Below are 228054 nucleotides of genomic sequence, written 5' to 3'. Positions count from 1 at the left end.
TGACCCCCGGGCCTCGGGCGAGTTCCTGGAGGCCGCGGTCATCGCGGGCCTGGCCAGCGCGGGCGTGGACGTACTGCGGGTCGGCGTGCTGCCCACCCCGGCGGTGGCCTACCTCACCGGCGCCCTCGGCGCCGACTTCGGCGTGATGCTCTCCGCCAGCCACAACGCCATGCCGGACAACGGCATCAAGTTCCTCGCCCGCGGCGGCCACAAGCTGGACGACCGGATCGAGGACGCCATCGAGGCGCACTACCGGACGTACTCCGTCGGCAGCGACGAGTGGAAGCGCCCGACCGGCGCCGCCGTCGGCCGGGTCCGCGAGTACACCGAGGGCTTCGACAAGTACGTCGCCCACCTGATCGGCGTGCTCCCCAACCGCCTGGACGGCATCCGGGTGGTCATCGACGGTGCGCACGGCGCGGCCGCCTACGTCGCCCCCGAGGCCTTCGCCCGGGCCGGCGCCGAGGTCGTCCACACCCTGGGGGCGGAGCCCACCGGCCTCAACATCAACGACGGCGTCGGCTCCACCCACCTCGACCGGCTGCGCACCGCGATGAAGGAGTACCGGGCCGACCTCGGCGTCGCGCTCGACGGCGACGCCGACCGCTGCCTGGCCGCCGACGCGGACGGCAACGAGGTCGACGGCGACCAGATCATCGCGATCCTGGCCGTCGCGATGAAGGAGGCCGGCACCCTGCGGCGCAACACCGCCGTCGCCACCGTGATGTCCAACCTGGGCTTCAAGCTGGCCATGGAGCGCGAGGGCATCGACCTGGTGGAGACCGCGGTCGGCGACCGCTACGTGCTGGAGGCGATGAAGGAGCACGGCTTCGCGCTGGGCGGCGAGCAGTCCGGCCACGTGATCCTGCTGGACCACGCCACCACCGGCGACGGCACCCTCACCGGCCTGATGCTGGGCGCGCGGCTGGCCGCCACCAAGCAGCCGCTGGCCGACCTCGCCGCCGTGATGACCCGGCTGCCGCAGGTGCTGATCAACGTCAAGGGCGTCGACAAGAGCCGGGTGGGGACCAGCACCGGGCTGGCCGCCGCGGTCGCCGCGGCGGAGGCCGAGCTGGGCGCCACCGGCCGGGTGCTGCTGCGCCCCTCCGGCACCGAGCCGCTGGTCCGGGTGATGGTCGAGGCCGCCGACGAGGTCCAGGCGAAGGCCGTCGCGGACCGGCTGGCCGAGGCGGTCCGGACCCACCTGGGCTGACAGCGGCTCACCCGGACGAGTCGTCAGCGGGCCCCCGCCGTGGGCAACGGCGGGGGCCCGCGGCGTCAGAGTTTGCGCAGCAGCGCGCGACGGACCTTGTGGTCCTGGCCCTTCTGCAGGATCAGCGTGGCGCGGCCGCGGGTGGGCAGCACGTTCTCCAGCAGGTTGGGCTTGTTGATGGTGCGCCAGACCTGGCGGCCGTACTCCATCGCCTCCTCCTCCGGCACCTCGGTGAAGCGGCGGAAGTAGGAGTTCGGGTCCTGGAAGGCGGTCTGCCGCAGCTTGCGGAACCGGTCCAGGTACCAGTTCTCGATGTCGTCGGTGCGGGCGTCGACGTAGATCGAGAAGTCGAAGTAGTCGGCGACCGCGAGGCGGGTCCGGCCGTCGGTGCCCGGCAGGGCCGGCTGGAGCACGTTCAGGCCCTCGACGATCAGGATGTCCGGGCGCTCCACGGTGAGCTTCTCGTCCGGCACGATGTCGTAGACCAGGTGGGAGTAGACCGGGGCGGTCACCTTCTCCTTCCCGGCCTTCACGTCGGCGACGAAGCGCATCAGCGCGCGCCGGTCGTAGGACTCCGGGAAGCCCTTGCGGGCCATCAGGCCGCGCCGGCGCAGCTCTGCGTTGGGCAGCAGGAACCCGTCGGTGGTGACCAGTTCGACCCGGGGGTGCTCCGGCCAGCGGGCGAGCAGCGCCTGCAGCAGGCGGGCGGTGGTGGACTTGCCGACGGCGACCGAGCCTGCCACGCCGATGATGAACGGCGTGCGGGTGCGCTCGGTGTCCGGGGTGTCCAGGAAGGTGCCCAGCGCGCCGCGCAGATCGTGCGTGGCGTGGATGTAGAGGTTGAGCAGCCGGGACAGCGGCAGGTAGACGTCGCGGACCTCGTCCAGGTCGAGGGCGGTGCCCAGGCCGCGCAGCCGTTCCACCTCCTCCGCGGTGAGCGGCAGCGGCGTACGCTCGCGCAGCGCGCTCCACTCGGCCCGGCTGAGGTCCACGTAGGGCGACGGCGACGGGCCGGGCGTGGCGGCGCCCCGCGTACAGAGTTCGGTCAGCACATGCTCCATTGTGGGCCGTAGCGGCGTTCACGGTGGCTGTGGTGTCGGTCACGCGCTGTGGGCGAACGGTGAGAAACGGGCATCCTGAGCGCCCTTATGCTGGCACGCATGTGCGGAATTGTTGGATACGTGGGCGCGCAGCCCGCCCTTGATGTAGTAATCGCCGGCCTGCAGCGCCTCGAGTACCGGGGCTACGACTCGGCCGGTGTCGCTGTGCAGGTGCAGGGCTCCGACGGGCAGTGGAGCCTGGCCACCGACAAGCGGGCCGGAAAGCTCGCCAACCTGGAGAAGTCGCTCGCCGAGACCCCTCTTCCCGGCGGCACCACCGGCATCGGCCACACCCGCTGGGCCACCCACGGCGGTCCGACCGACGCGAACGCCCACCCCCACCTGGACGACGCCGCCCGGGTCGCGGTGGTCCACAACGGCATCATCGAGAACTTCGCCCAGCTGCGGGCGGAGCTGGCCGAGCGCGGCCACACGCTGCGCTCCGAGACCGACACCGAGGTCGTCGCGCACCTGCTGGGCGAGGTGTACGAGGGCGACCTGGCCGAGGCCATGCGGACGGTCTGCCGCCGGCTGGACGGCGCCTTCACCCTGGTCGCGGTGCACGCCGACGCCCCGGACGTGGTGGTCGGCGCCCGCCGCAACTCGCCGCTGGTCGTCGGGCGCGGCGAGGGCGAGAACTTCCTCGCCTCGGACGTGGCCGCGTTCATCGCCCACACCCGCGAGGCGATCGAGCTGGGCCAGGACCAGGTCGTCGAGCTGCGCCGGGACGGCGTGACGGTGACCAACTTCGACGGCACCCCCGCCGACGTGCGCGAGTACCACGTCGACTGGGACGCCTCGGCCGCCGAGAAGGGCGGCTACGACTACTTCATGCTCAAGGAGATCGCCGAGCAGCCGAAGGCCGTCGCCGACACCCTCCTCGGCCGGATCGGCACCGACGGCCGGCTGACCCTGGACGAGCTGCGGATCTCCGACGCCGACCTGCGCTCGGTCGACAAGGTCGTCATCGTCGCCTGCGGCACCGCCTTCCACGCGGGCATGATCGCCAAGTACGCGATCGAGCACTGGACCCGCATCCCCTGCGAGGTCGAGGTGGCCTCCGAGTTCCGCTACCGCGACCCGATCATGGGCCCGGGCACGCTGGTCATCGCGATCTCGCAGTCCGGCGAGACCATGGACACCCTGATGGCGCTGCGCCACGCGCGCGAGCAGGGCGCCAAGGTGCTGGCGATCTGCAACACCAACGGCTCCACCATCCCGCGCGAGTCGGACGCCGTGCTGTACACGCACGCCGGCCCCGAGGTGGCCGTCGCCTCGACCAAGGCGTTCCTGACCCAGCTGGTGGCCTGCTACCTGGTCGCGCTGTACCTGGGCCAGGTGCGCGGCACCAAGTGGGGCGACGAGATCTTCACCATCATCCGCGAGCTCGGCGACGCGCCGAAGCAGGTCGAGCAGGTGCTGGAGACCATGGAGCCGGTGCGCGAGCTGGCCCGCTCCCTGGCGGACGCCCGCTCGGTGCTGTTCCTGGGCCGCCACGTCGGCTTCCCGGTGGCGCTGGAGGGCGCGCTCAAGCTGAAGGAGCTGGCGTACATGCACGCCGAGGGCTTCGCGGCGGGCGAGCTGAAGCACGGGCCGATCGCGCTGATCGAGGAGGGGCTGCCGGTCGTGGTGGTCGTGCCCTCGCCGCGCGGGCGGTCGATCCTGCACGACAAGATCGTCTCCAACATCCAGGAGATCCGGGCCCGTGGCGCCCGCACGATCGTCATCGCGGAGGAGGGCGACGAGGCGGTCGTCCCGTACGCGGACCACCTGATCCGCATCCCGGCGACGCCGACCCTGCTGCAGCCGCTGGTCTCCACCGTGCCGCTGCAGGTCTTCGCCTGCGAGCTGGCCACGGCCAAGGGCCACGAGGTCGACCAGCCGCGCAACCTGGCGAAGTCGGTCACCGTCGAGTAGCCGACCCCGGCCGTTTCCCGGTGCCCCCGCGGTGGCTGCGTCCTACCGCGGGGGCACCGTGCTGTCCGGGGGCGGGTGGCGCGGCCGCCGGCGGGCCGTGGCGCGTCGGGTCGTGGCACGTGTCGCGCGGCCGCGCCGCGGGCGTAGCGTCGGCGGTAGTCATCGCCGAGGGGTTAGGGCTTCCGCATGCGCAACGCTCACCGTGTCGAACAGGTCCGGGCCGCCGAGGCCGAACTGATGGCCCGGCTGCCGGAGGGGGCGCTGATGCAGCGGGCGGCCGCCGGCCTCGCCGCGACCTGCGCGCGGCTGCTGACCCGCCGTCGCGGCCGGGTGTACGGCAGCCGGGTGGTGGTCCTCGCCGGCAGCGGGGACAACGGCGGTGACGCGCTGTACGCCGGCGCGGTGCTGGCCCGGCGCGGGGCCCGGGTGTCGGCGGTGCTGCTCGCCCCGGAGCGGGCCCACGCCGGGGGCCTCGCGGCCCTGCGCGCGGCCCACGGGCAGGTGGTCCTGGATCAGGAAGTCGGCCTGGCCGACTTCTCGCGCGCGGACCTGGTGCTGGACGGCATCGTCGGCATCGGCGGCCGGGGCGGGCTGCGCGCCGAGGCCGTCCCGTACGCGCGGGCGGCGCGGCGCGGGACGGTGGTGGCCGTCGACGTGCCGAGCGGGGTGGACGCGGACACCGGCGAGGTGGCCGGCGTGGCGCTGCGGGCGGACGTCACCGTCTGCTTCGGGACGTACAAGCCGGGGCTGCTGATCGACCCGGGTGCCGGGTACGCGGGCGCGGTGCAGCTGGTGGGGATCGGGCTGGACCTGCCCCCGGCCGACGTGTCGGCGCTGCAGCACCCCGCGGTGGCGGAGCTGCTGCCGGAGCCCGGGGCGGAGAGCGACAAGTACCGGCGCGGCGTCGTCGGGGTGGCGGCCGGCTCGGCGACGTACCCGGGGGCGGCGCTGCTCGCGGTCGCGGGGGCGCTGCACGGCGGCGCGGGCGCCGTCCGGTACGTCGGGACCGCGGCCGAGGAGGTGGTGCGGCGGTTCCCGGAGACGCTCGTCACCGAGGGCGGGCCGGCCGGCGCCGGGCGGGTCCAGGCCTGGGTGGTCGGCCCGGGCGGCGGCGAGGGGGCCCGGCAGGCGCTCGCCGAGGCGCTGGCGAGCGACGTACCGGTGCTGGTGGACGCGGACGGCCTGACCGAGCTGGGGCGACTCGGCCCGGGCGCGCTCGCCGGGCGGACGGCGCCCACGCTGCTCACCCCGCACACCGGCGAGGCGGCCCGGCTGCTGGCCGGGGCGGACGGCGGGGCGCCGCCGCCCGCCGACGAGCTGGCCGCCGCCCGGCTGGCCACCGCGCGCCGGCTGGCGGCCGCGTACCGGGCGACGGTGCTGCTGAAGGGGTCCACGACGGTGGTCGCCGACCCGGGCGGCGCGGCCCGGGTCAACCCGACCGGCACGTCCTGGCTGGCCACGGCCGGCAGCGGGGACGTGCTCGCCGGTCTGGCCGGCTCCCTGCTCGCGGCGGGCCTCCCGGTCCTGGACGCCGCGTCGGTGGCCGCCTACCTCCACGGCCTCGCCGGCCGCCACGCCGCCAGCACCCCGGGCGCCCCGGTCACGGCCCTGCAGGTGGCCGCCGCCCTGCCGGCCGTCTGGCGCCAGGTCCGGGCCTCGGCGACCGCGGACGAGTAGGCCGACCGGTCCACGGGCTTCCCGCGGGTTCGGGGGTGGGCGTCTCCGCTTCCGCGCGGGAAGTCGGGCGGGCCGACTTCCTGCGCGGCGGAGGGGGGAACCAGGTCTGCTTCGTGGGCGTCCGGTAGGTCGGGGAGGGGTGTGGGGGACGCCGCGCCGAAGGGTCGTTCGGCGAGGACTCCGGGACGTCTGGGAGACTGACCCTGATGACAACTGCGAAGACCACCGGCACGGCCACCCTCACCGACGGCGAACGGGCCGAGGCGACCATCGATCTGGCCGCCCTGCGCGGCAACCTCGACGCGCTGCGCGAGCGCGTCGGCAGCGCCACGGTGATGGCCACGGTCAAGGCTGACGCCTATGGCCACGGCGCGGTCCGGTGTGCCCGCGAGGCGGTCGCCGCAGGCATCGACTGGCTCGGCACGGCGCTCCCGCAGGAGGCGCTGGCCCTGCGCGCCGCCGGCATCCGCCCCGACCAGGCCCGCATCCTCTGCTGGCTCTGGACGCCCGGCGGCCCGTGGCGCGAGGCGCTGCTCGCCGACATCGACATCTCGGTCAGCGGCCGGTGGGCGATGGACGAGCTGCTGGCCACCGTCCGGGCGACCGGCATCCCGGCCCGGGTGCACCTGAAGGCCGACACCGGCCTCGGCCGCAACGGCTGCCAGCCGCACGACTGGCCCGAGCTCGTGGCCGCCGCGCGCCGGGCCGAGGCCGAGGGCCTGCTCACGGTGGTCGGCATCTGGTCGCACTTCGCCGCCGCCGACGAGCCCGGCCACCCGTCCATCCAGGCCCAGCTGGACGCCTACCGCGACGCGCTCGCCCACGCCGAGGCGGCCGGGCTGCGCCCCGAGGTCCGGCACCTGGCCAACTCGCCGGCCACCCTGCTGCTGCCGCACTCGCACTACGACCTGGTCCGCACCGGCCTGGCGATGTACGGGCTCTCGCCCGTCCCGGAGGTCGGCTCGCCCGCCGACTTCGGCCTGCGCCCGGTGATGGCGCTGACCGCCCGCCTGGCCCTGGTGAAGACCGTCCCCGGCGGGCACGGCGTGAGCTACGGCCACCACTACACGACGCCGGGCCCGACCACCCTGGGCCTCGTCCCGGTCGGCTACGGCGACGGCATCCCGCGGCACGCCAGCAACACGGGCCCGGTGCAGATCGGCGGCAAGTGGCGCACGGTGGCCGGCCGGGTGGCGATGGACCAGTTCGTCGTCGACCTGGGCGGGGACACCCCGGCGATCGGCGAGGAGGTGCTGCTCTTCGGCAACGGCGCGCACGGCGAGCCGACCGCCGAGGACTGGGGCCGCGCCTGCGGCACCATCGCGTACGAGATCGTGACGCGGATCGGCGCCCGGGTGCCGCGCCGCTACGTCGGCGGCATCGCCGAGGAGCCCACCGCGGCCAGTGCGGCCGAGTTCCTGGTGGAGGGTGCCGCCGTCCAGGGCCTGCTCGCATGAGCGAGGAGCCCGGCTCCGGCCCGGTGACGTCGGTGGCCAAGGCGGTGGGCGGCGCGTCCGGGGTGAGCCGGGCGGGGCTGATCGGCATCTCGGTCGGCGTGGTCGCGGCCGGTGCGGCCGCCGGCGTGGCGATCGAGCGGCTGACGGTCCACCGGGCGACGAGGCGCCGGGCCCGCGCCGAGCTGGACGCCAACGCCCCGTACGGCTCGCTGCGCGGCCGCCCGCAGACGGTGGCCGCCGCCGACGGCACCGAGCTCTACGTCGAGCTGGACGGCACCGGCCGGGACGAGCCCGTCGACGGCGACCGGCCGCCGCTCACCGTCGTCTTCTGCCACGGTTACTGCCTCAACCAGGACAGCTGGCACTTCCAGCGGGCCGCCCTGCGAGAGGGCATGCGGCTGGTCTTCTGGGACCAGCGCAGCCACGGCCGCTCCGAGCGCTCCCGCTCGTACCTGGCCGGCGAGCCCGCGAGCATCGACCAGCTGGGCGGGGACCTCAAGGCCGTGATCGACGCGGTCGCGCCGACCGGGCCGCTGGTCCTGGTCGGCCACTCGATGGGCGGCATGACGGTGATGGCCCTCGCCGACCAGTACCCGGAGCTGTTCCGGGAGCGGGTCGCCGGGGTCGCGCTGATCGGCACCATGGCCGGGAACTGGGAGGCCGTCACCCTCGGCCTGCCGTCGGCCGGCGCCAAGCTGTTCAAGAAGGTCGCGCCCGGCGTGGTGAAGCTGCTCGGCCGGCAGGTCGAGCTGGTGGAGGCGACGCGGCGGCTGGGGGCGGACGTGAGCGCCGTCTTCTACCGGAAGTTCTCCTTCGGGGGGAAGGACGTCGACCCGGGCGTGGTCCGGTTCGCCGAGCAGCTGCTCGACGCCACCCCGATCGACGTGGTGGCCGAGTTCTACCCGGTCTTCGGGGCGCACGAGAAGACCGAGGCGCTGGCCGCCCTGCGCGGCATCCCGACCCTGGTGCTGGCCGGCACCAAGGACCTGCTGACGCCGCCCGGCCACAGCGAGGCGATGGCCCGGCAGCTGCCCGGCGCCGAGCTGCTGCTGGTCGAGGAGGCCGGGCACCTGGTGATGCTGGAGCGGCCCGACCTCGTCGACCGGCGCCTGGCCGCGCTGCTCAAGCAGGCGGTCGACCACCGCGGGACGGCCCCGCTGCCGCCCTCGGTGTCCGAGCTGGCCTGAGCGCGCGGGCGCGCCCGAACGCCGTCCGGCGGGGCTGCGGACCGTCCAGAACGCCCGGTGGCCCGGGCCCTCGTCATGAGGGCCCGGGCCACCGGTCTGTGCGGCTGCGGCTGCGGCTGCGGCTGCGGCTGCGGCCGCGGCCGCGGCGGGCGACGGCGAGGCGTCAGGCGCTCGCGTTGCCCTTGCGGCGGCGCAGCACGAACAGCGTGCCGGCGCCGGCGGTCAGGACGGCGCCGCCGGCCAGCGCGATGGCGGTGGTGTCGTCGCCGCCACCGGTGGTCGCCAGGTTGGCGCCGCCGGACGGGCGCTTGGCGGCCTTCGCCTTGGCCTTGGCCACGGTGTCGGCGGACGGCTTGGGCGCCTTGGCCGCGAGCGGGGTGACGTGCGCGGCCGGGACGACCTTGCTGCCGGAGGCGGTGGCGGCCGGCGTGGTGGCGGCGGTCGCCGGCGCGGGCTTGGCGGAGCCGGTGGCGCCCGCGGTCGCCGAGGCGCTCGGCGTGGCCGTGGGCGAGCCGGTCGCCGAGGCGCTCGGGCCTGCCGAGGTCGAGGCGGACGCCGTCGCGGAGGCCGACGCCGTCGCCGTCGCGGAGGCGGTGGCCGAAGCCGTGGCCGTCGCGGAAGCGGAGGCCGAGGCCGAGGCGGACGGAGACGCCGTGGCCGTCGCGGTGGGCTTGGCCGTCGCGGACGGCGAGGCCGTCCCGCCGCCCGGCGAGGTGATGGTGAACCAGACCGGGGCGCTGGCCGTGGCGACCGGCAGCGGCTCGGACGACTCCAGGTCGAAGGAGGTGGTGACGAACTGCAGCGCCGCGGTGTCCGCGACGGCATCGCCGGTCAGCGAGAGCCGGACCTGGATGCTCAGGGTCTCGCCCTCGGGCAGGAACAGGTAGGCGTCGTCGGCCTCGACACCGTCCTTCATCGGGCCGAGCAGGGCGACCGGGTAGGCCTCGTCCTCCGGCGTGACGTAGGAGGCGTCGTGCCAGGCCTTGGTGTCCACGTCCTGGTACTGGAGCTTCTGGCGCTTGGCGTACAGCGGGGAGTGGTCCGCGCCGGTGCCGATGAACGGCAGGAACACGATGTCGCGGTGGACGGTGTTCTCGATCTCGACCGTGAAGGTCGCCGCGGCGCCGCCGGCGGCGATCTGGGCGGGGAGGTTCTTGACCGTCAGGTGCGGGTGGACGTCGTACTCGGCCGCGGAGGCGGCGGCGCCGGTGCTCTGCGGGGCGGCGAGCGCGGCGGGGGCGGCGGCGATGACGGAGGCGGACGCCAGGGCGGCGACCGCGGATATCGCGAGACCGCGACGGAGCTTCATGGAGCGTGACCTCATCGGGTCGGCCGGGCCGTCGGGAGGCCCGGGCACAGGGGTTCGGACCGGTACGAAGCAAGGCCTCGCGCCGGTCCGGAACGGGGAACAGAAGCAGGACGCTATAGCCAACCTGGGAACTGCCTGGGAGCGGGGTGGGATGTCGATCTTGAGCAGGTGGTGTCAAACCCGGGCACTCCGGGACACACCGGGTCCGGAGCGCGGCCGGGCGGGGATGTGGCACCGTAGCGGGGGCGCCCGGTGGTCGGTGCGCCGCCGTCCGGACCGAAGGGCTTGATTCGCGCATGGGCTCGCACGCCACTCTCACCGTCGCCACCCCCGAGCGGATGGGCCGGCTCGGCCGGGAGCTGGCCGCGCTGCTGCGACCGGGGGACCTCGTGCTGCTCTCCGGTGAGCTGGGCGCGGGGAAGACGACGCTGACCCGGGGGCTGGGGGAGGGGCTGCAGGTGCGCGGCGCCGTCACCTCGCCGACCTTCGTGATCGCCCGGGTGCACCCGTCGCTGGTCGGCGGCCCGGCGCTGGTCCACGTGGACGCGTACCGGCTCGGCGGCGACCTGGACGAGATGGAGGACCTCGACCTGGACGTCTCGCTGCCGGAGTCGGTGGTGGTGGTCGAGTGGGGTGAGGGCAAGGTCGAGCGGCTGTCCGAGGACCGGCTGGAGGTCCGGATCGAGCGGGCCCTCGGCGACACGGCGAACGGGGACGACCACGACCCGCGCCGGGTGGTGCTGGCCGGGCTCGGGCCGCGCTGGGACGGCGTCGAGCTGGACGCGCTGGCCTGAGCGGGTGCCGGCCCGAGCAGACGTCGGCCCGGGCGGGCCCGCCCGCTCGCCCGTGCGACCGGTCGGCCCGCCTCCCGTCCGGTGGAGGCCCCGGCCGGCCGCGGCGGCCTCTTTGCCGACAAGCTGTCGGCAAAGTGTTGCGGGCGGGGGACCGGGCGTGATGGGATGGGTGCTGCGGTTAGGTCTGCCTAACTAGGGAGGCGCCATGTCGAGCACCACCCCCGCCCCGGAGCGCGCGCCGCGCGGTGCCGGGGCCGGAGAGCCCGCCCGCAGCGTTCCGGGCGGGTCGATGCGAGCCCTGCTGGCCGCGTGCGCGGCCGCGGAGGCGGTCTCCACCCCGCCGGAGCGCCCCGAGGGTGCGGAGCGGTCCGAGGCCGGCGCCGAAGCTCCGGCGGCCGAGACCAGGCGCGCCGCCTGAACCCGGGGAAGCCCTCGTTCCGGACATGACGGGCGGGTTCTCACCCGTGCGCGGTCACCGGTGCAGGCCCCCGGGGCCGCCCGCGCCGACCCCTGCCGGGCCGGCTCAGGCCTGATCGCCGGCTCAGGCGATCACGACCACCTTGGTGCCGTTCGGCGCGAAGTCCCAGATCAGCTGGCCGTCCGTCCGGCTGCTGCGGATGCCGCCGGTCTTGCCCTTCGGGTCGGCGGTCGGCGTGGCGCCGTCCACGGGCGCGCTGAAGCCGAACACCACACCGTTCTGCTGGGCGAACCGCACGACGTGCTCGATCTGGCGGCCGTCGGTGCCCGTGGTGATCGGGGTGCGGCTGTAGACCGGGTAGCTGCCCGGGTTCGGCTCCACCGAGCCCGGGGTGACCGAGAAGGCGGCGACCACCTGCGGGTTCTTCTTCGGGTCGACCAGCCAGACGTGGTGGCTGCCGACCGAGTAGACGACCCGCAGCCCGGTGCCCGAGGTGGCGGGCAGCGCCGGGACGGTCGGGGTGGCCGAGGCGGTCGGGGTGGCCGTGGCCGCCGGACCGCTCGTCGAGGCGGTGACGCTCGCCGTCGGGCCGGTGCCGCCGGCGCGCTCCTGGGCGCCGTTGGCCTGGAAGGCCAGCAGGCTCACCACCGCCAGGGCCCCCAGGGTCAGCCCCGTGACCACCACTCCAGGACCCATCTTCGCCACGTGTGCTCCCACCGCCGTCCCAAAACCCGTCGGCCTTATCGTGCCAGGTCCGCGTGCCTGGACCCGCACCACGTAGGACGTGTGTTCCGAAGCCGTACGCCCGGACGATCCGGTGGGGCGGCGTGACCTGCGGCGGTGCTGCGGGCGGCTCTTCGGCGGTCCTGCAGCGGTCCTGCAGCGGTCCTGCGACGGGCCGCCGACCGGGCGGCCGAGGACCGGCAACCGCCCGCCGCGCCGACCGGTCTAACCTTGACCCGTGCTGCTGCTCGCGTTCGACACCGCCACCCCCGCCGTCACCGCGGCCGTCCACGACGGGACGACCGTCCTCGCCGAGACCGACCAGGTCGACGCCAGACGCCACGGCGAACTGCTCCTGCCCGCCATCGACCGGGTGCTGCAGGCGGCCGGTGTCGACAAGCACCGGCTGACCGGCATCGCCGTCGGCGTCGGCCCGGGCCCCTACACCGGCCTGCGGGTCGGCCTGGTCACCGCCGCCGCGCTCGGCCACGCGCTCGACCTGCCCGTGCACGGCGTCTGCACCCTGGACGCGATCGCGCACCAGGCCCGCACCGAGGGGCTCACCGGCCCGTTCACGGTGGCCACCGACGCGCGCCGCAAGGAGGTCTACTGGGCCTCGTACGACGCCGACGGCCGCCGGACCGAGGGCCCCGGTGTGGACCGCCCGGCCGAGCTGTCGCCGCACCCGCGCGCGGTCGGCGCGGGCGCGCTGCTCTACCCGGACGCCTTCCCGGGTGCGCACGGGCCCGAGCACGTCTCGGCCGGCGCGCTGGCCGCCTTCGCCGCCGCCGAGCTGGCAGCCGGGCGCGAGCTGCTGCCCAACGCGCCGCTGTACCTGCGCCGCCCGGACGCCCAGGTGCCCGCCGGCTACAAGGCGGTGCTCCCGGCGTGAGCGCCCCAGGCGTGAGCGCTCCCGGAGCCGGCACCTCCGGGACCGCCGAGCCCGCCGCCGGCACCCTCGCCGCCGGCACCCTCGCCGCCGGCGCTCCCGGCGCCGGGGCGGCGACCCTCCGGCCGATGCGCTGGTGGGACATCGCCCCGGTGATGCGGCTGGAGCTGGAACTCTTCCCGGAGGACGCCTGGTCCGCCGGGATGTTCTGGTCCGAGCTGGCCGAGACCCACCCCGGCGGCACCCGGCACTTCACCGTCGCCACCGCCCCGGACGGCGCGATCGTCGGCTACGCCGGCCTGATGGCCGTGGCCGGCGAGGGCGACGTGCAGACCATCGCCGTCGACGTGCGCCACCAGGGCTCCGGCCTCGGCGCGGCGCTGCTCGCCGACCTGATCCGGGAGGCCGCCCGGCGCGGCTGCGCCGAGCTGCTGCTGGAGGTGCGGGTGGACAACCCGCGCGCCCAGCGGCTCTACGAGCGGTTCGGCTTCGAACCGGTCGGCATCCGGCGCGGCTACTACCAGCCGGCCAACGTCGACGCGCTGGTGATGCGCCTCGACCACCCAAGCATCGAACCGAAGGACCTGAAGGAAACCCGCCATGGCTGACGAACCGCTCGTCCTCGGCATCGAGACCTCCTGCGACGAGACCGGCGTCGGGATCGTGCGCGGCACCACCCTGCTCGCCGACGCGGTGGCCTCCAGCGTCAACGACCACGCCCGGTTCGGCGGCGTGGTGCCGGAGATCGCCAGCCGCGCGCACCTGGAGGCGATGGTCCCGACCATCCAGCGCGCCCTGGACACCGCCGGGGTCAAGGCGAGCGACCTGGACGGCATCGCCGTCACCGCCGGCCCCGGCCTGGCGGGCGCGCTGCTGGTCGGCGTCAGCGCCGCCAAGGCGTACGCGTGGGCGCTGGACAAGCCGCTGTACGGGGTCAACCACCTCGCCTCGCACATCTGCGTGGACCAGCTGGAGCACGGCCGGCTCCCGTCGCCGACGATGGCCCTGCTGGTCTCCGGCGGGCACTCCTCGCTGCTGCTCAGCGAGGACATCACCAGCGACGTCCGCCCGCTCGGCGCGACCATCGACGACGCGGCCGGCGAGGCCTTCGACAAGGTGGCCCGGGTGCTCGGCCTGGGCTTCCCGGGCGGCCCGGTGGTCGACCGCACCGCCCGCGAGGGCGACCGGAAGGCGATCGCCTTCCCGCGCGGCCTGACCGGCCCGAAGGACCCGGAGTACGACTTCTCCTTCTCCGGCCTGAAGACCGCAGTCGCCCGCTGGGTGGAGGCCAGGCGCCGGGCCGGCGAGGACGTGCCGATCGCCGACGTGGCGGCCTCCTTCCAGGAGGCGGTCACCGACGTGCTCACCCGCAAGGCGGTCAAGGCCTGCAAGGACAACGGCGTCGACCACCTGATGATCGGCGGCGGGGTGGCGGCCAACTCGCGGCTGCGCGAGATGGCCCAGCAGCGCTGCGACCGGGCCGGCATCCGGCTGCGGGTGCCACGTCCGGGCCTGTGCACCGACAACGGCGCCATGGTCGCCGCGCTCGGCGCCGAGATGGTCTGGCGCGACCGCGCGCCGTCCTCCTTCGACCTCTCGGCGGACTCCTCGCTGCCCGTCACCGACGTGCACGTGCCGGCCGTGCACGGCGACGTCCACGGCCAGGCGTACGACGCGCTGGGCGGCGGCGGCCGGTGACCACCACCGCCGCCATGTGGGAGGCCCGGGCCGCCGACGGGCGCGCGGCCGACCTCGCCGCCTGGGTGCGCGGGACGGCGCTGCCGGCGCTGCGCGGCTCGGCCGGACTGGTCCGCACCGAGCTGTTCGGCGCCCCGGGGGACCGCGTGCTGCTGATCACCTGGTGGGCGGGGGAGCGGCCGGTGCCGGTCGCCGATCCGCCCGCCGAGCTGCTCGGCCGCCCGGTGCACCGCTGGTCCTTCACCAGCGAGCACGTGGAGTAGGACCGTGGCGCAGGGCCCGCTCCACCCGACGGGCCCAACCCGCTCGCCGGGCCGGAGCAGCCGCTCGTAGGCCTGTCCGGGAACCGAACGACCGACCGTTACCGTGCATAGCTGAGAGATCGCTGAACGGGACCGGGGAGCGCGGCGCGGTGAAGAGGTACGGGCGGGGCAGGGCGAGGACGTACGCGGTGGGGGCGCTGGCACTGTTGGCCGCCGCCACCGGCTGCGGCAGCGGTGGCGCGACCGGGCCCGCCGCGGCCGGCGGCACGTCGGCGGCGGCCGCGCCGTCCGCCGGAACCACCGCGGGCCGGCCGACTCCGGCCCCGGCCGGCACCACGCCCACCGGCGCACCGGCCGCCGCGCCGGCCGCGGGTGACGCGGCCGCCTGGGCCAAGTGGAACCTCAAGCCGCTGCCGCCGGCCCCGGCGGCGCCCGCCGACAAGCCGGTCAAACTCCAGCGGACCGGCCCGGTCCCGGTCTTCAGCGACGTGAAGACCACCGACAAGGTCGTCTTCATCACCATCGACGACGGCGCCGAGAAGGACCCGAAGTTCGTCGAGATGCTGACCGACCTCAAGGTGCCGGTCTCGATGTTCCTGACCCGCGACATCGTCAAGGACGACTACGGCTACTTCAAGCCGCTCCAGGCGCTCGGCAACCACATCCACAACCACACCGTGGACCACGCGATCATGAGCAAGGTCGCGCCGGAGAAGCAGAAGTCGGAGATCTGCGACGCGCAGTCCGCGCTCACCCAGCAGTACGGCACCGCGCCGCTGCTGTTCCGCCCGCCGTACGGGGACGGCGCCAACACGCCGGGGCTGAACACGGCGGTGCAGCAGTGCGGGCCGCGGGCCGTCGTGCTCTGGCGCGAGTCGATGCAGATCCACGACATGCAGTACCAGGCGGCCGACAAGAAGCTCCGGCCCGGGGACATCGTGCTCGCCCACTTCCGCGGCCCCAAGGACCTCAAGGGCGAGACGATGACGCAGATGTTCGGCGAGATGCTCGCCCGGATCCAGGAACAGGGCTTCGCGGTGGCCCGCCTGGAGGACTACATCCAGGCGCCGGCCTCCTGAGGCCCGAGGCCCGAGGCCGTCGGGCCCGGGGTCTTCCCGGCCTCAGACGTCGGCCCTGACGGGCCGGCCGAGCATCATCAGCGGGCCGTGGTCGGTGCGGCTGAGGATCACCGTGACGGTGTTCGGGCCGCTCGGCTTCAGCTGGCGGCGGAGCTCCTCGGGGGTGATCGCCATTCCGCGCTTCTTGATCACCACGGTGCCGACGGCGCGCTCGCGCAGCAGCGCCTTCAGCTTCTTGATGTGGAACGGCAGCACGTCGGTGAGCTCGAAGGCGTGCGCGTAGGGGGTGGCGACCAGCTCGTCCGAGGTCACGTAGGCGATCTTCGGGTCGATCAGCCGGCCGCCGACCTGCTCCGCCACCTCGGCCACCAGGTGGGCCCGGATCACCGCGCCGTCCGGCTCGTAGAGGTAGCGGCCGACCGGCCCGGCCGGCGGGTCGGGCAGGTCGCCGCCGGTGAGCGAGGCGGCCTGCGGCAGCAGCGTGGCGCGGTGCGGCCGCTCCGCGCGGGTGCCGAACCAGAGCACCGCCTCCTTGACGTCGCCGTGGTCGGAGACCCACTCGGCCTCGGCGTCCGCCGGGACGGCCTCGTGCGGGATGCCCGGGGCCACCTTGAGCGCCCCGACCGGGGTGCGCCGGCCGGCCTCGATCGCCCAGGACAGCGGCGGTGCGTACGCCTCCGGGTCGAACACCCGGCCGCGCGAGGTGCGGCGGGCGGGATCGGTGAAGACCGCGTCGTAGCCGGCCACGTCGACCTCGGCGACGTCCGCGCAGCGCACCTCGACCAGGTCGGCCAGGCCCAGCGCGGCGGCGTTGGCGGCCGTGGCGGCGCAGGCCGCCGGGTCCCGGTCCACCGCGAGCACCTCGATGCCGACTCGGGCCAGGGCGAGCGCGTCCCCGCCGATCCCGCAGCAGAGGTCGGCCAGCCGCTTCACGCCCAGCTCGGCGAAGCGCCGGGCCCGCCACTCGGCGACGCCGCGCCGGGTGGACTGCTCGACGCCGTTGGGCGTGAAGTACATCAGGTCGGCGTCGGCGCCGAACTTGGCCCGGGCCCGCTGCCGGAGCCGGGCCTGCCCGAACGCCGCCGACACCAGCTCGGCCGGGTGCTCGCGGCGCAGCCGGGTGGCCAGCGCGAGCTCCTCCTCGGGGGCGAACTCGCGCAGCTCGGCGAGCAGGGCCTGGCCCTCGGGCGTCAGCAGGGGCTGCAGGTTCTCGGTCTCCACGGGGCCATTCTCGCCGGTGTCACGGCCCCGGGTGTCCCGCAGCGGCCCGGGCCGGCCCCGGGAAGGAGGCGTCGCCGGCGGGGTTCCGGCCCCGGAGCGGGTGCGCGGCGGGGCCCCGGGGCGGCGCAGGAGTGCGGCCACTCGTCCCGCGTTCCGGAATCGGCGGGCGCGTCGTTGGCACTCTGGTTGACTGAGTGCTAACAGCGGCCTATGGTCGTCCTTGGCACTCTCCCCATGGGGAGTGCTAATGCGATGACGCGTGTCTGACCCCCGCGACGGCAGGCCCGCAGGTTCGCCACCTACCCGTTAGAAAACCCCGTAATCTCCGAAGGGGAGCTCGGACGTGACCACCAGCAGCAAGGTTGCCATCAAGCCGCTCGAGGACCGCATCGTGGTCCAGCCGCTCGACGCCGAGACCACCACGGCCTCCGGCCTGGTTATCCCGGACACCGCCAAGGAGAAGCCCCAGGAGGGCGTCGTCCTGGCCGTCGGCCCGGGTCGCTTCGAGGACGGCCAGCGTCTGCCGCTCGACGTCGCCGTCGGTGACATCGTCCTGTACTCGAAGTACGGCGGCACCGAGGTGAAGTACCAGGGCGAGGAGTACCTGGTCCTCTCGGCTCGCGACGTTCTCGCCATCATCGAGAAGTAAGACGTCCCAGCCCGCCCCGGATCCGTGTCCCAAGTGACAGGGGCCCGGGGCGTGGTTGTTGGTTCACGTAGTCCGGTGGCCGTTGTGCCGGCCGCCGCCCCGAGGGAATAGGGAACATGGCGAAGATCCTGCAGTTCGACGAGGACGCCCGCCGCTCGCTGGAGCGCGGTGTCAACAAGCTGGCCGACACCGTCAAGGTGACCATCGGCCCCAAGGGCCGCAACGTCGTCATCGACAAGAAGTTCGGCGCCCCGACCATCACCAACGACGGTGTCACCATCGCCCGCGAGGTCGAGCTGGACGACCCGTACGAGAACCTTGGCGCGCAGCTCGTCAAGGAGGTCGCCACCAAGACCAACGACGTCGCGGGTGACGGCACCACCACCGCCACCGTGCTGGCCCAGGCCCTGGTCAACGAGGGTCTGCGCAACGTCGCCGCCGGTGCCGGCCCGGCCGCCCTGAAGAAGGGCATCGACAAGGCCGTCGCCGCCGTCTCCGAGCACCTGCTCTCGGTCGCCCGCGAGATCGAGGGCAAGGACGACGTCGCCGCCGTCGCCTCCCTCTCCGCGCAGGACACCCAGGTCGGCGAGCTGATCGCCGAGGCGATCGACAAGGTCGGCAAGGACGGTGTCATCACCGTCGAGGAGTCGAACACCTTCGGCGTGGAGCTGGACTTCACCGAGGGCATGCAGTTCGACAAGGGCTACCTGTCGCCGTACTTCGTCACCGACGCGGAGCGGCAGGAGGCGGTCCTGGAGGACCCGTACATCCTGATCAACCAGGGCAAGATCTCCTCCATCCAGGAGCTGCTGCCGCTGCTGGAGAAGATCCTGCAGGGCGGTGCCTCGAAGCCGCTGCTGATCATCGCCGAGGACGTCGACGGCGAGGCGCTGTCCACCCTCGTGGTGAACAAGATCCGCGGCACCTTCAACGCCGTCGCCGTCAAGGCCCCGGGCTTCGGCGACCGCCGCAAGGCGATCCTCGGCGACCTGGCCACCCTGACCGGTGCCACCGTCATCTCCGAGGAGGTCGGCCTCAAGCTCGACCAGGCCGGTCTGGACGTGCTGGGCACCGCCCGCCGCGTGACCATCACCAAGGACGACACCACCATCGTCGACGGTGCCGGTGACACCGAGGCCGTGGCCGGCCGCGTCGCCCAGATCAAGGGCGAGATCGCGGGCACCGACTCGGACTGGGACCGCGAGAAGCTGCAGGAGCGCCTGGCCAAGCTGGCCGGCGGCGTCTGCGTCATCAAGGTCGGCGCCGCCACCGAGGTGGAGCTGAAGGAGCGCAAGCACCGCCTGGAGGACGCCATCTCGGCGACCCGCGCCGCGGTCGAGGAGGGCATCGTCGCCGGTGGTGGCGCCTCCCTCGTCCACGCCGCCAAGGTGCTGGACGGCGGCCTGGGCCTGTCGGGCGACGAGGCGACCGGTGTCGCGGTCGTCCGCAAGGCGCTGCACGAGCCGCTGCGCTGGATCGCCCAGAACGCCGGCCTGGAGGGCTACGTCATCACCTCCAAGGTCTCCGAGCTGGAGCAGGGCCAGGGCTACAACGCCGCCACCGGCGAGTACGGCGACCTGGTCAAGGCCGGCGTCATCGACCCGGTGAAGGTGACCCGCTCCGCGCTGGAGAACGCCGCCTCGATCGCCTCCCTGCTCCTCACCACCGAGACCCTCGTGGTGGAGAAGAAGGAGGAGGAGGCCGACAACGGTCACGGCCACTCGCACGGCGGGCACGGCCACTCCCACTGACGCCTGAACGGTGAACGGTGACCGGAGGCCCGGTCCGCGCCCCTCGGGGTGCGGGCCGGGCCTCCGGCGTTGACCGTGGGCCCGCGCGTGCTCCGTGCGTGCTCCCGTGCGTCTTCAGCACGTGCTTCAGTGTTCAACTATCAGTAGAATTTTGCATATGGCAAAGCCTGCCTTATAACTGAGGCATGATCGAGGCCCGCCACCTGCGCGTCCTGCGTGCCGTCGCCCGCACCGGCTCCTTCTCCGCCGCCGCTCGCGAGCTGGGCTGCACCCAGCCCGCCATCAGCCAGCAGATGAAGGCGCTGGAGAAGTCCGTCGACACCCCGCTGGTGGTCCGTTCGGGCCGCGGGATGCAGCTCAGCGAGGCCGGGCGGGTCCTGCTCAAGCATGCCACCGGGATCCTGGCCGGGCTCTCCGCCGCCGAGGAGGAGGTGGCGGCGATCGCCGGACTGCGGGCCGGACGGGTGCGTCTGGTGTCCTTCCCGACCGCGAGTTCCACCCTCGTGCCGCCGGCTGTCGCCCGGCTGCGGGACAGCCATCCGGGGGTCCGCGTGTCGCTGGTCGAGGCGGAGCCGCCGGAGTCGCTGGCGATGCTGCGCGGCGGCGAGTGCGAGGTGGCGCTGGCCTTCCGGTACCCGCAGTCGCCCGACGGGGCCCCGTCGCCCGCCCCGGCCCCGGCGCACGGCACCCCGCGCGAGGCGCGGGCCGAGGCCAACCTGGAGGCGCAGCAGCTCAGCGCCGGCGCCGACTGGTCCGACCTGGTGGTCACCCCGCTGCTGGACGACCCGCTGGTGGGCCTGCTGCCCGCCGCGCACCCGCTGGCGGGGCGCGGCGGCGGGAACGGGCCGGTGAAGCTGTCCGAGCTGGCCGGGGAGCAGTGGATCGCCGGCTGCCCGCAGTGCCGGGGGCACCTGGTGGAGCTCTGCGCGGGGGCGGGCTTCGAGCCCCGGATCGACTTCGCGACCGACGACTACCCGGCGGTGGTCGGCCTGGTGGCGGCCGGGCTCGGGGTGGCGGTGCTGCCAGGTCTGGCGCTGGAGTCGGTGCGTCCTGACGGCGTGTCGGCGGTGCCGGTGCGGACCGCCTCGGGGGCGCCGGCGGTGCGGCAGGTGGTCGCCCTGACCCTGCCGGACCTCGCCGAGGTGCCGGCCGTGGCGCTGATGCTTGAGCGGTTGGCGGGCGCGGCCGCCGGGCGCTGACCGGATGTCACGGCCCGGGCGGCCGAGCGGCCCGGGCGGCTCCCGCCCCGCTCCGGGCGCAGGCGGGCGAGTGCGCCGAGAAGAAACGTTTCTCCCCGGTGCGGACAAGGCGTCGGGTCAGTGCTGCAGCCCGGTCGGCGCCGCCAGCGGCACCTCCACCAGGCGGTTGCGCGAGCGGCCCATCATCTCCTCGCGCTCGTCCTCGGTCAGCCCTCCCCAGACGCCGTAGGGCTCCCGGACCGCCAGCGCGTGCGCGGCGCACTCGGTGCGTACCGGGCAGCGCATGCAGACCTCCTTGGCGCTCGCCTCGCGCGAGCTGCGGGCGGCGCCGCGTTCGCCCTCCGGGTGGAAGAAGAGCGAGCTGTCCACGCCGCGGCAGGCCGCGGAGAGCTGCCAGTCCCATAGGTCCGCGTTGGGGCCGGGGAGGCGGGAGAAATCTGCCATGGCTCATTCCCTTCAGAGGCTCGTCGACCGCGGGCCGACCGCCGGCGGGCTGTGCGGTGCGGCGAGGCTTCGATGCGCTGGTGTGGACACCTGGAAATATGACTTACGGCAACTCCATGGACAAGTCACCCACAGAGTGGCACAACAGTCAATGACCATACAAAAGCTATAAAAACGGGCAAAGTGGGCATGGGCTCCGGCGGGTACGGGCATGGCAATCGGGTGGCCGACGGGCGCGCGACACCCCGCACCGGTGTGCGGGTGGTGCGCCGACCGCGCGCGAGCTGCACAAAAGTGCGGCGTGTGCACCGCGATGCGGCTGATCGGTAACGGGTTGGCCACGTACAGTGGTGGAGATGGCCCTGAAGGCCGTAACTCATTCGAGTGACGGTCGTTGGAAGTGCGGAGGCGGTTAGCGGGCGCCGGAGGTCGGGAACGATCGCGGGGAAGTTCAGGCGATCGGCACCGAGTCCGTCGCCAATCGGCCGTGTCGGAGAGATTCGTACCAGCCAGGAGGCTCAACGTGACGCGGATCAGCTGCGGAGGACGACGGTCATGACTTCCGTTCTCGTTTGCGACGATTCCCCGCTCGCCCGCGAGGCGCTTCGCCGCGCGGTCGCGACCGTACCCGGCGTCGACCGGGTCACCACCGCGACGAACGGGGAGGAGGTCCTCCGCCGCTGGGTGGCCGACCGCTCCGATCTCGTTCTGATGGACGTCCGGATGCCCGGCCTCGGCGGGGTCGAGACGGTGCGGCGACTGCTGTCCGCCGACCCGGGCGCCCGCATCATCATGCTCACGGTCGCCGAGGACCTCGACGGCGTCGCCCTCGCGGTGGCCGCCGGTGCCCGCGGCTACCTGCACAAGGACGCCTCGCGCGCCGAACTGCGGGCCACCGTCACCCAGGCGCTCGCCGACCCGACCTGGCGGCTCGCCCCGCGGCGGCTGCGCAGCCCCGACATGGGAGCGGCGCCCACGCTGACGGCCCGTGAGATCCAGGTGCTGGAGGGCATGAGCCACGGCCGCAGCAACGCCGAGATCGGCCGCGAGCTCTTCCTCTCCGAGGACACCGTCAAGACGCACGCCCGGCGGCTGTTCAAGAAGCTCGGCGCCTCGGACCGTGCGCACGCGGTGGCCCTGGGCTTCCGCTGGGGCCTGGTCCGCTGACCGCCGGCGGCCCCGCCGGTCGCGGCGGGCTGCTCGAGGTTCCTCCCGCCGGGGCGTGTGACGTTACGGTCCCGAGGTTGCACCATGGAGTAGTGGAGCACCTCGGGGACCAGCGGACAGGCACTGCGGCGAACCACACAGCCGCAGGACACTCGGCGGACGGCGCGGCGGACGGGACCACCGGAGGCTGCGGGGCGGGAGGCGGCGCGGTGCAGGAGGGGCCGGTGGTGCGCGGCGGTCACGGGCCGGGCGGCCTACCGCATAACGTTCCGGTGCACAACTCCGGACGCGGTGCCGCGTTTTCCCGTTCGACCAGGCACCATGGACCGATGCGTGACGACGTTGCCGGTGCGGCCGGCGAGGCGGACCCGGTGGAGGCGGTCGAGCCCTCCGGCCCGGGGCGCGATCCGTCGTGCGCGGATCAGGGCGGCCCCGGTGGCCCCGCCGGCGACGCCCCGGGCGACGGCTCCGCCGGGCGGGCGGGCGCCGGGGGCGGGATCGAGCGGGTGCCGGTGCTCGGCGCCGGCGGCTCGTCCCCCCTGGTCGGCGAGCTGGTCGCGGCCGCCGTCCGCGGCGAGGGCCCGGCGATCGACGCACTGCTCGCCTACGTCCACCCGCTGGCGCTGCGCTACTGCCGCGGCCGCCTGGTCCGGCTGCCCGGGGGCGCCCGGCACCACGTGGACGACATCGCGCAGGAGGTCTGCGTCGCGGTGCTCTGTGCGCTGCCCCGGTACAAGGACCAGGGGCGCCCGTTCGAGGCCTTCGTCTACGGCATCGCCGCCCACAAGATCGCCGACCTGCAGCGAGCCGCGATGCGCGGCCCCGGGTCGACGGTGATCCCGCCGGACGACCTGCCGGAGGTGCCGGACGAGGCGCTCGGCCCGGAGGAGCGCGCGCTGCTGAGCAGTGACGCCGCCTGGGCCAAGGAGCTGCTCTCCAACCTGCCGGCCCGTCAGCGCGAGCTGGTGCTGCTGCGGGTGGCCGCCGGGCTCTCCGCGGAGGAGACCGGCGAGGTGCTCGGGATGTCGCCCGGCGCCGTCCGGGTCGCCCAGCACCGTGCGCTCAGCCGGCTGCGGGCGCTCGCGGAGGAGTCCTCCTGACGCAGCGGGGCCGTTCGACCGGCTCCGGCCCCGGCCGCCGGGCGGTGCTGCACCGGCTCCGGCCGGCCCTGCCCGCGGCGCGGGCGGGCGGGTTCGGGTGCGAGCGGAATGGCCCACGGGTGCCGGGTGTTGTCAAGGGCACACGAGGACACATTCCCGGTGCCAGTACCATGGGGTATCGGCGCCTGGGCGGGTCGCCAAAGTTCCGTGGGTGCGAGCGGGGATTCCCTGGAGGTTCCTCCAAAGGCACCGAGCTTTCGGCGGCCTGAGCGAGTGAGCGACGACAGCGCCCCCACCCTCAGGGCGTGAGCGGATTAGGCCGGCCACGGAAGGTACCCCCGAAATGTCTTACAACGCCGCAGGCGTACCCGAGAAGTTCGCGATGCTCGGGCTGACGTACGACGACGTGCTGCTGCTGCCCGGGGCCTCCGAGGTGCTGCCGAACGAGGTCGACACCTCCTCGCGGGTCTCCCGGAACGTGCGCGTCAACATCCCGCTGCTCTCCGCCGCGATGGACAAGGTCACCGAGTCCCGGATGGCGATCGCCATGGCCCGCCAGGGCGGCGTCGGCGTGCTGCACCGGAACCTCTCCGTCGAGGACCAGGCCAACCAGGTCGACCTGGTGAAGCGCTCCGAGTCCGGCATGGTCACCGACCCGATCACGGTCGGCCCGGAGACCACCCTGGCCGAGGCCGACGCGCTCTGCGCCAAGTTCCGGATCAGCGGTGTGCCGATCGCGGACGAGGCAGGCAAGCTGCTCGGCATCGTCACCAACCGCGACATGGCCTTCGAGTCGGACCGCAGCCGCCAGGTCCGCGAGATCATGACCCCGATGCCGCTGATCACCGGCAAGGTCGGCATCTCCGGCGAGGACGCCATGGCGCTGCTCCGCCGCCACAAGATCGAGAAGCTGCCGCTGGTCGACGACGAGGGCCGGATCAAGGGCCTGATCACCGTCAAGGACTTCGTCAAGGCCGAGAAGTACCCGAACGCCGCCAAGGACGCCGAGGGCCGGCTGCTGGTCGGTGCCGCCGTGGGCGCCAGCGCCGAGGCGTTCGACCGGGCCCAGGCCCTGGTCGAGGCGGGCGTGGACTTCCTGGTGGTGGACACGTCGCACGGCCACAGCCACAACGCGCTGGCCTGGATCGCCAAGATCAAGTCGGCCGTCGGCGTCGACGTGGTCGGCGGCAACGTGGCCACCCGGGACGGCGCCCAGGCGCTGATCGACGCCGGCGTGGACGGCGTCAAGGTCGGTGTCGGCCCCGGCTCCATCTGCACCACCCGCGTGGTCGCCGGCATCGGCGTCCCGCAGGTCACCGCGATCTACGAGGCCGCGGTGGCGTGCCAGGCGGCCGGCGTCCCGGTAATCGGCGACGGCGGCCTGCAGTACTCCGGTGACATCGGCAAGGCGCTCGCCGCCGGTGCCGACACCGTGATGCTGGGCTCGCTGCTGGCCGGCTGCGAGGAGTCCCCGGGCGAGCTGCAGTTCATCAACGGCAAGCAGTTCAAGTCCTACCGCGGCATGGGCTCGCTGGGCGCCATGCAGTCCCGCGGTCAGGGCCGCTCGTACTCCAAGGACCGCTACTTCCAGGCCGAGGTGGCCTCGGACGACAAGCTCGTCCCCGAGGGCATCGAGGGCCAGGTGCCCTACCGCGGCCCGCTGGCCGCCGTGCTGCACCAGCTGGTCGGCGGCCTGCGCCAGACCATGGGCTACGTGGGCGCGGCCACCATCGCCGAGATGGAGAGCAAGGGCCGGTTCGTCCGGATCACCTCGGCGGGCCTCAAGGAGAGCCACCCGCACGACATCCAGATGACGGTCGAGGCGCCGAACTACACCAGCCGCGGCTGACCGCGCGCACCGCACGCGTCCGAGGGGCCCGCCACCACCAGGTGGCGGGCCCCTCGCCCGTGCGGCGCCTGTGGACGCGAGAGCGCGGGCCGCCCTCGCGCCGAGCGGCTTGGACACGAGCGCGCGAGCGGCAACCAGTGCGGGATACTGGGGGGCGGCCGGGGTGACCCGGCGGGCATGAGCAACAAACCAGAAGGGCTCGAAGTGACTGAGATCGAGATCGGGCGAGGCAAGCGCGGCCGCCGGGCGTACTCCTTCGACGACATCGCCGTCGTCCCCAGCCGCCGTACGCGTGACCCGAAGGAGGTCTCGATCGCCTGGCAGATCGACGCCTACCGCTTCGAGCTGCCGTTCCTGGCCGCCCCGATGGACAGCGTGGTCTCCCCGCAGCAGGCCATCGCCATCGGCCGCCTCGGCGGCCTGGGCGTGCTCAACCTGGAAGGCCTCTGGACCCGCTACGAGGACCCGCAGCCGCTCCTGGACGAGATCGCCTCGATCCAGGACGAGGCCGCCGCCACCCGCCGCCTGCAGGAGATCTACTCCGCCCCGATCCAGGCCGAGCTGATCAAGCAGCGGATCCAGGAGGTCCGCGACTCCGGCGTGGTCACCGCCGCCGCGCTCTCCCCGCAGCGCACCGCCGAGTTCTCCAAGGCCGTCGTGGACGCCGGCGTCGACGTCTTCGTCATCCGCGGCACCACCGTCTCGGCCGAGCACGTCTCCAGCGGCGCCGAGCCGCTCAACCTCAAGCAGTTCATCTACGAGCTGGACGTCCCGGTCATCGTCGGCGGCTGCGCCACCTACACCGCGGCGCTGCACCTGATGCGCACCGGTGCGGCCGGCGTGCTGGTCGGCTTCGGCGGCGGCGCCGCCCACACCACCCGCAACGTCCTCGGCATCCAGGTGCCGATGGCCACCGCCGTCGCCGACGTGGCGGCCGCCCGCCGCGACTACATGGACGAGTCCGGCGGCCGCTACGTGCACGTGATCGCGGACGGCGGCGTCGGCTACAGCGGCGACATCCCCAAGGCCGTCGCCTGCGGCGCCGACGCGGTGATGATCGGTGCCGCGCTGGCCCGCGCCACCGACGCGCCCGGCAAGGGCTTCCACTGGGGCATGGAGGCCGTGCACGAGGAGCTGCCGCGCGGCAAGCGGGTGGACCTCGGCACCGTCGGCAGCACCGAGGAGATCCTCACCGGCCCGTCGCACACCCCCGACGGCACCATGAACCTGTTCGGCGCGCTGCGCCGGGCGATGGCCACCACGGGCTACACGGAGCTCAAGGAGTTCCAGCGCGTCGAGGTGACGGTCAACCCGGCGCTCAACCACCGCTGAGCCGCACGACCGCGGCAGGGCCCCCGTCGGACGCGATCCGGCGGGGGCCCTGCCGTCAGCTGGGGGTGGCCGTGCGGCGGGTGAGCAGGAAGCCGCCGATCACGGCGATCCCGTAGAAGGCGAGGTCCAGCGGGTGGCGCTCGGCCCGCCAGGTCGTCAGGGCGCCGTGCAGCAGCTCGCCGTACGGGGTTCCGGCCAGGTCGTGCAGCCGCAGCGTCTGGCCGAGCAGCTGGCCGAGGAAGAGCGCTCCGGCCGCCAGCAGGGCGCCGAGCGGGGGCAGCAGGCGGTTGCGGCCGCCGAGCCGGCTGAGCGGCCAGGCGACGGCGGCGGCCAGGGCGATGGCCAGCCAGCCGATGGTGTCCCCGGCCCGGGCCGGGGCGGTGCCGTACGCGGCCGCGCCGGCCAGCATCGCGGCGACTGCGGCCGCGACCGCCGCCCCGGTCCGGCGGGGGCGGGCCCGCCCGGCGGCGGTGGCGGGCGGGTAGTCGGCCGCGGGGGTGCCGGGCATGCCCGGGGCGACGTAGCCCTCGGGGGCGTCCTGCGCCGGTGCCACCGAGTAGTGCTGGGCCGTCCGCGGCCGTCCCGACTGGCCGTCAGCGCCTTCTGCGGGTGCGGTCATGGGCGTCGAGATCCCCCCGGAAAGACTGTGAGCTGCCGAACGGTAGCAGCGCCCCGGCGTGCTCGAACAGCGTTTTCGATCACAGATCGGGCACGGAGCGCCGGTTCCCGCCGGGTGCGGAGCCAGGGTGGCCGGGGGGCGGGTGGTCGTGACCCCGCGGGACAGGGGATGATGGAGGCTTGGCGTTCGGGCCCGGCGTCGGGCCGATGCGTCGTCACGACCGGCCAGCACCACATGGGGGAACGTTCCGAATGACCCAGGCGCAGGGTTCCACCGGCCGGCTCCTGGCCGGCCGATACCGGCTGAACGCCGTGCTCGGGCGCGGCGGCATGGGCACCGTCTGGCGCGCCGAGGACGAGATGCTCGGCCGGATCGTCGCGGTCAAGGAACTGCGGATGAACGGCAGCGTCGAGGAGGACGAGAAGCACCGGCTGATCGTCCGTACGCTGCGCGAGGCGAAGGCGACGGCGCGGATCCGGCACAACTCGGCGGTCACCGTCTTCGACGTGGTCGAGGAGGACGACCGGCCCTGGATCGTGATGGAGCTGGTCGAGTCCCGCTCGCTGGCCGACGTGATCAAGGAGGACGGGCCGCTGGAGCCCGCCCGGGCGGCCGAGATCGCGCTGGACGTGCTGGGCGTGCTCGTCGCGGCCCATGCGCTGGGCATCCTGCACCGCGACGTGAAGCCGTCCAACGTGCTGATCGGCGAGGACGGCCGGGTGGTGCTCACCGACTTCGGCATCGCCAGCGTGGAGGGGGACGCCTCGGTGACCTCCACCGGCATGCTGGTCGGCGCCCCCTCGTACATATCCCCGGAGCGGGCCCGCGGGCAGAAGCCCGGACCGCCGGCCGACCTCTGGTCGCTGGGCGGCACGCTGTACGCGATGGTCGAGGGGCGGCCGCCGTACGACCGGGGCTCGGCGCTGGCCACCCTGACGGCGGTGATGACCGAGGAGCTCAGCACGCCGCTCAACGCCGGGCCGCTGCGGCCGGTGATCGAGGGGCTGCTGGCCAAGGACCCGGGCGAGCGGCTGGACGCCTCGCAGACCCGGTCGATGCTCAAGCGGGTGGTCGCCGAGGCCACCGCGCGGGCGGAGTCGACCACCGAGCACGCGATGCCGGTGAAGGCGTCGGGCACCGGTGCCGCCACCGAGGGCGAGAAGTCGGCGGACGAGCCCGAAGGCGGGGCGAAGCCCGCGAAGCCGACGAAGCCGGCCGGGAAGCCGCCGGTCGGCGGACTGCTCGGCACCGTCCGGGTCGGCAGCCGGGCCAAGGACGAGGAGCAGCCGGCGGCCGGAGCCGCTGCCGGTGGTGCGGCGGCCGTGGAGCCGCGCGGCGCCGGTGACGCCGCCGAGCGCGCCGCCACGCCGCCGGCCGAGCCGATCCGGCCGGTGACCAGCGAGTGGACCCTGGGCGCGACCCAGGCGGCCGGCGCCAACCCGCGCACCGGCCGGCGGCGGCTGGCCGTGGCCACCGCGGTCGTGGTGCTGCTGCTGATCGCCGGCGTGGTCGCGGTGGTGCAGGCCTTCGGCGGCTCCGACCAGCGGTCACCCAAGGGTGCCGGCCACGGTTCCGCCTCGGCGGCCACCACCGGCGCGGACGCCACCGGCACCTCGCCGGCGGCGCAGGAGTCCCCGGCCCCGTCGGCGAGCACCCCGGCGGCGGGCACGCCCGCGGGGACCACCCCGTCGGCCGCGCCCAGCGGGGCGGCGCCCCCGGCGTCCCCCGGGCAGACCGCGGCCGCGCCCGGCGGCGCCACCCCGTCCGGTACGGCTCCCACCACGGCGGCCGGCAGCCCGGCGGCCCCGTCCTCCGCGGCGGCGTCGACCCCGGCCGGACCGGCGGTGCCCGCCGGGTTCCGCGAGTACAAGGACCCGTCCGGATTCTCGGTGGCGCTGCCCGACTGGCTGCAGCCCGCCGGGTCGGACTCCAACCGCCGCATCTTCAAGGGCGCCAACGGCAGCCAGCTGCGGATCGAGTGGACCACCACGCCCGGCCCGAGCGCCGTCGCCGACTGGCAGGAGTCCGAGCCCTCGGTGCGCGGGCAGGTCAGCAACTACCAGCGGGTGAACCTGGCGGCGATCACCTACCGGCAGTGGACCAACGCGGCCGACTGGGAGTGGACCAACGGCACGCCCAGGATGCACTCGCTCAACCGGGGCTTCGTCACCGGCACCCCGGCCAAGTACGGCTACTCGATCTACTGGATCGTGCCGGACGCGGACTGGGGTTCGCAGGCGAGCGTCCGGGACGTCGTGTTCAGCACCTTCCAGCCCGCGCCCTAGGTGCCCCAGGGGCTCGCGCCCCAGGGGCCCCGGCGCCGGGTGGTCAGCCGATCAGGCGCTGCTTGGCGCGGCTGAACTCCTCGTCGGTGAGCGCCCCGGCGGTGTGCAGGGCGGCGAGGCGCTCCAACTGGTCCAGCAGGTCGGCGCCGGAGGAGGGCGCCGCGGCCGGCGCGGCGGCCTGGGACTTCTGCGCCGCCTCCCGGGCCAACCGGGCGGCGGCGCGGACCTGCTCGGCGAAGACCTCGGCCTTGATCACGTCCTCGAACCGGTGCGAGCCGGTGAGTGCGACCACCAGCAGCACCTCGCCGTTGATCCGGCTCTTCGTCACGGTCGCGTCGGTGACCGCGGAAAGCGGAACCGGGACGGGCGGTTTGCCGTCCTTGAGGAAGAGCAGCCGGTGGGTCGTGAGGACCAGTACCCCCTTGCGGAAGTGGTCGGGATGGCGCCCGGCCGTCGACGCGACCGGCTTCTCGTCGGCCGCGACGCTTGCCTCGACGGTGCGCAGAGCCTCCGCCCGCGTGCTACTGCTGCTGTTGCCGGCCACGTCGAAGGCCGTGTCGATCAGATCGGTCCAGTCCATGGGATCGAGCCTAATGCGGCGGCCAGGCCCTAGGCTGGGCGCGAGCGAGAGGAACACGCATGCGAGCGGGCCCGGGGCGGATACTGGCAGGGCGCTACCGTCTGACGGACCGTCCGGAGGCGCTGCGTGCGTTCGCCGTGGACGAGCGGACCGGCGGCGCCGTCCGGCTGCGCGGCCTGGAGCTGCCGCCGGTGCTGACGGGCGGTCACGAACCCGACGAGCCGATGCCCGAGCAGGGCGAGCGGCTGGTGCGGAAGGTGGCGGCCGCCGGCTCCGCGGCGCCGACGCATCCCCGGCTGCTGCAGGGGGCCGGGGCGTTCGTCGACGGCGACGTGCTCTGGACCGTCGAGGAGGCGCCGGTCGGCGTCACGCTCGCCGAGCTGGTGGCGGACGGGCCGCTCCCGCCGTACCGGGTGGCCGAGGTGACGGCCGATCTGGCGGGCGCGCTGCGGGCGCTGCACGAGGCCGGGCTCGCGCACGGCAATCTGACGGTCGATTCGGTGCTGGTCTGCGAGGACGGCGCGGCGATGCTCGGCGGGCTGCTCCCCGGGGTGGCCGAGGAGGCGCTGGCCGAGGAGTTGGGCGGTCCGGCCGGGCGCCGCCGCTACGACGTGCGGGCGGCCCTGGTCGGGCCGGTCGCGGAGCGCTGGCCGCTGGACGGCGGCGCGGCCGGCGACTGCTGGGCGCTCGGTGTGCTGCTGCAGCGGCTGGTGACCGGCCGTTCGCCGTTCCCCGAGCCGGGCGTGCCGGAGCTGGTCACGGCGGTGCGGGACGGCCGGCGGGAGCCTGCGACGGCGTGCGGGCCGCTGGCGCCGCTGGCGGAGCGGCTGCTGCAGCCGGACCCGGCCCTGCGGCCGAGCGCGGCGGCCGTCCGCCGGGAGCTGGCGGCGCTGCTGGTGGGCGTGCCCGAGCCGGCCGACGGCGAGCGGGCGGCCGGGGTGCTCGCGGTGCGACCGGAGGGCCCGCTGGTGCCGCTGACCCCGCGTCGGCGGGGGCGGGGCGGTGCGGACCGGGAGGCGGTGGCGGCGGACGCCGGGCCGGCGCCGGTGCGGCCACCGCGGATTCCACCGGCGCTGCTGGGCCCGGTCCTGGTCGGCGGGGTCTTCCTGCTGCTGGTGCTCGGCGTGGCCGCCGTGGTGATGTTCGCAGGCTGACGGTGCCCGCCGGGCGCCCGCGGCCGGCCCTGGCGCCGGGGGAGATTACCGGGGCGGGGGCGGGCCGCCTAATGTGTGCGTGGGATTTGTTCGAACTGTGGTCTGCACCAGGCCCTCCGTCGCGGTGACGGCAGGTGGATGAGGGGGAGCGGTCGCCGATGGGCGTGCAGGACCGGCCGGACGCGGCCGAGGCGGAGCGGCTGCTGGCCGGGCGGTACGAGCTGGGCGACCGCCTGGGCCGTGGCGGGATGGGCACGGTCTGGCGGGCCTGGGACCGGATGCTGGACCGCGAGGTCGCGGTCAAGGAGCTCACCGTCAGCCACCTCCCCGAGGAGGAGCTCCAGATCCTGCACGCCCGGATGAAGCGGGAGGCCAGCGCGGCCGCCCGGATCAAGCACCCGGGCGTGATCACCGTGCACGACGTGCTGGAGCACGACGGCCGGCCGTGGATCGTGATGGAGCTGGTCGACGGCCGCTCGCTGGCCGATGTGATCAGCCAGGACGGCACCCTGCAGCCGCGCGCCGCCGCCGAGGTCGGCAACCAGGTGCTGGCGGCCCTGCACCGGGGCCACCAGCTGGGCGTGCTGCACCGGGACGTGAAGCCGGCCAACGTCCTGCTGGAGCGCGGCACCGGGCGGGTGGTGCTGCTGGACTTCGGCATCGCGACGTACGAGGGCTCGACCGAGCTGACCCGGCCGGGCGACCTGGTCGGCTCGCCGGACTACCTGGCGCCCGAGCGGGCCCAGGGCGAGCGGCCGGGCCCCGCCTCGGACCTCTGGGGCCTCGGGGCGACGCTGTACGCGGCGGTGGAGGGCGAGTCGCCGTTCCGCCGGACCTCGCCGCTGACCACGCTCGCCGCCGTCGTCGGCGACCCGCTGCCGGAGCCGCGCCGGGCCGGGGCGCTGGGCCCGGTGCTGGCGGCGCTGATGGCCAAGGACCCGGCCGACCGGCCGACCGCCGACGAGGCGGCCCGGATGCTGGCCGAGGTGAAGGCCGGGCACACCATGGGCTTCAAGCCGGTCGCGCCGGTGAAGACGCCGACCCAGTCGGTACCGGTGGTGGACCGGACCGAGGGTTCGGAGGGGTCGGACCCGGCCGCCGAGCCGGAGGCGCCGACCGCGGCGCGGCCGGAGGTGCCGGCCACCGTGGCCGACACGGGGTCGGTACCCGTCGTCGGCGGTGAACCGGGCGGCGCGGGCCCCGCCGTACCGGGGGTGCTCGGGACGGCCGGGGTCGTGACGCCGGAGGCGGCCGCGGCGCGCACCGCACCGATCGCGCCGGTGGTGCACCCCGTCGCGCCCGCGCGCGGTCCGGCCAAGCGCCGCAACGTGCTTCGGCTCGCCGTGGCCGCGCTGGCGGTGGCCGTCCTGGCCGCCGGGGCGACCTTCCTGGCCACCCGGCACTCCGGGGCCCCGGTCGTGGACCCGGCGCCGACCGCCTCGGGCGAGCCGCAGCCCTCCGGCACCGCCGACCCGCCGCCCACCGGCTTCCAGTGGGTGGACGACCCGGCCGGCTTCCGCTTCCCGCTGCCGGTCGCCAAGCCGGCCTGGCAGCGCAGCACGGACACCGCCAACCAGATCTTCTACAGCCCGGACAACCGGACCCACTACCTGCAGTTCGCCGTCACCGTCGGCCAGTCCGTCAAGCCGCTGGAGCACCTGCGGCAGATGGAGGCCACCGTCTCCAAGCTCAAGGACTACCGCCAGCACAAGCTGACCGGCGTCGCGGTCAACGGGCACGACGCGGCGGTCTGGGAGTTCAGCTACGCGGCCAAGGAGGGCGGCCGGCGGCGGGCGATCGAGGCGGAGTTCATCGACGACGACGGCACCAGCTACGCGATCTACTCGTCCAGCCCGGAACGCGGCACCGAGTGGAACGAGGCCGAGCAGCGCTTCAACACGGTGCTGCACTACTTCACGCCGACCCGCTGACGACGGACGACCGCTTGCGCCCGATCGGGGCAGATACTTGTTACCGACGGGTACCGATCGGGCCGTCGACCGCCTAGGCTGCGCCGTATGACGGACCTCACAGCAGATGCCACGGTCATCGAGCAGCCCGGCGCCGGCACCGCGGCCCGCAACCCCGCCGCTCCCGGTGGCGGCCGCACCGTCGCCGCGGCCGTCCCGGCGTCGCTGGTCGCCCGCCTCGCCGCCGGCGTCACCGCGGCCGGCGAGCCGGCCCTGGTGGAGACCGTCGCCCCGCTGACCGGCGAGCGCCTGGCCGGCCTGCCGCAGTCCACGCCGGCCGACGTCGAGGTCGCCTTCCAGCTGGCCCGCCGCGCCCAGCCGGCCTGGGCCGCACTGCCCGTGCGCCGCCGCGCCGCCGTTCTGCTGCGCTTCCACGACCTGCTGCTCAAGCGGCAGGACGAGGTGCTGGACCTGATCCAGGCCGAGACCGGCAAGGCCCGGCTGCACGCCTTCGAGGAGGTGCTGGCCGTCGCCATGGCCGCCCGCCACTACGGCCGCGCCGCGCACTCCTACCTGCGGGACAAGCGGCACGGCGGCGCGCTGCCGGTGCTCACCCAGGCGATCGAGGCCCGCCGGCCGAAGGGCGTGATCGGGCACATCTCGCCGTGGAACTACCCGCTGGAGCTCTCCATCGGCGACGCGCTGCCCGCCTTCGCGGCCGGCAACGCCGTGGTCAACAAGCCGGACACGCAGACCGCCCTGACCGCGCTCTGGGCCCGTGAGCTGCTGATCGAGGCCGGGCTGCCGGCCGACCTCTGGCAGGTCGTGATCGGCGACGGCCCGGTGATCGGCCCGGCCGTGGTCGAGCACGCCGACTACGTCTCCTTCACCGGCTCCACCCGCACCGGCCGCGAGGTGGCCCAGCGCGCCGCCGCCCGGCTGGTCGGCGCCTCGCTCGAACTCGGCGGCAAGAACGCCATGCTGGTCCTGGCCGACGCCGACCTCGACCGGGCCGCCGAGGGCGCCGTCCGCGCCTGCTTCTCCTCGGCCGGCCAGCTCTGCATCTCGATCGAGCGGCTGCTGGTGCACCGCTCGGTGGCGGACGAGTTCCTGGCGAGGTTCGCCGAGCGCACCCGCGCGCTGCGCCTCGGCGGCGGCCTCGCCTACGGCGCGGACATGGGCTCGCTCGTCTCCGTCCGGCAGCTGGACGCCACCGTCCGGCACGTGGCGGACGCGGTCAAGGCCGGCGCCACCGTGGTGGCCGGCGGCCGGGCCAGGCCGGACCTCGGCCCGTTCTTCCACGAGCCCACCATCCTGGACGGCGTCACCCCGGACATGGCGGTCTGCGCCGAGGAGACCTTCGGCCCGGTGGTCTCGGTCTACCGCTTCGACACCGAGGACGAGGCGGTCGCCGCCGCCAACTCCACCCCGTACGGCCTCAACTCCAGCGTCTGGACCAAGGACCTGCGGCGCGGCCGGGAGCTGGCGGCCCGGCTGCGCACCGGCACGGTCAACGTCAACGAGGGCTACGCGGCGGCGTACGGCTCGGTCTCGGCGCCGATGGGCGGCATGGGCGAGTCCGGGCTCGGGCGGCGGCACGGCGCCGAGGGCATCCTGCGGTACACCGAGGCGCAGACCATCGCGAGCCAGCGGCTGATACCGATCGCGCCCGCCTTCGGCCTGGACGACCGGCAGTTCGCCGCGGTGTTCACCGGCGGGCTGCGGGTGCTGAAGGCCCTGCGGTTCAAGTAGGCCGGTCCTGGCCGGTCCTGGCCGGTCCCGTCCGGCCCGGTGTGCGGCCGACCCCGTCTGCGGCCGTCCCGGGCCGGGGCGCGTCCGTTCCGCGTTTCGTCGTCGCGTTTCGTTTCCCGAAGGAGCAAGGCACATGGTGGGGTCCCGCGATGAGGCGGAGTTCGACTACGACGTGGTCGTGGTCGGCTCCGGCTTCGGTGGTTCGGTCTCCGCGCTGCGGTTGACCGAGAAGGGCTACCGGGTCGCCGTCCTGGAGGCCGGGCGGCGCTTCGAGCGCGACGAGCTGCCCCGCAACTCCTGGGACCTCGCGAAGTACCTGTGGGCGCCGAAGCTCGGCCTCTACGGCATCCAGCGCATCCACCTGCTGGCCAACGTGCTGATCCTGGCCGGTGCCGGGGTCGGCGGCGGCTCGCTGAACTACGCCAACACCCTGTACGTGCCGCCGAAGGCGTTCTTCGAGGACCGCCAGTGGCGGCACATCACCGACTGGCAGGAGGAGCTGGCGCCGTTCTACGACCAGGCGCAGCGGATGCTCGGCGTACGGCTCAACCCGACCGTCACCCCGTCCGACGTCCACCTCAAGGCGGCCGCCGAGAAGATGGGCGTCGGCGACACCTTCCACATGGCGCCGGTCGGGGTGTTCTTCGGCGACGGCAAGGACGCAGACGGCTGCGCCAAGGCGGCGCCCGGTGAGGAGATCGCGGACCCGTACTTCGGGGGCGCCGGCCCCGCCCGCAAGGCCTGCGTGGAGTGCGGCGAGTGCATGACCGGCTGCCGGCACGGCGCCAAGAACATGCTCACCGAGAACTACCTCCACCTGGCCGAGCGCGGCGGCGCCGAGATCCACCCGCTCACCACGGTGGCCCGGATCCGCGAGTACCGCGACGCCCGCGGGAACGAGGGCTTCGCCGTGGACGTGCGCCGCACCGACGCCCGCTCCACCACCGACCGGGTCAAGGCGGGGGCGCGCACCATCACCGCCGCCCGGGTGGTGGTCGCGGCCGGCACCTACGGCACCCAGTCGCTGCTGCACCGGATGCGCGACGGCGGCCACCTGCCGCGGCTGTCGGCGCGGCTCGGCGAGCTGACCCGGACCAACTCGGAGGCGCTGGTCGGGGCCCAGACCACCGACCGGCGGTACGGCAGCCGGGCGGACTTCACCAAGGGCGTCGCGATCACCTCCTCGATCCACCCGAACGAGAACACCCACATCGAGCCGGTGCGCTACGGCAAGGGCTCCAACGCGATGGGCGCGCTCTCGATCGCGCAGGTCAAGGGTGCCGGGAAGGGGCCGCGCTGGCTGCGCTACCTGGGTAACTCGGTCCGGCACCCGGTCACCTTCGCCCGCTCGATGAACCAGCGCCGCTGGTCGGAGCGGACGATCATCGGCCTGGTGATGCAGTCGCTGGACAACTCGATCACCGTCTCGCTCAAGAAGACCGGCCTCGGCAAGGGGCAGCTGACCTCCACCCAGGGCCACGGCGCGCCGAACCCGACCTGGATCCCGGCCGCCGAGCAGGGCGCCCGGGCGCTGGCGGAGGAGATCAACGGCTTCGCGGGCAGCACCGTGGGCGAGATCTTCGACATCCCGATGACCGCGCACTTCCTCGGCGGCTGCCCGATCGGCGACTCCGCCGAGACGGGCGTGGTCGACCCGTACCACCGGCTCTACGGCCACCCCGGCATCAGCGTGGTGGACGGCGCGGCCGTCTCCGCCAACCTCGGGGTCAACCCCTCGCTGACGATCACCGCGCAGGCCGAGCGCGCCATGTCGATGTGGCCCAACAAGGGCGAGGAGGACCTCCGCCCGGCTCCGGGCGACGCCTACCGCCGGGTCGTGCCGGTCGTGCCGGTGCGTCCGGCGGTGCCGGCGGACGCCTTCGGCGCGCTGCGGCTGCCGCTGCTGGCCGTCCCGAAGGTGCCGAAGAAGGCGGAGACGAAGGATTCCTGATTCCGTGTCAGGAGTGGTGGGTGGCGCGCCGGCGCCGGTTGACATCCCTCCGGGCACGATGGGATAAACGGGCTCCCTGGGGGGACCAGGGGCTCGTTCGACCGGGGGGAACGCGGTTCATGGCCATCTGTGCAGCGTGCGGTGCGGCTTCGGCGGAGGGGGCGCTCGGCTGCGCCTCGTGCGGACGGCCACTGGCGCCGCCCCCGCCGCCGCCCGCCCCACCCGCGGCCCCGGCGGTGCCGCCGCCCCCGACGGCGGGGCCCGCCGTGCCGCCGGCTCCGCCGGTACCGCCCGCCGTGCCGCCGGCTCCACCCGCACAGCCCGCCGCGCCCGGGTACCCGCCGCCCGCCGTGCCGCCCGCCGGGGGCAGCTGGGGCGCCGGCCGGCCGTACGACCCGGCCGGGGCGCAGTCGGCCGTGCTGCGCCGGTTCACCGGCGAGGACTGGCGCCCGGCGCTGCGTGCGGTGATCGCGCCGACGGTGGTGCTCCTGCTCGCCGCCCTGATCGCCGCGATCCCGGACGGCTACAGCTACTCCTTCCTCTTCGAGGCGCCCGGGTTCGGCGACCGCTTCGGCTCCGCGCTGGCCATGGCTCTGGCGGCGCTCGGCGCACCGTTCCGGCTGGGGGTGGACTTCGGCACTCTGCGCGGCTCCGGCACCAGCACCGGTGGGACGACGGCGCGGCTGGTGCCGATGACGGTCACCGCGGCCTGGCTGTTGGCGCTCTGGTGGGGCCTGCGCGCGGGTGCGCGCGCCCGGCGGGCCCGGACCGGCGAGCAGCAGACCCGGCGGTACGCGGCCGGCGAGGCGCTGCGCACCGCACTGGTCGCGGGCGGCGTGACGCTGCTGTTCGGTCTCGTCGCCGGTGCCGAGTGGCACCCGGGCGGGTCGCGCGGCAGTGGCCGTCCCGGCGACTTCGACTACAGCGGCCTGGTCGGCCGGGCGACGTTCACCACCGACGCGGGCTGGCTGCAGGCGGTCGGCTGGACCGCGCTGCTCGCCGGGCTGCTCGCCTTCGCCGTCCACGGCACCGACGCGCTGCGCTGGGCGGCCTGGCGCAACCGGGCGGTGCGCGGCTGGGCGGTGGCGGGTCTGACGGCGGGCCGTGCGCTCGCGTTCTCGGTCGGCCTGTCCGCGGTGGTCGCCTTCGTGTTGATCGCGGTCCACGCCGAGGGCTGGCAGACCGGTGTCTCGGTGGCCTTCCTGCCGAATGCCGGCCTGCTGCTGCTCGGCTTCGGCTCGGGGGCGACGTTCCGGACGACCAGCGAGTACCAGCGCTCGGCCACGCCCTCCTGGGACCGGTCGGACTCCGACGACCTCTCCTTCTTCGACCTGAACGGTGAGACGGCCGACTGGCGGTGGGCCGGTCTGCTGGCGCTGGCCGCGGCGGCCCACCTCGGCTGGACGGCCTACCGCCGCCGCCTGGACGCGGCCGACCGGCTCCGCCTGGCGGTCCTCTACGCGGTGGGTCTGTCGCTGCTGATGTCGGTTGCGGGGTCGTTGGTCTCGTCCGGCTCCACCGCGACGTACGGCGGACGCACGAGTGACGGCGGCTCGGAGGAGTCGATCGGCCTCGTCCTTCTCACTCTGCTGGCGGCCAATGCGGTCTGGGCGGCGGTCGGTGCGCTCGCGCTGCCGCCGCTGCTGACGGCGGTCCGCGGCGGCGCACCCGGCGGCCCGGTCGCCGCGGTGCCCCCGCAGGGCGGCCCCCTGGACGCCGCCGACCTCGCGCCCGGCTCCGTGCCCGGCGCCGTGCCCGGGCCCGCGGCGGAGCCGTTCGCGCCGGGCCTCGGGGTGAGCGAGGTGATCGGCTCGCACAGCGACCCGGCCCCGCCCGCCGCACCCCCGACGGGCTCGGCCGACACCCCGTCGGACCCGAGCGTCTGGCGCAAGCACCCGTAGCGCGCCCGGCCGGCGCGCGCCGCGGACCGGGCCGCGGGAGCCGTTCCGCGCCGGGCGCGCGGGCGGACCCGGAGGGCGGGACGGGCGGGACCCCGCAGGTCGGACCCGGCGGATCGGATCGGGCGGGCGGACAGGGCAAAGGGCCCCGCGGGGGAACGGGGCCCTTTGTCGCTCAGCACACGGCGTCAGGGCTGCGCCGGTGCTGGGGTGACGGCGCCGGGGGAGGAGCGCCGTCGGGTCGGTCGGCTTCGGGTCGCACCGTCGCGTTCCGGCGCGGGTGGGCCGGTCGCGCGGGGCGCGCACGCTGGCGGTGCGGGGCCGGTGCGCATGCCTGCGCCGGGCCTTCGCTCACGGAGCGTGAGGTGATAATCGTTGCCACCGCGGGTCTCGGCGGCACCGGTTCGGTACTCCGCAGTAGGCCTTCGGCCATCGGGAGAACCTCTTCCACGCAGCATCGTGCTGGACGAAGGGCTTGGTCTGCAACCGATTCGGCATGATTCGGCACAGTCCATTTTCGGCCCGGCCGCTCCGCTCCGGCCCGGCCGCAGCCACGCGGAGGCGCTCTGTGACAGCCGGGCAGGGTGGGTTGGATGATCACGGTGCGTAGTGGTGGCGCCGGAGCGCACGAGGACGCGCGTAGCGGCGCGGGACGGTGAACGGTGTGCGCCTGGGTCGCGCCGGGGTGCGGCGGCCGGCCTCCGGGCGTCCCCGGGGGCCGACCGCCCCACCTCCTTGGTCCAGTCGCGGCCGGGGTCGCTGTCCCCTGCTGGCCGGCCGCTGCACCCGCGCACGGTCCCACGGCGCCCCCGCTCCCGGCGGGGCCGGGACGGCGGCGGCACCACGTGCGCCGGTGGACTGGGATGAGCTCCACGCGTGGTCCTGCAAGCCCGTGCGGCGGTGCCCCGGCCGGGGCGGAGGCGGCGCGCCTGGCGGGCGCGGCGCGGTGGCACGGTCGTCTGAAGCAACGAACCGGCGGCCCGCGCGGTCACGGTCTCTTGGACGGGCAGACGAGTGAAACCGGCCAGCCCGGTAGACTCGGGGTGAGACCCCCGCCCGTCGCCGCCGCCCCAGCCGGGGGCGCCAAGCGTGCGACACGCTAGATACCGCTGCCGGAAGGCCGTCCGTGTCCTCTGCTATTCCCGACCAGTCCGCACCCGAGACCGACACCGTCCTGGTCGTCGACTTCGGTGCCCAGTACGCCCAGCTCATCGCCCGACGGGTGCGTGAGGCCCGGGTCTACAGCGAGATCGTGCCGAGCAGCATGCCGGTCGCCGAGATGCTCGCCAAGAACCCCAAGGCGATCATCCTCTCCGGCGGCCCGTCCTCGGTGTACGAGGAGGGCGCGCCGCGGCTCGACCGCGCGATCTTCGAGGCCGGCGTCCCGGTCTTCGGCATGTGCTACGGCTTCCAGCTGATGGCCATCACCCTCGGCGGCACCGTCGACAACACCGGCGCCCGCGAGTACGGCCGCACCCCGCTGGCCGTCTCCCGCACCGGTTCCACCCTGTTCGAGGGCGTCCCGGCGCAGCACTCGGTGTGGATGTCGCACGGCGACGCCTGCTCCGCCGCCCCGGAGGGCTTCACCGTCACCGCCTCCACCGACCTGGTGCCGGTCGCGGCCTTCGAGAACGACGAGGCGCGTCTCTACGGCGTCCAGTACCACCCCGAGGTGCTGCACTCCGACCACGGCCAGCAGATCCTGGAGCACTTCCTCTACCGCGGCGCCGGCATCGCGCCGACCTGGACCACCGGCAACGTGGTCGAGGAGCAGGTCGCGCTGATCCGCGCCCAGGTCGGCGACAAGCGCGCCATCTGCGGCCTCTCCGGCGGTGTGGACTCGGCCGTCGCGGCCGCCCTGGTCAACAAGGCCATCGGGGAGAAGCTCACCTGCGTCTACGTCGACCACGGTCTGATGCGCAAGGGCGAGACCGAGCAGGTCGAGAAGGACTTCGTCGCGGCCACCGGCGTCCAGCTGAAGGTCGTCGACGCGCAGGAGCGCTTCCTGGACGCGCTGAAGGGCGTCAGCGACCCGGAGGAGAAGCGCAAGATCATCGGCCGGGAGTTCATCCGGGTCTTCGAGCAGGCGCAGGCCGAGATCGTGGCCGAGGCCGGCGAGCACGGCGAGTCGGTCGAGTTCCTGGTCCAGGGCACCCTGTACCCGGACGTGGTGGAGTCCGGCGGCGGCACCGGCACCGCCAACATCAAGTCCCACCACAACGTCGGCGGCCTGCCCGAGGACCTGCAGTTCCAGCTGGTCGAGCCGCTGCGCAAGCTGTTCAAGGACGAGGTCCGGATGGTCGGCCAGGAGCTCGGCCTGCCGGAGGAGATCGTCCAGCGCCAGCCGTTCCCGGGCCCGGGTCTGGGCATCCGGATCGTCGGCGAGGTCACCAAGGAGCGCCTGGACCTGCTGCGCGAGGCCGACGCGATCGCCCGCGAGGAGCTGACCGCCGCCGGCCTGGACCGCGAGATCTGGCAGTGCCCGGTCGTCCTGCTGGCGGACGTCCGCAGCGTCGGCGTCCAGGGCGACGGCCGCACCTACGGCCACCCGATCGTGCTGCGCCCGGTCTCCTCCGAGGACGCCATGACGGCCGACTGGTCGCGCCTGCCGTACGAGGTGCTGGCGAAGATCTCCACCCGGATCACCAACGAGGTCCGCGACGTCAACCGCGTGGTGCTGGACTGCACCAGCAAGCCGCCGGGCACCATCGAGTGGGAGTGATCACTCCTGACCGGTTCTGAACCGGCATTGAACGGCCGCGCCGTCGTTCCCGTATACAAGGGAGCGGCGGCGCGGCCGTTCGCGGGTGGAAGGGGAGCCCACCGGGTGGGCCCTCCCACCGAAAGTGCTCACAACCGTGCAGAATGCGGACCGGACCTGTCAGACGTTGGCGGGCCGCGAAGGAAGGTGTGGGGAATGTCGGAGGCCAGCGGCGCCGGGGCGACCGTCGCGGACGCGGGCGGCAGGGCCGAGCGAGCGGCCCGGCGGAAGGCGGCGGCCTCGAAGTACGCGCTGCTGCCGCTGCGGATCTTCCTCGGGGTCACCTTCGTCTACGCGTCCCTGGACAAGCTCTCGGACGCCCACTACCTGGCCGGCGCGGGCGACCCGGCCTCCTTCGTCTCGCAGACCCAGGCCGCGAAGGGCACCAGCCCGATCTCCTTCCTGCTCGGCCTCGCGCTGGACGCGCCCACCCTGTTCGCGCTGGCCATCGCCTTCGGCGAGCTGGCGGTCGGCCTCGGCACCCTGCTCGGCCTCTGGGGACGGGTGGCGGCCCTCGGCGGCGCACTGATCAACCTGAGCCTCTGGATGACGGTGAGCTGGAACGTCTCGCCGTACTACCTCGGCAACGACCTCGTCTACCTGATGGCCTGGACCCCGCTGCTGCTGGCCGGCACCCCGTACCTCTCGCTGGACGGCTACCTGGCCAACCGCGCTACCCGGGACCGCGAGCGCGGGCTGGCCGAGGGCCACGTCCAGCGCCGGGCCGTGATGGACGGCGGCATCGCGGCCGTCGCGATCGGCGGCGCCGGGCTGCTCACCGGCTCGCTGACCAACACCTTCGGGCGGGACAAGAACGCCAAGCCCGGGCAGTCCGCCGCCCCGGCCCCCACCGGCCCTTCCGGACCGCCCGCCTCGGTGGCCGCCGCGAGCGTCCCGGTCGGCGGCTCGGCCCAGGTCAAGGACCCGGCCACCGGCGACGCCGTCTACATCGTGCAGCCCAAGGCGGGGCAGTACTGCGCCTTCTCCTCGGTCTGCACGCACTCCGGCTGCGCCGTCGACGCGCCGAAGAACGGCCAGATGTACTGCCCCTGCCACGGGTCCCGGTTCGACGCCGCCACCGGTGCGGTGGTCAACGGCCCGGCCACCAAGCCGCTGCCGAAGTACGGCGTCACCAAGGACGGGGACAGGTTGAACCTCGGGCCGCTGCAGAGCTGAGCTGCTCGCCCGAAGGCGGAGGCGGGTCGCCGTACGGCGACCCGCCTCCGCCTTCCCGTGCTCAGAACGTGTCGTCCTGCTCCGGCTCCTCCGGGCGGCTGCGCCTCGCCATCGCCGCGACCGCTCCGACCAGCCCGCCGACGCCCAGCACGATGAAGGTCACCGGGAGGACGATCCGGCCGTTCACCGACTGGTGGTTGAGCGCGGCCACCAGGTACAGCACCGCGATCACGGTGAACAGCCCGCCCGCGATCAGCGAGAAGAGATCGAGCTGGTGCTTCCTCACGACTGGACCACCTTGATGTCGCCGAGCCCGACCGTCAGCTTCAGGTCGAGCGTGCCCTTGGATGTCTGACCGTTCAACGGGTGGTACTGGTACTGGCGCGTGACGTTCTCCCGGCTGACCGGCTCCCCGGGGGCCTTGACGTCGCCGAGCAGCACCCGGGCCGTCAGGTTCACCGTCACGTCCCGGGGCACGGTGACGGTCAGCTGCCCGGCGCCGAGCTCCACGGTGGTCGCCAGGGTGGCTCCCGCCGGGTCCAGCCGGCCGAGGTCGAGCCTCATCTCACCGGCGCCGAGGCCGTAGCGCTCCTCCAGCTCGGCGGCCGAGGTGACCGTCCAGCTGCGCTCGCCGGCCGCGTTCTGCATCGACGTCGGCGAGTGGCCGACGAAGGTGAGCGCCAGCGTCAGCAGCAGCCCGGGCACGACCAGCTTGCGGGCCCGGCCGAACTTCGCGCCGACCAGCAGCGTCAGCCCGATCACCAGCAGCGCCGTCGCCAGCCCGGCGGCGCTCACCACGGTGACGCTGTGCCCCCGGGAGGAGGCCGACCAGACCGCGGTGGCCGCACCGGCCGCCAGCAGCAGCCCGATGACGGAGAGCGGCGAGTGCTCGTGCCGGCGCCGGTGCACCACGACCCGCGGCGGTGGCGGGGGCGGAGCGGCCGGGCCGCTCTTGCGCAGCGGGTCGCCCTGCGGCAGGTCGGCCCGCTGCCACCACGGCTGGGCCGCGCCCCCGGGCGACGGGGTCGCGCCGGCGTCGCCGTACGGGTTGCGCTCGGGGTGGCGCGGATCCCACAGGTAGCCGGTCGGGCCGGCGTGCGGGGTGTCGACCGGCACCGTCCCGGCGGCCCGCTCCCGGGCGTGCCGCTCGCGGATCTCCTCGTCCTCGGCCGTACGCGGCCAGGTGGCGGCCGGGGCCGTCGGCTCCGCCTCCGGGAAGAGCCGGTCGTACGGGCCGTGCCGGTGCTCCCGGCCGCGCCGGCGCCCGCGCACCCGGCCGCCGCGGCGGCGCTCCGGGTCGTAGCGGACGGCCAGGAAGACCAGCGCGGCGAGCAGCAGCAGCGGGAAGAACTGGTCGCCGTCGCCCATCGACGAGAAGAAGACGCCGGTGCCGATCACCGTCAGCAGCACCGCGCCGACCGACTGGCCGTCCACCCGCCCGGTGAGCACCCGCTGGAGCTCGGTGCGGCCCGCCCGGCTGCCGCCCTTGCCGTCCGGGACCGGCTCGGTCGGGACCACCAGCCAGGCCAGTCCGTACAGGAAGAGGCCGAGGCCGCCGGAGAGGCAGAGGACCACCGTCACCACGCGGAAGACCACCGGGTCGATGTCCAGATGCCGGCCCAGGCCGCCGCAGACGCCGGCGACCACGCGGTGGTGCTCGGTCCGGGTCAGCGGGGGGCGGTCCGGCGCCGGCGGGGCGCTCGGCCCGGCCTCCTGGATGCGGTGGTCCTCGGTCATGCCCACCATCCTGGTGGCTCCCGGACGCCCGCCCAACCGCTCGCGGCCCTGCCCGTACCCTGACTTGTCCCTGAGAGGGGGTAGGGACCGACCCTGATGCGTCCGCACCCGCCCGCGTGGAACGATCGGTGGCGTGGCAGCCCCCGGTACCGACCCCCGTCCGCTCGTCCCCGACGCCGCGCCGTCGCCGGGCGGCGATCCGACCGTGCCCGGCGAGGGCCGGCCGCCCTACCGGCGGCTCTACCGCAGCCCGCAGGGCCGCATGCTCGGCGGGGTCGCGCACGGTCTCGCGGTGCACCTGGGGCTCCCGGTCGCCTGGGTCCGGGTCGCCTTCGTCCTGCTCTTCTTCGCGCAGGGGATCGGCGCCCTGCTGTACGCGGCGTTCTGGTTCGTGGTGCCGATCGGCATCGGCGAGCCCGCGCAGCGCGGCGCGCACTGGGTGTACGTCAACGGGGCCTTCGTGCCGGCCGGCTCCTGGCAGGCCTCCGGCGGGCCCGGTACGGAGCTGAGCAAGAGCCGGCGCGGCCGGATCGGCCGGCTGCGGGAGCTGCTGCAGCACGCCCTGCAGGGCGAGCCCGCCACCGTGCCGGGCGCCGAGCCCGCGCAGGTCCGGGCGGCCGCGCCGCGCCAGGGCGGCCTCGGGCAGCTCGCCGCGCTGGTCATGGTGGTGATCGGCCTGATCGCCCTGCTGAGCGCGCTCGGCGTGCAGACCGCCCGGCCGTACACCTGGCCGCTGCTGGCCATCGGCGTCGGCGTCGCGCTGGTCTGGCGGCAGGCCGACGACTCGCGCTGGCAGCGCTGGTTCGGTCTGGAGGAGGGCGAGAAGCGCCGCGGCGCCTACACCCGGGTCGGCGCCGGCGTGCTGCTGGTGGTGGTCGGCACCATCGCCTTCCTCGCCCTGCAGGGCAGCGGATCCACCATCGGTTCGGTGATCGAGGCCGCGCTCGCGGTGCTGGCCGGCGTGCTGGTGCTGGTCGGCCCGTACGCGCTGCGGATGTGGCAGGACCTCGGCGCCGAGCGCACCGCCCGCATCCGCGCCCAGGAACGGGCCGAGATCGCCGCGCACGTCCACGACTCCGTGCTGCACACGCTGACCCTGATCCAGCGCCGGGCCGAGGACCCCAAGGAGGTGCTGCGGCTCGCCCGGGCCCAGGAGCGCGAGCTGCGGCTCTGGCTGTACCGGCCGGAGGCCGCCGCCGAGGCCGCGCCGGACACCATGGCGGAGAGCCTGCGCGCGGTGGTCGCCGAGGTCGAGGACCGCCACGGCGTCCCGGTCGAGCTGGTGATCGTCGGCGACTGCCCGATGGACGAGCGGGTCGCGGCCCAGATGCAGGCCGCGAGGGAGGCGACGGTCAACGCGGCCAAGTACGGTGGCGGGGGACCGGTCCAGGTCTACGCCGAGGTCGAGGGGAGGACCGTGATGGTGTTCGTCCGCGACCACGGACCCGGCTTCGACCCCGACTCGGTGCCCGAGGACCGGATGGGAGTACGGGAGTCGATCCTCGGCCGGATGAAGCGCAACGGCGGCACCGCACGGGTGCGGCCCGCGCCGGACGGCGGGACCGAGGTCGAGCTGGAGATGGAGAGAGCGAATGACTGAGGCAGCGCCGGACAGGACCGCGCGGGTCGTGCTGGTCGACGACCACCGGATGTTCCGGACGGGGGTCCGGGCCGAGATCGGGCGCACCGAGGCGACCGGCATCGACGTGGTCGGCGAGGCCGACGACGTCGAGTCCGCGGTCCGGGTGGTCGCCGAGACCAGGCCGGACGTGGTGCTGCTCGACGTCCACCTGCCCGGCGGCGGCGGTGTCGAGGTGCTGCGCCGCTCGGCCGGGCTGATGGGGGAGCCGGGCGGGGTGAAGTTCCTCGCGCTCTCGGTGTCCGACGCGGCGGAGGACGTGATCGGCGTGATCCGCGGTGGCGCCCGCGGCTACGTCACCAAGACCATCACCGGCACCGACCTGGTGGACGCGATCTTCCGGATCGCCGACGGCGACGCGGTGTTCTCGCCCCGGCTGGCCGGCTTCGTGCTCGACGCCTTCGCCGCCACCGACACCCCGCCGGTGGACGAGGACCTCGACCGGCTGACCCAGCGCGAGCGCGAGGTGCTGCGGCTGATCGCCCGCGGCTACGCGTACAAGGAGATCGCCAAGCAGCTGTTCATCTCGGTGAAGACGGTGGAGAGCCACGTCTCGGCGGTGCTGCGCAAGCTCCAGCTGAGCAACCGGCACGAGCTGACCCGCTGGGCCACCGCCCGCCGCCTGGTCTGAGCCCGGGCCGCGGGGCCGGGCCGCCGCCCCCGCCCGCCTGCCCCGCCCGCCCGGTCCATCAGGGCCGGGCGGGCTTGTCGGTGCGGGGCCATAGACTCGATGTGCCATGAGTAGCCTCTTTGACGACCTCCCGCTCCCCGGCTTCGAGGCCCCCGCCGCCGGGTCGAAGCAGCAGCCCGCGCCCATCGACGAGGAGCCGCCGCCGTACGAGGACGACCTCCCGTACGAGGCGTACGAGGAGTCGATCCCGGAGGGCCTCTTCCAGACCGACCACGCCGCCGAGGCCGAGCGGGACGCCTGGTACCGCAACGGCGCCGCCCGGACCGTGGTGGACCCGGCGCAGCTGCTGGAGGGCATGAACGACCCGCAGCGCGAGGCGGTGCTGCACGCGGGCTCGCCGCTGCTCATCGTGGCCGGCGCCGGCTCCGGCAAGACGCGCGTGCTGACGCACCGGATCGCCCACCTGCTGGGCGCGCGCGGGGTGCAGCCGGGCGAGATCCTGGCCATCACCTTCACCAACAAGGCCGCCGGCGAGATGCGCGAGCGCGTCGAGCAGCTGGTCGGCCCGCGCGCCCGCGCGATGTGGGTCTCCACCTTCCACAGCGCCTGCGTGCGGATCCTGCGCCGCGAGTCCAAGCTGCTCGGCTTCACCTCGTCGTTCTCGATCTACGACTCGGCGGACTCGCAGCGGCTGATGTCGCTGGTCTGCCGGGACCTCGACCTGGACCCGAAGCAGTTCCCGCCGAAGTCCTTCACCGCGAAGATCAGCAACCTCAAGAACGAGCTGATCGACGAGGAGACCTACGCCGACCAGGCCGCCAACCCCACGGAGAAGAAGCTCGCCGAGGCGTACTTCCTCTACCAGCGGCGGCTGCGCGAGGCCAACGCGCTCGACTTCGACGACATCATCATGACGACGGTGAACCTGCTGCAGGCCTTCCCCGACGTCGCCGAGCACTACCGGCGCCGGTTCCGGCACATCCTGGTCGACGAGTACCAGGACACCAACCACGCCCAGTACACGCTGGTGCGCGAGCTGAGCGGCGGCGCGGTCGCGGACGCCCCGAAGCGCACCGCCGACGGCGACTACGTGAACCCGGCGGCCGGCCGGCTGGCCGAGGTGCCGCCCGCCGAGCTCTGCGTGGTCGGTGACGCGGACCAGTCGATCTACGCCTTCCGCGGCGCGACGATCCGCAACATCCTCCAGTTCGAGGAGGACTACCCCAACGCGACGACCATCCTGCTGGAGCAGAACTACCGCTCCACGCAGACCATCCTGAGCGCCGCCAACGCCGTCATCGAGCGCAACGCCAACCGGCGCGAGAAGAAGCTCTGGACGGCCGGCGAGCACGGCGAGAAGGTCGTCGGCTACGTCGCGGACGACGAGCACGGCGAGGCCCAGTTCATCGCCGACGAGATCGACCGGCTCACCGACAAGGACGAGGCCAAGCCCGGCGACGTCGCGATCTTCTACCGGACCAACGCCCAGTCCCGGGTGTTCGAGGAGGTGTTCATCCGGGTCGGCCTGCCGTACAAGGTGGTCGGCGGGGTGCGCTTCTACGAGCGCAAGGAGGTCCGGGACGTCCTGGCGTACCTGCGGGTGCTCTCCAACCCGGAGGACACCGTGCCGCTGCGCCGGATCCTCAACGTGCCCAAGCGCGGCATCGGCGAGCGGGCCGAGGCGATGATCGACGCGCTGGCCTCGCGGGAGCGGATCTCCTTCGCCCAGGCGCTGGTGCGGGTCGACGAGGCGTACGGCATGGCCGCGCGCTCGGCCAACGCGGTGAAGAAGTTCAACCAGCTGATGGCCGGGCTGCGGCAGGTCGTCGAGTCGGGCGCCGGGCCGGCCGCGGTGCTGGAGGCCGTGCTGGAGGAGACCGGCTACCTCGCCGAGCTGCAGGCCTCGACCGACCCGCAGGACGAGACCCGGGTGGAGAACCTCCAGGAGCTCGCCTCGGTCGCCCTGGAGTACGAGCAGGACCCGGGCGAGCGGCCCGACGCCGGCGAGGAGGGCACGCCGCCGGTCGGCTCGCTGGCCGACTTCCTGGAGCGGGTCGCGCTCGTCGCCGACTCCGACCAGATCCCGGACGAGGACGAGGAGGGGCAGGGCGTCATCACGATGATGACCCTGCACACCGCCAAGGGCCTGGAGTTCCCGGTGGTCTTCCTGACCGGCATGGAGGACGGGATCTTCCCGCACATGCGGGCGCTCAACCAGGTCAAGGAGCTGGAGGAGGAGCGCCGGCTCGCGTACGTCGGGCTCACCCGGGCGCGGGAGCGGCTCTACCTGACCCGCTCGGTGCTGCGCAGTGCCTGGGGGCAGCCCGCCTACAACCCGGCGTCGCGGTTCCTGGAGGAGATCCCGGACTCGCTGGTGGAGTGGAAGCGGACCGGGGCGGCCTCGGCGCCGGCCTCGCGCGGCTACTCCTCGGGATCGTCCTGGGGCGGTCGGTCGGGCGGCTCGGGCGGCGGCTCCGCACGGGGGACGGCGCGCGGTTCGGCGGCGGCCTCGCCGAAGGCGGGCTGGGGCCAGTCGGCGCGGCGCTCCGGTGCGGCGGTCGAACGCGAGGTCGTGGGGCTGGCGGTCGGGGACCGCGTCACCCACGACACCTTCGGCCTGGGCACGGTGGTGGCCACCACCGGCGTCGGCGACAAGGCGCAGGCCACGGTGGACTTCGGGACGGAGGGGCGCAAGCAGCTGCTGCTGCGGTACGCGCCGGTCGAGAAGCTCTAGAAGCCTGATGAAGATCTTGCTGTTGGAGGGGTTGTCCTGTCTGGGACAGCCCCTCCAGCGCTATGTGGTTGCGGGGGCGATGGTCCAGGTGTGGCCGGTGCGGGTGAGTCCGAGGTTGATGAGGCGGCGGAGGTTGAGGGCGGCGGCGCGGTTGTGGAGCCAGGTGTTGTTCTTCAGGACGCCTCGGTAGGGGACGCGGCGGTTGCCCCGGGCGGTGAGCCATGCGATGGCGCGTTCCACCGGTGGCCGCCAGCGGCGGTATTCGGCCTGCCAGGTGGGGTCGGAGGCTTGGTCGCGGGCGGCTTTCAAACGGTCGTAGTGGGCGTGGACCTGGAGGGCGCGGCCGGTCTTGGAACGGGTGCACCGCTCGCGCAGGGGGCAGTGGGTGCAGAGCTTCTTGAACTGGGCGGTGCGGGCGCCGGCCGCGTCAGGGCGGCCGAGGGCCTTGGTGTGGCCGGCCGGGCAGGTGACGGTGGCGGCCCGGGTGTCGACGTGGAAGTCGTCACTGGTGAAGCCGCCGGGGACGGCGGGCCGCTGCGGCGGTGGCTTGACGACCGGGGTGTGGCCGTCGGTTTCGAGGGCTTCGCGCAGGTCGCCGGTGCCGTAGGCGGTGTCGCCGAGGATGGTCAGCGTCTCGCTCTCGTCGGCGAGCAGGTCCTGGGCGACGGCGGCCTCGTGGTTCTGCGCTCCGGTGCCGGCGGTGAGCTCGACTTCGGTGAGCAGGCCGGTCTCGGGCTCGAACGCGGCGTGGGCGCGGAAGCCCTCCTGGTGGCGGGTGCGGGTCTTGTGGATGTGCCGGGCCTCGGGGTCGACGGTGGACACGATGCGGTCGTGAGCGGTGCCACGGGCGATCCGCCAACGGCCGTCGCGACCGTCGGAGCCGTCGGCGACCTCCACGTCCTGACCGGCGACCAGGGCCAGCAGCCCGACCGCGTTGGCGGCCTTCTCGTCCAGCTGGCGTTCGGGCAGGCGGCCGAGCAGGTTGAGGGCATCGGTGACCAGGGCGTCGACCAGGTCGGCGCGGGCCCGCTCGTCGTTCCAGGCGATGCGGGGCTTGCCCGGGTCGGTGTAATCGTGGGCGGTGCACCAGGTGGCGGCGGTCCGCCCGGCGTCGGGGACGTCCCGGATCACCCGGCGGATCGCGGCGATCAGCTGGGTGACGGTGTCCTGGGTGGCCACCGCGTCGTCCAGCACGGTGGAGTCCAGCGCCCGCCGCTGCCTGCCCTTGAGGACGCCGGTCGCCGCCACTACCTGCCTGACCCTGGTGAACAACCGGTTCGGATCCGGCGAGCGCTGCAGCCGGCGGCGGAAGTAGGCCAGCAGCGACGGGTCGAACGCGGTGTCGTACAGGCCGAGCCCGCACGCGGCCTTCCACCGCAGGTCACACCGCAGCTGTTGGACCGTCTCGAAGTCCGACAACCCGTGCAGGCTCTGCAGGACCACGGTCGCCGCCAGGACCTGCGGCGGCATGCTCGGCCGTCCGTTCCGAGACGGGTACATGTCCGCGAACATCGAACCCGGGAACAGCGCCTCCCGGTGCTCGGCCAGGAACGCGAAGACACTCCCCGCCGGGATCAACTCCCGGCAGGTCTCCCACACATCCGGCCCGACCAGCTCCCCGGCCCATTCCCCCATCGCCACAGAGACGAGTCTGGCCCCACCACACGGACGGTGGGGCCAGAACCCAACATCTTCATCAGACTTCTAGGGCCTCTCGTTCGGATCTTGCCGGGCGCGCGACGCCGGAGCACGCACCTCGACGGCTTGTCGTCGGTCGCCGATGGCCCCCAGCCTCCGGCCGGGAGGTACCCCCACCGCATGGACTCCCTCCTCCGCACCGCCGATGCACGCACGCATGGGGGCACCTCCCGGCCGAAGGCTGGGGGAGCCGCGCGCTCATCCGACAAGATCCGAACGAGAGGCCCTTGGGGGCGTCCCGGTGGGCCGGTCCGCGGGACCGGCCCCACCGCGGCGGAGGATCAGCGCGGGTCGACGCCCTGGGCGAGGAACCAGGGCAGCGGGTCGACCGGGCCGGTGCCGCTCGCCGGGCGGATCTCGAAGTGCAGGTGCGGGCCGGTGCTGTTGCCGCTGCTGCCGACGAAGGCGATGACGTCGCCGGCCTTCACCGTCCCCTTGCGGATCTTGTACGAGCGCAGGTGGCAGTACCAGGCCTCGGTCCCGTCGGCCATCTTCAGTATCGTCATGTAGCCGTACGACGGGTTCCACTGCGTGCGGATCGTGCCGTCGGTGACGGCCATGACGGGGGTGCCGCCGTCCACCGGGAAGTCGATGCCGGTGTGCCGCTTCGCCCAGTGCGTGCCGGCGGCGCCGAACATCTCGCCCAGCCCGTGCTGGGCCACCGGGAGCGAGACGGCCGGGCGCTGCTGCTGCGGCGCCTCGACGGCCCCGGCCCCGGCCGGGTCGGTGCCCCCGGGGTCGGCCGCGCCGGCGGGCTGGGCCCCGGCGAGCGGCTCGCGGGCGTCGGCGCGGGAGGCCTGCGGGGCGTCGTTCCCGGCGAGGGCCTGCTGGGCGGCGTCCCGGGCCGGCGCGCTGTCGGCGGCGGTGGCGGGGGTGACCTGGTCGGGCACCAGGCCGGCCGCCTGGGCGCGCCGCTGGTCGGCGTCCCCCTGGACGGTCACGGCGGCCGCCGCGGCCACTCCGAGCGCGGCCACCGAGGGCAGCGCGACGCGCAGCAGCGCGGTACGGGTGGCGGCCTTGGCGGCGTCGCGGCGCTGGGCGCGCGACTGCTCACGGGCGGCCATCCGCATCTCCGCACGGGTCGGGCGGGCGGCTGCATCGGGAGCCATCGGGGGCTGCCTCCTCGGTGGGCCTCGGGCACGTCATCGGGCGAGGGAAAACTGCCGAGACTGTAGCCGCAACGCCGACATCCGGACAAAAGTCCGGATGTCAAGAGGTGAGTTGGCAGGTCGTGGGCGGGCTGGGCGCGGATTCCGCGGGGTATACCGGCAGGTGGTGGGCGGGTCGCGGGGCGGCCGCTGTGATTTTCCCCTCCAATTGAGGGGCGGCGCGGCCAGGGTGGCCGGGTGGCGCTAACCTCCCCTCAGGTTGGTTATTGCTGGTTAACCGCGCCCGTGGCCCACGAGGCCCGGTGGGGTGGTGGACGACGAGGTCCAGGAGGCAGTGATGGGTGTGTCAGGCCCGATCCGTGTGGTGGTCGCCAAGCCCGGGCTCGACGGTCACGACCGCGGCGCCAAGGTGATCGCGCGCGCTCTGCGCGACGCCGGTATGGAGGTCATCTACACCGGCCTGCACCAGACGCCCGAGCAGATCGTCGACACCGCGATCCAGGAGGACGCGGACGGCATCGGCCTGTCGGTCCTCTCCGGTGCGCACATGACGCTCTGCGCGCGCGTCCTGGAGCTGCTGAAGGAGCGCGAGGCGGAGGACATCAAGGTCTTCTGCGGCGGCATCATCCCGGACGAGGACATCGTCGAGCTCAAGGCGATGGGCGTCGCGGACATCTTCACCCCCGGGACGCCGACCCGGGACGTGGTGGCGTGGGTCGAGGCGAACCTGCGCGCGGCGGGCTGAGCCGACCGTCCCACAGGTGCTCGCCGGGCCGGTGCGGGGTGTTCACCCCGGACCGGCCCGGACGTTTTCCGGCGGCGGGCCGAGCGGCGGGCCGAACGGTCAGAACGGTCAGGCGGCGAGCTCGGCGAGCATGGCCTCGCGGAAGCGCAGGGTGCCGGCCAGCCGGGCGAAGGTCTCGGCCCAGGCCGTCGCCGGGGTGCTCTCCGCCGCCAGCTCCTCGACGGCGGCGGCGGTCTCGGGGGCGAGCGCGCGCTCGGTCATCCCCAGCACCCCGCTGTGGCTCCACGGATAGGCGCCGGAGGCGGCCGCCCGGGCGAGGGCCGCGACCACCGCGGTGGAGAGCGGCGGCGTCCACGGTGTCGCGCAGGCGCCGAGCAGTTGGAAGGCCTCGCCGAGGCCGTGCACCTCGATGAAGGCGGCCGTCCAGGCGGCCCGCTCCTCGGCCGGCAGCACCGCGAGCAGCTTGGCCGGGGCGCCGGTCGGCCGGGGCGCGCGGGCCCGTCGCTGCTCCGGGGCCGGGGCGGGTGCGGGGCCGAGCAGCGCCCGGGCCCAGCCGGCGTCCTGCTGGCGGACGGCGGCCCGCGCCCACGCCTCGCGCAGGTCGTCGGACCAGCTGCCGTCGGTCTCGTCCAGGCTGTCGCCGACCCGCAGCGCGAGCAGCTGATCGGGCGTCAGTCCGGTGGCCCCGGACCAGCCGGACAGCGGCGAGGCGGCGATCACCTCGCCGAACCACCAGGCCCGTTCGCCGCGCCCGGTGGGCGACTTGGGCGCTATGCCGTCACGCTGCATGGCCGCGTCGCACTCGGCGGGCGGGGTGACGAGCAGGTGGGTGCCGCGGTCGGAGAGCCGGACGGCGGCGCGGGCCCGCTCGGCCATCCGCCGGGCGAGGGCGGAGCCGGGCAGGGTCGAGAGCAGCTCGGCGGCGGTGGCGCGGACGTTCTTGCTGCGGTCGCCGAGCGCGGCCTCCAGGAAGGGTTCGTCGGCGGCGGAGAGCCCCTCCTGCAGGGCGTCCAGGAAGAGCAGTCGGTCCTCGGCGCGCTCGGTCGGCCAGGTGCTCTGCAGCAGCGCGAGGCCGGCGGCCGGGTCGGTGCGGCGCAGCACGGTCAGGTGGGTGACCCGCTCGGCGAACAGGCCCTCGTGCCAGAGGTGGTGGTCGCCGTCGGCGGCGCGGGGCGCGGGGGCGTCGGGCGTGGGGGCCCCGCCGGCGGCCGGGGCCTCGCCGGTCGTCGGGACCTCGCCGGTGGTGCGCAGGACGAACCGCCAGTCGGGGTTCCGCTCGGCCAGCCAGCGGCCGAGCGGACCGGCCAGGACGACCGCGTCGGAGCGCAGTTCGCTACGGGCGCGGGCGGCGTCCAGCAGGCTCGGGACGAGCGCGGCGGGCGGGCGGAACCCCCGGGCGCGGGCCGTGCCGAGCCACTGGGGGAGCAGCTCTGCGACGTTGGCGAGGACGGCGCTGCCGCCGCCGGGCCTGGTGCCCAGCAGCAGCGAGAGACGCCGCGCGGCGGGCGCCGGAAGCTCGGGCCGCCCGTCCGCCGGAGCGGGTGGGGCGATCGCCGCGGTGGCGGCGCAGGGGAGCGCGCCGGCGCGGCGGCGGACGGTCTCCAGGGCGGCCAGTTCGAGCAGGGCCGTGGCGGGGTCGCTGCGGTCGACCGCCCCGGTGGCGGGGACGGCCGGGTCGGCGGCGGGGAGCGGGCGGCGGTCGGTGCCGAGCAGGGCGGTGGTGTGGAGGGACTCCCAGGGGTCGGGCATGCGGGCTCCTGAGCGGTGAGGTGGGACGGCGGGCGGCTGGGGCGACCGCCGTCGGGCGCGGCTTCGCGCCCGGGGGTCAGGGGGTGGAGAGGCCGATCGGGCGCCGGTCCGGGCCCCAGGCGGTGACGGGGGAGAAGCCCCGGTGGCCGTGCTCGCCGAAGACGGTGAGGGGGCGCCCGGTGGAGACCGCCGCGAGCCGCCAGAGCGCGGACTCGGGGACGGCGGCGCGGTGGACCGGCAGGGTGTGGTGGCCGTCGGTGAGGTGCCAGCCCTCGGGGCTGAGCACCGGGACGACACCGGTCAGCACGGTGGGCCAGGTGTCGAGCCAGGGGTCGTCGGCGACGGCGGTGCCGTAGCCGGCGACGGCCTCGGCGACGGTGAGGCCGGTCGGCTCGACGGCCGGGCCGGGCTCGGGCGCGCCGTAGCGGGTGCCGAGCGCGGCGCGCAGCGGGCGGGCCCCGGGGTGGAAGGCCAGCTCGGCCTCCAGCAGGTGGCCGGTGGGGAGGGCGAGGTCGGGGGCCTGGCCGGGGCGGCCGAAGGCGAGCAGGAGGGCTGGCCGGCCGGTCTTGGCGCCGCGGAGCCAGACCCGGCGGGTGGTGAGCCGGTCGTCCGCGGTGTCCCGGCTGCCGAGCACGTGCCAGCGGTCGCGGACGGTCGGGCCGGCCAGGAGTTCGGAGGCGTCGGTGGTGTAGCCGACCCGGGCGCGGACGGTCGCCGCGAGCGGGTCGGGCAGCTCGTCGACGCGGGTGGCGGCGGTGGCGAGCAGGTGGAGCATGGCGTACTCCTCCAGGAGGCGGTGCTGGGGTGCGGTGTCGAGTTCGCGGACCCGGGTGGCCAGGCCCGGGGCCTGGGCGTCGACCATGCGGGCGGCGACCTCCTCCCACGGGCCGGCGGTGGACTGGTCGGCCAGGCCGTGGCGGATCCGGTCGGCCAGGCGCAGCCGGAGCTCGGCCGCCCCGGCGGCGACCCGGGCCGAGCGCCGCTCGGCACGGCGGCGCGCGGCGGCCGGGTCGGCCGGGGCCTCGGCCCGGGCCGCCCGCTGTTCGGCGCGGTCGCGGCGCTGGGCGAGCCACTCCGATGCCCAGTCGGCGGGCTCGGCGGCCGGGACGGCCTCGGGGCTGCCGCTCCAGAGCAGCAGCAGCCCGAGCGCGTGCTTGCACGGGAACTTCCGGCTCGGACAGGTGCAGGTGTAGGCGGGCGTGGCGAGTTCGACGACCGTGCGGTACGGCGTCCGGCCGCTGCCCTTGCACTCCCCCCAGAGGGCGCTGCCGTCGGTGCCTGCGGCCGACCAGGGTGCGGGCGAGGAGAGCTTGCCCGCGGCCTTCTGCGACGCGGCGTCGGGCGCGAGGGACAGGACGTGTTCGGTGCTCCAGCGTTCCTCCATGCCGACGACGGTAGGCGGGGGGACTGACAGTCCGGGCCGTCGAACTGAGGTCCGGTCAGGATTGTCAGTGGGCCGGTGCAGGGTGGTTCCTGCAGGCCGGGACGCCGACCTGGCTCCCCCCGATCACCCCGCCGCCTGCCACAGGTGTGTCCGGCGGCCGACCCGAAGGAGCCCCATGACCGACGTTCTGCGGCAGCACGCCGAGGACGCCTTCGCGGCCGAACTGGCCGCGCTGGCCGCTCAGGACGACCGTCCGCGCCCCGAGCGCTGGAAGCTGTCGCCCTGGGCCGTCGCCCGGTACCTGCTGGGCGGCGAGCTGGCCGACGGCACCGTGATCACGCCCAAGTACATCGGGCCGCGGCGGGTCGTCGAGGTCGCCGTGACCACGCTGGCGACCGACCGCGCACTGCTGCTGCTCGGCGTGCCGGGGACGGCGAAGACCTGGGTGTCGGAGCACCTGGCCGCGGCGATCAGCGGCGACTCCACCCTGTTGGTGCAGGGCACCGCCGGCACCCCCGAGGAGGCCGTCCGCTACGGGTGGAACTACGCCCAGCTGCTCACCAACGGGCCCAGCCGGGAGGCCCTGGTGCCGTCGCCGCTGATGCGGGCGATGGCCGACGGCAAGATCGCCCGGGTCGAGGAGCTAACCCGCATCCCGGCCGACGTGCAGGACAGCCTGATCACGATCCTGTCCGAGAAGACGCTCCCGGTACCGGAGTTGGGGTCCGAGACCCAGGCGGTCCGCGGGTTCAACCTGATCGCCACCGCCAACGACCGCGACCGCGGGGTGAACGAGCTCTCCAGCGCGCTGCGCCGCCGGTTCAACACCGTGGTGCTGCCGCTGCCCGCCTCACTGGAGGAGGAGGTGGACATCGTCACGCGCCGGGTCGAGCAGCTCGGCCGCTCGCTGCAGCTGCCCGAACTGCCCGGCGGCGCCGCGGAGATCAGGCGCGTGGTCACCGTCTTCCGGGAGCTGCGGGCGGGGATCACCGCGGACGGCCGGACGAAGGTGAAGACGCCGAGCGGCACGCTGTCCACGGCCGAGGCGATCTCGGTGGTGACCAACGGGCTGGCGCTGGCCGCCCACTTCGGCGACGGCGTGCTGCGGGCCGGCGACGTCGCGGCCGGCGTGATCGGCGCGGTCGTCCGGGACCCGGTCGCCGACCAGGTGGTGTGGCGCGAGTACGTCGAGGGCGTGGTGCGCGAGCGGGACGGCTGGAAGGACTTCTACCGCGCCGCCCGGGAGAACGCCCGCTGACGTGGCGACGGTCCGAGGTTCGAGTTCCTGGAGGGAGGAGGGCGCGTGAGCGCTGAGGTGACGCTGTTGGGCGTACGGCACCACGGTCCCGGTTCGGCCCGCGCGGTGGCCGCCGCGCTGGAGTCGCTGCGGCCGGACGCGGTGCTGATCGAGGGCCCGCCGGAGGCCGATCCGATCGTCGCACTGGCGGCCGGGAAGGACATGGTGCCGCCGGTCGCGCTGCTCGCCCACGCCGTGGACGACCCGGCCCGGGCCGCGTTCTGGCCGTACGCCGAGTTCTCCCCGGAGTGGGTGGCGATCCGGTACGGCCTGGACGCCGAGGTCCCGGTGCGCTTCATCGACCTGCCGGCGGCGTACGGACTCGCCCCGGACCCGGCGGGGGACGCCACGGCGGAGGACGACGCCGCCGCGGACGACGCCGACGGGGACCGGCCGGGGGACCCGATCGCCCTGCTCGCCGAGGCGGCCGGCCACGACGACCCGGAGCGCTGGTGGGAGGACGTGATCGAGCACCGCGCCCCCGGCGCCGACCCGCTCGCCCCGTTCGCCGCCGTGGCCGAGGCGATGACGGCGCTGCGCGAGGCGGGGGTGGCCGGCAGCGCGGCACGCCGCGACGATCTGCGGGAGGCGTACATGCGTCAGCAGATCCGCGCCGCCAAGCGGGCCGGGCACCGGCGGATCGCGGTGGTCTGCGGCGCGTTCCACGTGCCCGCGCTGGCCGTGCTGCCGACCGTCGCCCACGACCGGGCGCTGCTGGCCGGCCTGCCGAAGAAGGTGCGCACCGACATCACCTGGGTGCCCTGGACGCACCGCCGGCTCTCCCAGCTCAGCGGCTACGGCGCCGGGATCGTCTCGCCGGGCTGGTACCACCACCTGTTCGCCGAGCCCGGGGACCCGCTGCCCAAGTGGCTGACCAGGGCGGCCGAACTGCTCCGCGCCGAGGACCACCCGGTCTCCTCCGCCCACGTCATCGAGGCGGTCCGGCTGGCCCGGACGCTGGCGGTGATGCGCGGCCGCCCGCTGGCCGGCCTGACCGAGACGCTGGACGCCGTCCGGTCGGTGATGTGCGACGGCTCCGACGTCGCACTGGAGCTGGTCCGCGACCGCCTGGTGATCGGCGACGCGCTCGGCGAGGTCCCGGACGGCGTACCGGCGGTGCCGCTCCAGCGCGACCTCGCCCGGCTGCAGCGCTCGCTGCGGCTGAAGCCGGAGGCCGAGCCGCGCGAGCTCGACCTGGACCTGCGCAAGGAGAACGACGCGGCGCGCTCCCGGCTGCTGCACCGGTTGCGGCTGCTCGGCATCGACTGGGGCGTGCCCGCGCGGTCCGCGGTGAACTCCACTGGCACCTTCCGGGAGAGCTGGCGGCTCTGCTGGCAGCCCGAGTTCGCGGTCCGGATCGTCGAGGCCGCGCAGTGGGGCACCACGGTCGAGGACGCCGCCGCCGGCAAGGCCGTCGGCGCCGCGCGGGCCGCGGTGGAGCTGGCCGAGCTGACCGCTCTGGTGGAGACCTGCCTGCTGGCCGGCCTGCCCGGCGCACTGCCCGCCGTGATGCGGGTGCTGGCCGACTGCGCCGCGCTGGACACCGACGTCGCCCGCCTCGCGGGCGCCCTGCCCGCGCTGGTCCGGGCCCTGCGCTACGGCGACGTCCGCGGCACCGACGGCGGCGCGCTCGGCGAGGTCGCGACCGGCCTCGCCGACCGGATCTGCGTCGGCCTGCCGCCGGCCTGCACCGGCCTGGACGCCGACGGCGCGGCGGCGATGCGCGGCCACCTCGACGAGGTGCACGGCGCGGTCGGCCTGCTGGACGCGGACGGCGCGGACGGCCTGGCCGACCGCTGGGCCGGCACGCTGGGCTCGCTCGCCCGGCGGGAGCCGACCGGCGGCCCGGCCGACGGCGTCCCCGGCCTGCTGCGCGGCCGCGCCGTCCGGCTGCTGCTGGACGACGGCCGGCTGGACTCCGCCGAGGCCGGCCGCCGGATGGGCCTGGTCCTGTCGGCGGCCAGCGCCCCGGCGGACGCGGCCGGCTGGGTGGAGGGCTTCCTCACCGGCGGCGGCGCGCTGCTGCTGCACGACCCCCGGCTGCTGGGCCTGCTGGACGCCTGGCTGACGGCCGTCCCGGCCGAGGTCTTCACCGACGTGCTGCCGCTGCTGCGCCGCACCTTCGCCGGGCTGGAGGCGGGCGTGCGGAACACCGTCGGCAGCCGGGTCGCCGCCGGCCCGCTCGACGGTGAGCCGGCCGAGGCCGGCGAGCCCGGCCCCGCGCTCGACCGGCCCCGCGCCGACGCGGCCGTGCCCGTGGTCGCGCTGCTGCTCGGCCTGCCCGGCCCCACGCCCCATCCCGGCGGTTCGGTGCGGATCCCCCGGCAGGCCTCCGGCCGCGACACCTGACGCCGCACCCGGGCCGTACCCGCGGATACGCACCAGAGGAGACCGGGCGGCCCGACGGCCGGCGAACCCGACAGCCCGAAGACGCCGCGAACCAGAAGACCCGCGAAGACCGAGACCGCGAAGACCCGCGACCGCGAAGACCCGAGACCGCGAAGACCCGAAGGAGCATCCGATGGCAGTGACCACCCCCCTCGCCGCCGAGGAGCGGCTGCGCCGCTGGCGGCTGGTGCTCGGCGGCGAGGCGGACGGCACCGGCTGCACCCTGCGCGGCCGGGACGCCGCGATGGACGGCGCGCTCGCCGCCCTGTACCGGGGCGCGCCGGAGGAGGGCCGGGCCGGGCGGGCCGGCCGGCGCAGCGCCGGGCTGGGCGGGTCGGCGCCGCAGGTGGCGCGCTGGCTGGGGGACATCCGCGAGTACTTCCCGACCACCGTCGTCCAGCTGATGCAGCAGGACGCCATCACCCGGCTCGGGCTGGACCACCTGCTGCTGGAGCCGGAGATGCTGGAGGCCGTCGAGCCCGACGTCCACCTGGTCGGCACCCTGCTCTCGCTCAAGCACGCGCTGCCGGAGACCACCCGGGAGACCGCCCGCGCGGTGGTCGGCAAGGTGGTGGCCGAGCTGGAGCGCAGGCTCGCCGACCGGACCAGGGCCACCCTGGGCGGCGCGCTCGACCGCAGCGCCAAGGTGAACCGCCCGCGCCACCGCGACATCGACTGGGACCGCACGATCCGGGCCAACCTGAAGAACTACCTGCCCGAGCACGGCACCGTCGTGCCCGAGCGGCTGGTCGGCTACGCCCGGGCGCAGCGCGCGGTGAAGAAGGACGTCATCCTCTGCATCGACCAGTCCGGCTCGATGGCCCCCTCGGTGGTGCACTCGGCGGTCTTCGGCGCGGTGCTGGCCTCGATGAAGTCCCTGAACACGCGGCTGGTCGTGTTCGACACCTCGGTGGTCGACCTGACCGAGCAGCTCACCGATCCGGTGGACGTCCTGTTCGCCACCCAGCTCGGCGGCGGCACCGACATCAACCGGGCGCTCGCCTACTGCCAGTCGAAGATCACCCGCCCGTCGGAGACCGTCGTGGTGCTGATCAGCGACCTCTACGAGGGCGGCATCCGGGACGAGATGCTCAAGCGGGTGGCGGCGATGAAGGCGGCCGGCGTCCAGTTCGTCGCCCTGCTCGCGCTCTCGGACGAAGGTGCGCCCGCGTACGACCACGCGCACGCCGCCGCGCTGGCCGCGCTGGGGGCCCCGGCGTTCGCCTGCACCCCCGACGCCTTCCCGGACGTCATGGCCGCGGCGATCGAGAAGCGCCCCCTTCCGGTGCCCGACCGGAGTGTGTAACCGACCGGTGCGCGGGTTCACCCGGACGGGGGAACCCGCGCCCGTCCGGGCCCCCGGACCGCCCGCGGGCCGCCCCCTGATCGCACCCGGTGCAGGTCGCCCGGCCGTAGGCTGGCTGTGACGGTTCTCACCCAATACGGGCATGCCCCGGGCGAAAGAGTCCCGTCGGACGGGGATAACCTGCCAGACGGACGTGACGCGCGTGTTGATTGACGTGTGCGCCCGTGGCTGTGTGGGCCGCAAGGCCGTACCTCTGCGTACCCGCACCGCCCCGACGACCCGCAGCGAAGATCCTGCCGTGGCACGCTCGTAGAGACACAATCCGCGACCACGAACAAGGACAAACACGTGGACCTGTTCGAGTACCAGGCGAGGGACCTCTTCGCCAAGCACGGCGTGCCCGTGCTTGACGGTGATGTCATCGAGACCGCCGCAGACGCTGCCGCAATCGCGGAGCGCTTCGGCGGCCGCGCCGTCGTCAAGGCTCAGGTGAAGGTGGGTGGCCGAGGCAAGGCCGGTGGCGTGAAGCTCGCCTCCGACCCGGCGGACGCCGTCGCCAAGGCCGAGGCGATCCTCGGCATGGACATCAAGGGCCACACCGTCCACAAGGTGATGCTGGCCCAGACCGCGGACATCAAGGAGGAGTACTACGTCTCCTTCCTGCTGGACCGCACCAACCGCACCTTCCTGGCCATGGCCAGCGTCGAGGGCGGCGTGGAGATCGAGGTCGTCGCGGAGGAGAACCCCGAGGCGCTCGCCAAGATCCCGGTCGACGCCAACGAGGGCTGCACCCCGGAGAAGGCCGCCGAGATCGTCGCCGCGGCGAAGTTCCCGGCCGAGGTCGCGGACCAGGTCGCCGAGGTCCTGCAGAAGCTGTGGGCCGTCTTCATCGCCGAGGACGCCCTCCTCGTCGAGGTCAACCCGCTGATCAAGTCCGGCGAGGGCAAGATCATCGCGCTCGACGGCAAGGTCTCGCTGGACGAGAACGCCGAGTTCCGCCAGCCGGAGCACGAGGCGCTCGAGGACAAGGCCGCCGCCAACCCGCTCGAGGCGGCGGCGAAGGCCAAGGGCCTGAACTACGTCAAGCTCGACGGCCAGGTCGGCATCATCGGCAACGGCGCGGGCCTCGTCATGAGCACCCTCGACGTGGTCGCCTACGCCGGTGAGAAGCACGGTGGCGTCAAGCCCGCCAACTTCCTCGACATCGGCGGCGGCGCCTCCGCCGAGGTGATGGCGAACGGCCTGGAGATCATCCTGGGCGACGCCGACGTCAAGTCGGTCTTCGTCAACGTCTTCGGCGGCATCACCGCGTGCGACGCGGTCGCCAACGGCATCGTGCAGGCCCTCGCGCTCCTGGAGAGCAAGGGCGAGGCCGTCACCAAGCCGCTGGTCGTCCGTCTCGACGGCAACAACGCCGAGCTGGGTCGTCAGATCCTGACCGACGCCAACCACCCGCTCGTCGAGCAGGTGGACACCATGGACGGTGCGGCCGACCGCGCCGCCGAGCTGGCCAACAAGTAAGGAAGGGGACTACACAACCATGGCTATCTTCCTTACCAAGGACAGCAAGGTCATCGTCCAGGGCATGACCGGCTCCGAGGGCATGAAGCACACCCGTCGGATGCTCGCCTCGGGCACCCAGATCGTCGGTGGCGTGAACCCGCGCAAGGCCGGCACCACGGTCGACGTCGACGGCACCGAGGTGCCCGTCTTCGGCACCGTCGCCGAGGCCATGGAGAAGACCGGTGCCGACGTCACCGTCATCTTCGTGCCGCCGAAGTTCACCAAGGACGCCGTCGTCGAGGCCATCGACGCCGAGATCGGCCTGGCCGTCGTCATCACCGAGGGCGTCCCGGTGCACGACACCGCCGCCTTCTGGGCCCACGCCGGCGCCAAGGGCAACAAGACCCGGATCATCGGCCCGAACTGCCCCGGCCTGATCAGCCCCGGACAGTCGAACGCCGGCATCATCCCGGCCGACATCACCACCTCCGGCAAGATCGGTCTGGTCTCGAAGTCGGGCACCCTGACCTACCAGCTCATGTACGAGCTGCGTGACATCGGCTTCTCCTCGGCCGTGGGCATCGGCGGTGACCCGGTCATCGGCACCACCCACATCGACGCCCTCAAGGCGTTCCAGGAGGACCCGGAGACCGAGCTGATCGTCATGATCGGCGAGATCGGCGGCGACGCCGAGGAGCGTGCGGCGGCCTACATCGCCGAGCACGTCACCAAGCCGGTCGTCGGCTACGTCGCGGGCTTCACCGCCCCCGAGGGCAAGACCATGGGCCACGCCGGCGCCATCGTCTCCGGCTCCTCGGGCACCGCGCAGGCGAAGAAGGAGGCCCTTGAGGCCGCCGGCGTCAAGGTCGGCAAGACGCCGTCCGAGACCGCCCGCCTGGCGCGCGAGCTGATCGGCTGACGCCTCCCGCTCGTCGAGCGCCCCCGTCCGGATCCCGGGCGGGGGCGCTCGCCGTTTCCGGGGGCGCCCGCCGTCACCGCGGCGGCCCGGACACCGGGGAGGGGCGTCAGTGGTCGTCGGTCGGGCAGGGGTGCAGGGTCCAGCCCGTGCAGGCCGGCGGACCCGCCGCGACCGTGCCGGGCGGCGGCAGCGCCTCGGCGGGGCGCCCGGCGGACGGCAGCTCCCAGAGGCGGCGGGGCGGCGGCGGGTCCACCACGACCGGCTCGACGCCCGGTGTGGAGCTGCACCAGAGGCTGTGCACACCGGTCGGCGGCGCGTCCGGCGGAGCGGGCACGGCTGCAGTGGTCGCGGCCGTGGCGCAGAGCGACGGGGCGGGCGGCTCGCCGGGCCGGAACAGCTGTCCGGGCCCGCCGCCGCTCAGCGTCGCCACCACGGCCGCACCGACGGCGGCGGTGAGCAGGGCCGCGGCGCCGGTCCGGCCGGCGTCGGCCAGCCCGTGCCGGGCGCGCAGCAGCGGCAGTGGCGGTCGGTGCGGCTCCGGGCAGCCGCGGACGGCCGCCCGGAGCAGCAGCCCGCTGAGCCGGTCGGCGAAGCCGTCCGCCGCCGGATCCGCGCCGACCAGGTCCGGCACCCAGTGCGCCAGCGCCGTCCGCGCCGCCCAGACCCGACCCTCGGCGGCCGTCACGGTGGACTCCACCTCGACGGCCACGGCGTCGGCGGGCAGGCCGAGGCCGTCGTGCAGGAGCAGCGCCCGGCGCTGCGGGCGGGAGAGCCGCTTGAGGGCCTTGAGCAGGGCGCGGTCGTGGTCGGTGAGCCGGTCGTGGTCCGGCAGCACCGCCTGGGTCTCGTCGGCCGGGCGGACCTTGATCCGGCGGTGCGGCAGCCGCCAGACGTGCGTCCGGCGCGGGCCGCCGCGGTGCCACGGCGAGAGCGCCGCCTCGAACGCCCGGGTCCGCAGCCAGGCCTCCGGGTCGGTTTCGCCCGACACCTCCACCCAGTGCCGCTGCGCCTCGGCGAAGGCCCGCCCGACGCAGTGCAGGGCCCGGTGCTTGCAGGCGGTGAGCAGGAACGTCTGCTGCACCAGGCGGGTGTGGGCGGTCTCGTACAGCTCCTCGAAGGTGGGAGCGGGGGCGGGGGACTCCGGCCGGTCCGGACGGGGGCGTTGCCGCCGGGTGGCCTCGGGCTCGCCGCCCGGGCCGCTGCCGGGGGTGGCCTGGGCCGACGAAGCGCCCGGTCGGGGGCGGTCGGGGGCGGTTGCGCGGCCGGGGGCGCCCGGTCGGCCGGGGCGCTGCCGCCGGGAGTCATTCCGCCCGCCCGGTCCGGCCTCGCCCCGTCCGCCCTCCGGGGTGGGGCCGGCGGTGGTGCCCGGCGGCTCCGGCCGGGTGTCCGCGGCGGGCTGCACGGGAGCGGCGGCGTGCCGCTCGGCGCGCCGGTCGCGGTCGGCCGCCGGCACGCGGGGGGCGGGCTCGGCGGGGGCGGCGCTGCCGGGTCGGTCGGCCGGCCGGTCCGCCGGACGCGCCTGGCCGGCCGGTTCCTTGCGGCGGTGGCGCCCGCCGCCGGACCCAGGGGTGTCCGGCACCGCGCCGTCCGGCGCGCCGGCGCGGGCACCGTCGGCCGGTCCCTTGCGGCGGTGCCGCCCGCCGGGTGAGTCCGGGGCCGCCCCACCGTCCGGTGCAGGGGTGTCCGGCGCCGCACCGGACGGCGGGCCGGCGAGGGCACGGCCCGCCTTGCTCCCGCCCGACCGGCTCCGGACCGGCCCGGCCGGGGGCCTCCCCGCCGCGCCGCGTTCGGGCGGGACCGGGTCGGGGCGCCCCGCGGCACCCACCGTCCCCGCGGCACCCGCCGTCTCCACGGCACCCGCCGTCCCCCCGGCACCCGCCGTCCCCCGTGCTTCGGGGGTGGCCTGAGCCGGGCTCAGCAGCGCGGCGAAGGCGGCGATCTCGGCGCGGGTACGGGTGCCGAGCTTGCGCATCGCCCGGTGCTGGTAGGTCCGCGCGGTGGCCGGGGTGACGCCCAGTTCGGCCGCCGACTCGGCGAGCGGCCGACCGGCCGCCAGGTGGGCCAGCGCCTGGGCCTCACGCGGAGTCAGCTGCCGCAGCAGTCGGGACGCCTCCGCGGGATCGGCGGCGAGGCCGCCGGCCGCCTTGCCGCGCGCGCCCCTGGGGGCGTGCCCGGCGGGAGCGGCCTGTGCAGCCGGTGTGCCCGGGGTTCCCGGCGTACTCGGCGCGGCGGCCGGCCCCGGCGTGCCCGGCGCGGACTTCGCGGGCTTCGCGGGGGCGCGGCCGCGTCCGGGCCGGCCCGTCCCGGGGCGCCCCTGCGGTGCCGGCTGGTGGTCGGTGGGGGCGGGGGCGCCGGTGGGGCGCTCGGCGGTCGGTGGTGTGCTCATCAGACACTCCGGGCCGGGGTGGGGGCCGCAGCGAGCGGGCCGGGTCCGAAAATGCGCATAAGCCAATAATCTGGGACACGACGGCGGTTTGCCTCTTCACGAAGCATGGCGAGTCGCCTTGGCACCATGAGGCGCATGACGCAGCTGATGGGCCGTCCGATCGTGGAAGTGCCGGGTGAACTGGGGGCCAGGCCCGTCCTGGCCGACCTGCTCACCGGGGCGCGGACGGCGCTGCTCGGGCTGGCGGCGGTCGCCGTTCCGGTGCTCGCGCTCTGGGTGGTGACCCCGTACGCGGACGACGGCGCGGCCGGGGCCGTCCGTCTCGCCGGTGCGCTCTGGCTGCTCGGACACGGTGCGCCGGTCCTGCGCGGTGCCGCGCAGGCCCCGCTGACCGTCACCCCGCTGCTGCTCGGACTGCTCGCGGTGGTCCAGCTCCGCCGGGCCGGTGCCCGGGTGGCGGCCCGGCGCGGTCCGCGGCCGCGCTGGGGCGGGCCGTGGGCGGTGTGCTGCGGCTACTGCGGGGTGGCGCTCGCGGTGGTGGCCCAGTGCGCGGGCCCCGGACTGTTCCGGGCCCGGGTGCTGCCGGACGTCCTGGTGGTGGCGGCGCTGGCCGCCGCGGCGACACGCTCCGGCGCCCGGGCCGCCCGCCGGCCCGGGCCCGGTGGCGGTGTGGCCGGCCCCGGGTGGCCGGGCCACTGGCGGCACTGGCTGGACCGGGTGCCGTGGTGGGCGCGGCCCGACGGGGGAGCGCCGGCGGTCCGGGCGGCCGCACTGGCGGCCGGAACGGGGCTGCTGGCGGCGGGCGCGCTGGTGGTCGCGGTGGCGGCGGTGCTGGCCGCGGTGGACGGCGCCGGGCCGGCGACGGCCGCGCTCGGCCGAGGCCCGGCCGCGGTGGCCGGGTTGCTGCTGCTGAGTCTGGCGGTGCTGCCGAACGCGGTGGTCTGGGGCGCGGCGTACGCGCTCGGCCCGGGGTTCGCGGTGGGGGAGGGGACGGTCGTGGCACCGGACGGTGCGGTGCTCGGGCCGCTGCCGGACTTCCCGCTGTTCGCGCTGGTGGCGGAGCCGGGGGCGGGTGGCTGGCGGCTGGCGGCCTGCACGTTGCCGGCGCTGGCCGGGGTGGTTCCGGCCCTGATGCTGGGGCGGGCGGCGGCGGCCGGCCCGCGGTGGCCGTACGGCGGGGAGCCGGATGTGCGGGGCGGGGACGGGCGGGGCCCGGAGGGCGGTGGCTCGGAGGACTACGGCCTGGACGAGCCGGACCCGTCCGACCCGTCGTCCGCCGTCACCGGGCCGTGGCACCCGGTGGCGACCGCCGTCGCGGTCCTGGCGGCGGCGCTGCTGACCGGTGCGGCCGCCGCGGTGCTCGGCCGGCTCGCCGGCGGGGCGCTGGCCGGCGGCCGGATGGCCGAGCTCGGTCCGGTGCCGTGGCGGACGGGTCTGGCGGCGGCCGGCTGGCTGGCCGCGGTGGCCGTGCCGGTGGCCCTGCTCGCCCGGGCCCGGGCGCTGGCCGGGGCGGCGGCCGAGGAGGGCGCCGGGACGGGGCCCGGGCCGGTCGGCGCGGTCGGCCGGGCCGTCGTCCCGTTCACCGGCCGGGTCCGCCGCGGCGGGCTCCGGGTGCGGGCCCGTGCCCACGGGCTCGTCCTGCGCCTGAGCGGGTCGCCGGCGGCCCCGGACGCCGTCGACGGACCGGACGGACCGGCTGCACGGTCGACGGCTCCCGCCGCCCCCACCCCCGAGCAGCCCGGCACCGGCTGAGGGCACCGACCGAGGGCACCGACTGAGGGCACCGGCTCAAGACAACGGCCGAAAGCACCGACCGAAGACACCGACCGAAGACACCGGCCGACGACACCGACCGAGGACCGGGCGGGCCTACTCGCCCTGCCTGGTCACGTCCACGTACCACTTCGGCGCGAGCCGCTCGCAGTTGTCCGCACCGGTGGTGGTGAGCGAGTCCCGGACGCAGGTGACGTAGTCGTTGTAGTAGAGGCTGAGCCCGATCGCCGAGGTCACGAAGACCACGGTCATCGCACCGGTCAGCACCCCGGCGAGCGCCGCCGGGGTGAGCGGGTTCGGTGAGCCCGGCTCGACGGCGCCGGCGGCCGCGCCCCCGGCGGGGTTCGCGGCCGGCTTCGGGGCGCGCATCGCGCCGATGCCCCAGGCGACGGCGAGCGCGCCGACGAACAGGGCGACGTAGTGCAGCGCGGCCAGTGCGCAGATCAGCGAGGCGATGCCGGCCAGCGCGGCGTTCCGGGCCTTGCGCTGCGCCGGGTCGTTCGGGTCGAGGCGGGGCGGCTGCGGGGCCGGCGGGCGGGGGTGCCAGCCGCCGCCCTGGTAGCCGGGGCTCCACGGGTGCGGCGGCGGGACCTGCGGGCGCTCCTCCGGTCCGCCCTCGCCGTCGGACGGCTCCGTCCCGCCGGTGGGCCGGGGGTTGCGCGGCCGCCACGGCTGGTCCGGGGCATCCGCCGGCGGCGGCGCGAAGGGGTTGCGCTCGCCGGTGTCGTCACCGCTGCTCATGGTTTCAGCCATTCCTTACTCGGTCGGTGGGGCGGACGCCCGCGCCACCCTATGATCCCGCAGCCGTCCCGGGGCAGCCCTGCGGCCTGCCGCCGGGCCGGGACACCCGCCCGGGCGTCCGGTGCGGACGGCCCGGCGGGCCGGGAGGAGATCCCCGTCTCAACTACGCGCGTAGCGCCCGCAGGCCGTTTCGGAGGCCGTCCGACCAGCCGTTATCGTGGTGACGGTCAGCAGCTCACAGAGGTTCCCCGGGGCCCGCATCGCGGCGGGTTCTCCTGGTGTTCCCCCTCGCTCGACCTGCCGTTCGTAGTGGCCCCACCGCCGGTGGACGTACCAGCGGGCGGCGCCCGACCTACGGAGAATCGCGCAGTGGCCGCCGCCCCCGCTCAGCTCTTCCCGCCCCGCACGCCCGGACCGGCCCGCCTGGTGGTGCTGGTCTCCGGCTCCGGCACCAACCTGCAGGCGCTGATCGAGGCCGTCGCCGACCCGGCCTTCGGCGCGCAGATCCTCGCCGTCGGAGCGGACCGCGACGGCATCGCCGGCCTGGACCGCGCCGAGCGCGCCGGCCTCCCGGTCTTCGTGCACCGGGTGAAGGACCACGCCGACCGCGCCGACTGGGACCGCGCCCTGACCGCCTCCGTCGCCGCGTACGAGCCGGACCTGGTGGTCACCGCCGGCTTCATGAAGATCCTCGGCCCCGCGTTCGTCGCCGCCTTCGCCGGACGGATCGTCAACACCCACCCCGCACTGCTGCCCGCCTTCCCCGGTGCCCACGGCGTCACCGACGCGCTCGCCTACGGCGTGAAGGTCACCGGCTGCACCGTCCACCTGGTCGACGCCGGCGTGGACACCGGGCCGATCATCGCGCAGGGCGTCGTCGAGGTCGTCGACGCCGACCACGCCGATGGCGGCGAAGCGCTTCACGAGCGCATCAAGACTGTCGAGCGCAAGCTGCTCGTCGACGTCGTGGGCCGGCTGGCCCGCGAGGGTCACCGCATCGAGGACCGAAAGGTATGGATCCCGGCATGAGTGCCAGCTCCACCACGCCCCCCGTTTCGGAGAACATCCGTCCGATCCGTCGCGCGCTGATCAGCGTGTACGACAAGACCGGTCTGGAGGAGCTGGCCCAGGGCCTGCACGCCGCCGGGGTCGCGATCGTCTCCACCGGTTCCACCGCCGGCCGGATCGCCGCCGCCGGCGTGCCGGTGACCGAGGTCTCCGAGCTGACCGGCTTCCCGGAGTGCCTGGACGGGCGCGTGAAGACGCTGCACCCCCGCGTGCACGCCGGCGTGCTCGCCGACCTGCGCCTGGAGTCGCACCGCGCGCAGCTGGCCGAGCTGGGCGTCGAGCCCTTCGACCTGGTCGTGGTGAACCTCTACCCGTTCAAGGCCACCGTCGCCTCCGGCGCCACCCCGGACGAGTGCGTCGAGCAGATCGACATCGGCGGCCCGAGCATGGTCCGCGCCGCCGCCAAGAACCACCCGTCGGTCGCCGTCGTGGTCGACCCGGCCCGCTACGGCGACGTGCTGAAGGCCGCCCAGGAGGGCGGCTTCGACCTGGCCACCCGCAAGCGCCTGGCCGGTGCCGCGTTCGCCCACACCGCCGCGTACGACGTCGCGGTCGCCTCCTGGTTCGAGGCCGGCTACGCGCCGAGCGACGAGCGGTTCCCGGAGTTCCTGGGCGGCACCTACGAGCGCCAGAACGTGCTGCGCTACGGCGAGAACCCGCACCAGGGCGCCGCGCTCTACGTGGACGGCACGGGCGGCCTGGCGGGTGCCGAGCAGCTGCACGGCAAGGAGATGTCGTACAACAACTACGTCGACACCGACGCCGCCCGCCGCGCCGCGTACGACCACGCCGAGCCGGCCGTCGCGATCATCAAGCACGCCAACCCGTGCGGCATCGCGACCGGCGCCGACGTCGCCGAGGCCCACCGCAAGGCGCACGAGTGCGACCCGGTCTCCGCGTACGGCGGCGTGATCGCGGTCAACCGCCCGGTCACCGTCGAGCTGGCCGAGCAGATCGCCCCGATCTTCACCGAGGTCGTCGTGGCCCCGGGCTACGAGGACGGCGCCGTGGAGGTGCTGGCCCGGAAGAAGAACCTGCGGGTGCTGCTCGCCCCCGAGGCGCCGGCCAACCGCCAGGAGCTGCGTCCGATCTCCGGCGGCGTGCTGCTGCAGGAGACCGACCGGGTGCACGCCGAGGGCGACGACCCGGCGACCTGGACGCTGGCCACCGGTGAGGCGCTGTCCGAGGCCGAGCTGGCCGAGCTGGCCTTCGCCTGGCGGGCCTGCCGGGCCGTCAAGTCAAACGCGATCCTGCTGGCCAAGGGCGGCGCCTCGGTGGGCGTCGGCATGGGCCAGGTCAACCGGGTCGACTCGGCGAAGCTCGCGGTCGAGCGGGCCGGCGAGCGGGCCAAGGGCTCGTACGCGGCCTCCGACGCGTTCTTCCCGTTCGCGGACGGCCTGCAGATCCTGATCGACGGCGGCGTCAAGGCCGTGGTCCAGCCCGGCGGTTCGATCCGCGACGAGGAGGTCGTCGCGGCCGCCGCGGCGGCCGGCGTGACGATGTACTTCACCGGCACCCGCCACTTCTTCCACTGACGGTGCGACAGAGCGGCCCGGCCCCCTCCGTGGGGGCCGGGCCGCTCCGTCGTGTGCGCGGGGACCGCTACTTCTTGATCACCAGCGTGCCGGCGGCACGGTCGTGCCAGCCCTGCAGCTTGCCGGAGTTGTCGAAGAACGGCGACAGGTAGACCAGCGCGGCGCCGATGTAGCAGAGGAAGGCGCCGACGATCGGGATGATGAAGCGGATGAAGCCGCCGCCGAGGCCGGGGACCTGGCCGGTGCTCTCCTTGACCACGCGCAGGCCCATGGCCATCTTGCCCAGGGTGGCACCCGCGAACGAGACCATCAGCCACTCGTAGAGCAGGTTGAACAGCGAGAGCACGCCGATCATGATCATCATGGTGACGAAGAAGCCGGCGGCGGCGTCGTTGTTGTCGTTCAGGCAGTCGTAGTACGCGGAGTTGGAGCCGCCGTACGAGTACAGGCCGCTGCAGTCCTTCTGGTCCTTGGCGATGCCGAGCGCGCTGGCCAGACCGAGCGCCATCACCAGCGCGATGATCGCGCCGATCGCGAGGCCGTCGATCAGGCGGGCCAGGAAGCGCTGGCCCATGGTGGCGAGCTTCACCGCGCCCAGGTGGTGGAGGTTGATGTAGCCGTTGTTCGCCTGGAGGGTGCCCGGCATCGGGGTGTACCCGTACGCCTGCTGCTGCGGGACGCCGTAGGCCGGGGCCTGCGGCGGCTGCTGCGGGTAGCCGTAGCCGGCCGCCGGCGGGGCCTGCTGCGGGTAGCCGTAGCCCTGCGGCGGCTGCTGCTGGCCGTACGGGTTGTTCGGGTCGGGCGGGTAACTCATCGATGCCTCCGGGCAGGATGTGGGGACTGGTGGCGGGACAGCACGGGCCCCGGAACGGACCGCCGGTCGGGCCTGCGGGTCGCTCGGGACGGTGGCGGTGCACGGTGACGGAGGGGCGCACAGGAATCGGCGCCCGCCGTCCGGCTCAGAGCCGTGGGAAGCGAGGGAACGAGGGCCGTGGTGCGGACGGGAGCAGCGAGGGCTGCGGGCACGGCGGCACGCCGCCGTGGCGGTCGGGCGGCACGGTCTGGTGTGGTCGGCTCACTCTGTTCTTCCCCCGGGTACGCCCCGCCGGTGTGTCCGTCGGCCCGTCACCGGGCCGGATGCGGCAGGGAATGCCCGCTTATCGTCAACCCGACAACCCGGCGCTGTCCAGCCGCGTTCGCGCACCGGACCGGACTGTGGCGCAACCGCAACGTGGGCCGCACCTTCCGGGCCCGGCGGGCGGCCGCGCTCCGGACCTCCGCGGGGGTGCCGCCGGGGCTGGCGCGGAAGGTTGCGGCGATCCGGGAGAATGGGGTCATGACTGCCCAGATTCTCGATGGCAAGGCCACCGCGGCCGCGATCAAGTCCGAACTCGCCGCCCGCGTGGCGGCCCTCAAGGCGAAGGGTGTCACGCCCGGCCTCGGCACCGTCCTGGTCGGCGACGACCCGGGCAGCCGCTGGTACGTCAACGGCAAGCACCGGGACTGCGCGGAGGTCGGCATCGCCTCGATCCAGCGCGAACTGCCCGCCACCGCCACCCAGGAGGACGTCGAGAACGTCGTCCGCGAGCTGAACGCCGACCCGGCCTGCACCGGCTACATCGTCCAGCTCCCGCTGCCCAAGGGCCTCGACCAGAACCCGGTCCTGGAGCTGATGGACCCGGACAAGGACGCCGACGGCCTGCACCCGACCTCGCTCGGCCGCCTCGCGCTCGGCATCGAGGGCCCGCTGCCCTGCACCCCGCTGGGCATCGTCGAGCTGCTCCGCCGCCACGGCGTCGAGATCAACGGCGCCGAGGTGGTCGTGATCGGCCGCGGCGTCACCGTCGGCCGTTCGATCGGCCTGCTGCTCACCCGCCGCAGCGAGAACGCCACCGTCACCCTCTGCCACACCGGCACCCGGGACCTCGGCTACCACCTGCGCAAGGCCGACATCGTCGTGGCCGCCGCGGGCGTGCCGCACCTGGTCAAGCCGGAGGACGTCAAGCCCGGCGCGGCCGTGCTGGACGTCGGTGTCAGCCGCAGCGAGGGCAAGATCGTCGGCGACGTCCACCCGGGCGTGGCCGAGGTGGCGGGCTGGATCTCCCCGAACCCCGGCGGCGTGGGCCCGATGACCCGCGCGATGCTGCTCAACAACATCGTCGAGGCGGCCGAGCGCCGCGCCGGCGTCTGACACCAGAGGGATTGGGACGTCCAGCCATGAGTGAGGCACGGTCGCGGCGCAGGCCGGTCAAGACCACCGGCACGCTGCCCCCCGAGGGCTCGGCCGCGGCGCTCGGGCGCGAGCACTCGCTGCCGGTGCGGCAGTGGCCGATAACGCTGGTCCTGCTGGTGGTCGGCGCCGGGCTCGCCGTCACCTGGTTCGCCGACTTCCAGGACGGCTTCAAGTACGGCCTGCTGATCCTCGGCGGGGGCGTGCTGCTCGGCGCGGTGCTGCGGTTGGTCCTGCCCGAGGTCGGCATGCTCGCCGTGCGCAGCCGGTTCACCGACGTGATCGTGCTGAGTGTCATGGGCGTCTCGATCGTGCTGCTGACGCTGGTGGCCCAACCCAACCCGTGGCTGGAGATCTCGCTGCTCGACAACATCGGCCAGCTGATCGGCCGCCCCCGGCGCTGACGGGCCGGCCCGGAGCAGCCACCGACAGCGGCCCCCGCCCGGAATCCCGGGTGGGGGCCGCTGCTTCTGTGACGTATCAGCCACGCCCGCACACGCGGCGTAGGCTTCCCTTTGCGATAACCTGACGCCGGTCTCTCGACGTCGAGAGACCGTCCTCGGCTCCAGTGCGCCGGTGTGCCTGGGGCACCTGGCGATTTGCTGGAGAAGGTAGAAATGACCCGCACCCCCGTCAACGTCACCATCACCGGAGCGGCCGGCCAGATCGGCTACGCGCTGCTCTTCCGCATCGCCTCGGGCCACCTGCTCGGCGCCGACGTGCCGGTGAACCTGCGCCTCCTGGAGATCCCGCAGGGCCTGAAGGCCGCCGAGGGCACCGCCATGGAGCTCGTGGACTGCGCCTTCCCGCTGCTGCGCGACATCAAGATCACCGACAACGCCAACGAGGCCTTCGACGGCGCCAACGTCGCGCTGCTGGTCGGCGCCCGTCCGCGCACCGCCGGCATGGAGCGCGGCGACCTGCTGCAGGCCAACGGCGGCATCTTCGGCCCGCAGGGCAAGGCCATCAACGGCCACGCCGCGGACGACATCAAGGTCCTGGTCGTCGGCAACCCGGCCAACACCAACGCCCTGATCGCCCAGCGCAACGCCCCGGACGTCCCGGCCGAGCGCTTCACCGCGATGACCCGCCTGGACCACAACCGCGCGCTCGGCCAGCTGGCCCTGAAGACCGGCACCACCGTCGCCGACATCAAGCGCGTCACCATCTGGGGCAACCACTCCGCCACCCAGTACCCGGACATCTTCCAGGCCGAGATCGCCGGCAAGCCGGCCTTCGAGGCCGTCGGCGCCGACCAGGCCTGGCTGGAGAACGACTTCATCCCGACCGTCGCCAAGCGCGGCGCGGCCATCATCGACGCCCGCGGCGCCTCCTCGGCCGCCTCGGCCGCCAACGCCGCCATCGACCACGTCTTCACCTGGGTCAACGGCACCGCCGAGGGCAACTGGACCTCCGCGGGTGTCGTCTCGGACGGCTCCTACGGCGTGCCGGAGGGCCTGATCTCCTCCTTCCCGGTCACCGCCAAGGACGGCAAGTTCGAGATCGTCCAGGGCGTGGAGATCTCCGAGTTCTCCCGCGGCCGCATCGACGCCTCGGTCAACGAGCTCGTCGAGGAGCGCGACGCGGTCCAGGCCCTCGGCCTGATCTGAGCACGACCCCGCTGAGCAATCCGGCCCGCCGCCTCGCCACGAGGCGGCGGGCCGTCGCTCTGGGGTGCCCCTACACTGCCCCCCGTGAGCGAAACCATCGAAGACGCGGCGCTCGTCCTCGTCTTCATCATGCTGGGCGGCCTGTTCAACGTCGCGGAGATCTCGCTGATCTCCCTGCGGGAGGGCCAGATCCGGTCGCTGGAGGCACGCGGCACCCGCCGGGCGGCCCGCGCCGCGCACCTGGCCGCCGACCCGAACCGCTTCCTGGCCGCCGTCCAGGTCGGTGTGACCTGTATGGGCTTCCTCTCCGCCGCCTTCGGCGCGGACACCCTGGCCGGCAAGGTGGCCCCGCTGTTCGTCGAGGCCGGGCTCACCGAGGGCGTCGCCGACGCGGTCGCCCTGGTCGGGCTGACCCTGGTGATCAGCTACGTCTCGCTGGTGCTCGGCGAGCTCACCCCGAAGCGGATCGGCCTCCAGCGCGCCGACTCCATCGCGGTGCTCTCCGCCCCGGTGGTGGACGTGATGTCGGTGGTGCTGCGACCGGCGATCTGGCTGCTCGGCCACTCCACCGATCTGATGGTCCGCCTGCTCGGCGGCGATCCGGCCGCCGGCCGCGGCTCGATGAGCTCCGAGGAGCTGCGCGGGCTCGTCGCCGCCAACACCGAACTCGGCAGCGACCAGCGCGCCCTGATCGCGGACGTGTTCTCGGCCGGCGAGCGCCAGCTGCGCGAGGTGATGGTGCCGCGGACCGAGGTGACCTTCCTGGACGCCGAGCGGCCGCTCGCCGAGGTCCGCGAGCAGGCCGGCTCCGCCCCGCACTCGCGCTACCCGGTGGTCGAGGGCAGCTACGACGCGGTCACCGGCTTCGTGCACGTCCGCGACCTGTACGGCGCCCGCGGCGAGCAGGCGGTGAGGGTCCGTGACCTGGCCCGCCCGGTCAAGCTGCTGCCCGGCACCAAGCGGGTGCTGGAGGCGATGGGCGAGATGCGCCGCGAGGGCCACCACCTGGCGATCGTGGTCGACGAGTACGGCGGCACGGCCGGCATCGTCACCCTGGAGGACCTGGTGGAGGAGGTGATCGGCGAGATCCGGGACGAGTACGACTCGCAGGAGCCGACCACCACCCGCCGGCTGGCCGGCGGCGGCATGGAGCTGGACGGCCTGCTGAACCTCGGCGACTTCACCGAGGAGACCGGCGTCACCCTTCCGGAGGGCCCCTACGAGACGGTGGCCGGCTGTCTGGTGGCCGCACTGGGCCGGCTGCCGGCCGACGGCGACCAGGTCAGGATCCCGATCGGCGACGAGGAGGTCCGGCTGACGGTGGCGAAGCTGGAGGGCCGGCGGATCGCCCGGGTGAGGGTGAGTGCGGTCACACTGTCGGAACCTCCAGGGGCGGACGTTTCCTGAGCGGTCGGTGGAACTGGAACAATGGCCCCCATGGTCAACGCAGCGGTCACTGGTCCGGTCAAGGACCGTCCCCGGGTGCTCTCCGGGATCCAGCCCACCTCCGGCTCGTTCCACCTGGGCAACTACCTGGGCGCGGTGCGCCAGTGGGTCGACCTGCAGGAGGCCAACGACGCCTTCTACATGGTGGTCGACCTGCACGCGATCACCGTGCCGCAGGACCCGAAGCTGCTGCGCGAGAACACCCGGGTCTCCGCCGCCCAGCTGCTCGGCGCCGGTCTGGACCCGGAGCACTGCACCCTGTTCGTGCAGTCGCACGTCCCCGAGCACGCACAGCTCGGCTGGGTGATGAACTGCCTCACCGGCTTCGGCGAGGCCGCCCGGATGACGCAGTTCAAGGACAAGTCCGCCAAGCAGGGCGCGGACAGCACCACGGTCGGCCTGTTCACCTACCCGATCCTCCAGATCGCCGACATCCTGCTCTACCAGGCCGACGCCGTCCCGGTCGGCGAGGACCAGCGCCAGCACGTGGAGATCACCCGCGACGTCGCGGAGCGCTTCAACACCCGCTACAGCCCGACCTTCACGGTGCCGAAGCCGTACATCCTCAAGGAGACGGCGAAGATCCAGGACCTCCAGGACCCGGCCGTCAAGATGAGCAAGTCGGCCTCCTCGCCCAAGGGCCTGGTCAGCCTGCTGGACGAGCCGAAGGTCAGCGCCAAGAAGTTCAAGAGCGCCGTCACCGACACCGGCACCGTCGTCTCCTACGACGAGGAGGAGAAGCCGGGCGTCTCCAACCTGCTGCGGATCCACTCGGCGCTCAGCGGGCAGTCGGTGGAGCAGCTGGTCGCCCACTTCGAGGGCAAGATGTACGGCGCCCTGAAGACCGAGCTGGCCGAGCTGTTCACCGAGTGGGTGACGCCGTTCCAGGAGCGCACCCGCACCTTCCTGGACGACCCGGCCGAGCTGGACCGGGTGCTGGCGGTCGGCGCCGAGAAGGCCCGCGCGGTGGCGTCGCAGACCCTGGAGACGGTGTACGACCGGATCGGCTTCCTCCCGGCCGCCAAGCGGTGACCGGCAACTCGCCGTCCGCCTCCGGGTACCCCGCCTCCGAGCCCTTCCCCGCCGAGCCGTTCGGCGGGGAGGTGCTCACCATCGGCGTGTCCGTGAGCGTCCCGGAGCCGTACGGCTCGGCGGTCCAGGACGCCCGGGCGGGGCACGGCGATCCGCTGGCCCGGTCGATACCCACGCACGTCACCCTGCTGCCGCCGACCGAGGTGGCGGCCGCGGACCTGCCGAAGATCGAGGAGCACCTCGCGACGGTGGCGCGCGCGCACCGGCCGTTCCGGATGCTGCTGCAGGGCAGCGGCACCTTCCGGCCGGTCTCCCCGGTGGTCTTCGTCCGGGTGGAGGAGGGCGCGCAGGAGTGCCGGCTGCTGGAGGCGGACATCCGCTCCGGCCCGCTGGCGCGGGAGCTGGCCTTCCCCTACCACCCGCACGTCACGGTGGCGCACGGTCTGCCGGACGACGTGCTGGACCGGGCGTTCGAGCAGGCCCGCGGCTTCCGGGCGGCCTTCCCGGTGCCCGGCTTCAGCCTCTCCCGCTTCGACGAGGACGAGGTCTGGCGGCCCTGGCGGGCCTACGACTTCTCCTGAAGCGCCCGGCGGCCCCGGCGGTCGTGCCGTCCCGGCGGCCCCGGGGCGGGCGGTCAGGCCCGGCCGAGCCGGAGCATCCGGTCGACCACCCGGCGGGCGGCGTCCCCGTCGTCCAGCCCGCAGTGCTCGGCCCGGAACCGGCGGTGGCGCTCCTCGTAGCCGGCGGGCACCGCGGCGCCGCGGTCGGCGAGTTCGCGCAGCTCGCGCAGGAGCTCGGCCGAGGTGGGGACGAGCGGCCCCGGCGCCTGCGCCTCGAAGTCGAAGTAGAAGCCGCGCAGGGTGTCGCGGTAGTGCTCCAGGTCGTAGGTGAAGAAGAGCAGCGGGCGGCCGGTGATCGCGAAGTCGAACATGATCGACGAGTAGTCGGTGACCAGTACGTCCGCGATCAGCAGCAGTTCCTGGACGTCCGGGTAGTCGCCGCAGTCCCAGAGGAAGCCGTCCCCGGCGCCGGGCAGCGGCTCGCGGACGTGCACGTGCGGGCGGATCAGCAGCACGTGGTCGTGGCCGAGGGTGCTCCGGGCCCGGTCCAGGTCGATCCTCAGGTCCAGCCGGAACCCGTCGCCGTCGCCGTGCTGCTGGTCCTCGCGCCAGGTCGGCGCGTACAGCACCACCCGCTTGCCGTCCGGGATGCCGAGCCGGCGGCGGACCGCCGCGATGCGGCCGGCGTCCGGCCGGGCCAGCACGTCGCCGCGCGGGTAGCCGGACTCCAGGATCTCGCCGTCGAAGCGGAACGCCCGGCGCAGGATCGGGGTGGCGAAGGCGCTGGGGGAGAGCAGCAGGCTCCACTGCGGGGTCTCCCGGTCGAGCGCCTCCAGGTAGCCGTGGTCGGCCAGCCAGGGGTTGTCGACGTCGTGGGCGATCCGCTTGAGCAGTGAGCCGTGCCAGGTCTGGACGACCACCTGTCCGGGGCGGCGGCGCAGGAAGTCCGGGAAGTGCGTGTTGCCGACCAGGTACCGGCTGGTGGCCAGCGCCCGGTACCACTCGGGGCTCCAGATCCGCACCGGGCGCACCCCGGCGGGCAGTTCGGCCTGGGCGTCGTCGACCACCCAGAGGTGCTCCAGCGGGGCGCCGCGGCGGGCGAGTTCGGCGTGCACCGCGCGCGGGGAGTCGGAGTAGCCGCGGCCGCCGAAGACGTCGTACAGCACCGCGTCGCGCAGCGGCTCGCGGCGGGCGGCGGGGTAGCCGGCGGTGCGCTGGCGGGTCTGCGCCCAGGCGCTGCGCTCACCGGCGGTGAGGACGGGCGTGGAGTCCAGCAGCAGCGTGTCGTGCCAGCGCCGCTGGAGCAGGATCCGCTTGCCGCCGGCCTGGGTGGCGGCGGGCAGTGCGGGGACGAGGGCGGGCGCGGCGATCAGCGCGCGCCGCGGACCGGGCCGGCCGGCCGGGTGGAGGGCGGCCTCCCAGATGCCCTTGCGCAGCGGCAGGGCGGCGCCGCCGGAGCCGGTGCGGGTGGCGGGCAGGTGGATCCGGAAGCGGCCGCCGGCGCCGAGCCGGACCGGGTGGCGGACCTCGCCGGCGGTGCCGCCGTGCCGCAGGACCAGCTCGAACGGCCCGGTGCCGGGGCAGTGGCCGGTGAGGTCGAAGCCGCCGGCCCGCGGCTCGACCCGCTCGACCCAGACGGCCGGCGGCTGGACGCAGAACTGGAGCCAGCCGTCGGACAGGTGCTTGAGGTAGAGCACCCGGTCGGCCTCACCGGGCAGCGGGTGCTGGCCGGCCACCGGGCCGCCGCGCTCGTCCAGGGTGAGCTGCTCGGTGGAGCCGTCCGGCCGCAGCAGTTCGGCGTCCCAGTGCTCCAGCTCGCGGCTGCCGCGGCCGTCCGCGGTGAACGGCCGGTACGGCAGGTGGACGGCGAAGGTGTTGCCGGTGCGGGCGACCGCGCGCTCGACGACGGCGTCGCTCTCCCGGTGGCGCAGCCGCAGCACGGTGCCGGCCGGGCAGTGGTCGGCGGTGCCGCGCAGGTCGAGGCCGTCCAGGTCGGGGACGGCGTGGGTGAGCCGGACGCCGGGGCGTTCCAGCAGCAGGCAGAGCCGGCCGTCCTCGAACCTGGGCTGGAGCCGGACGTCCCGGTCGACCCACCGGGCGGGCGGGTACTCGCCGGAGCCGCACCAGTGCGGGGCGAGCAGTCCGTACTGGCGGCGCAGCCGGGTGGGGCGGGGGCGGGTGAAGAGGGTGGCCTCGACCTCCCAGTCGCCGAGCAGCCACTCCTCACCGCGGCGCAGCCGGCGCGGCTCGATCAGGGCGGTGAATCCGGACCAGTCGTGGTTGTGGTCGGGCTGGGCGCTGTCGTCGGTGACCTCGGGCAGGCGGCGCGGCCTGGTGCGGAGGTGGACCGGGGGCTCGTCCTCGGTGCGGTGCAGGGTCAGCCAGGTCCAGGCGGAGCCGGGGCGGGCGGTGTCCGCGTCCTGGGGGCGGGCGAAACCGGTGAGCTCCAGCCCGCGGGCGCTCCAGCGGGCACGCAGCAGGCCGAAGACGGCGTCCTCGTCGGCGGGCGGCAGGCCGTCCGCGGACCGGGGATCGGCGTGCGGCAGTACGAGCCGGGTGAGGACAGGCATGGGAGGTCCTTCGGAACGGGATCCGGTCCATGGCGGTGGGCCGGGGCCTGCGCACGGTGGGGGGGAGTACGAAGGCCACTGCGCATCCCATACCGGAATGACATCCGGGGTCAACTGTACGGTCCGGCAGATTTGCTCGGAAATTCGTTCGCGAAACGTGAGTTCGAGTGCAATGCGGGTGTAAAGGGCGGGCAACTCCCAGAGAACTCCCAGAAAGCCCGGAGGCGCCCGACGCGGTTCGCGTCGGGCGCCTCCGGGGCGGGCTGCGCTACTGCTGCTGGCGGAGCATGCCGTCCACCACGCGGGCCGCGGCCTGGCCGTCGTCCAGGTCGCAGTACGCCTCGCGGAACGCCGCGTACTTCTCGGCGTGCTCGGCGGCCACCGCGTCGACCCGGCCCAGCGCGGAGACCAGCTCGGCGGAGGTGGCCAGCAGCGGGCCGGGCGCCTCCGACTCGAAGTCCAGGCTGAAGCCGCGCAGGTTGTCGCGGTAGTGCTCCAGGTCGTGCGTGAAGAACAGGATCGGCTTGCCGGTCGTGGCGAAGTCGAACACCGACGCCGAGTAGTCGGTGACCAGCACGTCGGCGATCAGCAGCAGCTCCGCCATGTCGGGGTAGCTGCCGACGTCCCAGACGTAGCCGTTGCCGGCGTCTGGGACCTGGCCGCACATCACGCTGTGCCGGCGGACCAGCAGCACCTGGTCGTCGCCCAGCGCGGCCTTGGCGGCCTCCAGGTCGATCCGCAGGTCCATCTGGTAGCCGCCGTTCGGGCGGCGCCGGTCCTCGCGGAAGGTCGGTGCGTAGAGCACGACCTTCTTGCCCTCGGGCAGGCCGAGCCGCTCGCGGACCTGCTCGGCCGTCTTCTCCCGGTCGGGGGCGAACAGCAGGTCGTTGCGGGGCGAACCGCTCTCCAGGATCTCGCCCTTGTAGTCGAACGCGCGCCGAAGCACCGGAGCCGACCAGGTGTTCCCGGCGACCAGCAGGCTCCAGTTCGGAACCTCCTTGGCGACGCCCTTCAGGTAGTTGGCGTCGGTGAACCAGACCTTCTCGAAGTCGTAGCCGATCTGCTTCAGCGGGGTGCCGTGCCAGGTCTGGACGACCACCTGGCCGGGGCGGCGGACGAAGAAGTCCGGCAGGTGCGTGCTGGTGACGATGTACTTGGCGGTGGCCAGGGTCTCGAACCACTCCGGGCTCCAGAGCCGCACCGCGCTCGTGGTCTGCGGCAGGTCGGCCTGCATGTCGTCGCTGCCCCAGAGGTGCTCCAGCGGCAGGCCGCGGTGGACCAGCTCCTCGTGGATCGCCCGCGGCGAGTCGGCGTAGAGGCCGCCGAGCGCCACGTTGTAGAGCACGGTGTCGCGCAGCGGGAGCCGGCGCGCGGCCGGGTAGTCCACGGTGCGCAGCTGGCGCTGGCGCCAGCCGCTGCGCTCCTCGGGCAGCAGCGCGTTGTGCGACTCCAGCGAGAGGCCGTCGTAGTGGCGGCGCTCCAGCACGATCCGCTTGCCGCGCGACTCGGTCTCCAGCGGCAGCGCGCCGAAGCAGCCGGGCGCGATCAGCGCGTGCAGCGTGGCCTCGGAGTCGACCGGTGCGCCGACCGGGCGGAAGAAGACGTCCCAGGTGCCCTGGGCGAGCGGCACCCGGCCGGCGAAGGAGGCCGTCGGCACCGAGGGCAGCGTGGTGCGGAAGCGCCCGTCCGCGATCTCGACCGGGTAGACGTGCTCCTCCTCGCGCCAGTTGTGGCGGACCACCAGCTCCCAGCGGTGCGCGCCGGGCAGCGGGAAGGCACCGCTGAGCAGGAAGCCGTCGGCGCCGCGGGGGACGACCTCGTCCACCACCGGCTGCAGCAGCTGGTCGGTGAGCTGCAGGTAGCCGCCGGGGGAGGGCTTGGCGTAGAGCGCGCGGCGCTCCGGGCCGGGGGCCTCCGGGTTGAGCGCGACGTGCAGCTGCTCGGGCGCGTTGCGGTCGTCCCAGGCCACCGGGACGGAGGTGCCGTCGGCGAGCAGCAGGACGGCGTCCCAGCGGTCGCGGGCACGGGTCGGCGCGACCGGGTCGAGCTCCGCCCAGGCCTCGCGGACGGCGGTCAGCTCGGCGGCCGGGACCGAGACGCTGAACGGGCGCAGGGTGCCGACCGGGGCGGCGAGCTCCAGCGGGTACTGCAGGTCGCGGTCGGACTCGACGTGGGTGAGCTTGAGCCGGGCGCCGGCCAGGCTCGCGCCGGTGCGGATCGCGCCGGAGACCTCCACCCGGCCGCCGTGCGCCGAAAGGCCGGTCACCCGGGCCTGCACGGTCTCGACGCGCAGGTAGACGCTGCCGTCGCGGACCCAGGGGACGATCCGGACGTCCGGCTCGACCCAGTGCGCCGGCATGTAGAGCGCGGTGTCGCTCCAGCCCGCCCAGATCCGGCCCTTGTAGACGCCGCCCTTGCCGCCGCCGGCCATCAGGACGCGCCAGTTGCCGTCCTTCCACTGACCGCGCTGCTTGAGCTTCTTCGGGTCGATGGAGGCGGTGAAGCCGGCCCAGTCGCAGTTGTACAGGTCGTGGTGGCAGGTGGCGGTGGCCTCGGGGCTGTACGTGGTCCTGGTCGGGACCGCGACCACGCGACGGCCCTTGGCCTCGCGCAGGATCAGCACCCGGACCATGTCGTGCTTGTTCTCGGCGCCCATCTGCTCCGGGTACGCGTGCCCGGTCAGCTGGAACTTGCCGCCGACCCAGGCCGTCTCGTACAGCCGGCTGCGGATCACCAGCGAGTTGTCCAGCTTGAGGACGCTGGAGGGCACGCTCTTGCGGCCGCCGCGCAGGAACGGGTAGTCGGCGTACGGGCGCAGCAGGCCGCGGGCGGTGACGCCGCCGTTGCTCTCGCCCTCGAACTTGATCTGCTCGACGAACTCGTCGACCCGGCCCTGCAGGGTCAGGTGGTACTTCAGCCGCAGCGGCGCGCGCAGCTTGCGGACCTGCTCCGGGCCGATCGCCCGGAGGAGCCGGCTGACGTTCTTGATGTAGGCGTCCCGGTACTCCTTGTCGCCGTCCACGACGGACCAGAAGAACATCGGGATCTCCTCGACGAGGGTGTTCTCGTCGTAGGTGCGCAGGTACTGCGCGAAGCGCGGGTCGGTCTGCTTCTTCAGCCAGCCGCGGACCAGCTCCACCGAGGTGACGCGGTCGATCAGACCCTTGGGGTTGGTGCGCATCTGCGTGATCGACATCTCGCCGACCTCGCGCTCGCGCCAGTGGTAGATCGGCTCGGAGAGCACGTCCACGCTCTTGGCGAGGTAGTGGTGCGGCACGCTGACCGGGGCGTCCTCGTACAGGATGCCCTCGGGGTACAGCAGGCCGGCCGCGTCGAAGAACGAGCGGCGGTACACCTTGTTCCACGCGGTGCGGTCGGTGACCAGCGACGGGATCTCGGTGATGTGCGTCTTGAGCGCGGTCTTGGCGAACGGCCGGCTGTGGCCGCCCGACTGGTAGTAGCCGACCGCGCGGAACCGCAGCACGTTGCCGGTGGCGAAGTCCGAGCCGGTCTCGTCCAGCGTGTTGATCATCAGCTCGTACGCGCTCGGCGGCATCGAGTCGTCGCTGTCGACGAAGCAGAGGAACTCGCCGTCCGGGTCGATGTGCCGGATGCCGGTGTTGCGGGCCGCGCCGAGGCCCTTGTTCACCTGCCGGACCAGCCGGAACCGGGAGTCCTTGGCCGCGTACGCCTCGGCGAGGGCCGCGCTGCCGTCCTTCGAACCGTCGTCGACCATGACGCACTCGAAGTCTGTGAAGGTCTGGGCGGCGATCGAGTCGAGGCATTCCACGAGGTAGCGCTCGACGTTGTAGATCGGTACGACGATGGAGAGGCGGGGAGCCATCGGCTACGCAGGCCTTTCTTGGGAAGGAGCGTGGCAGCCCGGTCGGGGTCTGGCCGCACTTTTGATCGGTGCGTACGTGCCCGTCGATCCTACCGTCCGGCCTCCGGGCCCCTCCGGGGCCGCCCGGCGCCCGGTGCCGGGGCCCGCGCCGGCCGCCCGCGGACGCGGTGGACCGGCCGGTCGGAGCGGCCACTACTCTGTGCCCCATGCCCCGCTTCAGCGTGATCGTCCCGGTCTACCGGGTTCAGGAGTACCTCCCCGAGTGCCTGGACTCCGTCCTCGGCCAGGGCGGCCCGGACTTCGAACTGATCGCGGTGGACGACCGCTCGCCGGACGGCTGCGGCGCGCTGCTCGACGAGGCCGCCGCACGCGACCCCCGGGTGCGGGTGCTGCACCTGCCGGAGAACGTCGGCCTCGGCCGGGCCCGCAACGCCGGCCTGGAGGTGGCCACCGGCGAGTACGTGATCTTCCTGGACAGCGACGACACGCTGACCCCCGGCCTGCTCAAGGCCGTCGACGCCCGGCTCGCGGCCGGCGGCGACCCGGACGTCCTGGTCTACGACTACGCCCGGACGTACTCCGACGGCCGGACCACCCGGGCCGCCTCGGCGCACGTCTTCGGCGCCGACTCGCCGGACGTCTTCGACCTCGACCGCCGCCCCGACCTGCTGGACCTGCTGCAGGTGGTCTGGAACAAGGCCTACCGCCGCGGCTTCATCGCCGAGCAGGGCCTGACCTTCCCGGCGGGCTACTACGAGGACACCCCCTGGACGTACCCGGCGCTGCTCGCCGCGGCGAGCATCACCCTGCTCGACCAGGTCGGCGTGCACTACCGGCAGCGCCAGGAGGGCGGCAACATCCTGGCCACGGCCAGCCGCAAGCACTTCGACGTCTTCGCCCAGTACGACCTGGTCTTCGCCTTCCTGGACCGCCGCCCCGACCTCGACCGCTGGCGCCCGGTGGTCTACGGGCGGATGCTGCACCACCTCAACACGGTGGTCTCCCGGCCCGGCCGGGTCCCGCCCGGCGACCGCCGCGAGTACTTCCGCCGGGCCGCCGAGCACTGCGCCCGGCTCCGCCCGGCCGGCTACAAGGCACCCGCCGGGGTGGACGGCGTGCGCACCGAGCTGCTCAGCCACGGCCGCTACGGCGCCTACCAGACCGTCCGCGCCCTGGCCAAGGCCCGCCGCCTGCTCAAGCGCTGAGCGCGCTCCGCCCGAAGTGCCGGCGTGCTCCGCCCGAAGCGCCGGGCCTGCTCCGATCCGGTGCGCACCCGGTGTCCAACCGCCCGGGTGCGCGCCGAGCCTGACGGCCGTTCGGGCGACCTGCCGGTATAACCGGTCGGGTGGACTTCCTGACCCGCCTGCCCGTGATCGGCCCGCTCGCGGCGCGGGTACTGCGCAGCCGCCCGTACCGGGTGTACGAGCACTTCACCGCCGCCCGCGGCAACCGGCTGGCCGGAGCGGTCACCTTCTTCGGCTTCCTCGCGCTCTTCCCGCTGCTCACGGTGGCGCTGGCGATCGCGGTCGCGACCCTCTCCGACACCCGGGTCGCCGACCTGGAGAAGCGCATCTCCGAGCAGCTGCCGGGCATCTCCGACGCCCTCAACCTGCCCTCGCTGGTGGCCAACGCGGGCGCCGTCGGTCTGGTCAGCGGCATCCTGCTGCTGCTCTCCGGCCTCGGCTGGGTGGACACCATGCGCACCTCGATCCGGGACGTCTGGCAGCTGCCCGAGGACGGCGGCAACCTGGTACTGCGCAAGGCCTGGGACTGCGTGGTGCTCTTCGGACTGGGCCTGGTCTCGCTGCTCTCGCTGGCCGCCTCGGCCGCCGGGACGACCCTGGCGGGGCGGATCGCCGAGTGGATCGGCCTGGGCACCGGGGGCCCCGGCGGCTACCTGCTGACCGGCGTCGGCCTGCTGATCGCGGTCGCCTCGGACGCGCTGCTCTTCGCCTACCTGCTGGCGCCCTTCCCGCGGATCGGCGGCCAGCACCGGCGGGACGTCCTGCAGGGTGCGCTGATCGGCGCGGTCGGCTTCGAGCTGCTGAAGATCCTGCTCGCCTCCTACCTCGGCTCGGTCGCCGGGAAGAGCCTCTACGGCGCCTTCGGCGTGCCGGTGGCGCTGCTGCTCTGGATCAACTTCGTCTGCCGGCTGCTGATGTACTGCGTCGCCTGGACGGCGACCGCGGACCCGGCCGCCGCCCGCAACCGGGCCCGGGAGCTGGCGCGGGAGCTGGTGGCGGAGGCGGACAAGGGGGAGTACGAGGAGCGGGCGGACACGCCGCGGGCCCGGTCCCGGGAGTGAGACCGGGCCCGCGGGCCGTGACGGCGGTCGCCGCTCGGCCCGGCGCCGGCCGGACCTACTCGGCCGGCCGGCCGGACCGGCGCCGCCACAGCAGCAGCGCCCCGGTGCCGCCCGCCGCCGACGCGAGCGCGACCAGCAGCCGGCCGGCCGGGCCGAGCCCGCCGCCGTCGCCGCCGGAGGCCGTCCGGGCGGCGGCGGGCTGCGGAGTCTGCGGGGGCTGGGCGGCCTGCGCGGACGGCGAGGGGTGCGGTGGCGGGGCGGGGGCCCCGGCGGTGCCGCCCGCCTGCCCGCCGGGCGTCGGCTCCGCGGCCGGCGCCTCGTCCACCAGTCGCCCGACCGGCGTGACCTTGTCGGCCGCGGCGAACCCCCAGTCCAGCAGCGCCGCGGTCTCGTCGTAGACCTTCTGGTACGTGGACGGGTGCATCACCGTCACCAGCAGGGTGCGGCCGTCCCGTTCGGCGGCGCCGACGAAGGTGGAGCCGGCCTCGGTGGTGAAACCGTTCTTCACGCCGATCAGGCCCGGGTACTTGCCGAGCAGCCGGTCCGTGTTGGCGATGCCGAAGCTGCCGCGCTGGCCGGTGTTCCTGTCCACCGCACCGGGGAACAGCGCGTCCCGGGTGGCGCAGTACATCCGGAAGTCGGGGTTGCGCAGCCCGGCCCTGGCGAACAGCGTGAGGTCGTAGGCCGAGGAGAGCTGGCCCTCCATGTCGTAGCCGTCCGGCGAGACGACCCTTGTGTCCTTCGCCTGCAACGCCTCCGCGCGGGCCTGCATCTCGGCGACGGTCTGCTGGATGCCGCCGTTCATGTGCGCCAGGACGTGCACGGCGTCGTTGCCGGAGCTGAGGAAGACCCCGCGCCAGAGGTCCTCGACCTTGTAGTCGAGGTCCTCCTTGATGCCGACCAGGCTGCTGCCGGGGCCGATGCCCTGGATCTCCGCGTCCGCGACCCGGTGCACGGCGTTGCGGTCGAACTTGGGCAGCACGGTGTCCGCGAAGAGGATCTTCAGCGTGCTGGCGGGCGCCAGCCGCAGATGCGGGTTGCTGGCCGCCAGCACCTCCCCTGACGCGGCGTCGGCGACTATCCAGGAGCGCCCGGTGAGGTCCCGCGGCAGCGCCGGCGCGCCTGCCTGCGGGTCCACCTGGACACCGGAGAGCCCCATCCGCTCACCGCCGATGGCGGTCTGCGGGGGCGGCGGGGAGTGCGGGGCCGCGACGGCCGCCGGGGTGGCGAGGAGGACCGGAAGGGCCGTGAGGCACCCGGCGATCAGCTGTGCGAGCTTAGGGCGTGTGAGCACCAGCAGACCGTACCCAGTCGGGGCCCCGGTCGTCCGCCACTCCGGGCCCGTCCTCCGCAGGAGGGGGCTGCGGTACGCCGAACGGCCCCCCGCGCATACTGGGGGGACACGCCTTCTTCACGTCACCGCCCGTTGAGGACCTCATGAAGCTCAGCCGTCGCACGTCCTGGTTCCTGACCGCCTTCGGCGTCTGGTCCATGATCATTTGGACCACCTTCGTCAAGAACCTGTGGAAGGACTCGGGCGGCCAGGCCTTCACCAACGGCGACCACGCGCAGCCCACCGCCTTCTTCTGGGTGCACCTCCTGCTCGCGGTGACGTCCTTCGTCCTCGGCATCGGGATCGGCGCCATCGGCATCCGCGGCCTCCGCGCCACCCGACGCACCCCGGCCGTCGACTGACCGGTCAAACCCGGTTGCCGGTCGGCGGGCCCACTGGCAAGATCCACACCGTTTGAGCAGAGGTCGAACCTTTCTTCGACTCCCAAGGGGTGGGTACTTTCATGAAGCCTGCGAACCTGCGCCGGTTGGGCGCCGCGGCGACCGCGGCGATGGCCGCCGGCCTGCTGGCGGCTCCGTCCGCCGCGGCCGAGACCGGCCTGCGGGTCACCGCGACGACGGCGTCCCCGCAGCCGCGGACCGTCTCCACGGGCGCCGTCACGGACGCCTGCGACCCGACCACCACACCCGGCTGGATCGGGCGCACCGTCGACGGCCCGTTCCTCGACGCGACGGTCGCCGCCGACAGCACCAGCGGCCTCTCGGCCCGCTTCGCCGTCTGGGACGCGACCACCGGCGCCGACACGGCCGTCTTCAGCGGCATCGCCCCGGCGGTGGCCGGCCAGGCCCGGATCACCGTCCCGGGCCTGACGGACGGCCACGGCTACACCTGGCAGGCCCGCGCCCTCCAGGGCCACAAGATCTCCCCGGCGTCCGCGGACTGCCACTTCCGGGTGGACCTCACCAGCGCCACGCCGACCGTCACCTCCACGGACTTCCCGCCCGTCGGCTCCGGCCAGAAGCCGACCAAGTACGCGGGCGAGACCGCCACCTTCGTCATCGCCGGCACCGACCCGGTGCCGGCGGGCGGCGGCGAGGCCTCGGGCATCGCGTGCTACCGGTACGCCCTGAACGACCACAGCGCCGTCTACAGCGGCTGCGCCGGCCCCACCGTGCAGCCCGGCCCGGACGGTACCGCCACGCTGGCCCTCAAGGTGCCGCAGTGGGGCAGCAACACCCTCTACGTCGAGGCCGTGGACAACGCGGGCAACGTCAGCCAGGCCTTCGCGTACAACTTCTACGCCCCGTCCAACCCCAACCCGCCGAGCACGCTCGGCGACGTGGACGCGGACGGGGTCGCGGACATCCTGCTTCCGGACACCCAGGGGAATCTGCAATACATCAGCGTGTCGGCGAGCGAGGCCGTGCCTCACTCGGCCGTCGAGGCGAGGCGTGCCCCGAACGACCAGCGGAACTGGGGGGCGCTGCAGATCGCCCACCGCGGCTGGGACCCGGGCGCCCACGCGCCGTCGATGGACGACGTGTTCATCCACCAGCCGGGCAGCGGCTGGATGAACCTCTACCGCAACTTCGACTACGGGGCGTTCCAGGGCGGGATGACGGGGGCCAACCGGCCGAAGGAGTGCCAGGACACCACCGGCGCCACGGCCCCGTGCCCGGCGGACTACACGAGCAACTGGTCGAAGGTCGACCAGATGGTCGCACTCGGACCGCTGAGCAGCAACCCCTCCCCGTCCCTGGTCACGATGGAGGGCGGCAACCTCTGGCTGTACTCCGGCAACTTCTCCTTCTTCTTCGGGTCGAAGGCTCGCAAGCTCACCACCACCGGCGTCTGGAACGGCTACGACCTGATCGCCCCCGGTGCGGACGCCGCCGGGAACCTGGCGCTGTGGGCGCGGGAGCGGGCCACCGGGGCGCTGCACGCGTACGCGATCCCGAGGCGGGCCGACGGCACCTTCGACTTCTCCGCCCTCGCCGACCCGTCCTCGGGCGTGGTCGCGACGGGGTTCACCGTGGAGGCCTACCCGACGCTCGGCAGCTCGGGTGACGGGGACGGCGACGGCACGCCGGACCTGTGGGCCGTCACGGCGGACCGGCACCTGCTGACCTACCAGGGCTTCACCACCCCGAAGGACCTCGGCGTCCTGCGCTGAGCCGGGACGCACGAGGGCCCCGTCCGATCGGCGGATCGGACGGGGCCCTCGTCGTGTCAGGCCGGGATCAGAAGCGGCGGGTGACCAGCGCCCGCTTCACTTCCTGGATCGCCTTGGTGACCTCGATGCCACGCGGGCAGGCCTCCGAGCAGTTGAAGGTGGTCCGGCAGCGCCAGACACCCTCGCGGTCGTTCAGGACCTCCAGCCGCTGCTCCGCACCCTCGTCGCGCGAGTCGAAGATGAAGCGGTGCGCGTTGACGATCGCGGCCGGGCCGAAGTACTGGCCGTCGTTCCAGAAGACCGGGCAGGACGACGTGCACGCGGCGCACAGGATGCACTTGGTGGTGTCGTCGAAGCGCTCGCGGTCCTCGGCGGACTGCAGGCGCTCGCGGGTCGGGTCGTTCCCCTTGGTGATGAGGAACGGCATGACGTCCTTGTACGCCTGGAAGAACGGGTCCATGTCCACGACCAGGTCCTTGAGGACCGTCAGGCCCTTGATGGCCTCGATCGTGATCGGCTTCTCCGGGTTGACGTCCTTGATCAGGGTCTTGCACGCCAGCCGGTTGCGGCCGTTGATCCGCATGGCGTCGGAGCCGCAGATGCCGTGCGCGCAGGAACGGCGGTAGGTGAGGGTGCCGTCCTGCTCCCACTTGATCTTGTTGAGCGCGTCCAGGACGCGCTCCTTCGGGTCCATCTCCAGCTGGTAGTCGACCCACACCGGGTCCGGGTGCTCCTCCGGGTTGAACCGGCGGATCCGGAAGGTGACGGTGATCAGCTGGACGGCACCCGCCTCGGCCGCGTCCAGAGCGGCCGAGTGCTTCTCCACGGTCGGAGTGCTCATCAGTACTTACGCTCCATCGGCTGGTAGCGGGTCGTGACGACCGGCTTGTAGTCGAGGCGGATGGAGGTGGTGCCGTCCTCGGCAACCTCCTGGTACGCCATGGTGTGCTGCATGAACTTCACGTCGTCACGCGTCGGGAAGTCCTCGCGGTAGTGGCCGCCACGGGACTCCTCGCGGGCGAGCGCGGAGACCGCCAGCACCTCGGCCAGGTCGAGCAGGTTGCCCAGCTCGACGGCCTCCAGCAGGTCCGTGTTGTAACGGAAGCCCTTGTCCTGGATCGCGACGTTCTTGTAGCGCTCCTTCAGCGCGGCGATGTCCTCGACCGCCTGCTTCAGGGTGGCGCCGGTGCGGTACACCATCGCGTTGGCGTCCATGGTCTCCTGCAGCTCCTTGCGGATCTGCGCCACGGACTCGGTGCCGGTGGACTCGCGCAGGCCGTCGACCAGGGCCTCTACCTTCTCGGCCGGGTTCTCGGGCAGCTCGACGAAGTCGTTCGCGTTGGCGAAGTCGGCGGCGGCGATGCCCGCGCGACGGCCGAACACGTTGATGTCCAGCAGCGAGTTGGTGCCCAGGCGGTTGGCGCCGTGCACGGACACGCAGGCGACCTCGCCGGCCGCGTACAGGCCCGGGACGATGTCGGTGTTGTTGCGCAGGACCTCACCCTCGACGTTGGTCGGGATGCCGCCCATGGCGTAGTGCGCGGTGGGCTGGATCGGGATCGGGTCCGTGTAGGGCTCGATGCCGAGGTAGGTGCGCGCGAACTCGGTGATGTCCGGCAGCTTGGCGTCCAGCTGCTCCGGCGGCAGGTGGGTGAGGTCCAGGTAGACGTGGTCGCCGTCCGGACCGCAGCCGCGACCCTCGCGGATCTCGGTGTAGATCGCGCGGGAGCAGACGTCACGGGACGCGAGGTCCTTCATGACGGGGGCGTAGCGCTCCATGAAGCGCTCGCCGTCCTTGTTGCGCAGGATGCCGCCCTCGCCGCGGGCGCCCTCGGTGAGCAGGATGCCCATGCGCCAGATGCCCGTCGGGTGGAACTGGAAGAACTCCATGTCCTCCAGCGGCAGGCCGCGGCGGTAGACCAGGGCCTGGCCGTCACCGGTGAGGGTGTGGGCGTTGGAGGAGACCTTGAAGAACTTGCCGGTGCCGCCGGAGGCGAACACGACCGACTTGGCCTGGAAGACGTGGATCTCGCCGGTGGCCAGCTCGTAGGCCACGACGCCGGCCGTCTTGCCGTCGTTGATCAGCAGGTCCAGGACGTAGAACTCGTTGAAGAACTCGACGCCGTGCTTGACGCAGTTCTGGAACAGCGTCTGGAGGATCATGTGGCCGGTGCGGTCGGCCGCGTAGCAGGAACGGCGGACCGGGGCCTCGCCGTGGTTGCGGGAGTGGCCGCCGAAGCGGCGCTGGTCGATCCGGCCCTGCTCGGTGCGGGAGAAGGGCAGGCCCATCTTCTCCAGGTCGAGGACGGCGTCGATGGCCTCCTTGCACATGATCTCGGCGGCGTCCTGGTCGACCAGGTAGTCACCACCCTTGACCGTGTCGAAGGTGTGCCACTCCCAGTTGTCCTCCTCGACGTTGGCGAGGGCGGCGCACATGCCGCCCTGGGCCGCGCCGGTGTGGGACCGGGTCGGGTACAGCTTGGTGAGCACCGCGGTGCGGGTGCGCTGGGTCGACTCGATGGCCGCGCGCATGCCGGCGCCACCGGCCCCGACGATGACGGTGTCGTACTGGTGAATCTGCATGGGGTTCTAACTCGCCTCTGGCCTCTGCCGATTAGATGTTCGGGTCGAAGGTGAAGATGACCAGGGTGCCGAGCAGCACGGTGAAGACCGTGGCGGCGCCCATGAGGCCCTTCAGCCAGAGCCGGGTGGAGTCCTTCTCGGCGTAGTCGTTGATGACCGTCCGCATGCCGTTGGCGCCGTGCAGCATGGCGAGCCAGAGCATCAGGAGGTCCCAGCCCTGCCAGAACGGCGAGGCCCAGCGGCCGGCCACGAAGGCGAAGCCGATCCGGGAGACGCCGCCGTCGAGCACCAGCATGATCAGCAGGTGGCCGAGGATCAGCACCACGAGGACGATGCCGGACAGGCGCATGAAGAGCCAGGCCAGCATCTCGAAGTTGGTGCGGGTGCGGCGCGGGGTCTTCTTGGTCCGCTGCCGGGCCGGCTCGATCACGAACGCGTCGGCCGGGTTGCCGGTGCCGAGGCCCTTGCCGGTGTGCGCCTGGGCGGAGGGGACGACCAGGGCGTCGGAGATTTCCGTGGACATGTCTCAGATCACTTCCCGAACCAGGAGGTCAGCGTGTGCTGAAGGATCGGGTAGAAGGCGCCGGCCATGAGGACGACCCACACCCCCACCACGCTCCAGAGCATCTGCTTCTGGTACTTCGGGCCCTTCGACCAGAAGTCGACGGCGACGACGCGCAGGCCGTTGAGGGCGTGGAACAGGATGGCGGCCACCAGGCCGTACTCCATCAGGTTCACCAGCGGCGTCTTGTACGTCTGAATGACGGTGTCGTAATCCTCGGGCGACACTCGCACCAGTGCGGTGTCCAGGACATGGGCGAACAGGAAGAAGAAGATGAGGACGCCGGTGACTCGATGAGCCACCCAGCTCCACATGCCTTCCCGGCCGCGGTACAGCGTTCCAGCCGGCACGGAAAAACCCTCCGGAAGCGATTGGGGGCTCGGCCGGCTTCGGTGTCGGTCAGCCCGGCCGGGTACGGTCCACCGGCCGCGAGCATCCTATCGACGCCTTCTCGGTAACCGCCTCCGGGGGCCCGAGGTGTGATCAATCAGGCACGACTGGCCTAGTCTGCCGGGAACTCCGCCCTGATTCGGCACGCAGGGTCACCGGCCGGTTGCGCTACGGTGGCCGCCCGCCGTCCGCGCCGACACCCTGCCGAGGCCGCCGTGCCGCTCCGCCCGCCCCGCCCCCTCGCCCCCGCCGCCGTCCTCGTGCTGGCGCTCGCGGCGGGCTGCACCACGGTCGGCGGCTCGGCCGACCGGGCCGGGCCGACGCACGAGCTGTCCGCGGGGGAACTGCGGGCGGCCGCGGTGGCCGACGCCGACCTCGGGCCCGGGTACACGGTGACGGTGATGACCCCGGGCCACGGGGAGACCGGCTCCGGCGGGGCGCGGGAGGTCTCCGACGTGCCGGCCTGCCAGCCGCTGCTGGACGCGGTGACCCCGGCGGCCGCGGCCGCCGGCGCCTCCCCCTCGCGGGGCCCGGAGGGCCCGTACGCGGAGACCGGTCTGAGCGTGGCGCGGGCGGCCGACCCGGAGGGCGGGGTGTACGGCGGGCTGCTGGGCTACCGGCCCGGCCGGGCGGCGCGGCTGCAGTCCGAGCTGGAGAAGCTGTTCGGTCCGTGCGCCTCCTTCTCCTCCACGGCGCCGCCCCCGCCGTCGGACCGGTCGCGGAAGGCGGTGCGGACCAGGCACCGGCTGATCCGGGACGACACGCCCACGCCCGGGGGAGTGGACGCGGCGACCGGGTTCACCCTGACGAATGAATCGGGCTCGGTCGTGCTCTCGCAGCGCGCGGTGGTGGTCCGGGTCGGCCAGGTGCTGGCGGTCTTCACGACCGTCGGCGTCGGCGCGAGGCCGGCCGCCGCGCCGGACGAGCGGATCGTCCGGCAGCAGGCGGCCAAGCTCCGCGCCGCGCAGACGGCGCGGTGAGGCGCGCTGCGGTGGGGCGGGGTGCCGTGGGGCGTGCTGCGGCCCCGGTTCAGCGGGCCGCGGCCCCGGAGTGGGTGGCGACCAGGTGCTCCAGGCGGGTGAGGGCGATCCGCCGCAGCTCGTCGGCCGCGATCAGCCGCTCCTCGTCCGGGTCGTTGGTGAGCCGGGTGCGGATCGATTCGAGGACGGTGTCGAGCATCTCCTCGGGGGCGACGCCCTCCAGGCAGACCACGAAGACGTGCCCGAACCGGGCCTCGTACGCGGCGTGGGCCGCGCGCAGGGCGGTGTGGGCGGCCTGGCTGCCCGGAGCGCGCATGCCGAGGAGCGGCTGCGGCATCCAGCTCTCGTCCGCCAGCGCCTCGGCCAGGTCGGCCGGACGCAGGTCGTAGGAGGCCTCACTGGCGGCGGCCAGCAGGGACTCTATGTCGGGGTAGGGCCGGTGCGCGGTGAGGCGCAGCGCCCAGCGGTGGCTGCCGCAGCAGGCGAGGAGGGCCTCCTCGGCGGCGCCGGCGTCGGCCTCGTTGAAGCGGTGCAACCCGAGGAGGGTCGGCTCGGAGCGTGGATCGAGCCGCTGCGGCGGGATGTCGCTGGCCAGCGGGTCCTCCTCGTGAGGGCGGGAAGGTGCCGGTGGGAAGGGGTGGGGCAGATGAAGTATGGGGCTGCGGCGTGGCGTCCAGCGCCCGCCGGGCAGCGGCTCAACGGTAGTTGAGCGGTCATCAGTTGGGGAGAGCGCGCGCGGAATTCATCCGATCGAGCTATCAAGTTGTGACGTTGACACCTCGCTGTCAGCGCCCTCCCCGCCTTCATCTGCTAATACTCCGCACCCCCGGGCACCTCGGCCCCCTCAGGAGCACCGGGTCCCGGCGGCCGGCAGGGTGCCGTCGACGAGGTACGCCTCCAGCGCGGCGTCGATGCAGCCGTTGCCCTTGCCGAAGGCGCCGTGGCCCTCGCCCACCCGGGTCAGCAGGGTGGCGTTCGCGAAGCCCTTGGTCAGCGCCTCGGCCGAGGCGTACGGGGTGGCCGGGTCCCCGGTGGTGCCGACCACCAGGATCGGAGCGGCGCCCTCCGCGCGGACGGCGTGCGGCTTCTCGGTGGTCTTGAACGGCCAGTAGGCGCACGAGGGCTCGTCGTAGTCCTCGACCGTGACGCCCTTGGAGAGCAGCGGGGCCTCGGCCTGGAGCCGGGCCACCGCCTGCCGGGCGCGCTCGGGGGTCGGCGCCGGGCGGGAGGTGTCGGCGCAGCTGATCGCGCCGTTGGCCTCCTCCATCGGGCTGTAGTGGCCGTCCTCGTCGCGGCCGTTGTACTCGTCGGCGAAGGCCAGCAGGTAGTCGGGCTTGTTCCCCTTCATCGCCCAGCCGAGGGCGATCCGCAGCGCCTTCCAGTAGGTCTTCTCGTCGCCGTAGAGCATCGAGACGGCCCCGGTCCAGCCCAGGTCGCGGTTGAGCCTGCGGCCGTCCTCGGCGGTGAGCGGGTGCTCGTACAGGCCGTCCAGGAAGTCGGCGGCCTTCTTGGCGGCCTGGTCCGGGTCCTTGCCCAGCGGGCAGTCCTCGGGGTGGTTCTCGACGCAGTCCGCGGCGAAGCGCCGGAAGGCCTTCTCGAAGGCGACCTGCTGGTCGATGCCGTGGTCCAGGCGGTCCTGGGCGGGGTCGACGGCGCCGTCGAGGATCAGCCGCCCGGTGTTCTTCGGGAACTCCTCGGCGTAGAGCGCGCCGAGGTAGGTGCCGTAGGAGATGCCGAGGTAGTTGAGCTTCCCGTCGCCGACGGCGGCGCGCAGCACGTCCAGGTCGCGGGCGGTGTTGCGGGTGCCGACGAAGGGCAGCAGCTTGCCGGACCTGGCCTGGCAGGCCGCTGCGTGCTCGGTGGCGGCCTTGACGTGCCGGGCCTTGCGGGCGGCCGGCTCCAGCGGGGTGTCGCGCTGGTTGGACTCCTCGTGCTGCTTGTCGTCGTAGCAGACGACGGGCGAGCTCTCGCCGGTGCCGCGCGGGTCGAAGCCGATCACGTCGAAGCGGTTGTGCAGGACGCCGTCGTACTCCTTGGCGCCGTACTTGACCATCTCGATGCCGGAGCCGCCGGGGCCGCCGGGGTTGACCATCAGCGAGCCGAGCTTCTGGTCCGGCTTGGCGGCCGGCAGCTTGATCAGTGCGAGGTCCAGGGCGTCCGCGGCGGGGTGGGCGTAGTCGAGCGGGACGTGCAGCTTGCCGCAGAGCATCCCGGACGTGTCGATCTTGGCCTTGGCGGCCCTGGGGTCCGCCGGGCAGGCGGCCCAGGAGATCTGCTGGCCGTAGAAGGGCTTGAGCGCGGGGTCGTCCGCGCCGGCCGGCTGCGGCGTCGGGGTCTGGGCCGGGGTCGTCGTCGCGGTCGGGGCGGCCGAGCGGGCGGCGGTGGCCGGGGTGGTCCCGGCGGCCCGGTCCTGGGCGGGCCCGGCGCCGTCGTTGCAGGCCGAGGTGAGGAGCAGGGTGCCGGTCGCCAGTGCGGCCAGCAGCAGCCGCGGGCGGGCGGCCCGAAGAGATGTCATCGCACGTGTGTACCACTGCCGGGTGACGTGTTCGATCTTGGCCCTTCGGTCCGCCCGCCCCGGGGCGGTCAGGCGCGGTGGACCTTGTGGTTGGCGGCCTGGGCGCGCGGGCGGACCACCAGCAGGTCGATGTTGACGTGCGGGGGCCGGGTGACCGTCCAGGCGACGGTGTCCGCGACGTCCTCCGAGGTCAGCGGCTCGGCCACGCCCGCGTAGACGGCGGCCGCCTTCTCCTCGTCGCCGCGGAACCGGGTGACGGCGAAGCCCTCGGACTTCACCATGCCCGGAGCGATCTCGATCACCCGGATCGGCTCCCCGCACAGCTCCAGCCGCAGCGTCGCGGCGATGGTGTGCGCCGCGTGCTTGGCCGCAACGTAGCCGCCGCCGCCCTCGTACGCGGCCAGCGCCGCGGTGGAGGACATCAGCAGCACGGTGCCGTCGCCGCTCGCCCGCAGCGCCGGCAGCAGCGCCTGCGTCATGTGCAGCACGCCGAGGACGTTCACCTGGTACATCGCCAGCCAGTCGGCCGGGTCGCCGCTCTCCACCGTCTCCGCGCCGATCGCCCCGCCGGCGTTGTTGACCAGGACGTCCACCCGGCCGACGCCGGCCGCGAACGCGTCCACCGCGGCCCGGTCGGTCACGTCCAGGGTGTGGGCGCGCCCGCCGATCTCCTTCGCCAGCGCCTCGATCCGGTCGCTCCGCCGGGCGGTCAGCACCACCTCGAAGCCCTCCTCGGCGAGCCGGCGGGCGGTCGCCGCGCCGATTCCGCTGCTGGCACCGGTGACCACGGCCACCTTCTGCTCGGTCATTGCCACTCCCTGGGTCATTCGTGGAAGCACTTCGGTCGCTGACCCGATCATCTCAATGGTGTCGTCCGCGCCCGCGCCCGCCCGCCCCACTACATTGCGGGTACCAGTGCACCGTTCCGCCGACCCCGCGGAGGACACCATGGCAGCCGAGCCGCGCCGCACCGAGTCGGGCTTCCCCGTCGAGCCGCTGTACGGCCCCGAGGCCCTGGCCGGCTGGGACCCCGGGGAGCGCCTGGGCAGGCCCGGGGAGTACCCGTACACCCGCGGCGTCTACCCGACGATGTACACCGGCCGGCCGTGGACCATGCGCCAGTACGCCGGCTTCGGGACCGCCGCCGAGTCCAACGCCCGCTACCGGCAGCTGATCGCCGGCGGCGGCACCGGCCTCTCGGTCGCCTTCGACCTGCCCACCCAGATGGGATACGACTCGGACGCCCCGCTCGCGGCCGGCGAGGTCGGCAAGGTCGGGGTGGCGGTCGACAGCGTCGAGGACATGGGCGTGCTGTTCGACGGCATCCCGCTGGGCGAGGTCTCCACCTCGATGACCATCAACGCCCCGGCCGCCCTGCTGCTGCTCCTGTACCAGCTGGTCGGGGAGGCCCAGGGCGTGCCCGCCGCCCGGCTGACCGGCACCGTCCAGAACGACGTGCTGAAGGAGTACATCGCCCGCGGCACCTACATCTTCCCGCCGAAGCCCTCGCTGCGGCTGGTCGCGGACGTCTTCCGGTACTGCCGGGCCGAGGTCCCGCGCTGGAACACCATCTCGATCTCCGGCTACCACATGGCCGAGGCCGGGGCGGACCCCGCGCAGGAGATCGCCTTCACCCTCGCCAACGGCATCGAGTACGTGCGCACCGCGGTGGCGGCCGGCATGGCGGTGGACGACTTCGCGCCCCGGCTCTCCTTCTTCTTCGTCGCCCGCACCACGCTGCTGGAGGAGGTGGCCAAGTTCCGGGCCGCCCGCCGGATCTGGGCCCGGGTCATGCGCGAGCGGTTCGGCGCGCGGGACCCGAAGTCGCAGATGCTCCGCTTCCACACCCAGACCGCCGGGGTGCAGCTCACCGCGCAGCAGCCCGAGGTCAACCTGGTCCGGGTCTCGGTGCAGGCGCTGGCGGCGGTTCTCGGCGGCACCCAGTCGCTGCACACCAACAGCTTCGACGAGGCGATCGCGCTCCCCACCGAGAAGGCGGCCCGGCTCGCGCTGCGCACCCAGCAGGTGCTCGCCTACGAGACGGACGTCACCGCCACCGTCGACCCGTTCGCCGGCTCGTACGTCGTCGAGTCGCTGACCGACGAGGTGGAGGCCGCCGCGCTCGCGCTGATGGACCGGGTGGAGGACCTCGGCGGCGCGGTGGCGGCGATCGAGGCCGGCCACCAGAAGGCCGAGATCGAGCGCACGGCCTACCGCGTCCAGCAGGAGACCGACGCCGGCGAGCGGACCGTCGTCGGCGTCAACCGCTTCCGGCTGGACGCCGAGGAGCCGTACCAGCCGCTGCGGGTGGACCCGGCGATCGAGGCGCAGCAGGCCGAGCGGCTGGCCCGGCTGCGGGCCGCCCGCGACGTGTCCGCGGTGAACCGCGCGCTGGGCGCCCTGAGCCGTGCCGCCGAGGGGCGGGACAACGTGCTGTACCCGATGAAGGAGGCGCTGGCCGCCAGGGCCACCCTCGGCGAGGTCTGCGACGCGCTGCGCCGGGTGTGGGGGACGCACACCCCCGTCGAGCGCTTCTGAGGGCGCGTCAATCCGCCGAGCGGGTGGGGCCGTGACCGCCGGGGCGGGCGGTCGTTGCACAGTGCAGGCAACACGGGGAAGGCGGCTGAAACGAGATGTCATACCCACCTGCTCGGCCGGTATGCGCCCATCCGGGGACTTCTTTTCGGGAAGTCGGGCCAAATCCCCCCAACAGGCCTACTCTTGTTGAGATGAACCGTCCTGAGTCCGCCCAGCCGGCCGTCACGCTCACCGCTGCCCGCCCCGCCGCCGACCTGCGCGGCCGGATCGCGGCGCTGGAGCCCGAGCTGATCGCCTTCCGCCGCGATCTGCACCGGCACCCGGAGCTGGGGCGCCAGGAGTTCCGCACCACCGGCCTGCTGCGCGACCGGCTGACGGCCGCCGGCCTCGCCCCCCGGGTGCTGCCCGGCGGCACCGGCATGACCGTGGACATCGTGCCCGCGGGCGCCCCGCGCGGCGCCGAGTTCCTCGCCTTCCGCGCCGACATCGACGCACTGCCGATCGACGACGCGAAGACCGAGGTGCCGTACCGCTCGACCGTTCCGGGCCGGGCCCACGCCTGCGGCCACGACGTGCACACCGCGGTGGTGCTGGGCACCGCCCTGGTGCTCGCCGAGGCCGCCCGCGCCGGCGAGCTGCGCCGCCCGGTCCGGCTGGTCTTCCAGCCGGCCGAGGAGGTCATGCCGGGCGGGGCGCTGGACGTGATCAACGCCGGCGGGATGGACGGCGTCGGCCGGATCTTCGCGGTGCACTGCGACCCCAAGGTGGAGGTGGGGCGGATCGGGCTGCGGACCGGGGCGATCACCTCCGCCTGCGACCGGCTGGTGCTGCACCTGGACGGGCCCGGCGGCCACACCGCCCGCCCGCACCTGACCACCGACCTGGTGACCGCGATCGCCCGGATGGCCGCCGACCTGCCGGCCGTGCTGGCCCGCCGGATGGACCCGCGCTGGGGCGTGAGCCTGGTCTGGGGCCGGATCGCCTCCGGCTCCGCCCCCAACGTGATCCCGCAGCACGCGGAGCTGGAGGGCACCGTCCGCTGCCTGGAGCTGGCCGGGTGGCAGGAGGCGCCGGACCAGCTGCACGAGCTGATCGCCAAGCTGGCCGAGACCTACCGGGCGAAGTGGACGCTCGACTACCACCGCGGCGTGCCGCCGGTGGTCAACGAGGCGGTCTCGGTCGGGCTGCTGGACGCGGCCATGACGGCGCGCTTCGGAGGGGACGGCCGCCAGGTGGTGGAGGACACCGAGCAGAGCCTCGGCGGCGAGGACTTCTCCTGGTACCTGGAGCACGCGCCCGGGGCCCTCGCCCGGCTCGGCGTCCGCAGCCCCGGCGACACCTCGGTCCGCGACCTGCACCAGGGCCGGTTCGACGTGGACGAGCGGGCGATCGGGATCGGCGTGGAGCTGTTCGCGTCCCTGGCCCTGGCGCCGGCGGAGTCGTAGCCCGCGGCCGGGAGGGCCGGGGAGGGGCGGAGACGGCGGAAGCCGTGGGGCGGATTGTCGCGATACAGGCTTTATGTCCGGTTACGTAAACTGGGCCGGGCCAGTACCAAGCACTGTTCGCGTACCGGAAAGGAGCGTCGGGTGAGCCGTGAGACCACGGTTTGATAACAACCCGAATGCTCCGGCGGCCCGTAACCCAACCGTGTTCTACGCGCGTTACGGTGGCGTCCGACCACGCTAAACGGGTGCGTGTGAGAAGGAGATATTCCCTTGCGCCGTTCAACTAAGCTCGCCGCGGTCGTGCTCTCGGGTTCCCTGGGCATGGCCTCGCTCGCCGCTTGCGGCGCAAAGAGCAACGACACCACTGCTTCCTCCGGCTCCTCCGAGGGCGGCCTCAAGGTCGGTATGGCCTACGACATCGGCGGCCGTGGCGACCAGTCGTTCAACGACTCCGCCGCCCGTGGCCTCGACAAGGCCAAGGCCGACCTCGGCGTCACCGTCACCGAGGCCGACGCCAAGACCGGCGAGGCCGAGGCCGACAAGGAGACCCGCCTCAAGAACCTGGTCACCGCCGGCTACAGCCCGATCATCGCGGTCGGCTTCGTGTACCAGGCCGCGGTCGAGAAGGTCGCCAAGGAGAACCCGAACACCAAGTTCGCGATCATCGACTCGGCCTCCGACACCCAGCCGAGCAACGTCACCTCGCTGACCTTCTCGGAGCAGGAGGGCTCGTACCTGGCCGGTGTGGCCGCCGCCCTCAAGTCCAAGAACAAGCACATCGGCTTCATCGGTGGTGTGCAGTCCGAGCTGATCAAGAAGTTCGAGGCCGGTTACGCGGCCGGCGCGAAGTCGGTCGACCCGAACATCAAGATCGAGACCACCTACCTGACCACGCCCCCGGACTTCTCCGGCTTCAACTCGCCCGACAAGGGCAAGGAGGCCGCGCAGGGCCAGCTGGACAAGGGTGCGGACGTCATCTACTCCGCGGCCGGCTCCTCCGGTAACGGCGCCATCGAGGCCGTCTCCAACAAGCCGGGCTCCCTGGCCATCGGCGTCGACTCCGACCAGGCCGCCCAGCCGGCCCTGGCGAAGTACAAGAACGTCATCATGACCTCCATGGTCAAGAACGTCGACAAGGCCGTCTACGCCTACATCGACTCGGCGAAGAAGGGCTCCGTCTTCACCGGCGTGAAGAACTTCGACCTGAAGGCCGACGGTGTCTCGCTCGCCACCACCGGCGGCAAGATCGACGACATCCAGGGCAAGCTCAACGACGCCGCCACGGCGATCAAGAGCGGCGCCACCACCGTCCCGACCGCTCCGTAAGGCGCGCCCGGACGTCGCTGCCGCTGCCACCTGTCCGGCAGCGCCATGATTGACGCAGCATCAGGGAGGGGCCCGGAAGGGTGCGCTCAGTGCGTACCCCCGGGCCCCGTCCTTTCTCTTTTGGCCCTCCAGCGCAACGTCGCGCCTCCAGACCACCAGGAGATCGCCATCACCGCATCCGATCCCGCCCTGAACCAGGGCGGTACCCCCAGCGCGGGGACGGCGACACCGGCCGTCGAACTGCGCGGCATCACCAAGCGCTTCCCCGGTGTCGTGGCCAACCACGACATCAACCTGACCGTCCGTACCGGTACGGTGCACGCCCTCATGGGCGAGAACGGCGCCGGCAAGTCGACGCTGATGAAGATCCTCTACGGCATGCAGAAGCCGGACGAGGGCACCATCGCGATCAACGGCGAGCAGTGCGAGTTCAACACCCCGGGTGACGCCATCGCGCGCGGCATCGGCATGGTGCACCAGCACTTCATGCTGGCCGACAACCTGACCGTCTGGGAGAACGTCGTCCTCGGCGGCGAGCACATGCACGGCATCGGGGCCAAGGCCAAGGCGAAGATCAAGGAGATCTCCGACCAGTACGGCCTGGGCGTCCGCCCGGACGCCCTGGTCGAGGACCTGGGCGTGGCCGACCGCCAGCGCGTCGAGATCCTCAAGGTGCTCTACCGCGGCGCCCGGATCCTGATCCTCGACGAGCCGACCGCCGTGCTCGTCCCGCAGGAGGTCGACGCACTCTTCGACAACCTGCGCGACCTCAAGGCCGAGGGCGTCACCGTCATCTTCATCTCGCACAAGCTGCACGAGGTGCTGTCGGTGGCCGACGCGATCAGCGTCATCCGGCGCGGCACCACCGTCGGCGACGCCGACCCGAAGCGCGTCACCGCGCGCCAGCTCGCCGAGCTGATGGTCGGCGCCGAGCTCCCCTCCCCGGAGAGCCGCGAGTCCACCGTCACCACCACCGAGATGCTCGACGTCCAGGGCCTGCGGATCGCCAAGACCGACGCCGAGGGCATCGAGCGCGTGGTGCTGGACGACATCTCGCTGCGCATCCACAAGGGCGAGGTCCTGGGGATCGCCGGTGTCGAGGGCAACGGCCAGGCCGAGCTGGTCGAGGCGATCATGGGCATGCTCCCGCTGGACGCCGGTACCGTCACGCTGGACGGCAAGGACCTGTCCGGCACGCTGACCCGCGCCCGCCGCGAGGCCGGCATCGGCTACATCCCCGAGGACCGCCACCGGCACGGCCTGCTGCTGGAGGCCCCGCTCTGGGAGAACCGGATCCTCGGCCACGTCACCGAGACCCCGAACTCCAGGGGCGTGCTGCTCGACCCGGCCGGCGCCCGCAAGGACACCCAGCGGATCGTCGAGGAGTACGACGTCCGCACCCCCGGCATCGAGGTCACCGCGGCCTCCCTCTCCGGCGGCAACCAGCAGAAGCTGATCATCGGCCGCGAGATGAGCCACGAACCCAAGCTGCTGATCGCGGCCCACCCCACCCGTGGTGTGGACGTCGGCGCGCAGGCGCAGATCTGGGAGCACATCCGGCGCGCCCAGCGGGACGGCCTCGCCGTCCTGCTGATCTCCGCCGACCTCGACGAGCTGATCGGCCTCTCCGACACCATCCGGGTGATCTACCGCGGCCGCCTGGTCGCCGACGCCGACCCGGCCACCGTGACCGCCGAGGACCTCGGCACCGCGATGACCGGTGCGGCCCGCGGCCACATCGAGTCGGAGCCGGAGGCCGTCGAGGAGTTCCACACGACGCTGGCCGAGGGCACCGAAGCGTCCGACACCCCCACCGACACCGCCGACGACCCGCAGGCGGGGGAGTAGCCACATGACCAGTCCCACCCCCGCCGCCAAGCGCACGCTGGCGAAGCGGTTCGACGGCGAGAAGATCGTGCTCGCCCTCGCAGCGCCGGTGCTCGCCGTGCTGCTCTCCGTCGCGATCTGTTCGGTGCTCCTGGCGACCTCGGGCAAGAACCCGTTCGACGCCTGGAACGTGATGATCACGTACGCCACCAAGTCGGACGGCCAGGTGGCCATCCTCAACCGGTCCACCACGTACTACCTGGCCGCCGCGGCCGCCGCCTTCGGGTTCCGGATGAACCTGTTCAACATCGGCGTCGAGGGCCAGTACAAGGTCGCGGCGCTGTTCGCGGCCTACATCGGCAGCCAGATCGACCTGCCGTCGTTCATCCAGATCCCGCTGCTGCTGATCACCGCCATGCTGGTCGGTGGCCTCTACGCCAGCATCGCCGGTCTGCTGAAGGTCTTCCGCGGCGTCAGCGAGGTCATCTCGACCATCATGCTGAACGCCATCGCGGTCGCCATCGTGGGTCTGCTGCTCGTCCCCGGCATCTTCGCGCCGGAGAAGGGCACCACCAGCAACTCCATCCAGACCAGCCCGGTCTCGGAGTCCAGCCACTTCTTCTCGATCAACACCGACGGCGGCCCGCTCTACGGCTTCCTGTTCATCGCGATCCTGGTCGGCGTGGCCTTCCAGTTCACCCTGACCCGCACCCGCTTCGGCTTCGACCTGCGCGCCACCGGCCGCTCGGAGACCGCGGCCACCGCGTCCGGCGTGAACGTCAAGCGCATGGTCGTGATCTCGATGCTGGTCTCGGGCGCGCTGGCCGGTCTGATCGGTCTGCCCGAGCTGCTGCAGAACTCGTACAACTTCGGCCAGAGCTTCCAGGGCGGTCTCGGCTTCCTCGGAATCTCGGTCGCCCTGCTGGGCCGCAACAGCCCGATCGGCATGGCCTTCGCGGCGCTGCTCTTCGCGTTCCTGGACGCCACCGGCTCGCAGCTGCCGCTGCCCCAGAACGGCGGCTTCCCGTTCGAGATCGTCCCGGTCATGCAGGGCACCATCGTCATCTGCGTCGTCGTCGCCTACGAGCTGGTGCGTCGCTACGGCCTCAAGCGCCAGCAGCAGAAGGTCGGCGCCGAGCTCGCCGCCCAGGCCGCCGCCAACGAGAAGAAGGAGGTGTCGGCATGAGCACCGCCACCGCTGCCCGTGCGAAGGCGCCGGGCGCTCCCGCCAAGAAGCGCAAGATGTCCTGGCCGGTGGTGCTGCTGCTGATCGCCGGCGCCCTGGTCCTGTTCTCCGCCGTCGGCATGATCACCGACAACCACTCGCTGACCTCCTCCGGTCAGGTCACCGCCGCGCTCAGCGCCGCCGTGCCGATCGGCATGGCCGGTCTGGGCGGTCTCTGGTCCGAGCGGGCCGGTGTGGTCAACATCGGCCTCGAAGGCATGATGGTCGCCGGCACCTTCTGCGGCGCTTGGGGCGGCTACCTGGTCAGCCCCTGGTTCGGCCTGGTCGCCGGCATGCTCGGCGGTGCGCTCGGCGGTCTGCTGCACGCGATCATCACGGTGACCTTCGGCGTCGACCACATCGTCTCCGGCGTCGGCGTCAACCTGCTGATCCCCGGCATCTGCGCGTACGTCAACCGGATCTACTACAAGGACTACATCTCCGTCGGGGCCGGTGCGAACCAGTCCCCGCCGGCCGATCCGCTGCCGTACATGACCATCCCCGGCCTCTCCTCCGGCCTGAAGGACATCGAGGCCCACCACTGGTTCCTGGTCTCCGACGTCGCCGGCGTGCTCGGCGGCCTGGTCACCAACATCTCGGTGGTCGTGCTGCTGGCCGGCGCGCTGATCGTGGCGAGCTACTTCGCGCTCTGGCGCACCGTGTTCGGCCTGCGTCTGCGCTCCTGCGGTGAGAACCCGACCGCGGCCGAGTCGCTGGGCGTCAACGTCTACAAGTACAAGTACTACGCGGTCGTCGCCTCCGGTGCCTTCGCCGGCCTCGGCGGTGCGTACCTCTCGCTGGTCGCGGCGCACTTCTACAAGGACGGCCAGACCAACGGCCGAGGCTTCATCGGCCTCGCGGCGATGATCTTCGGCAACTGGATGCCCGGCGGCCTCGCCATGGGCGCCGGCCTGTTCGGCTTCACCGACAGCCTCCAGCTGCGCGACCCGGAGTCGGTGCACGTGCTGATCCTGGTGGTCGCCATCGCGATGGCGCTGCTGGCGCTCTGGAACGTGTACCGCCGGAAGCTGACCTCCGCGGCGATCACCCTCGTGGTCTCCGGCGGCCTGTTCGCCTGGTACTTCACCACCGAGCAGGTCCAGCGTCCGCTGATCGTGGCCACGCCGTACGTGATCACCCTGGTGGTGCTCTCGCTGGCGTCGCAGCGCCTGCGCCCGCCGAAGGCCGACGGTCAGATCTACCGCAAGGGCCAGGGCAAGTGACGTCCGGAACGGCCCCGGAGGTCGACTGGGAGCGGCTGCGCGCCGCGGCGCGCGAGGCGATGAGCCACGCCTACGCCCCGTACAGCAAGTTCCCGGTCGGCGCCGCGGCGCTGGTGGACGACGGCCGCGTGGTCACCGGCTGCAACGTGGAGAACGCCTCGTACGGGCTCGGCCTCTGCGCCGAGTGCGGCCTGGTCTCCGCGCTGCACTCCGGCGGTGGCGGCCGGCTGACCGCGTTCACCTGTGTGGACGGGGACGGCCAACTGCTCATGCCGTGCGGCCGCTGCCGCCAGCTGCTGTACGAGCACGGCGGGCCGGAACTGCTGGTCGAGCTGCCCTCCGGGGTGAAGCCGATGAGCGAGGTTCTCCCCGACGCGTTCGGGCCGGAGCGGCTCTAGTCTGTCTCTCTGTTACGCGCGTAGAGTGTCGCGAGTAGGTCGAAACCCGGCCAGCTCGCGACACTCTTCGCTTTTGAACCCCTCTTGGAGCAAGCCATGGACGCCATCTCCGTCATCAGGACCAAGCGCGACCGCGGAGAGCTGAGCGACGCTCAGATCGACTGGGTCATCGACGCCTACACCCGCGGCGAGGTCGCCGACGAGCAGATGTCCGCGCTGGCCATGGCGATCCTGCTGAACGGCATGCAGCCGCGCGAGATCAGCCGCTGGACCGACGCGATGATCCGCTCCGGCGTCCGGATGGACTTCTCCTCGCTGCCGCTGCCCACCAGCGACAAGCACTCCACCGGCGGCGTGGGCGACAAGATCACCCTGCCGCTCGCCCCGCTGGTCGCCGCCTGCGGCGCCGCCGTCCCGCAGCTCTCCGGCCGCGGCCTCGGCCACACCGGCGGCACCCTCGACAAGCTGGAGTCCATCCCCGGCTGGCGCGCGCTGCTCTCCAACGAGGAGATGATGGACGTCCTGCGCTCCAGCGGCGCCGTCATCTGCGCCGCCGGCGACGGCCTGGCCCCCGCCGACAAGAAGCTCTACGCGCTGCGCGACGTCACCGGCACCGTCGAGGCGATCCCGCTGATCGCCTCCTCGATCATGTCCAAGAAGATCGCCGAGGGCACGGGCGCGCTCGTCCTCGACGTGAAGGTCGGCTCCGGCGCCTTCATGAAGAACCTGGACGACGCCCGCGAGCTGGCCCGCACCATGGTCGGCCTCGGCACCACGGCCGGCGTCAACACCGTCGCCCTGCTCACCGACATGTCGACCCCGCTCGGCCTCACCGCGGGCAACGCGCTGGAGGTCCGCGAGTCGGTCGAGGTGCTGGCCGGCGGCGGCCCGGCGGACGTCGTCGAGCTGACCCTCGCGCTGGCCCGCGAGATGCTCGCCGCGGCCGGCGTGCACGGCAAGGACCCGGCCGACGCGCTGCGCGACGGCTCCGCGATGGACCACTGGCGCCGGATGATCGCCGCCCAGGGCGGCGACGTGGACGCCGCGCTGCCGGTCGCCCGCGAGCAGCACGTCATCCCGGCCCCGGCCTCCGGCGTGCTCACCAAGCTGGACGCCTACGCGGTGGGCGTCTGCGCCTGGCGCCTCGGCGCCGGCCGCGCCCGCAAGGAGGACCCGGTGCAGGCCGGCGCCGGCGTCGAGATGCACGCCAAGCCGGGCGACACCGTGATGGCCGGCCAGCCGCTGCTGACCCTGCACACCGACACCCCGGAGCGCTTCGAGTACGCGATCGAGGCCCTCGCCGGCGGCATCGAGGTCTCCCCGGCCGGCACCGCGTTCACCCCGAACCCGATCGTGCTGGACCGCATCGCCTGAGCGTAGTGAGGCCTGCTCACGTACGCCTGCTCAGGCGTACGTGAGCAGACCACTGGTGTCGAGGCTCCAGGGACCGACGGCGATCCTGTCGCCGAACACGAACTTCTCGCGGGAGCCGTAGCCGGGCTCCGAGTGCACGATGCCGGTGCCGGTGCGGGGGTCGACGAGCAGGTAGAACGGGATGCCCATGGCCGCGTAGTCGCGGACCTTGTCCTGGTAGTCGTTCTCGGGGTTCGACTTGGAGACGATCTCCACGGCGAGCAGTACCTCGTGCGGGAGCACCGCCCGCTGCTCGCCCTCCAAGGTTGCCTCGGGGAAGACCATCAGATCCGGGTTCCGCAGCCTGCCGAGCCCGGCATCCTCCAGATCCGCACCGTGGTAGGCGATGTGGCCGGGGTGAGTGGTCGGCAACTGTGCGTTGAGCTGCCGGGCGATGCGCAGCACCGCGAGCTCGTGCCGCTTCACCGGCGACATCATCATGATGATCTCGCCGTCGGCGATCTCGACCTTCCCTATCCCGGGGATCTGTGGCAGCTGATCGGCGATATCGCGCAACCGGGCGTACACAGCAGGATCGACGCTCATGATTCGGAGTGTATCGACGTCCGCCGACGGCCGGGCGGCTCTCGCCCCGCCGCGGTGAGGGCGAGCTTCAGGAAGTCCTCGGGGGCCTCGCGGGTCAGGTCGTGGCCGACCGGGAGGATGCTGCGGCGGATACCTGACGCGGAGCGTCAGGTATCCGCCGGGCGGTCACGACTTCGGCAGGTCGGCGCCGTTGTGACTTCTGCAGGCCGGTTCAGCGCACCGCGGGCACGGCCCGCCGTGCGGTGTGGGCCCGGCGGGTCGCGTACAGGGTGACCGCGGCGGCCACGGTCATCGCGGTGAGGCCGACGGCGGCCGCGCCGGACCAGCCGGTGGAGTGGTAGGCGTCGGCGCCGATCGTGCCGCCGAGGCTGTTCCCCAGGTAGTAGGCGATCAGGTACAGCGCGGAGGCCTGGGCGCGGCCCTCGGTGGCGGTGCGGCCGACGGCCGAGGAGGCGGTGGCGTGGCCGGCGAAGAAGCCGGCGGTGATCAGCACCAGGCCGAGCAGGGCGCAGACCAGCGAGTCGGTGAGCGAGAGCAGCAGTCCGGCGGCGGTCACGCCGATCGCCACGTAGAGCGCGCCGCGCCGGCCGAGGCGGCCGGAGAGGCGTCCGGCGGCGGCCGAGGTGCCGGTGCCGACCAGGTAGACGACGAAGATCGAGGCGGCCACCGACTCCGGCAGCTGGAACGGCGCGGCGATCAGCCGGTAGCCGACGGTGTTGTACACCGCGCCGAAGACGGCCATGAAGAGCAGCCCGAGCGCGTAGAGCCGGACCAGCAGCGGGTTGCGCAGGTGCCGGCCGACCGTGCGGGCCAGGGCGCGGGCGTCTACCGGGGCCGGCGTGAAGTGCCGGGCGGCCGGGATCAGCAGCCGGAAGGCGAGCACCGCGAGCAGGGCCAGGGCGGCCGAGGCGGCCAGGCCCCAGCGCCAGCCGAATCCGGCGGCGACCCAGCCGGAGAGCAGTCGGCCGCCCATGCCGCCGATGCTGTTGCCCGCCACGTACAGACCCATCGCGGAGGCCAGCGCGGACGGGTGGACCTCCTCGGCGAGGTAGGCCATCGCGGTGGCCGGCAGCCCGGCGAGCGCGGCGCCCTGGAGGGCGCGCAGCACGACCAGGGTGGTGAGGTCCGGGGCGAACGGCAGTGCCAGCGCGAGCACCGAGGCGGCCAGTACGGAGGCGGTCATCACCGCGGTCCGGCCGTACCGGTCGGAGAGCGCGCTGGCCGGGAGCAGGGCGAGCGCGAGGCCGAGGGTGGCGGCGGAGGCCGTCCAGCTGGCCTGGCCCGGGGTGAGATCGAGGTCGGCCGAGAGGATCGGCAGCAGGCCCTGGGTGGAGTAGAGGAGGACGAAGGTCGCGATGCCCGCGGCGAAGAGCGCGAGGTTGGCGCGGCGGAAGGCGCGCTGCCCGGGGCGGAGCCGGTCGTCGGCGGTGCTGGTGCCCGGCAGCGGCCGGGTGCGGCGCACCGGCTGCGTGCGCGGGGAGGGCTCGGTCTGCGGGGACGGCTGGGTGAGGGCATCCGGGGTGGCCACGGATGCCCCGGTACTTGAGGGCTGCATGGCTCCGACGTTAGGCCCGGCGCGGTTGATGCGTCCAATGCATGATCAGCCGATAATGCATACGCGAATGCATGAGCAGAGCCGGGCGAGGGGAAGGTGGCACGGAGATGGCCGAGGGCGAACCGGAGATCGAGCTCCCGCACCGCCCGGCCGAGTTGGGGCCGGAGCTGCCGGTCACCCAACTCGCCCCCAGGCTGGCCCAGTTCGCCGCCGTGGCACGGCTGGAGCACGTGACGCAGGCGGCCGCGCTGCTGGGCATGCCGCAGCCGACGCTGTCCCGGTCGGTGGCCCGGTTGGAGGCGGAGCTGGGGGTCGACCTGCTGGCCCGTCAGGGTCGGACGGTCCGGCTGACCCGGGCCGGCCGACTGCTGCTGGCCTCGGTGGAGCGGGCGCTGGCCGAGGTCGAGCGCGGCGCGGAGGCGGCCCGGGCCGAGGCCGATCCGGCCACCGGACGGGTGGCGTTCGGCTTCCTGCACACCATGGGGACGGACGCCGTCCCGGCGCTGCTGCGCGACTTCCGGGCGGCGTACCCGCAGGTGCGGTTTCAGCTGGTGCAGGACTACGTCGGTGCGATGCTGGAGCGGCTGCGCGCCGGTGAGCTGGACCTCTGCCTGGTCGCACCGGTGCCGGACGGCGACCCGGCGCTGGTGGCGCGGCGGCTGGACGAGCAGCGATTGCACCTGGTGGTGCCGGTCGACCACCGGCTGGCCGGCCGGCGCCGGATCCGGCTGGCCGAGGTGGCCGAGGAGCCGTTCGTCGGGCTGGAGCGCGGGTACGGGCTGCGGGCGATCACCGACGGGTTCTGCGAGGAGGCCGGGTTCGTGCCGCGGATCGCCTTCGAGGGGGAGGAGGCGGAGACGCTGCGCGGCCTGGTCGCGGCCGGCCTGGGGGTGGCGCTGCTGCCGCCCGCGCTGGTGCCGCGGCCCGGGGTGGTGGAGCTGGAGGTCACGGCGCCGCGCACCCGGCGGGCGATCGGCCTGGCCTGGGCGGCGGGTCGGCCGGCGACGCCGCCGGTGGCGGCGTTCCGGGACTTCGTCCTGTCGCGGCGGGGGCGGCTGCTGCAGCACGACTGACCGGGGCGCTCCGGGGCGGGGCCCGTTCCCGGGGCGGGGAGCCGGCCGGCCCGGCCCTGCGCCTGTTCCTGCCCCGGGCTCCTGCTCCGGCTCCGGCTCCGGCTCCGGCAACCGGCCGGTTACGGGGTAACTGGCCGGTAGGGAGCGGGGTTCGTCCGATCGGTGGAATTACCGGTGCACATTGGCCGAACCAGCCGTGTGGACGGTGGCCTGTCTACGCGCGTAGGAGCTACACTCCCGCAATGGAGAAGCAGATCCCTGTCACCACCGCGGGCACCGGCCCCCGAATCCCCACCCCCGAGCAGATCGCCCGCGCCCCCAAGGTGCTGCTGCACGACCACCTGGACGGCGGGCTGCGCCCCGAGACCGTGGTCGAGCTGGCCGCCGCGGTCGGCTACGAGGGCCTCCCCACCACCGACCCGAAGGAACTCGGCGAGTGGTTCCGCGAGGCCGCCGACTCCGGCTCGCTGGTCCGCTACCTGGAGACCTTCGCGCACACCTGCGCGGTCATGCAGACCCGCGAGGCCCTGATCAAGGTCGCCGCCGACTGCGCCGAGGACCTGGCCGCCGACGGCGTCGTCTACGCCGAGGTCCGCTACGCCCCCGAGCAGCACCTGGAGGGTGGCCTGACCCTCGACGAGGTCGTCGAGGCCGTCCAGGAGGGCTTCCGCCTCGGCGAGCGCAACGCCCGTGACGCCGGCCACCGCATCCGCGTCGGCACCCTGATCACCGCGATGCGGCACGCCGCCCGCTCGCAGGAGATCGCCGAGCTGGCCAACCGCCACCGCGACAGCGGCGTGGTCGGTTTCGACATCGCGGGCGCCGAGGCCGGGTACCCCCCCACCCGCCACCAGGCCGCCTTCGACTACCTCAAGGGCGAGAACAACCACTTCACGATCCACGCGGGCGAGGCCTTCGGCCTGCCGTCGATCTGGGAGGCTCTGCAGTGCTGCGGCGCCGACCGGCTCGGCCACGGCGTGCGGATCGTCGACGACATCACGATCAACGAGGACGGCAGCGTCGAGCTCGGCCGACTGGCCGCGTACGTGCGCGACAAGCGCATCCCGCTGGAGATGTGCCCGACCTCCAACCTCCAGACCGCGGCGGCCACGTCGTACGCCGAGCACCCGATCGGGCTGCTCAGCCGGCTGAAGTTCCGGGTGACGGTCAACACCGACAACCGCCTGATGAGCGGCACCAGCATGAGCCAGGAGTTCGGCCACCTGGTGGACGCCTTCGGCTACACCCTGGGCGACATGGAGTGGTTCACGGTCAACGCGATGAAGTCGGCGTTCCTGCCGTTCGACGAGCGGCTGGCGATGATCAACGACGTGATCAAGCCGGGCTACGCCGAGCTTAAGGCGGAGTGGCTGTTCAGCAGCGGCTCCTGAGGTCGCACGGTGGCCGGTGCCGCGGGGTGCCGGCCGATGCCGACCCGAACGCCTGGTCGGATGAACGCCGCTTTCTCGCAAGGGAATTGGCGTTCATCCGACTACCCACTCGTGTGGGTTAACAGCCTTTGATCCTCGTGCGATCCACTCACTACGGTGTGCCAGTCATCGCCGACCGGTCGTGGCGGCGGAACCCGCCGTCCGGCCGCGGACGTCGGCCACCGACGAGGATCCAAGGGGACGAACATGAAGCAGGCCAAGCTCAAGGCCGCCGGCACTGCCGCGCTGGGTCTCGCCATCGCGGCGGTGGGCGCCGGCAGCGCGTCGGCCGACCCGGTCGCCGCCGGTGGCCTCGGGTCTCCCGCCGGCCTGGTGAGCAACCCGGCCGTGACCGGTGCGGTCGTCGACACCGCCGGCAAGCTGCCCGGCGGCGACAAGGTGACCGGCACCCTGGGCACCCTCGCCCCCACCGCCGGCCAGGCCCCGGCGGCCGACGCGGCCCCCCGGGCCGCCGTGCCGAGCGTGCCGGGCCTGGACAAGACCCCGCTCGGCGGGCTGACCGGCGCCCTCCCGCTGCCGGGCCTCGGCGGCTGACGCGTTCCACCTCGCATGGCGGGCCGCCCGCACCCCGGTGCTCCCGGGGCGCGGGCGGCCCGTCGTCGTCGTGGGGGGCCGTGAAGCCGAAGGCCCGGCCCCCAACGGTCACGGCTCCTGGGGGAGCACCAGCCAGAGCGCCAGGTAGATCAGGAACTGCGGGCCGGGCAGCAGGCAGGAGGCGAGGAAGATGATCCGGACGGTCCACGGGGACAGGCCGAAGCGCTCGGCGATCCCGGCGCAGACGCCGGCGATGACGCGGTTGTGGCGGGGGCGGGCGAGGCGGCTCATGGCGTTCTCCGTGTCGTAGCGCCTGGGGCCGGTCTCTCCGGCTGGCGTACTTCCATGCTCCGCCGTCGCGGCCGCCGGATCCTCAGCCTGGATGGCGATCCCGCCCCGGAGCTCCGTCACCGGGAAGACGGACGTGGTCTCGGGGTTCACCTCAGGGACGCCCCGGAGGCGTTCGCCGGCGGGCGGGCCGTCGCGCCACGGTGGATCCGTTCGTCGGGCGGGGTGGGAGTCGAAGAGGTCGACTTCCCGTGCGGCGGCACGTGCAGCGCGGGCGCGCTTGCCTCTGCCCCTGGGACAGGGGCCAGAGTGACGGCATGCACGAGGACTTGATCGGCATCGGCGAGCTCGCGACCCGCACCGGGCTGAGCCACAAGGCCCTGCGGCTGTACGGGGACCGGGGGCTGCTGCCGCCCGCGCACGTCGATCCGCGGACCGGGTTCCGCCGCTACCTCCCGGAGCAGGTCGAGCGCGCCCGCCGGATCGCGCTGCTGCGCGCCGGCGGGATGCCGCTGGCGCTGATCGCGGGGGTGCTCGACCCGGGCGGCGCCGAATCGGTCGGGCTGCTCGACGCCTACTGGCGGGCGGAGCAGTCCGTGCACGAGGCCCGCCGGGAGGCGGTGGGCTACGCCCGAGAGGTCCTGGCCGGAAGGAATCCGCAGATGTACGAGATGGCCGAACGCGACGTACCCGAGCAGAAGGTGCTGTTCGTCCGGCGCCATGTCACGGTCGGGGACCTCCTCGACTTCCTCGGCGAGGCCACCGACGCGATCTTCGCCCACATGCGGACGACCGGTGCCTGCCTGTCAGGGCCGCTCTTCGCCGTCTACCACGGCATCGTGAGCGACGACTCGGACGGCCCGGTCGAGGTCTGCGTCCCGACGATGAACACGGTCGAGCCGGTCGGGGAGATCGGGGTCCGGATCGAGCCCGCGCACCGCGAGGCGTACACGGAACTGGGCAAGAAGCACCGGGACTTCGCGACGATGGTGGGCGTGCACGACGCGGTGCTCACCTGGATCCGCGAGCAGGGGTACGAGCGCATCGGCGGCTCGCGCGAGGTGTACTACCCGAACTGGGAGACGGCCGAGGAGGGCGAACACGTGGCGGACGTCGCCGGGGTGGTCACCGTCGCGGGCGCGGAGGTCTGAGCCCCGCGTGATCGGGGTGCGTCTGTGCCGGAAAGCCGAGCCGATGGCGGCTCGGCCCCCCGGGCGGCGTTGAGCCGGGCAGACGCCGGGACGGAGGGCCGACCAATGGATGGCAAGGATGCAACCGGAGGACCGGCCGCGCGATCGGCGCCGACTTCCTAGGCGGGGTTGAGGCGGGCGGGGTGCCAGGTGGTGTTCCGGCCGGCGGCCTCGCGGTAGGCGATCCGCTGGACGGCGGTGAGCAGGCGGTAGAGGTTGAGGGCGGCGTCGGAGTGGTCGGCCTCGAAGCCGAGGCGGTGGACGAAGGCTTCGAGCTGCGGCCAGTCGAAGTCGTCGGGCGCGGGTGGCACGGGTGCGCCGCCCGTGTGGGCGTTGAAGGCGGCGGCCACGGCGTAGTGCGTGGCGGCGAGGGCGTTGGCGAGGAGGGGGTCGGGCATGGGCGTGCTGCCTTCGGGAGGGACCGTCAGTCGGGAGGGGTGTCGCTGTCGTCGGGCCGGTGCACCTTGAGGGCGGTCACGACACCGAGGGCGACGGTGAGGATCGCGAGCGCGAGAAGGGCGATGAAGGCGGTGGCGACGAGGAAGGCGGCGGTGCCGGTCCTCATCGGGTGATGCCGATGACGCGGTGGCCGAGGTGGGCGGCGAGGGTGTGGAGGAGGTCGTGGGCCTGGTCGCGGGTGAGGGGGAGCGCGAGGTGTTCACCCGGGGCGGCGTGGACGTCGAGGTCGACGGCGACGCGGAGTTGGAGGGCGGCGTCGGGGACGTGCTCGACGGTGAGGTAGGCGGCGGTGGTCCGCTCGGTGTGGATCGCCTCGGTGACGAGGGGGATCAGGACGCCCATGCCTGTGACCTCCGCGTGGGCGTCCGGCGGCGGTCGCGGCTCACGCGGCGGCGTCCAGCTCGAACCAGACGGATTTGCCGATCTTGCGCGGGTCCGCGCCGAACCGGTGGGTGAGCGAGCGGACCAGGTGCAGTCCGCGGCCGGAGAGTTCGTAGGGGGTGGAGGAGGCGCGGGGCTCGGGGAGGACGGGGCTGTCGTCCGTGACCGAGACCCGGAGGGTGCGATTGAGGAGCAGGACGACGACGAGGGGCGCCTGACTGCCGGCGTGCTTCCACGCGTTGACGAAGAGTTCGTGCAGGGCGAGTTCGGCGTCCGCGATGGTGTCCGGCGGCCAGTTGGAGAGGGTGAGGGCCTCGCGCAGCTCGTGGCGGGCGGAGGACCAGTCGGGAGGGTTGAAGGCACGCACGAAGAACCTCCGGGGGAGGAAGGGGAGTTCGCGACGGGGGCGTGACCGTGAGCCAGGCCGCACATGGCTGCTCTGCGGCGCCCGAAAGGCATTACTGACGCTCCGTCGTGTGATCGGTGCAACACTGAGAGTAGGGGCTTGTGTGGCAGAGTTGCAAGCCGATCGCTGGGTCTCCTCCCGCTTCGTGGTGGCGTCATATGCGGGTTCTGCGCGAGACTTCGCAGACAAGGAAGGACAGCTGTGGGATACAAGGGGCCGATCAGCCAGAGGCAGCGTCGATTCGGCGAGGAACTGCAGGGGCTGCGCGTAGCTGCAGGTTTGTCGGCTGCAGAGGCCGGCGCACTTGTGGGGATGGGCGGTCCGGCGGTGAGTCACACCGAGGCCGGCCGGATCACCTTGAACGCTGAGCGGCTTGAAGTCTGGCTTGACGCCTACGGATGCACCGATCCCGCGTACCGGGCCACGCTTGCAGAGATGAGCCGTAGTGCGGGTAAGGGCTGGTGGAGCGAGTACGAGGGCAAAGTGCCTGCACTCGCGCTGGACCTTGCCGAGGCTGAGGACCGTTCGGTCCGGCTGGCGAACTACGAGATGCTCTACATTCCTGGTGCCCTGCAGTTGCAGGGCTACGCCGAGGCGATCTTCGAGGACTCCGAAGGGGATTGGGATATCGCGGATGCGGTCCGGTTCCGGATGGCGCGGCAGCGGATCCTGGACGAGGGCAAGGAGTTCCACTTCGTCATCCACGAGGCTGCGCTGCGGATGCGTTTCCCTGGCGATGCGGTGATGAGGGCCCAGTTGCTTCATCTGATCGACATGGCTGCGCGCCCGAACGTCACCGTTCAGGTACTTCCGTTCACTTCCTCGAAGAAGCCACCGAGTCCCAACTCGTTCTTGTTCTGCGAGCCCGGTTCCGTGGACCTGTCCACAATCATCGTGGACGGTCCTCAGCGGGCCGAGCACTATGGAGATCCCGCGAGCATCACGGCTTATCGTCGGAGGTTCGAACAACTGAAGGATCTGGCGCTACCTGCAGTCGATACGGCGGGGCCTCGGAGCGGAGCGGCGTCGCGCGACTCATGGGGGATCCTCCAGCACCTCCTCTACCTGCTCCAAGTCTGAAAGGCCTGCGATGTCCGAAACCACTTGGCAGAAGTCGTCATTCAGCGGGGGCGACGCCGAAAACAACTGCCTCGAACTGGCGGCCTCTGAAACCGGCGACCTGCGCCACCTCCGCGAGTCGGACGACCCGAACGTCATCGTCACGACCAGTGCCCCGAAGCTCCGCGCCTTCATCCTCGGAGTGAAGGCCGGCGAGTTCGACCACCTGGTCTGAGCGTCGAAGTGGGCTGCATCGGGCCGCAGCCCGATGCAGCCCACTCAGGGCGTCGAGACGTGATCGTCTGCTCGTGAATGCGCTTCGGGTCATCCTGAAGCCGGGAGGAGAGGGAGAGCGTGCAACCACCGGCACGTGAGGCGTTGGCCGTGGCTCGGAAGTCGGCCGTTCACCTTGAGATGCGCGACAGTTACATGCGCGACGACCCTTCCTTCATCGGCTGGCAGCGAGGTCATCGTCCGGACCGGGCGGACCGGGGTTCCTGGTGGCTGTCCTGGCACGATGTGGTGAGCGCGGCCGTAGCCCGGGGCGTCACCGTGAGGCGTGCGCGCATCGTGTCCGAGCCGATCAGCGACTACGTCCGGTACGAGTATGACGGAACCTTCGCCAACCTGGCCGCCGGAGAACTCGTACGCTGGTTGCCCAGGCGGCAGACACGCGATCTCGCCCTACCGGGAATGGATTTCTGGCTCTTCGACGACGAGACGGTGCTCTTCCACCACTTCACCGGCGAAGGTCAACTCGATGTCGACGGTCGCGAGTACGTAACCGACAACGTCCTGGCGGAACGGTGCGGCTCGGCGTTCGAATCGGTGTGGGAGCGGGCGATTCCGCATGAGCGGTACCGGCCGCGCTGAGCGACGAGCTCACCTTGATCGCGACGGCTCCGGACGCGATGTGGTGAGCCGTAACTCCGTTGCGCGGGTCCTTGTACCCCACCTAGCCTCTCCTGCAACGCGTCGAGGGAGACGAGTACCCCCGGGACCCGTGAGCCGAGAGAGCCGCCGGTAGCTGTGAAGGCGGTCCCGCGCCCCGGGGGGAAGACACTCCTGAGTGCGGGGAGGAAATGCCCCGCCGGCCGGCCCCCGTCATCGGGCCAGCGAACGAGGCCGCCGTTACACCGACAGCGGCGGCGAAAGTGCGGTGGCACCGCGAGTCCCCTTCTCGCCCGCACTCCCAAGGGATCATGACGACGCCCCTGGAGGGCCGCGATGATCCACCCGACGACCGCCCGCGTCCTGGCCGCCGAACTGCCCGGCCACATCGGCGAGTCCATCGAACTCTGCGGCTGGCTGCACCGTCGCCGCGCGCTGAAGTCCGTCACCTTCCTGGTCCTCCGCGACCGCTCGGGGCTCGCCCAGGTGGTCGCCGCCGAGGGGGAGGCCGACATCCCGGAGGAGACGGTCCTGCGGATCCGCGGCACCGTCACGGCCAACCCGCAGGCCCCGAACGGCGTGGAGCTGACCGGGCCCACCGTCGAGCTGCTCTCCGGCCCCGCCGAGGCGCCGCCGTTCAGCCTCTACCGCCCGACCGTGCCCGCGACCCTGCCGGTCATCCTCGACGGCGCGCCCGTCACTCTCCGGCACCCACGCCTCGCCGCCCCGCACCGGATCTCCGCGGCCTCCGTGGCCGGCTTCCGGGCGGTGCTCGACGGGCTCGGCTTCACCGAGGTCCAGACGCCGAAGGTGGTCTCCTCGGCCACCGAGTCCGGCGCCGAGGTCTTCGCCCTCGACTGGTTCGGCCGGCCGGCCTACCTCGCGCAGTCGCCGCAGTTCTTCAAACAGGCCATGGTCGGCGTCTTCGAGCGGGTCTACGAGACCGGACCGGTCTTCCGTGCCGAGCCGCACGACACCACGCGCCACCTCGCCCAGTACACCAGCCTGGACGCCGAACTCGGCTTCGTCACCGACCACCGCGACGTGATGGCCGTCGTCCGCGCGGCCGTAGCGGGCATGGTGGAGGCGGTGGCGGCCCGGGCCGCCGCGGCCGTCGAGCTGCTGGACGTGGAACTGCCCGTCGTCCCGGCCGAGATCCCGCAGATCCACTTCGCCGAGGCGATGCGGCTGCTCGGCGCCGACGAGCCGGACCTCGCTCCCGCGCACGAGCGCTGGCTCGGCGAGTGGGCGCTGCGCGAGTACGGCAGCGAGTTCCTCTTCGTGGTCGGCTACCCGATGCGCAAGCGCCCGTTCTACACCCACCCCGAGCCAAGCCGGCCGGAGTACTCCAACAGCTTCGACCTGCTCTTCCGTGGCCTGGAGCTGGTCACCGGCGGCCAGCGGCTGCACCGGTACGAGGACTACCTCGGCGCCCTCGCCGCCCGCGGCGAGTCGCCGGAGCCGTACGCGGCGTACCTGCGCTCCTTCGCGCACGGCATGCCCCCGCACGGGGGCTTCGCCCTCGGGCTGGAGCGGTGGACGGCGCGGCTGACGGGGGCGGACAACATCCGCCGCACCACCCTCTTCCCGCGCGACCTCCACCGCCTCACACCGTGAGGAGCCCGACGTGCCCCGGCCCCGACGGGCCGGGGCACGTCGGGGCCGGGGTGCTGCCGGGGCGACCGGTCAGACGGACGGCTGCTGCGGCGCCGGCGGCTGGGCCGCGGCCTGCGGCGGGACCGGCTGCGCACCCTGCGGCGCGTTCGGGTTGTACGGCACGGCGCCCTGGTACGGCGCAGTGCCCTGGTACGGCGCGTTCGGGTTGTACGGCACAGCGGACGGGACCGGCTGCGGGGCCGGGGCGCTACGCGCCATCAACGCCTTGACCGAGTTGGCGATCAGCACCACCGGGAGGATGAACGCCTGGAAGAACAGCCGGTACTCACCACCCTCGAAGACGAACGCCAGGTAGTAGGCGTAGCCGGCGAACGCGAGGCCGGCGATCACGTTGACGGCCCGCCAGCCGCCACTCAGCGAGCCGCTGACGGCCCCCAGGACGACCATGGCGATGCCGCTGACGGCCAGCAGGACGACGTACCAGGAGAAGAGGGGCTCGGCGCTGAAGTCGAGGTTCACGGAGATCCTGTGGAGTGAGGATGAACTACTGATGGGGACGAGGGCGCACAGTACTGGAGTCCACCGACAGCCGGCCTCCCCTTTTCCCCGCGGTACGGTCGGTGGACCGCGCGCAGGTGCACGCGGATCGGCCCGGGACGACGGCAGGGGTGGGCGAGTGGCGGACTACGAGGTGCTGCGGGTGTTCTGCGGGCCCGGCGGTGAGCACGGGAACGAGCTGGGGGTGGTGCGCGACGGCGCGGCCGTGCCGGACGAGGCGCAGCGCCAGGCGTTCGCCCGCGAACTCGGCTTCAGCGAGACGGTGTTCGTCGACGATCCCGAGCAGGGCGCGATCGACATCTACACCCCCGGCCTGCGCCTCCCCTTCGCCGGCCACCCGTGCGTCGGCGTCGCCTGGCTGCTCGGTGCGGACCGGCTGGTCACCGCGGCCGGCACCGTCCGGGTGCGCCACGAAGGCGAGTTCACCAGGATCGAGGCCCGCCCCGAGTGGGCGCCGGCCCGGACGACCCGGCAGTACGGCTCGGCGGCCGAGGTGGCAGCGCTGGAGGTCCCGCCCCCGGGCGAGTGGATCTACGCCTGGGCCTGGCAGGACGAGCCGGCCGGCACCGTTCGGGCGCGCGCCTTCCCCGGGCGCGGGGACGGCGTCGAGGAGGACGAGGCCACCGGCGCCGCCGCCCTGCTGTTGACCGCCGAGCTGCGGCGGGACCTGACGATCACCCAGGGTCGTGGCTCTCAGCTCGTCACGGCGGTCCGGGACGGCGGCTTCATCGAGGTGGGCGGCCGGGTGCGGCGGGCCTGAGACGTCCGGGAGGCGAGGGGCGGAACCCGCGGACGGGCCTCAGCGCACGGGCGAGGAGACGGGGTCGGCGTAGACGGCCGCCGGGGCCGCGGGGGCGGGCGATGCCGGAGCCGGGCCCACCGGCCCGGACGGTGCCGTCCGGGCCCGGCGGGGCCGGTGGGCGGAGCGCTGGAGCAGCGAGCGCGAGACGGGGACGATCGTCAGGTGGGTGGCGGCCACGCCGACTACCGCGAACAGGATCCGGTCGACGTCGAGGACGTGGCCAGGCGTCCAGGAGGCGAGGAACTCCAGGGCGGTGGCCAGCAGGGCCGAGGCGCCGGTGGTGCGGAGGAAGGACGGGAACCAGCGGGCGTGCAGCCGGCCGCCGGCCAGCGGGAGCAGGAGGCCGAGCGGGGCCAGGAGGAACAGTTCGCCGAGCACCTGCCAGGCGGTGGCGAAGCGGAGCGAGGCCATCGGTGTCAGGTTGGCGTCGTAGACCCAGGCCACCGGCAGCGGCCTCAGCACCAGCCAACCGGCCAGCGCCAGATGGACGGTGAGGGCGAAGAGCCCCGCCAGGCGGAAGGGGCGGTGGACGCCCGTCGTGGGCCGGGTCTCGGTCCGCACGCCGGAACGCTCGTCGCGTGTGCTGGTGCCATGTCGCTGCACGGGGGGAAGGACGTGAGCCGGTGGCGCATCGGTTCCACGCCCGGCGCGAACATTCCGGCGCGCCCCCGGAAGGCCGTCCGGGGGCGCGTTGACGGGTTTACCGGCAGGTCGCCGTGGCCGTCGCCGAGGGCATCGCGCTGAACGCGTTGTCCGCCGGCGGGGTGGACGCCTTCGGGGTCGGCGACAGCGTCCCCGACGGGGTGGCCGACGGAGCCGCCGACGCGACCGCCGACGGCGACGGGCTCGCGCCCGCCCTGGCCGGCGGCGCGCCCTGGACCGCCGGCGCCGGAGCGGGCGCCGAGGGCGTGGCGGGGGCGGTGGGTATGTGCACCGCGGTCGGGCAGGCGGTCCGGCTGGCCGGCGCGCCCGCGTCCACCGGGACGGCGGTCGGGCGGATCCCGCAGCCGGTCGCCAGCGCGAGCAGCAGCACCGCGCCCGCGGCGGGGCGCAGCAGCGGGCGGAACGACGTGGCGGCGCTCACTGCGCACCCTCCTCGGTGGCGGCGTCCGCCGGCGGGGGCGGCGGGGTCAGCGGCAGCGTCAGCGTGAACACCGCTCCCACCTCCCCGTTGGCGGCCGTGATCGTCCCCCCGTGGATCTGCGCGTTGGCCATCGCGATCGACAGGCCGAGCCCGCTGCCCTCCGACCGCGCCCGCCCCTTGTCGGCCTTGTAGAACCGGTCGAAGACGTGCGGCAGCACGTCCTCCGGGATGCCCGGGCCGCTGTCGGAGACCGCGACGACGACCACACCGCCGCCCTCGCGGGACTCCTCGCGGACCTTCACCCGCACCGGCGAGCCGCCGTGCTTGAGCGCGTTGCCGATCAGGTTGGCGAAGACCACGTCGAGCCGGCGCGGGTCGACCACCGCCCGGATGCCGCGCGGGGCGTCCACCTCGACCGCGTCGTACCAGGCCCGGCCGTCGATGCAGGACATGATCAGGTCGGCGATGTCCACCTCGTCGGCGACCAGCTTGGCCGTGCCGGCGTCGAAGCGGGTCACCTCCATCAGGTTCTCCACCAGGTCGGACAGGCGCCGGGTCTCACTGACCACCAGCCGGACGGCCGGCTCGATCATCGGGTCCAGCGACTCCGCCTCGTCCTCCAGGATGTCCGTCACCGCGGTCATCGCGGTCAGCGGCGTCCGCAGCTCGTGCGACATGTCGGCGACGAACCGCCGGCTCTGCGCCTCGCGCGCGCTCAGCTCCTCGACCTGCTCGTGCAGCGACTCCGCGGTCCGGTTGAACGTCCTGGCGAGGTCGGCCAGTTCGTCCGAGCCCTCGACCTCCAGCCGGGTGTCCAGGTGCCCCTCGCCGAGCCGGCGGGCGGCCTCGCCGAGGCGCCTGACCGGGCGCAGCACGGTCGCCGACGCCGCCTGGGCGAGCAGCGCCGAGCCGATCAGCGCCAGCAGCGTGGCGATCGCCAGCGACCAGCCGAGCGTGTTGAGGTCGGCCCGCTCGTTCTCCAGCGACTTGAACATGTACGCCGTCGGGCCGGTGGGCACCACCTTGGTGCCGCCGATCACGAACGGCCGGCCCTCCAGGTTCTGCCGCTGCCAGTACAGGTGGTACGGGTACGGGTTGCTCTCGGTGACCTCGCGCGGCTTGGCCACCGTGTCCTGCAGCTTCGCCGGGACGTTGGCCAGCGTGAACCCCATCGGGTTCGACGAGGCGGTGCAGTCGGGCCGCGCGGGGTCGCTGACCACCACCTCGTAGTTGAGGCCGCTGCTGGCGACGCTGGTGGCGAGCTTGACCAGGTCGTCGCAGGTCGCGTTCAGCGGCAGCTCGGAGACGTTGCGGCTGAGCGAGACCCGGAAGTCGTTGAGGGCGGTGTCCTGGGCGCGCTTGAGCACCGCGTCGCGGTTGAGCCAGTACGCGATGCCGGAGGCCGAGACGGCGGTGGTCAGTGCGACGGCGGCGAACACCGCGATCAGCCGCACCCGCAGGGAGCGCAGCCGTCGCCACGGGCCTGATGAGAACCGGCTGGTCATCGTCTGGTGGTCAGTCACGGGAGCCTGTCGTAGCGGAAGTTCAGGAGGGTCGGGGTATCAGGGCGGGCGGGCGGTCGGCGGCGCTCACGCGGGCGGGTCCAGCCGGTAGCCGACCCCGCGCACGGTGCGGATCAGCGTCGGCGCCGAGGGGACGTCCTCGACCTTGGCCCGCAGCCGCTGCACGCACGCGTCCACCAGGCGGGAGTCGCCGAGGTAGTCGTGCTCCCAGACCAGGCGCAGCAGTTGCTGGCGGGAGAGCGCCTGCCCGGGCCGGCGGCTGAGCTCCAGCAGCAGCCGCAGCTCGGTCGGGGTGAGCTGGAGGTCCTCGCCGTCCTTGGTGACGGTCATCGCCGCCCGGTCGATCACCACGCTGCCGTAGGCCGAGGAGTCCGAGCTCTCGCGCTCGCCGCGGCGCAGCACGGCCCGGATCCGGGCGTCCAGGACGCGCGGCTGGACGGGCTTGACCACGTAGTCGTCCGCACCGGACTCCAGGCCGACCACCACGTCGATGTCGTCGGACCGGGCGGTCAGCAGGATGATCGGCAGCTGGTCGGTCCGCCGGATCCGGCGGCAGACCTCGAAGCCGTCGATTCCGGGCAGCATGACGTCCAGCACGATCAGGTCCGGCCGCTGCTCCTTGAAGAGCCTCAGACCGTCCTCGCCGGAGGCGGCGGTGGCCACTTTGTGGCCCTGGCGGGTGAGGGCGAGTTCGAGGCCGGTGCGGATGGCGTCGTCGTCCTCGATCAGAAGGAGGAAAGGCACGGCCTCATTCTGGCTCACCCGGAGCGGCGAATCACCCCCCGGCACCGGTCACCGCCCGGGCGGGAACCGGAATGTGCGCCACCGGCGTCCGTGAGGGCGGGTGGGAGTGCGGGACGAAAGGCCCGGCCCTGTGACACCCCTGTGACAGTCGGCGGACAGGCCCATCACAACCGGCGGGCAGGATTTTCCATGTCGCCGCAGGACAGCGGGCCAACCGGCCGGCTGGAGGGCGGCAACAGGAACCGCTCGTACCGACCAAGGGGGCGCACGATGAACGCCACGCTTCAGACCCGGACCAACCCGGCTGTCCGCACCGCGCGTTCGTCCGCGACCACCCACCGGACCCGGTTCGAGGTCAGGACCGACGAGGCCTCCGGTGCCGTGACCGTACGGGGGTGCGCGCACAGCACCGGTGGAAACACTGCTGCCTGCCGGGTGAGCGGCGGCAGCAGGCAGGGGGAGCTTCACGGAATCGGCCGGATGGGGAGTGCGGTCGACTCCGCCAACACCCTCACGCTGCGGGGGATCCTCCCCGTCCGCGTCGAGGGCAAGGACGCCCTGGGGGGGAACGGGGGAACCCGGGGGATCGGGGGGAGCGGTCTTCGGACGGTCGATTCGGGGGAATCGGCCGGCCGCGAGGCCGCGGGCGCGACGCTGCTGCGGCTGAACCCCGCAGCAGCCCGCGCCACCGAGGCGGGACAGGGAGGCGCGCAGGGGGAGCACCCGGCCGTCGCGGCGGACCACACCAACGAGTTCACCGCGTACGTGCGCGAGCGCCGCGCCTCCCTGTACGCCACGGCGTACCACCTCACCGGTGACCGCTACGAGGCCGAGGACCTGCTGCAGAGCGCGCTCTTCAGCACCTACCGGGCCTGGGGCCGGATCACCGACAAGGCCGCGGTCGGGGGCTACCTCCGCCGCACCATGACCAACCTGCACATCTCCGCCTGGCGGCGCCGCAAGGTCAGCGAGTACCCGACCGAGGAGCTGCCGGAGACGGCCGGCGACACCGACGCGATGGGCGGCACCGAGCTGCGCGCCGTGCTCTGGCAGGCGCTGGCGAAGCTGCCGGAGAACCAGCGGACCATGCTGGTGCTGCGGTACTACGAGGGCAAGACCGACCCGGAGATCGCCGACGTGCTCGGCATCAGCGTCGGCACGGTGAAGAGCAGCATCTGGCGCGCCCTGCGCCGGTTGCGCGAGGACGAGCACCTGAACAAGTCGGGCGACACCGCCCGTGCGTTCGGTGAGCTGGTCGCGTAACGGCGACCGGCCGGCCGCGGGGGAGCGGCCACGGGAACTCCCGTCGGGGGACGGGTAGCGGACGGTCAGCGGATTGGTGGCGCCGGCTCGGGGGAGCGGCGCCGCCGGGGGAGTCCTTCGGCCGTCCAGGAGGGACGACGGGCCCGGTGCGGGGGAGACGCACTGGGCCCGTCGTCGTTCGTCGTACACGGGCCCGGCGCGCGTCCGGGGGAGCGCGGGAAGCGGCCTTGGAAGCGGGGAGCGGCGCCGCTCAGACCGCGGAGTACTCCGTCGCCCAGGCCGCCGCGGTGATCCGGCGCGCGGCCTCCGCCCCGGCGCACGGGTACGAGCCGAGCGCCACCTGGCGCTCGACGATCGAGCGCTCGGCGCGCATCAGCCGCCAGCCGCGGCGCACCAGCACCGGCAGCGACTTGCGGCCCTCGCGGACGTCCCGGCGCAGTCGGCGCCAGGCGGTGGTGAGGGCGCCGTTGCGCAGGCAGAGCGCGTCGCCGAGCAGGCCCTCGGCGGCGCACTCGGCGGTGATCTCGGCGGCGAAGATGCCCTCGGCGATGAACGCGGGGGCGCCGGCCAGGTCCAGCACCCGGGTGTCGATCCGGCCGTTGTCCGGGATCGAGTACACCGGGACGTCGGCGCGGCCGGTCTCGTACAGGCTGCGGATGGCGGCGACGGCCTGGTCGCGGTGCCAGGCGAGCGGGGAGTCCCAGTCCACCGCGCCGTCGGGCAGCAGCGGCAGGGTCGGGTCGTCCCCGTCCTTGTAGAAGTCGTCGAGCTGGAGCACCGGCAGGCCGCTGCGCTCGGCGAGCGAGGACTTCCCCGAACCGGAGGGACCGGACAGCAGGACCACCCGGGCACGGGTCGTCGGCACAGGGTTCAGCGGGGAGTCACTCACGAGACACCAGTCTGACGCATCGGGACCCGATGCCGAAACCGGGCGGTTCAGCCTTTCCGAACGGACCGGGGATCGGTGAGGGCGGCCCGGACCAGCGGCAGGTACCGGCTGTCGACCTGGAGGTGGACCGGGTGCTCGTCGCCGGGCGGCAGGTAGGCGGTGGCGGCCCAGTCCTGGCTGTGCCAGGCCTCGGGCTCGGGCTCGTGGAAGGTGCCGCCGCAGGCCAGTTCGATGTGGCCGAGGACACGCGAGTCGAAGTCGACGCGGGCGGCTCCCGGGGTGATGCGCAGCCGGCCGTTGACGTACCCGTCCGGTTGGCCGGGCCGGCCGGAGCGGGCCGAGCAGGGCACCCGGACGGGCCGCCCGGCGGCCAGGCGGCGGCGGGTGCGGGCCACGTGCAGTCTGCGCAGGAACCCGTCCGCGAACAGTGCCGTCAGCTCGGCTGCGAGCTCCCCCACGGCGCCCTCCCTCTCGATCGTCTCCGGTACGGGAGATTCTTCCCGGGCCGGATCCGGGCCGGGATCCCCGAAAGGCGGAACCGCGCGGCGACGAAAGTCGACGGACCCGCACCAGGGGGGGAGAGGTGCGGGTCCGTCCAATGACCGTCCGGGCCCTGGGGGGGAGAGGGCACTGGGGACGGCCAGTCTGTGGAGTTGTTACTCAGCGGGTGACGGGAACGGTCAGATCCCCATCGGGTGCCAGACCGTCTTCGTCTCCAGGAACGAGAGTAGCCGGTCGGTACCGGGCGCATTGGTCCAGTCCTGGGCGAACGGGTCCAGCTCCGGACGGACCACCCGCTTCAGGGTATCCGCGGCAGAGGCCTCCAGGACACCCGCCGCGCCGGGTCCGTCGGCGGCGATGGCCCCGGTGAGGTCCAGCGCGTTGACGTCCTGGTGCGAGGCCAGGGTCGGCGCGATGTCGGCGGTACGGCCGGAGATGATGTTGACCACGCCGCCGGGGACGTCCGAGGTGGCGAGCACCTCGCCCAGCGACAGGGCCGGCAGCGGGGCGTCGGCGGCCGCCGCGACCACCACGGTGTTGCCGGTGGCGATGGCGGGCGCGATCACCGAGACCAGGCCGAGCAGCGAGTGCCCGTAGCCGGCCTGCGGGGCGACGATCCCGACCACGCCGGTCGGCTCCGGGGTGGAGAGGTTGAAGTACGGCCCGGCGACCGGGTTGGCCCCGCCCGCGATCTGGGCGACCTTGTCGGTCCAGCCCGCGTACCAGACCCAGCGGTCGATCGCCGCGTCCACCAGGGCGGCGGCCTTCTTCGGGCCGACGCCCTCGGAGAGCGCCACCTCGGTGGTGAACTGCTCGCGCCGGCCCTGCAGCATCTCGGCCACCCGGTACAGCACCTGGCCGCGGTTGTACGCGGTGGTGCCGGCCCAGCCCTTGACCGCGGCACGGGCCGCGAGCACGGCGTCACGGGCGTCCTTGCGGGTGCCGAGCGGGGCGTTGGCGAGCCACTCGCCCTTGGAGTCCGTCACCTCGTACACCCGCCCGCTCTCGGACCGCGGGAACTTCCCGCCGACGTACAGCTTGTAGGTCTTGAGGACGTCAAGACGCGTCACGACATCAGACATCGAGGTAGGCCTCCAGACCGTGGCGGCCACCCTCGCGGCCGTAGCCCGACTCCTTGTAGCCGCCGAACGGCGAGGTCGGGTCGAACTTGTTGAAGGTGTTGGCCCAGACCACGCCGGCCTTGAGCTTGTTGGCCATCCAGAGGATCCGCGAGCCCTTCTCCGTCCAGATGCCGGCGGATAGGCCGTACGGGGTGTTGTTGGCCTTCGCGACCGCCTCGTCGGGGGTGCGGAAGGTCAGCACCGACAGGACCGGGCCGAAGATCTCCTCCTGGGCGATCCGGTGGGCCTGGCTGACGCCGGTGAACAGGGTCGGCTTGAACCAGAAGCCGGTGCCCGGCAGGTCGCAGGCGGGCGACCAGCGCTCGGCGCCCTCGGCCTCGCCGGCCTCGGTCAGCGCGGTGATCCGGGCCAGCTGCTCGGCCGAGTTGATCGCGCCGATGTCGGTGTTCTTGTCCAGCGGGTCGCCGACCCGCAGGGTGGCCATCCGGCGCTTCAGGGCGTCCAGCAGCTCGTCCTGGACCGACTCCTGGACCAGCAGGCGCGAGCCCGCGCAGCAGACGTGGCCCTGGTTGAAGAAGATGCCGTTGACGATGCCCTCGACCGCCTGGTCGATCGGCGCGTCGTCGAAGACGATGTTGGCGGCCTTGCCGCCCAGCTCCAGCGAGAGCTTCTTGCGGGTGCCGGCCAGCTGCTTGGCGATCGCCCGGCCGACCGGGGTGGAGCCGGTGAAGGCGACCTTGTTGACGTCCGGGTGCGCGGTGAGCGCGGCACCGGTGCGGCCGTCGCCGGTGACGATGTTGACGACGCCCTTCGGCAGGCCCGCCTGGCGGCAGATCTCGGCGAAGCGCAGCGCGGTCAGCGGGGTGGTCTCGGCCGGCTTCAGCACGACCGTGTTGCCGGTGGCCAGCGCCGGGGCGATCTTCCACGCCAGCATCAGCAGCGGGAAGTTCCACGGGATGACCTGGCCGGCCACGCCCAGCGGCTTCGGGCTCGCGCCGAAGCCGGCGTAGTCCAGCTTGTCGGCCCAGCCCGCGTAGTAGAAGAAGTGCGCGGCGACCAGCGGCAGGTCGACGTCGCGGGTCTCGCGGATCGGCTTGCCGTTGTCGATCGACTCCAGGACGGCGAGCTCGCGGCTGCGCTCCTGGATGATCCGGGCGATCCGGAACAGGTACTTGGCGCGCTCGCCGCCCGGCAGCGCCGACCAGTCGGCGAAGGCCTTGCGGGCGGCGGCGACGGCGCGCTCGACGTCCTCGTCGGTGCCCTGGGCGAACTCGGCGAGCACCTGCTCGGTGGCCGGGTTGACCGTCTTCAGGGCCTCGCTGCCGGAGGAGTCGACGAACTCGCCGCCGATGAAGTGGCCGTACGAGGTGGCGATGTCACCCGCGGCGGCGGGCGACTCGGGGGCGGGGGCGTACTCGAAGAGGCCGCCGCGAGGCTCGGTCGCGGGCTCTTCGGTGATCTTCTTCTTGGCCATGGTGATCAGTCCACCGTCACGTAGTCGGGACCGGAGTACCGTCCGGTGGTCAGCTTCTGACGCTGCATCAGCAGGTCGTTGAGCAGGCTGGAGGCGCCGAAGCGGAACCAGTGCGGGGTCAGCCAGTCGTCGCCGAGCGTCTCGTTGACCATCACCAGGTACTTCATGGCGTCCTTGGTGGTCTTGATGCCGCCGGCGGGCTTCACACCGACCTGGACGCCGGTCTGCGCGCGGAAGTCGCGGACCGCCTCCAGCATCAGCAGGGTGACCGGCGGGGTCGCGTTGACGGCGACCTTGCCGGTGGAGGTCTTGATGAAGTCGGCACCGGCGAGCATCGCCAGCCACGAGGCGCGGCGCACGTTGTCGTACGTCTGCAGCTCGCCGGTCTCGAAGATCACCTTGAGGTGGGCGTAGGTGCCGTCCGGGCGCTTGCACGCCTCCTTGACGGCGACGATCTCGTTGAAGACGTCGAGGTAGCGGCCGGAGAGGAAGGCGCCCCGGTCGATCACCATGTCGATCTCGTCGGCGCCGGCCGCGACCGCGTCGGCGGTGTCGGCGAGCTTCACCGGGAGGGCGGCGCGCCCGGCCGGGAAGGCGGTGGCGACGGAGGCGACCTGGATGTCGGTGCCCTGCAGCGCGGCCTTCGCGGTGGCGACCATGTCCGGATAGACACAGATGGCGGCGACGCGGGGGGTGGTCGGGTCGGTGGGGTCGGGGGTCCTGCCCTTGGTGCAGAGTGCGCGCACCTTGCCGACCGTGTCCGCGCCCTCCAGCGTGGTCAGGTCGATCATCGAGATGGCGAGGTCGATGGCGTACGCCTTCGCCGTGGTCTTGATGGAGCGGGTACCGAGAGTGGCGGCACGCGCCTCCAGGCCGACCTGGTCGACGCCGGGCAGGCCGTGCAGGAAGCGGCGGAGCGAGGCCTCGGACGCCGCGACGTCCTGAAGACCGCTGCCCGCAACGCCGAGGGCATTGGCTGCAAGAGTGGACATAGTCACCAGACCAGCATATCTACGCGCGTAGTCAACCGCTAGGGCCGCGACCTTTCGATGCCGGACCGATATCTGCGAACCCCTCCCGCCCCACTCGCCACCCCTGTGGATCGGCCGGGTCATGCGGCAGAATCGTCGACATGACCGAATCCGACGGCAAGCCCCACCAGGGCCCTGCCGGTTCCGCCGACGAGCCCGTGTACGCCGACCGCGTGTACCGCTCCATTCCCGGGGTGATCTCCGGTGTGCTGTTGCTGGCCGTGGCCGCCTGGCTGATCGGGGACGCGGCGCTGACCGGGAGCGGGAAGACGCCGTACGTGGCGCTGGCCGCCGTCCCGGTGTTCGCCTTCCCGGTGATCGCCTACACCCTGCGGCCGGCCGTGCTGGCCAACGACCGCCGGCTGGTGGTGCGCAACCCGCTGCGGACCATCACGACGCCCTGGGCCTCGGTGGACGCGCTGCGCGCCGGGTACTCGGTCGAGCTGCTGGCGGACGGCCGGAAGTTCCAGGTCTGGGCCGTCCCGGTCTCGCTGCGCCAGCGCAAGCGGGCCAACCGCGTCCGCGAGCGCGGCACCGAGCACGTCTCCCGGCTGGGCATGGTCGTGGGCAAGCAGCCCACCCCGGTGGTGACCGGTGCGCCGGACCCGACCCGCGCCTGGTCCGACCAGGTCGTCGGGATCCTGCAGGAGATGGCCGAGCGGAACTCCGCCCGCCCCGACGCCACCGGCCCGGTGACCGTCTCGTGGTGCTGGTGGATCATCGCGCCGACCCTGGTCGGCCTGGTCGCTCTGATCACCGTGATCGCGGTCTGACCCGCAGCCGCACCCGGGTCCCGTCCGGCCGGCCCCGCCGGGCGCGCGACGGGCCCGAGCACCGAAGGGGCCCGCCGTTCCCACGGCGGGCCCCTTCGTCGTCGGCGCGGGCGCACCCCGCGGCGCCGTCAGGCGTCGATGCCCGCGGCGGTGGCGAGGTCGCGCTTGATCGCGGCGAGCAGCTCGGCGGCCCGGTCGCGGGCGCCGGCCAGGTCGGCGGCGGAGGCGACCGGGAGGACGACCTCCAGGTAGCACTTCAGCTTGGGCTCGGTGCCGGACGGGCGGACCACGATCCGGGCCGAGCGGACGGCCTCGCCGGCCAGGTAGTAGCGCAGGCCGTCGGTGGGCGGCAGGTCCGGGGAGCCGGCGGTGAGGTCGTCGGCCCTGGTGACGGTGAGCCCGGCCAGCACGGTCGGCGGCTGCTCGCGCAGCGTCCGCATCGCGTCGGCGATCAGCGAGAGGTCCTGGACCCGGACGGAGAGTTGGTCGGTGGCGTGCAGGCCGTGCTCCAGCGCCAGGTCGTCCAGCAGGTCGTTCAGGGTGCGGCCGGACTGCTTGAGGGTGGCGGCCAGCTCGGCGACCAGCAGGGCAGCGGTGATGCCGTCCTTGTCGCGCACGCCCTGCGGGTCGACACAGTAGCCGAGCGCCTCCTCGTAGCCGTAGCGCAGGCCGTCGGCGCGGGCGATCCACTTGAAGCCCGTCAGCGTCTCGGCGTAGCCCAGGCCGGCCGCCTCGGCGATCCGGCCGAGCAGGGTGGAGGAGACGATGGTGGTGGCGAAGGTGCCGGCGGCCTTCTTGGCGACCAACGCGGCGCCGAGCAGGGCGCCCACCTCGTCGCCGCGGAGCATCCGCCAGCCGGTGCCGTTGCCGGACCCGGCGGCGTTGCCGTTGGCCGGGACGGCCACCGCGCAGCGGTCGGCGTCCGGGTCGTTGGCGATGACGATGTCCGGGCCGGTGGCGGCGGCGGTGCGGAAGGCGAGGTCCATCGCCCCCGGCTCCTCCGGGTTGGGGAAGGCCACGGTCGGGAAGTCCGGGTCCGGCTCGGCCTGCTCGGCGACCACGGTCGGGGCCGGGAAGCCGGCCCGGTGGAAGGCGGCCACCAGGGTGTCGCGGCCGACGCCGTGCATCGGGGTGTAGACGACCGAGAGGTCGCGCGGGCTGTGCTCGTCCACGATCGACGCGGCGCGGGCCAGGTACGCCTCGACGACCTCCTCGCCGACCACCTCCCAGCCGTCCGCGGCCAGCGGGACGTCGGCGAGCGCGCCGATCGCGTCGATCTCGGCGGCGATCCCGGCGTCGGCCGGCGGCACGATCTGCGAGCCGTCGCCCAGGTAGACCTTGTAGCCGTTGTCCTGCGGCGGGTTGTGGCTGGCCGTCACGGTGACGCCGGCGGCCGCGCCCAGGTGGCGGACGGCGAAGGCGAGCACCGGGGTGGGCAGGGCGCGCGGCAGCAGCGCGGCGCGCAGGCCGGCGCCGACCACCACGGCGGCGGTGTCGCGGGCGAAGTCGTACGACTTGTGCCGGGCGTCGTAGCCGATGACGACCAGGTCGCCCAGGTTCTCCCTCTTCACGTACGCGACCAGGCCGGCGGCGGCCCGGATCACCACCGCGCGGTTCATCCGCATCGGGCCCGCGCCCAGCTCACCGCGCAGGCCGGCGGTGCCGAACTGGAGGCGGTCGGCGAACCGCTCGGCCAGCTGGGACCAGGCGAGCTTGCTCTCGGACTCGGCCTCCGGACCCTCGGCGGCGGCCAGCAGCGCGGCCAGCTCCTCGCGGGTCTGCGGGTCGGGGTCCTCGGCCAGCCAGGCCCGCGCGCGGGCGAGGAGGTCGGTGGTGGGTGCCTGCGTCATGCCAGCTCCGATGGAAGAGGTTCCGCAAAGTGGTGGGGGTGCGCATGCGGACGGGGCCCGCAGGCGGGTGTGATCAGCGGATCACAGCCGCCCGCGGACCCCGTCGCTCATGATTGTGCGCCGGATCCGGGTCAGATCCGCTCAAGGACCTTCGCCAGCAGCGCGCCCATGCGCTCGGCGGAGGCCTTGCCGGCCTCCAGCACCTCGGCGTGGTTGAGCGGCTCTCCGGTGATGCCCGCGGCCAGGTTGGTGACCAGCGAGATGCCGAGCACCTCGGCGCCGGCCTCGCGGGCGGCGATGGCCTCCAGCGTGGTGGACATGCCGACCAGCTCGCCGCCGATCACCCGGGCCATGTTGACCTCGGCCGGGGTCTCGTAGTGCGGGCCGCGGAACTGCACGTAGACGGCCTCGTCCAGGGTGGAGTCGACCTCGCGGCAGAGGTCGCGCAGGCGCTTGGAGTAGAGGTCCGTCAGGTCGACGAAGTTGGCGCCGACGATCGGGGAGTCCGCGGTCAGGTTGATGTGGTCGCTGATCAGGACCGGCTGGCCGGGGACCCAGCCCTCGCGCAGACCGCCGCAGCCGTTGGTCAGCACGATGATGCCGCAGCCCGCCGCGGCGGCGGTGCGCACGCCGTGGACGACGGTGGCCACGCCGTGGCCCTCGTAGTAGTGGTTGCGGCCCAGGAAGATCAGGGCGCGCTTCTCGCCGATCTTGACCGAGCGGATCGTGCCGGCGTGGCCGGCCACGGCGGGGGCGGGGAAGCCCGGGAGTTCGGTGACCGGGAACTCCGCCACGGTCTCGCCGAGGGCGTCGGCGGCCGGCACCCAGCCGGAGCCCATCACCAGGGCGACGTCGTGGCGCTCGGCACCGGTCAGCTCGCGCAGGCGCTCGGCGGCGGCCTGGGCGGCGGCGTAGGGGTCGGCGGAGACGACCGACTGAGGAGATGCGTTCACGCATCCGAGGATAGACGGGAAATGGCTACGCGCGTAGAAGATCCGGGCGCGACGTGCCGGATCGTTACCCGGATGGCGTGAAAGTACAGCTCGGGGCCGCCTTTCCACCCATTCGGACGGGAGCAACCTCCAGCCGTGCTCGCGCTCCGCAGCCGTCCGGCGCACAGGCCGTGGCCGGCCGTGCGGGCACCCGCCGCGCCCGGCCGGCGGCGGAGCCCCGCAGGGCCCGCGGCGAGTCTCAGCAGGGCCGGCGGCGGAGGTCCAGGACGTAGTCGTGCGGCGCGCCCGCGCTCTCCGCGGCGTCGGCGATCAGCCCCAGGTAGCGGGCCGCGGGCAGACCGCCCTCGTAGTCGTTGAGCACGTACGTCCACACCGGGATGTCGCCGTCCAGGGTGTGCGCGCGCAGCTTGGTCTTGCGGTAGATGCCGAGCTGGACGCCCTCCCAGCGGTCCAGGCCCTCCTCGTCCATCGGCGAGACGTCGTACAGCGAGACGAAGACCTGGTCCTTGCCGTCCTCGACCACGGTCGCCAGCGACCCCTCCCAGCCGAGGTTCTCGCCGCCGAAGGTGAGGCGCCAGCCGTCCAGCCACCCGGTGCCGCGCAGCGGGGAGTGCGGGGCGCGGCGGGTCATCTGCCGGGCATCGAGGTTGGTGGCATACGCGGCGTAAAGGGGCATGGGGCGAAGCCTAGTGCCGCGCCGGCGCTCCCGGAGGACCGGGCGAACGCACGGAAGCCCCGACCCCGGCGTGGCACCGCCCACGGCGTGCGGGACAATGGGGGGCGTGACTCGGATCGTGATCATCGGTGGCGGACCCGGCGGCTACGAGGCGGCGCTCGTCGCTGCTCAGCTCGGCGCGGAGGTGACCGTCGTCGACCGCGACGGTCTGGGCGGATCGGCGGTGCTCACGGACTGCGTGCCGTCGAAGACGCTGATCGCGACCGCGGAGGTGATGACGACCTTCGACAGCTCGTACGAGGAGCTGGGCATCATCGTCGCCGACGACACCCCGCCGCAGGAGCAGCAGGCCCGGGTGGTCGGCGTGGACCTCGGCAAGGTCAACCGGCGTGTGAAGCGGCTCGCCATCGCACAGTCCCACGACATCACCCAGTCGGTGACCCGGGCGGGCGTCACCGTGCTGCGCGGCCGCGGCCGCCTCGGCGCCGGCGGCCAGGCCGTGGACGGCTCCCGCGAGGTCCTGGTGGACGCGCCCGACGGCAGCGTCCAGTCGCTGCGCGCGGACGCCGTGCTGATCGCCACCGGCGCCCACCCCCGCGAGCTGCCGGACGCCCAGCCGGACGGCGAGCGGATCCTGACCTGGACCCAGGTGTACGACCTGGAGGAGCTGCCCCGCGAGCTGATCGTGGTCGGCTCCGGCGTCACCGGCGCCGAGTTCGCCGGCGCCTACCAGGCGATCGGCTCCAAGGTCACCCTGGTCTCCAGCCGCGACCGGGTGCTGCCGGGCGAGGACCCGGACGCCGCCGAGGTGCTGGAGGAGGTCTTCCGCCGCCGCGGCATGAACGTGATGAGCCGCTCCCGGGCCGAAACGGTCAAGAGGGTGTCGGCGCGGACGGAAGCTCCAGAGGGACCCTCCTCGCCGGAGGCGGGCGAGGAGGGATGTGTGGGCGACCACGTCGAGGTCACGCTCTCCGACGGCACGGTGATCAAGGGCACGCACTGCCTGATGGCGGTCGGCTCGATCCCCAACACCGCGGACATGGGCCTGGAGGAGGCCGGGGTCAAGCTCAACGACTGGGGCCAGATCCAGGTCGACCGGGTCTCCCGCACCACGGCCCCCGGCGTGTACGCGGCCGGCGACTGCACCGGCGTCTTCATGCTCGCCTCGGTGGCGGCCATGCAGGGCCGGATCGCGATGTACCACGCGCTGGGCGACGCGGTGCAGCCGCTGAACCTGAAGACCGTGGCCTCCAACGTCTTCACCGACCCGGAGATCGCCACCGTCGGCTACACCGCCGCCGACGTGAAGTGCGGCAAGATGGACGCGGTCGAGGTCAAGCTGCCGCTGCGCGGCAACCCGCGGGCGAAGATGCAGGGCATCCGGGACGGCTTCGTGAAGCTGTTCTGCCGCCCGGGCACCGGCATCGTGGTCGGCGGCGTGGTGGTCGCGCCGCGCGCCAGCGAGCTGATCCACCCGATCTCGCTCGCGGTGGACGCCAATCTGACGGTCGAACAGGTGGCCAGCGCCTTCACCGTCTACCCGTCCGTCTCCGGCTCGACCGCCGAGGCCGCCCGACAGCTGCACATCCGGAAGCGGGCCGACGGCGAAAGCTGAGCGCCCGGCGCGAAGTTGAGGGCGGCTGTCGACCGGCGGCCGCCCTTCGCGCACCCCGGGCATCACCCGGACGGCGGGCGCGGTCCCGGCTTGCTGACGGCGCGTATTGTACGGTCACGCGCCGCTCGGGTGCGAGCAATTCCGGCTACCAGCTGCAAACGCCTGAAAGCAGACGGTCACGCAGGTTACCGTCGGTTCTGTGTTTGCTGCAGAACGTCGCCAGTTGATCCTCGAAATGGTGCGCGCCAACGGAGCCGTGTCGCTCCGCGAACTGGCCCGCGTCGTCCAGACCTCCGAAGTGACCGTGCGCCGAGACGTGCGGGCGCTGGAGGCAGAAGGGCTCCTCGACCGCCGGCACGGCGGCGCGGTGCTCCCCGGCGGCTTCAGCCGCGAACCCGGCTACCCGCAGAAGACCCACCTCTCCGCGGCCGAGAAGAGCGCCATCGCCGACCTCGCCGCGGGCCTGGTGGAGGAGGGGGACGCCGTGGTGGTCGGCGCCGGCACCACCACCCAGGAGCTGGCCCGCCGGCTGGCCCGGGTGCCCGGGCTGACGGTGGTGACCAACTCGCTGCTGGTGGCGCAGGCGCTGGCGCACGCCAACCGGGTCGAGGTGGTGATGACCGGAGGCACCCTGCGGGGCTCCAACTACGCCCTGGTGGGCAGCGGGGCCGAGCAGTCGCTGCACGGGCTGCGGGTCTCCAAGGCGTTCATCTCCGGCAGCGGGCTGACGGCCGAGCGCGGCCTGTCGACCACGAACATGCTCTCCGCGAGCGTGGACCGGGCTCTGGTGCAGTCGGCCGCCGAGGTCATCGTCCTCGCCGACCACACCAAGCTCGGCGCGGACACCATGTTCCAGACCGTCCCGACCGAGACCATCACCCGCCTGGTCACCGACGAGCACGCCACCTCCGACGAGACCACCGCGCGCGAGCTGGACGCGCTCGCCGACTGCGGGGTGCAGATCGACCTGGCGCCGCTCGGCGCCGCCCCGGCCGGCGACGCCCCGGTGCACGGCACCGGCAGCGGCCCCGTCCACCAGACCCAGCCCGGCCCGCTGGCGCGCCGGGCCGCGCCGCCGCCCGGCGGGTCCCCGCTGCCCGGCCAGCGCCGCCCCGGCACGCACGGCGGCCCCGCGGGGCCGGGCGGGCCGGTCCCGGTCCGCCTCGCCGAACTGGGCGGCCTCCCGCGGGTCCGCTGAGCCCGGCGCACCGGCCGGGCCGGGTGCGCCCGGCGGCGACCGCCGCCTCCGGCGGCCCCGCGCGGCCGCCGGGCCCGGAAACGGAACCGGTCCGCACACCCACGAGGGGCGTACGGACCGGTTCGGAGCACGTGGTGCCGGTCAGGCCGGGACCGCTCAGTCCTTGATCTCGCAGAGCGCGGCGCCACTGCTGACGCTCGCGCCGACCTCGGCCTTGAGGCCGACCACGGTGCCGGCCTTGTGCGCGTTCAGCGGCTGCTCCATCTTCATCGCCTCCAGGACGACGATCAGCTCGCCCTCGGCGACGACCTGGCCCTCCTCGACGGCGACCTTCACGATGGTGCCCTGCATCGGCGAGGCCAGCGTGTCACCGCTGACCGCCGAGCCGGCCTTCTTGGCACCCACCCGGCGCTTGGCCTTGGCGGCACCGCCGGCGCCGGCCGCCGGGGCGGCGGAGACGCCCAGCGAGGACGGCAGCGAGACCTCGATCCGCTTGCCGCCGACCTCGACCACGACGGTCTCGCGGCCCTCGGCCTCCTCGCCCTCACCGGCAGCGCCGGCGAACGCCGGGATGGTGTTCTGGAACTCGGTCTCGATCCAGCGGGTGAAGATCTTGAACGGCTCGTCGCTGCCGTGCACCTCGGGCGCGAACGCCGGGTCGGTGACGACCGCCTGGTGGAACGGGATGGCGGTGGCCATGCCCTCCACCTTGAACTCGTTCAGCGCGCGCCGGGCCCGCTCCAGGGCCTGCTTGCGGTCCCGGCCGGTGACGATCAGCTTGGCCAGCAGCGAGTCCCAGGCGGGGCCGATGACCGAGCCGGTCTCCACGCCGGAGTCCAGCCGGACGCCCGGGCCGGACGGCGGGGCGAACAGCGTCACCGTGCCGGGCGCGGGCAGGAAGTTGCGGCCCGGGTCCTCGCCGTTGATGCGGAACTCGAAGGAGTGGCCGCGCACCTCCGGGTCGCCGTAGCCCAGCTCCTCGCCGTCGGCGATCCGGAACATCTCGCGGACCAGGTCGAGTCCGGTGACCTCCTCGGTGACCGGGTGCTCCACCTGCAGACGGGTGTTGACCTCCAGGAAGGAGATCGTGCCGTCCAGCGCCACCAGGAACTCGCAGGTCCCGGCGCCGACGTAGCCGGCCTCCTTGAGGATGGCCTTGGACGCCCGGTACAGCTCGGCGTTCTGCTCGGGGGTGAGGAACGGCGCGGGCGCCTCCTCGACGAGCTTCTGGTGCCGGCGCTGCAGCGAGCAGTCACGGGTGGAGACGACCACCACGTTGCCGTGCTGGTCGGCCAGGCACTGGGTCTCGACGTGGCGCGGGTTGTCCAGGTAACGCTCGACGAAGCACTCGCCGCGCCCGAAGGCGGCGACCGCCTCGCGCACCGCGGAGTCGTACAGCTCCGGGATCTCCTCCAGCGTGCGGGCGACCTTCAGGCCGCGGCCGCCGCCGCCGAAGGCCGCCTTGATGGCGACCGGCAGGCCGTGCTCCTGGGCGAAGGCGACGACCTCGTCGGCGCCCGAGACCGGGTCCGGCGTACCGGCCACCAGCGGGGCACCGGCGCGCTGCGCCACGTGCCGGGCGGTGACCTTGTCACCGAGGTCGCGGATGGCCTGCGGCGGCGGGCCGATCCAGGTGAGGCCCGCGTCGAGGACGGCCTGGGCGAAGTCGGCGTTCTCCGACAGGAAGCCGTAGCCGGGGTGGACGGCGTCCGCGCCCGAGTCGGCGGCGGCCTTCAGCACCTTGGCGATGTCCAGGTAACTGGTGCCGGGGGTGTCGCCGCCCAGCGCGTAAGCCTCGTCGGCCGCGCGGACGTGCAGCGCATCCCGGTCCGGCTCGGCGTAGACGGCGACGCTGGCGATACCGGCGTCCGAGCAGGCACGGGCGACGCGGACGGCGATTTCCCCGCGGTTGGCGATGAGCACCTTGCGCACTGTGGCTCCCTTCTTGAACCTGGTCGAGTTTATGGATTTCTGGGCGGTACCGGCGAGTAGCCCCAGGTTGTGAACTATCCCACACGCAGGGTGATGTATTCCGGGAGCCGGTCCGCGGTCGGACGGGGGTCCTTGCAGGTGGCCGCGGGTACCGAGGTCCGCACGCGGTCCGTGCGGACGGTGACGGGGCGGCGTGGCGAAGCGGTGGCCTTGGCCACACTCAGCCGGTGGGGGCCGGGGCGGGCGGCCTTTCGAGCGCCCGGGCGGTCACGTCGGCGGCGAGCTCCACCACGTCCGGCCCGTACGCCTTGGGGTTGACGACCCTCAGGACGAGCGCGAAGGTGCCGTTCTCGCCGTACCGACGGGCGAGCCGGCGGTGGTTGGCGACCAGGTACCGGACGGCGGCGTGGTTGGAGACCGCGGTCTGCCCGGCGACCAGGAAGGCGGGCCGCCCGTCGGGCGAGGGGTGCAGCCGGGCGAGCAGGGCGTAGGCCCGGCCGCCGGAGGGCTCGGACCCGGGCTCGTACCGGTACTCCTCGCCGCCCACCGTCAGCGACAGCTCCGGGGCGCTGCCGCCCACGTCCTTGAAGGCCACCCCGGGCAGCCAGGAGGCCAGGTGGGCCGCCGTCCGGTCGTTGCTGGACGGGCCGCCGAGGCAGAACTCGGCCTTGTGGCCCAGTCCCTGGCGGACGTCCTCGTGGGCGACCAGGTCGGCCTGGGCCCCGCACTCCTTGACCAGCGCGGCCAACTCCATCAGGGCGAACACGTCGTTGCGCGAGACGCTCTTGCCGCTGGCCGAGGCGGTGTGCCGGTTCACCACCAGCAGGCACTCGCCGCCGGCCGGCATGCCGAAGAACGCGCGGACCCGCTCCAGTCGCCGTCTTCGCCGCAGGTTCTGCGCCAGCCAGCCCAGCCCGGCGCTGATCGCGCTGGCCACCAGACCCAGCAGCACGTTGAGCAGACTGTCGGTCATCCGCTCGCCCTCCTCCCCGTTGGAACGGCGGTCAGCCTAGCCGGGGTGTCGGACCGCAACCATGGACGGTCTCCACAGCCACTCCCGGCGCACATCGGGTGACCTGCACAACGGCCGGACGGCCGGGGGGTGCTACGGCAGTGCGGGCTGGCGCCCCGATGGGGTACGGCAGTTCGGGTGCGGAGGAGGCGGGACCCGCCGACGGCGGGCCGGCGGGGCGGGATGCCGTCAGGCCCAGAGGTCGGTGATGCGGACGCCGAGGTCGGCCAGCAGCGAGCGCAGCAGCGGCAGCGAGAGTCCGATGACGTTGCCCGGGTCGCCGTCGATGCCCTCGACGAACGGCGCGGAGCGGCCGTCCAGGGTGAACGCGCCGGCGACGTGGAGCGGCTCGCCGGAGGCGACGTAGGCGGCGATCTCGGCGTCGTCCGGGGTGCCGAAGCGGACGGTGGTGGAGGCGGTGGCCGAGGCCTGCTCGCCGGTGACGGTGTCGATCACGCAGTGCCCGGTGCGCAGCACGCCGGCGCGGCCGCGCATGGACTGCCAGCGGGCCAGCGCCTCGGTGGCGTCGGCGGGCTTGCCGAGCGCCTGTCCGTCCAGCTCCAGCACGGAGTCGCAGCCGATCACCAGCTCGCCGCCGGTCAGCTCGGCGGCGACGGCCTTGGCCTTGGCCTCGGCGAGGACGAGCGCGAGCTCGGCGGGGGTGGCGGCGGTGATCGCGTCCTCGTCGACCCCGCTGACCACCACGCGCGGGTCGAGGCCCGCCTGGCGCAGCAGCCCGAGGCGGGCGGGGGAGGCGGAGGCGAGGACGAGGGCGCGGCGGTCGGTCATGCCCACCAGAGTAGGGGGTGGCGGTGTCCGCCGGTCAGGTGAAGAAGCGGGCCACCATCAGCAGGACGGAGCCCACCAACACGATGGCGGCCAGCACCCGGCCGGCCCGCTGCATCCGCTCCTGCATCTGCCGGGTCTCGGGGGAGGGTTCGTCGCGTGGATCTGACCAGAGCACGCCTCCAGGGTGCGCCGCGCCGGGTGCCGCCCGCCTGAGTACGCGTACTCAGGTTTCCCGCGGCCCGGGGCGGGGCCCGGCAGTGCACGGAGTGGGAAGTCGGCCGGGCCGACTTCCCACTCCGCGGGTGGTGCGTGGGCGCAGGCTCAGCCGGCCCAGCCCGAGGTGCGCCAGACGTTGACGCCGGGGCGCGGGGTGGCCCGCAGCCGGCGGGCGCGGTCGTTCCAGGGGGAGTCCGGGCCGGCGCCGGCGCGGCGGGCCGCCTCGGCGGCGGCCTGCGCGGCGGCGGCCCGGGACTGGACCACCGCCAGGACGGTGGCCAGCTCCTCGGGGGTCGGCTGCCCGTGCAGCACGTGGATCGGGGCCATGGCTCAATCCTCTCGCGACGGCCGCTGCTGGGTGGGGGCGGTCACAGCGGGATGTTGCCGTGCTTCTTGGGCGGCAGCACCTCGCGCTTGCCGCGCAGCGCCCGCAGGCCGCGGACGATGTGCCGGCGGGTCTCGCTCGGCGCGATGACGGCGTCCACGTAGCCGCGTTCGGCCGCCAGGTACGGGTTGAGCAGGGTGTCCTCGTAGGAGGCGATCAGCTCGGCCCGCTTCTCCTCGACGTTGCCGGCGGCGTCCGCCTCGGCGATCTCGCGCCGGTGCAGGATGTTGACCGCGCCCTGCGCGCCCATGACGGCGATCTGCGCGGTCGGCCAGGCGAGGTTGAGGTCGGCGCCCAGGTGCTTGGAGCCCATGACGTCGTACGCGCCGCCGAAGGCCTTGCGGGTGATCACGGTGATCAGCGGCACGGTGGCCTCGGCGTAGGCGTAGATCAGCTTGGCGCCGCGGCGGATGATGCCGTCCCACTCCTGCTCGGTGCCGGGCAGGAAGCCGGGCACGTCGACGAAGGTCAGCACCGGGATGTTGAAGGAGTCGCAGGTGCGGATGAACCGCGCGGCCTTCTCGCTGGCGGCGATGTCCAGGCAGCCGGCCAGGTCCATCGGCTGGTTGCCGACGATGCCGACCGAGTGGCCCTCGACCCGGCCGAAGCCGGTGATGATGTTGCCGGCGTACAGCGGCTGGGTCTCCAGGAACTCGCCGTCGTCCAGGACGTGCTCGATCACCTTGTGCATGTCGTACGGCTGGTTCGCCGAGTCCGGCACCAGGGTGTCGAGTTCGAGGTCCTCGTCGGTGACCGAGAGGTCCGCCTCCTCGGGGAAGGAGGGCGCGTCGGAGAGGTTGTTGGACGGCAGGTACGAGAGCAGGCTCTTGACGTACTCGACCGCCTCCTTCTCGTCCGTGGCCAGGTAGTGCGCGTTGCCGGACTTGGTGTTGTGGGTCCGCGCGCCGCCCAGCTCCTCCATGCCGACGTCCTCGCCGGTGACGGTCTTGATGACGTCCGGGCCGGTGATGAACATGTGCGAGGTCTGGTCGGCCATCACCACGAAGTCGGTGATCGCGGGGGAGTAGACCGCGCCGCCCGCGCAGGGGCCCATGATCAGCGAGATCTGCGGGATCACCCCGGAGGCGTGCACGTTGCGGCGGAAGATCTCGCCGTACAGGCCGAGCGAGACCACGCCCTCCTGGATCCGGGCGCCGCCGGAGTCGTTGATGCCGATGACCGGGCAGCCGGTCTTCAGCGCGAAGTCCATCACCTTGACGATCTTCTCGCCGAAGACCTCGCCGAGCGAGCCGCCGAAGACGGTGAAGTCCTGGGCGAAGACCGCGACCTGGCGGCCGTCGACGGTGCCGTAGCCGGTGACGACGCCGTCGCCGTACGGGCGGTTCTTCTCCTGCCCGAAGTTGGTCGAGCGGTGCCGGGCGAACTCGTCGAACTCGACGAAGGAGTCCTCGTCCAGCAGCTCCACCACGCGCTCGCGGGCCGTCAGCTTGCCCTTGGCGTGCTGCTTCTCCACGGCCTTGGCGGAGCCGGAGTGCACCGCCTCGTCGATCCTGCGGCGCAGGTCGGCGAGCTTTCCGGCAGTGGTGTGGGGGTCGTACGGCGCCTCGGTCATCCGGTGGGCTCTCCCTGATCCATGGGCCGCGACCTGTTGAGTGCTGCGCGGACCGGAAGGGGGACCGCGCACGAGGGCAGGGCGGCGCAACGAACTACCGTTGAGTAGCGTAGCCAGCACGGAGGGCCAGACGTAATGGCCTGCCGTTATGGTCAGCGACACAGTGTGTTAACGCGCGTTCTGCGGGACGATGGGGCGGACTACGCCGTCCTGGGCGCGTCCGGCAATCCCCGACACACCGCCCGACAACGCCTAGGCTCGGGACCATGACCGAACCCGTCACCCCCCGCCGCAGTGGACTGCGCGGCTTCGGCCACGCCGGGCCGTCGCCCTGGACCGATCTGGACCGGCCCCCGCTGGACGCCGCGGCGCTCCGGCACGACCTGGTGGTGCCGGGCGGGCTCTGGACCTCGCTGGACGTCGTCACCGAGACCGGCTCCACCAACAGCGACCTGGCCGCACGGGCCAGGGAGGGTGCGCCGCAGGGCGCCGTCCTGGTCGCCGAGCAGCAGAACGCCGGCCGCGGGCGGCTGGAGCGGCAGTGGACGGCCCCGGCCCGCTCCGGTCTCTTCCTCTCCGTACTGCTTCGCCCGGACGGGGTACCCGTCGAGAGGTACGGCTGGTTGCCGATCCTGGTCGGCGTCGCCGCGGCCAGCACGCTGAACCGGGTCGCCGAGGTCGAGGTCGGCCTGAAGTGGCCCAACGACCTCCAGGTCGAGATCGCCGGCGCGGAGCGCAAGATCGGCGGCATCCTCACCGAGCTCGGCGGCGGCGCGGTCGTGGCCGGCCTCGGCCTCAACGTCTCGCTGCGCGAGGCCGAGCTGCCCGTCCCCACGGCCGGCTCGCTCGCGCTGGCCGGCGCCGCGGTGACCGACCGGTCCATCCTGCTGCGCGCCCTGCTGCGCGAGTTCGCCGGGCTGTACGAGGAGTGGACGGCCGCCGCGGGCGACCCGCAGGCCAGCGGCCTGCTGCCGGCCTACCTGGACCGCTGCACCACGCTGGGCCGCCAGGTCAGGGTGCACCTGCCGGGTGACCAGGAGCTGCTGGGCGAGGCGGTGGCGGTGGACGGCGACGGCCGGCTGGTGGTCCGCACGCCCGACGGCGCCCGGCGGGCGGTGGGCGCGGGGGACGTCGTCCACGTGCGCCCGGAGCCGCGCTGAACGGCACTCTTCACCTCCCCTTGACCCGGGCGGATGCCCCGGATCGCGGGATTCCGTGCGAATATTCCACCTGGCAGGAGTGTGAGGCGCGCCACTGCCCGCGGGCGGCGGGCGCGCCCGGACAGGCAGGACACGAGGCAAGTGCGGCAACCGCACGGGGACGGACCGGTGGCAGAGGACGGCAGCAAGGGCGGAACGGCGGGCACCCACGACCAGACGGTCGCGCTCGACCTCGAACGCCTGATCCTGGACGCGCCGCGCCGCTACACCCCGTACCAGGCCGCGCGCGCCGCCGACGTCCCGATGGAGCTGGCCACCAGGTTCTGGCGGGCGATGGGCTTCCCCGACATCGGGCAGTCCCGGGCCCTCACCGACGGCGACGTGATCGCGCTGCGCCGACTGGCCGGCCTGGTGGAGTCCGGACTGCTGAGCGAGTCGATGGCGATCCAGGTGGCGCGCTCCACCGGGCAGACCACCGCCCGGCTGGCCGGCTGGCAGATGGACACCTTCCTGGAGAACCTCACCCAGTCCGTCGAGCCCGGGCTGACCCGGGCCGAGGTGGCGTACCCGCTCGTCGAGCTGCTGCTGCCGGAGCTGGAGCAGTTCCTGGTCTACGTCTGGCGCCGGCAGCTGGCCGCCGTCACCGGCCGGGTGGTGCAGGCCGCCGAGGACACCGAGATCACCAGCGGCCGGCTGGCGGTGGGCTTCGCCGACCTGGTCGGCTTCACCCGGCTCTCCCGCCGGCTGGAGGAGGAGGAGCTCGGCGAGCTGGTCGAGACCTTCGAGAACACGTGCTCCGACCTGATCGCCGGCCAGGGCGGCCGGGTGATCAAGACCCTCGGTGACGAGATCCTCTACGTCTCCGAGGACCCGGTGACCGCCGCCGAGATCGCGCTCGGCCTGATCGAGGCGCTGGCCGAGGACGACACCATCCCGGCCCTGCGGGTCGGGATGGCGTTCGGCACCGTCACCTCGCGGATGGGCGACGTCTTCGGCACCACCGTCAACCTGGCCAGCCGGCTCACCTCCATCGCGCCCAAGGACGCGGTACTGATCGACGGCGAGTTCGCCATCGCGCTGGAGCAGAACGGCAGCGTCGCGCCGGCCGATGCGGACGGTCCCGGGCTCGCCGACGCGCTGTCGGCGGCCGCGGGGATGCCGGCCTCCGGCCTGCCGGTGCCGGGCCCGGACTCCGGGCACCGCTTCAACCTCCAGCCGATGTGGCGCCGTCCGGTGCGCGGGCTCGGACTGGTCGAGCCCTGGCTGCTGTCGCGGCGGCTGCGCACGGAGTAGTCCGCGCGTCGCCCGCGCCCGGCGCGGGACGTGCGCGCCCGGCGCGCACGGGCCCGCGTGCGCAGGGCCGCCCGGGGCGGGCGGCCGCGGCCCGGCGCCCCGGCGGCAGGGCGTACGCCGGCGTACGTGGTGGAACGGTGGCCGAACGGTGGAAACCCGTCCAGTGCCATGGATCGATCCCGGCAAACGGGGCATAACCCAACGAAACCGCCATAGTCTTGGTGCAAGCGGATGCGAGCGGTACGGCCCCGGCGCGGTCCGAGCCCCCGGTGGTGGCTGCAGGCCCGGGCGGGGAGCGGGCGGCCCCGGTGGGCGGCGCTGCGGGGGACCGAGCAGGACCGGGCACAGGGAACGAGGCGAGCCGGTGAGCAGTGAGGCGACCATGGCGGACCGCGGCTGCGACGGCGACCGGTCGCACGAGCCGCCCGCCGCCCCCGACCTGCGGCTGAAGTCCGTGGTCGAGCTCGCCCAGGACATGTCGGCCGCGCTCACCCCCCTGGAGGCCGTCCGGGCCGCCGCCGCCCGCGCCACCGCGGCGCTCGGCGCGTCCATGGCCGCCGTCTCGGTCTGGGACCGGGAGTCCGGCCGGCTGCGGGTGCTGGTCAACCACGGCGCGCTGGCCCCGGGGGAGGAGGAGCTGCCGGAGGACGAGTCCTACCCGGTCGCCGACTTCCCCGAGATCGTCACCTACCTGGAGGAGCGCTGGACCACCGGTCGGCTGCCGCGCGCCTGGGTGCAGACGGCCGAGGACTCCGAGCCGCACGCCGGACACTCGCACCCGACCGCCGGCGCGTACTGCCAGGAGCGCGCCGCGGCGCTGCGCCGGCGCGGGCGGGCCTGCTGCGTGGTCGCGCCGATCGTGCTGCACGGCCAGGCCTGGGGCGAGCTCTATCTGGCCCGGATCGTCGGGATGCCCGAGTTCACCGAGGCGGACGCCGACTACGCCACCCTGCTGGCGGCCCAGATCTCGGCCGGCCTGGCGCAGACCGAGCGCCTCGCCGACCTGCGCAAGCTCGCCTTCTCCGACCCGCTGACCGGCCTGGCCAACCGGCGCGCGGTGGACGCCCGGCTGGAGGGCGCGCTGGAGGCGCACAACCGGGACAACACCGTCGTCTCGCTGGTGGTCTGCGACGTCAACGGCCTCAAGCGGGTCAACGACCAGCTCGGCCACGAGATGGGCGACCGGCTGCTGGAGCGCTTCGCCCACCAGCTCTCGCTGGCCGCCGCCCGGCTGCCCGGCAGCCTGGCCGCCCGGCTCGGCGGCGACGAGTTCTGCCTGCTGGTCGAGGGTCAGAAGGCGGACGAGGTGGTCGCCGTCGCCGAGGAGCTGTGCGCGCGGGCGCTGGCGCTGGCCGAGGGCGAGGGGGTGGCCTGCGGGGTGGCCTCCACCGGGGACTCGATCGGCCCGGTCACCACCCCCGACCGGCTGTTCCGGCTCGCCGACGCCGCCCAGTACCGGGCCAAGGCCGCCCGCTCGGCCCACCCCGTGGTGGCCGGGCGCAGCCACGGCCCCGGCTTCGCCCCCGACCCGACCGTGCTGCTCGCCGACGCCGCCGACCCGCACCACCGGGCCGACGCCCGGGGCCGCAGCGGCCGGGCCGGCGCCGGCGACCGGCGCCGGTTCCGCGGAGCGGCGCACAGCGCCGACCCGGGCCAGCTGCTCACCGCGGTGCTGGCCGCGCTCGACCGGCACGGCGAGGCCCGCTCGGTCCACCCGGCCGACACCATCGGCAAGCTGGTGGTGGTCGCGGAGACCTCGGCCCGGCTGCTGGACGCGGTCGGCTGGTGGGTGTCGTACGTCCCGCCCGGTTCGCCGCTGATGCGCACCGTCCAGCACGCCGTGTACCGGATGACCAGCGGTCCGAGCAGCTCGCGCGCGGAGACCCAGCGGGCGCAGATCGAGGCCCCGGACGCGGTCTTCGACCTGCGGCACTACCCGCTGACCCGGGAGGCGGTCCGCGGCGGCGCCTTCGCGCTGCGAGCGGGCGCGGCCGGGAACGACCCGGCGGAGGAGGCCGTGCTGGTGGTCTCCGGCTACCGCGGGATGCTCGCGGCCGGCGGCCAGAACCCGGCGGGCGGCTGGCTGGTGGAGCTGTTCGCCGACGACGCCACCCTGCCGCTCGGCCAGGTCGCCTCGGCGCTCCGCGCCCTGGTCTCGGTCGCCCTCGCCGGCCCCTCCTCCGCACCGCCGGCCTGACCGCCGCGCCGGGCTCCCGTCCGGTCGGTGCACGGCCCGGCCGGGTTGTGTCGGTTCGGTGACCAGGAGGTTCCGAGCGGGTCGCGGTCCGGGGCGGACCTTGCCGGAGGGCTGGGCGGGGAGGGGTGGGCGTGGGATGGTGTTCGGCGGTCGGCCGGCCACGGGGGCCGGACCGGATGGGGGTTCACACCATGCGTGCTCGTCTGACGGGCCTTGTCCTCTCCGCGGTGCTCGCGTTCGGCGGCACCGCGCTCGCCGCCGCTCCGGCGGTCCAGGCCGCGCCGCGCGCGGCCGCGGTCGGCGCCGCCCCGGCCGGATCGACCCAGGCGGGCACCGCCGCCGCGGGCGCGCAGGCGGCCCCGGTCGCCGGGGTGGCCGCCGACCGGCACGACACCACCCGGCTGGCCGCCTCCAAGGACAAGTCCAAGAAGAAGAAGTCGAAGGGCCTCGGCAAGCTGCTCGGCGTGATCATCGGCGTCGTGGTGGTGCTGGTGGTGATCGCCGTGATCATCGCGGTGGTCGTCATGCTCCGCCGCCGCAACCGTCAGTGAGTCTTCCGGCGTTCCCTGCGGCGTCGTTGCGCCGACCGTGGTTTGATGACCGGTTGGGGCTCGGGCGTGCGGGTCCTGGCCGCCATGCCGCTCCAGAACCGCTGCAGGTCCTTGCCCGTCGTGCCCTGCCAGGGGGCGCGTTTGCGGGCGAGGGCGTAGAACGACCCGCGGCGCCAGCGCACCAGTGCCTGCTGTTGGAGACAGAAGACCTCGGTCAGCTCCGCGCGGGGCAGCTCGCCCTTCGGAGGGTAGGGGCACAGCTCGAACGGGCAGTCACGAGGACAGGTGCTGCCGGGTTCGGCGTTCTCGACCCTGCCGACGGTGTGGCTCGGCTGGAGCGGTGCGCGGTCGTCTGTCAGGCAGGGCGGCAGGGAGTTGCGACGGGCACGCTCAAGCCGACGCTCCACCTCGTCCGGCTCGCCGCAGCGCTCGGCGAGGTTGAGCAGCAGGAGGGCGTCGGCGAGTAGCTGCTGGGCTCGCGGATCGAGCGTGCTCCAGCCGACCGACGGCGGGATCCAGAGGTTGTGCTGGCGGTAGAAGTGCGGATCGCCCGGATCGGAGCCGACCTTCTCCATCGCCCCCTTCTCGTCGATCCAGATGTACTGCTCGGGGCGCCCGGTCTCCAACGCCAGGACCGCGAGGTGGGCGGCGCGGGCCACGAAGGGGTGCAGACGCTCGCGGGTGTCGTGGGGGCTCTGGTCCTCCGGCCGGCGGTCGGCGGGGGCACGTTCGCTGCCGGCCAGGCGGAGCCAGCGCTGCACGGCCGCCCGTGGGGCGTCGGCGATCGGCGGGGACTTCTCGTCGCCACCGGCTTCGTGCTCGTCGTCGGAGGCCCGGCTGGAGCGGTCGGGCAGCTCCCAGAGGCAGAGCGCGTGGATCAGGGTGAGCTGGGAGAACCAGAATCGCGACCGCGCGAGCATGGTCTCGGCCTGGGCGATGAGGAAGCCACGGGTCTCGTTGTTCGTGTGGGGGTGGCGCAGCCGGCGGTTGGCCGCGCTCTTGAACCCCTGGGCCAGGGCGACCTCGAAGGAGAGCGGCAGGTCGGCACGGCTGCGGGGGCCCGCCGGGTCGAGGTGGTCGAGCCAGGCGCTCAGCCGTTCCTGGGCGTCCGCCCGGCGCTCGATGCTGACCGACCCCACGAGCATGGGGATCAGCCAGGCCCGGGTCGCGTACTCGCGCCAGATGGTCTGTTTGGCCTCGTAGGCACGGTTGACCTCGTTCGTGTACGTCTGGCGGCGTTGCCTCGGATCTCCGCCCCGGCCGACCGATGCATCACTGGCCGCGTGTTCGCGTTCGCGTTCCTCCTCCATCTTCTGCTGGTACGCCACCAGCGGGTCCAAGTGCTCCGCGTCGTGCTTGCGGACCAGTTCGCGGACCGCGTGGAAGGCCGGATCGCCGCCCGCGCCGATCTCCTGGGTGATGGCCAGCCGCAGGGCGTAGGACCGTTCCTTGATCGCGATCTCGAAGAACTGCTCGTAGGCGGGTGCCACGTCGGTCGGCCAGAGGTGGACCTCCTGGAGGCGGGTGATCTCGCGAAGGACCTCGCCGAAGCGGTGGACCAGCCGTTCCCTGGCCTCGTCGAGGGTCCGGTGGTCCTGCGAGTCGATCTCCAGCCACCTGTCGTTGATCTGCTCCGTGATGCTGCGGTGCTCGCTGATACTCGCCGTGGGGCGGGCCTGCTGTGCGTGCAGGTCCACCTCCAGGGCCGCTGCGAACAGGTCGAGGGCTTTGGGGTCGGTCCGCACCTTCGCCGCCGCGGCGAGCTCCGAGGCGCACCGCGCGATCTGCTCCGCGGCGTCGCGGCCGCCCGCCGCCCGCAGCGCCAGGGCAATGAGCAGCTCCCGCCCCAGTTGGTCGCTGCGGAAGGCCTCCTTGACCGCGAACCAGAGCTTGTCGAGGTATCGCGAGCCGAGGTAGGCCTGGACGATGCTGTGCGGGAAACGTACCCGTTCGCCGCGCGTCTCGACCAGGCCGAGCAGTTCACCCCGGGTGGCGTGGAGGGCGAGGACGCTCTCGCAGTCCGGGTCGGTCACGGAGTTGTTCAGGTCCGCCAGCGTCCGCCGGAGGACGCGCGCCGGGTTTCGCCCGCTCGGTCCGCCCAGCAGGTCCGCGAAGTCCACCTCCAGGCGGTCACCGAGCAAGCCCAGGGCGGCGAGCATCGAGATCACGTCGACGGTGGCCTGTCGTTCCTGCCTGGTCAGGGCGACCTCGTCGCGCAGATGGCCGTCGACGAGAGCGGTCTCCCAGCTGCTCAGCAGTCGCAACCGCAGCTTCGAGCGGTCGCAGCTGCGCGTGTCGAGCTGGCTCCCTGCCCTGCCCTTGTCGAGGTGGGCCAGGAGGTGCTGCCGGCTCAGCTGTCGGGCGATCTCCATGTACAGCGGCGACTCGCTGACCATGGCCGTCTCGACGATCCAGTCCAACCGCTTTTCGTCGGGCTGGGGATCGTCGCGGGCAAGAAAGTCGAGCGCGGCCTCTTCGGAGAGCGGTTCCAGGTCGATGATCGAGGCCGCGGTCGCCTCCAGCGGCGCGTGCGGCCGGGAGGCGATGACCAGGGGGAGGTTCTGCCGCTTGGCCTTCTTGATGGCGTTCCGGATGGCGTTGTCCCGGTCGCCGCTGTTGCCGTTCGAAGCCAGGGCCTCCTCCAGGCCGTCCGCGAGGACGACGGCCTGGCCGTCCTCGCAGAGCTGCCGCCAGACCTTGGCGGTCTGCTCGGAGGAGAGGAGGCCGCCGGGGTCGGCCTCCTCGGCGAACCGCTTCCGCGCGAGTTCGCGGAAGTCCAGGTCGGCGCCGTCCTTGCCGACGTCGCGGAGCCGGACCGGCACGGGGACGCGGTGTTGCTGCGCCAGCATGTGGGTGAGCTGGACGAGCACGGCGGTCTTGCCGGCGCCGACGCTGCCGACCAGCACGTACGGGCGGCGGGCGGCGCGGTCCTCCAGCGAGCGGCAGATGACCTCGCAGAGCTGCTCCCGGCCGACGACCTGGTCCACGGCCGTGTGGGCACTGGGCACCAGTTTGTGCGGCGTGCGCCGGGCCTTGCGGATGATCGGCCCACGGATCTTCTGCCTCCGGTAGACCAGGAAGACAAAGGCCGCGAGGGCCAGCGAAAGGAAGGGCGTGACGAATCCGAGCAGGACACCGCAGGCTCCGCTCTCGCTGCAGCGGCTCTCGAACCACCCTTTGCTGCCGCGGGCGAAGACGTACGCGGACCAGCCGATGAAGGCGAGGAACGCGAGGGCCGGTATCGAGGTGAGCCGCTTCCGCCAGGACGGCCAGGTGGCCGGGTAGCGGACCTTGACCACCTTGCGGCGGGCCAGCCAGCGCAGGTAGTGGACGCGTAAGGCGCGCCGGGTCCGTTCGGCGGCCCGTCGGACGGTGCGGCGCGGGCGGACCAGGCGGGGCGCCTTGCGCGGATCGACCTTGCCCCCCGGCCCCCCGGGTTCGCGCGTCTCGCTGGTCATGGCGTTCACGGCATTCGAAGGAGCGGGAGTCGGCGCGGCGTACTTTGTGTGCGAATCACTCGGGTTCGGCTGCTTCGAAAGTGCGTCTCTATTATCGAATCATCATGCGGAAGGTTTGGGAAGGCTGCGTGCGGGGCGCCGCGGTGTTCCGCCGTCAGGGCTCGAGCGCGCTCAGGGTCGCCTCCACGAGGCGGTCCGCGTAGGCGTGGTCGAGCGGGCCGAGGCCGTGCAGCCAGCGGTAGTACATCGGGCCGTAGAGCAGCTCGACGGCGAGGTCGAGGTCGGCGTCGGCGGGGATCAGCCCGGCCGCGCGGGCGGCCCGCAGGCGTGCGCGGGTGACCTCCAGCAGCGGGTCGAGCAGCCGCTCGCGGTACTCGCGCAGCAGGTCCGGGTCGTTGAGGACCTCCGCGGTGAGGGCGCGGCCGGTGCGGTCGAACGCCGGGTCGGCCAGCTCGTCGGCGGTGGCGCGCAGCACCGCCCGCAGGTCGGCGGCGAGGTCGCCGGTGTCGGGGAGGTCGAGGCCGCCGCCGGTGTCCCGGTTGGCGGCCAGGAAGGCGTCGAAGACCACCGCGCCCTTGGAGGGCCACCAGCGGTAGATGGTCTGCTTGCCGACGCCGGCGCGGGCGGCGATCTTCTCGATGGTGAGCTTGCCGAAGCCCACCTCGGCGACCAGCTCGGCGGCGGCGGTGAGGATCGCGGCGCGGCTCTGCTCGTTGCGGCGGGTCGGGTCGGGAGCGGTGTGACGGGCCATGGGGTCATCGTACCCGCTTGGCGAGACGGAACGTATCGTCTTGACGCGATCCGATCCGGAGCGCATGCTGATGGACGTTCAGTGTGGCGAGACGAATCGTCTCGTCTCGCTTGGCTCCGTCACGTCACCGAACCAGGAGGTCCGCATGACCCGCTCCGCGCACATCGCCGTGGTCTCGATCCCGGCCCACGGCCACGTCAACCCGAGCCTCGCCGTGATCACCGAACTGGTCGCCCGCGGCCACCGGGTGAGCTACGTCAACGACCCGTCCTTCGCCGCGGCGGTCGAGTCCACCGGGGCGACCCTGGTGCCGTACCCGACCGCGCTGCCCCTGGAGGACGACTCCCAGGTCTGGCTGCAGGATCCGGTGGGGATCCAGAACCTCTTCCTGGACGACGCCGTGGCAATGACCCCGGTGGTCCGCAAGCTCTTCGCCGAGGACCGGCCCGACCTGCTGCTGTACGACATCGCCGGGTTCGCCGGTCGGGCGGTGGCCGAGGCGCACGGCGTGCCGGCCGTCCAGCTGTCGCCGGCGTTCGTCGCCTGGGACGGCTACGAGCAGGACCTCGCCGAGATGATCGACGCGATCCGCAACGGCCCCGGCGGGGCCGCGCACTACCGGCGGTTCGCCGACTGGCTGGCCGCCACCGGCGCCGCCGAGCGGGACGTCGACGCTTTCAAGGGCCGCCCGGAGAAGGCGATCGCGCTCGTCCCGCGCGCCCTGCAGCCCAACGCCGACCGGGTGGACCCCGAGCGGTACACCTTCGTCGGTCCGTGTGCCGGCGACCGCTCGCACCAGGGCGACTGGCGGCGGCCGGGCGCTGCCACGGGGGACGCCCCTGGCGAAGGGCGCGGGAGGGTGCTGCTGGTCTCGCTCGGCTCGGCCTTCACCCACCAGCCGGCCTTCTACCGGGAGTGCCTGAAGGCCTTCGGCGACCTGCCCGGGTGGCACGTCGTGCTGCAGGTGGGCCGGCACACCGACCCGGCCGAGCTGGGCGAGGTGCCGGCCAACGTGGAGGTGTACCGGTGGGTGCCGCAGGTGGCCGTCCTGGCGCAGGCGGACGCCTTCGTGACCCACGCGGGCATGGGCGGTGCGAGTGAGGGGCTGCAGGCTGGCGTGCCGATGATCGCGGTGCCGCAGGCCGTCGACCAGTTCTCCAATGCGGACCGGCTGGTGGAGCTGGGTGTCGCCCGCCGCCTGGACACCGGGCAGGCCACCGCGGAGGCGCTGCGCGAAGCGCTGTTCGCGCTGGTCGGCGACCCGGCGGTGGCCGCGCGGCTCGACGCGCTCCGGGTGGCGGCGCGGGCCGAGGGTGGCACGTCCCGGGCGGCGGACCTCGTCGAGGCGGCGCTGGCCTGAGGTCCCGGCGTGGCCTCCCCGGGCCGGGCGCGGGGGTGCGGCCGGCCCGCTCGGGAGCCCTTCCGTCGGGCCGGTCGGGTGGTGAGGTGCGGCCGGATGGCCCCGGACGGTTGTCATATCTCCATTCACCTGATGAGATGGTGTATATGGATATGCACAGTGCTGCGGCCCCCCACGCGCCGCTCGTCCAGGTCGGCAAGGCCGACGTCAGCGCCGAGGACGTGCTGGCCGTCGCCCGTGGCAACGCCAAGGTCGAGCTCGGCCCCGACGCGCTCTCCGAGATGGCGACCGCGCGCGCCCGGATCGACGCCCTCGCGGCCGAGCCGCGCCCGGTCTACGGTGTCTCGACCGGTTTCGGCGCGCTCGCCGTGCGCCACATCAGCCCCGAGCTTCGCGCCCAGCTGCAGCGCTCGCTGGTGCGCTCGCACGCCGCCGGCATGGGCCCCGCCGTCGAGCGCGAGGTGGTCCGCGCGCTGATGTTCCTTCGGATGAAGACGCTGGCCTCCGGCCGGACCGGCGTGCGCCCGGTGGTCGCCCAGACCATGGCCGCCATCCTCAACGCCGACATCACCCCGGTGGTCCGCGAGTTCGGCTCGCTCGGCTGCTCCGGCGACCTCGCGCCGCTGTCGCACTGCGCGCTGGTGCTGATGGGCGAGGGCGTGGCGACCGGCCCGGACGGCGTCGAGCGGCCCGCCGGCGAGCTGCTCGCCGAGGCCGGCATCGAGCCGGTCGAGCTGCTGGAGAAGGAGGGCCTGGCCCTCATCAACGGCACCGACGGCATGCTCGGCATGCTGGTCATGGCCATCGCCGACCTGTCGCGGCTCTTCACCACCGCCGACATCACCGCCGCGATGACCCTGGAGGCGCTGCTCGGCTCCGACAAGGTGCTCGCCCCCGAGCTGCACGCCCCGATCCGCCCGCACCCGGGCCAGGCGCTGTCCGCGGCCAACATGCTCGCCGTCCTCAAGGACTCCGGCCTCACCGGCCACCACCAGGACGACGCGCCGCGGGTCCAGGACGCCTACTCCATCCGCTGCGCCCCGCAGGTGGCCGGCGCCGGCCGCGACACGCTCGCCCACGCCGCCCTGGTCGCCTCCCGCGAGCTGGCCGCCTCGGTCGACAACCCGGTGGTGCTGCCGGACGGCCGGGTCGAGTCCAACGGCAACTTCCACGGCGCCCCGGTCGCCTACGTGCTGGACTTCCTCGCGATCGCCGCCGCCGACCTCGGCTCGATCTCCGAGCGTCGCACCGACCGGCTGCTCGACAAGGCCCGCTCGCACGGCCTGCCGGCCTTCCTGGCCGACGACCCGGGCGTGGACTCCGGTCTGATGATCGCCCAGTACACCCAGGCCGCGCTGGTCAGCGAGAACAAGCGCCTCGCCGTCCCGGCCTCGGTCGACTCGATCCCGTCCTCCGCGATGCAGGAGGACCACGTCTCGATGGGCTGGTCCGCCGCCCGCAAGCTGCGCCAGGCGGTCGACAACCTCGGCCGGGTGCTGGCCGTCGAGCTGACCGCCGCCGCCCGCGCGCTGGAGATCCGTCAGCAGGCCGAGTCCGGCGGCCGGGTCGCGCCCGCCACCGCGGCCGCGATGGCCGCGGCCCGGGAGGCCGGGGTCGGCGGGGCCGGCCGGGACCGCTTCCTCTCGCCGGACCTGGAGGCCGCCGCCGCGCTGGTCGCGTCCGGTGAGCTGATCCGGGCGGTCGAGCAGGTCACCGGCCCGCTGGCCTGACCCCCGGTGCCGTGGGAGCGGGTGGGACTCAGTCCCACTCGCTCCCGGACCGCTTCTCGCCGCGCTCGCCCCGCCGGTCGCCAAGTGCGGCGGCGATGTTGACCCCGACGATGCCGGTCCAGCACACCACCAGGCCCATGAAGCCGGTGAAACCGTTGGTCCCGCCGTTGGTGGCGATGGCCGTCAGCGGGATGCCCAGGACCAACGAGACCAGCGGCAGCTTCGAGTTGGCGCGGCCGAACCCGCGGCGACGGGCGAGGTGGGCCGGCCCGTAGTCGTCCATCCGCTCGGCGACCCGGCGCTCCACCCGGGAGTCGACGCGGGCGTCCAGCCGGGCGTCGAGCCGGGTCAGGAACGAGTCGACCAGCTCGGACTCGTACTCCTTGCCCAGCTCCTTGCGGGCCTGCAGAGTGGCGTCGAGGTCGCGCCTCAGGTCGTCCTGGCGAGTGTCCATGAGGTCAAGCCTGGCCCCCCGGTACCCCGCGGGTCCATCGGTTCGCACGGTAATCGGGGCAGGCTCAGGGGGAAATCAGGGTTACCCCGAGGGCGGCTCCCGCGGCGGTTCCCAAGCCGGCTCCGAGGCCGGTTCCGGAGCCGCCCCGCCCGCGGTCGCCGCGCCGCCCCGGCCGGCGGGGTCGTCCCACCGGACGTCCCGCTGGACGAGACGTCTTTGCCAGTCGCGACGTGCTGCTGCACAGTCGTCGTCCGAACAGCTCGCACCCGGAGGTATCGCTGATGACCGCCACCGACGAAACCGGCACCGTCGGCCCCTCCGCCCGGCTGCTCCAGCTCTTCGAGGGGCACCGGCTGACCCCCACCCAGCGGCGGATCGCCCACTCGCTGGTCCGGCACGCCAACGAGGCGCCGTTCCTCTCCAGCGTCGAGGTGGCCGAACTCGCCGGCGTCAGCCAGCCCTCCGTCACCCGCTTCGCGGTCGCCCTCGGCTACGACGGCTACCCGGCGCTGCGCAAGCAGCTGCGCGAGCTGGGCGCCGGCGAGCCGGTGGCACCGGAGACCCCGGACGACGCGGTGCGCAACGAGCACCAGCAGGCCGTGCTCGCCGAGATCGAGCACCTGCGCCACCTCGCCGAGCTGCTGGCCGACCCCGAGCCGATCATCCGCGCCGCCCGGCTGCTGGCGGCCTCCCGGCCGCTGCCGGTGCTCGGCCTGCGGGCCGCCTCGGCGCAGGCCCGCGGGTTCGCCTACTTCGCCGCCAAGGTGCACCCGGACATCCGGCTGCTCGACGAGGGCGGCAGCATGCTGGCCGACCGCCTCGAACAGGCCTCGGCGGCCGGTGCCACCGCGCTGCTCTGCTTCGCGCTGCCGCGCTACCCGCGCGAGCTGATGGACGCCCTGGCGGTGGCCCGGGAGTGCGGGCTGACGGTGCTGACCGTCGCCGACAGCGCCTTCGCGCCGGTGGCCAAGCTCTCCGACCTGATGCTCCCGGCCGCCGTCGGCACCGGGCTGGTCTTCGACACCGCCTGCGCACCGATGATGCTCGGCCGGGTGCTGCTGCAGACCATGTGCGACGAACTCCCCGGTGCGGAGGCCCGGCTGGAGGCGATCGAGCAGTCGGCGGCGGCCCGCGGGCTGTTCTTGGAGTGAGCGGGGCCCGGAATGAGCGGCGCGGCCCCGGGCGGAGCGCGGCCCGGCCCCGGGCGGGCCTTGAGCGACCGCGCCCGGGAACCCGGCCGATCAGGCGGCGAGCGCCTGCCGGAGCCGGCCCAGGGTGGCGCGCATACCGATCCGGTTGGCCTGGGCCCGCCGCTCGGGGGCGACCCCGGTGAAGACCTTGCCGAGCAGCTCGGCGAACGGCGCGCCCCGCCCGGTGCGCAGGTCCCGCCAGTACTCGGTGACGGTCGTGCCGCCGTCGCCGTCCGGCTCGAAGCGGTAGCCCCACTCGGCGATCGGCAGCCCGAACGAGTCCACCCGGAAGGCGAATTCGCGGTCCTGGTCGGCCACCGTGACCCGGGAGGTGGTGAACCAGACATAGAGCCCGCGGCGGTTGAAGCCGACGAAGCGCTCACCCCTGCGCAGCGGGCCGCGGCGCGCCCACACCGCGCGGCACTCCGGGCTCCACTCGCCCATCCGGCGCACCTCGCTGACGGCGCGGTACACGGCCGCCGGCGCGGCGGCCATGCTGATGCTCTCCTCGACACTCCACTCGCGGCCCATCCCGGCCCCTCCCCGTTCGCATGCCGACGCTCGTCGATCCGTCAGCGACCGTACCTCCAGGTTGCCGATCCGCCCAGAGCGGGCATCACTTCCGGTAGGGGGTGCCCTCATGCGCGTGATCCACGAGATGAAGTTCGTCGGCCGGCTCGCCTCCGGCGCCGACGAGTGGTCCTGCCCGGCCTGCGGACGCCGCGTCACCCTGCGCCGCCTGCCCGAACCCGAACTCACCGTCCTCGACCCGGGCGACGAGACCGCCGTCCACGTCGGCGTCATCGAGCCCGACGCGCGCGCGGCCGCGGCGGCCGACAAGTACGGCCTCGGCCCGGTCCAGGAGGTCCCCCGCCCGCCCCGTCCCGCCGCCCCGGCCGTGCCGGACGAGGAGGACCGCCGCTGGCTCGCCGAGATGGGCATCGACTGGGACGGCGGCGCGGCGGCCTGAGGGCCGCGGGGTGCGGCGCCGCGCGTGGTGTCGGAGGCGCGCGGTGCTGGGGTGTGCGGTGTCGGGGGCGTGCGGTGGGGCGCGCCGTCGCGTCCTCCGATCGTCGGCGCTGGGCCGAGTGGCTGGTGTTCGCCTGATTCAGGGTAGCGCTCGGGGATCCGGCGCACCGGCGCTGATCGGATGGGTCCGGGGTCTGGTCGCGGGCTGATTGTTTGGATATATTCAGCCAGACCAAGACTGAATGAATTCATCCGCAGGGAGGCCAGGACATGGTGCAGCAGCAGACGAGCGGACCGCGCGAGGTGCGTGCGGCGCGGGGGACGGGGCTCACGACGCAGGGGTGGCAGCAGGAGGCGGCCCTGCGGATGCTCATGAACAACCTCGACCCCGAGGTGGCCGAGCACCCGTCGAAGCTCGTCGTCTACGGCGGCACCGGCAAGGCCGCGCGGGACTGGCGCTCCTTCGACGCCATGGTGAAGACGCTGCAGGGCCTGAAGCAGGACGAGACCATGCTGGTCCAGTCCGGCCGCCCGGTCGGCGTGATGCAGACCCACGAGTGGGCGCCGCGCGTGCTGATCGCCAACTCCAACTTGGTCGGCGACTGGGCCAACTGGGAGGAGTTCCGCCGGCTGGAGAGCCTCGGGCTCACCATGTACGGCCAGATGACCGCCGGGTCGTGGATCTACATCGGCACCCAGGGCATCCTCCAGGGCACCTACGAGACCTTCGCCGCCGTCGCCAACAAGCGCTTCAACGGGACCCTGGAGGGGACGATCACCCTCACCGCGGGCCTCGGCGGGATGGGCGGGGCCCAGCCGCTCGCCGTCACCATGAACGGCGGCGTGGCGATCTGCATCGACTGCGACCCGTCCCGGATCGCCCGCCGGATCGAGCACCGCTACCTGGACGTCGAGGCCAAGAACCTCTCCCACGCCCTGGAGCTGGCCACCGCCGCGCGCGACAAGAAGCAGCCGCTCTCCATCGGCCTGCTGGGCAACGCCGCCGAGCTGTTCCCGCAGCTGCTCGCGATGGACGCGCCGATCGACATCGTCACCGACCAGACCAGCGCCCACGACCCGCTGAGCTACCTGCCGATCGGCGTCGCCTTCGACGACATGGCCACCTACGCGGCCGAGAAGCCGGCCGAGTTCACCCAGCGCTCGCGTGAGTCGATGGCCAAGCACGTCGAGGCCATGGTCGGCTTCCAGGACCGCGGCGCCGAGGTGTTCGACTACGGCAACTCGATCCGCGGCGAGGCCCAGCTGGCCGGCTACGACCGCGCCTTCGCCTTCCCCGGCTTCGTCCCCGCCTACATCCGCCCGCTCTTCTGCGAGGGCAAGGGCCCGTTCCGGTGGGCGGCGCTCTCCGGCGACCCGCAGGACATCCACAAGACCGACAAGGCCGTGCTCGACCTCTTCCCGGAGAACGAGTCGCTGCACCGCTGGATCAAGATGGCCCAGGAGAAGGTGCACTTCCAGGGCCTGCCCGCGCGCATCTGCTGGCTCGGCTACGGCGAGCGCGACAAGGCCGGCGAGCGCTTCAACGACATGGTCGCCTCCGGCGAGCTCTCCGCCCCGATCGTGATCGGCCGCGACCACCTGGACTGCGGCTCGGTCGCCTCCCCCTACCGGGAGACCGAGGCGATGCTGGACGGCTCCGACGCGATCGCCGACTGGCCGCTGCTCAACGCCATGGTCAACGTCGCCTCCGGCGCCTCCTGGGTCTCCATCCACCACGGCGGCGGCGTCGGCATCGGCCGCTCGATCCACGCCGGCCAGGTCACGGTGGCCGACGGCACGCCGCTGGCCGGCGAGAAGATCCGCCGGGTGCTCACCAACGACCCCGGCATGGGCGTCATCCGGCACGTCGACGCCGGCTACGACCGGGCCGACGAGGTCGCCGCCGAGCGCGGGGTGCGCATCCCGATGGGTGAGCTGTGAGCGACTCCTTCCTGGAGATGTGGGCGGAGCTGCTCCCCGTGGGCCGCTCCGCCTCCTCCGGCGGCTACCGCCGCTTCGCCTGGAACTCCGCGGACGCCGAGTGCCGGGCCTGGTTCGAGGAGCAGGCCCGCAAGCGCGGCCTGGCCTACGAGCTGGACCGCAACGGCAACCAGTGGGCCTGGCTGGGCGACCCGCAGGGCGAGGGTGCGGTCGTCACCGGCTCGCACCTGGACTCCGTCCCGGACGGCGGCGCCTACGACGGCCCGCTCGGCGTGGTCTCCTCCTTCGCCGCGCTGGACGAACTGCGCTCGCGCGGAACCGAGTTCACCAAGCCACTGGCGATCGTCAACTTCGGCGACGAGGAGGGCGCCCGGTTCGGCGTGGCCTGCATCGGCTCCCGGCTGACCGCCGGCGTGCTCGGCCGGGAGGCCGCGTACGAGCTGCGCGACGCCGACGGCGTCCGGCTGCCCGACGCGATGGAACGGGCCGGCTACGACCCCGCGGCCATCGGCGCGGACGGCGACCGGCTGGCCCGGATCGGCGCCTTCGTCGAGCTGCACGTCGAGCAGGGCCGCTACCTGGCCGAGGACCAGCCGGTCGGCGTGGCGAGCGCGATCTGGCCGCACGGCCGCTGGCGGTTCGACTTCCACGGCGAGGCCAACCACGCCGGCACCACCCGGATCGAGGACCGCCGCGACCCGATGCTCACCTACGCCAACACCGTGCTCTCGGCCCGGAAGAAGGCGAAGCTGGCGGGCGCCCTGGCCACCTTCGGCAAGGTCGCGGTGGAGCCCAACGGCACCAACGCGATCGCCTCCCTGGTCCGCGGCTGGCTGGACTCCCGGGCCGCCGACGAGGCGACGCTCACCGCCCTGGTCGAGGAGATCGAGCGGGCCGCGTACGAGCGCGGCGAGCGCGACGGCGTCCGGGTCGAGCTGACCCGCGAGTCCTACACCCCGGTGGTGGACTTCGACGGCCCGCTGCGCGACCGCCTGGCCCGGCGGCTGGACCGGAACGGGGCGCCCGGCGGCGTGCCGATCCTGCCGACCGGCGCGGGACACGACGCCGGAATCCTGGCATCGGCGATCCCGACCGCCATGCTGTTCGTACGGAACCCGAGCGGCGTCTCGCACTCCCCGGCCGAGCACGCCGAGACCGCCGACTGCCTGGCCGGGGTCGCCGCGCTCGCCGACGTACTGGAGGACCTGGCGTGTCAGTAACCTACTGGGCGCAGTACGCCTGGCTGCCCCACGTCAACGGGCCGGTGGTCGAGCAGGACGTGCTGATCGCCACCGGGACCGGCGGCAAGATCGCCAAGGTGACGCCGGACAGCGGGCCCTGCCCGCCCGGCGCGGTCCGGCTGGACGGGCTGCTGCTGCCCGGCCAGGCCAACGCCCACTCGCACGCCTTCCACCGGGCGCTGCGCGGCAACGTCCAGGTCGGCTCCGGCACCTTCTGGACCTGGCGCGACACCATGTACCGGTTCGCCACCGCGCTGGACCCGGACAGCTACCTGGCGCTCGCCACCGCCGTCTACGCCGAGATGGCGCTCGCCGGCGTCACCGCGGTCGGGGAGTTCCACTACCTGCACCACGCGCCCGGCGGCGCCCGCTACGACGACCCGAACGCGATGGGCGAGGCGCTGATCGAGGCGGCCGCCCGGGCCGGCATCCGGATCACCCTGCTGGACACCTGCTACCTCTCCTCCGGCTTCGGCGCCGAGCCGACCAAGCCGCAGCGCCGGTTCAGCGACGGCGACGCCGACGCCTGGGCCGAACGCGCCGCGGCGCTGCGCCCGCGCGAGCACGCCCGGATCGGCGCGGCGATCCACTCGGTCCGGGCCGTGCCCGCCGAGCAGCTCGGCACCGTCGCGCACTGGGCGTCGATGCGCAAGACCCCGCTGCACGTCCACCTCTCCGAGCAGACCGCCGAGAACGACGCCTGCCTCACCGCGCACGGCGTCACCCCGACCCGGCTGCTCGCCGACCACGGCGCGCTCGGCCCGCGCACCTCCGCGGTGCACGCCACCCACCTCACGGAGGAGGACATCAAGCTCCTCACCGACTCCTCCACCACCATCTGCATGTGCCCCACCACCGAGCGGGACCTCGCGGACGGCATCGGCCCGGCCCGCCAACTGGCCTCGGCCGGCTGCCCGGTGACGCTCGGCAGCGACAGCCACGCCGTCATCGACCCGTTCGAGGAGGCCCGCGCGCTGGAGCTGGACGAGCGGCTGCGCACCCGCACCCGCGGCCACTGGACGGCCAACGCGCTGCTGCGCGCCGGCACCGAGGACGGGCACGCCTCGCTCGGCTGGCCGGAGGCCGGGCGGATCGAGGCCGGCTCGCTGGCCGACTTCACCGTGATCGCGCTGGACTCCGTGCGCACCGCCGGGCCGCCCTCCCGGCTCGGCGCCGAGATCGCGGTCTTCGCCGCCTCGGCCGCCGACGTGCGGCACCTGGTGGTCGGCGGCCGGCACGTGGTCAAGGACGGCGTGCACCAGCTGGTGCCGGACGTCCCGGGCGCGCTGCACTCCTCGATCGCGGCGCTGAGCTGCTGAGAGATCCCGTTGACCCCCGGGGCGGGGCGGGCACCGGGCCCGTCCCGCCCCTCGTCCATCCCGAAAGGCCTGACGTGAGCACCCCCAGCACCCCCAAGAGCGACGGCATGCCGAGCACCCTGATCACCGGCATCGGCAGCCTGGTCACCAACGACCCCGCGCAGGGCACCGGGCCGCTGGGCCTGCTCACCGACGCGGCCGTGGTGGTGGACGGCGGCACGATCGCCTGGGTCGGCCCGGCCGCCGAGGCACCCGCCGCCGACGAGCGGTTCGACGCGGCGGGGCGGGCGCTGCTGCCGGGCTTCGTCGACTCGCACGCCCACCTGGTGTTCGCGGGCGACCGCACCGCCGAGTTCAACGCCCGGATGTCCGGCCAGTCGTACACCGCCGGCGGCATCCGCACCACGGTGGCCGCCACCCGGGCCGCGAGCGACGCCGAGCTGGACGCCAACCTGGCCCGGTTCGTCCGCGAGGCGCTGCGCCAGGGGACGACCTCGATCGAGTGCAAGTCCGGCTACGGGCTGACCGTGCCGGACGAGGCGCGGGCGCTGCGGATCGCCTCCTCGTACACCCCCGAGACCACCTACCTCGGCGCCCACGTGGTCGCGCCCGAGTACGCGGACGACCCGGCCGGGTACGTCGACCTGGTCACCGGCGAGATGCTGGACGCCTGCGCGCCGTACGCCCGCTGGGTGGACGTGTTCTGCGAGAACGGCGCCTTCGACGGGGACCAGGCGCGCGCGATCCTGACCGCCGGCGTCGAGCGCGGCCTCACCCCCCGGGTGCACGCCAACCAGCTCTCCTACGGTCCCGGCGTGCAGCTCGCCGTCGAGCTGGGCGCGGCCTCCGCGGACCACTGCACCCACCTGACCGACGAGGACGTGGCGGCGCTGGCCGGCTCGGCCACCGTGGCGACGCTGCTGCCCGGCGCGGAGTTCTCCACCCGCGCCGCCTACCCGGACGCGCGCCGGCTGCTCGATGCGGGCGCCGTGGTGGCGCTCTCGACCGACTGCAACCCGGGCTCCAGCTTCACCAGCTCGATGGCGTTCTGCATCGCGGTCGCGGTGCGGGAGATGGGGATGACGCCGGACGAGGCGGTCTGGGCGGCCACCGCGGGCGGCGCGCACGCGCTGCGGCGGACGGACGTCGGCACGGTGGCCGTGGGCGCCCGCGCCGACCTCCAGCTGCTGGAGGCGCCCTCGCACGTGCACCTCGCCTACCGGCCGGGGGTGCCGCTGACGGCGGCCGTCTGGCGGGCGGGCGTGCGCGAGGTCTGACCGACGCACCGCGGGGAGCCCCCGCGCCCTCACCTGGGCGCGGGGGCTCCTCCCGTTCGGGCGGGGCCTCCGGTCGGGGCCCTCGGTCGGGATCGCGGACGGAGCCCCGGGCGGCGCCGGCGTCAGGCGAGGCCGAGCGAGCGCTTCAGGAAGTCCAGCTGGTGGTGGTGCAGGTTCTCCGCCACCGCCTCGTCGGTGGGCGTGTGGGTGGTGCCGCTCAGCGGCAGCACCTCGTGCGGGCGCCCGGCCGCCAGCAGGGCTCCGGAGAACCGCAGGGCGTGGACGGGGAACACGTTGTCGTCGGCGAGGCCGTGGACCAGCAGCAGCGGGCGGCGCAGCCGCGGCGCGTCGTCGATCAGCGAGCAGGCGTCGTAGCGCTCGGGGTACTCGTCGGGGTGGCCGAGGAACCGCTCCTGCCAGTGGGTGTCGTAGAGCCGCTGGTCGGTGGGGGCGGCCCCGGCGACGGCGGCGTGGAAGACGTCCGGCCGCCGCAGGACGGCGAGTGCGGCGAGGTAGCCGCCGTAGGACCAGCCGCGGATCGCCACCCGGTCGAGGTCGAGCAGCCCGGGCCGGAGCCGGGCGGCCTCGTGCAGCCCCTCGACCTGGTCCTCCAGGGCCGGGGTGGCCTTGTCCCCGAAGATCTCCTTGTCCCAGCGCGGCCCGCGACCGGGGGTGCCGCGGCCGTCGACGGCCAGCACGGCGAAGCCCTGGTCGGCGAACCACTGCGAGACCAGCTCCGGCCAGCCGCCGCCGGTGGTGACCTTCTGCAGCGCCGGCCCGCCGTACGGGTCGAGCAGGACGGGCAGCGGCCCGTCCCCGGGGCGGTGGCCGGTGGGCCGGAACAGCGCGGCGCACAGCCCGCGCGGGCCGAGCCGGAGCAGCTCCGGCCGGGCGGTGAGGACGGGCGCCTGCGCGAACGAGGCCAGCGGGAGCGCCGGGCGGCCCTCGGACAGGACGGTGGTCCGGCCGGCCGGGGCGCCGGCGGCCCGGGTGGTGAGCACGAGCGTGCCGCCGCGCCGCACACCGGTGTGCAGGCCGGGCCCCTCGCTCAGCCGGCGCAGGCCGGCGGCGGGCTCGTACAGCCAGAGGTGGGTCTCGGTGGGCTCCTCGGTGGCGGTGAACAGCACCTGCTCGCCCTCGGTCCCGAGCACCGCGCGCAGCTGCAGCCCGGCCGGGGTGACGGGCTGGCCGGCCACGGTGAGGTGGCGGGTCCCCCCGCGGTCGGCGGAGCCGACCGGCGCCCCGGAGGCCGTCCGGACCGGCAGGCCGGGGACCAGCTCGACCCAGTGCTCGTCGCGCTGCTCGGCCAGGGCGCTCGTGCCGCCGTCCGGGGCGATCGCCAGGGTGCGGACGGTGCGCTGGTCGCGGCTCTGCACGGCGGCGTACGGGCCGTGGTCGTCCCAGCCGGCGGCGGTGAGGTACTCGTAGCCGGCCCGGTCCCAGCGGACCTCGGTGCGGGCCCCGGGGCGGTCCGGGTCGAGGGGGAGCAGCCAGAGCGAGACGTCGGCGTTGGCGGTGCCGGCCAGCGGGTAGCGGACCGTCCGCGGCCGGCGCTGCGGCTCGGCCGGGTCGGCGAGGTGGAGGCGGCTCAGCGGGCGGTCGTCGACCCGGGTGGCGAGCAGCGCGGTGCCGTCCGGGGACCACCAGTGGCCGCGGGTGCGGTACATCGACTCGGCGGCGACGTGCTCGGCCGTGCCGTACGCCACCTCCTCGTGCTCGGGCTCGGCGAGGGCCCGGTCGCCGCGGCCGTCGGTGCCGACCACGCGCAGGGCGCCGCCGCCGACGTAGGCGATCCGCCGGCCGGCCCGGTCGAGGCGCGGGTCGTACACCGGGGCGGCGGTGGGGACGGGGCGGACGGTGCCGTCGGCGGTGTCCACGAGCCAGAGCGCGCCGTGGAGCGCGAAGACGGCGAGCCGGCCGGTTCCGTCGGTGCCGAAGGCGGTGATGCCGGTGGTCAGCACCCGGGCGCGCTCACGGTGGATCCGCTCGGCCTCGGGGAGGGCGGCGTCGTCGGCGCCGAGCGCGGCGGGGTCGGCGAGCAGCCGCTCCGCGCCGGTGGCGGTGTCGAGCGCCCAGAGGCAGGAGACCGGGTCGTCGCCGGCCCGGCTGCGCAGGAAGAGCACGGTGCGGCCGTCGGCGGAGACGGCCGGCGCGGCGGGGGCGCCGAGGGTGAAGCGTCGGGTGCGGGCGAGCTGACGGGGGAGTGAGTCGGTCGGCATCCCGTCACCCTCGCACGGCCGGGGCCGGAGAGGCGGCCGGGGCCGGAAACGTGGTGGGGCCGGAAACGCGACCGGGGCCGCCGTGGATCTCAGGAATCCACGACGGCCCCGGGGCCGGTGCCAGGTCGGCTGGGCGTCAGTGCACGTCGCCCATCAGCTTCACGACCTTCTTGCGGTACATCGCCAGTGCGACGCCGGCCACGATGGCCATCGCACCCTGGAACGCGAAGTACCCGGTGGATCCGACCACCTCGTCGCCGAGGACGAGCTGGAAGATGGCCGCGACGCAGTCACCGGCGGTGACGGCGAGGAACCAGACACCCATCATCTGGCTGGCGTACTTCGCCGGGGCCAGCTTGGTGGTGACGGAGAGGCCGACCGGGGAGAGGGTCAGCTCACCGACGGTCTGGATCAGGTAGACCATGGCCAGCCAGAGCGGGGTGACCTTGGTGCCGCCCGAGGCGGCGGCCATCGCCAGCATCATGACCAGGAAGGAGCCGCCGATCATCAGCAGACCGAAGGCGAACTTCATGGTGGTGCTGGGGTTCTTGCTCCTGCGGGCCAGGGCCACCCACAGCCAGGCGAAGACCGGGGCCAGCGCCATGATGTACAGCGGGTTCAGCGACTGGAACCAGGTCGACGGGAAGTTGAACCCGAACAGCGTGGACGAGGTGTTCTCGTCCGCGAAGATGCTCAGCGTCGAGCCGGACTGGTCGTAGATCATCCAGAACACGGCGGCGGCGATGAAGAACCAGATGTAGCCGCTCATCCGGGACCGCTCGGTCTCGTCGAGGTCCTTGTCCCGCTTCACCTTGGCGAAGACGAAGACCGGGATCGCGATGCCCGCGATCGACAGCGGCCAGATCGCCCAGTTGATGGTGAAGTGGCCGGTCAGCGCGACGATCGCGTAGAAGACGGCGGCCAGGCCCAGCCAGATGCCGGCCTTCTTGAAGATCGCGCTCTTCTCGGCGGCCGAGATCGGCGAGGTCACCACGTCGCTCTTCGGGCTCAGGTGGCGGGTGCCCAGCAGGAACTGGGTCAGGCCGAGCGCCATGCCGATGCCGGCGAGCGCGAAGCCGAGGTGCCAGTTCACGCTCTGGCCGACGGTGCCGATGACCAGCGGGGCGGCGAAGGCACCGAGGTTGATGCCCATGTAGAAGATCGTGAAGCCGCCGTCGCGACGCGGGTCGTTCGGGCCGTCGTACAGGTGGCCGACCATCGTCGAGATGTTGGCCTTCAGCAGGCCGGAGCCGATCGCGATGAACGCCAGACCGACGAAGAACGACGCGCTCATCGGAACGGCCAGCAGGAAGTGGCCGATCATGATGATCACGCCGCCGACGGCGACGGTCTTGCGGGCACCGAGGAAGCGGTCCGCGATCCAGCCGCCCGGGAGGGCGAGCAGGTAGACCATCGCCGTGTACACGCTGTAGACGGCGGCGGCGACGGCCGCCTTCATGCCGAGGCCGCCCTCTGCGACGGAGGCCGTCATGTAGAGGACCAGCAGGGCGCGCATGCCGTAGTAGCTGAAGCGCTCCCACATCTCGCTCATGAAGAGAGTGGCGAGTCCACGGGGGTGCCCGAGGAAGGTCTTGCCGCTGGGAGAGGCCGGCTTGAGGCCGGCGTCCAGGGTCGTAGACGCCATGTGTAGGGGTTCCTTGCCTGACAGCGTCCGCCAAGGGGGGTGGAGGCGGACGTGGACGGAACCACTGTACGTGGCGATATTTGGCGCCATCGGCTGACAAAACGTGGCAATTAGGTATGCCGATGGTAAAGCCTGCGACAGGCTAACTTGTTCGATCCATGGTCTGGCCGCGGTAATTCCTTCGGATTGAAGATCGAAGCGCAGAATCTTCGCTGAACGCGCGGTCGGGGGTGGTCCGTTGAGCGGTGTTCGCCGTCCGTATAACGATCACGCTCTGTGAACTACCTCACAGCGACAACGGCCATACCCCGGCGGACTACCATCACCACATGACCTGTGTGCTGCTCGCCGAGGACGATCCGGCGATCTCCGAACCCCTCGCCCGGGCCCTGCGACGCGAGGGGTACGAGGTGCTCGTCCGCGAGGACGGCCCGACCGCGCTGGCCGCCGGGCTCACCGAGGAGGTCGACCTCGTCGTCCTCGACCTCGGGCTGCCGGAGATGGACGGCCTGGAGGTCTGCCGGCGCCTGCGCGCCGACGGCAAGAGCTGCCCCGTCCTGGTGCTCACCGCCCGGGCCGACGAGGTGGACACGGTGGTCGGCCTCGACGCGGGCGCCGACGACTACGTCACCAAGCCGTTCCGCCTCGCCGAGCTGCTGGCCCGGGTCCGGGCCCTGCTCCGGCGCGGCAACGTCGACCAGCTCACCACCGGCGCGCACGGGGTGAAGATCGACATCGAGTCGCACCGCGCCTGGCTCGGCGAGGAGGAGCTCACCCTCTCCGCCAAGGAGTTCGAGCTGCTGCGGGTGCTGGTCCGGGACGCCGGCCGGGTGGTCACCCGCGAGGAGATCATGCGCCAGGTCTGGGACACCACCTGGTGGACCTCCACCAAGACGCTGGACATGCACATCTCGTGGCTGCGCAAGAAGCTCGGCGACGACGCGGCCAACCCCCGGTACATCGCCACCGTGCGCGGGGTGGGTTTCCGGTTCGAGAAGAATTAGGGCTGATCCACAAGTCAGACCCTGGGTCCGGCCAGGGGCACCCGCCCCGGCCCGGGTCCACAGCACCACGGGGAGCGGCAGCGTGAAACGCCGGATGATCAACTCGCTGCTGGGCGTCGTCCTGGTGGTCGTCGTCGTGTTCTGCGTGCCGCTCGCCCTGGTCGAGAAGCGCACCATCGTCAACGCCGCCCAGGACCGCGTGGACGCCGCGGCCGTCCGGGTGCTCGCCCTGGTGGAGAACCGGCTCGCGGCCGGCGAGCCGGTCACCGGCGACAAGTTCGCCAACCAGGTGACCGACGGCCAGTACGTCGAGGTGGACATCCCCGGTCAGCCGATCGTCTCCAGCGGTACCCAGCCCGACGGGGACCACGTGCTGAAGGCCGTCGAGCAGGGCGCCAGCGGCGAGACCGTCACCGTGGAACAGTCCCGGGCCGCGGTCGACCACGAGATCGCCAACATGCTGCTGCTGCTCGGCGTGGTCGCCCTGCTCGCCGTCCAGGCCGCCGTCGCCCTCGCCGTCTGGCAGGCCAAACGGCTCGCCCGCCCGCTCACCGACCTCGCCGAGACCGCCGAGCGGCTCGGCTCCGGCGACCCCCGCCCCCGCGACCGCCGCTACGGCGTCCCCGAACTCGACCGGGTCGCCGAGGTCCTGGACGTCAGCGCCGAGCGGATCGCCCGGATGCTCACCGCCGAGCGGCGGCTCGCCGCCGACGCCTCGCACCAGCTGCGCACCCCGCTCACCGCGCTCTCGATGCGGCTGGAGGAGATCACCGCGCTCGCCGAGGAACCGGACACCGTCAAGGAGGAGGCGACCATCGCCCTCCAGCAGGTCGAACGGCTCACCGACGTCGTCCAGCGGCTGCTCACCACCCAGCGGGACCCTCGCAGCCCCACGGCGGTCGCCTTCGACCTCGACGACGTGATCAAGCAGCAGGTGGAGGAGTGGGGGCCGTCGCTCCGCGGCACCGGCCGGGTGCTCCAGGTGGAGGGCCTGCACGGCGTCACCGCAGTCGGCACCCCGGGCACGGTGGCGCAGGTGCTGGCCACCCTGATCGAGAACTCGCTGATGCACGGAGCCGGGACGATCACGCTGCGGGTGCGGCCGTCCGGGACGTCGGTGGTGGTCGAGGTACAGGACCAGGGCGCGGGGGTGCCGCCGGAGCTGGGCAACCGGGTCTTCGAACGCGCGGTCAGCGGTCGCAACTCGACCGGCATCGGGCTGGCCGTCGCCCGCGACCTGGCGGAGGCGGACGGCGGCCGGCTCGAACTGCTCTCACTGAAGCCGCCGGTGTTCGCGCTCTTCCTGGGGCGGAGCCGCAGGAACGACTAGCGGGGTCTGGGGCGGAGCCGCAGGAACGACTAGCGGGGTCTGGGGCGGAGCCGCAGGAACGACTAGCGGGGTCTGGGGCGGAGCCGCAGGAACGACCAGCGGGGTCCGGGGGAGCCGGACCGGATCAGCCCGGCATCATGCCCAGCTGCTTCATCAGGCCCATGACGTCCCACTGCCACCAGCCTTCCTGGATCATGCCGTCCTTGAAGCGGAAGGTGGTCGTCCCGCGTCCGACCACCGACTTGCCGGTGGACGGGACGCCCATGAAGGCGGCCTTCTGCGTGGCGTTCCAGGTCCAGCGGAGGGCGACCTCGTCGCCGTCGGCGAGCCGGCTCTCGATCGCGAAGCTGAAGTCGAAGGCGTTCACGTAGCCGCTGCAGCGCTCCTTGAACGCCGCCGCGCCGACCGCGTCGCCCTCGCTGCCGTAGTCGTGGTCGCGGTAGTCGGCGGCCATGCACTCGTCGATCACGCCGAGGTTGCCCTTGGCGAGCTCGTCGAGGACGCGGACGGCGACCGCCTTGTTGAACTGGGTGTCGCGGACCACGTCGAGGTCGGTGAAGGTCGGCGGCTCATCGCAGAGCGCCACCATCTCCCGGAAGATCCGGTCGGTCTCGGGCAGACTGGAGTTCCGCATCGCCTCCTCGTAGGAGGGGAACTCCACGATCTCCACGACGTGCTTGGTGTCGGCGCGGTCGGTGGCCACCACCGCGTGGCCGGCCGTCCGCCTGCCCCTGGTCTGCTCGGCCCACGTGTCCATGAGCCGGTTGAGGTCGTCCAACCGGTCGGTCTTGCAGTCGATGATCTGGACGAACGCCATGGCGAGCCTCCTGGGTAGCCCCCCTCGGCCTCGATCGTCCGCCGGCCGTGCTCACCCCCGGTAAGACCACTGTCCTCTCGTCCCGGTGGCCCGGGCAAGTGGACGCGGGTGCCTACTCGGCCTTGGCGTACCGGATCTCCTCGGTGGCCAGCATCAGTTCGGCCTGGGCGACCAGGCCGGGGGCCTCGCCCTCGGCGGCCTCCGGCTCCGGGACCGCCGTGAACACCCAGGTCCGGTACGAGACGAAGCGGAACACCGTGGCCACCGCGAGGCCGGCTACCTTCGCGGCCAGCTGCTCGAAGTGCGAGTCCAGGCCCAGGACGTAGACCGAGAAGCCCAGCACCCCGGTCTCGATCAGCATGCCGGCGCCGCTGAACAGCAGGAACAGCGTGATCTCGCGCTTGCGCGAGGCCGCATCGCGGTCCCGGTACAGCCAGTAGCGGTAGCCGAGGTAGTTGGTGGCGATGGCCACCAGCGTGGCGGCGATGTTCGACCGCAGCGAGGCCAGGTGGAGCCCGTTGATGCAGATCCAGAACACGGCGAAGTTGACCACCACGCCGCTCAGGCCGACGATGGCGAACTTCACCACCTCGCCCGACAGCCCGCGCAGCTTCTGCGCCAGCGAGGGGTTCGACGCCGTGGTCGTCGCCATACCGGGCTGCCTCCATGTACCTGCCGACGAGGGGGCCCGGAGCGGGTGCGCGGCTGACCCCTGGAGCCCTGCGTGCACACACATGATCTGACCGCGCGTAGCAGGACCTGGCGAACCAGGCTACCCGGTTCCGCCGATCGGCTCAGCCCCGAGGGCGCCAGGTTGACATCTACGCGCGTCCGCTCCCTCCGCCCCGCCGGTGGTTCCACCGCCCCCGACCGGCCCGGATATCCTGGGCCGCGTGACTTCCCCGGGCAATGCGAATTTTCCAGTGGTGGGCATGATCGGCGGTGGGCAGCTGGCCCGCATGGCACACCAGGCGGGCATCCCGCTCGGGGTCAGGTTCAAGCTCCTCGCCGACACGCCCCAGGACTCCGCCGCGCAGGTGGTCTCCGACGTCGTCCTCGGTGACTACCGCGATCTCGACACGCTCCGCCGCTTCGCGGCCGGCTGCGATGTCGTCACCTTCGACCACGAGCACGTGCCGACCGAGCACCTGCGGGCCCTGGAGGCCGACGGCATCGCCGTCCGCCCCGGCCCGGACGCGCTGGTCAACGCCCAGGACAAGGGCGTCATGCGGGCGCGGCTCGACGCCATCGGCGTCCCCTGCCCGCGGCACCGGATCGTCGCCGACCCGGCCGACGTCACCGCCTTCGCGAACGAGGGCTCCGGCTACCCGGTCGTGCTGAAGACCGTCCGCGGCGGCTACGACGGCAAGGGCGTCTGGGTCGTCGACGACGAGCAGCAGGCGCAGGCGCCGTTCCTGGCCGGCGTGCCGGTGCTGGCCGAGGAGAAGGTCGACTTCGTCCGCGAGCTGGCCGCCAACGTGGTCCGCTCGCCCAGCGGCCAGGCCGTCGCCTACCCGGTGGTGGAGAGCGTCCAGGAGAACGGCGTCTGCGCCGAGGTCACCGCGCCGGCGCCGGACCTCGACCCGGCCCTCTCCGACGAGGCCCAGCAGCTGGCCCTGCGGATCGCCGGCGACCTGGGCATCACCGGCCACCTCGCAGTCGAGCTGTTCCAGACCCGGGACGGCCGGATCCTGGTCAACGAGCTGGCCATGCGCCCGCACAACTCCGGGCACTGGAGCCAGGACGGCGCCGTCACCTCGCAGTTCGAGAACCACCTGCGGGCCGTGCTCGACCTGCCGCTCGGCGACCCCCGCCCGCGCGCCAAGTGGACCGTCATGGTCAACGTCCTCGGCGGCGACTACCCGGACATGTACCACGCCTTCCTGCACTGCATGGCCCGCGACCCGGGCCTGAAGATCCACATGTACGGGAAGGACGTGAAGCCCGGCCGCAAGGTCGGCCACGTCAACGTCTTCGGGGACGACCTCGACGACGTCCGCGAGCGCGCCCGTCACGCGGCCGCCTACCTGCGAGGAACGATCACCGAATGACCCACCCGTCGCCCGGCCACCACCCGCGTTCGAGCGCTGACGCGAGCACCCCCCTCGTCGGCATCGTGATGGGCTCGGACTCCGACTGGCCCGTCATGGAGGCCGCCGCCCAGGCCCTCGACGAGTTCGAGATCCCGTACGAGGTGGACGTCGTCTCCGCCCACCGGATGCCGCGCGAGATGGTCGCCTACGGCGAGAACGCCCACAAGCGCGGCCTGAAGGCGATCATCGCGGGCGCCGGCGGTGCCGCCCACCTGCCGGGCATGCTCGCCTCGGTCACCCCGCTGCCGGTCATCGGCGTGCCGGTGCCGCTGCGCTACCTGGACGGCATGGACAGCCTGCTGTCGATCGTCCAGATGCCGGCCGGCGTGCCGGTGGCGACCGTCTCGGTGGCGGGCGCGCGCAACGCGGGCCTGCTGGCGGTGCGGATGCTCGCCGCGTTCGACCCGGAGCTGACCGAGCGGATGACCGACTTCCAGGCCGAGCTGAACGGCCAGGCCACCGAGAAGGGCAAGAAGCTCAGGGCCAAGGTGGCGGGTTCCTCCTCCTTCGGCTTTGGAAAGTAGTCATATCGGATACAACAGCTCGTATGACCTCTGAGCTGCTGGATCCCTCCTCCGCCACCGCCCTGTTGGAGCGCGCCCGGGCTCTGCTCCGCGCCGCCCCCGTGGTCGACGGGCACAACGACCTGCCGTGGGCGATGCGCGAGCAGGTCGGCTACGACCTCGACGCGGTCGATCTGGCCGCCGACCAGAGCGCCCGCCTGCACACCGACCTCGCCCGCCTCACCGCGGGCGGGGTCGGCGCGCAGTTCTGGTCCGTCTACGTCCCCTCCCGGCTGGCCGGCGACCACGCGGTCAGCGCGACGCTGGAGCAGATCGACTTCGTCCGGGCGCTGGCCGAGCGCTTCCCCGACCGGCTCCGGCTCGCCCTCACCGCGGACGACATGGAGGCCGCCCGCGCCGAGGGCCGGATCGCCTCCCTGATGGGCGCCGAGGGCGGCCACTCCATCGACTGCTCGCTCGCCACCCTGCGGGCGCTGTACCGGCTCGGCGTCCGCTACCTGACGCTGACCCACAACGACAACACCCCGTGGGCCGACTCGGCCACCGACAAGCCGGCCGCCGGGGGGCTCACCGCCTTCGGCGAGGAGGTCGTCCGGGAGATGAACCGGCTCGGCATGCTGGTCGACCTCTCGCACGTCTCCGCCGACACCATGCGCGACGCGCTGCGCGTCACCGAGGCGCCGGTCGTCTTCTCGCACTCGTCCGCGCGGGCCGTCTGCGGCCACCCGCGCAACGTCCCGGACGACGTGCTCGCCGCGCTCGCCGGCAACGGCGGCGTGGCGATGGCCACCTTCGTGCCCAAGTTCATCCTGCCCGCCGCCATCGAGTGGACCGCCGCGGCGGACGAGAACATGCGCGCCCACGGCTTCGACCACCTCGACACCACCCCGGCCGCGATGGCCTGCCAGCGCGCCTTCGAGGTGGCCAACCCGCGCCCGGTCGCCACCCCGGCCACCGTCGCCGACCACCTCGACCACATGCGTGAGGTGGCCGGCGTCGACCACATCGGCATCGGCGGGGACTTCGACGGCACCGCCTTCCTCCCGGCCGGCCTGGACTCGGTGGCCGGCTACCCGAACCTGATCGCCGAGCTGCTGGGCCGCGGCTGGTCGGAGGCCGACCTCGCCAAGCTCACCTGGCACAACGCCGTCCGCGTCCTGCGCGACGCCGAGGCGGTCGCGGCCCGCCTGCGCACCGAGGGCCGCCGCCCGTCCATCGCCACCCTCGCCCGGCTCGACGGCTGAGACGGTCCGGCCCTGCCCCCACGCGGAGGGCAGGGCCGGGCGAACCGCCAGGGCCTCTCGTCAGGCCGGCGGGAGGAAGCGGAACTCCGGACCGTAGCGCTTGGTGGGGTCGTTGGGGAGCGGCTTCTCCATCAGGTCGCCGGCGGGCACGGCCAGGTCGAACATGCCGGCGATAGCCAGCTCCAGCTGATCGGCGGCATCCTCGCGGTCGTCCTTCTGCCAGGCCAGCTCCAGGGTGTGCAGCATCGTGCTGAAGGCCTGGTTGAAGTCGCCGATCAGCCGCTCCACCTCCGGGTCGGTAGGGGCGGTCGACGGGTCCGCGGCCCAGCCGCCGCGCGGGACCCTCGCCATCGGCCGGGCGGTCGGCAGCGGGATCTCGTCGCCGGCGAAGTCCCAGCAGGGCGGGTCCTCCCGGACCTTCACCAGCTTCCGGCCGCGGTGGATCTGCTCGAAGGTGTAGAAGTGGGCGAGTTCCCCCTTGACCCCCTCGAAGGGGTTGTCGGGGCTGAGCGAGGTGCCCTCCCCCTGTTCCTTGATGATCCGGATCGCCAGCTCGACGTCCTGGAGGGACGTCAGGGCGAACAGGCTGTTCCCCTTGCCGTGGTCCTCCAGGCTCCGGACCAGCTGCCGCCTGCCGGTGATCGGGAGTCCGGGCCGCCGGAACGCCCGCAGGATCGCGTCGTAGAAGGCGCCGATCGAGGGGAAGGTGTCGGCGGAACCGGCCGCGGGGCCGGTGGGGAGGTCGGTCGGCCGCTCGATCTCGGCGAACAGGCCGACCGCGTCCCGGGTGAGTCCGCCGAGGTGGACCGTCAGGTCCGGTCGCACCCCGCCGGGCAGCGGGCACGGGTAGGGCGGCACCACGGCGGCCGAGGCGAGGACCGGGGTGCCGCCGACGGTGGTGAGCATGTTGCAGGTGTGCCCCAGATGGGACATCTCGTCGAAGACGATCTCCTTGAGCATGCTGCGGACCTCGAAGTCCGACTCGGTGCTCGGGGTGAGCGACCAGAGGGCGCAGAGGTAGGGCGGCAGGGTGGAGAGCTCCAGCATGACGGCCTGCTGGAGCGAGTCGCGAAGCCACTCCTCGGAGCGGTCCGCCTCGGCCACGTCCATCAGCTCGATGATCGCGGTGCTCTCGTACTTGAGCCCGGCCAGGGTCATGGCGAGCCCCCTTTCGGTCGGCACGATCGGTTCGGGCCAACTGTTGGGGGCGCCGATGGCGGGGTGTACGAACCGGGGGCGTGTCGCGGCGTTTCGCCCCGAACGGTGGGTGTGCGCCGGCTCGCGTGCGCCGGTGGGGGCTCAGTCGAGCAGCGGGATCTCGATGGCGGGGCACTTGTCCATGACCATCGCCACCCCGGCGGCCGTCGTCCGGGCGTAGGCGTCCTCGTCCACCACGCCGAGCTGGAACCAGACCGCCTTCGCCCCGGCGGCCACCGCCTGGTCGGCGACCTCGCCGGCCAGCGCGCTGTTCACGAAAACGTCCACCACGTCGATCTCGAACGGGATCTCGGCGAGCGAGGCGTACCCCGGTTCGCCGAGCACCGTCTCGGCCTTGGGGTGCACCGGCACGATGCGCTTGCCGTGGCGCTGGAGCACCCTGGCGACGCCGTACGCGGCCCGGGCGGTGTTGTTGGACAGACCGACCACGGCCCAGGTTTCGCCCTTGGCCGTCAGGATGTCGCGGACCGTCGCGTCGTCTCCGTAGCTCGTCATGCCGGTGCCAACGAAGCACCCCGGTGGGGGATTCCCGCCCGTCGGGGGCGGGTGTGGCTCAGCTCGGGCGGCCGAGGGCCCGGTACGTCCAGCCGGCCGCCCGCCAGGCGTCGGCGTCCAGGGCGTTGCGGCCGTCGAGGAGGCGGCGCTCGGCGACGACCTCGCCCAGCACGGCCGGGTCCAGCTCGCGGAACTCCTGCCACTCGGTGAGGTGCAGCACGACGTGCGCCCCCTCGGCCGCCTCCAGCGCGGACTCGGCGTAGGCCAGGCCGGGGAACATCTTGCGGGCGTTGTCCGTCGCCTTCGGGTCGTACACCGTGACCTGGGCGCCCTGGAGCTGGATCTGGGCGGCCACGTTGAGCGCGGGGGAGTCCCGGATGTCGTCCGAGTTGGGCTTGAACGCGGCGCCGAGGACGGCCACCCGGCGGCCCAGGAAGCCGCCGTCGCACTGCTCGCGGGCCAGCTCGACCATCCGGGAGCGGCGGCGCATGTTGATCGAGTCGACCTCGCGCAGGAAGGTCAGCGCCTGGTCGGCGCCGAGCTCGCCGGCCCGGGCCATGAACGCGCGGATGTCCTTGGGCAGGCAGCCGCCGCCGAAGCCGAGGCCCGCGTTGAGGAACTTGCGGCCGATCCGCTCGTCGTAGCCGAGCGCGTCGGAGAGCAGCGTGACGTCCGCGCCGGCCGCCTCGCAGACCTCGGCCATCGCGTTGATGAACGAGATCTTGGTGGCGAGGAAGGAGTTGGCGGCGGCCTTGACCAGCTCGGCGGTGGCGAAGTCGGTGACCACGAACGGTACCCCGGCCGCGATCGGGTCCGCGTACACCTCGCGCAGCAGCTGCTCGGCGCGCTCGCTGCGGACGCCGACCACGATCCGGTCCGCGCGCAGGGTGTCCTGGACGGCGAAGCCCTCGCGCAGGAACTCCGGGTTCCAGGCGAGCTCGGCGCCCTCGCCGACCGGCGCCTGGGCGGCCAGCCGCTCGGCCAGCCGGCCGGCCGAACCGACCGGGACGGTGGACTTGCCGACCACCAGCACCGGGCGGGTCAGGTGCGGGGCGAGCGCGTCGATCGCGGCGTCCACGTAGGACATGTCGGCGGCGAACTCGCCCTTGCGCTGAGGGGTGTTGACGCAGATGAAGTGCACGTCGCCGAACTCCGCGGCCTCCTGGGCGGAGGTGGTGAAGCGCAGCCGCCCGGTCGAGCCCTCGTGGCCGGCCACGTGCTTGAGCAGCAGCTCGGACAGGCCCGGCTCGTACATCGGGACCCGGCCGGCGGTCAGCATGGCGATCTTGTCGGGGTCGATGTCCAGGCCCAGCACCTCGAAGCCGAACTCCGCCATGGCAGCGGCGTGGGTGGCGCCGAGGTAACCGGTGCCGATCACGGAGATGCGGAGGGTCACGGGTTCCCCTTTGCAGGATGTCGACCGGGGGGTCTGGTCGGCTGGACGGACAGGACGTGCGACCCCGATGCTATCCGCCGCTCCCTACCCGGCCCAGGCCGTCCCAGCAGGACCGATGATCCGGCCGACGGGGGCGCGGTTTCCGGCCGGGCGCCGGAGCTGTGCGGCGATCTGGCCGGAACCCCGGCGCGGCCGGTGTGACCGACGGCACAATGCGCGCATGGATCCGAACGCCGAACGCCAGAACGGGCCGCGGCGCCCGGACGAGCCGTCGCACGCCGAGGAGCCGGCGCGCCCGGAGGAGGCGGCCCACGCGGACGCGCCGGCGGACTCGGAGGCGGCCCACGCGGACGCGCCGGCGCACTCGGAGGCCTCCGCGCTCCCCGCGGAGTCCGCGCGCCCCGGAGCCGGCCTGAGCCTCTTCGAGCCGAGGGGCGGCGAGGACGCCGCCGTGGACGGCCCGGGGGAGGGCGACGGGCCGGAGCCGCCCGCCCGGCGCCGCCGCACCCGCCGCGTCCTGCTCTGGACGCTCTCCGCCCTGCTCGTGCTGGCCCTCGGCGCCGGCGGCACCGTGTACTGGGTGGCCCAGCACTACGCCTCCTCGGTCACCCGTATCCCGGACGCCTTCCCGACCGCACCGGAGTCCGCCCAGCCGCGGCCCGTCCCGGCGAGCGGCCTCAACCTGCTGCTGGTCGGCCTGGACGCCCGTTCCGACGTCCCGACCACCGGGAGCGCCGCCAAGGCCCCGGCCTGGCGGGCGGGGGCGGCCCGCAGCGACACCATGATGCTGCTGCACCTCTCCGAGGACCGCCGCAGTGCCTCCCTGGTCTCGCTGCCCCGCGACACCTGGGCGGACGTCCCGGGCCACGGCCGGGCCAAGCTGAACGCGGCCTACTCCTGGGGCGGCCCGGCGCTGATGACCGAGACCGTGCAGAACCTCACCGGCATCCGGATCGACCACCTCGCCGTGATCGACTGGAACGGCTTCCGCGCCCTCACCGACGCGGTCGGCGGGGTGGACATCACCGTGCCGCGCACCATCGAGGCGGTCGGCGAGGCCCGCGCCTGGGAGGCCGGCACCCACCACATGGACGGCGCGCAGGCCCTGCTGTACGTCCGCGAGCGCTACGGCCTGCCCGGCGGGGACCTCGACCGCACCAAGCGGCAGCAGAACTTCCTCCGCTCGCTGATGCTGCGGATCATGGACTCCGGCACCCTGACCAGCCCGTCGAAGCTCGGCGGCCTGCTGCAGTCGGTCGGCGAGGTGGTCAGCGTCGACGACCGGCTCTCCAACACCGATCTGTTCCAACTCGCCTGGAGCCTGCGCTCGCTGCGCCCGGACGACGTCCGGTTCATGAACGCGCCGTTCGGCGGGTTCGACACCAGGGACGGGCAGAGCGTGGTGCTGCTGGACGAGCGTGCGGCCGCGCAGCTCTGGGAGGCGATGCGCAACGACCGGATGCCGCAGTACTTCCGCGACCACCGGGCCGGCGACACCCTCGGCGCGGACGTCGACTGACCTAGGCAGCCGCAGGTCGGAGCCCTAGGATCTCTACTTAACGGTAACTAACCGGGACTTCACGGCACCATCCGAACTCGACGAGGCGGGCATCATGGCGGGCAGCGCAGGGGCGGCGGACTTCGATCTCTTCCGGATCTCCGAGGAGCACGAGATGCTCCGTGAGGCGGTGCGTTCGCTGGCCGAGGCGAAGATCGCTCCGTTCGCGGCGGAGGTGGACGAGCAGGGCCGGTTCCCGCAGGAGGCGTTGGACGCGTTGCAGGGCAATGATCTGCACGCGGTGCACGTGCCGGAGGAGTTCGGTGGTGCGGGGGCGGATGCGCTGGCGACGGTGATCGTGATCGAGGAGGTGGCGCGGGTGTGCGCCTCGTCGTCGTTGATCCCGGCGGTGAACAAGCTGGGGTCGCTGCCGGTGCAGTTGTCGGGGTCGGAGGAGTTGAAGGCGAAGTACCTGGGGGCGCTGGCCCGGGGTGAGGGGATGTTCTCGTACTGCCTGTCGGAGCCGGAGGCGGGTTCGGACGCGGCGGGGATGAAGACCCGGGCGGTGCGGGACGGGGACTTCTGGGTGCTGAACGGGGTGAAGCGCTGGATCACCAACGCCGGTGTGTCGGAGTTCTACACGGTGATGGCGGTGACGGATCCGGAGGCGCGGTCGAAGGGGATCTCGGCGTTCGTGGTGGAGAAGGGCGATGCGGGGGTGTCGTTCGGGGCTCCGGAGAAGAAGCTGGGGATCAAGGGGTCGCCGACGCGTGAGGTGTACTTCGACAATGTGCGGATTCCGGCGGACCGGATGATCGGTGCGGAGGGGACGGGGTTCGCGACGGCGATGCGGACGCTGGACCACACGCGGGTGACGATCGCGGCGCAGGCGTTGGGGATCGCGCAGGGGGCGTTGGACTACGCGAAGGGCTATGTGCGGGAGCGCAAGCAGTTCGGGAAGCCGATCGGGGACTTCCAGGGGGTGCAGTTCATGTTGGCGGACATGGCGATGAAGCTGGAGGCGGCGCGGCAGCTGACGTACGCGGCGGCGGCGAAGTCGCAGCGCGGGGACGGGGATCTGACGTTCTTCGGGGCGGCGGCGAAGTGCTTCGCGTCGGACGCGGCGATGGAGATCACGACGGACGCGGTGCAGCTGCTGGGCGGGTACGGGTACACCCGGGACTACCCGCTGGAGCGGATGATGCGGGACGCGAAGATCACGCAGATCTACGAGGGCACCAACCAGATCCAGCGCATCGTCATGGCCCGCAACCTGCCGTAAGGCGGCACCCGCCTGCTCCGGCGCGAACTGCGCTTCCGGCTCTTCCGGCCCCCGACCGCCCGTCCGCGGTCGGGGGCCGGCCGCGTTCCGGCCCGGGTCGGCCTTCGGGTGCCATTGGCGGAACCCTCCAAAGACTTCGCGTCCGAATCGGATGGCTGGCATGCCGGACCGATCGTCAGTTCCCTGGCAAGGTGGCGGAAGAGGCGAACAGCCGCCGGGCTCCCCCGTGCGGCGGGTTGTGCCTCGTTCACAAGCTCCAAACACCTCAGGGGGTTCGTTCGATGGGTGTCGACAACGGCGCTGTGCTGGTCACCGGGCTCGGGGCGACCACACCGCTCGGCGGGGACGCCGACTCGACCTGGGCGGCCATGCTGGCCGGGGAGTCGGGCATCGGCCCGATCGAGGAGGAGTGGGCCGCGGGGCTGCCGGTCCGGATCGCCGGGCGGCTCAGGGTCGAGCCGTCCGAGGTGATCGACCGGGTGCGGGCCCGCCGGCTGGACCGCTGCGAGCAGGTGGCGCTGATCGCCGCCCGGCAGGCCTGGGCCGACGCCGGGGCGCCCGGGGTGGAGCCGGAGCGGCTGGCCGTGGTGATTGGCACCGGCACCGGCGGCGCGCTCACCATGCTCGGGCAGGACGACGTGCTGGAGGCGTCCGGCGTGCGGAAGGTCTCCCCGCACACGGTGCCGATGCTGATGGCCAACGGGCCGGCCGCGTGGGTCTCCATCGAGCTGGGCGCGCGGGCCGGCGCGCACACCCCGGTGAGCGCCTGCGCGTCCGGCGCCGAGGCGATCGCGATGGGTCTGGACCTGATCCGGCTCGGGCGGGCGGACGTGGTGGTCGCCGGCGGCGCGGAGGCGTGCATCTGCCCGCTGCCGCTGGCCGGTTTCGCCCAGGCCAAGGCCCACTCGACCCGCAACGACGAGCCCGGGCGGGCCTCGCGTCCGTTCGACGTCGACCGGGACGGCTTCGTGATCGGCGAGGGCTCGGCGGTCGTCGTGCTGGAGCGCGCCGACTTCGCCGCCGCCCGCTCCGCCCGGGCGTACGCCCGGCTGGCCGGTGCGGCCGTCACCTCGGACGCCCACCACATCACGGGGGCCGCGGCGGAGGGGCAGGTCCGGGCGATGCGCCGGGCGGTGGCGGAGGCGGGGCTGGCCCCGCGCGACATCGGCCTGGTGCACGCCCACGCCACCTCGACGCCGCTGGGCGACCTGGTGGAGGCCGAGTCGGTCGCCGAGGCGATCGGCCGCCACCCGGCCGTCACCGCGACCAAGTCGATGACCGGCCACCTCTTCGGCGCGGCCGGGGCGGTCGGTGCGCTGGCCGCCGTGCTGGCCCTGCGGGACGGCGTGGTGCCGGCCACCCGGAACCTCGAACGGCTCGACCCGGCGGTCGGGTTGGACGTGGTGGCCGGAGCTCCCCGCCGCGGCGCGCTGACTGCCGCGCTCACCAACTCCTTCGGGTTCGGCGGGCACAACGCCTCGCTGGTCTTCACCCCCGCGCCGTGACGGCCAGGTGCCGTGACGGCTGGGTGCCGGGCGCCAGGTGCCGGGTGCGGGCCGGTGCCGCGGCGGTGCGCGCCGCGGTGCCCCGGGCGGCGGGAAAACCGGGCGACCCGGCCCGGGGATGATCGCTAAGGTCGGCGGCATGTCTATGCCATCCCCCGCCCTGCGGCTGGAACCGGTCACCCCGGCCACGATCGACGCCGCGCTCGCCCTGAAGGTCCGACCGGACCAGGAGCGGCTGGTGTCCCCGGTGGTCAAGTCGCTGGCCGAGGCCTACGTGCACGGTGACAGCGCCTGGCCCCGGCTGATCTTCGACGGCGATCGGCTGGTCGGGTTCGTGATGGCGTTCTTCGACATCACCTTCTACCCCGACCGGCCGGACGACCGCCCCCGCTCCGGCCTCTGGCGCCTCAACATCGCCGCCGGGGAGCAGGGCGGCGGCTGCGGCCGGTTCGCCGTCGAGCAGGTCGCCGCCGAGATCCGCCGCCGTGGCGGCCACCGGGTGACGGTCACCTACGTCCCCGGCGACGACGGCCCGGCCGGCTTCTACGCCCGCCTGGGCTTCAGGCCGACCGGCGAGCTCAGCGGCGACCAGGTGGTCGCCGAGCTCGACCTCGCGGCCGCCTGACGGCCGCCCGCCGGGGCCGGCTGCCCCGGGGGGACCGGCACGGAGCAGGACGTCGGCTCGGCCGACTTCCTGCTCCGTGCCGTTCTCGTCCCGCGCTCAGCCCGGCAGGCGGTACTCGGTCGAGGTGGAGCCCGGGTAGCGGCAGCAGCCGCGGTTCGTGGTGGTGGCGTTGTCGTCCGGCCCTCCGGCCGGAGTCAGTCGAGCAGCGCCGCGGCCGCCTGCCGAGCCCGGCGCAGCCACTGCGCGCGGGCGGCCTCGGCGGAGTCGGTCACGGTGCGAAAGACCAGGCGCCGGACGTCCGTCACCCCCACGTACGGCAGCACGCAGGCCGCCCAGATCCGCTCCAGCGGGTCGCCGAACTCGCCGTGCTCGCGCTCCTCCGGGGTGTCGGAGGTGTTCAGGACCAGCGCCCGCCCGGCCCGCAGCAGCCCGGCCGGCTCACCGTCCGCCGTGCCCAGCTTGTACGCCACCCCGGGTGCCAGCACCCGCTGCACCCACCCGGCCAGGACGGCCGGCGGCATGCCCCACCAGTTCGGGTGCACCAGGACCAGCGCGTCGAGCGTGGCCACCTCCCCGCGGTGCAGGGCGAGTTGCGGGTCGGTGGGGGCGGCGGCCGGGTCGACCGTTCCGGTCTCCTCGGCGGTCAGCGCCGGGGCGAACCCCTCGGCGTACAGGTCGTGCGCCAGCACCTCGCAGCCGCGAGCGCGCAGCTCGTCCACCACGGCCTCGTACAGTGCGTGGTTGAAGCTCCCCGGTCGCGGGTGCGCCAGGTACACCCCGACCCGTTGCACGCCCATCTGCCGTTCCCCCTCGCGCTCCGTTGGCCTCCGCCCATCCTAGGGAGGGGCGGTCGGGGCCTTGGGTCGCGGGTGGCCGGCGGGTAGGGTGCCAGGCCATGACCGAGCCCGAATTCCTGTCCGAGACCCGGGTGTTCTACGACGCCATCGCCGTCGACTACGCCGCGCGCTTCCGTGACGTGTCGGCGGAGCGCCCGCTGGACCGCGCGATGCTGGCCGCCTTCGCCGACCTGGTCCGGGCCGACGGCGGTGGGCCGGTGGCGGAACTCGGCTGCGGCACCGGCCGGGTGACGGCCCATCTGCACCGGCTCGGGCTGGACGTCCTCGGCATCGACCTCTCCCCGGGAATGCTCGCGACGGCCCGCGCGGAGCACCCGGAGCTGCGCTTCGAGGTGGGTTCGCTGCTCGACCTCCCGCTGCCCGACGCCGCGCTGGCCGGCGCGGTGGCCTGGTACTCGATCATCCACACCCCGCGGGAGCGGCTGCCGGAGGTCTTCGCGGAGTTCCACCGCGTGCTCGCGCCGGGCGGCCACCTGCTGCTCGCCTTCCAGGTGGGCGACGAGCCGCTCCGGATCGAGCAAGCCTTCGGGCTCCCGGTCGCGCTGGACTTCCGCCGTCGCCGGCCCGAGCTGGTCGCGGAGCTGGCGGCGGGGGCCGGGCTGGAGGTCACCACCCGGCTGGTCCGCGAGCGCGGCCGGGAGGAGACGGCTCCGCAGGCCGTGCTCCTCGCGCGCCGCCCGGCGTAGCGGGCCGGGGCGTGAGGTCCGGGCCCCGGGGCGCGGGGTCCGGGGTTGTCGCGCATGAGCCCGCCCGGCATGCCATGATCCCTGCATGGGTTCCAACGTTTACTTCGACATCACCATCAACGACGAGCCGGCCGGCCGGATCGTCTTCACGCTGTTCGACGACGTCGTCCCGAAGACCGCCCGCAACTTCCGCGAGCTGGCCACCGGTGAGCACGGCTTCGGCTACGCCGGCTCGTCGTTCCACCGTGTCATCCCCAACTTCATGCTGCAGGGCGGTGACTTCACCCGCGGTGACGGCACCGGCGGCAAGAGCATCTACGGCGCGAAGTTCGAGGACGAGAACTTCCAGCTCAAGCACACCAAGCCGGGTCAGCTGTCGATGGCCAACGCCGGCCGCAACACCAACGGCTCGCAGTTCTTCATCACCACCATCGTGACCGACTGGCTGGACGGCAAGCACGTCGTCTTCGGCGAGGTCGTCGATGGCATGGACCTGGTGAAGAAGATCGAGTCGCTGGGCTCGCAGAGCGGCCGCACCAAGGCGAAGATCACCATCGCCGCGTCGGGCATCGTGGAGTAACAACGACCACACCGCGGCGGCACCGCCGCGGGCGTGAGCGCAGCGAGGGGCAGGGCGTCGGACCGACCGACTCCCTGCCCCTCGCGCTTTCCCGGCCCGGCGGGCGTTCCCGACCCGACCCGACCCGACCCGACCCGGCGCCGGCGGCCGTCACACCGCCGCGGCGACGGCGACGGCGACGAACAGCACCTGCTCCGCGGTCCGCGCGGGCAGCGGGGTCACCGGCTTCCCGGCGAGGGTGAGCCCGCGCCGGGCCGCGGAGACGTTGGCCGGGAACATCGCCAGCATCAGCAGGGCGAGGCCGCCCGCCGCGAAGGGCGCGAGCGGGGGCACCGCGAGCCCCACGGCGCCGGCGAGCTCCAGGACGCCGGTGAGGGTGACCAACAGGGCGGGCCGGGGGAGCGCGGGCGGGACCATCGCGGCGAACTCACGCCGCCAGGACGGGATGAAGTGCGGCACGCCGGTGGTGACGAACATCAGCGCGAGCCCGCCGCGCAGGGCGGGCTGCCAGGCGTCGAGCCCGTCCACGGCGAACAGACCGAGCAACCGGAGGGCGGCGAACCCTCCGACGAGGGCGATGAGCGGGGCCATCTCTGTTCTCCAATCTTGTCGTTGGAAAGATTGCTGTCCGACGGGTCATCTTGTCAATGACTAGATATGGTGGAGGGACGAACGAGAGTGGAGGTGGGACAGATCAGCCAGTCGAGCTATCACCACGGGAACCTGCGGCGGGCCGTCCTGGACGCGGCGCTGGAGGCCATCGGCGAGTCCGGCCCGTCGGGGTGGAGCCTGCGCGAGCTGGCCCGGCGGGCGGGCGTCTCGCACGCGGCGCCGGCGCACCACTTCGGGGACAAGACGGGAGTGCTGACGGCGGTCGCGGCGGAGGGGTTCGCACTCTTCGCGGACAGCCTGGAGCGCGCCGCGGACGACCCGTACGGCGCCGGCGTGGCGTACGTGCGCTTCGCCGTGGACCACCGGGCGTACTTCGAGGTGATGTTCCGGCCCGAGCTCTACCGGACGGACGACCCCGAGGCCGCCGTGGCCCGGGACCGCGCGGGTGCGGTGCTCGCCGAGAGTGCGCGCAAGCTGGCGCCGGGCGGGGGCTCGGAGCGGGCGACCACGCTCGCGGCCTGGTCGGTGGCGCACGGCTTCGCCGGTCTCTGGCTGAACGGCGCGCTGCCGGAGAGCGCGGAGGGGAACGTCGAAGAGGTCGCCCGTTCGGTGCTGGAGCTGGTCTTCCGGCGCGACCGGTAGCGCGACGGACGGCGCGACGGACGGTGCGGCCGACAGGCGCCCGGGCGGCCGGAGTGGGAAGTCGGCAGGTCCGACTTCCCACGCCGGGCACCCCGGGCCGCGCCGACCGCGGAGACGGTCAGCGGCGCTCGACGACCACGGATTCGATGACGACGTCCTCCACCGGCCGGTCGTCGGCCCCGGTCGACGTGGCGGCGATCGCGTCGACCACCTGCTGCGAGGCGGCGCCGGCCACCTCGCCGAAGACGGTGTGCTTGCGGTTCAGGTGCGGCGTCGCCTTCACGGTGATGAAGAACTGCGAACCGTTCGTGCCGGGGCCGGAGTTGGCCATCGCCAGCAGGTAGGGGCGGCCGAAGAAGAGCTCCGGGTGGAACTCGTCCGGGAACTCGTACCCCGGGCCGCCGGTGCCGTCGCCCAGCGGGTCGCCGCCCTGGATCATGAAGCCGGGGATCACCCGGTGGAACAGGGTGCCGTCGTAGAGCCGGTCGGTGCTCGGCTCACCGGTCCCAGGGTGGGTCCACTCGCGCCGGCCCTCGGCGAGCTCGACGAAGTTGCGGACGGTCTTGGGCGCCTGGAACTCGAAGAGCCGGAGGGTGATGTCGCCGCGGTTGGTCTTGAGGACGGCGTAGAGCTGCTGGGCCACGATCTGCCTTCGGTAGCTGGACGGGGTGCCTGCCGATCCTGCCACGGCGCGGGCCGAGAGGCCGGGCACTGCTCGGAGCGGGGCCCTAGGACCAATGTCCGATGGCACACCGCCCCCGGCCCGGGTGGAATGGGCGAATGGATCACCCCACGCCGTTCGACGGCCTGACCGAAACCCAGCGGGACGCCTACCTGGCCCGGATCGGCGTACCGGCGCCCGGCCGGCCGTCCCCGGAGGCGCTGGCGGAGCTCCAGCTCGCCCACCTGCAGACGGTGCCGTTCGAGAACCTCAGCATCCACCTCGGCGAGCCCGTGGTGCTCGAACCGGGCGCACTGGTGGAGAAGGTCGTGACCCGCCGCCGCGGCGGCTTCTGCTACGAGCTCAACGGCTCCTTCGCCGAGTTGCTGCGCTCCCTCGGCTACAAGGTGAGCCTGCTGTCGGCCCGCGTCTTCGCCGACGACCGGCCGGGCCCGCCGTTGGACCACCTGGCGCTGCGGGTGGACCTCGACGAGCCGTGGCTGGTCGACGTCGGCTTCGGCCGCTTCAGCCGGCAGCCGCTCCGCCTCGACGAGCGCGGCCCGCAGACCGATCCGGCCGGCGGGTTCACCCTCGTGCCGGGCGGCGACGACGAGCTGGACGTGCTGATGGACGGCAAGCCGCAGTACCGGCTGGGCCTGCGGCCGTACCCGCTGGCGGACTTCGTGCCGACCTGCTGGTGGCAGACCACCTCGCCGGACTCGCACTTCACCCGCTCGACCACCTGCACGCTGCCGACCCCCGAGGGCGGCCGGGTCACGCTCAGCGGCACCCGGCTGATCCGCACCGCCGCCGACGGCGCCCGCACCGAGGAACTCCTGGACGAGGCGGCCGCGTTGGCGGCCTACCGCACGTTCTTCGGCATCACCCTGGACCGCCTCCCCGTCGCGCCCGCCGCCCGGGTGCAGTAGCCGCGGCCGCGCGGCCCGTCCGGGCCCGGCGCCGGCGTGCAGGGGGCGTGGGGGAACGAACGCGCGGGGGGGCGTGAGCGGGGCCGGGCAGCTGCCCGGCCCCGCTCACGCCCCCCCTCCGCCCGGGCCTACTTCACGTCCGGCACGGCGGTGTCGTTCTTGAAGGCGTCGAAGACCTGCTTGGCCTTGGCGCTGTCCCACTTGACCGCCGACTCGCCGGTGCTGGTCCGGAAGTCCGGGTTGGCGATCGGGACGGTGATGCTCTTGCCGCCGCCGCCGTTGACGTCCTTCATGGCGAGGAAGAGCGAGCCGAGGTCGGTCAGCCCGGCGTCCTCGTCGACGATCAGGGTGCCCAGGCCCGAGTCCACCAGCGGGTAGAAGGTGAACGGGTTCAGCAGCGTCGCCGGCGAGGCGGCCTGCTTGGCCAGCGCGCCGAGGAACTTCTGCTGGTTGCGCATCCGGCCGAGGTCCTGGTCGGCCATCTGGTGGCGCTGGCGGACGAAGGCGAGCGCCTGGGTGCCGGTCAGGCTCTGGCAGCCGGCCTTGAGGTCGAGGCCGGAGTCCTTGTCCTTGACGTCCTGTTCGATGCACATGTCCACGCCGCCGACCGAGTCGACGATGCCGACGAACCCGGCGAAGCCGATCTCGGCGTAGTGGTCGATCCGGATGCCGGTGTTCAGCTCGACGGTCTGCGCGAGCAGCTTGCCGCCGCCCGCCGCGAAAGCGGAGTTGATCTTCGAGGTGGTGGCCTTGACGGTCTTCCCGTTGTCGCCCGGGTGCTCGGGGATCGGCACCCAGGAGTCGCGCGGGATGCTCATCAGGGTGTTCCCGTTGTCCCCGATGTGCAGGATCATCATCGAGTCGCTGCGCTTGCCGCCCGCGTGCCCGGTGTGCAGGTCCTCCTCCTGGGAGTCGGAGAGCCCGTTGCGGCTGTCGGAGCCGACGATCAGCCAGTTGGTGCCCTTGCCCGCGGCGGGGCGGCCGGCGTAGTCGGTCAGCACGTTCTCGTGGTTGAGCTTGGAGTCGGCCCAGAACCAGGTGGAGACGGCGGTGACCATCAGCGCGATCACCACGCCGAAGACCGACCACTTGACGATCCGGCGCCGCGGCCAGCGCGACGCGCGGGCGGTGGTGGGCGGCTGGGCGCCGCCCGGGCCTATCGGCCCGCCGGGCGCACCGGGGCCTCCGGGCGCGCCCGGTGCCTGCTGGGGCGGCACCCCCGGGCGACCGTCCGGCTGCCCGTAGGCCTGCGGCTGACCGTAGGCGGTCTCGCCGTAGCCCTGGTCGCCGTACCCGGGCGCGCCGTAGCCCTGCTGCCCGCCGTAGCCGGGGGCCGGCGCCGGCGCGTTCCCCAGCGGGGCCCGCTCGTGGCCCTGCGGCTGCCGCGGCGCCGGGGCGCCCGGCCCGCGCGGGTTCAGCGACGGGGGGAGCGGCGGCTCGGCCGCCGTACCGCCCCCGCCCTGCCCGTACGCGCCGCCGCTGCCGCTGCCGTACGAGTTCCCGCCGCCGCCCGGGCGGCCCTCCTGCCACGTGTTCATGTGGGAGAGGATGCCCGACGCCGGTTGCGGTGACTCCCCCCGGGGCCCCCACCAGGCGCCTTGTAGCAGATTTGATGCACGTGCCGGATCGTTCCGCGGCAACGTCCCGCGGAGGTCCGCGCGCCGTCCGTCCCCCTGCTCACTCCCGCCCCGTCCGTCCCGTGCGCCGTCTCAGCATGCGTCGCGGCCGGTGTTCGCCTGCCGGAACGATCCTTGACCGCCCGGAACGCAGCGTGTTTGCATGACCGCCATGGATCAGCGAAGGACTCTCACGCGTCGGCGGCACGTCGACCTCCAGCGTGTGTCCTGTTCGCTCTGTCGTGGCTGACGCGCGCCCCTAGGCCTCGTCCCGGCCCGCTCCGGCCGAGAACCCCCCCTCCCGTTCCGCCTCCGCTCCGCGGTGGCGTCGGCGCCGCGTCGTCTCCTCGTACCGCCGCTCCACGCGGCGCCGATCCGCTCGCCCGGCGCCGTCGTCCCGCTCCCGCGGCGCCGCCCGTCCCCTCGGCGCTGCCCCGCTTCCCGCCCCGAGGTGAACCCATGGCCACCGTCCTGTCCGTCTCCGGCTCCCCGTCCGCGACCTCCCGCACCACCCGCCTGCTGCGCCACGTCGACGCCCGGCTGGAGGCCCGCGGCCACCGCGTCGTCCCCTTCGAGGCGCGCAGCCTGCCCGCGCACGCCCTGCTCTCGGGGGACTTCGGGCACCCCGCGATCGTCGCCGCCGCCGAGCTGTTCGCCGAGGCGGACGGCGTGGTCATCGGCACACCGGTCTACAAGGCGGCCTACTCGGGCCTGCTGAAGGCCCTGCTGGACGTGCTGCCGCAGTACGCGCTGACCGGCAAGGCCGTCCTGCCGCTGGCCACCGGCGGCTCCACCGCGCACGTCCTCGCGGTGGACTACGCGCTGCGCCCGGTGCTCAACTCGATGGGCGCCGGCCACATCACCCAGGGCTGGTTCGTGCTCGACCGCCACATCACCGTCCGGGAGGACGGCGCCACGGCGGTCGAGCGCGAGACGGACGTGCTGCTGACGCCCGTGGTCGACGGGTTCGCGACCGCGCTGGAGCGGCTCGCCGCGCCCGTCCTGACCTGCTGACCGGGGGTCGCGCGGGCCCCCGTACGGGCGGACCCTGAGGAGGGCGGCGGCTACCCCTAGGGGGAGGGGTACCCCGCCCCGTACAACTACGGTTGTGCGGCTTCATACCGGCGGATGACGAGCTGTTCGCCCGGCTCTCCTAACGTGGATCACATCCCCGCCCGTCCGAACGGGGCCCGGTTCTGCCGGGTCGGACACCCCGGTCTACCGGGAGGGTGGGGTCAACTCCCGGTCGAGGACTATCCCCTCCACCATGTCGCAGCACAGGTGGGGTCGGCGAGGCTGGGGGCAACGGGTGGGCCCACTTCTTAGGAGACTCCAGTGACGACGGCACCAGCAGCCGTGTACGACTCCCAGCTTCCCGGCGGCACCGGTGCCGTCGCCGCCTCGGCACGCCAGGTCACCAAGGCCTACGGCAGTGGCGAGACCAGGGTCACCGCGCTGGACGCGGTCGACGTGGACATCCAGCGCGGCCGCTTCACCGCGATCATGGGACCGTCGGGCTCCGGCAAGTCGACCCTGATGCACTGCCTGGCCGGCCTGGACACCGTGACCGAGGGCCGGATCTGGATCGGCGAGACCGAGATCACCGGCCTGAAGGACAAGCAGCTCACCAAGCTGCGCCGGGACAAGATCGGCTTCATCTTCCAGGCCTTCAACCTGCTCCCCACGCTGAACGCGCTGGAGAACATCACGCTCCCGATGGACATCGCCGGCCGCAAGCCGGACACCGCCTGGCTGGATCAGGTGGTCGAGACCGTGGGCCTGGCCGGCCGGCTCAAGCACCGCCCGACCCAGCTGTCCGGCGGCCAGCAGCAGCGCGTCGCGGTGGCCCGGGCGCTGGCCGCCCGCCCCGAGATCATCTTCGGGGACGAGCCCACCGGGAACCTCGACTCCCGGGCCGGCGCCGAGGTGCTCACCTTCCTGCGCCGCTCGGTCGACGAGCTGGGCCAGACCATCGTCATGGTCACCCACGACCCGGTCGCCGCCGGCTACGCGGACCGCGTGCTCTTCCTCGCCGACGGCGTGATCGTCGACGAGATGCACGCCCCGACCGCCGACTCCGTCCTCGAACGCATGCGCCGTTTCGACGGCAAGCGCACCAGCTGAGCGGGCGGGCAAAGGATCATGCTGCTCAAGACGTCACTGCGGAGCTTCTTCGCCCACAAGGGGCGGATGGTGCTCTCGCTGATCGCGGTCGTGCTGTCGGTCGCGTTCGTGTCCGGCACCCTGGTGTTCTCCAACACCGCGACCAGCACCTTCGACCGGCTGTTCGCCTCGACCGCCTCCGACATCGCCGTCCAGCCCGCCAAGACCGGGCTCGACGGCGAGGACGACGACGACCGCCCGGCCGGCAAGGTCGCCACGGTGCCGGCCGACGCGGTCGAGAAGGTCGCCGCCGTCGCCGGGGTCAAGCAGGCCCTCGGCCAGGTCTTCGTCTCCAACGCCGTGCTGGTCAACCCGGTCACCAACAAGGCCATCGGCCCGACCGGCGGTGCCCCGACCCTGACCGGGAACTGGACGGACACCCCGCGCAACTCGGTGGAGATCACCAGCGGCCACGTGCCGCAGGGCGCCGACCAGCTGGTGCTCGACGCCGACACCGCCAAGAAGGCCAAGCTCGGCCTCGGCGACAGGATCCGGGTCATCACCGCGACCAACGGCACCCACGAGTTCACCCTCGCCGGCATCGCCACCTTCAAGACCACCAACCCGGGTGCCGCGCTCGCCTTCCTGGACACCCCGACCGCGCAGAAGGACCTCCTCGGCAAGTCCGAGTTCACCTCGGTCGAGGCCTTCGGCGACGGCAGCCGCACCAACGAGCAGCTCAAGGCCGACGCCCTCGGCAAGCTCGGCGGCGGCTTCCAGGTGAAGACGGCCGCGGAGCAGCAGGAGGAGAACAGCAAGAGCGTCGGCTCCTTCCTCAACTTCATGAAGTACGCGATGCTCGGCTTCGCCGGCATCTCGCTGCTGGTCGGCGGCTTCCTGATCATCAACACCTTCTCGATGCTGGTCGCCCAGCGCACCCGGGAGATCGGTCTGCTGCGGGCCATCGGCGGCAGCCGCCGGCAGGTGAACCGCTCGGTGCTGGTGGAGGCGCTGATCCTCGGCGTGCTCGGCTCCACCCTCGGCCTCGGCGCGGGCCTCGGCCTGGCGGTGGGGCTGATCGGCCTGATGAACGCGGTCGGCATGAACCTCGACGCCGGCGACCTGCAGATCGGGCTGAACGTGCCGATCGCGGCCTACGCGGTGGGCATCGTGATCACCGTGCTGGCCGCCTGGATACCGGCCCGCCGGGCCAGCCGGATCGCCCCGATGGCCGCCCTGCGCGACCACGGCACGCCCGCCGAGGCCCGCTCCAACGTGGTCCGGACGATCGCCGGCCTGGTGCTGACCGCCGGTGGTGGCGGCCTGCTGGTGCTCGCGGCCTCGGCGGACAAGGCGGCGACCGGCGGGCAGTACCTCGGCCTCGGCGTGCTGCTCACCCTGATCGGCTTCGTCGTCCTCGGCCCGCTGCTGGCCACCACCGTGGTGCGGGTGCTCGGCGCGGCCCTGCCGGCCGTGTTCGGCCCGTCCGGCAAGCTGGCCCAGCGCAACGCGATGCGCAGCCCGCGCCGGACCGGTGCCACCGCGGCCGCGCTGATGATCGGCCTGGCGCTGGTGATCGGGGCCTCGGTCTTCACCTCCTCCATGATCGAGTCCACCAACCAGCAGATCGACAAGTCGGTCGGCGCCGACTACGTGATCTCCAGCAGCCAGGGGATCGTCAACCCCGACATGGTCAAGGCCGCCGCGGGGACGCCGGGGATCGCCCACGTCACCGAGCACAAGAGCCTGCCGGCGCTGCTCACGCTGCCGGACGGCGGCACGTTCAGGAAGCACGTCTCCGCGGTCTCGGCGACCTTCGGCGACGACTTCCGGCTGGAGGTGAAGTCCGGGTCGGTCGAGTCGCTGAAGCAGGGGTCGCTGGCGCTCGGCGAGGAGTTCGCCGCCGAGCAGAAGCTCAAGGTCGGCGACACCGTCAAGGTCGACTACGGCAACGGCCACACCCAGTCCGTGCCGGTCGGGGCCGTCCTGAGCAAGGGCGACTCGCTCTTCGCCGGAGCGACGTTCGTCGGCATCGACACCCTGGCCAAGGCTGTTCCGGCCGCCGACATGCCGCTCGACGTGCAGATCTACGGCAAGGCCGCGGCCGGTGCCGACGTCGCCAGGACGCTCGGTGCGCTGGAGGACTCGCTCAAGGACTACCCGCAGCTCAAGGTCCGGGACCAGGCGGGCTACAAGGAGCTGGTCCAGGACCAGGTCAACACCCTGCTCTACATGATCTACGGCCTGCTCGCCCTGGCGATCGTGGTCGCGGTGCTCGGCGTGGTCAACACCCTGGCGCTCTCGGTGGTCGAGCGGACCCGTGAGATCGGCCTGCTGCGGGCGATCGGGCTCTCCCGCCGCCAGCTGCGCCGCATGATCCGGCTGGAGTCGGTGGTGATCGCCCTCTTCGGCGCCGTCCTCGGCACCGGGCTCGGCCTGGCCTGGGGCATCACCGGGCAGCAGGTCCTGAAGGAGCAGGGCCTGGCGACGCTGTCCGTGCCGGCCGGCACGATCGCCGCCACGCTGATCGCCTCGGTGGTGATCGGTCTGGTGGCCGCCCTCGTCCCGGCCTTCCGGGCCGGGCGGATGAACGTCCTCGCGGCTATCGCGACGGACTGACCCCGGGATCCGGGGGGATCGGGGTCGAACGGGGGGCCGCAGGGGCCGGGTGCGAACCAGCACCCGGCCCCTGCGGCGTGCCCGGGCCCGGGTCCGCGACGGCACCGGACGACACCGGCCGCCGGCGGCGGGCGGGCACACCCGCTGCGGGCGGGTCCGCCACGGCACCGCTACGGGCAGATGATCTCCGCCGCCGTGTCCGCGGCGATCCCGGCTCCCGGCGCCGCGCCGGAGGGGGCCACCGCGCCGGAGGGGGCCACCGCGCCCGAGCCGGCCACCGCGGCCGACGGGGCGGCCGGGGCCGCGGGGGACGCCGGGGGAGGCGGCGGGGCGGGCGCCGGGCCCGGGCCGGGGCTCGCGATCGCGGAGGGGGTCGCCGCGGCACCGCCCGCCCCCGGCTGGTCGGCGCCCGCGTACACCTGCAGGGTGGGCCCGAGCCCCGGGACGGCGGTCAGCTCCGCCCCCGGCAGCGCGGCCGCCAGGAGCCGGGCCGACTCGGCCCACCGCGGGTCGTACCGGACCGCCGTCCGGCCGGGCGGTGTGCCCGCCGGGGCGTTGGACGGTGCGCCGGTGGTGGCGAAGCCCGCCCGCCGCAGGTCGCCGTCGACCCGGGCGCCCAGCCCGGGCACGCCGGTCGCGTTGAACACCTGGACGTGCACCTGCTCCGGCGCGACGGACGGCTCCCGGGCGGGGGCGGCCGCGGGCGAGCCGGCGGCCGGGACGGCGGCCGGGACGGCGGTGGTCTCCGCGGCCGTCTCCGCCAGCGGCCGCCCGGACCGCACCGCGTCGAACAGGGCCCGCGCCGCGGCCTGGTCCCAGAGCACGGTCGAGCCCCAGCCGGGCACCTGGTGGTCCACCTGCGCCAGCGGCACGGTCGCGAAGTCGGCCCGGCCGGCGGTGAGGTCCTTCATCCGGGTGGCCAGGGTGACCAGGTCGTCCGCGCCGAGGTCCTTGTCGGCCTTCACCGAGCCGAGCACGCTGTCCGTCACCCGGGCCAGCCGGACCGGGTTGAGCAGGGTGCCGCTGCTGGTCACCTGGTGCAGCAGCTGGGCCACGAACTTCTGCTGCCGGTGCATCCGCCCCAGGTCGGAGCTGCCGTCCACGTGCCGGGCGCGGACGTACTTGAGCGCCCCGGCGCCGTCCAGGGTGCTGGTGCCGGCAGGCAGGTCGAGGCCGGAGTACTCGTCCCTGAGCGGCTTCGCGGTGCAGACCCGCACTCCGCCGAGGGCGTCCACGGCGGAGACGAAGGCGGTGAAGTTCACCTGCAGGTAGTGGTCGATCCGCAGCCCGGTGTTCTGCTCCACGGTGGCGACGGCGAGCTGCGGCCCGCCCAGCCCGTACGCGGCGTTGATCTTCCCCTTGGCGGCCGGCACCTCCCTGCGGGTGACCCCGTCCCGGTGGGCGGGGATGTCCACGTACGAGTCGCGCGGGATGCTGATCACGCTGGCCCGGTCGCCGTCCCCGGCGAGCCGCACGATCATCATGGTGTCGGTGCAGTGGCAGGACTCGCCCCCCGCGTGCAGCACGTCCTTGAGCGTCTTCTCCGGGATGCCGTCCCGCTCGTCGGTGCCGACCACGAGGAAGGTGGTGGAGCCGTCGTCGGCGGGCCGGGCCTGGTCGCTGCTGAAGGCGTCGACCCGGTCGATCGAGCCGAGGCCGTCCAGGACCGCCCAGCCGCCGCAGGAGGTGGCGAGGACGGCGAGGGCGACGCCCGCGGCCAGCCGTCGGGGCCAGGTGCGGCGCCGGTCGGGCTGGGACGTGAGGGGGGAGACGGGCATCTCTCGGATGGTAGGGGCGGCCTGTGCCGGGCCGGGTGAGGGCGCGCCGGGGGTGGCGGGTACGGTGGGCGCGACCGATGAAACGTTCCTCCATCGCAGGGTGCGCGGAGCTGCCCAGACCGGGACAAGACGGAGACCCGTCCTCACCGGTACGGTTGGCCCCGATGAACACCAAGGCTGCTGAGGAGCTGCCGGCGGTCTCCGTGATCATGCCGGTGCTCAACGAGGAACGACACCTGCGTACGGCCGTCCGGCACATCCTGGAACAGGACTACGCCGGGCCGATGGAGGTGGTCATCGCCCTCGGTCCGTCCTCCGACCGCACTGCGCAGATCGCCGCCGAGCTGGCCGCCGAGGACCCGCGGGTCCGGACCGTGGAGAATCCCACCGGTCGCACGCCCGCGGGGCTGAACGCCGCCATCCGCGGCTCCAGCCATCCGATAGTGGTCCGCGTCGACGGGCACGGCCTGCTCACCCCGGGGTACATCACCACGGCGGTCCGGCTGCTCGGCGAGATGGAGGCGGCCAACGTCGGCGGCATCATGCACGCCGAGGGCGAGACCGAGTGGGAGAACGCGGTCGCCGCCGCGATGACCTCCAAGATCGGTGTCGGGAACGCGGCCTTCCACACCGGCGGTCTGGCCGGCCCGGCGGACACCGTCTACCTCGGGGTGTTCCGGCGCGAGGTGCTGGAGAAGCTCGGCGGCTACAACGAGGAGTTCGTCCGCGCCCAGGACTGGGAGCTCAACTACCGCATCCGCCAGGACGGCGGGCTGGTCTGGTTCACCCCGCAGCTGCGGGTCACCTACCGGCCGCGCCCCAGCGTGCGGGCGCTGGCCAAGCAGTACAAGGACTACGGCCGTTGGCGCCGGGTGGTCACCCGCTACCACCGGGGCTCGGTCAACCTGCGCTACCTCGCCCCGCCGGCCGCGTTCCTGGCCGTGACGCTCGGGCTGCTGCTCGGTGCCGCCGTCCACCCGGCCTTCCTCGCGGTGCCCGGCGCCTACCTGGCGGGGATCGTCGGCGGCGCGCTGGTCGAGGGGCGCGGCCTCTCGTTCCGGGCGAAGTCCCTGCTGCCGGTGGCCTTCGCCACCATGCACCTCAGCTGGGGGTTCGGCTTCCTCACCTCGCCGCGCTCGCTCGCCCGCCGGGTGATCGGCAGCCGTGCGCCGTCCCCGGCCAACGTGGTCACGGAAGCCCGCTGACCCGATCCGGCCAATCCCGCGGACCCGCCCTCCCGTCCCCCGCTCCGGCGCTATCGTCTGGCGCCATGGGGACAGTTGAGGGCGGGTCCGTCGTCGGTGCCCGGGTCGAACCGAGCGCGGACGTGGACGAACGGGCGGTGCTCGGCACCGGGACGACCGTCTGGCACCTGGCCCAGGTGCGCGAGGACGCGGTGATCGGCGCGGACTGCATCATCGGGCGCGGTGCCTACGTCGGCCCGGGCGTACGGATCGGGGACCGGGTCAAGCTGCAGAACCACGCGCTGGTGTACGAGCCCGCCGTGCTGGAGGACGGGGTGTTCGTCGGCCCGGCGGCCGTGCTCACCAACGACCTCTACCCGCGCTCCGTCGACGTCGACGGGCGGCTCAAGCGCGGCGACGACTGGCGGGCCCGCGGGGTGACGCTCCGCCGGGGCTGCTCGATCGGCGGCCGCGCCGTCCTGGTCGCCGGGGTGACGGTGGGCCGCTGGGCCCTGGTCGCCGCGGGTGCGGTCGTCCACCGGGACGTGCCGGACTTCGCGCTGGTGGCCGGCGTCCCGGCCCGCCGGATCAAGTGGGTCGGCCGGGCCGGCGAACCGCTGGAGCCGGCCGGCCCGGACCGCTGGCGCTGCCCGCGCACCGGCGAGGAGTACCGCGAGACCGACGGCACGCTGGCCCTGCTGTAACGGCCGCGGCCGCGACCGCGGGCCACCGCAACACGGCGCCGGCCGAAGCTACTTGGCGCAGACGTCGGTGTCGTCCGCCTGGACGCGCTGGAGGTCCTTGGGCGCCTCGGTCGGCACCGCGCCGGGCGAAGCCGTCGCCGTCGCCGTCAGCCCGTCCTTGCCGAGGACCACCGCCAGCCCGTCCCTGGTACCCGCCTTCGGATCCTCCTCGACGGCGTCGGTCGGCAGGCCGAGCACGGCGGCCAGGGCGGCCGCCTCGGCGGCCTTCCCGGCCGGGTAGGTGATCGAAGTGGCCGCCGCGGCGGGCGCGTTGGCGGCGGTCGCGGCACGGGTGAAGCCCTTCGCGCGGAGCCGGTCGACGGTCTGCTGCGCCTGCCCGGGCGTCCCGCTGCCGTTGCGCACCGTCACCCGGAGGCCCTTGGCGTCGTCCGCCGCGGCGGTGGCCGTCGGCGAGGGCGCCGCGCCCGGCCCGGCCGGCGCGGCGTGCGCGGCGGCCCCGGCGGCTCCCTGACCGGCGGCGCCCTGGGTGGCGGCGGCCGAGGCGGCGGCCTCCGGCGCGGCGGTCCCGGTCAGCGAACGGTCGTTGGCCACCAGCGAGAACAGCTGCCCCGCGTCCGGCTGCTTGAGCATCAGCCGGTTCTTGTCCTTCGTGTCGTCCTCCACCGGCACGGTGGCGAAGGTGATGTTCCCGGTGTCCACCTTGCTGACGTCCAGCGCGAGGTCCTTCAGCTTGTCGACGCTGCCGATGCCGTCGTCCACGGTGAGCGCCTTGGTGGCGGCGTCCGCCAGCTTCCACAGTTTGGTCGGGCTGGTCAGGGTGTCGCCGCTCTTGATCGAGCGGATCATCGAGCTGATGAACTGCTGCTGGAGCGGGATCCGGGTGAGGTCTCCGCCGAGGCCGACGGCGTGCCGGGTGCGGACGAAGGCCAGCGCCTCGTCGCCCTGCACCACGTGCCGGCCCTTGCTCATCTTCAGGTGGGAATCCGGGTCGTTGATGTCCTTGGCCGCGCACACCTCGACTCCGCCGACGGCGGTGGAGAGCGTCTTCACGGCCTCGAAGTTGACCATCACGAAGTGGTCGACCCGGATTCCGGTCAGCTTTTCCACGGTCTTCCAGGTACAGCCCGGATCGCGGCCCTCCTGGCCGAGACTCTCGTTGAACATCGCCCGCGACGTACCGGGGATCGCCTTTCCGGCGCTGGTCCGGCACTCCGGGATCGGCACCATCAGGTCGCGCGGGAGGCTCACCACCGTCGCATTGCTGCGGTCCTTGGCGACGTGGAAGAGCAGGGTCGTGTCGGCGTGCCCGGTGCTGCCCTCGTCGCCGTACTCGCGGCCGAGGCCCTCCCGGCTGTCGGTGCCGATGACCAGGATGTTCAGGGCGTCGCCGGCCGGCTTGGGCCGCTCCGCCTCGTCACCCAGCTGCACCTTGACGGCGGTGATGTTGTTGTTGAAGTGCTGGTACGCGTAGTACGCGCCGCCGCAGCCGGCCACCAGGACCAGCGCTCCCACGCCCGCCGTCCACTTCAGCGCCCGCCGGCGGCTGCGCCGGGTGTTCGCCCTGCGGCGGGCCGCCCGTCCGCCGGCGTGCGCGGACCCGGCGGCGGTGACCGGCGCCGGTGCGGGCTCGACGACCGGCTCGGGGGTCGCCTGCCGGCGGCGCTGGGCCGGGATGCCGGTGGCCGGGTCGAGCCGGTACGGCCCGGTGTCCTGCCTGTCCTGCTGCACGGGTTCCCTCCCTCCGGCCGGTCCACGGATCGGTGCATCCGCTTGCGCACCGACCCGGACACCCTAGACGAGCCGGGTGGGGGAATTGTTCCTGATGTGATCTCCGCCATGTTCGGAAAACGCAATTCGGCGGGTGTCCGGGCGGTCGGGAATTCCCGCGGAATACCTCCCAAGATCGTGATCTGTACACAAAAGAGTGACCCTGACCGGAGGTCAATGCACGGCGCAGGCATCCACGTCGGCGGTCCGGCCCTCGAAGGACGGGGGCGTCGTGGCGGCCGGCGTCGCGGCGGTCGGCGACGGCCCGGTGGCCCGGTCCGAACCGGGCACGACGGACACGCTCGCGAACAGCCCGCCGGACGCACTCGGCGCCTCGCTCACCGGCGCACCCGGCGACCCGATCGCCCGTGCACCCGGCGACGCGCTCGCCGTGCGGTTCGCCGACCCGGTCGCCGGCCCACTCGCCGACCTGCTCGCCGAGCCGCTCGGCGCGCGGCTCGGCGACGCGCTCCCCGACGGCTTCCCCGAGGCCCGCGCGGACGTGCCCGCCGCGGCGCTCGCCGGCGCGGACGGGTTCGGCGGGCGGACGCTGATCGGGCGGTCGTCGCGCAGCGCCGTGAACAGCTGGGTGGTCTGCGGCTGCACGAACTCGTCCCGGTCCGAGTCGAACCGGTACGGCCGGCGCGGCGCGGTCAGGAACACCACGTCCGCGGACGGGATGTCCCGCAGCTCCTGGGTCAGGTCGTAGAGCGCGCCCAGCGAGGAGAGCCCGCCGTCGGCCTGGATCGACGAGGTCGCCGCGTCCAGCACCGGCCAGAGCCGGGCCGGGTTCAGCAGCACGTCCTGCGACTGCACCTTGCGGATCAGGGCGGCGAGGAACTGCTGCTGGCGGCCCATCCGCTGGGTGTCGCTGCCGTCGCCGAGGGTCTCCCGGGCGCGGACGTAGCCGAGCGCCTGCTCGCCGTGCAGGGTCTGCCGCCCGGCCGCCAGGTCGAGCTTGGCGTCCTTGTCGTGGATCGCCTGCGGGACGCAGACCTCGACGCCGTCGACGGCGTCCACCATGGCCTTGAACCCCGTGAAGTCGAGGATCACGTAGTGGTCCATCCGGATGCCGCTGAGCTGTTCGACGGTCCGGATCGAGCAGGCCGGACCGCCGGTCTCGAAGGCGGCGTTGAACTGCAGCAGCGCGGGCCGGCTCCGGGTGCCGTCCGGCTTCTCGCAGGCCGGGACGGTGACCATGACGTCGCGGGGGATGGAGACCGCGGTGGCGTGCCTCCGGTCGGCCGCGAGGTGCAGCAGGATCGTGGTGTCCGAGCGCCGGCCGCCGGCCTCGCCGTACGAGGCGTTGGCCCCGGTGCGGTCGTCGCTGCCGATCAGCAGGATGTTCTCCGCCCCCTTGGCACCGGCGGTGCGGCTGGGCCGCTCGGCCTCCAGCCGGGCCAGCAGCCGGTCGGTGGCCGAGTCGGTCCGGATGTTGCCGTCCAGCTTGCGGTAGGCGATCCAGAGCAGCGTGCCGCAGGCGACCAGCAGGAAGGCGAGGGCGCCGGCGGTGATCATCAGCCACCGCCGGCGCCTGCGCTTCGGTGCGCGCGGGAGGTCCGGGTCCTGGTCCGGGTGAGTGCCCGGGGGAGGTGTGCCCCCGGGTGGGGAGCTGTCGGTCGGGGGGTGCTCGGTGTCGTCCTCGGCCATGGCAGGGATCCCTACCCGCCGGGCCCGAGCCGGGGGTTACCCGAGGCGCAGTGTCACCCGTTCGGACTCGATGCGCTTCTCCCACTGTTCGTCGTCCAGGCCCTCGGAGTTGCGGCAGAGCACCACCGAGGCGCCGGCCGCCAGCGGCGCGAGCAGGCCGGCCTCCAGACCCGCCCAGTCGTCGTACGAGAGGGTGGAGAGCACCCGGTCGCCGGTGTTGACGCCCAGTCGGGCGGCGCCCTCCCGGGCGAGCTGAACGGTCTGGTCGCCGGTCAGCTTCAGCGGCAGGCCGTCGACCACGGTCTCCAGCGCCGGGGCGTCCGGCGTGACGGGGGAGTACGGCGCGAAGCGGTCGCCCTGGCCGGGCACCTCGGCGGCGTAGTCCAGGAAGCCGTCCGGGCGCTGCGGGAAGCGGCCGCCGAGCGGGCGCAGTGCGAGGGCCACCCGTTCGCCCTCGCACGCGTGGGCGGCCTCCAGGCCGTCGGGGCCGCTGACGACCAGGTCGGCGGTAGCCGGGTCGCCGCCCGGAACCGCGGCGACCCCGACCGACCAGCAGGCCAGCAGCCAGACGGCGCTCTGCCAGTGGGCGGGCAGCAGCAGGGCGGCGCGGTCGCCGGGGCCGGCGTTCAGCTCGTCCTGGAGCAGGTTGGCGGTCTTGGCCACCCAGTTGTCGAAGGTCCGGGCGGAGAGCTCCACCCGTTCGCCGGTGGCGTCGTCGTAGAAGGTGACCAGCGGGGCCGCGGGGTCGACTGAGGGAGAGCCACCTCGCAGGTAAGCGTGCAGCAGCTCGACGGGGGTGCGGGCATCGGCAGCGAAAGGCGAAGTCATGGTGCGCCCCAGCCTACGGCCTTCGGGCGGGCGACCGGGAGGGGTGCCGGGTGGGGGTGAACTGGCGTGGCGTCAGAAGCGGTTTGTCGTCAATATCCTTTTTATGCGTATCTCACTTCTCGCCGGTGCCGCCGCTGGCTGCACCGCCGCCCTGCTCCTGCAACCACTCGCCGTCGGCGCCGCGGCCGAGCCGGCCCCGACCCGGCACACCTCGGCCGGTGGCGGATCGGTGACGACCGTGCCGCTCGCCCACACCGAGCACGGTTCGTCGAGCCGTTCCACCAAGCCCTTCTCCCTCGTCGGGGTCAGCTGGGACGACCCCCGGGGCTCGCTGGACGGCGCCTCGGTCCGGGTCCGTACCCGCAGCATCGCCACCGGCCTCTGGGGCGAGTGGCACCAACTGGACGTCGACGGCGAGGACGCGCCAGACGAGCGCGACGGCCGGTCCGGGGCACGGGGTGCCTCGGCGCCGCTCTGGACCGGTCCCAGCGACGGCGTGGCCGTCGAGGTCACCCCCGGTCCGCGCGGACTGCCCGCCGGGCTGCGGGCCGAGCTGGTCGACCCCGGTCGCGGCGCCGCCGCCGCGCCCGCCGCCCCGCGCACCCTTCCGGCCGAATCGTCACCCGCGCGGAGGGCCGACCACGAGGCACCCCGGCCGGGCATCGTCACCCGGGCCGGCTGGGGCGCCGACGAGTCGCTGCGCGACCCGGGCTTCGTCTACACCGGGCAGGTCCGGGCGGTCTTCGTGCACCACACCGCCACCGCCACCGACTACGCGTGCAGCGACGCGCCGCAGATGATCCGGGCGATCTACCAGTACCACGTCCAGAGCAACGGCTGGCGGGACATCGGCTACAACTTCCTGGTCGACCGGTGCGGCACCATCTACGAGGGCCGGGCCGGCGGGGTCGACCAGCCGGTGTTCGGCGCGCACACCCTCGGCTTCAACACCGACAGCGCGGGCGTCGCCGCGCTCGGCACCTTCACTTCGAACAGCCCCGAGCAGAGCCTGGTCGACGGCGTCAGCAAGATCGCCGCCTGGAAGCTCGGCCTCACCGGTCAGGACGCGGCCGGCAGCACCAACCTGACCTCCGGCTCCTCGCAGAGCCGCTACCCGAAGGGCACGGTCGTCTCCTTCGACACCGTCTCCGGCCACCGGGACGCCTTCGCCACCGACTGCCCCGGCGGCGCCCTCTACGCGCGGCTCGGCGACATCCGCTCCTGGGCCGCCCACCTCCAGGGGCGCTGACCCCGTCCCCGCACCCCCCGCCCCCGCTACACCGGCCCCGGCCCTCGCCCGATCAGGGACCGCAGTTCCGCGGTCAGTGCCCGGGCGAGGTCCGGCCGGAGGTCGTAGCGGGCCGGGGTGGTCTGCATCAGCGCGATCCGCCAGCCCGCGCCCGCGTCGACCGCGATCATCGTCTGCAGCGCGTTGAACGCCGGATCGATGTCCTCGGCCTCGTCCGGCACCATCCCGGCGACGGCGTCCAGCTGCACCACGCCGGGCCCGAGCGCGCGGACCCGCCGTACCCTGGCGACGAACTCGGGCGGCACGTGGTCCGCGAAGATCCGCCCCAGCTCGGCGGCGATCACCGAACGCCCGCTGTGCCGCGTGCCGTCGAATCCGATCACCTCCCCGTCCTCGCTGAACGGGCCGGCGAAGGCCGAGCCGTCCTGCAGGTTCCAGCCGTCCAGCGCCCGGTGGTAGAGCGCCCGCACCGCGCTCTCGTCCGCGGAGGACAGCTCCGGCAGCCGCGTATCGTTCATATCCCCATGGTCGACGAAGGCGGTGGAGCCGGACAGCGGAGGCGAGGCGCGTGGTGACGGGCGAGGCGGCGGGCGGGCCGGCGGCGGTGCGCCGCTGGCGGCCGGACTACCCCCTGGACGTCGCCCGGACGCTGCTGCCACTGCGCCGGGGACCGGCCGACCCGGCGTACCGGACCACCGGCGACGGCGCGATCTGGCGGGCCTCCCGGACACCGGCCGGCATCGGCACCCTGCGGGTGCTGTCCCGCCCGGCCGAGGGCGCCGTCGAGGCGAGCGCCTGGGGCCCGGGCGCGCAGTGGCTGCTGGACCGGCTGCCGGCGCTGCTCGGCGCGGAGGACGACCCGGCCGGCCTGGTCCTGCCGCCCGGCCCGCTGCGGGAGGCCCAACGGCGGGCGGCCGGGATCCGGCTCACCAGCACCGGGCTGGTCCTGGAGTCACTGGTGCCGGCGATCCTGGAGCAGAAGGTCACCACCGACGAGGCGTACCGCGCGTGGCGCACCCTGCTGCGCGACTTCGGCACCCCGGCGCCGGGCCCGGCCGAGGGCATGCGGGTGGCGCCGTCGGCGCGCGAGTGGGCGATGGTCCCGAGCTGGGAATGGCACCGCGCGGGCGTGGACCCGAAGCGCTCGGCGACGGTCGTGCGCGCCGTCCGGCTGGCGCCCCGGCTGGAGGAGGCCTCCGCGATGGACCGGGCCGACGCGTTCGACCGCCTCACCGCCGTCCCGGGCATCGGGGTGTGGACGGCCGCCGAGACGCTCCAGCGCAGCAACGGCGACCCGGACGCCGTCTCGGTGGGCGACTTCCACCTCCCCAACCTGGTCGGCTGGGCCCTGGCGGGGCGCCCGCGCAGCGACGACGCCCAGATGCTCGCGCTGCTGGAGCCCTACCGGCCGCACCGCCACCGCCTCTGCCGGCTGCTGCTGTCCACCGGCACCCACGCCCCCCGCTACGGCCCGCGTCTCACCCCCAACGACCACCGGGGGCGGTGAGCCGGGGCCCGCTCCGGGGCGGGCCGCTGGCCCGGGCGGCTACCGCACCTCGACGAAGGCGTCCGCGCTGCGCTCGGGGCGCTCGCGGGGCGGTTCGGCCGGACGGCCGACGGCGACGGCGCCCATCGGGTCCCAGGTGGGCGGCAGGTCCAGGGCGGCACGGACGGTGTCGCGGCAGAACATGGTGGAGGAGACCCAGGCCGAGCCGTAGCCCTCACCGGTGAGCGCGACCAGGAAGTTCTCGACGGCGGCGCCGATGGCGACGGTGAACATCTCGCGTTCGGCGGTGGCCCGGCGCGCGTCCGGGTAGTCGTGCGAGCCGTCCATCACCAGACAGGGGACGACCAGGTAGGGCGCGTCGCGCAGCACGTTCCCGCGGGCGGTGCGGCGGGCGATCCGGGCCTCGTCCCAGCCGTCGAGCTCGCGCAGGTCGCGCTGCCAGGCGGCGAGCATGGCGTCCAGCAGCCCGGTCCGGGCCTCGGCCGACTCCAGCAGGACGAACCGCCAGGGCGTGGTGTGGTGCGGGGCCGGCGCGGTGACCGCGGCGGCCACGGCGCGGCGGACGGCGCCCGGGTCGACCGGCTCCGGGGTGAAGGCCCGGATGGTGCGCCGCAGGGTGACGGCCTGCCGCAGCGCCTCGGAGGTGCCGAGCCGGAACATGTCGTCGGCGGCGGGGCGTACCAGCGGCCGGGCGCCGGCGCCGTCCTCGGCCGTGACCAGGTGGCCGAGGCCGCGGACCACGGCGACCGGGGTGCCGGTGGCCTTGCCCTTCACCAGGTCGGCGGCGGCGGCCAGCTCGTCGGCGGTGGCGGTGACGGTGAGGGCCAGCTCGTTGCCGTGGGCGTCGCGGCGGCCCCGGTGGTCCTCCAGCACGTCCAGCCCGGCGGCGCCGATGGCGACGTCGGTGAGCCCGTTGCGCCACGGCCGGCCGAAGGTGTCGGTGACCACGACGGCCAGCCGGCGCCCGGTCAGCCGCTGGAGTCCGGCGCGCAGCGCACGGGCCGAGGCGTCCGGGTCCTCGGGCAGCAGCAGGACGGTGCCGGGGGCGGTGTTGGAGGCGTCCACCCCGGCGGCCGCCATGACGAAGCCGCCGCGGTTCTCGACGATCCGGACCGGGCCGCGGCGGGCCACCACCCGGACGGTCTCGGCGTCGATCGCGGCCTCCCGGTCGGCGGCGTGCAGCAGCCGCCCCTCCGCCTTGGAGACGATCTTCGAGGTGACCAGCAGGATGTCGCCGTCCTCGTAGCCGCCGGCCTTGGCGATCAGCTCGGCGAGGTCGGCGCCGGCGTCGACCTCCGGCAGTCCCCCGACCGGGAGGACCTGCAGGGCGGCCGGGCTCACGCCCGTACCTGCTCGGCGAGGGCGAGCGCGGCCCGGGCCATCTCGGCGGTGGCGGCGACGTCGGTCATCAGCAGCGGGACGGCCCGGCAGGCGATCCCGCCGGCCTCCACCGCGGCGACCGCCGCCTCGTCCGCGGTGTCCACCAGCCAGCCGTCCAGAAGCCCGGAGCCGTAGTTCAGCGCGACCGCCGCCGCGGTGGCCTCGACGCCGACGGCGGCCAGGACCTTGTCGGCCATGCCGCGCACCGGCGCCCCGCCGATGATCGGGGAGAGGCCGACCACGGGGGCGGGGGCCGCGGCGAGCGCGGCCCGGATGCCGGGCACGGCGAGGATGGTGCCGATCGAGACGACGGGGTTGGACGGCGGGAGGAGGATCACGTCGGCGGCGGCGACGGCCTCCAGCACGCCGGGCGCCGGCTTGGCGGTGTCCGCGCCGACCGGGATGATCGCCTCGGCGTCGACGGCCGCGTGCAGCCGGACCCAGTACTCCTGGAAGTGGACCGCCCGGGTGCCGTTCTCGTCCGTGATCCGCACGTGCGTCTCGACCCGGTCGTCACTCATCGGCAGCAGCCGCACGCCCGGCTTCCAGCGGACGCAGAGCGCCTCGGTGACCTGGCTGAGGGTGTACCCGGCGGTGAGCATCTGGCTGCGGACGAGGTGGGTGGCGAAGTCGCGGTCGCCGAGGCCGAACCACTCCGGCCCGACGCCGTACTCCTTCATCTCGGCCTTGATCGACCAGGTCTCGTCGGCCCGGCCCCAGCCCTGCTCCTCGTGGATGCCGCCGCCGAGGGTGTACATGAGGGTGTCGAGGTCGGGGCAGACCTTCAGCCCGTAGAGGTGGATGTCGTCACCGGTGTTGCCGATGACGGTGATCTCGTCCTCCGGACCGATGGCCTCCCGGAGTCCGCGCAGGAAACGCGCTCCGCCGATCCCGCCTGCCAGTGCCACGATGCGCATGCGCCCATCCTGCCACGCAGCGACGGGTCGTCAGCCCGACCGTCGACCGACCGCGCCGGGGCCCGTGCTCAGTGGGCCTCGGCCTGCTCGGGGGCGTGCTCCGGGGCGTGCCCGGGGTGCTGCTCGGGGTGCTGCTCGGGGACGGCCGGGGCGCCGTACTGGTTCATCTCGGTCAGGCCCGGCGTGTAGAGGTGGATGGAGACCGCGGGCTCCAGCGCACCGTTGACCACCTCGTGCAGGTAGCCGGAGGAGAACACCCTCTGCCCACCGGGGCGCAGGGTGCGTACGCCCTCACCCGTCGCGGTGAGCGAGCGCTCGACCAGCTCGCCCTGGACGACCGTCATCACGCCGGAGGAGGCGCCGTGGTCGTGGAAGCCGCTGCTCTGGCCGGGCAGCCAGCTGAGCAGCCAGACCTCGTAGCCGGGGCCGGTCTCCAGCCGGGCGTACCAGCGGGTGAGGGCGTCGTAGCGGACCAGCGGCTCCCAGCGTGCCCGGTCGGCGGCGATCTCGCGGACCAGCCGGGCGTAGCCGGCGACGGTGGTGGGGTGGCCGGGCAGGTCGGTGCGGGCCAGGTGGGGGAAGGCGAGCGGGTCGCCGGCGATGGAGACGTCGCTCAGGCCGTCGGCCCAGGGCAGGGCGGTGCGGGCGGCAGCGGCGGGCGGGGTGGTGGGCGCGAGGCCGCGACGGGCGGGCTTGTTGCGGTCGCGGTTGCGCTTGCGGATGCGGGTCGTTCGCACGGGAGTCGTCCTCGGATCTACGGCTGGTTCGTCGGGGATCAGCCGGATCCGGGATGTCCTGGGGCGGGAATCGCGGGCGGCCTCTGTGCTTCCTGGGCGGCGCGCGGTGGGACGCGGGCGCCTAGATACAGCAGGAACAGAGGCGACAACAAGAGTTCACGGCACGGCGGAGCGCGGAACCGCTCCGGGGGCTGGCGAACTCTGACATGGGGGAAAGGAGACCGCACCCGAGGGGCCGGTGTCAACTCCGGAGTCGGGGCAATCGGGCCTTATGGGGCATGAACCACACGATGGGGTGATAAATCACCCTCTATGTTTCGATGAGAAGATCGCCGGGAAGGCAGGCCGATGACCGGCCTGTGACGGTGACTGCACGTCACTCGGCGGGTGGTTGCGGATGGTTCGAAGCGATCCGGTCAGAAAGTCCGATCTGTCCGGATATGTACACTATTCGTAACGGCTTGGTGCCGGGGAGTGAATCCTCACCCCAATACCAGAGCTCGGCTTGACTGGGCCAGAGTGACGCAACTGTAATTTCACTCGTGTCGTCCGCCGCACGAGGCAACGGCAACCACGGGGACGCCAAATAGGGGCAGAGGAGGCGCGCCACATGAGCGAGCTCTTTGAGCTGTTGATCGGTGACGGCATCGAGGAGGACGAAGAGGAACTCGGTTGGCAGGAGCGCGCGCTGTGCGCCCAGACCGACCCCGAGTCCTTCTTCCCGGAGAAGGGCGGCTCCACCCGCGAGGCCAAGAAGGTCTGCCTCGCCTGTGAGGTCCGCTCCGAGTGCCTGGAGTACGCCCTCGCCAACGACGAGCGGTTCGGCATCTGGGGCGGCCTCTCCGAGCGCGAGCGCCGTCGGCTCAAGAAGAGCGCGGTCTGACCGGGTCGGCCCCTGACCCGACTGACCCTGCCGACCCTTCGACAACCGCAGAGCAGTTACGGGCGCCTCACCGCGGTGGTGGGGCGCTTTCGTGTTCCCCGGGCCCGGGCCGGCCCGCCCCGGGAGCCCGCGTCCACAGCCTCTCCACGGCACCGCGGACGAAGGCGCCATCCGGAGCCGTTAGTGTGGTGCGCCATCCGGTTGCCGTTCACCGGCTGTGTCCACCGAGAACTGGGGCCCGCGCACGCGATGACCGTCTACAGCCACCAGAGCGGCTTCACCGCTGCCAGGCCGCCCGCCTACCCGCGTCACCTGGTCACCGCCGTGATCGTCTCGCACGACGGGGCCCGCTGGCTGCCGCAGGCCCTGGCCGGCCTGCTCGGCCAGGACCGCCAGGTCCAGCGGGTGCTCGCCGTCGACACCGGCTCCACCGACAACTCCCCGCAGCTGCTCGCCGACACCCTCGCCGACTGGCTGCCCGAGAGCGGTCCGACCGTCCTGAGCCGCCGGGCCGGCTTCGGCACCGCCGTCGCCGAGGCCGTCTTCAACAGCCCGCCGCTGCGCCCGGAGGACCTCTCCTACCGGCTCGACCCCTCCGGGTACGACCCGGTCACCGGCGGCTGGGACGACTTCGGCGACCCGCTCGGCCACGAGGACGACCTCGGCCGTGGCGGCCCCCGCGAGACCCAGCCCGTCGAATGGCTCTGGCTGCTCCACGACGACTGCGAGCCGCAGACCGACGCCCTGCGCCGCCTCCTCCAGGTCGCCGACTCCACCCCCAGCGCCGCCGTGGTCGGCCCCAAGCTGCGCAGCTGGTACGACCGCCGCCAGCTGCTGGAGGTCGGCGTCACCATCGCCCGCTCCGGCCGCCGCTGGACCGGCCTCGACCGCCGCGAGCAGGACCAGGGCCAGCACGACCAGGTCCGCCCGGTGCTCGCCGTCTCCACCGCCGGCATGCTGGTGCGCCGCGACGTCTTCGAGGAGCTCGGCGGCTTCGACCGGGCGCTGCCGCTGATGCGCGACGACGCCGACTTCTGCTGGCGGGTCAACGCCGCCGGCCACCGCGTGGTGATCGCCCCCGACGCCGTGCTGCGGCACGCCGAGGCGGCCAGCCGCGAACGCCGCGCCATCGACTGCGCCGCCTCCCACCCGCACCGGGTGGACAAGGCCGGCGCCGTCTACACCCTGCTCGCCAACTCCAAGGGCGTGCTCTTCCCCTACGTCCTGCTCCGGCTGGTGCTCGGCACCCTGCTGCGGGTCGTCACCAACCTGCTCGGCAAGGACCCGAAGCAGGCCTTCGACGAGCTCGCCGGCCTCGGCCACGAGCTGGTCCGGCTGCCCCGGCTGCTGGCCGCCCGCAAACGCCGCTCCCGGACCAGGGCCGCCGACGCGCTGGACGACCGCACGCTCTTCCCGGCGCCCGGCGCCACCGCCCGGCTCGCCGTCGAGGGCGTCATCAGCTCGCTCGGCATAGGAGGCAGCGACGACGCCGGCGCCGGACGGCACGGCTCGGTCGAGGCCGGACCGGGCGACGAGGACGCCGAGGACCTGGTCGTCGAGCAGTTCGCGCTGATCAAGAAGCTGGCCCGGCGCCCGGCCCCGGTGCTGTTCGCCGCCCTGCTGGCCTTCGCCCTGGTCGCCTGCCGGAGCCTGCTCGGCGGCGGCGACCTCTTCGGCGGCGCGCTGCTGCCCGCCACCGGCGGCGCCGGCGGCCTCTGGTCGATGTACGCGGACGCCTGGCACCCCGTCGGCACCGGCTCCACCGCCGCCGCCCCGCCGTACCTCGGCGTGCTGGCGGTGCTCTCCTGGATGCTGTTCGACCACGCCGACCTCGCGGTCACCCTGCTGGTCGTCCTCTCGGTGCCGCTCGCCGCCGTCAGCGCCTACCTGGTCTCCCGGCCGCTGCTCGACTCCAAGCTGGTCCGCGCCTGGGCCGCCGCCGCGTACGCGCTGCTGCCCGCCGCCACCGGCGCGCTCGCCCAGGGCCGGATCGGCACCGCCGTCCTCGCCGTGCTGCTGCCGCCGCTTGCCCGCGCCGCCGCGATCACGGCCGGCCTCGGCATCCGCGCCGAGAGCGCCGCCAAGGGCGCCCGGCCCGGCTGGCGCCCGGTCTGGATGACCGTCCTGCTGCTCACCCTGGCCACCGCCTTCGTCCCGCTGGCCTGGGCGCTGGCCGTGCCGCTCTGCCTGGCCGCGCTCGCCGCCGCAGTGGTGCGCGGCGGGGCCTTCGGCTCCGGCGGGGCCGCGCTGCGCCTGCTCGGGCTGCGCGTCCTGGTGATCCTCGCCGTCCCGGTGCTGGTGCTCGCGCCCTGGTCGCTGCAGGTGCTGACGCACCCCCAGCGGCTGCTGATGGAGGCCGGCCTGCCCGGGCTGCACGGCGGCGGCGCCAGCGCGCTCGGCCTGGTCCTCGTCAACCCCGGCGGCGCCGGCGTGCCGCCGGTCTGGCTCTCGGCGGGCGTCGTGCTCGCCGCGCTGGCCGCCCTGCTGCGCGCCGACCGCCGCCGCGCGGTGCTGGCGGCCTGGGGCGCGGCCGGTGCCGGCCTGGTGTTCACGGTCGTGGTGGCCGGCCTCTCGGTGACCCCCGCCTCCGGTGGCCCGGCCGTGCCCGCGTGGTCCGGCCCGGCCTCCCTGCTGGCCGGCGTCGCCCTGCTGGCCGCCGCCGCGATCGGCGCCGACGGCGCCAACGCCCGCGTGGCCGGCATCGCCTTCGGCTGGCGCCAGCCGGTCGCCGCGCTGGTGGTGGCCGCCGCCGTGCTGGCCCCGATCGGCACCGGCGTCTGGTGGGCCGTCACCGGCGCCGACGGCCCGCTGCACCGGGGCGGCTCCGCCCAGGTGCCCGCCTTCATCGCGGAGGAGGCCGGCACCACCGACCGCTCCCGCACCCTGGCCGTCACCGGCGACCCCAAGGGCGGCTCGGTCCGCTACACGCTGGTGCGCGGTGCCGGGCTGACGCTCGGCCAGGCCGAGTCCACCGTGGACCCGGCCACCGGCACCACCGAGGGCCTGAACAAGGTCGTCGGCAGCCTGCTGGCCGGCTCCGGTGCCGACCAGGCCGGCGCCCTGGCCGGCTACGGCATCGCCTACGTGCTGGTGGACCAGCCGGCGATCGCCGCCTTCAAGGACGTCCTGGACACCACCCCCGGCCTGGTCAAGGCCAACCAGGACGGCGGCGCCGCGCTCTGGCAGGTCACCGGTACCCCGGCGACCCGCGCCATGGTCACCGCCCCCGGCGCCACCCCCGTGGTGGTCCCGGCCGGCGAGCGCGACATCGACACCGCCGTCCCGGCCGGCCCCGACGGCCGGGTGCTGCGCCTCGCCGAGGTCGCCGCCCCCGAGTGGAAGGCCACCCTGGACGGCACCGCGCTGGAGTCGGTCACCGTCGACGGCTGGGCACAGGGCTTCAAGCTCCCCGCCGGGGCCGGCCGCCTGGTCGTCACCCGGGAGGGCGGCCTGGCGCACACCGGCTGGATCTGGGCCCAGGTGCTGCTCGGCCTCACCGTCCTGGTGCTGGCCCTGCCCGGCCGCCGCAGCCACAAGGACGACGACCTGCCGGAGGAGGTGGTCGCCGCCGCCGCGCTGGCCGCCGCCGCCCAGGCGCAGGCGCCCGCCCCGGGAAGCCGCCGGGCCCGCCGGATGGCCGAGCGCGAGGGCGGCGAGCCCGGCGACGGCGAGGGCGGCGTGTACGACGGCGCTCCGGGCGCCGTCCCCCCGCAGCCCGCCGGCGCGCCGCCGGTCGAGCCGGTCCGCGCGGCCGCGGCCGCCCAGGAGGCCGAGCCGTACGCCGACCCCTACCAGGCCTACCAGCAGGGCGACCCGTACAGCTACGAGTACGACCCCTACGCCCAGCAGCCGGCCGCCGCGCCGTACGGCGGAGGCCAGGGCTACGACACCACCGGGGGCTACCAGCCGGAGGGCTACCCGCAGGGCGGGCAGCCGGGCTACGAGCAGTACCCGCAGGACCCGCAGTACGGCTACACCCCCTACCAGCAGGACGGGGCGCAGCCGTGGGTGCCGGGGCAGCCGCAGGGCGAGCCCTACTACGACCCCAACGACCCGGACGACACCAACGGGCCGGGCCGGTACCCGCACCACCACGGATCGGGGAGCTGACCCGCGATGAAGAAGCCCGCGTTCAAGAAGCGGTCGAAGGCCGCCGACGAGCCCCTGGGCCCGGCCGACGACGCCTTCGGCGGCGCCGACGGGGCGGACGGCCCCGGGGCGTACGGGAGCACCGGCGCCGCGGACCCCGGTTCCCGGGGCGGCTCCTTCGGGGGCGGCACCGGGAGCGGCTCCGGGGGGACGAGGACCACCCAGTCGCTGCTGGCCGCAGCCGCCGTGCTCGCCGTGGTGTTCGGCATCGCCGAGCTGCGCCCGCCGGCCTCCCCGGCCGGCGCCGACCAGGGCGCCGCAACCTCGGCGCAGGTCGAGCGGACGGCCGTGGTCTGCCCGCAGCCGCTCCAGAGCCTCACCGGCTCCACCAGCCTCACCGCGTACACCCCGCCCGGCGGCGCCGCCGGCGAGGGCGCGGCGGCCGGGGCGGGCTGGATCTCCGACGCGGCCGCCCCGGCCACCCCGCCGACCACCGCGCCCTCGGCCGCGCCGTCCGCCGCACCGTCGGCGGCACCCGCGCCGACCGCCACCGGCAAGCCCGCCGCGGACAAGGGCGGCGCGCCCGCCGACGCCCGGCTGACCCTGGCCAAGCCCGGCACCCCGGTGGTCGCCCCCGCCGCCAACGGCGACACCGCCCCCGGCACCGGGGCCGTCGCCACCGGCGCGTTCGCACCCGGCTTCACCGTCACCCAGACCACCACCGTCACCGAACAGCGCGGCCTGGGACTCTCCGGCATCACCTGTACCCCGGCCGGCACCAGCTTCTGGTTCGCCGGCGCCAGCACCGCCGAGAACCGCACCGACTACGTCAGCCTCGTCAACACCGAGGCGACCGCCGCCGTCGTCGACGTCAAGCTGTACGGCGACAAGGGCCTGATCGAGAACGACGCCGCCAACGGCATCACCGTCGCCCCCGGCAGCTCGCAGTCCATCCTGCTGCCGACCATCAGCAAGGGCCAGGTCGCCGACCTCGCCGTGCACGTGGTCGCCCGCAGCGGCCGGGTCGGCGCGGCCCTGCACGCCGCCGACGGCAACAAGGGCGCCGACTGGGTGCCCGCCTCCGCCGATCCCGCGCCCACCCAGGTGATGCCCGGCCTGCCCGCCGACACCGCCGGTGCCCACCTGGTGGTCTGGGCGCCGCCGGAGGACGACGCCGACCTGAAGATCCAGCTCTCCGGCAAGAACGGCTGGTTCACCCCGGCCGGCAACGAGTCGATCCACGTCAAGGCCGGCATGGTGGCCTCGGTGGACCTCGGCAAGGTCACCCGCGAGGAGGTGGCCGGCCTGCGGCTCTCGCCCACCGACGACAAGCACCCCACCCCGGTCGTGGCCGGTCTGCGGGTCGACCGCGCCGCCCAGAACGGCAAGTCGGACGCCGCCTGGCTCTCCGGCACCGTCCCGGTCGGCGCCCGGGCCACCGTGGCCGACAACCGCGGCGGCGGCGCGTCGACGCTCTTCCTGACCTCCACCGGCGAGGCCGCCACCGTCCGGGTCACCGCCTCGGCGGGCAGCGGCGGCGGCACCCCCGCCACCAAGGAGGTCCAGCTGCCGGCCGGCGGGACGGTCGCCCTCCCGGCGCCCGAGCCGGCCGGCCTGAAGGACACCTTCGCGCTCACCGTGGAGACCGTCTCCGGCGGCCCGGTCGCGGCCGCCCGGATGCTCGCGATCACCACCAAGGACGTCCCGATGTTCACCGTCCAGGCGCTGCGCGACGACCGCAGCACCGTCAAGGTGCCGCAGGCCGCCCAGGATCCGGGCATCGTCCTGCGCTGACCGTGCGCACCGACGCCGAGGGGCGGCACCCGGGTCACCGGGCGCCGCCCCTCGGGCGTACGGGCGGGCGCACCGCCCGTGCCGCGTCGGTCCGCGGGTCAGTCCTCGTCGTAGCGGGGGTCGATGGCGTCCGGCGACAGCCCCAGCAGCTCCGCCACCTGCTCGATCAGGATCTCGTGCACCAGCGCCGCGCGGTCCTCGCGCGACTTCGCCCGGATCTCCACCGGCCGCCGGTACACCACGATCTGGCTCTTCCGCCCCTGACGCCCCGGCGACACCCGGCCCAGCGGCACGCCGCCGTCCGCGTCCGGGCCGTCCGCCTCGTGCAGCGGCACCTCCTGGACGGCGAACTCCACCTCGATCAGCTGCGGCCAGCGCCGCTCCAGGCGTTCCACCGACTCGCGCACGTAGTCGTCGAACAACTCGGAGCGGGTGAGCGAGATCGGCACCTGCGGAGGCGCCAGGGGGCCGCGCAGACCCCTGCCGTGCCGGTCGCGGTGCCGGGGGCGGCGCGAAGGTCCCGTCGATGACTGCGGTGCAGAGCTGTCCATATCACTGCCGAGGGTAGTCCTTGGACGGTCGGAAGTGGACCACTCCGGAGGGGAAACGCCCGGGGCGGAGGGCGCACGGACGGCGCGCGGAGCGCGACACGGCACACCCTCCGGACAGGCGGTCTTCGCTCCCCGGCGAGGAGTGCTGTACCGTCCACCCTCGTGAGCTCTGTACGTCGTTGTTCGCGGACCGCGTGCGGCCGGCCGGCCGTCGCAACGCTGACGTACGTCTACGCGGACTCCACCGCCGTCCTCGGCCCGCTCGCGACCTACGCCGAGCCGCACTGCTACGACCTCTGCGCCGAGCACGCCGAGCGCCTCACCGCCCCGCGCGGCTGGGAGGTGGTCCGGCTCGCCGCCGAGGCCGGCCCGCTGCGCCGCAGCAGCGACGACCTCGAAGCGCTCGCCAACGCCGTTCGCGAGGCCGCGCGCCCGCAGACCCCCCGTCAGGGCCGGTCCCCCGAGGGTGAGTCCACCGAGTCGGGCCGCCGCGGGCACCTGCGGGTGCTGCGCTCGCCCGACAACTGACCCGGCCCCAGCGCCCCGCCCCGGACCGGCCGTTTCCCGCCGGCCGGTACGCTGCCCCCCTGTCCGGGTGCCGAGCGGCGCCGTCCGCGGACGTATCGTGACCATGGGCGACCAGCCCGCCGATCAGACAGAGAACCAGGGTGGAGCCGCAGTGCGCGACCTCAAGCAGCTCGTGAAGGCGTACGACGTTCGAGGCGTGGTCCCGGACCAGTGGGACGAGAGCCTCGCGCGCGCCTTCGGCGCCGCGTTCACGCAGGTCACCGGAGCGACCGCGATCGTGGTCGGCCACGACATGCGGCCCTCCTCCCCGTCGCTCAGCCGGGCCTTCGCCGAGGGCGCGGCCGCCTACGGCGCCGACGTGGTCGAGATCGGCCTCTGCTCGACCGACCAGCTCTACTACGCCAGCGGCAAGCTGGACCTGCCCGGCGCGATGTTCACCGCCAGCCACAACCCGGCCCAGTACAACGGCATCAAGCTCTGCCGGGCCGGCGCCGCCCCGGTCGGCCAGGACACCGGCCTGTCCGAGATCCGCGAGCTGGTCGAGTCCTGGACCGCCGAGGACGACACCGTCACCGTCCCGGCCAAGGACGTGAAGCCCGGCGCCCTCTCCACCGAGGAGACCCTGCGCGGCTACGCCGACCACCTGCTCGGCCTGGTCGACCTCACCGCGATCCGCCCGCTCAAGGTCGCCGTCGACGCCGGCAACGGCATGGGCGGCCACACGGTGCCCACCGTCTTCGACGGCCTGCCGATCGACCTCGTCCCGATGTACTTCGAGCTGGACGGCACCTTCCCCAACCACGAGGCCAACCCGCTCGACCCGAAGAACCTGGTCGACCTGCAGGCCAAGGTCCGCGAGGTCGGCGCCGACATCGGCCTCGCCTTCGACGGCGACGCCGACCGCTGCTTCGTCGTGGACGAGCGCGGCGAGCCGGTCTCCCCGTCCGCGATCACCGCCCTGGTCGCGGCCCGCGAGATCGCCCGCGCCAAGGCCGCCGGCGAGGCCGAGCCGACCATCATCCACAACCTGATCACCTCCTGGACCGTCCCCGAGGTGGTCCGCGAGCTCGGCGGCACCCCGGTCCGCACCCGGGTCGGCCACTCCTTCATCAAGCAGGAGATGGCCGAGACCGACGCCGTCTTCGGCGGCGAGCACTCCGCGCACTACTACTTCCGCGACTTCTGGCGCGCCGACACCGGCATGCTCGCCGCGCTGCACGTGCTGGCCGCGCTCGGCGGGCAGGAGGGCACCCTCTCCGCGCTCACCGCCGAGTACGACCGCTACGCCGCCTCCGGCGAGATCAACAGCACCGTCGCCGACCAGGCCGACCGCTCCGCCGCCGTCCGCGCCGCCTACGCCGGCCTGGAGGGCACCACGGTGGACGAGCTGGACGGCCTCACCGTGGCCGGGCCGGACTGGTGGTTCAACCTGCGGGCCTCCAACACCGAGCCGCTGCTGCGCCTCAACGTCGAGGCCAAGGACCCGGCGAAGATGGCCGAGCTGCGCGACGGCGTCCTCGCCCTCGTCCGCGCCTGACGCACGCCCCCTGTGCCCCGGCCGGTAGGGTTTCCTCTCGGCCGGGGCACCGCCGTGCCACCCCTCCGACACCTCCGCCATCCGAGACTGGGAGCCCGAACGCCATGAAGCTCGAATCCTTCCTGCTGGAGATCCTGGTCTGCCCGCAGTGCCGGGCCGCGCTCACCGAGGGCGGTACCGAGGACCACCCCGAGCTGGTCTGCACCGGCTCGGACTGCGGCCTGGCGTACCCCGTCCGCGACGGCATTCCGGTGCTGCTGGTGGACGAGGCCCGCCGCCCGGCCTGATCCTGGGGGCGGGACAACCTGCGCCCCCACCCCGCAGCCCCTCAGCGCCCAGCCAGCAGCCGGAGGCCCGCCGCATGCTCGACGACACCCTGCTCGACGACCCGGCCGCCCTCCTGCGCGCCGACCGCGACCGCGCCCTGCTCGCCCTGGCCGGCGCAGGTGCGCGGGTCCGCACCGCGCTGCGCCTGGCCGGCGCGGCCGGTGTCGACGAGCTGCGCCCCGACGGCCGCCCGCGCGCCGTCCTGGTCGCCGGCCACGGCAGCGCCCTGACCGCGGGTGAGGTGCTCGCCGCGCTGGCCGGCACCGCCAGCCTGGTCACCACGCTGCCCCCGGGCGACGCCGAACCCGTCCCGCGCGCCGACCGGAGCGCCGCACCGGCCGCCTTCACGGCCGGCCTGGCCTGGCAGCTCCCCGGCTGGGCCGGACCGCTCGACCTGTTGGTGATCAGCTCCGCCGACGGCGGCGAGCGGGGCCTGATCGCCCTCGCCGAGCAGGCGTACGCGCGCGGCTGCGCCCTGGTGGTCACCGCCCCGGCCGGCAGTCCGCTGGCCGAGGCCGCCCTCCAGGTGCGGGCGCTCCCGCTCCCGTACGTGCCGGCGAACCTGCCCGAGGACGGCGGGCCCCCGGCCGGACCGGGCACCGAGCCCGACCTGCCGGCCGAGGACCCGGCGGCGCTCTGGGCCCACCTCACCCCGCTGCTGGCGCTCGCCCAGAAGCTCGGCGTCACCCAGCTCCGGTACGACGCCCTGGACGCCGCCGCGGACCTGCTGGACGCGACCGCCGTCCGCTGCCGCCCGGACGCCGCCGCGTACACCAACCCGGCCAAGGGCCTGGCCGCCCGGCTGGCCGGCACCGTCCCGCTGCTCTGGGCCGAGGGCCCGGTGGCCGGGGCGGCCGCCGTCCGGTTCGCCGCCCAGCTCGCCGACCGGGCCGGCCGTCCGGCGCTGGCCGGGCTGCTGCCGCAGGCGCTCGTCGCGCACCGCGGCATGTTCACCGGGCAGCTGGGCGCCGGCGCCGACCCGGACGACTTCTTCCGGGACCGCGTCGAGGAGCCGGACCCGCTCCACCTGCAGGTGCTGCTGCTGCGGCACGTCCCGGCGGCGAGCGGCGCGAACGGCGCAGGTGGTGCGAACGGCGCAGGTGGTGCGAACGGTACGGGCGGGGCGGCGGGGCGGAGCGACGACGGCGGGGAGGACGCCGGCCCGGCCGAGGTGCCGGCCGACGACGAGGGCCCGCGCAGCTTCGGCGCGAGCCGGGCGCACCGGTTGGCCGCGGCGCACGACGTCCGGCTCACCGAGTACGCCAGCGCCCGCTCCGAGCCGCTGCACGCGCTGACCGACCTCGTCGCGCTGACCGACTTCGCCGCCGTCTACCTCGGGCTCGCGGCGGCGCAGTCCTGATCACGCCCCGGCGGGCCGGGTACCGTATGCGCTCGACAGGACTCGACAGGACTCGGCGGGCTCGCCGGCGACACGGCGACGGGCCGTCGGGTCCTGCCGCAGGTCGACCGAGTTCGACCGAACTCGACCGAGACGAGCGCGGGCTGCACGCCCCCGGCGGAGGGACCCTCCCGAGCATGAGCACCGAAGGCGGTACCAAGGCCCTGGTGGCGGCCCTGTCCGCGAACCTGGGCATCGCGGCCGGCAAGTTCGTGGCCTTCGCGTTCTCCGGGTCCTCCTCGATGCTGGCCGAGGGCGTCCACTCGCTGGCCGACTCCGGCAACCAGGTGCTGCTGCTCGTCGGCGGCAAGCGCTCCCAGCGGCGGGCCACCCCCGAGCACCCCTTCGGGTACGGGCGCGAGCGCTACGTCTACGCCTTCCTGGTCTCGATCGTGCTCTTCAGCGTCGGCGGCATGTTCGCCGTCTACGAGGGCTACGAGAAGATCGTCCACCCGCACGAGCTGGAGAACTGGTACTGGCCGGTCGGCGTGCTGGTCTTCGCGATCCTGCTGGAGGCCTGGTCCTTCTTCACCGCCTTCCGCGAGGCGGTCAAGGACAAGGTCGGGCACGGCTGGCCGGCCTACATCCGCCGGGCCAAGGCGCCGGAGCTGCCGGTCGTCCTGCTGGAGGACACCGGCGCGCTGATCGGCCTGGTGCTGGCGCTGTTCGGGGTCGGCCTGACCGTGATCACCGGTGACGCGGTCTGGGACGGCATCGGCACGGTCTCGATCGGCGTCCTGCTGATCGCCATCGCGCTCGTGCTGGCCGTGGAGACCAAGTCGCTGCTGATCGGCGAGTCCGCCCACCAGGAGGTGGTGGCCGAGATCCGCGACGCGCTGGTCGACCACGACAACGTCACCCGGGTCATCCACATGCGCACCATGCACCTCGGCCCCGAGGAGCTGCTGGTCGCCGCCAAGATCGCGGTCAACGCCGAGGACACCGCCGCCCAGGTGGCGGAGGCCATCGACGCCGCCGAGGTACGGGTGCGCCGGGCCGTGCCGATCGCCCGCGTCATCTACCTGGAGCCGGACATCTACAGCGCCGAGAAGGAGGCCGCGGGCGAGGACCCGTTCGCCACCCCCGGCGGCCCCCCGCCCGGCGCGCACTGAGCCGCGCCCGGCCGAAAACGCCCAACGCGAGGCTGACTCAAGGGCCGCCGGTGTAGATTCGTCCCCAGAGCCAGAACGTCGCTGCTGATGGCGGTCGATCGGCGGCCCGCCCCCCACCGGGGGCGTGCACCGATTGAGGGAGAGAGGTCCTCCGACGGTTTGTGCTGAGCAGCAGGGCACCGGTGCACCGCGTTCCGCTCCGGTAGCCCCGGCGTTGCCGCGCACCCGTGCGGCCGCGCCCTGCCGCGACGCACCCGAGGACCTTTGGCCGTGCCCCACCCCATCCGCGAGGAGCAGACGCATGTCGACCGACATCACCGGTGACTTCAAGGTCGCCGACCTTTCCCTGGCCCCGTTCGGCCGCAAGGAGATCCAGCTCGCCGAGCACGAGATGCCCGGCCTGATGGCGATCCGCGCCGAGTACGCCGAGTCGCAGCCGCTGGCCGGCGCCCGCATCACCGGCTCGCTGCACATGACCGTGCAGACCGCCGTGCTGATCGAGACCCTGACGGCCCTCGGTGCCGAGGTCCGCTGGTGCTCCTGCAACATCTTCTCCACCCAGGACCACGCCGCCGCCGCCATCGCGGTCGGCCCGAACGGCACCCCGGAGAACCCGCAGGGCCTGCCGGTCTTCGCCTGGAAGGGCGAGACCCTGGAGGAGTACTGGTGGTGCACCGAGCAGGCGCTCACCTGGCCGAACGGCCAGACCCCGAACATGATCCTGGACGACGGCGGTGACGCCACCCTGCTGATCCACAAGGGCGTCGAGTTCGAGAAGGCCGGTGCCGCTCCGGACCCGGCCACCGCGGACAACGACGAGTTCCGGATCATCCTGGAGCTGCTCAACCGCACCCTGACCGAGACCCCGAACAAGTGGACCGAGGTCGCCGCCACCATCAAGGGCGTGACCGAGGAGACCACCACCGGTGTCCACCGCCTGTACGAGATGCACCGCGACGGCAAGCTGCTGTTCCCGGCCATCAACGTCAACGACTCGGTCACCAAGTCGAAGTTCGACAACAAGTACGGCTGCCGCCACTCGCTGATCGACGGCATCAACCGCGCCACCGACGTCCTGATCGGCGGCAAGGTCGCGGTCGTCTGCGGCTACGGCGACGTCGGCAAGGGCTGCGCCGAGTCGCTGCGCGGCCAGGGCGCCCGCGTCATCGTCACCGAGATCGACCCGATCTGCGCGCTCCAGGCGGCGATGGACGGCTACCAGGTCGCCACCCTGGACGACGTCGTCGAGACGGCCGACATCTTCATCACCACCACCGGCAACAAGGACATCATCCTGGCCTCCCACATGGCGCGGATGAAGCACCAGGCCATCGTCGGCAACATCGGCCACTTCGACAACGAGATCGACATGGCCGGCCTCGCGAAGCTCCCGGGCGTCGTGAAGACCGAGGTCAAGCCGCAGGTCCACGAGTGGCGCAAGGCCGACGGCCGCACCATCATCGTGCTCTCCGAGGGCCGCCTGCTGAACCTGGGCAACGCGACCGGCCACCCGTCGTTCGTGATGTCCAACTCCTTCGCCAACCAGACGATCGCGCAGATCGAGCTGTTCACGAAGACCGCGCAGTACCCGATCGGCGTCTACGTGCTGCCGAAGCACCTGGACGAGAAGGTCGCCCGCCTGCACCTCGACGCGCTGGGCGTGAAGCTGACCACCCTGACCCAGGAGCAGGCCGACTACATCGGCGTCCCGGTCGAGGGCCCGTACAAGCCGGAGCAGTACCGCTACTGATCCGGACGCGCCGGTCCGGACACCGGTCCGGACGCGCTGATCGAACGCCGGTGGCCGGCACCCCCGCCCGGGGGTGCCGGCCACCGGCGCGTTCGGGCCCGTTCCCGGGCGGGCCGGGCCGTCGGGTCAGTTCAGGACGTCGGTGGTCCAGGTGCTCTCGTCCGCACCCAGCACCTCGGTGCGGGCGAGCAGGCCCTCCAGGCCGCCGATCTGCTCCAACGACGGCGCGATGCCCGCGCCCACGCCCACGCAGACCCGTACCTGCTTCTCCTCCCGACAGGCCGACGGGTTCGGGTCGGTGTAGGGCGAGCCGTCCGTCCCGGTGGGGGAGGGGCTGGGCCCCGGGCCGATCGGCTCGACGCCCACCGAGACGTTCTTGCCCTCGAACTGGAACATCAGCCACAGCTGCCAGGGGAGCTGGGCCTCCGACGAGGGCGGCTTCCAGAGCGACACGTCCGTCGCCTTGAACGCCTCCGGCAGCGGCGCGAACCGCACCGGCAGCGGGACGTTCCACTTCCCGTACTCGGCCCCGGCCGCCACCCGGAGCACGATCTCCTGGGTGACGTCACCCTGCTGGCCACCGTAGGCCCAGAGCTGCGCCCACCGGCCCGACGGCGTCTGCCAGCGCAACCGGAAGTCCGAACCGTGCCCGGGAGAGTGATCGACCACCCAGTGGGCCGGCTGCCCGTTGACGGGCGGCGCCGCGGCCTTCTCCCTGGTCCCGTCGGGGTTCTGTTCGACCTCCGGCTCGGGACCGGCCGGGTAGAGGCTGAGCAGCATGCGCGGTGCCCTCTCGCCCCTGCCGCGGGCCTCGGCGAAGATGCCGTGGTATCCCGTCTCGTAGCCGATGCCGCTGTTGCCGCCGACCCAGTCCGGCAGCCAGCCGAACCGGACCTCGGTGGTGAGCGGGTCCACCCCGGACCGGGTCGGTGTGGCGCTCGGCGACGCGGTCGCGGACACCGTCACGGTCGGTGCGACGGCGGGCGGGGCGGGAGCCGTGCTGCCGGCCGGGGCGAGCAGCAGCGTGCCGCCCACCACCAGGGCGGTCGCGGCGGCCACGGCCCCGATCGCCGTCCGGCGCCGGCGGCGCAGCAGGGCCTGGCCCCGGGCCATCGCCCGGGCTGTGTCGTACCCGGCCGCCGGGGCGGGCTCGTCCGCCAGTGTGACCAACTGCTCGGTCAGGTCGGGGTGCTCGTGTCCGGTCATGGCGTCCTCTCTGCGGCGACGGGGCGGACGGTGAGGGTACGGCGGAGGGTGTCCAGCCCCCGCGCGGTCTGGCTCTTGACGTTGCCCGAGGAGCAGCCCATCGCCGCGGCGGCCTGGTCGACCGTCAGGTCGCAGTAGTAGCGGAGCACCACGGTGGCGCGCTGCCGCGGCGGCAGCGCGGCCAGCGCCTGCCGGAGGTCGAGCGACGCGTCGAGGTCGACGACCACGGCCTCGTCGTCCGGGGCGCTCCGGCTCCGGCTGGTCCGCCGCCACCACGGCGAGCGCTGCTCGGCGAGGAAGGTGTTGACCAGCACCGTGCGGGCGTAGCCGTCCACGTTCTCCACCCGGCCGGCCCTCGCCCAGTTCACGTACAGCTTGGTGATGGTCTCCTGGACCAGGTCGTCGGCCCGATGCCAGTCCCCGCACAGCAGATAGGCGACCTTCCGCAGCCAGCCGCTCCTCGAAGCCACGTACTCGGTGAACTCCGTGTCGCGTGCCTGCTTCGCCATCCCCGCCCCCTTTCCTCCCGAACCAGCGGCGCCGTTGCGCGCCGTCCCCCCTCTAATGCGGCCGCCCGCCCGGACGTTGCATGCCGATCGGCGGAGATCGTCGACGTAGGCTTCGGGCATGCCCAACGGCCGGTACTCGCTCCACGACACCCATGACCACCTGCTGCTCGGCGAGGAGCGCTTCAGCTGCGCGCCCGGCGCGGCCGGCTGGCGGTACGTCTCGAAGACGTACGGGCCGGAGGGACAGGTGCTCGGCACGTGCGACCTGACGCTGGACTCGCGTGCCCGACCGCTGCGGATGGAACTGCGCGCCGGCGGCTGGCAGGTCCGCGGCGGCGCGGTGGACGGCGTCGCCTGGGTGCGCAGCGCCGCGGCCGACCCGGCCGGGGAGGACGCGGCGGAGGGGCACGACCGCGCCCACGGCTTCACCGGCCGCTCGCCCGGCTTCCTGGTCGCCACGGCGCGGCTGCTGCGGCTGCGGGAGGGCGCGAGCGCGCGGGTGCGCCTGGTCGCGTTCACGGAGCCGGTGCTGGCGCCGCGCACCTTCGACCAGGGCTGGCTGCTGGAGGGCGTGGACACCCACGAGACGGACACCGGTCCGCTGCTGGTCGAGCGGTACCAGGTGGCGGACCTGGAGACGGGCGAGCAGCAGGTGGTGCACCTGGCCGGTGACGTGGTGCTGGCCGCGGCCGGGGTGGAGCTGGAGGAGCTGGAGTCCCCGCCGAACGCCTGGCCGGTGGAGTTCGGGGAGTAGCGCGGGCTCAGGCGGGCGGCACGAAGCCGGTGCTGCTGGTCGGCGCAGCGGCCGGGCCGGTGGTCCGGCCGGCGCCCGGCTGGGGGGTGGGTGCGGGCGGCGCGGCGGGGGCCTGCGCGGCGGTGGGCGGGGTCTGCGCCGGGGCCTGGGGGATCTGGGGGATCTGAGGGATCGCCGGCGTCGGGCCGGGCTGCGAGCCGGGTGCGACGGGCGCTTGCAGGACGGGCTGGACCAGGGGGTGGGCCTGGGGGTGGGCCTGGGCCTGCTGGAACGCCTGGCTCTGGGCCCGCGTCCACTCGCGCCGCTGCCGCTCGGTCAGCACCGCGCCGAGGTAAGCCGCCGGGTGCAGCCCGTACGGGACCGGGTGACCGGTGCGGGCGGCCAGGTCGTCGGCGAGCCGGGCCGACATCTGGTGCGCGACCGCCGGGTCCAGCTGGCCCACCCGCCCGAGCAGCTGCCGGATCGCCAGCCAGAGCGGCTCCGGCACGGCGGAGAGGTCCAGGGCGACCAGCTCGCCGCCGATGGCCTGCAGCAGCTGCGGGTGGACCGGCGGCAGGGCCGCCGCGGCACCGCTGCCGCCCGGGACGCGCTCACGGACCACCAGCGTCCCCGCGAAGACGTCGCCCAGCCGCCGGCCGTCCGCCGACACCGCGGAACAGATGGCCGCCGGCACGCCGCTCAGCACGATGATCTCGAAGAAGCCCACCAGGGCACGGACCAGCGCGTGCCGGAACCGCACCGGCCCGCCGTCGGTGCGCACCACGCGCAGGCCGAGGGCCGCCTTCCCGAGCGAGCGCCCGCGGGTGAAGGTCTCGACCATGATGGGCACCGCGACCATGAAGAAGACGGTCAGCCCGATCATGAGGGCGGCGAGGGCGGCCGGGTCGAGGTCGACGAGGGCGACGCTGAGCGTCAGGGTGCACACCAGCAGCGCGGCGAGCTCGACGGTCAGGTCCAGCCCGATCGCCAGGGCACGACTCGGCAGCTTCGCCGTGCGCAGGCCGAGGACGACCGCCTCACCCGTCACCAGGTCGCTCAAGACACCCGTCCGTTCCCGTCGGTGGTTCGTGGCCCGCGGATCGTGGGCCCGCGGCGCGCAGTGCGCAGGTCGCGGTGCGCGGTTCGTGGCGGCGAGCGTTCCGCCGGATCGGCCCCCGCGCCCCCGTCATCGCAGTCGTCAACATACGGGGCCCCGCGGCCACTCGGGAAGGGAGGTCCCGGGCCGAACGACCCAGGTCCGGCCGAACGGACCGGGGAGGTCCCGCCCGCACCACGCACCCCGGTGCCCTGGCATGCTGGGCCCACCTGTCCGCACCCGCCTGCCCGCGCGCCCTGCGCCGACCATGGAGCTGCCGAATGGACCTGGACGTCTTCGTCGCCACCCACCAGGGGGAGTGGGCCCGGCTGGACGCCCTCGCCAGGACCCGCCGGCTCACCGGCGAGGAGGCGGACGAGCTGGTCACCCTCTACCAGCGCGTCACCGGCCACCTCGCCAAGGTCCAGGCCGCCGCCCCCGACCCGACGCTGGAGGGGCGCCTGACCAGCCTGGTCTCCCGGGCCCGGGACGCGGTCACCGGGAGTCGCAGCAGCGGCTGGCGCGACGTCGCCCGCTACTACACGGTGAGCTTCCCGGCCGCGCTCTACCGCGCGCGCCGCTGGTGGCTGTCGGTCGCCCTCGTCTCGCTGTTCGGCACCGCCCTGATCGCCTGGTGGATGGCGAACCACCCAGAGGTCCGCAACAGCCTGGTCACCCCGGAGGCGCTGCACCAGCTCACGATGCCCGGCGGCGAGTTCGAGGCCTACTACTCGGAGCACCCGGCGAGTTCGTTCGCGGCCCAGGTCTGGACGAACAACGCCTGGATCGCGGTGCAGTGCCTGGTCTTCGGCGTCGCACTGGGCATCCCCGTCCTCTACGTGCTCTGGACCAACGTCCTCAACCTCGGTGTCGGCATCGGCCTGATGGCCTCCGCCGGCCGGCTCGACGTCTTCCTCGGCCTGCTCATCCCGCACGGCCTGCTGGAGCTGACCGCCGTCTTCGTGGCGGGCGGACTCGGCCTCCGGCTCGGCTGGACCGTCGTCGACCCCGGCCCGCGCACCCGCGCGACCGCGCTGGCCGAGCAGGGCCGCTCGATCGTCGGTATGGGAATGGGGCTCGCGACCGTCCTGGCCGTCGCCGGTCTCCTCGAAGCCTTCGTGACCCCGTCCGGCCTGCCCACCTGGGCCCGGATCTCGATCGGCGTGCTCGCGGAGGTGGCGTTCCTGCTCTACGCGCTCGTGCTGGGGCGGAAGGCCGCGGCGACCGGCGAGACCGGCGACCTGGACGCGTCCGACCGGGCAGACCTGCAGCCGGTCGCGGCCTGAGCCGATGTGATCAACAGGCTCCTGACCTGCTACTCTTCTCGCATCCCGGCCAAACCATTGACGTGGTGGGGGTGGGCTAGTAGGTTTGAACGGTTGGGACAGGTTGGACAACGACCTGGTCCAGGCGTTAGTGTCTACGACACCGCCGAATCGAGGTGAGTGCGCTTCACGAATGCGCACCCTCCGCGTAAGGCAAATCCCGGAACTGAGCACAACGAAAGCTTTGATAAGCTTCGGAGCGAAGTCGAAGGAAATCCCTCCAGCGGGAATTCAGAGAAACAAGCGCCGGTAAGAACGGCCGCGAGGATCTGATAAGCTGGAAACACGAAAGAACGAAGCGCCCGGAGGGCCGGTGTGAAAGCCGCCTGAAGGAAGTGTCCGTTCCTTGAGAACTCAACAGCGTGCCAAAAGTCAACGCCAGATATGTTGACATCCCCGGCCTCAGATTCTCTGGGGTTGGAGATTCCTTTTGAAATAACACAGCGAGGACGCAGTGCGCGGGACCGCCCTATTCCGGTGGTTGCCGTGCCGCTCAACGCGAGTGTGCCGCCCGATTACGGGCAAGCATTCACGGAGAGTTTGATCCTGGCTCAGGACGAACGCTGGCGGCGTGCTTAACACATGCAAGTCGAACGGTGAAGCCCTTCGGGGTGGATCAGTGGCGAACGGGTGAGTAACACGTGGGCAATCTGCCCTGCACTCTGGGACAAGCCCTGGAAACGGGGTCTAATACCGG

The 228054-nt window shown here is 73.6% G+C and carries 193 protein-coding genes, 1 rRNA gene and 2 pseudogenes (2 of these 196 cut by a window edge); 117 read left to right on the top strand and 79 right to left on the bottom strand.

Annotated elements, in window-relative coordinates; genetic code table 11:
* A protein-coding gene (glmM, locus tag RMN57_RS16700) for a phosphoglucosamine mutase (RefSeq protein WP_313764176.1) crosses the window boundary here: on the top strand, window positions 1–1213 show its 3' portion. The gene continues 152 nt to the left of window position 1, outside the view; only the last 1213 of its 1365 coding nucleotides appear in the window; its start codon lies beyond the left edge, outside the window; the stop codon is at window positions 1211–1213.
* Window positions 1214–1278: 65 nt separating this feature from the next.
* On the opposite strand, the gene coaA is transcribed toward glmM, so the two are convergent.
* Entirely contained in the window at window positions 1279–2274 is a 996-nt protein-coding gene (gene coaA / locus RMN57_RS16695) for a type I pantothenate kinase (RefSeq protein WP_313764175.1), read from the bottom strand.
* A gap of 99 nt (window positions 2275–2373) precedes the next feature.
* Here coaA and glmS point away from each other — a divergent pair, with 99 nt between their 5' ends.
* The 4 genes from glmS (at window position 2374) to RMN57_RS16675 (ending at window position 8551) form a co-directional block, all read left to right on the top strand.
* A complete protein-coding gene (glmS, locus tag RMN57_RS16690) occupies window positions 2374–4230 on the top strand; it encodes a glutamine--fructose-6-phosphate transaminase (isomerizing) (RefSeq protein WP_313764174.1) in 1857 nt (618 codons plus the stop codon).
* A gap of 186 nt (window positions 4231–4416) precedes the next feature.
* Window positions 4417–5907, top strand: a complete 1491-nt coding sequence (locus tag RMN57_RS16685; RefSeq protein WP_313764173.1) for an NAD(P)H-hydrate dehydratase — start codon at window positions 4417–4419, stop codon at window positions 5905–5907.
* A 206-nt stretch (window positions 5908–6113) separates the two neighbouring features.
* Window positions 6114–7364: an alanine racemase gene (gene alr / locus RMN57_RS16680; RefSeq protein WP_313764172.1), complete on the top strand. Its 1251-nt coding sequence runs from the start codon at window positions 6114–6116 to the stop codon at window positions 7362–7364.
* Complete coding sequence (locus RMN57_RS16675; protein WP_313764171.1) at window positions 7361–8551, top strand: alpha/beta hydrolase; 1191 nt, start codon at window positions 7361–7363, stop codon at window positions 8549–8551. The genes alr and RMN57_RS16675 overlap by 4 nt, the downstream gene beginning before the upstream one ends.
* 163 nt (window positions 8552–8714) lie before the next feature.
* Here RMN57_RS16675 and RMN57_RS16670 read toward each other — a convergent pair whose 3' ends face one another.
* On the bottom strand, window positions 8715–9860 hold the full coding sequence (locus tag RMN57_RS16670; protein ID WP_313764170.1) for an LPXTG cell wall anchor domain-containing protein: 1146 nt from the start codon (window positions 9858–9860) through the stop codon (window positions 8715–8717).
* Between the two features lie 296 nt (window positions 9861–10156).
* On the opposite strand from RMN57_RS16670, the gene tsaE reads away from it, so the two are divergent.
* Both tsaE and RMN57_RS16660 read left to right on the top strand, forming a co-directional pair.
* Complete coding sequence (tsaE, locus tag RMN57_RS16665; RefSeq protein ID WP_313764169.1) at window positions 10157–10654, top strand: tRNA (adenosine(37)-N6)-threonylcarbamoyltransferase complex ATPase subunit type 1 TsaE; 498 nt, start codon at window positions 10157–10159, stop codon at window positions 10652–10654.
* 205 nt (window positions 10655–10859) lie between these two features.
* Complete coding sequence (locus RMN57_RS16660) at window positions 10860–11072, top strand: hypothetical protein (protein WP_313764168.1); 213 nt, start codon at window positions 10860–10862, stop codon at window positions 11070–11072.
* A 123-nt stretch (window positions 11073–11195) separates the two neighbouring features.
* Here the strand turns inward: RMN57_RS16660 and RMN57_RS16655 are convergent, their stop codons facing one another.
* A complete protein-coding gene (locus RMN57_RS16655) occupies window positions 11196–11768 on the bottom strand; it encodes a hypothetical protein (RefSeq protein WP_313767857.1) in 573 nt (190 codons plus the stop codon).
* Window positions 11769–12033: 265 nt separating this feature from the next.
* Here RMN57_RS16655 and tsaB point away from each other — a divergent pair, with 265 nt between their 5' ends.
* The 5 genes from tsaB to RMN57_RS16630 all read left to right on the top strand — a co-directional run bounded on the left by tsaB (window position 12034) and on the right by RMN57_RS16630 (window position 15724).
* Window positions 12034–12687, top strand: a complete 654-nt coding sequence (gene tsaB / locus RMN57_RS16650; protein WP_313764167.1) for a tRNA (adenosine(37)-N6)-threonylcarbamoyltransferase complex dimerization subunit type 1 TsaB — start codon at window positions 12034–12036, stop codon at window positions 12685–12687.
* Window positions 12688–12812: 125 nt separating this feature from the next.
* Window positions 12813–13292, top strand: a complete 480-nt coding sequence (gene rimI / locus RMN57_RS16645) for a ribosomal protein S18-alanine N-acetyltransferase (protein ID WP_313767856.1) — start codon at window positions 12813–12815, stop codon at window positions 13290–13292.
* Window positions 13285–14382: a tRNA (adenosine(37)-N6)-threonylcarbamoyltransferase complex transferase subunit TsaD gene (gene tsaD, locus RMN57_RS16640; protein ID WP_313764166.1), complete on the top strand. Its 1098-nt coding sequence runs from the start codon at window positions 13285–13287 to the stop codon at window positions 14380–14382. The genes rimI and tsaD overlap by 8 nt, the downstream gene beginning before the upstream one ends.
* Complete coding sequence (locus RMN57_RS16635; RefSeq protein ID WP_380234357.1) at window positions 14379–14645, top strand: hypothetical protein; 267 nt, start codon at window positions 14379–14381, stop codon at window positions 14643–14645. Before tsaD ends, RMN57_RS16635 begins: the two co-directional genes overlap by 4 nt.
* 149 nt (window positions 14646–14794) lie before the next feature.
* A complete protein-coding gene (locus RMN57_RS16630; protein WP_313764165.1) occupies window positions 14795–15724 on the top strand; it encodes a polysaccharide deacetylase family protein in 930 nt (309 codons plus the stop codon).
* Between the two features lie 42 nt (window positions 15725–15766).
* On the opposite strand, the gene RMN57_RS16625 is transcribed toward RMN57_RS16630, so the two are convergent.
* On the bottom strand, window positions 15767–16945 hold the full coding sequence (locus tag RMN57_RS16625; protein ID WP_313764164.1) for a class I SAM-dependent methyltransferase: 1179 nt from the start codon (window positions 16943–16945) through the stop codon (window positions 15767–15769).
* Window positions 16946–17288: 343 nt separating this feature from the next.
* Between RMN57_RS16625 and groES the strand changes: the two genes are divergently transcribed.
* The 3 genes from groES to RMN57_RS16610 all read left to right on the top strand — a co-directional run bounded on the left by groES (window position 17289) and on the right by RMN57_RS16610 (window position 20544).
* Window positions 17289–17594, top strand: coding sequence for a co-chaperone GroES (groES, locus tag RMN57_RS16620; protein ID WP_014136232.1), 306 nt, complete (start codon window positions 17289–17291; stop codon window positions 17592–17594).
* 116 nt (window positions 17595–17710) lie between these two features.
* Window positions 17711–19345, top strand: a complete 1635-nt coding sequence (groL, locus tag RMN57_RS16615; protein ID WP_313764163.1) for a chaperonin GroEL — start codon at window positions 17711–17713, stop codon at window positions 19343–19345.
* A 185-nt stretch (window positions 19346–19530) separates the two neighbouring features.
* On the top strand, window positions 19531–20544 hold the full coding sequence (locus RMN57_RS16610) for a LysR family transcriptional regulator (RefSeq protein ID WP_313764162.1): 1014 nt from the start codon (window positions 19531–19533) through the stop codon (window positions 20542–20544).
* A 117-nt stretch (window positions 20545–20661) separates the two neighbouring features.
* On the opposite strand, the gene RMN57_RS16605 is transcribed toward RMN57_RS16610, so the two are convergent.
* The gene (locus RMN57_RS16605) at window positions 20662–20988 is read right to left on the bottom strand and encodes a WhiB family transcriptional regulator (protein WP_238862961.1); all 327 of its coding nucleotides are present in this window, start codon (window positions 20986–20988) and stop codon (window positions 20662–20664) included.
* Between the two features lie 555 nt (window positions 20989–21543).
* On the opposite strand from RMN57_RS16605, the gene RMN57_RS16600 reads away from it, so the two are divergent.
* From RMN57_RS16600 to RMN57_RS16585, 4 genes are all read left to right on the top strand, one after another.
* Entirely contained in the window at window positions 21544–22155 is a 612-nt protein-coding gene (locus RMN57_RS16600; protein ID WP_014136228.1) for a response regulator transcription factor, read from the top strand.
* Window positions 22156–22661: 506 nt separating this feature from the next.
* The gene (shbA, locus tag RMN57_RS16595; protein WP_380234380.1) at window positions 22662–23255 is read left to right on the top strand and encodes an RNA polymerase sigma factor ShbA; all 594 of its coding nucleotides are present in this window, start codon (window positions 22662–22664) and stop codon (window positions 23253–23255) included.
* A 343-nt stretch (window positions 23256–23598) separates the two neighbouring features.
* Window positions 23599–25104, top strand: coding sequence for an IMP dehydrogenase (gene guaB / locus RMN57_RS16590; RefSeq protein ID WP_313764161.1), 1506 nt, complete (start codon window positions 23599–23601; stop codon window positions 25102–25104).
* 204 nt (window positions 25105–25308) lie between these two features.
* Window positions 25309–26436, top strand: coding sequence for a GuaB3 family IMP dehydrogenase-related protein (locus tag RMN57_RS16585; RefSeq protein ID WP_313764160.1), 1128 nt, complete (start codon window positions 25309–25311; stop codon window positions 26434–26436).
* Between the two features lie 55 nt (window positions 26437–26491).
* On the opposite strand, the gene RMN57_RS16580 is transcribed toward RMN57_RS16585, so the two are convergent.
* Window positions 26492–27055, bottom strand: a complete 564-nt coding sequence (locus RMN57_RS16580) for a hypothetical protein (RefSeq protein ID WP_313764159.1) — start codon at window positions 27053–27055, stop codon at window positions 26492–26494.
* A 251-nt stretch (window positions 27056–27306) separates the two neighbouring features.
* Here RMN57_RS16580 and RMN57_RS16575 point away from each other — a divergent pair, with 251 nt between their 5' ends.
* Complete coding sequence (locus tag RMN57_RS16575) at window positions 27307–29340, top strand: protein kinase domain-containing protein (protein WP_313764158.1); 2034 nt, start codon at window positions 27307–27309, stop codon at window positions 29338–29340.
* 43 nt (window positions 29341–29383) lie between these two features.
* Here the strand turns inward: RMN57_RS16575 and RMN57_RS16570 are convergent, their stop codons facing one another.
* Window positions 29384–29920 carry an SHOCT domain-containing protein gene (locus RMN57_RS16570; RefSeq protein ID WP_313764157.1) on the bottom strand — a complete coding sequence of 179 codons (537 nt, stop codon included), beginning with the start codon at window positions 29918–29920 and terminating at the stop codon, window positions 29384–29386.
* Between the two features lie 59 nt (window positions 29921–29979).
* Here RMN57_RS16570 and RMN57_RS16565 point away from each other — a divergent pair, with 59 nt between their 5' ends.
* The 8 genes and pseudogenes from RMN57_RS16565 to RMN57_RS16530 all read left to right on the top strand — a co-directional run bounded on the left by RMN57_RS16565 (window position 29980) and on the right by RMN57_RS16530 (window position 42522).
* Window positions 29980–31074 carry a protein kinase domain-containing protein gene (locus RMN57_RS16565; RefSeq protein WP_313764156.1) on the top strand — a complete coding sequence of 365 codons (1095 nt, stop codon included), beginning with the start codon at window positions 29980–29982 and terminating at the stop codon, window positions 31072–31074.
* A gap of 158 nt (window positions 31075–31232) precedes the next feature.
* Window positions 31233–33005: a serine/threonine-protein kinase gene (locus tag RMN57_RS16560; RefSeq protein ID WP_313764155.1), complete on the top strand. Its 1773-nt coding sequence runs from the start codon at window positions 31233–31235 to the stop codon at window positions 33003–33005.
* Between the two features lie 87 nt (window positions 33006–33092).
* The gene (locus tag RMN57_RS16555; protein ID WP_313764154.1) at window positions 33093–34736 is read left to right on the top strand and encodes a succinic semialdehyde dehydrogenase; all 1644 of its coding nucleotides are present in this window, start codon (window positions 33093–33095) and stop codon (window positions 34734–34736) included.
* A gap of 133 nt (window positions 34737–34869) precedes the next feature.
* Window positions 34870–36687 carry a GMC family oxidoreductase gene (locus RMN57_RS16550; protein ID WP_313764153.1) on the top strand — a complete coding sequence of 606 codons (1818 nt, stop codon included), beginning with the start codon at window positions 34870–34872 and terminating at the stop codon, window positions 36685–36687.
* Between the two features lie 350 nt (window positions 36688–37037).
* The gene (locus RMN57_RS16545) at window positions 37038–38588 is read left to right on the top strand and encodes a hypothetical protein (protein ID WP_313764152.1); all 1551 of its coding nucleotides are present in this window, start codon (window positions 37038–37040) and stop codon (window positions 38586–38588) included.
* A 1123-nt stretch (window positions 38589–39711) separates the two neighbouring features.
* Window positions 39712–41307, top strand: a complete 1596-nt coding sequence (gene guaA / locus RMN57_RS16540) for a glutamine-hydrolyzing GMP synthase (RefSeq protein WP_313764151.1) — start codon at window positions 39712–39714, stop codon at window positions 41305–41307.
* A gap of 195 nt (window positions 41308–41502) precedes the next feature.
* Window positions 41503–42033: pseudogene (locus RMN57_RS16535) on the top strand (DoxX family membrane protein); the annotation flags it as partial.
* A 42-nt stretch (window positions 42034–42075) separates the two neighbouring features.
* Window positions 42076–42522, top strand: a complete 447-nt coding sequence (locus RMN57_RS16530; RefSeq protein WP_313767853.1) for a Rieske (2Fe-2S) protein — start codon at window positions 42076–42078, stop codon at window positions 42520–42522.
* A gap of 61 nt (window positions 42523–42583) precedes the next feature.
* On the opposite strand, the gene RMN57_RS16525 is transcribed toward RMN57_RS16530, so the two are convergent.
* Together RMN57_RS16525 and RMN57_RS16520 are read right to left on the bottom strand one after the other, a co-directional pair.
* Window positions 42584–42808, bottom strand: a complete 225-nt coding sequence (locus tag RMN57_RS16525) for a hypothetical protein (RefSeq protein ID WP_313764150.1) — start codon at window positions 42806–42808, stop codon at window positions 42584–42586.
* Window positions 42805–44259 carry a PspC domain-containing protein gene (locus RMN57_RS16520; RefSeq protein ID WP_313764149.1) on the bottom strand — a complete coding sequence of 485 codons (1455 nt, stop codon included), beginning with the start codon at window positions 44257–44259 and terminating at the stop codon, window positions 42805–42807. The genes RMN57_RS16525 and RMN57_RS16520 overlap by 4 nt, the downstream gene beginning before the upstream one ends.
* 133 nt (window positions 44260–44392) lie before the next feature.
* On the opposite strand from RMN57_RS16520, the gene RMN57_RS16515 reads away from it, so the two are divergent.
* From RMN57_RS16515 to pcrA, 3 genes are all read left to right on the top strand, one after another.
* Complete coding sequence (locus RMN57_RS16515) at window positions 44393–45859, top strand: PspC domain-containing protein (protein ID WP_380234366.1); 1467 nt, start codon at window positions 44393–44395, stop codon at window positions 45857–45859.
* Complete coding sequence (locus tag RMN57_RS16510) at window positions 45852–46529, top strand: response regulator transcription factor (protein ID WP_238862947.1); 678 nt, start codon at window positions 45852–45854, stop codon at window positions 46527–46529. The genes RMN57_RS16515 and RMN57_RS16510 overlap by 8 nt, the downstream gene beginning before the upstream one ends.
* Window positions 46530–46635: 106 nt before the next feature.
* Window positions 46636–49263 (top strand): DNA helicase PcrA, encoded by a 2628-nt coding sequence (gene pcrA, locus RMN57_RS16505; protein ID WP_313764148.1) that lies wholly within the window; start codon window positions 46636–46638, stop codon window positions 49261–49263.
* Between the two features lie 60 nt (window positions 49264–49323).
* On the opposite strand, the gene RMN57_RS16500 is transcribed toward pcrA, so the two are convergent.
* The gene (locus RMN57_RS16500; protein ID WP_313767715.1) at window positions 49324–50898 is read right to left on the bottom strand and encodes an IS1182 family transposase; all 1575 of its coding nucleotides are present in this window, start codon (window positions 50896–50898) and stop codon (window positions 49324–49326) included.
* Window positions 50899–51242: 344 nt separating this feature from the next.
* Window positions 51243–52070, bottom strand: coding sequence for a peptidoglycan DD-metalloendopeptidase family protein (locus RMN57_RS16495; RefSeq protein WP_313764147.1), 828 nt, complete (start codon window positions 52068–52070; stop codon window positions 51243–51245).
* Window positions 52071–52407: 337 nt separating this feature from the next.
* Between RMN57_RS16495 and RMN57_RS16490 the strand changes: the two genes are divergently transcribed.
* Window positions 52408–52815 (top strand): cobalamin B12-binding domain-containing protein, encoded by a 408-nt coding sequence (locus RMN57_RS16490; RefSeq protein WP_148644434.1) that lies wholly within the window; start codon window positions 52408–52410, stop codon window positions 52813–52815.
* A gap of 108 nt (window positions 52816–52923) precedes the next feature.
* Here the strand turns inward: RMN57_RS16490 and RMN57_RS16485 are convergent, their stop codons facing one another.
* Window positions 52924–54564 carry a DUF5691 domain-containing protein gene (locus RMN57_RS16485; protein ID WP_313764146.1) on the bottom strand — a complete coding sequence of 547 codons (1641 nt, stop codon included), beginning with the start codon at window positions 54562–54564 and terminating at the stop codon, window positions 52924–52926.
* Between the two features lie 76 nt (window positions 54565–54640).
* Window positions 54641–55948: an SWIM zinc finger family protein gene (locus tag RMN57_RS16480; RefSeq protein WP_313764145.1), complete on the bottom strand. Its 1308-nt coding sequence runs from the start codon at window positions 55946–55948 to the stop codon at window positions 54641–54643.
* Between the two features lie 175 nt (window positions 55949–56123).
* Here RMN57_RS16480 and RMN57_RS16475 point away from each other — a divergent pair, with 175 nt between their 5' ends.
* From RMN57_RS16475 to sucD, 5 genes are all read left to right on the top strand, one after another.
* Window positions 56124–57206: an AAA family ATPase gene (locus tag RMN57_RS16475; protein ID WP_313764144.1), complete on the top strand. Its 1083-nt coding sequence runs from the start codon at window positions 56124–56126 to the stop codon at window positions 57204–57206.
* A gap of 45 nt (window positions 57207–57251) precedes the next feature.
* Window positions 57252–59594 (top strand): DUF5682 family protein, encoded by a 2343-nt coding sequence (locus RMN57_RS16470; protein WP_313764143.1) that lies wholly within the window; start codon window positions 57252–57254, stop codon window positions 59592–59594.
* Between the two features lie 172 nt (window positions 59595–59766).
* Complete coding sequence (locus RMN57_RS16465) at window positions 59767–60939, top strand: VWA domain-containing protein (protein ID WP_313764142.1); 1173 nt, start codon at window positions 59767–59769, stop codon at window positions 60937–60939.
* Window positions 60940–61287: 348 nt separating this feature from the next.
* The gene (gene sucC, locus RMN57_RS16460) at window positions 61288–62460 is read left to right on the top strand and encodes an ADP-forming succinate--CoA ligase subunit beta (protein WP_313764141.1); all 1173 of its coding nucleotides are present in this window, start codon (window positions 61288–61290) and stop codon (window positions 62458–62460) included.
* Between the two features lie 19 nt (window positions 62461–62479).
* Window positions 62480–63361 (top strand): succinate--CoA ligase subunit alpha, encoded by an 882-nt coding sequence (sucD, locus tag RMN57_RS16455; protein ID WP_313764140.1) that lies wholly within the window; start codon window positions 62480–62482, stop codon window positions 63359–63361.
* Window positions 63362–63467: 106 nt separating this feature from the next.
* Here sucD and RMN57_RS16450 read toward each other — a convergent pair whose 3' ends face one another.
* A complete protein-coding gene (locus tag RMN57_RS16450; protein ID WP_313764139.1) occupies window positions 63468–65747 on the bottom strand; it encodes a LuxR C-terminal-related transcriptional regulator in 2280 nt (759 codons plus the stop codon).
* Between the two features lie 135 nt (window positions 65748–65882).
* Between RMN57_RS16450 and RMN57_RS16445 the strand changes: the two genes are divergently transcribed.
* Window positions 65883–67499 (top strand): DUF6350 family protein, encoded by a 1617-nt coding sequence (locus RMN57_RS16445; protein ID WP_313764138.1) that lies wholly within the window; start codon window positions 65883–65885, stop codon window positions 67497–67499.
* A 117-nt stretch (window positions 67500–67616) separates the two neighbouring features.
* On the opposite strand, the gene RMN57_RS16440 is transcribed toward RMN57_RS16445, so the two are convergent.
* On the bottom strand, window positions 67617–68261 hold the full coding sequence (locus tag RMN57_RS16440; RefSeq protein WP_313764137.1) for a hypothetical protein: 645 nt from the start codon (window positions 68259–68261) through the stop codon (window positions 67617–67619).
* Between the two features lie 369 nt (window positions 68262–68630).
* Here RMN57_RS16440 and purN point away from each other — a divergent pair, with 369 nt between their 5' ends.
* Both purN and purH read left to right on the top strand, forming a co-directional pair.
* On the top strand, window positions 68631–69290 hold the full coding sequence (gene purN / locus RMN57_RS16435; RefSeq protein ID WP_313764136.1) for a phosphoribosylglycinamide formyltransferase: 660 nt from the start codon (window positions 68631–68633) through the stop codon (window positions 69288–69290).
* The gene (purH, locus tag RMN57_RS16430) at window positions 69287–70864 is read left to right on the top strand and encodes a bifunctional phosphoribosylaminoimidazolecarboxamide formyltransferase/IMP cyclohydrolase (protein ID WP_313764135.1); all 1578 of its coding nucleotides are present in this window, start codon (window positions 69287–69289) and stop codon (window positions 70862–70864) included. Before purN ends, purH begins: the two co-directional genes overlap by 4 nt.
* Before the next feature lie 67 nt (window positions 70865–70931).
* Here the strand turns inward: purH and RMN57_RS16425 are convergent, their stop codons facing one another.
* A complete protein-coding gene (locus RMN57_RS16425; RefSeq protein ID WP_313764134.1) occupies window positions 70932–71678 on the bottom strand; it encodes an RDD family protein in 747 nt (248 codons plus the stop codon).
* A gap of 522 nt (window positions 71679–72200) precedes the next feature.
* Here RMN57_RS16425 and RMN57_RS16420 point away from each other — a divergent pair.
* The 6 genes from RMN57_RS16420 to RMN57_RS16395 all read left to right on the top strand — a co-directional run bounded on the left by RMN57_RS16420 (window position 72201) and on the right by RMN57_RS16395 (window position 77763).
* Window positions 72201–73055, top strand: coding sequence for a bifunctional methylenetetrahydrofolate dehydrogenase/methenyltetrahydrofolate cyclohydrolase (locus RMN57_RS16420; RefSeq protein ID WP_313764133.1), 855 nt, complete (start codon window positions 72201–72203; stop codon window positions 73053–73055).
* Window positions 73056–73081: 26 nt separating this feature from the next.
* Complete coding sequence (locus RMN57_RS16415) at window positions 73082–73498, top strand: DUF3017 domain-containing protein (RefSeq protein WP_313764132.1); 417 nt, start codon at window positions 73082–73084, stop codon at window positions 73496–73498.
* 213 nt (window positions 73499–73711) lie between these two features.
* Window positions 73712–74704, top strand: coding sequence for a malate dehydrogenase (locus RMN57_RS16410; RefSeq protein WP_313764131.1), 993 nt, complete (start codon window positions 73712–73714; stop codon window positions 74702–74704).
* An 84-nt stretch (window positions 74705–74788) separates the two neighbouring features.
* Window positions 74789–76111 carry a hemolysin family protein gene (locus tag RMN57_RS16405; protein WP_313764130.1) on the top strand — a complete coding sequence of 441 codons (1323 nt, stop codon included), beginning with the start codon at window positions 74789–74791 and terminating at the stop codon, window positions 76109–76111.
* A 75-nt stretch (window positions 76112–76186) separates the two neighbouring features.
* Window positions 76187–77182: a tryptophan--tRNA ligase gene (trpS, locus tag RMN57_RS16400; RefSeq protein ID WP_313767851.1), complete on the top strand. Its 996-nt coding sequence runs from the start codon at window positions 76187–76189 to the stop codon at window positions 77180–77182.
* Complete coding sequence (locus RMN57_RS16395; RefSeq protein ID WP_380237576.1) at window positions 77179–77763, top strand: 2'-5' RNA ligase family protein; 585 nt, start codon at window positions 77179–77181, stop codon at window positions 77761–77763. The genes trpS and RMN57_RS16395 overlap by 4 nt, the downstream gene beginning before the upstream one ends.
* 53 nt (window positions 77764–77816) lie before the next feature.
* Here RMN57_RS16395 and RMN57_RS16390 read toward each other — a convergent pair whose 3' ends face one another.
* Both RMN57_RS16390 and RMN57_RS16385 read right to left on the bottom strand, forming a co-directional pair.
* Window positions 77817–80312: a CDP-glycerol glycerophosphotransferase family protein gene (locus RMN57_RS16390; protein WP_313764129.1), complete on the bottom strand. Its 2496-nt coding sequence runs from the start codon at window positions 80310–80312 to the stop codon at window positions 77817–77819.
* 268 nt (window positions 80313–80580) lie between these two features.
* Window positions 80581–84156 carry a CDP-glycerol glycerophosphotransferase family protein gene (locus RMN57_RS16385; RefSeq protein ID WP_313764128.1) on the bottom strand — a complete coding sequence of 1192 codons (3576 nt, stop codon included), beginning with the start codon at window positions 84154–84156 and terminating at the stop codon, window positions 80581–80583.
* A gap of 206 nt (window positions 84157–84362) precedes the next feature.
* Here RMN57_RS16385 and RMN57_RS16380 point away from each other — a divergent pair, with 206 nt between their 5' ends.
* Both RMN57_RS16380 and RMN57_RS16375 read left to right on the top strand, forming a co-directional pair.
* Window positions 84363–85361: a glycosyltransferase family 2 protein gene (locus RMN57_RS16380; protein ID WP_313764127.1), complete on the top strand. Its 999-nt coding sequence runs from the start codon at window positions 84363–84365 to the stop codon at window positions 85359–85361.
* 140 nt (window positions 85362–85501) lie between these two features.
* Window positions 85502–86461, top strand: coding sequence for a YihY/virulence factor BrkB family protein (locus RMN57_RS16375; protein ID WP_313764126.1), 960 nt, complete (start codon window positions 85502–85504; stop codon window positions 86459–86461).
* Window positions 86462–86516: 55 nt separating this feature from the next.
* Here RMN57_RS16375 and RMN57_RS16370 read toward each other — a convergent pair whose 3' ends face one another.
* The gene (locus RMN57_RS16370) at window positions 86517–87755 is read right to left on the bottom strand and encodes a D-alanyl-D-alanine carboxypeptidase (RefSeq protein WP_313764125.1); all 1239 of its coding nucleotides are present in this window, start codon (window positions 87753–87755) and stop codon (window positions 86517–86519) included.
* A gap of 143 nt (window positions 87756–87898) precedes the next feature.
* Here RMN57_RS16370 and RMN57_RS16365 point away from each other — a divergent pair, with 143 nt between their 5' ends.
* Together RMN57_RS16365 and RMN57_RS16360 are read left to right on the top strand one after the other, a co-directional pair.
* The gene (locus RMN57_RS16365; RefSeq protein WP_313764124.1) at window positions 87899–88156 is read left to right on the top strand and encodes an SCO4848 family membrane protein; all 258 of its coding nucleotides are present in this window, start codon (window positions 87899–87901) and stop codon (window positions 88154–88156) included.
* A gap of 101 nt (window positions 88157–88257) precedes the next feature.
* Window positions 88258–89928, top strand: a complete 1671-nt coding sequence (locus RMN57_RS16360; RefSeq protein WP_313764123.1) for a hypothetical protein — start codon at window positions 88258–88260, stop codon at window positions 89926–89928.
* Between the two features lie 67 nt (window positions 89929–89995).
* On the opposite strand, the gene RMN57_RS16355 is transcribed toward RMN57_RS16360, so the two are convergent.
* Genes RMN57_RS16355 through sdhC form a run of 4 tightly spaced genes read right to left on the bottom strand, consistent with a single transcriptional unit; the run spans window position 89996 to window position 93423 of the window.
* Entirely contained in the window at window positions 89996–90769 is a 774-nt protein-coding gene (locus tag RMN57_RS16355; RefSeq protein WP_313764122.1) for a succinate dehydrogenase iron-sulfur subunit, read from the bottom strand.
* A complete protein-coding gene (gene sdhA, locus RMN57_RS16350; protein ID WP_313764121.1) occupies window positions 90769–92511 on the bottom strand; it encodes a succinate dehydrogenase flavoprotein subunit in 1743 nt (580 codons plus the stop codon). The genes RMN57_RS16355 and sdhA overlap by 1 nt, the downstream gene beginning before the upstream one ends.
* 31 nt (window positions 92512–92542) lie before the next feature.
* On the bottom strand, window positions 92543–93034 hold the full coding sequence (locus tag RMN57_RS16345; protein ID WP_238862919.1) for a succinate dehydrogenase hydrophobic membrane anchor subunit: 492 nt from the start codon (window positions 93032–93034) through the stop codon (window positions 92543–92545).
* An 8-nt stretch (window positions 93035–93042) separates the two neighbouring features.
* Window positions 93043–93423 (bottom strand): succinate dehydrogenase, cytochrome b556 subunit, encoded by a 381-nt coding sequence (gene sdhC, locus RMN57_RS16340; RefSeq protein ID WP_238862918.1) that lies wholly within the window; start codon window positions 93421–93423, stop codon window positions 93043–93045.
* A gap of 255 nt (window positions 93424–93678) precedes the next feature.
* On the opposite strand from sdhC, the gene RMN57_RS16335 reads away from it, so the two are divergent.
* Entirely contained in the window at window positions 93679–94443 is a 765-nt protein-coding gene (locus RMN57_RS16335) for a hypothetical protein (RefSeq protein WP_313764120.1), read from the top strand.
* A 49-nt stretch (window positions 94444–94492) separates the two neighbouring features.
* Here the strand turns inward: RMN57_RS16335 and RMN57_RS16330 are convergent, their stop codons facing one another.
* The 3 genes from RMN57_RS16330 to RMN57_RS16320 all read right to left on the bottom strand — a co-directional run bounded on the left by RMN57_RS16330 (window position 94493) and on the right by RMN57_RS16320 (window position 97767).
* Window positions 94493–94978 carry a 2-oxo-4-hydroxy-4-carboxy-5-ureidoimidazoline decarboxylase gene (locus RMN57_RS16330; protein WP_313764119.1) on the bottom strand — a complete coding sequence of 162 codons (486 nt, stop codon included), beginning with the start codon at window positions 94976–94978 and terminating at the stop codon, window positions 94493–94495.
* 309 nt (window positions 94979–95287) lie between these two features.
* The gene (locus tag RMN57_RS16325) at window positions 95288–96958 is read right to left on the bottom strand and encodes an alpha/beta hydrolase (RefSeq protein WP_313764118.1); all 1671 of its coding nucleotides are present in this window, start codon (window positions 96956–96958) and stop codon (window positions 95288–95290) included.
* A gap of 68 nt (window positions 96959–97026) precedes the next feature.
* Window positions 97027–97767: an SDR family oxidoreductase gene (locus RMN57_RS16320; RefSeq protein WP_313764117.1), complete on the bottom strand. Its 741-nt coding sequence runs from the start codon at window positions 97765–97767 to the stop codon at window positions 97027–97029.
* Window positions 97768–97906: 139 nt separating this feature from the next.
* Between RMN57_RS16320 and RMN57_RS16315 the strand changes: the two genes are divergently transcribed.
* From RMN57_RS16315 to RMN57_RS16280, 8 genes are all read left to right on the top strand, one after another.
* A complete protein-coding gene (locus RMN57_RS16315; protein ID WP_313764116.1) occupies window positions 97907–99496 on the top strand; it encodes a methylmalonyl-CoA mutase family protein in 1590 nt (529 codons plus the stop codon).
* Between the two features lie 191 nt (window positions 99497–99687).
* A complete protein-coding gene (locus RMN57_RS16310) occupies window positions 99688–100941 on the top strand; it encodes an amidohydrolase (RefSeq protein WP_313764115.1) in 1254 nt (417 codons plus the stop codon).
* Window positions 100942–101211: 270 nt separating this feature from the next.
* The gene (locus tag RMN57_RS16305) at window positions 101212–102267 is read left to right on the top strand and encodes a BMP family ABC transporter substrate-binding protein (RefSeq protein ID WP_313764114.1); all 1056 of its coding nucleotides are present in this window, start codon (window positions 101212–101214) and stop codon (window positions 102265–102267) included.
* A gap of 327 nt (window positions 102268–102594) precedes the next feature.
* Window positions 102595–104115, top strand: a complete 1521-nt coding sequence (locus RMN57_RS16300) for an ABC transporter ATP-binding protein (protein ID WP_380235871.1) — start codon at window positions 102595–102597, stop codon at window positions 104113–104115.
* A gap of 4 nt (window positions 104116–104119) precedes the next feature.
* Window positions 104120–105280 (top strand): ABC transporter permease, encoded by a 1161-nt coding sequence (locus RMN57_RS16295; protein ID WP_313764113.1) that lies wholly within the window; start codon window positions 104120–104122, stop codon window positions 105278–105280.
* The gene (locus tag RMN57_RS16290; protein WP_313764112.1) at window positions 105277–106542 is read left to right on the top strand and encodes an ABC transporter permease; all 1266 of its coding nucleotides are present in this window, start codon (window positions 105277–105279) and stop codon (window positions 106540–106542) included. The genes RMN57_RS16295 and RMN57_RS16290 overlap by 4 nt, the downstream gene beginning before the upstream one ends.
* Window positions 106539–106940 carry a cytidine deaminase gene (locus RMN57_RS16285; protein WP_313764111.1) on the top strand — a complete coding sequence of 134 codons (402 nt, stop codon included), beginning with the start codon at window positions 106539–106541 and terminating at the stop codon, window positions 106938–106940. Before RMN57_RS16290 ends, RMN57_RS16285 begins: the two co-directional genes overlap by 4 nt.
* A 96-nt stretch (window positions 106941–107036) precedes the next feature.
* Window positions 107037–108314, top strand: coding sequence for a thymidine phosphorylase (locus RMN57_RS16280; RefSeq protein ID WP_313764110.1), 1278 nt, complete (start codon window positions 107037–107039; stop codon window positions 108312–108314).
* 30 nt (window positions 108315–108344) lie between these two features.
* On the opposite strand, the gene RMN57_RS16275 is transcribed toward RMN57_RS16280, so the two are convergent.
* Together RMN57_RS16275 and RMN57_RS16270 are read right to left on the bottom strand one after the other, a co-directional pair.
* On the bottom strand, window positions 108345–108899 hold the full coding sequence (locus RMN57_RS16275; RefSeq protein WP_313764109.1) for a Uma2 family endonuclease: 555 nt from the start codon (window positions 108897–108899) through the stop codon (window positions 108345–108347).
* 211 nt (window positions 108900–109110) lie between these two features.
* Entirely contained in the window at window positions 109111–110454 is a 1344-nt protein-coding gene (locus RMN57_RS16270; RefSeq protein WP_313764108.1) for an MFS transporter, read from the bottom strand.
* 107 nt (window positions 110455–110561) lie between these two features.
* On the opposite strand from RMN57_RS16270, the gene RMN57_RS16265 reads away from it, so the two are divergent.
* The 3 genes from RMN57_RS16265 to RMN57_RS16255 all read left to right on the top strand — a co-directional run bounded on the left by RMN57_RS16265 (window position 110562) and on the right by RMN57_RS16255 (window position 113512).
* The gene (locus RMN57_RS16265; RefSeq protein ID WP_313764107.1) at window positions 110562–111527 is read left to right on the top strand and encodes a LysR family transcriptional regulator; all 966 of its coding nucleotides are present in this window, start codon (window positions 110562–110564) and stop codon (window positions 111525–111527) included.
* A gap of 242 nt (window positions 111528–111769) precedes the next feature.
* Entirely contained in the window at window positions 111770–112918 is a 1149-nt protein-coding gene (locus RMN57_RS16260) for an adenosine deaminase (RefSeq protein WP_313764106.1), read from the top strand.
* 246 nt (window positions 112919–113164) lie between these two features.
* A complete protein-coding gene (locus RMN57_RS16255) occupies window positions 113165–113512 on the top strand; it encodes an ATP-binding protein (protein ID WP_313764105.1) in 348 nt (115 codons plus the stop codon).
* A gap of 108 nt (window positions 113513–113620) precedes the next feature.
* On the opposite strand, the gene RMN57_RS16250 is transcribed toward RMN57_RS16255, so the two are convergent.
* Window positions 113621–113803 (bottom strand): PspC domain-containing protein, encoded by a 183-nt coding sequence (locus RMN57_RS16250; RefSeq protein WP_313764104.1) that lies wholly within the window; start codon window positions 113801–113803, stop codon window positions 113621–113623.
* A gap of 314 nt (window positions 113804–114117) precedes the next feature.
* Here RMN57_RS16250 and RMN57_RS16245 point away from each other — a divergent pair, with 314 nt between their 5' ends.
* Complete coding sequence (locus tag RMN57_RS16245) at window positions 114118–114951, top strand: MerR family transcriptional regulator (protein ID WP_313764103.1); 834 nt, start codon at window positions 114118–114120, stop codon at window positions 114949–114951.
* A gap of 158 nt (window positions 114952–115109) precedes the next feature.
* Here the strand turns inward: RMN57_RS16245 and RMN57_RS16240 are convergent, their stop codons facing one another.
* From RMN57_RS16240 to RMN57_RS16225, 4 genes are read right to left on the bottom strand one after another with little or no spacing between them, the layout of a single operon-like run.
* Window positions 115110–115388, bottom strand: a complete 279-nt coding sequence (locus tag RMN57_RS16240; protein WP_313764102.1) for a hypothetical protein — start codon at window positions 115386–115388, stop codon at window positions 115110–115112.
* A gap of 26 nt (window positions 115389–115414) precedes the next feature.
* Entirely contained in the window at window positions 115415–115555 is a 141-nt protein-coding gene (locus RMN57_RS16235) for a hypothetical protein (protein ID WP_313764101.1), read from the bottom strand.
* Entirely contained in the window at window positions 115552–115791 is a 240-nt protein-coding gene (locus RMN57_RS16230; protein ID WP_313764100.1) for a hypothetical protein, read from the bottom strand. The genes RMN57_RS16235 and RMN57_RS16230 overlap by 4 nt, the downstream gene beginning before the upstream one ends.
* Before the next feature lie 40 nt (window positions 115792–115831).
* Window positions 115832–116197: an ATP-binding protein gene (locus tag RMN57_RS16225; RefSeq protein WP_313764099.1), complete on the bottom strand. Its 366-nt coding sequence runs from the start codon at window positions 116195–116197 to the stop codon at window positions 115832–115834.
* Window positions 116198–116437: 240 nt separating this feature from the next.
* On the opposite strand from RMN57_RS16225, the gene RMN57_RS16220 reads away from it, so the two are divergent.
* From RMN57_RS16220 to aspS, 4 genes are all read left to right on the top strand, one after another.
* The gene (locus tag RMN57_RS16220; protein ID WP_313764098.1) at window positions 116438–117316 is read left to right on the top strand and encodes a helix-turn-helix transcriptional regulator; all 879 of its coding nucleotides are present in this window, start codon (window positions 116438–116440) and stop codon (window positions 117314–117316) included.
* A gap of 10 nt (window positions 117317–117326) precedes the next feature.
* Entirely contained in the window at window positions 117327–117530 is a 204-nt protein-coding gene (locus RMN57_RS16215) for a DUF397 domain-containing protein (protein WP_313764097.1), read from the top strand.
* 149 nt (window positions 117531–117679) lie between these two features.
* Window positions 117680–118168 (top strand): DUF6879 family protein, encoded by a 489-nt coding sequence (locus RMN57_RS16210; RefSeq protein WP_396327936.1) that lies wholly within the window; start codon window positions 117680–117682, stop codon window positions 118166–118168.
* A gap of 354 nt (window positions 118169–118522) precedes the next feature.
* On the top strand, window positions 118523–119803 hold the full coding sequence (gene aspS, locus RMN57_RS16205) for an aspartate--tRNA(Asn) ligase (RefSeq protein ID WP_313764096.1): 1281 nt from the start codon (window positions 118523–118525) through the stop codon (window positions 119801–119803).
* 69 nt (window positions 119804–119872) lie between these two features.
* Here the strand turns inward: aspS and RMN57_RS16200 are convergent, their stop codons facing one another.
* A complete protein-coding gene (locus RMN57_RS16200) occupies window positions 119873–120322 on the bottom strand; it encodes a hypothetical protein (protein ID WP_313764095.1) in 450 nt (149 codons plus the stop codon).
* Window positions 120323–120479: 157 nt separating this feature from the next.
* Between RMN57_RS16200 and RMN57_RS16195 the strand changes: the two genes are divergently transcribed.
* Complete coding sequence (locus RMN57_RS16195) at window positions 120480–121121, top strand: PhzF family phenazine biosynthesis protein (RefSeq protein WP_313764094.1); 642 nt, start codon at window positions 120480–120482, stop codon at window positions 121119–121121.
* 39 nt (window positions 121122–121160) lie between these two features.
* Here RMN57_RS16195 and RMN57_RS16190 read toward each other — a convergent pair whose 3' ends face one another.
* The 4 genes from RMN57_RS16190 to RMN57_RS16175 form a co-directional block, all read right to left on the bottom strand.
* Window positions 121161–121724, bottom strand: a complete 564-nt coding sequence (locus RMN57_RS16190; protein ID WP_313764093.1) for a VanZ family protein — start codon at window positions 121722–121724, stop codon at window positions 121161–121163.
* Between the two features lie 139 nt (window positions 121725–121863).
* Window positions 121864–122247, bottom strand: a complete 384-nt coding sequence (locus tag RMN57_RS16185; protein WP_313764092.1) for a hypothetical protein — start codon at window positions 122245–122247, stop codon at window positions 121864–121866.
* On the bottom strand, window positions 122244–123752 hold the full coding sequence (locus tag RMN57_RS16180; RefSeq protein WP_313767847.1) for a HAMP domain-containing sensor histidine kinase: 1509 nt from the start codon (window positions 123750–123752) through the stop codon (window positions 122244–122246). The genes RMN57_RS16185 and RMN57_RS16180 overlap by 4 nt, the downstream gene beginning before the upstream one ends.
* Window positions 123753–123836: 84 nt before the next feature.
* On the bottom strand, window positions 123837–124514 hold the full coding sequence (locus RMN57_RS16175; protein ID WP_148644494.1) for a response regulator transcription factor: 678 nt from the start codon (window positions 124512–124514) through the stop codon (window positions 123837–123839).
* Window positions 124515–124994: 480 nt separating this feature from the next.
* Between RMN57_RS16175 and RMN57_RS16170 the strand changes: the two genes are divergently transcribed.
* Window positions 124995–125777, top strand: coding sequence for a SigE family RNA polymerase sigma factor (locus RMN57_RS16170; protein WP_313764091.1), 783 nt, complete (start codon window positions 124995–124997; stop codon window positions 125775–125777).
* A 250-nt stretch (window positions 125778–126027) separates the two neighbouring features.
* On the opposite strand, the gene RMN57_RS16165 is transcribed toward RMN57_RS16170, so the two are convergent.
* The 5 genes from RMN57_RS16165 to deoC form a co-directional block, all read right to left on the bottom strand.
* Entirely contained in the window at window positions 126028–126666 is a 639-nt protein-coding gene (locus RMN57_RS16165; RefSeq protein WP_313764090.1) for an ATP-binding protein, read from the bottom strand.
* A 47-nt stretch (window positions 126667–126713) separates the two neighbouring features.
* Window positions 126714–127124 (bottom strand): hypothetical protein, encoded by a 411-nt coding sequence (locus RMN57_RS16160; protein ID WP_313764089.1) that lies wholly within the window; start codon window positions 127122–127124, stop codon window positions 126714–126716.
* A 222-nt stretch (window positions 127125–127346) separates the two neighbouring features.
* Window positions 127347–128249, bottom strand: coding sequence for an aldehyde dehydrogenase family protein (locus RMN57_RS16155; RefSeq protein ID WP_313764088.1), 903 nt, complete (start codon window positions 128247–128249; stop codon window positions 127347–127349).
* The gene (locus RMN57_RS16150) at window positions 128242–129723 is read right to left on the bottom strand and encodes an aldehyde dehydrogenase family protein (RefSeq protein WP_313764087.1); all 1482 of its coding nucleotides are present in this window, start codon (window positions 129721–129723) and stop codon (window positions 128242–128244) included. The genes RMN57_RS16155 and RMN57_RS16150 overlap by 8 nt, the downstream gene beginning before the upstream one ends.
* A gap of 5 nt (window positions 129724–129728) precedes the next feature.
* Window positions 129729–130715, bottom strand: coding sequence for a deoxyribose-phosphate aldolase (deoC, locus tag RMN57_RS16145; RefSeq protein ID WP_313764086.1), 987 nt, complete (start codon window positions 130713–130715; stop codon window positions 129729–129731).
* Between the two features lie 140 nt (window positions 130716–130855).
* On the opposite strand from deoC, the gene RMN57_RS16140 reads away from it, so the two are divergent.
* On the top strand, window positions 130856–131527 hold the full coding sequence (locus tag RMN57_RS16140; RefSeq protein ID WP_313764085.1) for a PH domain-containing protein: 672 nt from the start codon (window positions 130856–130858) through the stop codon (window positions 131525–131527).
* 128 nt (window positions 131528–131655) lie between these two features.
* Here the strand turns inward: RMN57_RS16140 and RMN57_RS16135 are convergent, their stop codons facing one another.
* The 3 genes from RMN57_RS16135 to RMN57_RS16125 form a co-directional block, all read right to left on the bottom strand.
* The gene (locus tag RMN57_RS16135; protein WP_313764084.1) at window positions 131656–133377 is read right to left on the bottom strand and encodes a phospho-sugar mutase; all 1722 of its coding nucleotides are present in this window, start codon (window positions 133375–133377) and stop codon (window positions 131656–131658) included.
* Between the two features lie 131 nt (window positions 133378–133508).
* A complete protein-coding gene (locus tag RMN57_RS16130; RefSeq protein ID WP_313764083.1) occupies window positions 133509–134330 on the bottom strand; it encodes a purine-nucleoside phosphorylase in 822 nt (273 codons plus the stop codon).
* A 238-nt stretch (window positions 134331–134568) separates the two neighbouring features.
* The gene (locus tag RMN57_RS16125) at window positions 134569–135006 is read right to left on the bottom strand and encodes a gamma-glutamylcyclotransferase (protein ID WP_313764082.1); all 438 of its coding nucleotides are present in this window, start codon (window positions 135004–135006) and stop codon (window positions 134569–134571) included.
* Between the two features lie 97 nt (window positions 135007–135103).
* Between RMN57_RS16125 and RMN57_RS16120 the strand changes: the two genes are divergently transcribed.
* Together RMN57_RS16120 and RMN57_RS16115 are read left to right on the top strand one after the other, a co-directional pair.
* Window positions 135104–136621, top strand: coding sequence for an NAD(P)H-quinone dehydrogenase (locus RMN57_RS16120; RefSeq protein WP_313764081.1), 1518 nt, complete (start codon window positions 135104–135106; stop codon window positions 136619–136621).
* A gap of 235 nt (window positions 136622–136856) precedes the next feature.
* Window positions 136857–137819 (top strand): DeoR/GlpR family DNA-binding transcription regulator, encoded by a 963-nt coding sequence (locus RMN57_RS16115; protein WP_396327990.1) that lies wholly within the window; start codon window positions 136857–136859, stop codon window positions 137817–137819.
* Between the two features lie 156 nt (window positions 137820–137975).
* Here RMN57_RS16115 and RMN57_RS16110 read toward each other — a convergent pair whose 3' ends face one another.
* From RMN57_RS16110 to RMN57_RS16085, 6 genes are all read right to left on the bottom strand, one after another.
* A complete protein-coding gene (locus tag RMN57_RS16110; RefSeq protein ID WP_313764079.1) occupies window positions 137976–139751 on the bottom strand; it encodes a biotin carboxylase N-terminal domain-containing protein in 1776 nt (591 codons plus the stop codon).
* Window positions 139752–139971: 220 nt separating this feature from the next.
* Complete coding sequence (locus tag RMN57_RS16105) at window positions 139972–140724, bottom strand: hypothetical protein (protein ID WP_313764078.1); 753 nt, start codon at window positions 140722–140724, stop codon at window positions 139972–139974.
* Between the two features lie 228 nt (window positions 140725–140952).
* Window positions 140953–141552: a nucleoside triphosphate pyrophosphatase gene (locus RMN57_RS16100; RefSeq protein ID WP_313764077.1), complete on the bottom strand. Its 600-nt coding sequence runs from the start codon at window positions 141550–141552 to the stop codon at window positions 140953–140955.
* Between the two features lie 34 nt (window positions 141553–141586).
* Window positions 141587–141727, bottom strand: coding sequence for a morphogenic membrane protein MmpB (gene mmpB / locus RMN57_RS16095; protein ID WP_313764076.1), 141 nt, complete (start codon window positions 141725–141727; stop codon window positions 141587–141589).
* Between the two features lie 146 nt (window positions 141728–141873).
* Window positions 141874–142095, bottom strand: coding sequence for an acyl-CoA carboxylase subunit epsilon (locus RMN57_RS16090; protein ID WP_238862883.1), 222 nt, complete (start codon window positions 142093–142095; stop codon window positions 141874–141876).
* Between the two features lie 41 nt (window positions 142096–142136).
* On the bottom strand, window positions 142137–143726 hold the full coding sequence (locus tag RMN57_RS16085; RefSeq protein ID WP_313764075.1) for an acyl-CoA carboxylase subunit beta: 1590 nt from the start codon (window positions 143724–143726) through the stop codon (window positions 142137–142139).
* Window positions 143727–143992: 266 nt separating this feature from the next.
* On the opposite strand from RMN57_RS16085, the gene RMN57_RS16080 reads away from it, so the two are divergent.
* The 4 genes and pseudogenes from RMN57_RS16080 to RMN57_RS16065 all read left to right on the top strand — a co-directional run bounded on the left by RMN57_RS16080 (window position 143993) and on the right by RMN57_RS16065 (window position 148927).
* Window positions 143993–144886, top strand: a complete 894-nt coding sequence (locus tag RMN57_RS16080; protein ID WP_313764074.1) for a biotin--[acetyl-CoA-carboxylase] ligase — start codon at window positions 143993–143995, stop codon at window positions 144884–144886.
* Window positions 144887–144919: 33 nt separating this feature from the next.
* Window positions 144920–146179 carry an adenylate/guanylate cyclase domain-containing protein gene (locus RMN57_RS16075; RefSeq protein ID WP_380235838.1) on the top strand — a complete coding sequence of 420 codons (1260 nt, stop codon included), beginning with the start codon at window positions 144920–144922 and terminating at the stop codon, window positions 146177–146179.
* 475 nt (window positions 146180–146654) lie between these two features.
* A pseudogene (locus RMN57_RS16070) lies at window positions 146655–147782 on the top strand (diguanylate cyclase domain-containing protein); the annotation flags it as partial.
* A 785-nt stretch (window positions 147783–148567) separates the two neighbouring features.
* Window positions 148568–148927 (top strand): hypothetical protein, encoded by a 360-nt coding sequence (locus RMN57_RS16065; RefSeq protein ID WP_313764072.1) that lies wholly within the window; start codon window positions 148568–148570, stop codon window positions 148925–148927.
* Here the strand turns inward: RMN57_RS16065 and RMN57_RS16060 are convergent.
* The gene (locus tag RMN57_RS16060; protein WP_313764071.1) at window positions 148921–152385 is read right to left on the bottom strand and encodes an NACHT domain-containing protein; all 3465 of its coding nucleotides are present in this window, start codon (window positions 152383–152385) and stop codon (window positions 148921–148923) included. The two genes, RMN57_RS16065 and RMN57_RS16060, sit on opposite strands and share 7 nt — an antisense overlap.
* A 154-nt stretch (window positions 152386–152539) precedes the next feature.
* Window positions 152540–153136: a TetR/AcrR family transcriptional regulator gene (locus tag RMN57_RS16055; RefSeq protein WP_313764070.1), complete on the bottom strand. Its 597-nt coding sequence runs from the start codon at window positions 153134–153136 to the stop codon at window positions 152540–152542.
* 145 nt (window positions 153137–153281) lie between these two features.
* On the opposite strand from RMN57_RS16055, the gene RMN57_RS16050 reads away from it, so the two are divergent.
* Complete coding sequence (locus RMN57_RS16050) at window positions 153282–154496, top strand: macrolide family glycosyltransferase (RefSeq protein WP_313764069.1); 1215 nt, start codon at window positions 153282–153284, stop codon at window positions 154494–154496.
* A 152-nt stretch (window positions 154497–154648) separates the two neighbouring features.
* Window positions 154649–156226, top strand: coding sequence for a histidine ammonia-lyase (gene hutH / locus RMN57_RS16045; RefSeq protein WP_313764068.1), 1578 nt, complete (start codon window positions 154649–154651; stop codon window positions 156224–156226).
* Between the two features lie 28 nt (window positions 156227–156254).
* On the opposite strand, the gene RMN57_RS16040 is transcribed toward hutH, so the two are convergent.
* Window positions 156255–156680 carry a hypothetical protein gene (locus RMN57_RS16040; protein ID WP_313764067.1) on the bottom strand — a complete coding sequence of 142 codons (426 nt, stop codon included), beginning with the start codon at window positions 156678–156680 and terminating at the stop codon, window positions 156255–156257.
* A 281-nt stretch (window positions 156681–156961) separates the two neighbouring features.
* Here RMN57_RS16040 and RMN57_RS16035 point away from each other — a divergent pair, with 281 nt between their 5' ends.
* Window positions 156962–157831 carry a MurR/RpiR family transcriptional regulator gene (locus RMN57_RS16035; RefSeq protein WP_313764066.1) on the top strand — a complete coding sequence of 290 codons (870 nt, stop codon included), beginning with the start codon at window positions 156962–156964 and terminating at the stop codon, window positions 157829–157831.
* A gap of 90 nt (window positions 157832–157921) precedes the next feature.
* Here the strand turns inward: RMN57_RS16035 and RMN57_RS16030 are convergent, their stop codons facing one another.
* Complete coding sequence (locus RMN57_RS16030; protein ID WP_313764065.1) at window positions 157922–158401, bottom strand: SRPBCC family protein; 480 nt, start codon at window positions 158399–158401, stop codon at window positions 157922–157924.
* A 109-nt stretch (window positions 158402–158510) separates the two neighbouring features.
* On the opposite strand from RMN57_RS16030, the gene RMN57_RS16025 reads away from it, so the two are divergent.
* The 5 genes from RMN57_RS16025 to hutI all read left to right on the top strand — a co-directional run bounded on the left by RMN57_RS16025 (window position 158511) and on the right by hutI (window position 164617).
* Complete coding sequence (locus RMN57_RS16025; RefSeq protein ID WP_313764064.1) at window positions 158511–158840, top strand: hypothetical protein; 330 nt, start codon at window positions 158511–158513, stop codon at window positions 158838–158840.
* A 269-nt stretch (window positions 158841–159109) separates the two neighbouring features.
* The gene (hutU, locus tag RMN57_RS16020; RefSeq protein ID WP_313764063.1) at window positions 159110–160780 is read left to right on the top strand and encodes a urocanate hydratase; all 1671 of its coding nucleotides are present in this window, start codon (window positions 159110–159112) and stop codon (window positions 160778–160780) included.
* A gap of 17 nt (window positions 160781–160797) precedes the next feature.
* Window positions 160798–162000, top strand: a complete 1203-nt coding sequence (locus tag RMN57_RS16015; RefSeq protein WP_313767846.1) for an allantoate amidohydrolase — start codon at window positions 160798–160800, stop codon at window positions 161998–162000.
* The gene (locus RMN57_RS16010; RefSeq protein ID WP_313764062.1) at window positions 161991–163340 is read left to right on the top strand and encodes a formimidoylglutamate deiminase; all 1350 of its coding nucleotides are present in this window, start codon (window positions 161991–161993) and stop codon (window positions 163338–163340) included. Before RMN57_RS16015 ends, RMN57_RS16010 begins: the two co-directional genes overlap by 10 nt.
* A 107-nt stretch (window positions 163341–163447) precedes the next feature.
* The gene (gene hutI, locus RMN57_RS16005; RefSeq protein ID WP_313767845.1) at window positions 163448–164617 is read left to right on the top strand and encodes an imidazolonepropionase; all 1170 of its coding nucleotides are present in this window, start codon (window positions 163448–163450) and stop codon (window positions 164615–164617) included.
* Window positions 164618–164739: 122 nt separating this feature from the next.
* Here hutI and RMN57_RS16000 read toward each other — a convergent pair whose 3' ends face one another.
* Together RMN57_RS16000 and RMN57_RS15995 are read right to left on the bottom strand one after the other, a co-directional pair.
* Window positions 164740–166836, bottom strand: coding sequence for a prolyl oligopeptidase family serine peptidase (locus RMN57_RS16000; protein ID WP_313764061.1), 2097 nt, complete (start codon window positions 166834–166836; stop codon window positions 164740–164742).
* 136 nt (window positions 166837–166972) lie between these two features.
* Entirely contained in the window at window positions 166973–168481 is a 1509-nt protein-coding gene (locus RMN57_RS15995; RefSeq protein ID WP_313764060.1) for an oligopeptide:H+ symporter, read from the bottom strand.
* 329 nt (window positions 168482–168810) lie between these two features.
* Here RMN57_RS15995 and RMN57_RS15990 point away from each other — a divergent pair, with 329 nt between their 5' ends.
* Together RMN57_RS15990 and RMN57_RS15985 are read left to right on the top strand one after the other, a co-directional pair.
* The gene (locus tag RMN57_RS15990; RefSeq protein ID WP_030290974.1) at window positions 168811–169485 is read left to right on the top strand and encodes a response regulator transcription factor; all 675 of its coding nucleotides are present in this window, start codon (window positions 168811–168813) and stop codon (window positions 169483–169485) included.
* An 82-nt stretch (window positions 169486–169567) separates the two neighbouring features.
* Window positions 169568–170815, top strand: a complete 1248-nt coding sequence (locus RMN57_RS15985) for an ATP-binding protein (protein ID WP_313764059.1) — start codon at window positions 169568–169570, stop codon at window positions 170813–170815.
* A gap of 124 nt (window positions 170816–170939) precedes the next feature.
* On the opposite strand, the gene RMN57_RS15980 is transcribed toward RMN57_RS15985, so the two are convergent.
* Together RMN57_RS15980 and RMN57_RS15975 are read right to left on the bottom strand one after the other, a co-directional pair.
* Window positions 170940–171632 carry an ester cyclase gene (locus RMN57_RS15980; RefSeq protein WP_313764058.1) on the bottom strand — a complete coding sequence of 231 codons (693 nt, stop codon included), beginning with the start codon at window positions 171630–171632 and terminating at the stop codon, window positions 170940–170942.
* 112 nt (window positions 171633–171744) lie between these two features.
* Window positions 171745–172284, bottom strand: coding sequence for a GtrA family protein (locus tag RMN57_RS15975; protein WP_313764057.1), 540 nt, complete (start codon window positions 172282–172284; stop codon window positions 171745–171747).
* Between the two features lie 241 nt (window positions 172285–172525).
* On the opposite strand from RMN57_RS15975, the gene RMN57_RS15970 reads away from it, so the two are divergent.
* The 3 genes from RMN57_RS15970 to RMN57_RS15960 are packed head-to-tail and all read left to right on the top strand — an operon-like array spanning window position 172526 to window position 175493.
* The gene (locus RMN57_RS15970) at window positions 172526–173683 is read left to right on the top strand and encodes a 5-(carboxyamino)imidazole ribonucleotide synthase (protein ID WP_313764056.1); all 1158 of its coding nucleotides are present in this window, start codon (window positions 172526–172528) and stop codon (window positions 173681–173683) included.
* Complete coding sequence (purE, locus tag RMN57_RS15965; RefSeq protein WP_313764055.1) at window positions 173680–174249, top strand: 5-(carboxyamino)imidazole ribonucleotide mutase; 570 nt, start codon at window positions 173680–173682, stop codon at window positions 174247–174249. The genes RMN57_RS15970 and purE overlap by 4 nt, the downstream gene beginning before the upstream one ends.
* A 23-nt stretch (window positions 174250–174272) precedes the next feature.
* Window positions 174273–175493, top strand: a complete 1221-nt coding sequence (locus RMN57_RS15960; protein ID WP_313764054.1) for a dipeptidase — start codon at window positions 174273–174275, stop codon at window positions 175491–175493.
* Window positions 175494–175553: 60 nt separating this feature from the next.
* Here the strand turns inward: RMN57_RS15960 and RMN57_RS15955 are convergent, their stop codons facing one another.
* From RMN57_RS15955 to RMN57_RS15945, 3 genes are all read right to left on the bottom strand, one after another.
* On the bottom strand, window positions 175554–176651 hold the full coding sequence (locus RMN57_RS15955) for a ferritin-like protein (protein ID WP_313764053.1): 1098 nt from the start codon (window positions 176649–176651) through the stop codon (window positions 175554–175556).
* Window positions 176652–176792: 141 nt separating this feature from the next.
* Window positions 176793–177206 carry a CoA-binding protein gene (locus RMN57_RS15950; RefSeq protein ID WP_313764052.1) on the bottom strand — a complete coding sequence of 138 codons (414 nt, stop codon included), beginning with the start codon at window positions 177204–177206 and terminating at the stop codon, window positions 176793–176795.
* Between the two features lie 58 nt (window positions 177207–177264).
* Window positions 177265–178602: a UDP-glucose/GDP-mannose dehydrogenase family protein gene (locus RMN57_RS15945; RefSeq protein ID WP_313764051.1), complete on the bottom strand. Its 1338-nt coding sequence runs from the start codon at window positions 178600–178602 to the stop codon at window positions 177265–177267.
* Between the two features lie 220 nt (window positions 178603–178822).
* Here RMN57_RS15945 and RMN57_RS15940 point away from each other — a divergent pair, with 220 nt between their 5' ends.
* From RMN57_RS15940 to RMN57_RS15925, 4 genes are all read left to right on the top strand, one after another.
* Window positions 178823–180121, top strand: a complete 1299-nt coding sequence (locus RMN57_RS15940; RefSeq protein WP_313764050.1) for an LCP family protein — start codon at window positions 178823–178825, stop codon at window positions 180119–180121.
* A gap of 94 nt (window positions 180122–180215) precedes the next feature.
* Complete coding sequence (locus RMN57_RS15935; protein ID WP_313764049.1) at window positions 180216–181382, top strand: acyl-CoA dehydrogenase family protein; 1167 nt, start codon at window positions 180216–180218, stop codon at window positions 181380–181382.
* A 281-nt stretch (window positions 181383–181663) separates the two neighbouring features.
* On the top strand, window positions 181664–182887 hold the full coding sequence (locus RMN57_RS15930; RefSeq protein WP_313764048.1) for a beta-ketoacyl-[acyl-carrier-protein] synthase family protein: 1224 nt from the start codon (window positions 181664–181666) through the stop codon (window positions 182885–182887).
* A gap of 145 nt (window positions 182888–183032) precedes the next feature.
* Entirely contained in the window at window positions 183033–183512 is a 480-nt protein-coding gene (locus tag RMN57_RS15925) for a GNAT family N-acetyltransferase (protein ID WP_313767844.1), read from the top strand.
* Window positions 183513–183706: 194 nt separating this feature from the next.
* Here RMN57_RS15925 and RMN57_RS15920 read toward each other — a convergent pair whose 3' ends face one another.
* Window positions 183707–184309, bottom strand: a complete 603-nt coding sequence (locus RMN57_RS15920) for an NAD(P)H-dependent oxidoreductase (protein ID WP_313764047.1) — start codon at window positions 184307–184309, stop codon at window positions 183707–183709.
* A 98-nt stretch (window positions 184310–184407) separates the two neighbouring features.
* Here RMN57_RS15920 and RMN57_RS15915 point away from each other — a divergent pair, with 98 nt between their 5' ends.
* Window positions 184408–185055 (top strand): class I SAM-dependent methyltransferase, encoded by a 648-nt coding sequence (locus tag RMN57_RS15915; RefSeq protein WP_313764046.1) that lies wholly within the window; start codon window positions 184408–184410, stop codon window positions 185053–185055.
* Between the two features lie 85 nt (window positions 185056–185140).
* Window positions 185141–185635, top strand: a complete 495-nt coding sequence (locus RMN57_RS15910; protein ID WP_313764045.1) for a peptidylprolyl isomerase — start codon at window positions 185141–185143, stop codon at window positions 185633–185635.
* 150 nt (window positions 185636–185785) lie between these two features.
* Here RMN57_RS15910 and RMN57_RS15905 read toward each other — a convergent pair whose 3' ends face one another.
* The gene (locus tag RMN57_RS15905) at window positions 185786–186226 is read right to left on the bottom strand and encodes a DoxX family protein (protein ID WP_313764044.1); all 441 of its coding nucleotides are present in this window, start codon (window positions 186224–186226) and stop codon (window positions 185786–185788) included.
* A 102-nt stretch (window positions 186227–186328) separates the two neighbouring features.
* Here RMN57_RS15905 and RMN57_RS15900 point away from each other — a divergent pair, with 102 nt between their 5' ends.
* A complete protein-coding gene (locus RMN57_RS15900; protein ID WP_313767843.1) occupies window positions 186329–186889 on the top strand; it encodes a TetR/AcrR family transcriptional regulator in 561 nt (186 codons plus the stop codon).
* Between the two features lie 118 nt (window positions 186890–187007).
* Here the strand turns inward: RMN57_RS15900 and RMN57_RS15895 are convergent, their stop codons facing one another.
* A complete protein-coding gene (locus tag RMN57_RS15895) occupies window positions 187008–187532 on the bottom strand; it encodes a peptidylprolyl isomerase (RefSeq protein ID WP_313767842.1) in 525 nt (174 codons plus the stop codon).
* A 137-nt stretch (window positions 187533–187669) separates the two neighbouring features.
* Between RMN57_RS15895 and RMN57_RS15890 the strand changes: the two genes are divergently transcribed.
* Window positions 187670–188479 carry an arylamine N-acetyltransferase gene (locus RMN57_RS15890; protein ID WP_313764043.1) on the top strand — a complete coding sequence of 270 codons (810 nt, stop codon included), beginning with the start codon at window positions 187670–187672 and terminating at the stop codon, window positions 188477–188479.
* 128 nt (window positions 188480–188607) lie between these two features.
* On the opposite strand, the gene RMN57_RS15885 is transcribed toward RMN57_RS15890, so the two are convergent.
* Window positions 188608–190017: an LCP family protein gene (locus RMN57_RS15885; RefSeq protein ID WP_313764042.1), complete on the bottom strand. Its 1410-nt coding sequence runs from the start codon at window positions 190015–190017 to the stop codon at window positions 188608–188610.
* 241 nt (window positions 190018–190258) lie between these two features.
* Here RMN57_RS15885 and RMN57_RS37075 point away from each other — a divergent pair, with 241 nt between their 5' ends.
* The 4 genes from RMN57_RS37075 (at window position 190259) to RMN57_RS15870 (ending at window position 194817) form a co-directional block, all read left to right on the top strand.
* Window positions 190259–190345, top strand: coding sequence for a putative leader peptide (locus tag RMN57_RS37075; RefSeq protein WP_396327989.1), 87 nt, complete (start codon window positions 190259–190261; stop codon window positions 190343–190345).
* 209 nt (window positions 190346–190554) lie between these two features.
* Window positions 190555–191109 carry an NADPH-dependent FMN reductase gene (ssuE, locus tag RMN57_RS15880; protein ID WP_313764041.1) on the top strand — a complete coding sequence of 185 codons (555 nt, stop codon included), beginning with the start codon at window positions 190555–190557 and terminating at the stop codon, window positions 191107–191109.
* Between the two features lie 342 nt (window positions 191110–191451).
* Window positions 191452–192219, top strand: a complete 768-nt coding sequence (locus RMN57_RS15875) for an ABC transporter ATP-binding protein (RefSeq protein ID WP_238863033.1) — start codon at window positions 191452–191454, stop codon at window positions 192217–192219.
* Between the two features lie 15 nt (window positions 192220–192234).
* Window positions 192235–194817 carry an FtsX-like permease family protein gene (locus tag RMN57_RS15870; protein ID WP_313767841.1) on the top strand — a complete coding sequence of 861 codons (2583 nt, stop codon included), beginning with the start codon at window positions 192235–192237 and terminating at the stop codon, window positions 194815–194817.
* Window positions 194818–194987: 170 nt separating this feature from the next.
* On the opposite strand, the gene RMN57_RS15865 is transcribed toward RMN57_RS15870, so the two are convergent.
* Complete coding sequence (locus RMN57_RS15865; protein ID WP_313764039.1) at window positions 194988–196595, bottom strand: LCP family protein; 1608 nt, start codon at window positions 196593–196595, stop codon at window positions 194988–194990.
* 164 nt (window positions 196596–196759) lie between these two features.
* On the opposite strand from RMN57_RS15865, the gene RMN57_RS15860 reads away from it, so the two are divergent.
* A complete protein-coding gene (locus RMN57_RS15860) occupies window positions 196760–197800 on the top strand; it encodes a glycosyltransferase family 2 protein (protein ID WP_313764038.1) in 1041 nt (346 codons plus the stop codon).
* Window positions 197801–197865: 65 nt separating this feature from the next.
* Complete coding sequence (locus RMN57_RS15855) at window positions 197866–198483, top strand: acyltransferase (RefSeq protein ID WP_313764037.1); 618 nt, start codon at window positions 197866–197868, stop codon at window positions 198481–198483.
* Between the two features lie 48 nt (window positions 198484–198531).
* Here the strand turns inward: RMN57_RS15855 and RMN57_RS15850 are convergent, their stop codons facing one another.
* The 3 genes from RMN57_RS15850 to RMN57_RS15840 all read right to left on the bottom strand — a co-directional run bounded on the left by RMN57_RS15850 (window position 198532) and on the right by RMN57_RS15840 (window position 202728).
* Window positions 198532–200211 (bottom strand): LCP family protein, encoded by a 1680-nt coding sequence (locus RMN57_RS15850; RefSeq protein ID WP_313764036.1) that lies wholly within the window; start codon window positions 200209–200211, stop codon window positions 198532–198534.
* Window positions 200212–200424: 213 nt separating this feature from the next.
* On the bottom strand, window positions 200425–201900 hold the full coding sequence (locus RMN57_RS15845) for an LCP family protein (protein WP_313764035.1): 1476 nt from the start codon (window positions 201898–201900) through the stop codon (window positions 200425–200427).
* Window positions 201901–201936: 36 nt separating this feature from the next.
* Window positions 201937–202728 (bottom strand): TIGR03089 family protein, encoded by a 792-nt coding sequence (locus tag RMN57_RS15840; protein WP_313764034.1) that lies wholly within the window; start codon window positions 202726–202728, stop codon window positions 201937–201939.
* Window positions 202729–202831: 103 nt separating this feature from the next.
* Here RMN57_RS15840 and RMN57_RS15835 point away from each other — a divergent pair, with 103 nt between their 5' ends.
* Entirely contained in the window at window positions 202832–203977 is a 1146-nt protein-coding gene (locus tag RMN57_RS15835; protein WP_313764033.1) for a peptidoglycan recognition protein, read from the top strand.
* Between the two features lie 26 nt (window positions 203978–204003).
* On the opposite strand, the gene RMN57_RS15830 is transcribed toward RMN57_RS15835, so the two are convergent.
* Window positions 204004–204495, bottom strand: a complete 492-nt coding sequence (locus tag RMN57_RS15830; protein WP_313764032.1) for an SgcJ/EcaC family oxidoreductase — start codon at window positions 204493–204495, stop codon at window positions 204004–204006.
* 50 nt (window positions 204496–204545) lie between these two features.
* On the opposite strand from RMN57_RS15830, the gene RMN57_RS15825 reads away from it, so the two are divergent.
* On the top strand, window positions 204546–205484 hold the full coding sequence (locus RMN57_RS15825) for a DNA-3-methyladenine glycosylase family protein (RefSeq protein WP_380237205.1): 939 nt from the start codon (window positions 204546–204548) through the stop codon (window positions 205482–205484).
* A 39-nt stretch (window positions 205485–205523) separates the two neighbouring features.
* On the opposite strand, the gene RMN57_RS15820 is transcribed toward RMN57_RS15825, so the two are convergent.
* From RMN57_RS15820 to RMN57_RS15810, 3 genes are all read right to left on the bottom strand, one after another.
* Window positions 205524–206825, bottom strand: coding sequence for a coenzyme F420-0:L-glutamate ligase (locus RMN57_RS15820; protein ID WP_313764031.1), 1302 nt, complete (start codon window positions 206823–206825; stop codon window positions 205524–205526).
* Complete coding sequence (gene cofD / locus RMN57_RS15815) at window positions 206822–207781, bottom strand: 2-phospho-L-lactate transferase (RefSeq protein WP_313764030.1); 960 nt, start codon at window positions 207779–207781, stop codon at window positions 206822–206824. Before cofD ends, RMN57_RS15820 begins: the two co-directional genes overlap by 4 nt.
* A gap of 68 nt (window positions 207782–207849) precedes the next feature.
* Entirely contained in the window at window positions 207850–208518 is a 669-nt protein-coding gene (locus tag RMN57_RS15810) for a cysteine dioxygenase (RefSeq protein WP_380237209.1), read from the bottom strand.
* Window positions 208519–209128: 610 nt separating this feature from the next.
* On the opposite strand from RMN57_RS15810, the gene RMN57_RS15805 reads away from it, so the two are divergent.
* From RMN57_RS15805 to RMN57_RS15795, 3 genes are all read left to right on the top strand, one after another.
* On the top strand, window positions 209129–209401 hold the full coding sequence (locus tag RMN57_RS15805; protein ID WP_238862849.1) for a WhiB family transcriptional regulator: 273 nt from the start codon (window positions 209129–209131) through the stop codon (window positions 209399–209401).
* 249 nt (window positions 209402–209650) lie between these two features.
* The gene (locus RMN57_RS15800; RefSeq protein WP_313764029.1) at window positions 209651–213511 is read left to right on the top strand and encodes a glycosyltransferase; all 3861 of its coding nucleotides are present in this window, start codon (window positions 209651–209653) and stop codon (window positions 213509–213511) included.
* Between the two features lie 6 nt (window positions 213512–213517).
* A complete protein-coding gene (locus RMN57_RS15795; protein ID WP_313764028.1) occupies window positions 213518–215284 on the top strand; it encodes a DUF5719 family protein in 1767 nt (588 codons plus the stop codon).
* A gap of 98 nt (window positions 215285–215382) precedes the next feature.
* On the opposite strand, the gene RMN57_RS15790 is transcribed toward RMN57_RS15795, so the two are convergent.
* On the bottom strand, window positions 215383–215835 hold the full coding sequence (locus tag RMN57_RS15790) for a metallopeptidase family protein (protein WP_313764027.1): 453 nt from the start codon (window positions 215833–215835) through the stop codon (window positions 215383–215385).
* A 162-nt stretch (window positions 215836–215997) separates the two neighbouring features.
* Here RMN57_RS15790 and RMN57_RS15785 point away from each other — a divergent pair, with 162 nt between their 5' ends.
* From RMN57_RS15785 to ahcY, 6 genes are all read left to right on the top strand, one after another.
* On the top strand, window positions 215998–216363 hold the full coding sequence (locus RMN57_RS15785; RefSeq protein ID WP_313764026.1) for a DUF3499 domain-containing protein: 366 nt from the start codon (window positions 215998–216000) through the stop codon (window positions 216361–216363).
* A 103-nt stretch (window positions 216364–216466) separates the two neighbouring features.
* On the top strand, window positions 216467–217900 hold the full coding sequence (locus RMN57_RS15780) for a phosphomannomutase/phosphoglucomutase (RefSeq protein ID WP_313767838.1): 1434 nt from the start codon (window positions 216467–216469) through the stop codon (window positions 217898–217900).
* A 104-nt stretch (window positions 217901–218004) separates the two neighbouring features.
* Window positions 218005–218187, top strand: a complete 183-nt coding sequence (locus RMN57_RS15775; protein ID WP_313764025.1) for a Trm112 family protein — start codon at window positions 218005–218007, stop codon at window positions 218185–218187.
* Between the two features lie 74 nt (window positions 218188–218261).
* Window positions 218262–219587 carry an SIS domain-containing protein gene (locus RMN57_RS15770; protein ID WP_313764024.1) on the top strand — a complete coding sequence of 442 codons (1326 nt, stop codon included), beginning with the start codon at window positions 218262–218264 and terminating at the stop codon, window positions 219585–219587.
* A 176-nt stretch (window positions 219588–219763) separates the two neighbouring features.
* Window positions 219764–220738, top strand: a complete 975-nt coding sequence (locus RMN57_RS15765; RefSeq protein WP_313764023.1) for a cation diffusion facilitator family transporter — start codon at window positions 219764–219766, stop codon at window positions 220736–220738.
* 301 nt (window positions 220739–221039) lie between these two features.
* A complete protein-coding gene (ahcY, locus tag RMN57_RS15760; protein ID WP_313764022.1) occupies window positions 221040–222488 on the top strand; it encodes an adenosylhomocysteinase in 1449 nt (482 codons plus the stop codon).
* 126 nt (window positions 222489–222614) lie between these two features.
* Here the strand turns inward: ahcY and RMN57_RS15755 are convergent, their stop codons facing one another.
* Both RMN57_RS15755 and RMN57_RS15750 read right to left on the bottom strand, forming a co-directional pair.
* Window positions 222615–223694: a hypothetical protein gene (locus RMN57_RS15755; protein ID WP_313764021.1), complete on the bottom strand. Its 1080-nt coding sequence runs from the start codon at window positions 223692–223694 to the stop codon at window positions 222615–222617.
* The gene (locus RMN57_RS15750; protein WP_313764020.1) at window positions 223691–224203 is read right to left on the bottom strand and encodes a SigE family RNA polymerase sigma factor; all 513 of its coding nucleotides are present in this window, start codon (window positions 224201–224203) and stop codon (window positions 223691–223693) included. Before RMN57_RS15750 ends, RMN57_RS15755 begins: the two co-directional genes overlap by 4 nt.
* A gap of 118 nt (window positions 224204–224321) precedes the next feature.
* Between RMN57_RS15750 and RMN57_RS15745 the strand changes: the two genes are divergently transcribed.
* Window positions 224322–224957 (top strand): hypothetical protein, encoded by a 636-nt coding sequence (locus RMN57_RS15745; protein ID WP_313764019.1) that lies wholly within the window; start codon window positions 224322–224324, stop codon window positions 224955–224957.
* 7 nt (window positions 224958–224964) lie between these two features.
* Here RMN57_RS15745 and RMN57_RS15740 read toward each other — a convergent pair whose 3' ends face one another.
* Window positions 224965–225996 (bottom strand): RDD family protein, encoded by a 1032-nt coding sequence (locus RMN57_RS15740; RefSeq protein WP_313764018.1) that lies wholly within the window; start codon window positions 225994–225996, stop codon window positions 224965–224967.
* A gap of 317 nt (window positions 225997–226313) precedes the next feature.
* Here RMN57_RS15740 and RMN57_RS15735 point away from each other — a divergent pair, with 317 nt between their 5' ends.
* Both RMN57_RS15735 and RMN57_RS15730 read left to right on the top strand, forming a co-directional pair.
* Window positions 226314–227318 carry a stage II sporulation protein M gene (locus tag RMN57_RS15735; protein WP_313764017.1) on the top strand — a complete coding sequence of 335 codons (1005 nt, stop codon included), beginning with the start codon at window positions 226314–226316 and terminating at the stop codon, window positions 227316–227318.
* A gap of 567 nt (window positions 227319–227885) precedes the next feature.
* Window positions 227886–228054, top strand: a 16S ribosomal RNA gene (locus RMN57_RS15730) (it continues 1355 nt past the right edge of the window).

The sequence above is a fragment of the Kitasatospora sp. CM 4170 genome, from assembly GCF_032110285.1.
Classification (GTDB): Bacteria; Actinomycetota; Actinomycetes; order Streptomycetales; family Streptomycetaceae; genus Kitasatospora; species Kitasatospora aburaviensis.
Note: the sequence above shows the minus strand (reverse complement) of the source record. Positions and strands in the feature narration are given on the sequence as shown.

What these genes read in the sequence shown, in the direction of transcription:
- coaA (WP_313764175.1), bottom strand. Translation starts at nt 2,274, where the DNA reads ATGGAGCATGTGCTGACCGAACTCTGTACGCGGGGCGCCGCCACGCCC.
- glmS (WP_313764174.1), top strand. Translation starts at nt 2,374, where the DNA reads ATGTGCGGAATTGTTGGATACGTGGGCGCGCAGCCCGCCCTTGATGTA.
- RMN57_RS16685 (WP_313764173.1), top strand. Translation starts at nt 4,417, where the DNA reads ATGCGCAACGCTCACCGTGTCGAACAGGTCCGGGCCGCCGAGGCCGAA.
- alr (WP_313764172.1), top strand. Translation starts at nt 6,114, where the DNA reads ATGACAACTGCGAAGACCACCGGCACGGCCACCCTCACCGACGGCGAA.
- RMN57_RS16675 (WP_313764171.1), top strand. Translation starts at nt 7,361, where the DNA reads ATGAGCGAGGAGCCCGGCTCCGGCCCGGTGACGTCGGTGGCCAAGGCG.
- RMN57_RS16670 (WP_313764170.1), bottom strand. Translation starts at nt 9,860, where the DNA reads ATGAAGCTCCGTCGCGGTCTCGCGATATCCGCGGTCGCCGCCCTGGCG.
- tsaE (WP_313764169.1), top strand. Translation starts at nt 10,157, where the DNA reads ATGGGCTCGCACGCCACTCTCACCGTCGCCACCCCCGAGCGGATGGGC.
- RMN57_RS16660 (WP_313764168.1), top strand. Translation starts at nt 10,860, where the DNA reads ATGTCGAGCACCACCCCCGCCCCGGAGCGCGCGCCGCGCGGTGCCGGG.
- RMN57_RS16655 (WP_313767857.1), bottom strand. Translation starts at nt 11,768, where the DNA reads ATGGGTCCTGGAGTGGTGGTCACGGGGCTGACCCTGGGGGCCCTGGCG.
- rimI (WP_313767856.1), top strand. Translation starts at nt 12,813, where the DNA reads ATGCGCTGGTGGGACATCGCCCCGGTGATGCGGCTGGAGCTGGAACTC.
- tsaD (WP_313764166.1), top strand. Translation starts at nt 13,285, where the DNA reads ATGGCTGACGAACCGCTCGTCCTCGGCATCGAGACCTCCTGCGACGAG.
- groL (WP_313764163.1), top strand. Translation starts at nt 17,711, where the DNA reads ATGGCGAAGATCCTGCAGTTCGACGAGGACGCCCGCCGCTCGCTGGAG.
- RMN57_RS16610 (WP_313764162.1), top strand. Translation starts at nt 19,531, where the DNA reads ATGATCGAGGCCCGCCACCTGCGCGTCCTGCGTGCCGTCGCCCGCACC.
- RMN57_RS16605 (WP_238862961.1), bottom strand. Translation starts at nt 20,988, where the DNA reads ATGGCAGATTTCTCCCGCCTCCCCGGCCCCAACGCGGACCTATGGGAC.
- RMN57_RS16600 (WP_014136228.1), top strand. Translation starts at nt 21,544, where the DNA reads ATGACTTCCGTTCTCGTTTGCGACGATTCCCCGCTCGCCCGCGAGGCG.
- guaB (WP_313764161.1), top strand. Translation starts at nt 23,599, where the DNA reads ATGTCTTACAACGCCGCAGGCGTACCCGAGAAGTTCGCGATGCTCGGG.
- RMN57_RS16580 (WP_313764159.1), bottom strand. Translation starts at nt 27,055, where the DNA reads ATGACCGCACCCGCAGAAGGCGCTGACGGCCAGTCGGGACGGCCGCGG.
- RMN57_RS16575 (WP_313764158.1), top strand. Translation starts at nt 27,307, where the DNA reads ATGACCCAGGCGCAGGGTTCCACCGGCCGGCTCCTGGCCGGCCGATAC.
- RMN57_RS16570 (WP_313764157.1), bottom strand. Translation starts at nt 29,920, where the DNA reads ATGGACTGGACCGATCTGATCGACACGGCCTTCGACGTGGCCGGCAAC.
- RMN57_RS16565 (WP_313764156.1), top strand. Translation starts at nt 29,980, where the DNA reads ATGCGAGCGGGCCCGGGGCGGATACTGGCAGGGCGCTACCGTCTGACG.
- RMN57_RS16560 (WP_313764155.1), top strand. Translation starts at nt 31,233, where the DNA reads ATGGGCGTGCAGGACCGGCCGGACGCGGCCGAGGCGGAGCGGCTGCTG.
- RMN57_RS16555 (WP_313764154.1), top strand. Translation starts at nt 33,093, where the DNA reads ATGACGGACCTCACAGCAGATGCCACGGTCATCGAGCAGCCCGGCGCC.
- RMN57_RS16550 (WP_313764153.1), top strand. Translation starts at nt 34,870, where the DNA reads ATGGTGGGGTCCCGCGATGAGGCGGAGTTCGACTACGACGTGGTCGTG.
- RMN57_RS16530 (WP_313767853.1), top strand. Translation starts at nt 42,076, where the DNA reads ATGGACGGCGGCATCGCGGCCGTCGCGATCGGCGGCGCCGGGCTGCTC.
- RMN57_RS16520 (WP_313764149.1), bottom strand. Translation starts at nt 44,259, where the DNA reads ATGACCGAGGACCACCGCATCCAGGAGGCCGGGCCGAGCGCCCCGCCG.
- RMN57_RS16510 (WP_238862947.1), top strand. Translation starts at nt 45,852, where the DNA reads ATGACTGAGGCAGCGCCGGACAGGACCGCGCGGGTCGTGCTGGTCGAC.
- pcrA (WP_313764148.1), top strand. Translation starts at nt 46,636, where the DNA reads ATGAGTAGCCTCTTTGACGACCTCCCGCTCCCCGGCTTCGAGGCCCCC.
- RMN57_RS16500 (WP_313767715.1), bottom strand. Translation starts at nt 50,898, where the DNA reads ATGGGGGAATGGGCCGGGGAGCTGGTCGGGCCGGATGTGTGGGAGACC.
- RMN57_RS16495 (WP_313764147.1), bottom strand. Translation starts at nt 52,070, where the DNA reads ATGGCTCCCGATGCAGCCGCCCGCCCGACCCGTGCGGAGATGCGGATG.
- RMN57_RS16490 (WP_148644434.1), top strand. Translation starts at nt 52,408, where the DNA reads ATGGGTGTGTCAGGCCCGATCCGTGTGGTGGTCGCCAAGCCCGGGCTC.
- RMN57_RS16485 (WP_313764146.1), bottom strand. Translation starts at nt 54,564, where the DNA reads ATGCCCGACCCCTGGGAGTCCCTCCACACCACCGCCCTGCTCGGCACC.
- RMN57_RS16480 (WP_313764145.1), bottom strand. Translation starts at nt 55,948, where the DNA reads ATGGAGGAACGCTGGAGCACCGAACACGTCCTGTCCCTCGCGCCCGAC.
- RMN57_RS16475 (WP_313764144.1), top strand. Translation starts at nt 56,124, where the DNA reads ATGACCGACGTTCTGCGGCAGCACGCCGAGGACGCCTTCGCGGCCGAA.
- RMN57_RS16465 (WP_313764142.1), top strand. Translation starts at nt 59,767, where the DNA reads ATGGCAGTGACCACCCCCCTCGCCGCCGAGGAGCGGCTGCGCCGCTGG.
- sucD (WP_313764140.1), top strand. Translation starts at nt 62,480, where the DNA reads ATGGCTATCTTCCTTACCAAGGACAGCAAGGTCATCGTCCAGGGCATG.
- RMN57_RS16450 (WP_313764139.1), bottom strand. Translation starts at nt 65,747, where the DNA reads ATGAGCACACCACCGACCGCCGAGCGCCCCACCGGCGCCCCCGCCCCC.
- RMN57_RS16445 (WP_313764138.1), top strand. Translation starts at nt 65,883, where the DNA reads ATGACGCAGCTGATGGGCCGTCCGATCGTGGAAGTGCCGGGTGAACTG.
- RMN57_RS16440 (WP_313764137.1), bottom strand. Translation starts at nt 68,261, where the DNA reads ATGAGCAGCGGTGACGACACCGGCGAGCGCAACCCCTTCGCGCCGCCG.
- purH (WP_313764135.1), top strand. Translation starts at nt 69,287, where the DNA reads ATGAGTGCCAGCTCCACCACGCCCCCCGTTTCGGAGAACATCCGTCCG.
- RMN57_RS16425 (WP_313764134.1), bottom strand. Translation starts at nt 71,678, where the DNA reads ATGAGTTACCCGCCCGACCCGAACAACCCGTACGGCCAGCAGCAGCCG.
- RMN57_RS16420 (WP_313764133.1), top strand. Translation starts at nt 72,201, where the DNA reads ATGACTGCCCAGATTCTCGATGGCAAGGCCACCGCGGCCGCGATCAAG.
- RMN57_RS16415 (WP_313764132.1), top strand. Translation starts at nt 73,082, where the DNA reads ATGAGTGAGGCACGGTCGCGGCGCAGGCCGGTCAAGACCACCGGCACG.
- RMN57_RS16410 (WP_313764131.1), top strand. Translation starts at nt 73,712, where the DNA reads ATGACCCGCACCCCCGTCAACGTCACCATCACCGGAGCGGCCGGCCAG.
- RMN57_RS16390 (WP_313764129.1), bottom strand. Translation starts at nt 80,312, where the DNA reads ATGCCTGTCCTCACCCGGCTCGTACTGCCGCACGCCGATCCCCGGTCC.
- RMN57_RS16385 (WP_313764128.1), bottom strand. Translation starts at nt 84,156, where the DNA reads ATGGCTCCCCGCCTCTCCATCGTCGTACCGATCTACAACGTCGAGCGC.
- RMN57_RS16380 (WP_313764127.1), top strand. Translation starts at nt 84,363, where the DNA reads ATGCCCCGCTTCAGCGTGATCGTCCCGGTCTACCGGGTTCAGGAGTAC.
- RMN57_RS16365 (WP_313764124.1), top strand. Translation starts at nt 87,899, where the DNA reads ATGAAGCTCAGCCGTCGCACGTCCTGGTTCCTGACCGCCTTCGGCGTC.
- RMN57_RS16360 (WP_313764123.1), top strand. Translation starts at nt 88,258, where the DNA reads ATGAAGCCTGCGAACCTGCGCCGGTTGGGCGCCGCGGCGACCGCGGCG.
- RMN57_RS16355 (WP_313764122.1), bottom strand. Translation starts at nt 90,769, where the DNA reads ATGAGCACTCCGACCGTGGAGAAGCACTCGGCCGCTCTGGACGCGGCC.
- sdhA (WP_313764121.1), bottom strand. Translation starts at nt 92,511, where the DNA reads ATGCAGATTCACCAGTACGACACCGTCATCGTCGGGGCCGGTGGCGCC.
- RMN57_RS16345 (WP_238862919.1), bottom strand. Translation starts at nt 93,034, where the DNA reads ATGTCCACGGAAATCTCCGACGCCCTGGTCGTCCCCTCCGCCCAGGCG.
- RMN57_RS16325 (WP_313764118.1), bottom strand. Translation starts at nt 96,958, where the DNA reads ATGACATCTCTTCGGGCCGCCCGCCCGCGGCTGCTGCTGGCCGCACTG.
- RMN57_RS16320 (WP_313764117.1), bottom strand. Translation starts at nt 97,767, where the DNA reads ATGACCGAGCAGAAGGTGGCCGTGGTCACCGGTGCCAGCAGCGGAATC.
- RMN57_RS16315 (WP_313764116.1), top strand. Translation starts at nt 97,907, where the DNA reads ATGGCAGCCGAGCCGCGCCGCACCGAGTCGGGCTTCCCCGTCGAGCCG.
- RMN57_RS16310 (WP_313764115.1), top strand. Translation starts at nt 99,688, where the DNA reads ATGAACCGTCCTGAGTCCGCCCAGCCGGCCGTCACGCTCACCGCTGCC.
- RMN57_RS16300 (WP_380235871.1), top strand. Translation starts at nt 102,595, where the DNA reads ATGGGCGAGAACGGCGCCGGCAAGTCGACGCTGATGAAGATCCTCTAC.
- RMN57_RS16295 (WP_313764113.1), top strand. Translation starts at nt 104,120, where the DNA reads ATGACCAGTCCCACCCCCGCCGCCAAGCGCACGCTGGCGAAGCGGTTC.
- RMN57_RS16290 (WP_313764112.1), top strand. Translation starts at nt 105,277, where the DNA reads ATGAGCACCGCCACCGCTGCCCGTGCGAAGGCGCCGGGCGCTCCCGCC.
- RMN57_RS16280 (WP_313764110.1), top strand. Translation starts at nt 107,037, where the DNA reads ATGGACGCCATCTCCGTCATCAGGACCAAGCGCGACCGCGGAGAGCTG.
- RMN57_RS16275 (WP_313764109.1), bottom strand. Translation starts at nt 108,899, where the DNA reads ATGAGCGTCGATCCTGCTGTGTACGCCCGGTTGCGCGATATCGCCGAT.
- RMN57_RS16270 (WP_313764108.1), bottom strand. Translation starts at nt 110,454, where the DNA reads ATGCAGCCCTCAAGTACCGGGGCATCCGTGGCCACCCCGGATGCCCTC.
- RMN57_RS16265 (WP_313764107.1), top strand. Translation starts at nt 110,562, where the DNA reads ATGGCCGAGGGCGAACCGGAGATCGAGCTCCCGCACCGCCCGGCCGAG.
- RMN57_RS16260 (WP_313764106.1), top strand. Translation starts at nt 111,770, where the DNA reads ATGGAGAAGCAGATCCCTGTCACCACCGCGGGCACCGGCCCCCGAATC.
- RMN57_RS16255 (WP_313764105.1), top strand. Translation starts at nt 113,165, where the DNA reads ATGAAGCAGGCCAAGCTCAAGGCCGCCGGCACTGCCGCGCTGGGTCTC.
- RMN57_RS16250 (WP_313764104.1), bottom strand. Translation starts at nt 113,803, where the DNA reads ATGAGCCGCCTCGCCCGCCCCCGCCACAACCGCGTCATCGCCGGCGTC.
- RMN57_RS16245 (WP_313764103.1), top strand. Translation starts at nt 114,118, where the DNA reads ATGCACGAGGACTTGATCGGCATCGGCGAGCTCGCGACCCGCACCGGG.
- RMN57_RS16240 (WP_313764102.1), bottom strand. Translation starts at nt 115,388, where the DNA reads ATGCCCGACCCCCTCCTCGCCAACGCCCTCGCCGCCACGCACTACGCC.
- RMN57_RS16235 (WP_313764101.1), bottom strand. Translation starts at nt 115,555, where the DNA reads ATGAGGACCGGCACCGCCGCCTTCCTCGTCGCCACCGCCTTCATCGCC.
- RMN57_RS16230 (WP_313764100.1), bottom strand. Translation starts at nt 115,791, where the DNA reads ATGGGCGTCCTGATCCCCCTCGTCACCGAGGCGATCCACACCGAGCGG.
- RMN57_RS16215 (WP_313764097.1), top strand. Translation starts at nt 117,327, where the DNA reads ATGTCCGAAACCACTTGGCAGAAGTCGTCATTCAGCGGGGGCGACGCC.
- aspS (WP_313764096.1), top strand. Translation starts at nt 118,523, where the DNA reads ATGATCCACCCGACGACCGCCCGCGTCCTGGCCGCCGAACTGCCCGGC.
- RMN57_RS16180 (WP_313767847.1), bottom strand. Translation starts at nt 123,752, where the DNA reads ATGACCAGCCGGTTCTCATCAGGCCCGTGGCGACGGCTGCGCTCCCTG.
- RMN57_RS16170 (WP_313764091.1), top strand. Translation starts at nt 124,995, where the DNA reads ATGGGGAGTGCGGTCGACTCCGCCAACACCCTCACGCTGCGGGGGATC.
- RMN57_RS16155 (WP_313764088.1), bottom strand. Translation starts at nt 128,249, where the DNA reads ATGTCTGATGTCGTGACGCGTCTTGACGTCCTCAAGACCTACAAGCTG.
- RMN57_RS16150 (WP_313764087.1), bottom strand. Translation starts at nt 129,723, where the DNA reads ATGGCCAAGAAGAAGATCACCGAAGAGCCCGCGACCGAGCCTCGCGGC.
- deoC (WP_313764086.1), bottom strand. Translation starts at nt 130,715, where the DNA reads ATGTCCACTCTTGCAGCCAATGCCCTCGGCGTTGCGGGCAGCGGTCTT.
- RMN57_RS16140 (WP_313764085.1), top strand. Translation starts at nt 130,856, where the DNA reads ATGACCGAATCCGACGGCAAGCCCCACCAGGGCCCTGCCGGTTCCGCC.
- RMN57_RS16135 (WP_313764084.1), bottom strand. Translation starts at nt 133,377, where the DNA reads ATGACGCAGGCACCCACCACCGACCTCCTCGCCCGCGCGCGGGCCTGG.
- RMN57_RS16125 (WP_313764082.1), bottom strand. Translation starts at nt 135,006, where the DNA reads ATGCCCCTTTACGCCGCGTATGCCACCAACCTCGATGCCCGGCAGATG.
- RMN57_RS16120 (WP_313764081.1), top strand. Translation starts at nt 135,104, where the DNA reads ATGGGGGGCGTGACTCGGATCGTGATCATCGGTGGCGGACCCGGCGGC.
- RMN57_RS16115 (WP_396327990.1), top strand. Translation starts at nt 136,857, where the DNA reads ATGGTGCGCGCCAACGGAGCCGTGTCGCTCCGCGAACTGGCCCGCGTC.
- RMN57_RS16105 (WP_313764078.1), bottom strand. Translation starts at nt 140,724, where the DNA reads ATGACCGACAGTCTGCTCAACGTGCTGCTGGGTCTGGTGGCCAGCGCG.
- RMN57_RS16100 (WP_313764077.1), bottom strand. Translation starts at nt 141,552, where the DNA reads ATGACCGACCGCCGCGCCCTCGTCCTCGCCTCCGCCTCCCCCGCCCGC.
- RMN57_RS16090 (WP_238862883.1), bottom strand. Translation starts at nt 142,095, where the DNA reads ATGGCCCCGATCCACGTGCTGCACGGGCAGCCGACCCCCGAGGAGCTG.
- RMN57_RS16085 (WP_313764075.1), bottom strand. Translation starts at nt 143,726, where the DNA reads ATGACCGAGGCGCCGTACGACCCCCACACCACTGCCGGAAAGCTCGCC.
- RMN57_RS16080 (WP_313764074.1), top strand. Translation starts at nt 143,993, where the DNA reads ATGACCGAACCCGTCACCCCCCGCCGCAGTGGACTGCGCGGCTTCGGC.
- RMN57_RS16075 (WP_380235838.1), top strand. Translation starts at nt 144,920, where the DNA reads ATGCCCCGGATCGCGGGATTCCGTGCGAATATTCCACCTGGCAGGAGT.
- RMN57_RS16065 (WP_313764072.1), top strand. Translation starts at nt 148,568, where the DNA reads ATGCGTGCTCGTCTGACGGGCCTTGTCCTCTCCGCGGTGCTCGCGTTC.
- RMN57_RS16060 (WP_313764071.1), bottom strand. Translation starts at nt 152,385, where the DNA reads ATGACCAGCGAGACGCGCGAACCCGGGGGGCCGGGGGGCAAGGTCGAT.
- RMN57_RS16055 (WP_313764070.1), bottom strand. Translation starts at nt 153,136, where the DNA reads ATGGCCCGTCACACCGCTCCCGACCCGACCCGCCGCAACGAGCAGAGC.
- RMN57_RS16050 (WP_313764069.1), top strand. Translation starts at nt 153,282, where the DNA reads ATGACCCGCTCCGCGCACATCGCCGTGGTCTCGATCCCGGCCCACGGC.
- hutH (WP_313764068.1), top strand. Translation starts at nt 154,649, where the DNA reads ATGCACAGTGCTGCGGCCCCCCACGCGCCGCTCGTCCAGGTCGGCAAG.
- RMN57_RS16040 (WP_313764067.1), bottom strand. Translation starts at nt 156,680, where the DNA reads ATGGACACTCGCCAGGACGACCTGAGGCGCGACCTCGACGCCACTCTG.
- RMN57_RS16035 (WP_313764066.1), top strand. Translation starts at nt 156,962, where the DNA reads ATGACCGCCACCGACGAAACCGGCACCGTCGGCCCCTCCGCCCGGCTG.
- RMN57_RS16030 (WP_313764065.1), bottom strand. Translation starts at nt 158,401, where the DNA reads ATGGGCCGCGAGTGGAGTGTCGAGGAGAGCATCAGCATGGCCGCCGCG.
- RMN57_RS16025 (WP_313764064.1), top strand. Translation starts at nt 158,511, where the DNA reads ATGCGCGTGATCCACGAGATGAAGTTCGTCGGCCGGCTCGCCTCCGGC.
- hutU (WP_313764063.1), top strand. Translation starts at nt 159,110, where the DNA reads ATGGTGCAGCAGCAGACGAGCGGACCGCGCGAGGTGCGTGCGGCGCGG.
- RMN57_RS16015 (WP_313767846.1), top strand. Translation starts at nt 160,798, where the DNA reads ATGTGGGCGGAGCTGCTCCCCGTGGGCCGCTCCGCCTCCTCCGGCGGC.
- hutI (WP_313767845.1), top strand. Translation starts at nt 163,448, where the DNA reads ATGCCGAGCACCCTGATCACCGGCATCGGCAGCCTGGTCACCAACGAC.
- RMN57_RS16000 (WP_313764061.1), bottom strand. Translation starts at nt 166,836, where the DNA reads ATGCCGACCGACTCACTCCCCCGTCAGCTCGCCCGCACCCGACGCTTC.
- RMN57_RS15995 (WP_313764060.1), bottom strand. Translation starts at nt 168,481, where the DNA reads ATGGCGTCTACGACCCTGGACGCCGGCCTCAAGCCGGCCTCTCCCAGC.
- RMN57_RS15990 (WP_030290974.1), top strand. Translation starts at nt 168,811, where the DNA reads ATGACCTGTGTGCTGCTCGCCGAGGACGATCCGGCGATCTCCGAACCC.
- RMN57_RS15980 (WP_313764058.1), bottom strand. Translation starts at nt 171,632, where the DNA reads ATGGCGTTCGTCCAGATCATCGACTGCAAGACCGACCGGTTGGACGAC.
- RMN57_RS15975 (WP_313764057.1), bottom strand. Translation starts at nt 172,284, where the DNA reads ATGGCGACGACCACGGCGTCGAACCCCTCGCTGGCGCAGAAGCTGCGC.
- purE (WP_313764055.1), top strand. Translation starts at nt 173,680, where the DNA reads ATGACCCACCCGTCGCCCGGCCACCACCCGCGTTCGAGCGCTGACGCG.
- RMN57_RS15960 (WP_313764054.1), top strand. Translation starts at nt 174,273, where the DNA reads ATGACCTCTGAGCTGCTGGATCCCTCCTCCGCCACCGCCCTGTTGGAG.
- RMN57_RS15955 (WP_313764053.1), bottom strand. Translation starts at nt 176,651, where the DNA reads ATGACCCTGGCCGGGCTCAAGTACGAGAGCACCGCGATCATCGAGCTG.
- RMN57_RS15950 (WP_313764052.1), bottom strand. Translation starts at nt 177,206, where the DNA reads ATGACGAGCTACGGAGACGACGCGACGGTCCGCGACATCCTGACGGCC.
- RMN57_RS15940 (WP_313764050.1), top strand. Translation starts at nt 178,823, where the DNA reads ATGGATCCGAACGCCGAACGCCAGAACGGGCCGCGGCGCCCGGACGAG.
- RMN57_RS15935 (WP_313764049.1), top strand. Translation starts at nt 180,216, where the DNA reads ATGGCGGGCAGCGCAGGGGCGGCGGACTTCGATCTCTTCCGGATCTCC.
- RMN57_RS15930 (WP_313764048.1), top strand. Translation starts at nt 181,664, where the DNA reads ATGGGTGTCGACAACGGCGCTGTGCTGGTCACCGGGCTCGGGGCGACC.
- RMN57_RS15925 (WP_313767844.1), top strand. Translation starts at nt 183,033, where the DNA reads ATGCCATCCCCCGCCCTGCGGCTGGAACCGGTCACCCCGGCCACGATC.
- RMN57_RS15920 (WP_313764047.1), bottom strand. Translation starts at nt 184,309, where the DNA reads ATGGGCGTGCAACGGGTCGGGGTGTACCTGGCGCACCCGCGACCGGGG.
- RMN57_RS15915 (WP_313764046.1), top strand. Translation starts at nt 184,408, where the DNA reads ATGACCGAGCCCGAATTCCTGTCCGAGACCCGGGTGTTCTACGACGCC.
- RMN57_RS15910 (WP_313764045.1), top strand. Translation starts at nt 185,141, where the DNA reads ATGGGTTCCAACGTTTACTTCGACATCACCATCAACGACGAGCCGGCC.
- RMN57_RS15905 (WP_313764044.1), bottom strand. Translation starts at nt 186,226, where the DNA reads ATGGCCCCGCTCATCGCCCTCGTCGGAGGGTTCGCCGCCCTCCGGTTG.
- RMN57_RS15890 (WP_313764043.1), top strand. Translation starts at nt 187,670, where the DNA reads ATGGATCACCCCACGCCGTTCGACGGCCTGACCGAAACCCAGCGGGAC.
- RMN57_RS15885 (WP_313764042.1), bottom strand. Translation starts at nt 190,017, where the DNA reads ATGAACACGTGGCAGGAGGGCCGCCCGGGCGGCGGCGGGAACTCGTAC.
- RMN57_RS37075 (WP_396327989.1), top strand. Translation starts at nt 190,259, where the DNA reads ATGACCGCCATGGATCAGCGAAGGACTCTCACGCGTCGGCGGCACGTC.
- ssuE (WP_313764041.1), top strand. Translation starts at nt 190,555, where the DNA reads ATGGCCACCGTCCTGTCCGTCTCCGGCTCCCCGTCCGCGACCTCCCGC.
- RMN57_RS15865 (WP_313764039.1), bottom strand. Translation starts at nt 196,595, where the DNA reads ATGCCCGTCTCCCCCCTCACGTCCCAGCCCGACCGGCGCCGCACCTGG.
- RMN57_RS15860 (WP_313764038.1), top strand. Translation starts at nt 196,760, where the DNA reads ATGAACACCAAGGCTGCTGAGGAGCTGCCGGCGGTCTCCGTGATCATG.
- RMN57_RS15855 (WP_313764037.1), top strand. Translation starts at nt 197,866, where the DNA reads ATGGGGACAGTTGAGGGCGGGTCCGTCGTCGGTGCCCGGGTCGAACCG.
- RMN57_RS15845 (WP_313764035.1), bottom strand. Translation starts at nt 201,900, where the DNA reads ATGGCCGAGGACGACACCGAGCACCCCCCGACCGACAGCTCCCCACCC.
- RMN57_RS15840 (WP_313764034.1), bottom strand. Translation starts at nt 202,728, where the DNA reads ATGACTTCGCCTTTCGCTGCCGATGCCCGCACCCCCGTCGAGCTGCTG.
- RMN57_RS15835 (WP_313764033.1), top strand. Translation starts at nt 202,832, where the DNA reads ATGCGTATCTCACTTCTCGCCGGTGCCGCCGCTGGCTGCACCGCCGCC.
- RMN57_RS15830 (WP_313764032.1), bottom strand. Translation starts at nt 204,495, where the DNA reads ATGAACGATACGCGGCTGCCGGAGCTGTCCTCCGCGGACGAGAGCGCG.
- cofD (WP_313764030.1), bottom strand. Translation starts at nt 207,781, where the DNA reads ATGCGCATCGTGGCACTGGCAGGCGGGATCGGCGGAGCGCGTTTCCTG.
- RMN57_RS15805 (WP_238862849.1), top strand. Translation starts at nt 209,129, where the DNA reads ATGAGCGAGCTCTTTGAGCTGTTGATCGGTGACGGCATCGAGGAGGAC.
- RMN57_RS15800 (WP_313764029.1), top strand. Translation starts at nt 209,651, where the DNA reads ATGACCGTCTACAGCCACCAGAGCGGCTTCACCGCTGCCAGGCCGCCC.
- RMN57_RS15795 (WP_313764028.1), top strand. Translation starts at nt 213,518, where the DNA reads ATGAAGAAGCCCGCGTTCAAGAAGCGGTCGAAGGCCGCCGACGAGCCC.
- RMN57_RS15790 (WP_313764027.1), bottom strand. Translation starts at nt 215,835, where the DNA reads ATGGACAGCTCTGCACCGCAGTCATCGACGGGACCTTCGCGCCGCCCC.
- RMN57_RS15780 (WP_313767838.1), top strand. Translation starts at nt 216,467, where the DNA reads ATGGGCGACCAGCCCGCCGATCAGACAGAGAACCAGGGTGGAGCCGCA.
- RMN57_RS15775 (WP_313764025.1), top strand. Translation starts at nt 218,005, where the DNA reads ATGAAGCTCGAATCCTTCCTGCTGGAGATCCTGGTCTGCCCGCAGTGC.
- RMN57_RS15770 (WP_313764024.1), top strand. Translation starts at nt 218,262, where the DNA reads ATGCTCGACGACACCCTGCTCGACGACCCGGCCGCCCTCCTGCGCGCC.
- RMN57_RS15765 (WP_313764023.1), top strand. Translation starts at nt 219,764, where the DNA reads ATGAGCACCGAAGGCGGTACCAAGGCCCTGGTGGCGGCCCTGTCCGCG.
- ahcY (WP_313764022.1), top strand. Translation starts at nt 221,040, where the DNA reads ATGTCGACCGACATCACCGGTGACTTCAAGGTCGCCGACCTTTCCCTG.
- RMN57_RS15755 (WP_313764021.1), bottom strand. Translation starts at nt 223,694, where the DNA reads ATGACCGGACACGAGCACCCCGACCTGACCGAGCAGTTGGTCACACTG.
- RMN57_RS15750 (WP_313764020.1), bottom strand. Translation starts at nt 224,203, where the DNA reads ATGGCGAAGCAGGCACGCGACACGGAGTTCACCGAGTACGTGGCTTCG.
- RMN57_RS15745 (WP_313764019.1), top strand. Translation starts at nt 224,322, where the DNA reads ATGCCCAACGGCCGGTACTCGCTCCACGACACCCATGACCACCTGCTG.
- RMN57_RS15735 (WP_313764017.1), top strand. Translation starts at nt 226,314, where the DNA reads ATGGACCTGGACGTCTTCGTCGCCACCCACCAGGGGGAGTGGGCCCGG.